At 46.3% G+C, this 220,008-nt stretch carries 201 protein-coding genes, 2 tRNA genes, 6 pseudogenes, 1 riboswitch and 1 other annotated feature; of the genes and pseudogenes, 143 read left to right on the forward strand and 66 right to left on the reverse strand.

The genetic code is table 11. The annotated features are described in order from the left end of the window. From AWB54_RS04460 to AWB54_RS04480, 5 genes are all read left to right on the forward strand, one after another. Nucleotides 1-303: DUF4351 domain-containing protein (locus tag AWB54_RS04460; RefSeq protein WP_153014657.1), on the forward strand; the 303-nt coding region annotated here is incomplete at its 5' end. 70 nt (nt 304-373) lie between these two features. Continuing rightward, nucleotides 374-601: an AbrB/MazE/SpoVT family DNA-binding domain-containing protein gene (locus AWB54_RS04465; protein ID WP_061213420.1), complete on the forward strand. Its 228-nt coding sequence runs from the start codon at nt 374-376 to the stop codon at nt 599-601. A gap of 1 nt (nt 602) precedes the next feature. Then, nucleotides 603-992, forward strand: a complete 390-nt coding sequence (locus tag AWB54_RS04470) for a type II toxin-antitoxin system death-on-curing family toxin (protein ID WP_061213421.1) — start codon at nt 603-605, stop codon at nt 990-992. Between the two features lie 365 nt (nt 993-1,357). Beyond that, nucleotides 1,358-3,514, forward strand: coding sequence for a ribonucleoside triphosphate reductase (locus AWB54_RS04475; RefSeq protein ID WP_061213422.1), 2,157 nt, complete (start codon nt 1,358-1,360; stop codon nt 3,512-3,514). Nucleotides 3,515-3,558: 44 nt separating this feature from the next. After that, nucleotides 3,559-4,323: an anaerobic ribonucleoside-triphosphate reductase activating protein gene (locus AWB54_RS04480; protein ID WP_061213423.1), complete on the forward strand. Its 765-nt coding sequence runs from the start codon at nt 3,559-3,561 to the stop codon at nt 4,321-4,323. 62 nt (nt 4,324-4,385) lie between these two features. On the opposite strand, the gene AWB54_RS04485 is transcribed toward AWB54_RS04480, so the two are convergent. After that, nucleotides 4,386-5,132: a carbohydrate deacetylase gene (locus AWB54_RS04485; RefSeq protein ID WP_061213424.1), complete on the reverse strand. Its 747-nt coding sequence runs from the start codon at nt 5,130-5,132 to the stop codon at nt 4,386-4,388. A gap of 378 nt (nt 5,133-5,510) precedes the next feature. Between AWB54_RS04485 and AWB54_RS04490 the strand changes: the two genes are divergently transcribed. From AWB54_RS04490 to AWB54_RS16655, 6 genes and pseudogenes are all read left to right on the forward strand, one after another. Beyond that, entirely contained in the window at nt 5,511-5,789 is a 279-nt protein-coding gene (locus AWB54_RS04490; protein WP_061213425.1) for a hypothetical protein, read from the forward strand. Nucleotides 5,790-6,041: 252 nt separating this feature from the next. After that, nucleotides 6,042-6,224, forward strand: coding sequence for a hypothetical protein (locus tag AWB54_RS04495; RefSeq protein ID WP_061213426.1), 183 nt, complete (start codon nt 6,042-6,044; stop codon nt 6,222-6,224). Nucleotides 6,225-6,332: 108 nt separating this feature from the next. After that, nucleotides 6,333-6,407, forward strand: a tRNA-Thr gene (locus AWB54_RS04500). Between the two features lie 165 nt (nt 6,408-6,572). After that, a pseudogene (locus tag AWB54_RS16650) lies at nt 6,573-6,734 on the forward strand (Fic family protein); the annotation flags it as partial. Beyond that, on the forward strand, nt 6,731-7,987 hold the full coding sequence (locus tag AWB54_RS04505; RefSeq protein WP_061213427.1) for a C45 family autoproteolytic acyltransferase/hydolase: 1,257 nt from the start codon (nt 6,731-6,733) through the stop codon (nt 7,985-7,987). The pseudogene AWB54_RS16650 and the gene AWB54_RS04505, both read left to right, overlap by 4 nt. Next, the gene (locus tag AWB54_RS16655) at nt 7,984-8,091 is read left to right on the forward strand and encodes an SEC-C metal-binding domain-containing protein (RefSeq protein WP_082736034.1); all 108 of its coding nucleotides are present in this window, start codon (nt 7,984-7,986) and stop codon (nt 8,089-8,091) included. Before AWB54_RS04505 ends, AWB54_RS16655 begins: the two co-directional genes overlap by 4 nt. On the opposite strand, the gene AWB54_RS04510 is transcribed toward AWB54_RS16655, so the two are convergent. Both AWB54_RS04510 and AWB54_RS16485 read right to left on the reverse strand, forming a co-directional pair. Beyond that, a complete protein-coding gene (locus tag AWB54_RS04510; RefSeq protein WP_061213428.1) occupies nt 8,077-9,657 on the reverse strand; it encodes an MBL fold metallo-hydrolase RNA specificity domain-containing protein in 1,581 nt (526 codons plus the stop codon). The two genes, AWB54_RS16655 and AWB54_RS04510, sit on opposite strands and share 15 nt — an antisense overlap. 186 nt (nt 9,658-9,843) lie before the next feature. Beyond that, nucleotides 9,844-9,972 carry a hypothetical protein gene (locus AWB54_RS16485; RefSeq protein WP_268873634.1) on the reverse strand — a complete coding sequence of 43 codons (129 nt, stop codon included), beginning with the start codon at nt 9,970-9,972 and terminating at the stop codon, nt 9,844-9,846. A 401-nt stretch (nt 9,973-10,373) separates the two neighbouring features. Here AWB54_RS16485 and AWB54_RS16490 point away from each other — a divergent pair, with 401 nt between their 5' ends. The 6 genes from AWB54_RS16490 (at nt 10,374) to AWB54_RS04545 (ending at nt 13,919) form a co-directional block, all read left to right on the forward strand. After that, on the forward strand, nt 10,374-10,499 hold the full coding sequence (locus AWB54_RS16490; protein WP_268873635.1) for a hypothetical protein: 126 nt from the start codon (nt 10,374-10,376) through the stop codon (nt 10,497-10,499). Beyond that, on the forward strand, nt 10,490-11,254 hold the full coding sequence (locus AWB54_RS04525) for an NRDE family protein (protein ID WP_061213431.1): 765 nt from the start codon (nt 10,490-10,492) through the stop codon (nt 11,252-11,254). Before AWB54_RS16490 ends, AWB54_RS04525 begins: the two co-directional genes overlap by 10 nt. A gap of 180 nt (nt 11,255-11,434) precedes the next feature. Further along, nucleotides 11,435-11,827: a GntR family transcriptional regulator gene (locus AWB54_RS04530; RefSeq protein ID WP_061213432.1), complete on the forward strand. Its 393-nt coding sequence runs from the start codon at nt 11,435-11,437 to the stop codon at nt 11,825-11,827. Further along, entirely contained in the window at nt 11,820-12,710 is an 891-nt protein-coding gene (locus tag AWB54_RS04535; RefSeq protein ID WP_160328907.1) for an ABC transporter ATP-binding protein, read from the forward strand. The genes AWB54_RS04530 and AWB54_RS04535 overlap by 8 nt, the downstream gene beginning before the upstream one ends. Beyond that, complete coding sequence (locus AWB54_RS04540) at nt 12,707-13,498, forward strand: hypothetical protein (RefSeq protein ID WP_061213434.1); 792 nt, start codon at nt 12,707-12,709, stop codon at nt 13,496-13,498. The genes AWB54_RS04535 and AWB54_RS04540 overlap by 4 nt, the downstream gene beginning before the upstream one ends. A gap of 103 nt (nt 13,499-13,601) precedes the next feature. Continuing rightward, nucleotides 13,602-13,919 carry a YbjQ family protein gene (locus AWB54_RS04545; RefSeq protein ID WP_061213435.1) on the forward strand — a complete coding sequence of 106 codons (318 nt, stop codon included), beginning with the start codon at nt 13,602-13,604 and terminating at the stop codon, nt 13,917-13,919. A gap of 182 nt (nt 13,920-14,101) precedes the next feature. Here the strand turns inward: AWB54_RS04545 and AWB54_RS04550 are convergent, their stop codons facing one another. Then, nucleotides 14,102-15,400, reverse strand: coding sequence for an MFS transporter (locus tag AWB54_RS04550; protein WP_153014658.1), 1,299 nt, complete (start codon nt 15,398-15,400; stop codon nt 14,102-14,104). A gap of 50 nt (nt 15,401-15,450) precedes the next feature. Further along, nucleotides 15,451-16,281, reverse strand: a complete 831-nt coding sequence (locus AWB54_RS04555) for a hypothetical protein (protein WP_153014659.1) — start codon at nt 16,279-16,281, stop codon at nt 15,451-15,453. A gap of 326 nt (nt 16,282-16,607) precedes the next feature. Beyond that, nucleotides 16,608-16,864, forward strand: a binding site (T-box leader). A gap of 148 nt (nt 16,865-17,012) precedes the next feature. On the opposite strand from AWB54_RS04555, the gene AWB54_RS04560 reads away from it, so the two are divergent. The 4 genes from AWB54_RS04560 (at nt 17,013) to AWB54_RS04575 (ending at nt 20,107) form a co-directional block, all read left to right on the forward strand. Beyond that, nucleotides 17,013-17,570: a 2-oxoacid:acceptor oxidoreductase family protein gene (locus tag AWB54_RS04560; protein WP_061213438.1), complete on the forward strand. Its 558-nt coding sequence runs from the start codon at nt 17,013-17,015 to the stop codon at nt 17,568-17,570. A 163-nt stretch (nt 17,571-17,733) separates the two neighbouring features. Next, entirely contained in the window at nt 17,734-17,991 is a 258-nt protein-coding gene (locus AWB54_RS04565; RefSeq protein WP_061213439.1) for a 4Fe-4S binding protein, read from the forward strand. A gap of 4 nt (nt 17,992-17,995) precedes the next feature. Continuing rightward, nucleotides 17,996-19,126, forward strand: a complete 1,131-nt coding sequence (locus AWB54_RS04570; RefSeq protein WP_061213440.1) for a hypothetical protein — start codon at nt 17,996-17,998, stop codon at nt 19,124-19,126. Between the two features lie 42 nt (nt 19,127-19,168). Next, nucleotides 19,169-20,107, forward strand: coding sequence for a thiamine pyrophosphate-dependent enzyme (locus AWB54_RS04575; RefSeq protein WP_061213441.1), 939 nt, complete (start codon nt 19,169-19,171; stop codon nt 20,105-20,107). Nucleotides 20,108-20,437: 330 nt separating this feature from the next. Here the strand turns inward: AWB54_RS04575 and AWB54_RS04580 are convergent, their stop codons facing one another. The 3 genes and pseudogenes from AWB54_RS04580 to AWB54_RS16775 all read right to left on the reverse strand — a co-directional run. After that, nucleotides 20,438-20,650 carry a hypothetical protein gene (locus tag AWB54_RS04580; RefSeq protein WP_061213442.1) on the reverse strand — a complete coding sequence of 71 codons (213 nt, stop codon included), beginning with the start codon at nt 20,648-20,650 and terminating at the stop codon, nt 20,438-20,440. Between the two features lie 130 nt (nt 20,651-20,780). Then, nucleotides 20,781-21,005 carry a hypothetical protein gene (locus AWB54_RS04585; RefSeq protein WP_061213443.1) on the reverse strand — a complete coding sequence of 75 codons (225 nt, stop codon included), beginning with the start codon at nt 21,003-21,005 and terminating at the stop codon, nt 20,781-20,783. A 129-nt stretch (nt 21,006-21,134) separates the two neighbouring features. Further along, nucleotides 21,135-21,436 (reverse strand): annotated as a pseudogene (locus AWB54_RS16775) (NHLP family bacteriocin export ABC transporter permease/ATPase subunit); the annotation flags it as partial. Nucleotides 21,437-21,630: 194 nt separating this feature from the next. Between AWB54_RS16775 and AWB54_RS04590 the strand changes: the two are divergent. The 4 genes from AWB54_RS04590 (at nt 21,631) to AWB54_RS04605 (ending at nt 24,121) form a co-directional block, all read left to right on the forward strand. Continuing rightward, nucleotides 21,631-22,251 (forward strand): TetR/AcrR family transcriptional regulator, encoded by a 621-nt coding sequence (locus AWB54_RS04590; protein WP_061213444.1) that lies wholly within the window; start codon nt 21,631-21,633, stop codon nt 22,249-22,251. 1 nt (nt 22,252) lies between these two features. Continuing rightward, the gene (locus AWB54_RS04595) at nt 22,253-22,696 is read left to right on the forward strand and encodes a DUF2087 domain-containing protein (RefSeq protein WP_061213445.1); all 444 of its coding nucleotides are present in this window, start codon (nt 22,253-22,255) and stop codon (nt 22,694-22,696) included. A gap of 54 nt (nt 22,697-22,750) precedes the next feature. Further along, nucleotides 22,751-23,758, forward strand: a complete 1,008-nt coding sequence (locus tag AWB54_RS04600; protein ID WP_061213446.1) for an alpha/beta hydrolase fold domain-containing protein — start codon at nt 22,751-22,753, stop codon at nt 23,756-23,758. Between the two features lie 102 nt (nt 23,759-23,860). Continuing rightward, the gene (locus tag AWB54_RS04605) at nt 23,861-24,121 is read left to right on the forward strand and encodes a class I SAM-dependent RNA methyltransferase (protein WP_082736024.1); all 261 of its coding nucleotides are present in this window, start codon (nt 23,861-23,863) and stop codon (nt 24,119-24,121) included. A gap of 712 nt (nt 24,122-24,833) precedes the next feature. Here the strand turns inward: AWB54_RS04605 and AWB54_RS04615 are convergent. The 4 genes from AWB54_RS04615 to AWB54_RS04630 all read right to left on the reverse strand — a co-directional run bounded on the left by AWB54_RS04615 (nt 24,834) and on the right by AWB54_RS04630 (nt 27,260). Further along, nucleotides 24,834-25,256 (reverse strand): DUF7768 domain-containing protein, encoded by a 423-nt coding sequence (locus AWB54_RS04615; protein ID WP_061213449.1) that lies wholly within the window; start codon nt 25,254-25,256, stop codon nt 24,834-24,836. Beyond that, nucleotides 25,240-25,530 (reverse strand): hypothetical protein, encoded by a 291-nt coding sequence (locus AWB54_RS04620; protein WP_061213450.1) that lies wholly within the window; start codon nt 25,528-25,530, stop codon nt 25,240-25,242. The genes AWB54_RS04615 and AWB54_RS04620 overlap by 17 nt, the downstream gene beginning before the upstream one ends. After that, on the reverse strand, nt 25,523-26,488 hold the full coding sequence (locus AWB54_RS04625; protein ID WP_368664462.1) for a phage antirepressor: 966 nt from the start codon (nt 26,486-26,488) through the stop codon (nt 25,523-25,525). The genes AWB54_RS04620 and AWB54_RS04625 overlap by 8 nt, the downstream gene beginning before the upstream one ends. Before the next feature lie 85 nt (nt 26,489-26,573). Beyond that, nucleotides 26,574-27,260, reverse strand: coding sequence for a sigma-70 RNA polymerase sigma factor region 4 domain-containing protein (locus AWB54_RS04630; RefSeq protein ID WP_061213451.1), 687 nt, complete (start codon nt 27,258-27,260; stop codon nt 26,574-26,576). A gap of 300 nt (nt 27,261-27,560) precedes the next feature. On the opposite strand from AWB54_RS04630, the gene AWB54_RS04635 reads away from it, so the two are divergent. From AWB54_RS04635 to AWB54_RS04700, 14 genes are all read left to right on the forward strand, one after another. Continuing rightward, nucleotides 27,561-28,493: a hypothetical protein gene (locus AWB54_RS04635; protein ID WP_061213452.1), complete on the forward strand. Its 933-nt coding sequence runs from the start codon at nt 27,561-27,563 to the stop codon at nt 28,491-28,493. Beyond that, nucleotides 28,486-29,115, forward strand: a complete 630-nt coding sequence (locus tag AWB54_RS04640; protein WP_061213453.1) for a hypothetical protein — start codon at nt 28,486-28,488, stop codon at nt 29,113-29,115. The genes AWB54_RS04635 and AWB54_RS04640 overlap by 8 nt, the downstream gene beginning before the upstream one ends. A gap of 49 nt (nt 29,116-29,164) precedes the next feature. Beyond that, nucleotides 29,165-29,365, forward strand: a complete 201-nt coding sequence (locus tag AWB54_RS04645) for a helix-turn-helix domain-containing protein (protein WP_061213454.1) — start codon at nt 29,165-29,167, stop codon at nt 29,363-29,365. Nucleotides 29,366-29,394: 29 nt separating this feature from the next. Continuing rightward, a complete protein-coding gene (locus AWB54_RS04650) occupies nt 29,395-32,625 on the forward strand; it encodes a helicase-related protein (RefSeq protein ID WP_061213455.1) in 3,231 nt (1,076 codons plus the stop codon). Nucleotides 32,626-32,629: 4 nt separating this feature from the next. Further along, entirely contained in the window at nt 32,630-33,241 is a 612-nt protein-coding gene (locus AWB54_RS04655) for a DUF4391 domain-containing protein (RefSeq protein ID WP_061213456.1), read from the forward strand. A 2-nt stretch (nt 33,242-33,243) separates the two neighbouring features. Next, a complete protein-coding gene (locus AWB54_RS04660; protein ID WP_061213457.1) occupies nt 33,244-34,188 on the forward strand; it encodes a hypothetical protein in 945 nt (314 codons plus the stop codon). Continuing rightward, a complete protein-coding gene (locus AWB54_RS04665) occupies nt 34,181-36,082 on the forward strand; it encodes a site-specific DNA-methyltransferase (protein WP_061213458.1) in 1,902 nt (633 codons plus the stop codon). Before AWB54_RS04660 ends, AWB54_RS04665 begins: the two co-directional genes overlap by 8 nt. A gap of 34 nt (nt 36,083-36,116) precedes the next feature. Beyond that, a complete protein-coding gene (locus AWB54_RS04670) occupies nt 36,117-39,140 on the forward strand; it encodes a type III restriction-modification system endonuclease (protein ID WP_061213459.1) in 3,024 nt (1,007 codons plus the stop codon). Between the two features lie 24 nt (nt 39,141-39,164). Further along, entirely contained in the window at nt 39,165-40,490 is a 1,326-nt protein-coding gene (locus AWB54_RS04675) for a DUF2130 domain-containing protein (protein WP_061213460.1), read from the forward strand. Further along, a complete protein-coding gene (locus AWB54_RS04680) occupies nt 40,477-42,768 on the forward strand; it encodes an AAA family ATPase (protein WP_061213461.1) in 2,292 nt (763 codons plus the stop codon). Before AWB54_RS04675 ends, AWB54_RS04680 begins: the two co-directional genes overlap by 14 nt. 165 nt (nt 42,769-42,933) lie before the next feature. Further along, nucleotides 42,934-43,842 (forward strand): GIY-YIG nuclease family protein, encoded by a 909-nt coding sequence (locus tag AWB54_RS04685; protein WP_061213462.1) that lies wholly within the window; start codon nt 42,934-42,936, stop codon nt 43,840-43,842. A gap of 100 nt (nt 43,843-43,942) precedes the next feature. Continuing rightward, complete coding sequence (locus AWB54_RS04690; RefSeq protein WP_061213463.1) at nt 43,943-44,944, forward strand: virulence RhuM family protein; 1,002 nt, start codon at nt 43,943-43,945, stop codon at nt 44,942-44,944. A 431-nt stretch (nt 44,945-45,375) separates the two neighbouring features. After that, a complete protein-coding gene (locus AWB54_RS04695) occupies nt 45,376-45,618 on the forward strand; it encodes a hypothetical protein (RefSeq protein WP_061213464.1) in 243 nt (80 codons plus the stop codon). Between the two features lie 93 nt (nt 45,619-45,711). Next, entirely contained in the window at nt 45,712-45,942 is a 231-nt protein-coding gene (locus AWB54_RS04700) for a hypothetical protein (protein WP_061213465.1), read from the forward strand. A 249-nt stretch (nt 45,943-46,191) separates the two neighbouring features. On the opposite strand, the gene AWB54_RS04705 is transcribed toward AWB54_RS04700, so the two are convergent. The 11 genes from AWB54_RS04705 to AWB54_RS04755 form a co-directional block, all read right to left on the reverse strand. After that, nucleotides 46,192-46,398, reverse strand: coding sequence for a hypothetical protein (locus AWB54_RS04705; RefSeq protein WP_061213466.1), 207 nt, complete (start codon nt 46,396-46,398; stop codon nt 46,192-46,194). Between the two features lie 121 nt (nt 46,399-46,519). Continuing rightward, entirely contained in the window at nt 46,520-46,753 is a 234-nt protein-coding gene (locus AWB54_RS04710; RefSeq protein ID WP_061213467.1) for a hypothetical protein, read from the reverse strand. A 130-nt stretch (nt 46,754-46,883) separates the two neighbouring features. Further along, the gene (locus AWB54_RS04715) at nt 46,884-49,103 is read right to left on the reverse strand and encodes an NHLP bacteriocin export ABC transporter permease/ATPase subunit (protein ID WP_061213468.1); all 2,220 of its coding nucleotides are present in this window, start codon (nt 49,101-49,103) and stop codon (nt 46,884-46,886) included. An 11-nt stretch (nt 49,104-49,114) separates the two neighbouring features. Then, nucleotides 49,115-51,262 carry an NHLP family bacteriocin export ABC transporter peptidase/permease/ATPase subunit gene (locus tag AWB54_RS04720; protein WP_061213469.1) on the reverse strand — a complete coding sequence of 716 codons (2,148 nt, stop codon included), beginning with the start codon at nt 51,260-51,262 and terminating at the stop codon, nt 49,115-49,117. 10 nt (nt 51,263-51,272) lie between these two features. Beyond that, a complete protein-coding gene (locus tag AWB54_RS04725) occupies nt 51,273-51,782 on the reverse strand; it encodes a hypothetical protein (protein ID WP_061213470.1) in 510 nt (169 codons plus the stop codon). 424 nt (nt 51,783-52,206) lie between these two features. Beyond that, on the reverse strand, nt 52,207-53,133 hold the full coding sequence (locus AWB54_RS04730) for an ABC transporter permease (protein ID WP_061213471.1): 927 nt from the start codon (nt 53,131-53,133) through the stop codon (nt 52,207-52,209). Then, entirely contained in the window at nt 53,134-54,201 is a 1,068-nt protein-coding gene (locus tag AWB54_RS04735; protein ID WP_061213472.1) for an ABC transporter permease, read from the reverse strand. Beyond that, complete coding sequence (locus AWB54_RS04740) at nt 54,179-55,723, reverse strand: ABC transporter ATP-binding protein (RefSeq protein WP_235811092.1); 1,545 nt, start codon at nt 55,721-55,723, stop codon at nt 54,179-54,181. Before AWB54_RS04740 ends, AWB54_RS04735 begins: the two co-directional genes overlap by 23 nt. Before the next feature lie 56 nt (nt 55,724-55,779). Then, nucleotides 55,780-56,886: a BMP family ABC transporter substrate-binding protein gene (locus AWB54_RS04745; protein ID WP_061213473.1), complete on the reverse strand. Its 1,107-nt coding sequence runs from the start codon at nt 56,884-56,886 to the stop codon at nt 55,780-55,782. Between the two features lie 566 nt (nt 56,887-57,452). Continuing rightward, nucleotides 57,453-58,481, reverse strand: a complete 1,029-nt coding sequence (locus tag AWB54_RS04750; RefSeq protein WP_061213474.1) for an HAD family acid phosphatase — start codon at nt 58,479-58,481, stop codon at nt 57,453-57,455. Between the two features lie 140 nt (nt 58,482-58,621). After that, on the reverse strand, nt 58,622-60,088 hold the full coding sequence (locus tag AWB54_RS04755; protein ID WP_061213475.1) for a metallophosphoesterase family protein: 1,467 nt from the start codon (nt 60,086-60,088) through the stop codon (nt 58,622-58,624). Nucleotides 60,089-60,378: 290 nt separating this feature from the next. On the opposite strand from AWB54_RS04755, the gene rlmD reads away from it, so the two are divergent. Next, nucleotides 60,379-61,638 carry a 23S rRNA (uracil(1939)-C(5))-methyltransferase RlmD gene (gene rlmD, locus AWB54_RS04760; protein ID WP_061213476.1) on the forward strand — a complete coding sequence of 420 codons (1,260 nt, stop codon included), beginning with the start codon at nt 60,379-60,381 and terminating at the stop codon, nt 61,636-61,638. A 432-nt stretch (nt 61,639-62,070) separates the two neighbouring features. Here the strand turns inward: rlmD and AWB54_RS15625 are convergent, their stop codons facing one another. Beyond that, nucleotides 62,071-62,193, reverse strand: a complete 123-nt coding sequence (locus tag AWB54_RS15625) for a hypothetical protein (RefSeq protein ID WP_235811093.1) — start codon at nt 62,191-62,193, stop codon at nt 62,071-62,073. A 181-nt stretch (nt 62,194-62,374) separates the two neighbouring features. Here AWB54_RS15625 and AWB54_RS04765 point away from each other — a divergent pair, with 181 nt between their 5' ends. Beyond that, nucleotides 62,375-62,983 carry a class I SAM-dependent methyltransferase gene (locus AWB54_RS04765; RefSeq protein WP_061213477.1) on the forward strand — a complete coding sequence of 203 codons (609 nt, stop codon included), beginning with the start codon at nt 62,375-62,377 and terminating at the stop codon, nt 62,981-62,983. A gap of 166 nt (nt 62,984-63,149) precedes the next feature. Beyond that, a complete protein-coding gene (locus tag AWB54_RS04775; RefSeq protein WP_061213478.1) occupies nt 63,150-63,482 on the forward strand; it encodes a type II toxin-antitoxin system RelE/ParE family toxin in 333 nt (110 codons plus the stop codon). A gap of 258 nt (nt 63,483-63,740) precedes the next feature. Here the strand turns inward: AWB54_RS04775 and AWB54_RS04780 are convergent. Next, nucleotides 63,741-64,289 (reverse strand): annotated as a pseudogene (locus tag AWB54_RS04780) (hydroxylamine reductase); the annotation flags it as partial. Between the two features lie 21 nt (nt 64,290-64,310). On the opposite strand from AWB54_RS04780, the pseudogene AWB54_RS16235 reads away from it, so the two are divergent. Then, nucleotides 64,311-64,421: pseudogene (locus tag AWB54_RS16235) on the forward strand (Crp/Fnr family transcriptional regulator); the annotation flags it as partial. A 79-nt stretch (nt 64,422-64,500) separates the two neighbouring features. Next, nucleotides 64,501-64,617: riboswitch (molybdenum cofactor riboswitch) on the forward strand. A 436-nt stretch (nt 64,618-65,053) separates the two neighbouring features. Next, the gene (locus AWB54_RS04785) at nt 65,054-68,365 is read left to right on the forward strand and encodes a hypothetical protein (protein ID WP_061213479.1); all 3,312 of its coding nucleotides are present in this window, start codon (nt 65,054-65,056) and stop codon (nt 68,363-68,365) included. A gap of 158 nt (nt 68,366-68,523) precedes the next feature. Here AWB54_RS04785 and AWB54_RS04790 read toward each other — a convergent pair whose 3' ends face one another. Next, nucleotides 68,524-69,396 (reverse strand): DNRLRE domain-containing protein, encoded by an 873-nt coding sequence (locus tag AWB54_RS04790; RefSeq protein ID WP_061213480.1) that lies wholly within the window; start codon nt 69,394-69,396, stop codon nt 68,524-68,526. Nucleotides 69,397-69,632: 236 nt separating this feature from the next. Between AWB54_RS04790 and AWB54_RS04795 the strand changes: the two genes are divergently transcribed. Further along, entirely contained in the window at nt 69,633-69,821 is a 189-nt protein-coding gene (locus tag AWB54_RS04795; protein WP_061213481.1) for a ferritin-like domain-containing protein, read from the forward strand. A gap of 111 nt (nt 69,822-69,932) precedes the next feature. Here AWB54_RS04795 and AWB54_RS04800 read toward each other — a convergent pair whose 3' ends face one another. Continuing rightward, complete coding sequence (locus AWB54_RS04800) at nt 69,933-70,577, reverse strand: zinc ribbon domain-containing protein (RefSeq protein WP_011641567.1); 645 nt, start codon at nt 70,575-70,577, stop codon at nt 69,933-69,935. A gap of 341 nt (nt 70,578-70,918) precedes the next feature. Here AWB54_RS04800 and AWB54_RS04805 point away from each other — a divergent pair, with 341 nt between their 5' ends. Continuing rightward, nucleotides 70,919-71,719, forward strand: a complete 801-nt coding sequence (locus tag AWB54_RS04805; protein ID WP_061213482.1) for a S1C family serine protease — start codon at nt 70,919-70,921, stop codon at nt 71,717-71,719. Between the two features lie 191 nt (nt 71,720-71,910). On the opposite strand, the gene AWB54_RS04810 is transcribed toward AWB54_RS04805, so the two are convergent. The 8 genes and pseudogenes from AWB54_RS04810 to AWB54_RS04840 form a co-directional block, all read right to left on the reverse strand. Next, nucleotides 71,911-73,614 (reverse strand): S-layer homology domain-containing protein, encoded by a 1,704-nt coding sequence (locus AWB54_RS04810; protein ID WP_061213483.1) that lies wholly within the window; start codon nt 73,612-73,614, stop codon nt 71,911-71,913. Between the two features lie 371 nt (nt 73,615-73,985). Next, nucleotides 73,986-74,702 carry a thioredoxin-dependent peroxiredoxin gene (prxU, locus tag AWB54_RS15250; RefSeq protein WP_082736027.1) on the reverse strand — a complete coding sequence of 239 codons (717 nt, stop codon included), beginning with the start codon at nt 74,700-74,702 and terminating at the stop codon, nt 73,986-73,988. Between the two features lie 376 nt (nt 74,703-75,078). Then, complete coding sequence (locus tag AWB54_RS16810; protein ID WP_455431850.1) at nt 75,079-75,207, reverse strand: hypothetical protein; 129 nt, start codon at nt 75,205-75,207, stop codon at nt 75,079-75,081. Nucleotides 75,208-75,210: 3 nt separating this feature from the next. Next, nucleotides 75,211-75,279: pseudogene (locus AWB54_RS16815) on the reverse strand (hypothetical protein); the annotation flags it as partial. Next, entirely contained in the window at nt 75,255-75,779 is a 525-nt protein-coding gene (locus tag AWB54_RS04825; protein WP_455431851.1) for a zinc ribbon domain-containing protein, read from the reverse strand. The gene AWB54_RS04825 and the pseudogene AWB54_RS16815, both read right to left, overlap by 25 nt. Beyond that, nucleotides 75,776-76,213, reverse strand: coding sequence for a stalk domain-containing protein (locus AWB54_RS04830; RefSeq protein WP_061213486.1), 438 nt, complete (start codon nt 76,211-76,213; stop codon nt 75,776-75,778). The genes AWB54_RS04825 and AWB54_RS04830 overlap by 4 nt, the downstream gene beginning before the upstream one ends. Before the next feature lie 96 nt (nt 76,214-76,309). Further along, nucleotides 76,310-77,953 (reverse strand): M23/M56 family metallopeptidase, encoded by a 1,644-nt coding sequence (locus AWB54_RS04835; RefSeq protein WP_061213487.1) that lies wholly within the window; start codon nt 77,951-77,953, stop codon nt 76,310-76,312. After that, nucleotides 77,950-78,336, reverse strand: coding sequence for a BlaI/MecI/CopY family transcriptional regulator (locus tag AWB54_RS04840; RefSeq protein WP_061213488.1), 387 nt, complete (start codon nt 78,334-78,336; stop codon nt 77,950-77,952). The genes AWB54_RS04835 and AWB54_RS04840 overlap by 4 nt, the downstream gene beginning before the upstream one ends. A 276-nt stretch (nt 78,337-78,612) precedes the next feature. Between AWB54_RS04840 and AWB54_RS04845 the strand changes: the two genes are divergently transcribed. Both AWB54_RS04845 and AWB54_RS04850 read left to right on the forward strand, forming a co-directional pair. Continuing rightward, nucleotides 78,613-78,918 (forward strand): type II toxin-antitoxin system RelB/DinJ family antitoxin, encoded by a 306-nt coding sequence (locus AWB54_RS04845; protein ID WP_061213489.1) that lies wholly within the window; start codon nt 78,613-78,615, stop codon nt 78,916-78,918. Further along, on the forward strand, nt 78,915-79,208 hold the full coding sequence (locus AWB54_RS04850; RefSeq protein WP_338064104.1) for a type II toxin-antitoxin system RelE/ParE family toxin: 294 nt from the start codon (nt 78,915-78,917) through the stop codon (nt 79,206-79,208). The genes AWB54_RS04845 and AWB54_RS04850 overlap by 4 nt, the downstream gene beginning before the upstream one ends. Before the next feature lie 334 nt (nt 79,209-79,542). Here the strand turns inward: AWB54_RS04850 and AWB54_RS04855 are convergent, their stop codons facing one another. The 3 genes from AWB54_RS04855 to AWB54_RS04865 form a co-directional block, all read right to left on the reverse strand. Then, on the reverse strand, nt 79,543-81,291 hold the full coding sequence (locus AWB54_RS04855) for a CotH kinase family protein (RefSeq protein ID WP_061213490.1): 1,749 nt from the start codon (nt 81,289-81,291) through the stop codon (nt 79,543-79,545). Between the two features lie 14 nt (nt 81,292-81,305). Continuing rightward, nucleotides 81,306-81,923 (reverse strand): DUF4956 domain-containing protein, encoded by a 618-nt coding sequence (locus AWB54_RS04860; protein WP_235811102.1) that lies wholly within the window; start codon nt 81,921-81,923, stop codon nt 81,306-81,308. A 177-nt stretch (nt 81,924-82,100) separates the two neighbouring features. Continuing rightward, entirely contained in the window at nt 82,101-82,787 is a 687-nt protein-coding gene (locus tag AWB54_RS04865) for a polyphosphate polymerase domain-containing protein (RefSeq protein WP_061213491.1), read from the reverse strand. 282 nt (nt 82,788-83,069) lie between these two features. Here AWB54_RS04865 and AWB54_RS04870 point away from each other — a divergent pair, with 282 nt between their 5' ends. The 5 genes from AWB54_RS04870 to AWB54_RS04890 all read left to right on the forward strand — a co-directional run bounded on the left by AWB54_RS04870 (nt 83,070) and on the right by AWB54_RS04890 (nt 88,663). Further along, a complete protein-coding gene (locus AWB54_RS04870) occupies nt 83,070-83,741 on the forward strand; it encodes a response regulator transcription factor (protein ID WP_061213492.1) in 672 nt (223 codons plus the stop codon). A 3-nt stretch (nt 83,742-83,744) separates the two neighbouring features. Beyond that, complete coding sequence (locus AWB54_RS04875; protein ID WP_061213493.1) at nt 83,745-84,947, forward strand: sensor histidine kinase; 1,203 nt, start codon at nt 83,745-83,747, stop codon at nt 84,945-84,947. A 272-nt stretch (nt 84,948-85,219) separates the two neighbouring features. After that, a complete protein-coding gene (locus AWB54_RS04880; RefSeq protein ID WP_061213494.1) occupies nt 85,220-86,323 on the forward strand; it encodes an AIR synthase-related protein in 1,104 nt (367 codons plus the stop codon). A gap of 217 nt (nt 86,324-86,540) precedes the next feature. Further along, a complete protein-coding gene (locus AWB54_RS04885; RefSeq protein ID WP_061213495.1) occupies nt 86,541-87,008 on the forward strand; it encodes a GNAT family N-acetyltransferase in 468 nt (155 codons plus the stop codon). 341 nt (nt 87,009-87,349) lie between these two features. After that, a complete protein-coding gene (locus AWB54_RS04890; protein WP_061213496.1) occupies nt 87,350-88,663 on the forward strand; it encodes a cyclic 2,3-diphosphoglycerate synthase in 1,314 nt (437 codons plus the stop codon). A 386-nt stretch (nt 88,664-89,049) separates the two neighbouring features. Here the strand turns inward: AWB54_RS04890 and AWB54_RS04895 are convergent, their stop codons facing one another. Then, the gene (locus AWB54_RS04895; RefSeq protein WP_153014663.1) at nt 89,050-90,255 is read right to left on the reverse strand and encodes an MFS transporter; all 1,206 of its coding nucleotides are present in this window, start codon (nt 90,253-90,255) and stop codon (nt 89,050-89,052) included. Nucleotides 90,256-90,784: 529 nt separating this feature from the next. Between AWB54_RS04895 and AWB54_RS04900 the strand changes: the two genes are divergently transcribed. Further along, nucleotides 90,785-91,543 carry a histone deacetylase family protein gene (locus tag AWB54_RS04900; RefSeq protein ID WP_061213498.1) on the forward strand — a complete coding sequence of 253 codons (759 nt, stop codon included), beginning with the start codon at nt 90,785-90,787 and terminating at the stop codon, nt 91,541-91,543. A 64-nt stretch (nt 91,544-91,607) separates the two neighbouring features. Here the strand turns inward: AWB54_RS04900 and AWB54_RS04905 are convergent, their stop codons facing one another. Both AWB54_RS04905 and AWB54_RS04910 read right to left on the reverse strand, forming a co-directional pair. Beyond that, complete coding sequence (locus AWB54_RS04905; RefSeq protein WP_201785608.1) at nt 91,608-92,897, reverse strand: Glu/Leu/Phe/Val family dehydrogenase; 1,290 nt, start codon at nt 92,895-92,897, stop codon at nt 91,608-91,610. A gap of 173 nt (nt 92,898-93,070) precedes the next feature. Continuing rightward, the gene (locus AWB54_RS04910) at nt 93,071-93,670 is read right to left on the reverse strand and encodes a 5' nucleotidase, NT5C type (RefSeq protein WP_061213500.1); all 600 of its coding nucleotides are present in this window, start codon (nt 93,668-93,670) and stop codon (nt 93,071-93,073) included. A 269-nt stretch (nt 93,671-93,939) separates the two neighbouring features. Here AWB54_RS04910 and AWB54_RS04915 point away from each other — a divergent pair, with 269 nt between their 5' ends. Both AWB54_RS04915 and AWB54_RS04920 read left to right on the forward strand, forming a co-directional pair. Further along, nucleotides 93,940-94,332: a bacteriohemerythrin gene (locus AWB54_RS04915; protein ID WP_061213501.1), complete on the forward strand. Its 393-nt coding sequence runs from the start codon at nt 93,940-93,942 to the stop codon at nt 94,330-94,332. Nucleotides 94,333-94,493: 161 nt separating this feature from the next. Continuing rightward, nucleotides 94,494-95,765: an ArsB/NhaD family transporter gene (locus AWB54_RS04920; RefSeq protein WP_061213502.1), complete on the forward strand. Its 1,272-nt coding sequence runs from the start codon at nt 94,494-94,496 to the stop codon at nt 95,763-95,765. A 69-nt stretch (nt 95,766-95,834) separates the two neighbouring features. Here the strand turns inward: AWB54_RS04920 and AWB54_RS04925 are convergent, their stop codons facing one another. From AWB54_RS04925 to AWB54_RS15645, 6 genes are all read right to left on the reverse strand, one after another. Further along, the gene (locus AWB54_RS04925; RefSeq protein WP_061213503.1) at nt 95,835-96,746 is read right to left on the reverse strand and encodes a hypothetical protein; all 912 of its coding nucleotides are present in this window, start codon (nt 96,744-96,746) and stop codon (nt 95,835-95,837) included. 554 nt (nt 96,747-97,300) lie between these two features. After that, nucleotides 97,301-98,044, reverse strand: a complete 744-nt coding sequence (locus AWB54_RS04930; protein ID WP_061213504.1) for a tyrosine-type recombinase/integrase — start codon at nt 98,042-98,044, stop codon at nt 97,301-97,303. 31 nt (nt 98,045-98,075) lie between these two features. After that, complete coding sequence (locus tag AWB54_RS04935; RefSeq protein WP_061213505.1) at nt 98,076-98,402, reverse strand: hypothetical protein; 327 nt, start codon at nt 98,400-98,402, stop codon at nt 98,076-98,078. 78 nt (nt 98,403-98,480) lie between these two features. Beyond that, nucleotides 98,481-99,203 carry an IS21-like element helper ATPase IstB gene (gene istB, locus AWB54_RS04940; RefSeq protein ID WP_061213506.1) on the reverse strand — a complete coding sequence of 241 codons (723 nt, stop codon included), beginning with the start codon at nt 99,201-99,203 and terminating at the stop codon, nt 98,481-98,483. 27 nt (nt 99,204-99,230) lie between these two features. Further along, nucleotides 99,231-99,959 carry a Mu transposase domain-containing protein gene (locus AWB54_RS15640; RefSeq protein WP_153014664.1) on the reverse strand — a complete coding sequence of 243 codons (729 nt, stop codon included), beginning with the start codon at nt 99,957-99,959 and terminating at the stop codon, nt 99,231-99,233. Nucleotides 99,960-100,054: 95 nt separating this feature from the next. Continuing rightward, a complete protein-coding gene (locus tag AWB54_RS15645) occupies nt 100,055-100,699 on the reverse strand; it encodes a hypothetical protein (protein WP_153014665.1) in 645 nt (214 codons plus the stop codon). A gap of 609 nt (nt 100,700-101,308) precedes the next feature. Between AWB54_RS15645 and AWB54_RS04950 the strand changes: the two genes are divergently transcribed. Continuing rightward, nucleotides 101,309-101,599 (forward strand): hypothetical protein, encoded by a 291-nt coding sequence (locus AWB54_RS04950; protein WP_061213507.1) that lies wholly within the window; start codon nt 101,309-101,311, stop codon nt 101,597-101,599. A gap of 127 nt (nt 101,600-101,726) precedes the next feature. Here AWB54_RS04950 and AWB54_RS04955 read toward each other — a convergent pair whose 3' ends face one another. Continuing rightward, on the reverse strand, nt 101,727-103,724 hold the full coding sequence (locus AWB54_RS04955) for a methyl-accepting chemotaxis protein (protein WP_061213508.1): 1,998 nt from the start codon (nt 103,722-103,724) through the stop codon (nt 101,727-101,729). A 471-nt stretch (nt 103,725-104,195) separates the two neighbouring features. Between AWB54_RS04955 and AWB54_RS04960 the strand changes: the two genes are divergently transcribed. The 10 genes from AWB54_RS04960 to AWB54_RS05005 all read left to right on the forward strand — a co-directional run bounded on the left by AWB54_RS04960 (nt 104,196) and on the right by AWB54_RS05005 (nt 116,290). Next, entirely contained in the window at nt 104,196-104,681 is a 486-nt protein-coding gene (locus tag AWB54_RS04960; RefSeq protein ID WP_061213509.1) for a hypothetical protein, read from the forward strand. Nucleotides 104,682-104,713: 32 nt separating this feature from the next. Further along, nucleotides 104,714-107,536: a 6-pyruvoyl-tetrahydropterin synthase-related protein gene (locus AWB54_RS04965; protein ID WP_061213510.1), complete on the forward strand. Its 2,823-nt coding sequence runs from the start codon at nt 104,714-104,716 to the stop codon at nt 107,534-107,536. 2 nt (nt 107,537-107,538) lie between these two features. Beyond that, nucleotides 107,539-108,216: a 6-pyruvoyl-tetrahydropterin synthase-related protein gene (locus AWB54_RS16495; RefSeq protein WP_061213511.1), complete on the forward strand. Its 678-nt coding sequence runs from the start codon at nt 107,539-107,541 to the stop codon at nt 108,214-108,216. Next, the gene (locus AWB54_RS04975) at nt 108,213-109,415 is read left to right on the forward strand and encodes a hypothetical protein (protein ID WP_061213512.1); all 1,203 of its coding nucleotides are present in this window, start codon (nt 108,213-108,215) and stop codon (nt 109,413-109,415) included. Before AWB54_RS16495 ends, AWB54_RS04975 begins: the two co-directional genes overlap by 4 nt. Next, the gene (locus tag AWB54_RS04980; RefSeq protein WP_061213513.1) at nt 109,408-110,766 is read left to right on the forward strand and encodes a TIGR03111 family XrtG-associated glycosyltransferase; all 1,359 of its coding nucleotides are present in this window, start codon (nt 109,408-109,410) and stop codon (nt 110,764-110,766) included. The genes AWB54_RS04975 and AWB54_RS04980 overlap by 8 nt, the downstream gene beginning before the upstream one ends. Then, nucleotides 110,763-111,128, forward strand: a complete 366-nt coding sequence (locus tag AWB54_RS04985; RefSeq protein WP_061213514.1) for a DMT family transporter — start codon at nt 110,763-110,765, stop codon at nt 111,126-111,128. Before AWB54_RS04980 ends, AWB54_RS04985 begins: the two co-directional genes overlap by 4 nt. An 18-nt stretch (nt 111,129-111,146) precedes the next feature. Next, the gene (locus AWB54_RS04990) at nt 111,147-111,920 is read left to right on the forward strand and encodes a glycosyltransferase family 2 protein (RefSeq protein ID WP_061213515.1); all 774 of its coding nucleotides are present in this window, start codon (nt 111,147-111,149) and stop codon (nt 111,918-111,920) included. Nucleotides 111,921-111,966: 46 nt separating this feature from the next. Continuing rightward, nucleotides 111,967-112,920, forward strand: coding sequence for a glycosyltransferase family 2 protein (locus tag AWB54_RS04995; protein WP_061213516.1), 954 nt, complete (start codon nt 111,967-111,969; stop codon nt 112,918-112,920). Between the two features lie 123 nt (nt 112,921-113,043). After that, nucleotides 113,044-113,658, forward strand: coding sequence for a class I SAM-dependent methyltransferase (locus AWB54_RS05000; RefSeq protein WP_061213517.1), 615 nt, complete (start codon nt 113,044-113,046; stop codon nt 113,656-113,658). A gap of 49 nt (nt 113,659-113,707) precedes the next feature. Continuing rightward, a complete protein-coding gene (locus AWB54_RS05005) occupies nt 113,708-116,290 on the forward strand; it encodes a 6-pyruvoyl-tetrahydropterin synthase-related protein (protein ID WP_061213518.1) in 2,583 nt (860 codons plus the stop codon). Nucleotides 116,291-116,370: 80 nt separating this feature from the next. On the opposite strand, the gene AWB54_RS05010 is transcribed toward AWB54_RS05005, so the two are convergent. From AWB54_RS05010 to AWB54_RS05020, 3 genes are all read right to left on the reverse strand, one after another. Then, complete coding sequence (locus AWB54_RS05010) at nt 116,371-118,536, reverse strand: hypothetical protein (RefSeq protein WP_061213519.1); 2,166 nt, start codon at nt 118,534-118,536, stop codon at nt 116,371-116,373. Nucleotides 118,537-118,738: 202 nt separating this feature from the next. Next, a complete protein-coding gene (locus AWB54_RS05015; RefSeq protein ID WP_061213520.1) occupies nt 118,739-120,088 on the reverse strand; it encodes a phosphomannomutase/phosphoglucomutase in 1,350 nt (449 codons plus the stop codon). 87 nt (nt 120,089-120,175) lie between these two features. Next, nucleotides 120,176-121,897, reverse strand: coding sequence for a protein-tyrosine phosphatase family protein (locus AWB54_RS05020; protein ID WP_061213521.1), 1,722 nt, complete (start codon nt 121,895-121,897; stop codon nt 120,176-120,178). Between the two features lie 457 nt (nt 121,898-122,354). Between AWB54_RS05020 and AWB54_RS05025 the strand changes: the two genes are divergently transcribed. Continuing rightward, nucleotides 122,355-124,322: a methyl-accepting chemotaxis protein gene (locus AWB54_RS05025; protein WP_061213522.1), complete on the forward strand. Its 1,968-nt coding sequence runs from the start codon at nt 122,355-122,357 to the stop codon at nt 124,320-124,322. 292 nt (nt 124,323-124,614) lie between these two features. Beyond that, nucleotides 124,615-126,594 (forward strand): methyl-accepting chemotaxis protein, encoded by a 1,980-nt coding sequence (locus tag AWB54_RS05030; protein ID WP_235811094.1) that lies wholly within the window; start codon nt 124,615-124,617, stop codon nt 126,592-126,594. Between the two features lie 98 nt (nt 126,595-126,692). On the opposite strand, the gene AWB54_RS15870 is transcribed toward AWB54_RS05030, so the two are convergent. From AWB54_RS15870 to AWB54_RS05035, 3 genes are all read right to left on the reverse strand, one after another. Continuing rightward, nucleotides 126,693-126,854, reverse strand: a complete 162-nt coding sequence (locus AWB54_RS15870; protein ID WP_155814225.1) for a hypothetical protein — start codon at nt 126,852-126,854, stop codon at nt 126,693-126,695. Nucleotides 126,855-127,095: 241 nt separating this feature from the next. Further along, complete coding sequence (locus AWB54_RS16240) at nt 127,096-127,266, reverse strand: hypothetical protein (RefSeq protein ID WP_235811095.1); 171 nt, start codon at nt 127,264-127,266, stop codon at nt 127,096-127,098. A gap of 62 nt (nt 127,267-127,328) precedes the next feature. Next, nucleotides 127,329-128,189 (reverse strand): HD-GYP domain-containing protein, encoded by an 861-nt coding sequence (locus tag AWB54_RS05035; protein WP_061213524.1) that lies wholly within the window; start codon nt 128,187-128,189, stop codon nt 127,329-127,331. A 322-nt stretch (nt 128,190-128,511) separates the two neighbouring features. On the opposite strand from AWB54_RS05035, the gene AWB54_RS05040 reads away from it, so the two are divergent. From AWB54_RS05040 to AWB54_RS05100, 13 genes are all read left to right on the forward strand, one after another. Next, complete coding sequence (locus AWB54_RS05040; protein ID WP_061213525.1) at nt 128,512-130,515, forward strand: hypothetical protein; 2,004 nt, start codon at nt 128,512-128,514, stop codon at nt 130,513-130,515. Between the two features lie 611 nt (nt 130,516-131,126). Continuing rightward, nucleotides 131,127-132,005 (forward strand): branched-chain-amino-acid transaminase, encoded by an 879-nt coding sequence (ilvE, locus tag AWB54_RS05045; RefSeq protein ID WP_061213526.1) that lies wholly within the window; start codon nt 131,127-131,129, stop codon nt 132,003-132,005. Between the two features lie 67 nt (nt 132,006-132,072). After that, entirely contained in the window at nt 132,073-133,734 is a 1,662-nt protein-coding gene (gene ilvD / locus AWB54_RS05050) for a dihydroxy-acid dehydratase (RefSeq protein ID WP_061213527.1), read from the forward strand. Nucleotides 133,735-133,938: 204 nt separating this feature from the next. Next, on the forward strand, nt 133,939-135,627 hold the full coding sequence (gene ilvB, locus AWB54_RS05055; RefSeq protein WP_061213528.1) for a biosynthetic-type acetolactate synthase large subunit: 1,689 nt from the start codon (nt 133,939-133,941) through the stop codon (nt 135,625-135,627). Between the two features lie 2 nt (nt 135,628-135,629). Next, the gene (gene ilvN / locus AWB54_RS05060; RefSeq protein WP_061213529.1) at nt 135,630-136,112 is read left to right on the forward strand and encodes an acetolactate synthase small subunit; all 483 of its coding nucleotides are present in this window, start codon (nt 135,630-135,632) and stop codon (nt 136,110-136,112) included. A gap of 402 nt (nt 136,113-136,514) precedes the next feature. Continuing rightward, a complete protein-coding gene (gene ilvC, locus AWB54_RS05065; RefSeq protein WP_061213530.1) occupies nt 136,515-137,528 on the forward strand; it encodes a ketol-acid reductoisomerase in 1,014 nt (337 codons plus the stop codon). Nucleotides 137,529-137,652: 124 nt separating this feature from the next. After that, complete coding sequence (locus AWB54_RS05070; RefSeq protein ID WP_061213531.1) at nt 137,653-139,182, forward strand: 2-isopropylmalate synthase; 1,530 nt, start codon at nt 137,653-137,655, stop codon at nt 139,180-139,182. Between the two features lie 26 nt (nt 139,183-139,208). After that, a complete protein-coding gene (leuC, locus tag AWB54_RS05075; protein ID WP_061213532.1) occupies nt 139,209-140,498 on the forward strand; it encodes a 3-isopropylmalate dehydratase large subunit in 1,290 nt (429 codons plus the stop codon). Further along, nucleotides 140,488-140,973 (forward strand): 3-isopropylmalate dehydratase small subunit, encoded by a 486-nt coding sequence (gene leuD / locus AWB54_RS05080; RefSeq protein ID WP_061213533.1) that lies wholly within the window; start codon nt 140,488-140,490, stop codon nt 140,971-140,973. The genes leuC and leuD overlap by 11 nt, the downstream gene beginning before the upstream one ends. A gap of 75 nt (nt 140,974-141,048) precedes the next feature. Further along, complete coding sequence (leuB, locus tag AWB54_RS05085) at nt 141,049-142,125, forward strand: 3-isopropylmalate dehydrogenase (protein ID WP_061213605.1); 1,077 nt, start codon at nt 141,049-141,051, stop codon at nt 142,123-142,125. A gap of 68 nt (nt 142,126-142,193) precedes the next feature. Continuing rightward, nucleotides 142,194-143,759, forward strand: coding sequence for a citramalate synthase (gene cimA, locus AWB54_RS05090; protein ID WP_061213534.1), 1,566 nt, complete (start codon nt 142,194-142,196; stop codon nt 143,757-143,759). Nucleotides 143,760-143,959: 200 nt separating this feature from the next. Continuing rightward, nucleotides 143,960-144,274 (forward strand): hypothetical protein, encoded by a 315-nt coding sequence (locus tag AWB54_RS05095; protein ID WP_061213535.1) that lies wholly within the window; start codon nt 143,960-143,962, stop codon nt 144,272-144,274. Nucleotides 144,275-144,708: 434 nt separating this feature from the next. Beyond that, nucleotides 144,709-145,743: a sugar phosphate nucleotidyltransferase gene (locus tag AWB54_RS05100; RefSeq protein ID WP_061213536.1), complete on the forward strand. Its 1,035-nt coding sequence runs from the start codon at nt 144,709-144,711 to the stop codon at nt 145,741-145,743. Between the two features lie 66 nt (nt 145,744-145,809). On the opposite strand, the gene AWB54_RS05105 is transcribed toward AWB54_RS05100, so the two are convergent. Further along, nucleotides 145,810-146,367 (reverse strand): hypothetical protein, encoded by a 558-nt coding sequence (locus AWB54_RS05105; RefSeq protein ID WP_061213537.1) that lies wholly within the window; start codon nt 146,365-146,367, stop codon nt 145,810-145,812. Nucleotides 146,368-146,520: 153 nt separating this feature from the next. On the opposite strand from AWB54_RS05105, the gene AWB54_RS05110 reads away from it, so the two are divergent. The 15 genes from AWB54_RS05110 to AWB54_RS05185 all read left to right on the forward strand — a co-directional run bounded on the left by AWB54_RS05110 (nt 146,521) and on the right by AWB54_RS05185 (nt 162,075). Next, complete coding sequence (locus tag AWB54_RS05110; protein ID WP_082736030.1) at nt 146,521-147,768, forward strand: BaiN/RdsA family NAD(P)/FAD-dependent oxidoreductase; 1,248 nt, start codon at nt 146,521-146,523, stop codon at nt 147,766-147,768. A 206-nt stretch (nt 147,769-147,974) separates the two neighbouring features. After that, the gene (locus tag AWB54_RS05115) at nt 147,975-148,850 is read left to right on the forward strand and encodes an AAA family ATPase (RefSeq protein ID WP_061213538.1); all 876 of its coding nucleotides are present in this window, start codon (nt 147,975-147,977) and stop codon (nt 148,848-148,850) included. A gap of 502 nt (nt 148,851-149,352) precedes the next feature. Beyond that, nucleotides 149,353-150,561: a vWA domain-containing protein gene (locus AWB54_RS05120; RefSeq protein WP_061213539.1), complete on the forward strand. Its 1,209-nt coding sequence runs from the start codon at nt 149,353-149,355 to the stop codon at nt 150,559-150,561. Nucleotides 150,562-150,868: 307 nt separating this feature from the next. After that, a complete protein-coding gene (locus AWB54_RS05125; protein WP_160328909.1) occupies nt 150,869-153,067 on the forward strand; it encodes a PAS domain-containing sensor histidine kinase in 2,199 nt (732 codons plus the stop codon). Next, nucleotides 153,064-153,510, forward strand: coding sequence for a response regulator (locus AWB54_RS05130; RefSeq protein ID WP_201785609.1), 447 nt, complete (start codon nt 153,064-153,066; stop codon nt 153,508-153,510). The genes AWB54_RS05125 and AWB54_RS05130 overlap by 4 nt, the downstream gene beginning before the upstream one ends. 124 nt (nt 153,511-153,634) lie before the next feature. Further along, nucleotides 153,635-154,639: an HD-GYP domain-containing protein gene (locus AWB54_RS05135; RefSeq protein ID WP_061213542.1), complete on the forward strand. Its 1,005-nt coding sequence runs from the start codon at nt 153,635-153,637 to the stop codon at nt 154,637-154,639. Nucleotides 154,640-154,721: 82 nt separating this feature from the next. Continuing rightward, entirely contained in the window at nt 154,722-155,489 is a 768-nt protein-coding gene (locus AWB54_RS05140; protein ID WP_061213543.1) for an enoyl-CoA hydratase/isomerase family protein, read from the forward strand. Between the two features lie 12 nt (nt 155,490-155,501). Continuing rightward, complete coding sequence (locus tag AWB54_RS15875) at nt 155,502-155,687, forward strand: hypothetical protein (protein WP_061213544.1); 186 nt, start codon at nt 155,502-155,504, stop codon at nt 155,685-155,687. Between the two features lie 129 nt (nt 155,688-155,816). After that, the gene (locus tag AWB54_RS05150) at nt 155,817-156,254 is read left to right on the forward strand and encodes a MarR family winged helix-turn-helix transcriptional regulator (RefSeq protein WP_061213545.1); all 438 of its coding nucleotides are present in this window, start codon (nt 155,817-155,819) and stop codon (nt 156,252-156,254) included. A gap of 353 nt (nt 156,255-156,607) precedes the next feature. Then, nucleotides 156,608-157,753, forward strand: a complete 1,146-nt coding sequence (locus AWB54_RS05160; RefSeq protein ID WP_061213547.1) for an acyl-CoA dehydrogenase family protein — start codon at nt 156,608-156,610, stop codon at nt 157,751-157,753. Between the two features lie 69 nt (nt 157,754-157,822). Next, the gene (locus AWB54_RS05165; protein WP_061213548.1) at nt 157,823-159,109 is read left to right on the forward strand and encodes an FAD-dependent oxidoreductase; all 1,287 of its coding nucleotides are present in this window, start codon (nt 157,823-157,825) and stop codon (nt 159,107-159,109) included. Further along, the gene (locus AWB54_RS05170; RefSeq protein WP_061213549.1) at nt 159,106-159,390 is read left to right on the forward strand and encodes a ferredoxin family protein; all 285 of its coding nucleotides are present in this window, start codon (nt 159,106-159,108) and stop codon (nt 159,388-159,390) included. Before AWB54_RS05165 ends, AWB54_RS05170 begins: the two co-directional genes overlap by 4 nt. Nucleotides 159,391-159,414: 24 nt before the next feature. After that, nucleotides 159,415-160,170, forward strand: a complete 756-nt coding sequence (locus tag AWB54_RS05175) for an electron transfer flavoprotein subunit beta/FixA family protein (RefSeq protein WP_061213550.1) — start codon at nt 159,415-159,417, stop codon at nt 160,168-160,170. Between the two features lie 5 nt (nt 160,171-160,175). Further along, the gene (locus AWB54_RS05180) at nt 160,176-161,111 is read left to right on the forward strand and encodes an electron transfer flavoprotein subunit alpha/FixB family protein (RefSeq protein WP_061213551.1); all 936 of its coding nucleotides are present in this window, start codon (nt 160,176-160,178) and stop codon (nt 161,109-161,111) included. Nucleotides 161,112-161,643: 532 nt separating this feature from the next. Beyond that, the gene (locus AWB54_RS05185) at nt 161,644-162,075 is read left to right on the forward strand and encodes a hypothetical protein (protein ID WP_153014666.1); all 432 of its coding nucleotides are present in this window, start codon (nt 161,644-161,646) and stop codon (nt 162,073-162,075) included. Here the strand turns inward: AWB54_RS05185 and AWB54_RS05190 are convergent, their stop codons facing one another. Beyond that, the gene (locus tag AWB54_RS05190) at nt 162,076-162,564 is read right to left on the reverse strand and encodes a hypothetical protein (RefSeq protein WP_061213553.1); all 489 of its coding nucleotides are present in this window, start codon (nt 162,562-162,564) and stop codon (nt 162,076-162,078) included. Between the two features lie 91 nt (nt 162,565-162,655). Between AWB54_RS05190 and AWB54_RS05195 the strand changes: the two genes are divergently transcribed. The 10 genes from AWB54_RS05195 (at nt 162,656) to AWB54_RS05240 (ending at nt 170,644) form a co-directional block, all read left to right on the forward strand. Then, a complete protein-coding gene (locus tag AWB54_RS05195) occupies nt 162,656-163,378 on the forward strand; it encodes a CPBP family intramembrane glutamic endopeptidase (protein WP_061213554.1) in 723 nt (240 codons plus the stop codon). A 102-nt stretch (nt 163,379-163,480) separates the two neighbouring features. Beyond that, a complete protein-coding gene (locus AWB54_RS05200; protein WP_061213555.1) occupies nt 163,481-163,786 on the forward strand; it encodes an FmdB family zinc ribbon protein in 306 nt (101 codons plus the stop codon). Nucleotides 163,787-163,963: 177 nt separating this feature from the next. Next, a complete protein-coding gene (locus AWB54_RS05205) occupies nt 163,964-164,251 on the forward strand; it encodes a late competence development ComFB family protein (protein WP_061213556.1) in 288 nt (95 codons plus the stop codon). 3 nt (nt 164,252-164,254) lie between these two features. Next, nucleotides 164,255-164,695 (forward strand): ribonuclease HI, encoded by a 441-nt coding sequence (rnhA, locus tag AWB54_RS05210; protein ID WP_061213557.1) that lies wholly within the window; start codon nt 164,255-164,257, stop codon nt 164,693-164,695. 297 nt (nt 164,696-164,992) lie between these two features. After that, entirely contained in the window at nt 164,993-165,646 is a 654-nt protein-coding gene (locus AWB54_RS05215; RefSeq protein ID WP_061213558.1) for a YkgJ family cysteine cluster protein, read from the forward strand. A 172-nt stretch (nt 165,647-165,818) separates the two neighbouring features. Beyond that, nucleotides 165,819-167,018, forward strand: a complete 1,200-nt coding sequence (locus tag AWB54_RS05220; RefSeq protein WP_082736036.1) for an ABC transporter substrate-binding protein — start codon at nt 165,819-165,821, stop codon at nt 167,016-167,018. A gap of 155 nt (nt 167,019-167,173) precedes the next feature. Next, entirely contained in the window at nt 167,174-168,049 is an 876-nt protein-coding gene (locus tag AWB54_RS05225; protein ID WP_061213559.1) for a branched-chain amino acid ABC transporter permease, read from the forward strand. 2 nt (nt 168,050-168,051) lie between these two features. Next, nucleotides 168,052-168,948 carry a branched-chain amino acid ABC transporter permease gene (locus AWB54_RS05230; protein WP_174520057.1) on the forward strand — a complete coding sequence of 299 codons (897 nt, stop codon included), beginning with the start codon at nt 168,052-168,054 and terminating at the stop codon, nt 168,946-168,948. Further along, on the forward strand, nt 168,936-169,700 hold the full coding sequence (locus AWB54_RS05235) for an ABC transporter ATP-binding protein (protein ID WP_061213560.1): 765 nt from the start codon (nt 168,936-168,938) through the stop codon (nt 169,698-169,700). The genes AWB54_RS05230 and AWB54_RS05235 overlap by 13 nt, the downstream gene beginning before the upstream one ends. After that, nucleotides 169,697-170,644 carry a DMT family transporter gene (locus AWB54_RS05240; RefSeq protein ID WP_235811096.1) on the forward strand — a complete coding sequence of 316 codons (948 nt, stop codon included), beginning with the start codon at nt 169,697-169,699 and terminating at the stop codon, nt 170,642-170,644. Before AWB54_RS05235 ends, AWB54_RS05240 begins: the two co-directional genes overlap by 4 nt. 159 nt (nt 170,645-170,803) lie before the next feature. On the opposite strand, the gene AWB54_RS05245 is transcribed toward AWB54_RS05240, so the two are convergent. Continuing rightward, the gene (locus AWB54_RS05245; RefSeq protein ID WP_235811097.1) at nt 170,804-171,781 is read right to left on the reverse strand and encodes a SpoIID/LytB domain-containing protein; all 978 of its coding nucleotides are present in this window, start codon (nt 171,779-171,781) and stop codon (nt 170,804-170,806) included. Nucleotides 171,782-171,996: 215 nt separating this feature from the next. Between AWB54_RS05245 and AWB54_RS05250 the strand changes: the two genes are divergently transcribed. After that, entirely contained in the window at nt 171,997-172,455 is a 459-nt protein-coding gene (locus AWB54_RS05250) for a tRNA (cytidine(34)-2'-O)-methyltransferase (RefSeq protein WP_061213562.1), read from the forward strand. A gap of 84 nt (nt 172,456-172,539) precedes the next feature. On the opposite strand, the gene AWB54_RS05255 is transcribed toward AWB54_RS05250, so the two are convergent. Beyond that, complete coding sequence (locus AWB54_RS05255; protein WP_011641488.1) at nt 172,540-172,716, reverse strand: 4Fe-4S binding protein; 177 nt, start codon at nt 172,714-172,716, stop codon at nt 172,540-172,542. Between the two features lie 674 nt (nt 172,717-173,390). On the opposite strand from AWB54_RS05255, the gene AWB54_RS05260 reads away from it, so the two are divergent. The 12 genes from AWB54_RS05260 (at nt 173,391) to AWB54_RS05320 (ending at nt 189,105) form a co-directional block, all read left to right on the forward strand. After that, the gene (locus AWB54_RS05260; RefSeq protein ID WP_061213563.1) at nt 173,391-174,050 is read left to right on the forward strand and encodes a thiamine diphosphokinase; all 660 of its coding nucleotides are present in this window, start codon (nt 173,391-173,393) and stop codon (nt 174,048-174,050) included. Between the two features lie 15 nt (nt 174,051-174,065). Further along, complete coding sequence (gene cdaA / locus AWB54_RS05265) at nt 174,066-174,932, forward strand: diadenylate cyclase CdaA (RefSeq protein ID WP_061213564.1); 867 nt, start codon at nt 174,066-174,068, stop codon at nt 174,930-174,932. After that, the gene (locus AWB54_RS05270; RefSeq protein ID WP_061213565.1) at nt 174,889-175,827 is read left to right on the forward strand and encodes a CdaR family protein; all 939 of its coding nucleotides are present in this window, start codon (nt 174,889-174,891) and stop codon (nt 175,825-175,827) included. Before cdaA ends, AWB54_RS05270 begins: the two co-directional genes overlap by 44 nt. After that, nucleotides 175,824-177,464 carry an NAD(P)/FAD-dependent oxidoreductase gene (locus AWB54_RS05275; protein ID WP_061213566.1) on the forward strand — a complete coding sequence of 547 codons (1,641 nt, stop codon included), beginning with the start codon at nt 175,824-175,826 and terminating at the stop codon, nt 177,462-177,464. The genes AWB54_RS05270 and AWB54_RS05275 overlap by 4 nt, the downstream gene beginning before the upstream one ends. A gap of 230 nt (nt 177,465-177,694) precedes the next feature. After that, on the forward strand, nt 177,695-179,047 hold the full coding sequence (gene glmM / locus AWB54_RS05280) for a phosphoglucosamine mutase (protein WP_061213567.1): 1,353 nt from the start codon (nt 177,695-177,697) through the stop codon (nt 179,045-179,047). A gap of 674 nt (nt 179,048-179,721) precedes the next feature. After that, nucleotides 179,722-180,789: a glutamine--fructose-6-phosphate transaminase (isomerizing) gene (gene glmS, locus AWB54_RS05285; protein WP_394326489.1), complete on the forward strand. Its 1,068-nt coding sequence runs from the start codon at nt 179,722-179,724 to the stop codon at nt 180,787-180,789. 541 nt (nt 180,790-181,330) lie between these two features. Continuing rightward, a complete protein-coding gene (locus AWB54_RS05290) occupies nt 181,331-182,389 on the forward strand; it encodes a GT-D fold domain-containing protein (protein WP_011641481.1) in 1,059 nt (352 codons plus the stop codon). A 689-nt stretch (nt 182,390-183,078) separates the two neighbouring features. Beyond that, the gene (locus AWB54_RS05295) at nt 183,079-184,209 is read left to right on the forward strand and encodes an ABC transporter substrate-binding protein (RefSeq protein ID WP_061213569.1); all 1,131 of its coding nucleotides are present in this window, start codon (nt 183,079-183,081) and stop codon (nt 184,207-184,209) included. A gap of 69 nt (nt 184,210-184,278) precedes the next feature. Beyond that, nucleotides 184,279-185,484: an ABC transporter substrate-binding protein gene (locus AWB54_RS05300; RefSeq protein WP_061213570.1), complete on the forward strand. Its 1,206-nt coding sequence runs from the start codon at nt 184,279-184,281 to the stop codon at nt 185,482-185,484. Between the two features lie 13 nt (nt 185,485-185,497). Continuing rightward, nucleotides 185,498-186,181: a GTP-binding protein gene (locus AWB54_RS05305; protein ID WP_061213571.1), complete on the forward strand. Its 684-nt coding sequence runs from the start codon at nt 185,498-185,500 to the stop codon at nt 186,179-186,181. Nucleotides 186,182-186,197: 16 nt separating this feature from the next. Continuing rightward, nucleotides 186,198-187,211 (forward strand): ATP-binding cassette domain-containing protein, encoded by a 1,014-nt coding sequence (locus tag AWB54_RS05310; RefSeq protein WP_061213572.1) that lies wholly within the window; start codon nt 186,198-186,200, stop codon nt 187,209-187,211. A 343-nt stretch (nt 187,212-187,554) separates the two neighbouring features. Beyond that, on the forward strand, nt 187,555-189,105 hold the full coding sequence (locus AWB54_RS05320; protein ID WP_061213574.1) for an L-lactate permease: 1,551 nt from the start codon (nt 187,555-187,557) through the stop codon (nt 189,103-189,105). A 56-nt stretch (nt 189,106-189,161) separates the two neighbouring features. Here the strand turns inward: AWB54_RS05320 and AWB54_RS05325 are convergent, their stop codons facing one another. Further along, the gene (locus AWB54_RS05325; RefSeq protein ID WP_061213609.1) at nt 189,162-190,343 is read right to left on the reverse strand and encodes a pyridoxal phosphate-dependent aminotransferase; all 1,182 of its coding nucleotides are present in this window, start codon (nt 190,341-190,343) and stop codon (nt 189,162-189,164) included. A gap of 365 nt (nt 190,344-190,708) precedes the next feature. Between AWB54_RS05325 and AWB54_RS05330 the strand changes: the two genes are divergently transcribed. The 5 genes from AWB54_RS05330 (at nt 190,709) to AWB54_RS05350 (ending at nt 196,057) form a co-directional block, all read left to right on the forward strand. Beyond that, on the forward strand, nt 190,709-192,088 hold the full coding sequence (locus AWB54_RS05330; RefSeq protein ID WP_061213575.1) for a sensor domain-containing diguanylate cyclase: 1,380 nt from the start codon (nt 190,709-190,711) through the stop codon (nt 192,086-192,088). A 259-nt stretch (nt 192,089-192,347) separates the two neighbouring features. Then, nucleotides 192,348-193,619, forward strand: coding sequence for an ArsB/NhaD family transporter (locus AWB54_RS05335; protein WP_061213576.1), 1,272 nt, complete (start codon nt 192,348-192,350; stop codon nt 193,617-193,619). A gap of 110 nt (nt 193,620-193,729) precedes the next feature. Beyond that, complete coding sequence (locus tag AWB54_RS05340; RefSeq protein WP_061213577.1) at nt 193,730-194,122, forward strand: DUF134 domain-containing protein; 393 nt, start codon at nt 193,730-193,732, stop codon at nt 194,120-194,122. Between the two features lie 603 nt (nt 194,123-194,725). Next, nucleotides 194,726-195,832: a YedE family putative selenium transporter gene (yedE, locus tag AWB54_RS05345; RefSeq protein WP_061213578.1), complete on the forward strand. Its 1,107-nt coding sequence runs from the start codon at nt 194,726-194,728 to the stop codon at nt 195,830-195,832. Nucleotides 195,833-195,847: 15 nt separating this feature from the next. Next, a complete protein-coding gene (locus tag AWB54_RS05350; RefSeq protein ID WP_061213579.1) occupies nt 195,848-196,057 on the forward strand; it encodes a sulfurtransferase TusA family protein in 210 nt (69 codons plus the stop codon). Nucleotides 196,058-196,143: 86 nt separating this feature from the next. Here AWB54_RS05350 and AWB54_RS05355 read toward each other — a convergent pair whose 3' ends face one another. Both AWB54_RS05355 and AWB54_RS05360 read right to left on the reverse strand, forming a co-directional pair. Continuing rightward, nucleotides 196,144-196,458, reverse strand: a complete 315-nt coding sequence (locus AWB54_RS05355) for a nucleotidyltransferase domain-containing protein (protein WP_061213580.1) — start codon at nt 196,456-196,458, stop codon at nt 196,144-196,146. After that, a complete protein-coding gene (locus AWB54_RS05360) occupies nt 196,422-196,847 on the reverse strand; it encodes a HEPN domain-containing protein (RefSeq protein WP_061213581.1) in 426 nt (141 codons plus the stop codon). The genes AWB54_RS05355 and AWB54_RS05360 overlap by 37 nt, the downstream gene beginning before the upstream one ends. Before the next feature lie 240 nt (nt 196,848-197,087). On the opposite strand from AWB54_RS05360, the gene AWB54_RS05365 reads away from it, so the two are divergent. The 4 genes from AWB54_RS05365 to AWB54_RS05380 all read left to right on the forward strand — a co-directional run bounded on the left by AWB54_RS05365 (nt 197,088) and on the right by AWB54_RS05380 (nt 203,173). Then, entirely contained in the window at nt 197,088-197,447 is a 360-nt protein-coding gene (locus AWB54_RS05365; RefSeq protein ID WP_061213582.1) for an ArsR/SmtB family transcription factor, read from the forward strand. A 39-nt stretch (nt 197,448-197,486) separates the two neighbouring features. Continuing rightward, nucleotides 197,487-199,898 (forward strand): heavy metal translocating P-type ATPase, encoded by a 2,412-nt coding sequence (locus AWB54_RS05370; RefSeq protein ID WP_235811098.1) that lies wholly within the window; start codon nt 197,487-197,489, stop codon nt 199,896-199,898. Nucleotides 199,899-199,988: 90 nt separating this feature from the next. After that, a complete protein-coding gene (gene recD2 / locus AWB54_RS05375) occupies nt 199,989-202,187 on the forward strand; it encodes an SF1B family DNA helicase RecD2 (protein WP_061213583.1) in 2,199 nt (732 codons plus the stop codon). A gap of 197 nt (nt 202,188-202,384) precedes the next feature. Then, nucleotides 202,385-203,173, forward strand: coding sequence for an alpha/beta hydrolase (locus tag AWB54_RS05380; protein ID WP_061213584.1), 789 nt, complete (start codon nt 202,385-202,387; stop codon nt 203,171-203,173). Between the two features lie 79 nt (nt 203,174-203,252). Here the strand turns inward: AWB54_RS05380 and AWB54_RS05385 are convergent, their stop codons facing one another. Then, nucleotides 203,253-204,155 (reverse strand): sulfite exporter TauE/SafE family protein, encoded by a 903-nt coding sequence (locus AWB54_RS05385; RefSeq protein WP_061213585.1) that lies wholly within the window; start codon nt 204,153-204,155, stop codon nt 203,253-203,255. A gap of 493 nt (nt 204,156-204,648) precedes the next feature. On the opposite strand from AWB54_RS05385, the gene AWB54_RS05390 reads away from it, so the two are divergent. The 5 genes from AWB54_RS05390 to AWB54_RS05410 all read left to right on the forward strand — a co-directional run bounded on the left by AWB54_RS05390 (nt 204,649) and on the right by AWB54_RS05410 (nt 208,042). Further along, nucleotides 204,649-205,341 carry a LysE family transporter gene (locus AWB54_RS05390; protein WP_268873636.1) on the forward strand — a complete coding sequence of 231 codons (693 nt, stop codon included), beginning with the start codon at nt 204,649-204,651 and terminating at the stop codon, nt 205,339-205,341. Between the two features lie 266 nt (nt 205,342-205,607). Continuing rightward, entirely contained in the window at nt 205,608-206,783 is a 1,176-nt protein-coding gene (locus AWB54_RS05395) for a thiolase family protein (protein WP_061213587.1), read from the forward strand. A 4-nt stretch (nt 206,784-206,787) separates the two neighbouring features. Then, entirely contained in the window at nt 206,788-207,165 is a 378-nt protein-coding gene (locus AWB54_RS05400; protein WP_061213588.1) for a Zn-ribbon domain-containing OB-fold protein, read from the forward strand. Nucleotides 207,166-207,233: 68 nt separating this feature from the next. Beyond that, nucleotides 207,234-207,899: an HAD family hydrolase gene (locus tag AWB54_RS05405; RefSeq protein WP_061213589.1), complete on the forward strand. Its 666-nt coding sequence runs from the start codon at nt 207,234-207,236 to the stop codon at nt 207,897-207,899. 66 nt (nt 207,900-207,965) lie between these two features. Continuing rightward, nucleotides 207,966-208,042, forward strand: a tRNA-Pro gene (locus tag AWB54_RS05410). Nucleotides 208,043-208,128: 86 nt separating this feature from the next. On the opposite strand, the gene AWB54_RS05415 is transcribed toward AWB54_RS05410, so the two are convergent. Continuing rightward, nucleotides 208,129-208,872, reverse strand: a complete 744-nt coding sequence (locus AWB54_RS05415) for an N-acetyltransferase (RefSeq protein WP_061213590.1) — start codon at nt 208,870-208,872, stop codon at nt 208,129-208,131. 35 nt (nt 208,873-208,907) lie between these two features. After that, on the reverse strand, nt 208,908-209,093 hold the full coding sequence (locus tag AWB54_RS05420) for a hypothetical protein (protein WP_061213591.1): 186 nt from the start codon (nt 209,091-209,093) through the stop codon (nt 208,908-208,910). A gap of 161 nt (nt 209,094-209,254) precedes the next feature. Here AWB54_RS05420 and AWB54_RS05425 point away from each other — a divergent pair, with 161 nt between their 5' ends. The 8 genes from AWB54_RS05425 to AWB54_RS05460 all read left to right on the forward strand — a co-directional run bounded on the left by AWB54_RS05425 (nt 209,255) and on the right by AWB54_RS05460 (nt 218,570). After that, complete coding sequence (locus tag AWB54_RS05425) at nt 209,255-210,715, forward strand: MBOAT family O-acyltransferase (RefSeq protein ID WP_061213592.1); 1,461 nt, start codon at nt 209,255-209,257, stop codon at nt 210,713-210,715. A gap of 11 nt (nt 210,716-210,726) precedes the next feature. Beyond that, nucleotides 210,727-212,046: a peptidoglycan-binding domain-containing protein gene (locus AWB54_RS05430; protein WP_061213593.1), complete on the forward strand. Its 1,320-nt coding sequence runs from the start codon at nt 210,727-210,729 to the stop codon at nt 212,044-212,046. Between the two features lie 249 nt (nt 212,047-212,295). After that, on the forward strand, nt 212,296-212,595 hold the full coding sequence (locus AWB54_RS05435; protein ID WP_061213594.1) for an STAS domain-containing protein: 300 nt from the start codon (nt 212,296-212,298) through the stop codon (nt 212,593-212,595). A gap of 299 nt (nt 212,596-212,894) precedes the next feature. Continuing rightward, nucleotides 212,895-214,682, forward strand: coding sequence for an MATE family efflux transporter (locus AWB54_RS05440; protein WP_153014668.1), 1,788 nt, complete (start codon nt 212,895-212,897; stop codon nt 214,680-214,682). A 24-nt stretch (nt 214,683-214,706) separates the two neighbouring features. Further along, a complete protein-coding gene (locus AWB54_RS05445) occupies nt 214,707-216,050 on the forward strand; it encodes a cache domain-containing protein (RefSeq protein WP_061213596.1) in 1,344 nt (447 codons plus the stop codon). 6 nt (nt 216,051-216,056) lie between these two features. Next, nucleotides 216,057-216,743 (forward strand): PP2C family protein-serine/threonine phosphatase, encoded by a 687-nt coding sequence (locus AWB54_RS05450; RefSeq protein ID WP_061213597.1) that lies wholly within the window; start codon nt 216,057-216,059, stop codon nt 216,741-216,743. A gap of 17 nt (nt 216,744-216,760) precedes the next feature. Next, nucleotides 216,761-218,182, forward strand: coding sequence for a hypothetical protein (locus AWB54_RS05455; RefSeq protein ID WP_153014669.1), 1,422 nt, complete (start codon nt 216,761-216,763; stop codon nt 218,180-218,182). Further along, nucleotides 218,166-218,570, forward strand: coding sequence for an ATP-binding protein (locus AWB54_RS05460; RefSeq protein ID WP_061213599.1), 405 nt, complete (start codon nt 218,166-218,168; stop codon nt 218,568-218,570). Before AWB54_RS05455 ends, AWB54_RS05460 begins: the two co-directional genes overlap by 17 nt. Before the next feature lie 162 nt (nt 218,571-218,732). Here AWB54_RS05460 and AWB54_RS05465 read toward each other — a convergent pair whose 3' ends face one another. Together AWB54_RS05465 and AWB54_RS05470 are read right to left on the reverse strand one after the other, a co-directional pair. Then, nucleotides 218,733-219,254, reverse strand: coding sequence for an RNA polymerase sigma factor (locus tag AWB54_RS05465; protein ID WP_061213600.1), 522 nt, complete (start codon nt 219,252-219,254; stop codon nt 218,733-218,735). An 11-nt stretch (nt 219,255-219,265) separates the two neighbouring features. Beyond that, nucleotides 219,266-219,562, reverse strand: coding sequence for a hypothetical protein (locus AWB54_RS05470; protein WP_061213601.1), 297 nt, complete (start codon nt 219,560-219,562; stop codon nt 219,266-219,268). Nucleotides 219,563-219,857: 295 nt separating this feature from the next. Here AWB54_RS05470 and AWB54_RS15650 point away from each other — a divergent pair. Then, nucleotides 219,858-220,008: pseudogene (locus tag AWB54_RS15650) on the forward strand (IS5/IS1182 family transposase); the annotation flags it as partial.

The raw sequence follows: 220,008 nt of genomic DNA on the forward strand, positions 1-220,008 counted from the left end.
TACCTCATATTAAATGAGGAGGAAGAGAGAAAACTAGAAGAAGAGATGGGTAAGGTAGATGAAAAGGAGGCCAAGAGAATGATAGAGATAACTACTTCCTGGGAAGAAAAGGGCAGAGTGAAAGGCAAAGCGGAAGGCCAGGCCAGCATACTGCTGCGACAGTTGAAAAAGAAGTTTGGACATATGCCGATTGAAATGGAAAACAGGGTGATGACTATGCCGATAGAAAAGCTGCAGGACTTGGCGGAAGCAATATTTGATTTAGGGACACTCGATGAGGTTGATAATTTCATAAACAGATAAATATGAGAGTATATTTATTTACTAACGGTGATATAATGTAATTATATTGTGTTACCAAGGAGGGGCCGCGATGATAAAAACGCTTACTGCACATGGAAACAGTTCAGCACTGATTATTGACAAAGCGATTTTGGAACTTCTAAATATCAATAACACTACACCCTTAAAGCTAGTTACTGACGGGAAAAGCCTAATTATTTCTCCGGTAAGGGAACCACTTCGAGAAGAAAGATTTCAGGCAGCTCTTCAAAAAGTAAACATAAACCATGGCGATACGCTCCGGAAGTTAGGCGAATAGCATGGATGATATTCTGTTTCTAAGCATCGGGGAAGTCGTGGAGATTCACAAAGATCAAGTTGAGCGTTATGGCGGGCATCCAGGAATACATGATAACGAGTTACTTTGTTCTGCTGTTGCTGGACCGGAAGCTACATTTAGCGGGGAATACCTGAATATTGACCTGTTTGAGATGGCCGCAGCATATATCTTTTATATTTGCCGGGATCATCCCTTTGTTGATGGCAATAAAAGAACCGCTCTGGCAACCGGCTTAGTTTTTTTGGAATTAAACGGAGTTACGATTACTGATAGTAAAGGAATTTTGTATGCAGCCGTAATGGAATTAGTTGCAAGAAATATAGGGAAAGCTAATATAGCCGCCTTACTTCGCAGTTTACAAAAGAATTGAAGATAGATGTATTGGAAAGCCATGGCTGAAGCTTTCAAAGAAGCAAATAGCGGCAAAATAAAGAGTTACGATAGTCCTGAAGACTTTTTTACCTTGGTAGAAAATAAAATGGAATAAGTGCTGATGTTCAAGATGCCAACCTTCACTTCTAATTACCCCCCTAAATATTTTTTGATATCAAAAATTTGAGCAATACGATAAAACAGCCTGATTAGGTAAAAAATATAGGCATAAATAATGCAGATTCTCTTAAGGGAGACTTGTCCTGTTTGACGGGCGGGGTATAATAATTATACTTAATATAGTGGTGTAAGACCGTATACACCACTATATATTGTGGTTAGTAAAAAGGAGGATTCGCATTCATGGATATCAGCAAGATTAAGAAAAGAGATGGCCGCATAGTTCCCTTTGAAAATGAGAAGATTACCAAAGCTATCTGGAAAGCGGCCCAGGCGGTAGGCGGCAAGGATTATCAGATGGCTTTGGATTTGACCGACAAGGTAGTAGAGATTGCCCAATATGTGGATGACGATGAGATAGCCACCGTTGAGGGTATTCAAGACCTGGTAGAACGGGTTCTGGTCAAGAACGGCAACTACAAAACCGCCAAAGCTTACATACTTTACCGCAAGCAGCATGAAGACATGCGTGAAACCAACCAGCTGCTGTTCAATAACAAGATTATTGCCGATTACCTGGGGCGCAACGACTGGCGAATCAAGGAAAACTCCAATATGACATATTCTTTGCAGGGTATGAATTTTCATATATCTTCGCTGATTGTTTCCCAGTACTGGCTTAATCAGATATACCCGCCCGAAATCAGGCAGGCCCAGGCTTCAGGTGATTTTCACATTCACGACCTGGGGATTCTTGGGGTCTATTGTGTAGGCTGGGACATCCGCGATCTTCTGCTGGAAGGTTTCAAAGGGGTGCGCGGCAAGGTGGCCAGCGGCCCGGCCAAACATTTCCGCTCTATTCTGGGACAGATTGTCAACTTCTTTTTTACCCTGCAGGGTGAGGCGGCTGGAGCTCAGGCCTTTTCCAACTTTGATACCCTCCTGGCCCCCTTTATCCACTATGACAATCTGGACTACCGCCAGGTCAAGCAAGGCTTGCAGGAATTCGTTTTCAATATGAATGTTCCCACCCGGGTAGGCTTCCAGACTCCATTTACCAATGTTACCCTGGATCTCAAGGTGCCCGAGTTCATGAAAAATGAACCGGTGGTAATCGGCGGGCGCTATATGGATGCCACCTACGGTGAATTCCAGGCAGAAATGGACATGTTTAACCAGGCTTTTGCCGAAGTTATGATGGAGGGGGATGTGGAAGAGCGGGTATTCACCTTCCCCATTCCCACTTACAATATAAGTGAAGATTTTGATTGGGACAATCCCAACTATCATAAAATCTGGGAAATGACCGCGAAATACGGTATTCCCTATTTCTCCAATTTTATCGGCTCCGACATGAACCCGGAAGATGCCCGCAGCATGTGCTGCCGCCTGCGCCTGGACAACCGGGAATTACGGAAGAGAGGCGGCGGGCTTTTCGGAGCCAATCCCCTGACCGGTTCCATCGGTGTGGTTACCATCAACATGAGCCGCCTGGGGTATTTGGCCCATGATAAGGAAGACTTTTACCAGCGTCTAAGCAGCCTTATGGATATGGCCCATAACAGCCTGGAAATCAAGCGCAAGATACTGGAGAACCTTACCGAATCAGGACTTTACCCTTATTCCCAGTTCTACCTGCGTAATGTCAAGGAAGCCATGGGACAGTACTGGAAAAACCATTTTTCCACCATCGGTTTAATTGCTATGAATGAAGCCTGCCTTAATTTCCTGGGTTCCGATATCGCCAGCGAAGAAGGAATGGCCTTTGCTCAGGAAGTTATGGACTTTATGCGGCAAAGACTCTTGGCCTACCAGGAGGAAACCGGCAATATATACAATCTGGAAGCAACTCCGGCTGAAGGGGTAAGCTATGGAATCGCCCGCAAGGATAAGGAGGCCTATCCCAATATCATCGTAGCCAATGAGGCGGATTATCGGAGAGGAGCAGAGCCCTACTATACCAACTCCACCCAGCTGCCGGTCAATTATACCGATGATTTGTTCAAGGCCTTGAGCCTGCAGGATCAGCTGCAAACCCGCTATACCGGCGGTACCGTCTTCCATATTTTCCTGGGCGAATCGGTGCCTTCCATCGATTCTACGCGCAAGCTGGTAAAGAAAGTCTGCGAGCAGTTCCGGCTGCCCTACTTTACCCTTTCGCCTACATTCAGCATTTGTCCGAGCCACGGCTATATCAGCGGCAAGAACTATAATTGCCCCATCTGTGCCGCCGAAGGCAAAGAGACTACCTGTGAGGTCTATTCCCGGGTAGTGGGTTACTTGAGGCCGATCGACCAGTGGAATGCGGGCAAGCAGGCCGAGTTCCAGAGCAGAAAAATGTTTGACCGGGCTGTGGATAAGGAAAAGGAAATCCAGCCTTCGGAAGTTGTCAGCGGATAAACAAAACACCTATGGATTAAGGGTTAAAGGAGCGGGCCTGCCTGATGAAATATGCTGGTCTTATCAAACAAAGCCTGGTGGATTACCCGGGTGAAATCGCTGCCGTGCTTTTCACCCGGGGCTGCAATTTTCGTTGTCCCTTCTGCCATAACGTCCATTTGCTGGCAGAGGAAAAAAGAGAGCCGGGAGCAGAACACAAGCTGCAAGCCGGGGGAGAAATAGGCAATATTGGAGATGGGAAAACATATGATATTGAATCCATACTGGAGTTTCTGCGGGAAAGAAAAGGCTTCCTCGATGCAGTGGTCATAAGCGGCGGGGAACCCACCCTGCACCCGGAATTGGCCCAGGATTTGCAGCGTATTAAGGAAATAGGCTATCTCATAAAGCTGGACAGCAATGGCAGCAACCCGGAGCTGCTGGCTTATCTTTTACAGGAAAAACTGCTGGATTATGTGGCCATGGATATAAAGGCCCCGCTGGATTTCAAAAAATACCTGCAAGCCAGTGGCCGCTTAAGCTCCCGGCAGTTTTTCAACATCCGCAATTCTATCAACCTCTTGCAAAATGCCCGAATTGCGGTGGAATTCCGTACTACAGTAGTGCCACTGCTGCACAGCCCCGAAGACATCTGCAGTATTGCCCAGTACATCAAGGGCGCCCGCCTCTATTCTCTGCAGCAATTCAACCCGGCCCAAACCCTCGCTCCTTCCTATGAAGCGATAGTACCTTTCAGCCCGGAGGAAATGCAGGAAATAGCCGAGCTCTGCCGGCCCTATGTGAAGATAGTACGGGTGGTTAATATTTAACCAGGAGCCCCTGCGCTGCAGGGCCATATGCCAGGTGAAAAACCTAGCAGATAGTGAATAGCTTAGCGAAAAAACTTGATTTGCCCGTAATGGATAAGATTTATATCCAGTTGCTTAATCAGTGGAAGCAAATCACTATCAGCAAACACCCTAAGCTCCTCTTCCCGAACCAGGGTCCAGGAGGAAATAGAAATTAAAGTATCATCAACATAAGCAGGGTGGCACATTAATTCTGTAACTCCAGGACGCAAAGACTCGAGATTCTTATGCAGCCGTTCTTTCCCATTCCCATCGAAGTAGGTATCCAATAAACTATAATCAGCAGCAGGCGGACGCCGCAGGTTCAGTAGAGGCTCTCCCGGAATCCGGCGCAGGGGGAGCTTTTTTCTTTGACACAGTTTTACCAGCGGGCGAAAAACCGAAAAGTAGCACTGGATAAATTGATGTGAATCAATATGAGTAGGTCTTATTCCCGCATCCACCAGCCGGCGCCATTGTGCTTCCAGCTCCAGTTCCACCTCGTTCTCCTTCCAATTATCTGCCTGTTGAGAAAAGTACCCCTCTTGGTTAACCAGGGAAGCTACCTGCTTGGCTGGGCAGATAGGAGTACCGTAGCCTAAATTAAAGTGCAGGCCTACTCCCAAAGCCGGGCATTGACGAGCCAGGGCTACCGCTTCTTTGAATCCAGGCATATTAACCATGAGCGTAGCACTGAAGACTACTCCCGCCTGGTGAAGCTCCCCAATAGCCCGGTTTACTCCGGGGGATAAGCCGAAGTCGTCAGCATTAATAATGAGATATTTCTTCATCCTGGCCAGCTCCTTTGATAATAAAGTATTCAATTATATTATATGTTTAAAATAGGTTCAAAGCGCTCATCGCTTCCTACCTTATCTACTTTTGTCCACCAAAGGATAACTATTTGTAGCCAGGCTTGCAGTTTGAGAATCATATATCAGAAGCTAAAATTTATAGGCCTTGATGAAAAGCTTATCCTTGATTTAGAATAAGGATACATCGGAAAACATGGAACCTCATTTCCAAATCAGGGTTATTCGCCCTTGATAGAGGGCAGTATTTATGATTATATAAATGTGTTCCACTGTGTATTTTTACAAAGTTGATGGGTAAGAAAACGTTTGTCAAAGCTGGGGAGGAAGCCCGGCAGGGTTAAAGGGGGTTAGAAAATGCACCTTAGTAAATTTGACCGCATTAACGGTGTTCTGGATGAGGAACAGGTGGAAAATTGGGTGGCCGAGTATTTCCATAGTCTCTTAAATATTTTTAATGCCTTCTTTTGCAAGCTGGAGGTGGAAGAAGCTGTAAGCCGTATGAGTGCCATACCTTTTGAGAAATTGATTTTAGAACAATTAGCGGATGAAGATGAAGAGGTTCGGGAACTGGCCCGGTGCGAAATCCGCCAACTGGCTGAAATCGAACTGGAATTCATGCGGGCCTACTTATAACGAGGCGAAATATGTCTCCCGCATCCTTAATAGTGAGCGAAGCGAACATCAGTTGTGCCCGCAGGGTGCTTCTTTAAGCGATTAACAAAACAGGTGGCGGGTTTTAATCCCCGTCATGTTGCAGCGATGTGCTGAAACTGCTCCGCACTTTCTTCCGATGCTTAAAGACCGGGAAGAAAAGCACTGGGAAGGTTTAGTTAATAGAGCAATTTTGCCGGCTTATATGCATATGTTTTTGGAGGAGACTCGTTAATGGAAAAATGTACTATATGTAGCAAAAGTTTTCCCGAAGCCACCTTGAGGAAGATGGTACAGATTATTGACCGAAAGGCTTATTTGAACAGAACATGCCCCTCTTGCCAGACTATTGTCGCCAACAACCCCAGTTATTACTACCTGGTGGAGAGCAAAAGCCAGAGGGCAGACAAGAATTAACCTGGGACAACTAATCAATGCCAATGTGCTGCAGGTTCGCGGCCCTGTCCTCCTGACGCTTGACGGGACCCTGCTGGTCCTGCTATTATCTATGTGTTAATAAATTAGGCCGATGTGGCTCAGTGGCAGAGCAGCTGATTCGTAATCAGCAGGTCGCCGGTTCAAATCCGGCCATCGGCTCCAGTAAAAATAGCCGCGTGGTAAATCCGTTTTTTTTGGCCGCCACGCGGTTTTTAGTTTCTGAATAAATTTGTGTAAAAGTGGCCGGGTTGCGTACCTGGCCGCTCACTTGGTTTATGCCGTTGTAGTTACCTCCGGGCAGATTCTCAATAAACGCTAGCCGAAAGGCAGGAGATCAATGCGCAGATGCAGAACTTAGTGGCATGTATCAAGGTTGAGCGGGAAAACTATCACCCCATCATTTTCGCGGCTATGTTGCACCTAAAATTTGTGTCGATCTATCCTTTCATTGATGGAAAAAATGATTATACAAGGAGACTGCTATTATGAATCGTTATAAATTTTATCATGTCCGCGCATTTTTGCTTGTCATTCTCTTGCTATCGCTTGTTTTTACAAGTTTTCTTGCAGGTTGCAGCCCAAACGAAAATAAAAGTCTTCTGACAGAAACAAAAGAATTTGAAGACGGCACGGCATTTAAAACAGACAATGGTGCTTATTGGGTGCTCACCCTAAATGGCACTTGGCGAGAGATGGGGCGCCAATACGGAGGGCTTGTTCAAGATGAATTGCGCGAGTTTTATACAGATATATCAAACGATATTAAAACGCGAGGAATGGATTATAATGAGCAGCTCAAAAATGCGAAAATTCTAGCCTCCGCTTTCAGTTTGCCCCTTAATGAATTATTGGAGGGGATCGCTGAGACATCAGGGCTAAGCCTGGATGAAGTGTTAATTCTGAATGCCGGTATATCCAGCCTTTCAGGTTTGGCTTTGGGAGGAGAGCCTCCCAGTGCATGCAGTGCTTTAGCTGCCTGGGACAAGTATACAGCTAACGGTAATCTTGTATTAGGCAGGAATTGGGACATAGACAGAAAAGCTCTGGAAAAATACATGAAGTATCTGGCAGTAGTTGTTTTCAATCCTGATTCAGGAAATAGCTTTGCCAATATACATCCTCTTGGCAGTGTTTACCTTGAAACCGGCATGAATGACCAAGGACTATTTATTGAACTTAATAATGGAGCAGCCTCCGATCCTCAATACATGGAAGACCGTGAAGATACCGTTTCTGTGCTGGTAACGACGCTAAACCAATGCAGTACAATTGATGAAGCATCGGAATATCTATCGCTAATTCCGGCAGATCTTTCCCATATCATTCAGATTGCCGATAAGAAAGAATGCGTATCCGTAGAGAGAGCGACTTTTGGAACTCGTGTGAGAACAGGTGAACAAAAAGGTATCTTGGCTGCCTATAATAGCTTTGTTCCGCCCTATCCCGCTGAATGGAAAGATAAAGTGGCTGATCCACCTAAGGCAGAAGATGATCCTCGTTATAATAATCTTATAAATCTTGCCAACTCCAAAGAATTCTTCGGTAAGCTGGACATCAATGCTATGAAAAAACTCATGGATATTGAAGTGAAAAACGGCGGAGCTCTTCACAAAGGCACTGTATATCAGGTAATAGCTGTTCCTGAAGAGCTTACCCTGTGGATTCGTGCTTTGGATTATTCCGATTGGCAGCAAATTAATTTAAAGGATTTGTTTGCAAACAGTCCACCACGCCGCCCATAGATGAACCTTGTCCCTGCGGAAGTGGGAAAAAGTATAAAAAAACCCTCACCCCTCACCCCTCGCTTTTCTTATTAAACAGGCAGAGGGTTCTAATCCACTATTGAGGAGATATTTTGCATGGCTTCAATTATCTTGGCATAATTTCCCCGGGTCCAGTTTTCTCTAAACATTTCATTAAGTTTTAAGGAGACCTGCAGGTACATTTGTTCTGCCTTAACCGCCTCCGACAGTTCCTTGCTGCTATGAACATAACTGGGCCGAACCTCTTCTTCCCGGGCTATAAGTTCAAATTCCTGCAGCCAATCAGGAATAAAAATAGGCACATTTAGTTTCTGTTGTATGGCCTCAGCCAGTGCCAATTGTGCTTCTTCTTCTCCATGGACTATAAATATATCCCGCGGTTTAACTACGAAACTCATCAGCCAATCGATAAGGCCATTTCTATCAGCATGAGCAGAGTAAGCTTCGATTCGCCGTATATCTGCTTTCACGGCAACCTTCTCACCATGAATAGTGACTATTTCTTCACCATCCAAAATGCGCCGGCCCAGGGTTCCGGCTGCCTGGTAACCAACAAATAGTATGGTTGATTCCGGTCGCCACAGGTTATGCTTGAGATGGTGTTTAATTCTTCCGGCTTCACACATGCCGCTGGCTGAGATTATTATGGATTTGTTAACACAATCATTTAAGCGCATGGACTCTTCCCGGGTGCGAGTAAGATTTAGATTAATATATTGCCAGGGATCCCCTTTAGTCATAAAAGCCCGGGTGTTATCCTCATAAGAATCCCGGTTTTTTACGAAAATTTCAGTTGCGGCGATAGCCAGAGGACTATCTATATATATCTGCATATGGGGGTCCAATTTCTTTTCATAACCAAGCATTATTAAATCATATATCAAGTCCTGGGTGCGTTCCACAGCAAAAGCCGGTATGATTAGATTGCCACCTTTGGCCATAGTTTCATTAATAACCTGCAAGAACTTTTCCGCCCGATCCATAGAATCATCGTGCAGGCGATTGCCATAGGTGGACTCAATAATAAGATAATCAGTGTTTTCAATTATAGATGGGTCTTTAACCAGAGGTTGGTTAACATTACCCAGGTCACCGCTAAAGACCAGTTTAGATTTTTTACCTTCTTCCTCCACCCAAACTTCAACAATCATTGCCCCCAGGATATGTCCTGCGGTACGAAGCCTTATGGAAATATTGCAATTAACCTTTATAATTTCATCAGCATTAAGAGGATGAAACTGAGAAAGGCAGTTTTGAGCATCCTGGGCTGTATAGATGGGCTCGAGTAATTTCAGGCCTGACCTCTTAAGCTTGCGGTTTTTCCTCTCCACTTCCGATTCTTGTATATAACCAGAATCGGGAAGGACAACCTGGCATAGTTGCTCAGTTATTTGACTGCAGTATATAGGACCGGTAAAGCCTTTTTTACAAAGCTTGGGGATTAAACCGCTATGATCGATATGAGCATGGGTTAATATGAGAAAATTGATACTGGCCGGATCAACCGGGAAATCCTGATAGTTGCGTTGCTGTAAAGATTTGGAGCCTTGAAAAAGGCCGCAGTCTACAGCAAAACGAAAGTCGCCAGTTTCCACTAAAAAGCAAGAACCAGTAACCGTTTTGGCCGCCCCGAGAAACTTAAGCTTCATAAATTCCACCACATTTCAAATAAAATACAAAAAAGAACATCCACTCCCGAGCAAAGGAGCTTGAGGTATCATGTACATGTATAAGATTCAACAAGTGCTGTTAATTTTCCTGCAGTTAGTTGAAGGAATAATTTTATGTTATGGAAACAACAGGGAGCATGCAACATAACCTGTACATCCCGGCACCTAGAATCTAACCAGGTCTTTATGCAATATCGTATTCCCTTCCAGATTCTCATTGCCGGAGCGTCCGCCTACCCAGATCAGAATCCGGGGGCTATCACTTAGAATTTGCACTTCAAATGCATTAAACATGGGGATAAATTCCGTTTGGATTTTGGAATTGGCGGCAATCGTAAAGGTTTCATCGAATACCTCTTTTTTGGTTTTGGGTCAAGATTAAAGATTCTAACTCTCGCATTGTGCCTCTTTGCTCCGTTATTCAACACCAGAATTCGAATGTTATTTATAAACTCGCTAATACTGATTGGGCCAGTGGTATACCTGTATTTGGCTAAATTCGCCATTTTATCATCCCCCTTGTATATTTACAATATTAGGGTATTCAAAAAGAAACATTTTTGTGTTGCTGTGACCTGGTATTCGACCACGGGGAAAGAGTAATGGATCTATATGATTGCCTTTTTCTTGACTTGCAGCACCTATTCACCATATTCTTAAATCAGAAATGTGGAAATCCGAAAGGAGAATATGTAATGCCGAAGGCTGTTATAAATCGGAAAGTGCGGATGCGGGAGAGAGGTCAGCTGGAGGGAGTAAATAAAACAGCGGCGGATTTCCCTGCCGGCGGGCAGGTGAATCGGGAGGAATTATGTGTATAATATTGTTTGCCTATGATTGTCATCCCCGTTACAAGTTGGTGGTAGCAGCAAACCGGGATGAGTTTTACCAGCGTCCCACGGCAGCTGCCGCTTTTTGGCCGGACCATCCCGATATTCTGGCGGGAAGAGATCTGAAGGAAGGCGGCACCTGGATGGGGATAACCACCAATGGATGTTTGGCTGCTTTGACCAATTACCGGGATCCTTCCATTTTTAGACCGGAGGCCAGGTCGCGGGGGCACCTGGTTAAAGATTATTTGAGCAGCAATCTGGCGCCGAAGACTTATACAGCCGACCTGCTTAACGGAGGCAGTGCTTATAACGGTTTCAATCTATTAATGGGAACCAATGAATCAATGTATTACTACTCCAACCGAGAAAATATTATTCGCCAAATTCCAGCTGGTGTTCATGGTTTAAGCAATGCCTTGCTCAATACACCCTGGCCTAAAGTAAGCAAGGGAATAAAGGCACTGGCCCAACTTATACAGCATGATGATATTGAAGCCGGGCAATTGTTTGCCATGATGAGCGATCGGGAATTGCCGGATGAGCAGGACTTACCCCAAACCGGTGTTAGCCCGGAAATGGAAAGAATGCTGGCCCCTTTATTTGTCACGAGTCCTAATTATGGTACTTGTTTAACCACGATAATATTAGTGGAGCGCAATCATAATTTCCAATTCTGGGAGCGTAGTTATATAAATGGACAGCCCGATAGCTGGGACGAAGTTTACTACCGCTACCCCTTTTAAAGTGGCGATATATAACCCCAGTTCGCTCACCTCTTCCCCCATTTTTTGTTTAATACTCGCTTTCTTCATACTTTTGCAGATATTCATAATATAAAGCTATTAATGATTATGCAGTTGACAATGCGCACCATCTGTATTAGCATAATTAATACAGATGGTGCAGTACGGGGGGTGACTTGCTTGATATGGGTAAAAGTAGATTTTCACTCGGGTGAACCTGTTTATCAACAGATAGCTCAGAGTATGAAGGGGGATATTATTAGTGGGAAATTGAGCCGGGATGAGCTTATCCCTTCCATTAGGGAATTGGCCCGTGATTTAAAAATTAACCCCAATACAGTAGCCCGAGCTTACCGAGAGTTGGAAAACGAAGGATATATTTATTCCCGCCCGGGAGTAGGCTACTTTATTAAAGATTCTGATAAAAAAACCATGGAAGAAAAGGCATTAGAAATACTCGCCAAGGAAATGGCCGGAATTGTAGACATCGCCCGGAAATACCAAGTATCCCGCCAGAAATTTACCGAACTCGTAATGCAAAGCATTAATAGTGCATATGGAGGTGATGAATAGCATGTACGCGGTGCAAATAAAAGAACTCTGCAAAAGCTATAAAAACAGCAGCTTTACCCTGCAAATTACTGATTTATCCCTTGAAGCTGGGAGTATTTTCGGACTTTTAGGTCCTAATGGAGCAGGGAAAACCAGCCTTTTGCAACTGCTTATGGATATAGTCCGCCCGGATAGGGGTTATATTGAGATATTAGGCCACCGGCCTTTTGAAAGAGAAAAGCTGCAGGCTAAAATATCATATATGCCAGAAAATAAAAACCTTTATCATAATATGACGGTCAAGAAAATGTTGGACTATGCCAGTGGTATAATTCCGGGCTGGGATAATGATAAGGCATTGGAGTTAAAGAATATTTTCCCCCTGGAAGGCAAAAAAAGAATATCCACGCTTTCCTATGGAGAGAGGACCCAGCTTTATGCTATTTTAACCTTTGCCCGTTCAGCCGAGTTATTTATCCTGGACGAGCCTACCCGGGGCTTGGATCCAATCATGCAGGAACAAATGCTGCAGCTGATAAAAGAAAAGAGCTGGCAGGGCAAGACTATTATTTTTTCATCTCACCAATTGGGAGAAATAGAAGAAAGCGTTGATACTCTTGCTATGTTGCGTAAGGGACATATGGTGCTTAATGGCAACCTGGATGACCTGAAAAGCGAACTTTTTCTCTTAAAACTGGGAAAAAGCGAACTTTCCGCTATACCTCCATCGACCCTTGATATTGTTGCCACTCACCATCAGCATAAGCAATCTCTTATTCTCTGTCAGGGCGGTATGGAGTCCCGGCAAAAATTGCAGGCTGACTTTGCTTTCCTGAATCCTGAAAATGTAAATATAAAAGATATTTTCTTGCTACTGATGGAAAATGGAGGTGAAGAGGAATGAGTCTCTTGATTAAAGAATTGTGGGATTTACGCTGGCGGGGAACAATATTATTATTTCTTACCTTATTGACAGGTTATTTTGTACTGTCCAATTATGAGTGGTTTAAGACCGTGGCCGATATAGCGCAAATCACGCAGGGCTTGAAACAGGCCCCGTTTCTGAATCAACTTCTCGATATGGAAACACTGAATCAACAGCTTTTAGAACTCTTTAATAATATTGACTTTTATGTCTGGTCACAATGGTTTGGGAAAAACCTTTATCAGTTAATTCTTCTGGCCATTATAATCTTGACATTTCCTCTTTTTGCCCGGGAAACAGAACAGAATACCAACTATTTTCTCCTGTCCAACCGGACCCGCAAACAGATATTCCTGAGTAAAATCCTGGCCAGCTTTTTCGGTATATTTCTGATAATCGCTGCCGGGAGTATTTTGCCGGTTGTTATAGCCTTATTTCATGATTTTAATTTTAGTCTGGAACAAGCCCTGATGTATGGCCTGCAATTAAGTATAAGCTCATTGTTTTTGTATTCTGTGGTTGTTTTTTTCTCTATTACATTCAATGATGTTATTAAGCCGGTCATAGCATCGGTAATTGTATTCGTGGCATTAGGCTTAATGGGAAAGATTTCTGGAATGCTTTATTTAAACATCTACCGCTATATGACCGGTGTAGATATATTTTTTACTTCTTCAATACAAACAACTGCCATGATAGTTATTCTCATTTTGGCTCTATTTATTCTGATGGGCTCCTGGCATATATTTAAAAATAAAGATTTTTGATTATCAATTAAAGGAGAGGACTGCTTTTCATAACTAAAATAAAATATTGTGATTTAAAGATATATTGAAAGAAAATGAAAGTTTATTTAGGGAGGTAAAAATTATGCTTCTTGTTACTACCGACAATCTTTCGGAATATAAAATAAGCAAAACTCTGGGCCTGGTTCGCGGAAGTTCCATCCGGGCAAAACATCTGGGAAGGGATATTGGAGCTGTTCTAAAATCCCTGGTAGGTGGAGAGTTAAAGGGCTACAGTGAATTACTGGTGGAATCCCGGGAAGAGGCTCTAAATCGCATGATAGAGGCAGCCGAAAAACTAAATGCCGATGCTATTGTAGGAATTCGCTTCAGCAGTTCCCAGATAATGAGTGGGGCCGCAGAAATGCTGGTCTACGGCACCGCCGTAAAAATCGAAAAGTAAAGCTGCAAGCGAAACTCTCATACTCTACCCGGTAATGCTTATAACGGGTCAGCAAAACCCAGGAGCGGTGGAGCGCAATCATAATTTCTAATTCTGGGAGCATAGATATATAAATGGACAGCTCGATAGCTGGGACGAAGTTTACTAAGGCTGCCCCTTTTAAGTGGTGGGCATATGTCCTTTTAGGGTATGGCATTTCCCTGGCGCTTGTGAGCAGAGGCTTCCTGGCGGTACAGCAAAACACAGCATACTGCTCCCAGCGCGGCCATGGCTACCAAAAATAACAGCCCGCCGGTATAACTGCCGCTCACCTGGATTAACCAACCCAGAATGAAAGGCGAAATAGCTGATAATAGATTTCCTACTCCGCTGACTATGCCGGAACCAGTTACCAGCAGGTGAGAGGGTAATGATGTCTGCATAATGGCCCATACGGTAGGATAAACAAATTCGTTAATACCTATTGCCAGGGTCATAAACACCACTGCTCCAAGGGGTGAAGGCACCAGGGCAATGCCCAGGGTAGTCAAGGCTACACCACATAAGGCTGCTATCCCGATAACACTTCGGAGCTGCACCCGGTCTACTAATCGACCTCCGATAAGTATGCCTGCCGCTGCCGCTGCATAGGCCAGGGATATATAACCGGCCATACCGCTGATATCAAAATTCCGAGCCTGCACCAGGTATTGCGGCATCCAGGTCATCAGTCCCCACCAGCTGCACAAAAAGGCGGTATATATCACGGCCATCAACCAAAAGGAGGTATTTTTAAACAGCTCCCATACCCCCTGGGTATCTACTGCCGATTCGTCCCCAGGGGTATCGCTATCCTGGTTATGGGAAACTATATACTGAGCTTCCTGGGTTGATATATAAGGATTATCGCCTGGTTGGTCAGATATCCAGCTAAACCCCAGCGGTATAAGCGCCAGCAAACCTAACAGCCCGGGAATAAAGAAACTGTATTCCCAACCAACCCCCCAATTTATCCAGGAATAGAGCGGCAGGGCCACAATAAGCGCCAGGCAGCCGCCTACCCCAACAACGGCATTGGCCGTACCTCGTTCCTGGGGGGGAGTCCAGTTTTTAACCAGCAGACTTATATTAGGGTGATAGATGCCATGGGCCAGTCCCAGTATAACCCGTACCAGGATAAGGGCAGCAAAAGAAGCCACCCAGCCTCCGGCCAGCATAGACAGAGCACCGATAATAACCCCCAGAAGCAACGCCCGTCGTGGTCCCAAGCGGTTGCTGACGGGGACCGACAGCATATTGGATAAGGAATAAACCAGCAGGAAAACCGTCATCAGCATCCCCTGCCGGGCTGCTTGTCCGACCAGGCCCATTTCCTCCAGGAAACGTTGGTCTACCAGCAAGACTCCGATATTGGTACGCTGTAGATAAACTAAAACCCACATTACGGCCAAAATAATTATCACTATATGGCGATATCTGCCTTGACTATTACTATAATTCAACAAAATACCAACTTTCCATATCTAAATGCAGCAGATTATTTTCATGTTGTTTAATCTTTTGGGGGAATTTCCTTAAAGACGCAGTTGCCACTGGCCTGACAATCCTTGCAGGACTGCCTGGGCACGGACAGGGGTTTTTCGTTTAACAGGCTGCGGGCCAGGGCCAGAGCATCTTTTACTGCTTCATCGGGGCCATTGATTACAAGCATCACTGATCCCTCTGAACCTCTTACTCCACCGGCAGCAACAATCGTAGCTTCCACAGCGAATAAAGTCTTTAGGGCATCTATTTCGGTATATATCCGGGCAAAGCCTGCGGGCAACAGAGCCAAACCACAGCGCTGCCCCAGGCTGTAATCCAGCCGGTCAATGCCCATCAACCGGGCCGCCGCCGTACAGGAAGGAATAAACTTTTCATGGCCAACCGGTACCAGGAGTTTACAGCCCCGGGCTGCCAGGACCCCGAAGGAGCCCCCTACCGTACCTCCCCTGGGGTTAGCCAACAGCACCCCGGCATTACCATCGGCATCAAAGGCGTTGGCTCCCTTGACGAAGACATCATCCCGGTTAAAGTCCATTATGAACTCCTCCCAGGAGACATCCTTTATGATGCGCCCGTTTTCCAGGCAGATGTTGGCAAAACGAGTATCAGCAGCAGTAACGCAAGGTACTCCGCCGCTTACGACACCAGCCGCAAACCGGGGTTGCTCGTCTGCAGATATGAAACCCAGTTCCTCAGCGATATATGAGTTGGTGGTACCCACCGCAATTATCATCCGGCCATGGGTCATGGCCTGCTGAAACACCGGTTCATTTATGAGTCCACGAGCGATCAGACGCTTGGCTCCCGCCGGGGATAAGGAGAAAGTCGCAATCATCATAACACCGTCCTGTTGGTGAATATTTCCTTGACTATAAGCAAAAAGCTCGAGCAAGTCTGTATTATTTTAACATGAATAAAACAGCAGATGCTCAAATATTAAGAGTTTAGTCCGCTGCAAAAAGTCACTTTCTTATTCAAGCTCGAAGTGAAATATGCCCCCGCTTTTTTAAACGGCCGGTTCCCGTTGACAAAACGGGCGGCGGATTCTAATCCCCCCGCCTCGTTGCAGCGCTGTGTTAAAATTGCTTGGCCGTTTCTTTCCGCTGCTAAAAAGAAATGTTGACAGAAAAACCGCAGCTCAGTATAATAAATGCAATATTCAAAAAAATGACGATGACAGGGAATAGTAAGCTGATCCTCGGGCTATAGAGAACCGCTGTTTGGTGTGAGGCGGTCGAAGAGGCAAGTGGAACTCACCCTGGAGTTGCCGACCGAAATCATTTTAGAAAGTAGGCTCGGACGGAACTTCAACCGTTAAAATGAAGGGGATATCGGATCTTAAGATCCCGCATCCTGATGGAGTGAACGGCATTAGCCGTTAATTTGAGTGGTACCGCGGAGTTTAACCCTTCGTCTCAGAGTTCTGAGCGAAGGGTTTTATTTTTTTATCGGGGAGGACTATCTACCTGCTTCCCGATGGACTTTGAAGCAGTGAGGAATAATTGCTCAAGGCATAAGTACTGTTTAGAGAAGAGCCTTTGGCACAGCATAGAAGAATGGAGGAGCGATATGAACAATATGTTAGAACTACGAATCAATGGCTTTGGCGGGCAGGGTTCCGTTACCCTGGCTCACTTGTTAGCGCAGGCTGCGCTGGAAAACGGTGAACAAGGGCAGGCCTTGCCTTTCTTTGGCGTAGAACGTCGCGGAGCGCCGGTGCGGGCAGCAGTGCGCATGTCCCCCGGCAGTATCCACGCGCACAGTCAATGTGAACTGCCGGATTATGTGGTAGTAATGAGCGAAAAGCTTACCAAAGCGGCGATCAGTGAAGGCATAACTGAGATCGGTACTGTGATCATCAATGCTCCCTACGCCGAAGCCGTGGAGAAATACTGCACTTGGCAGGTGGACGCCGAGGCTATCGCCCGCGAAGCCGAATTATTTTCGGCCGATGGCCCCATTATCAATATCCCGCTGTTTGGCGCGGTGTGCCGGGTGCTAAACATTCCGCAAAATATTATGGAACAAACCATCCTGAATAAATGGCCGGGCAATAACGAAGCGCGTAATTTGGGCGCTGCCGGCAAGGCTTATAACGAGGTGAGAATATGTTCTCCGCTTCTTTAAACGATCGGGCTTCTATAAATAAAACGGGCGGTGGGTTTAATCCACCCCACCTCGTTGCGGCGCTGTGTAGAAACTGCTGCGCAGTTACTGCCGATGCCTAAACAGCGTATCGATTAGCATAGAGCACACGGTATATTTGGAATAGCGAAAGGAATGGAAATAAATGAAATCACTTACGAAAGCCTACCGGCCCATTTCCTGGCCGACGAAAGGAGCCGGCGGTGACACCGGTTCCTGGCGAACGCATCGTCCGGTAGTTGACACCCAGATATGTAATAAATGCCAGATCTGCTGGGTATATTGTCCGGAAGCGGTCATTGACCGCCAAGAAATTACTATTGATTACCGCTACTGCAAGGGCTGCGGCGTATGCGCCGTAGAATGCCCCACCGGCGCAATCAGCATGGAAATGGAGGAGTAGCCGTATGAAAACAGCACAAGTTATTATGGATACCGGTGCCCATGCCGCCGCGCTGGCTGTTAAAAGCGCTCGGGTGGACGTAGTACCCGGCTACCCTATTACCCCTCAGACCAGTATTATGGAAGCGCTGGCCGCCATGGTGGAAAATGGCGAACTGCACGCCCGTTTCATCCCGGTGGAAGGCGAACACAGCTCCATGGCTGCTGCCGTAGCCGCATCCGCTGCCGGCGCCCGCGTTTTTACAGCCACTTCAGCCAACGGCCTGCTGTATATGCACGAAGTTTTACATATGGCTTCCGGTGGACGTTTGCCGGTGGTAATGTGCAATGTTAACCGCGGTATTTTTGCCCCCTGGACCCTGTGGGCTGATCATCAGGACTCAATGGCTCAGCGTGATACCGGCTGGATTCAATATCACTGCTCCTCCAATCAGGAGGTGTTCAACACTATTTTGCAAGCCTTCCGCGTGGCCGAACAGATCAATATCCCGGTGATGGTCAACTTTGACGGCTTTGCTATTTCCCATTGTCTGATGCCCCTCACCCTGCCGTCACAGGAGGATATCGACCGTTTCTTGCCCCCGTATGAACCGGAATGGCGGCTGGACCCGGCTCATCCCTCTTCCTTCAGCAATGTGACCAATGCACCCGAATACGCACCCTTTCGCCAGATGCTGTCCGATGATATCATGGCATCCATCCCGCTGGTAAAGCAGGCGGCACAGGAATACAAGGATATCACCGGCATGTGGGATGGTGACACCATCGATACCTATCGCTTGGAAGACGCCGAAGTAGTAGCCTTTGCCATCAACAGTATGGGAGCAGAATTAAGACTTTCCATTGATATCCTTCGCCAGCAGGGCATCAAAGCTGGTCTGCTCAGACCGCGTTTGTATCTGCCCTTCCCGGCTGAGGATATCATTACTGCACTGCCGCAAAATGCGCAGGTGATGGTACTGGATCGCAATTATAATTTCGGCCACCCCGGCGGTATTTTGGCTTCGGAGCTGAAAAGCGTACTCTTTGGCCGCCGCAATGACATCACGGTTAAGAACCGGGTAATGGGCATTGGCGGCATCGACCTGACCCGCCAATTCATGGCCGCCGAGATTCGCGCCATGATGGATGAATAAAAAGCATAAAAAAGCATAGACCAGGAAAGGAATGGATGAGATATGGCTACCAGTATTAAAAAATTACCGGATATTGAGCAGGTTTTAAGCGGCAACGGGGCCTGTGGCGGCTGCCCCGCTACCATGGGCTTGCGCATCGTAGGCAAGGCTCTGGGTTCAAACGCCATCATGCTGTTGACCCCTTCCTGTTCGGTAGCCAGCATGGGCATGACCCCCAGGCTGGGTTATAATTGGCCCTGCATTAATATTACATTTGCGTCCGCTGGCTCTTCAGCCTCCGGTATTACCCACGCGCTGGAAGTAATGCAGGAAAAGGGCCGCCTGCACGGCGAGCTGCCCACCGTATTCGCCTGGGTAGGCGATGGCGGCACCTATGACATTGGCTTCCAGGCCTTATCAGGCGCAGCCGAGCGCAACGATAATATAATTTTCTTTTGCTATAACAACGAAGCCTACAGCAACACCGGCGTGCAACGCAGCGGAGCCACCCCGCGCGGCAGCTTCACCACCACCACCCCTACCGGCAAGCGCCAGCCCAAGAAAAACATGGCCTTGCTGATGCTGGAGCATAATATTCCCTATGTAGCAACTGCTACCGTGGCTTACCCCGGCGACCTGTACGATAAGGTGGTAAAAGCCAAAAACATCCCGGGTATGAAATACATCGAAATTCAGGCCCCCTGCTATTTAGGCTGGCAGTTCGATATGCCTGAAACCGTGCAGATGAGCCGTATGGCTGTTCGCAGCGGTGCCTGGCTGTTATGGGAAGCGGAAAATGGCAAGATCAGCTTTAATAACCCCAGCTCGCTTATCATCAGCGGTAAAAAAGACGCTGCCCCGGTGGATGAATACTTAATGAAGCAGGGTCGCTTCAACCGCCTGCTTAAAGGTCCTGACGCCGAGAGCCGCATTGCCGAGATTCAAGGTGACATCGATCGCGAGATTGCTTTTATACGGGAAAGAGCGAAGATTACGATTTAGTTTAAATATACAAGGAGTGCACTTATCTTATTTGGACAAGGGGACAAAACAGGCGGAGGATTCTTATCCCCCGCCTCGTTGCAGCGGTGTGTTGAAACTGCTTCGCAGTTTCTTCTGATGCTTAAAGATTGCCCATACTCGTTTCTATTACCCTCTAAGCCAACCTTACTGATACTCCTCCTCAAACAATCTCCTCTGACATCCTTATTTTACTGTTTTACCAGGCCTTGTTCTGTTGATGCTTGTTTTTCCTTTTAGTATAAGAGTCATACTGTATTTTTATGGTGGGATACGCAACCGGTTTCTGATAAGGCTTCCCCATTATTTTGCTTAGGATTTTCTTTTCAGATGATCACATTGTGTGCAGACCTGATAATTACCATAGCCATTATAACAAGGGCATTCATTATTCATGAAACGTCTCAAAAAAAAGACTTCAAAGGTCTGGTTATCTGATACCTTATCGCAATAAAACCTCTCGTTTTCACCACGGCCCCCGGATACCTTATTGAGTTCTTGGTCTGAAATTTTAGACTTTTCCATTATTCATTCCTCCATTCTTAATCATACTCTAAACTCGCTGCATTGCTCAGTTTGGCCTTTTTGGCAAAGCTCGAATTAAACATCGGAGGAAACTTACAGGTATTTGTAGCACACCGCTGCCTATTCCTATTTACATAGGGCTTTGTACGTCCGCAGAAAATTCATTATGTCCTGGGTTGTTCTGAGTATGCTCCTGACGTGCTTGCTGCTCATTTGATGGAGAACAACGATGACTCCAGGTGCATCCTGGATATAAACATCTAAGTATGACCGTCACTAATGAATTACCGCGCCCGCCTTGCACAGCTTTAAGCTGCTCTTCCAATAGTAATTGATGGTTTAAATCTTTTTTCATATTGAATTACCCTCCTACCTCTTTATTTTTTTAAACCAGAAAAAGCTTTTGTTACCAAAAGTATACTTATATATATACGATGAACTTGAAAAAGTAGCTCAGGATGTAAAAAAATTTTGGTTGACAGCCCTAAAACAGCGTGGTCTTGCCCACAAATGAGTCATTATCCAGCCTCTGCCTCTCCACCAGTTCGGCGAAATAACCGTCCTTATGGAGCAGTTCGTCATAGCTGCCGTCTTCCTTGATTTTGCCGTTATCAAGGACTAAGATGCGATCACAATGACGAATGGTAGAAAGCCGGTGGGCTCGATCCGGGTGCTTTTCATAGAATCCAGGGCTTCTGACACCTGTTTCTGGGTGATATTATCCAGGGCCGAAGTGGCTTCATCAAACATCAAAATCCGGGGTTTGGGCACAATCGCCCGGGTGGGTTCTAATTGCCTGCCCTCGTTGCATCGGTGTGTTGAAACTGCTCCGCATTTTCTTCCGACGCTTAAAGAGAGAATCATGAAATTCTTTGCTTGCAAAAATCAGGAGAACGAGATAAACTAACGAGGGACAGAGTTATACATAGTATAAACATAGAATATGCACAACGCGGGACAATGTTTAATGGAGGTTGAGAATGAACACTAAAAAAAGGGCTGTCGGAAACCGGGTGGAAAGAAAAAAGGAAAAAACCAGGCAGAAGATTATTTCCATATCTATGAACCTGTTTAGAGAGCAGGGATTTGACAGCACAAGTATGGAGCAGATAGCCAGGGAGGTTGATATTGCCAAAGGAACTCTATATAATTATTTTCCCGTCAAGGAAGCAATACTTAGCGAATACATTCAGCGTTCTTTTGAGGATAGAAGAGCTGAACGAATTTTACAGTTGCGAAAGCTACCTGATACCAGGACGCGAATGATTTGGATTCTAAGCGAGTTAATAGCAGGGGTACGGGCACAAAAGGATGTTTTTGAAAAATATCTTGTTTACCAGATACAAAATATGATTTCCCTGCACCGAGACGCGGGGGTGAAAAGCGGTATTAAACTGCTGGCCAGGGAAATTATTGTACTGGGACAGGAAAACGAGGAAATCCGGCAGGATATACCCTTGGATATACTGCTTGCACTATTTGAGTTTGCTTTTATTGAAGTGGCTCAGGAGTTTTACATGAAGCCGGAATCTTTTGATGCCCAGGTAGCTATTGAGTACATTGTTGATCTTTTCATGAATGGAGCTAGGGGAGGAATATGATATGGTAAATAAAAAAATAATTTCCCAGGAGCATTTTATAAAACGTTTGCTTAATATATTTTTGCGAAGCGGCCTATCCGAATTTCCCAGTGATTATACTAATTTGCATGTTCTGCTCAAAAGTGCAATTCTAACTTTAGATAAAACAGCCATCTTCAGCGAGAAAGAGATTAACCAGAATCTTGATTATTGGATAAGTAATATAAGTAACCTTACTCCAATGAGAGATATTGATCATGTTACATTGCGACGTATGTTAGTAGATGCTGGGTATTTAACCCGGAATAGGGATGGTTCTTGCTATCAGGTATCTTTATCGGGAGATGGACAGCCGGTATTTGATGATGCGATTGAGCAAGTTGATGTTATTGCCGTAATTAAATCCGGCCGTGAAGAAATCGCCAGAAGAAAAAGAGAATATATGGAGAAGTTAAATTCGCCATAGAAAACGCTTGGAACGCTTTGGATAATGCTTGAATAAGGGCGGGGTGAATATAAAATGCTTAGTTTACGGGCGCGTATGATAAAGTTATTGATGCAAAACCGCAATTTGTTCCGATTGCGTATGAAAAAGGAAAATGTTGATTGGAATGACTATGAGGCTATCCTGCGTTTTCGCCGGGATGTTGAAGAGGGTGCTGGTAAGTTTGGCAAACTACCGGAACCGGAAGGGATCATGGTTTCCCCGGTAGACATTGATAATATGCCGGCGGAATGGATCTTTTACACCGCTGCGCAGAAAGATAGAGGTATATTGTATTTTCATGGCGGGGGATACGTAACCGGTACATGCCAGTCACACCGGGCGATTGTCGCTAAGTTCGTGAAAAATAGCGGGGTTGCCGCATTGCTGTTTGAGTATCGCCTGGCTCCGGAACATCGCTTTCCGGCTGCGTTGGATGATGCACTGGCAGCCTATAGTTGGTTGTTGGATCAAGGTATGGGCAATTCTAACATTGTGTTTGTTGGAGATTCGGCTGGAGGAGGCCTGGTATTAGCTGCATTATTAGCTCTGCGGGACCAGGGCATGCCTCTTCCGGCAGCAGCAGTGTCCTATTCTCCGGTAACTGATTTCAAGTGCAGCGGTGAGTCTTATAGAACTAAAGCCAGGGTATGTCTGGCTCCTGCGGGCCTGGCCAGTGCCTGCGCCAGGCATTACGCCGGAGATAACGATTTGGGCTTGCCTTATATATCGCCGCTTTATGGGGAACTTCAAGGACTTCCGCCGCTTCTGATTTATGTGGGAGAGGATGAAACTCTAAGGGATGATTCCATTCGTTTTGCTCAAAAAGCGGAAGCTGCGGGGATTCAGAGTATCGCCAAGATCGCTACCGTGGTTGAACCGTTCCTATCAATGCCGGAGCCCTGGCATTATCGCAACAAGGTCACCTGGCATATGGCCGCAACGGGGAAGCAGGAGCCTGTTCTCGGCTTCTTTCGTGAGGCTAGCCGTCAGCTAGTTCCCATTTCCCACTGCTGGCTTATCCCAGAAAAGCGGAACGGGTGATTGGGGTGGAGAGCTATGAACCGGCTATTCATGATGCTCGTAGTAATGCTATAGAAGCTGGCATATACAATGTAGAGTTCATACGCGGTCTGTGAAAGAGCAGTGGTACGGATAGATGAGCCTATTGATGTGATAGTGCTTGATCCCCCGCGAAGTGGTTGTAAAAAAGAACTGATTCAGGCCTGCAGCAGGATATCGCCCCGGGAAATCGTTTATGTCTCCTGCAACCCTGCCACCCTGCCCCGTGACCTGGCCCTCTTTGGCCAGTTTGGATACCGCCCCCTTCTTATTCAACCCATTGACATATTCCCCCGGACTTATCACGTTGAGACGGTGGTATGGATGTCAAGGGTAAAAGATTAAGCGAGCTGAAAGCCCTTATATATCAAGGCTTTTAGCACACATGGGTGTGAAACTCATTGAGCGAAAAACATGAAAATAGCGCTTCGCGGAAACAAGTCCATAAGGGCGGTATTTGATAGTCAAGTGGTCAGGTTAGATGTCATAGCCCCGCGAGTGGTCGGGTTAGATGTCAGGGGTCGCGAGTGGTCAGGTTAGATGTTTTTTCGGAAGTTTTTGGGGTTGTGTGGTCTGGTTGGATGTGCGCATAAAATAGGTTGTTAGTGAAACTCAGAAAAATGTTGCAACAATCTTACATAGTAGTATCTCGGAAACTCAACAGCTGAGTAGGGATAAGTTGGAAAAACCAACAGACAAAGCTCTTTGACAACTTCACATAGCTAAAATAAGCAAAAGGAAAAGAATAGCTACCAGAAAAAGGCAGCAGGAAAGTAGCCGGCGTTTCAAAGGTTTTTAAAACCCGGGAAAACTAACAGCCTGCAGTTTTTGGGAACATGTTATTAGGCTGCTTTCGAGATAGTCTTAATACCAACCTCCGAAAGAATAGAAGGCTTCAATAAAGCAACTTGAGCATCCAAGTGCTGGTTTAGAGCCGCTAGAGTTGCCTGCCAAAACCACCGTTTTTTGCTGCGGCAACGGGCATTCTCAATCTTGTAATCAACCAGGATTCTTTTGAAGGTACCGTTTTGAAAGACGGCTGTCGCCATATGCGATTTTAAGTTCCATATTCCAGCACCTCACATTTGTGGTTGTAGTACTTGATAGGTATACCGCGCTTTTTTGCCTTAGCGATTTCGCGGGACATACCATCAGATGGCTTACCGAAAACCCATAGCTCATCGCATTTGCCAAGCAGGACAAGGGCAAAGAACATCCCCAATTCTCGCTGCTCTCTGTCATCATCATCCATGAACTGCGGGTAGTGGAGGTGGGGCGCAATCGGGATACACCCCTTGGAAACAGCAAAGCGGCAATATCCTCTTGCCCGTTCTATGTTTCTTTCCGTGTCTCCTGCGAAAGGTGAAGCGAGGTAAACAAGCGGACGATAAGTTTTCATCGGGGCTTCTGATTTAGCAACCGCCGTCAATGCTTCATAGGCGGTCGGGTCGGGATAACCCTCGCTATTGTACTTGTCCATCTGGCACCTCCCTTTGGTAATACTGCTCTACGAGCGAACGCAGCCAGTCGATTTCTTCATCAAGGCGGGCGTTTACCGATTCGTACATAGCGTTCTCAGCTTCAAGCGCGGCAAGCTGTTTTGACCGTTCTGCGCTTTTGTCCGCGCTGATAAACAGGAGTGAGAAGAAGCATGTCAGCCCAATCCACATCAATACCCACGGGAGCGCTGACCAGACTACTTTGCCAACCTTCTTCAGAGCCGTTTTGATGGTTTGCTTTTTCTCATTATTCATTATTGTTTACCCCTTTCCCAAGGAAGAGATTGATAAAAAACTGCTGTCCCTTGCCTGTGACCTTTGTGGTCTTACTGATAGTGACATGGCCGTCTGAATGAGTGATGGCGGTTTCCTTGACCCGGAAAAGCCCCAGCTCCATCGCCCTTTGGGTCGGTGCGTTATAATCTGTCCCTTTGCGCTTGATGAGGTAGCCGTCCTGACGAAGTTTTTCAAACAGACGGTTCTGGCCGATTTCGATACCGTTGCCTTTGAGGATTTTTGCCAACTCACCAATGAGGATGGTTCCGTCGGAGACAGACACCGCATCGGCGAAGATAACCTTTGGTTTATTCTCGGTGGCTTCCAGTTGCAGACGTTCCTTGGCAGCGCGCTCCTCCTTAAGGGCGGTCAGCACTTTAATCCAAGAGTCAGGGTTGTTCATCAACTCTTCTAATTTGGCGGGAGTGACATACGCGCCATGCCTGCGGATGGTGGGAAGCACCTCATGGGTTACCCAGCGTTTGAACTTTTTGGCTTCGGGTTTGCGGGATAACAAAATAATGCTGTAAAGCCCGCTTTCAGTAACTGCGATCATTTCCTGTCGTCCACCAAGGGTGTCCACTAATACCGGCTCTCTTTCATCGTCGTCTAATCGTGCTGCTGCGTCGCGATATTTCTCAATCCCGAGAATGCCGCACACATCCTTAAGCACCCAGAGAATTTCACTACCCTTTTGGACAGTCCTGACTTCGTTCCCCTCATAGGAGAACACTTGTAATCCGTTCATATTGAACCTCCTGAAAAGTTTTTTTCGAGAGGCAACAACCCCTCTACTGCCTACAGACAGGAGGGGTTGCTTTGCGTACCGACATTTAATCTTTTTTATAAAATGAGCAATCGAACCCATGCCTGCAAGTTCTTCATCCAGCTCGGCATCACGCATTTTCGCGTTCCTTTCATTTGCTTCTGTTTGCATTTTCTTACCTCCGTTTCCGAGAAGCTTTGCCGCCCCTCTACCGTCTACAGACAGAAGAGGGGCGGTTGCGTACCACGGAGAGTGGTTACTCGAAAAACTTCTTCAGGGCTTCGTCATTTCGCAGAATGTCAAGGATACGGCGTACATGAACGGTAATGCTGCGTGATGATTTAAAACCATACTTGGGCGCTAATTCACGCACGGTTTGTTCAAGGATAACCCGGTCTTTTATAAGTTCAAGGTCTCCTTGGGTGAGAGTAGCAAGGGCGGCGTGGAGTGTGTCTAATACAGCCTTTTGTTCTAAAATTTCTGTGATATCAGTAGGGTCAGAAGGCTCGTAAAATGTATCCGATCCATCAGAATCGTTACCCAATGGCTTATCAAGTTCAACGGTTCGGCTCGTGCGGGACTTACATGTCTCACATTTCTGATCGCATTTGCTTGTGCCTTTCCATACGCATTGGAATTTACGCTCCTGGTACTTTTGCTCTCGCCAGATAGAGCGCATGTTGTCCCGTGCAAGGTCTTCACCAATCTGATTACAGGGAAGGCGGACAACAAGGCCGGATTCTTCATCGACATAGCAGCGTTGTTGAAATGGGTTTTCGGGTTCTTCGGTACGGGCAAGACAAACGAAACGAGAAACTTCGGTGTGGGTTTTTCCATCGTCCGATAAGGTGTAGTAAGCCATCGGCTCACCGAATTTCGTGCGGAGCGGAATGGGGGTAGGTTTAAAAGATTTGTTTTGACTTTGATTTGCTTGTTTTTTCATCAGATTTCCTCCTGTGATTTGAATTGCGTGAGCAATCGCAGGGAGGAAATATGGAAGTTTTGTACAGATTCACACTGTTATCATTGTTTTTCGGATTGGTGCGTGATATAATGGTTTAACAGTGTTTAGTGCGGGTTGTTAAATTTGGCTTTTGCACCTTCGCCACCGTACAAGAGCAACAAAAAATGCCCCTGCGATTTCTCACAAGGACATAAAATGGTTCGCCGAGTTCGCCAACCATACTTCGTAGAGTTGGTTAGAGTTCGCCGAGTTAGTTTTTTTGAAAAGCGGTGAAAATATATGGCAAAAATAGTTAAGCAGCGCCTTTGCGGCGGCACTTTCTTTACATTGTTTTTACGTGCAAGAAAGCCCCTACGTGGAGCAAATGAATATTATGCGGGGAATCCGGAGCCCTATTCCGAACCCATAGCTCTGTTCGCCTTATCTAAGGTGATCGTTCCTGACTGGCAGAACATATTTGTATTCGCTGACAGCACAGTTAGCGGCAATACTTCACAATATAAGACCTGTAAAAATGAAGGAGGCTCAATATATCCTTTTGGTGACGATGCGGCACTGACTGCATTCAATGCGCGGGTAAAAGAAAATTATTTCTCCGCATTAGCCGAAATGTGCAAGGTAATAGAATTGCTCGTTGATACAGGCAGCATGAGAAAAGATGAGCGATTGGTTAAAGAACTTTTAGCCCTGATTGAAGTTGATGATTCCATTAATGATAGTCAACCTTTCTTTGCTTTGGAAAGTGGTGATGCAATAACAAAATCCGATATTCTCAAAGCAACAAGTGTTTGCCTGCAATCATTTTTATTAGGTGTTTGGCATTTTGCAGTAACCCGTTCAGAAAAGAATACTTTTGGCAAGGAAACAATCAATTTATGGTGTCCTTCAACCGGAGGGGGAAAGCGTGAATATAAAGGAAACCTTGCAAACCTTATTACAAGGAATATTACGCTAAACTACTTTGAAGGCTTTGGAGAAAGTGTCGATGCCGAAATTGTTGATGAGCCATTTGTGGACGAGCCTATGATAAATGATGAAATTCCTAACGAGGAACAATCGACAGAAAAAGAACCTGCCGCATCGAATTTGACGCAGCAGGTTATAAACAACAATCCAACATTTTTTAACTTCAACGTATCTGGCAATAACAACAATTTCTATAATCATGTAGATACAGTAAATATTAAGAATGGAGGACAGAAAGATGAGTGAAAAACCAAAACTAATCTCAACGGCTGTCCTTCCATCGACAGGCGCATCGGCAAATATAAACCTACCCGGTGATGGGAACACGCTGATTGCTCACGCGAATGCGGTGAATATGAAAAGCGTGTATATTCCTGTAGTTCAGACAAGTGGGGTCGCGCTCCCGACAAGACGCACTGTAAATGAAGATTATTATAGCCTTTTCGTTATTGGTGATGAATTGTTCACCGGAGGCCATTTTATGGTACCGAAGGAATGTGCTTTGACCGAGAGTATAGCACCCGAATTAAAAGCCAAATACGCCAAATTAGATATGGGTGCCATTACAGCAATAAAAACCTTCCCAGCTATATTCGCAAGCAGAAATCATCAATATTGTCGTGCAGGTGAAAATCAAGATGCCTATCTCGGATTTGTTGATGAAGTAGTAGTTCAAGATAACGGCATCAAGGTGTGTTTTCATTTGCTGTACGCCATTTCGCAGCGCCGACTCAATGAGCTTGCTTGTGAACTCTCTATCGATAGCGCTTCGGCATTCAATGAATTTGATCGTACACATTGGACGATAAAACAGATAAATCTAATTGAGAAGCTGCGCAAAGCAGATGTAATAAACACTCTGTTTTAAGAGTTGTAACCACAACAAAACGAGATATATACATTATGGAGGTTTTAACATGAGCAACGAGATTGATAAAAATATAACCGAAAAATGGGTGAATCTTGAGGATATCGCCGAGTATCTCAGTGTAAGCAAGGACACTGTCCGCACGTGGATGCGGGAAGGTAAACTCCCCGTTAATAAAGCCGGGAAACGCTATAAGTTTAAAATCTCCGAAGTCGACGAGTGGGTACGCAAGGGCAAAATCAAGGAGTAAATCGAATGAAATTCTAAGGAGTCAATAATATGCAAATGCCAGAAATGCTTGATAATGTGAATAAAACGGTTAAGGACGACTTGACCGTTTCGATAAACAAGGGCGACAAGCTGTCCATAGCGGCTGCATGTTTCTCCATATATGCGTACCAAGCCCTCAAGAAACAGCTTGATGGCATCGATGAGTTGCGTTTTATTTTCACCTCCCCGACTTTCCTGCATGAGAAGGCGCCCAAGGAAAAACGAGAGTTCTATATCCCACGTCTTAACCGTGAGCGTTCACTCTACGGCACGGAGTTTGAAGTGAAGCTTCGTAATGAATTGACACAAAAGGCAATTGCCCGCGAGTGTTCCGAATGGATTCGTAAGAAGGTAAAGTTCCGTTCCAACCTCACAGGCGGGAACATCAGTGGTTTTATGAATGTTGAAGGAAATGAGTGCACGACCTATATGCCACTACATGGGTTCACCACTTCCGACATCGGTTGCGAGCGTGGGAACAATATCATTAATCCGGTTAATAAGATGTTTGCGCCGCTCTCCGGCGAGTATATCCGTATGTTTAATCAAATTTGGAACGACAAGAGCCTGATGCAAGATGTGACTGAGCAGGTCATCGACGGTATCACTGCGGCCTATAACGAAAACGCACCAGAGTTTATTTACTTTGTGGCAATATACAATATCTTCAATGAGTTCTTGGAGGATATCTCCGAGGACGTTTTACCCAATGAAGCGACGGGATTTAAAGAAAGTAAAATCTGGAATATGTTATATGCATTCCAAAAGGACGCCGTACTTGCGATCATCAACAAACTTGAATCATATAACGGATGTATCCTTGCAGACAGCGTAGGGCTTGGTAAAACATTTACCGCCCTTGCTGTCGTTAAGTATTATGAAAATCGCAACCGCTCCGTGCTTGTTTTGTGCCCTAAGAAGTTGTCGGATAACTGGAATACATATAAAGACAACTATGTGAACAACCCAATAGCTGCCGACCGCTTGCGATATGATGTGCTATATCATACGGACCTTTCAAGGGATCGCGGAAAATCCAACGGACTTGATTTGGACAGGCTTAACTGGGGAAATTATGACCTTGTGGTAATCGATGAGTCCCATAACTTCAGAAACGGCGGTGAAGTATATGGAGAAGACCGCCGCGAGAATCGCTACCTTCGTTTGATGAACCGTGTTATACGCACGGGCGTAAAGACGAAGGTTTTGATGCTTTCGGCTACCCCAGTCAACAACCGTTTTACCGATCTTCGCCACCAGCTTGAGCTTTCTTACGAGGGTAACCCGAACCTTATCAATGAAAAACTCGGTATAAAGCGCACCATAGATGAAATTTTCAGAAGCGCACAGAAGCAATTCAACCAATGGAATAAGCAGGAAGAGGACGAAAGAACTACGACCTCGCTGTTGAAGTCGCTTGACTTTGACTTTTTTGAAGTGTTGGACAGCGTGACCATCGCTCGCTCCCGTAAACATATAGAAAAATATTACAATATGAAGGAGATCGGCTCATTTCCCGAACGATTAAAGCCCATCTCTTTACGACCGCGCCTGACCGATTTAGAAAGCGCAATAAACTACAGCGAAATTTATGAGCAACTAATGAAATTGAATCTCTCGGTGTATATCCCCACCGATTACATATTCCCAAGTATGCTCCACAAATATGTTGATACCTCCCGCAACATCAACCGCGCAGGGCGTGAGATGGGTATACGCCGTTTGATGAGCATAAACCTCATGAAACGCCTCGAAAGCTCAGTGGAGTCCTTTCGGCTCACTGTTGGGCGAGTTAAGCAATTAATCGATAGCACAATTGCCGAAATAGATGCCTACACAAGTGGCGGCTATTCTGTTATCGACGGACGGGAACTCACAGGCGACGCGGACTTCGACGATGATGATCGCAATACGGAGTATTTTGCCGCCGAACACAGCATAAAGATTGACCTTGGCGACATGGATTATAAAACATGGCGAGACAGGCTTTCAGAAGACAGCGAGGAGCTTGCCTTGCTGAAAATGTTGATTGATGATATCACACCAAAACACGACACAAAGCTCCAGACGCTTTTCGGACTTATCGAAGGCAAACTGATGAACCCGATTAACGATGGCAACCGAAGAATCCTGATATTCTCAGCGTTCTCAGATACGGCAGAATATCTGTATCACCATGTTAGTTCATTCGTGAAGTCTAAATTTGGGCTTGATACGGCTATGATTACAGGAAGTGTTGATGGCAAAACCACGATAAAAGGACAGCGGGCTTCTATGAACGAGGTGCTGACCTTGTTCTCCCCGATTTCAAAGGACAAAAACCTTTTGATGCCAAACAACACCTCTGACATTTCGGTGCTGATTGCCACAGACTGTATTTCGGAAGGACAGAACCTACAAGACTGCGACTATTGCGTCAACTACGATATTCACTGGAACCCCGTCCGTATCATTCAGCGTTTCGGGCGGATTGACCGTATCGGCAGCCGCAATGAGGTAATTCAACTTGTGAACTTCTGGCCGGATGTGGATTTGGACGAATACCTCTTCCTTAAAGGTAGAGTGGAAACAAGGATGCGGATTTCTGTCATGACCGCAACCGGTGACGACGACCTTATCAACGCCGAGGAAAAAGGCGACCTTGAATACCGCAAAGCGCAACTCAAACGACTCCAAGAGGAAGTTGTGGATATTGAAGATATGCAGTCTGGCATCTCCATTATGGATTTAGGGTTGAACGAGTTCCGACTCGATCTGCTTGAATATGTAAAAAACAACGGAGACATGGATAAAGTTCCTTTTGGGCTTCACGCGGTTGTCCCCGCTTCGGAGGATTGTCCGCCGGGAATCGTGTTCGTTTTGAAGAACCGCAACAACAGCGTGAACATTGATATGCAGAACCGCCTCCACCCGTTTTACATGGTGTACATAGGAACGGACGGTGAAGTCATTTGCGACCATCTTTCCCCAAAGGAACTCCTTGACAAGTTCCGCTCTCTTTGCAGGGGCAAAACCGAACCAACGATGGAAGCCTGCCAAGACTTCAATAAAGAGACGAAAGACGGGCGAGATATGTGCGGCGTGTCCACGTTGTTGTCGGATGCAATCAACTCAATCATTGAAGTAAAAGAGGAAAGCGATATCGATAGCTTGTTCAGCCCGGGCGGTACATCTGCCCTGAATACCAGTATCAGCGGGCTGGATGATTTTGAATTGATTTGCTTCCTTGTGGTGAGGTGACGAGATGTTAGGATTGCCACGCTCAACGCAGGTAAACCGCCGTGTTGCAAAAGAGAAGCTTTATCAAAACGCAGCTCTTGCGCCCCAAACGCGTGAGATGATAAAGGATCAGATAGATTCAGTCTTCTGGCGAAACAAGCTTGCAGATAGCACGATGGCGATCAGTGCAGGCGAAACAGTTGCGGAAATTCAGATATTTGAAATTCAGCTTCGCCAACGGGAACTCGACAAGCGGGTTCTGCCCGCCATTGCCAAAGCAATACCGTATAAAATCCTGTTTATTCTCGTGTTCGGCGACGAGGCACAGTTGTGGATTGAAGCATCCGGCACGTTCTACAACACCGACTGGCAGCCGCTTGGTGGTTTTACGTTGAAGTTCGAGGGGTTAAATCTGGATGCTCTATATGAAAACTTAGTGAGGCAGATTTCTGGCGGTCGGCTCGGAACGGACGGCGATATTGAAGAAGCCGTAGACCGTGATAAAAAGCGGCAAAAACTCGAACGGGACATTGCCGCTTTGGAGAAAAAACTACTGCGTGAAAAGCAGTTTAATAAACAAGTTGAGTTGAACGGCGAATTGAAGCGGCTATGTGCCAAATTGGAAAGGATGGGGTGAATATGAAATTTACTTTTACTGCAAAAACATATCCTGCAAGTCAGGATTTTCTCAAAATAATCGAAGGCGGCGAAGCCTATCCTTTGGATACCTTTATTGAGAAGCACAAAGCCGAGGCTGTTTCGCCTTTGGATGCTGTCTTGGATAATTGCCAAATTGAATATCGTGGCGAAGTCAAAAATTACAAGGATTATATAAGCGAATATCTCGCTTTTACGGAACGGATGCGCTTTTTCGAGTTTAACTCTTTCAAAACATGGCCTGAAAAAGATGATAGGAACGCCGTCCATTTTGTTAAAAAGGCAAAAGAGTGCCTTGAAATCGCACGGTTTTTCACAATGAAGAGTGCCGAGTGGTTTGAGTCAAATGAGGGACTTAACTGGAATACTGGATATACGCCCCAGTTTCTATTTCGCTGTATTTACTTTGGAACGGCGGCAACATGGTATGCGAACTGCTACGACCACATTTTGCAAATCGTATACTGGAGTTTAAAACTCTATACTGCTACAAAAGACAGAGACGATAAGCCGTATGACTCGACGTGGGATGATAAAAAGATTATTTCACTTTGTGTGTTTGACCTTGTTGTTGCTGAATTAAAAGCCCGTGGTTACAAGGACATTCGAAAAATGCTGAAAACGTGCAGCGCACAAATTGATGAAGTTCGGCAATGGTCAAACTACACCAAGCATAAGGGTGGACTTGATTACAAGTACATCGAGGCAGACGACCCATTTATGGTTTTTATCCAAAAGGACGGTGGAGAAAAAGAACAGATAAAGAGCTTTGAACCGCCCATCGAAATAGATATTGATGCTGAAATGCACAAACTGGCTGAGGCTCACGAAAACTTGTTCAACTGCTTAAGTGCCGTTGTTAGTGAAATTGATTTTAACAGCCGAGCCTTACAATTTATGAAAACGGAGGAACCCGCTCATGAATAAACCTAAATTTGAAACACCGAATCTCACCGCCGAGAATGTGGCGAAAATAGCCGAACTTTTTCCCGGTGTGGTTACCGAGGGGAAGGTTAATTTTGACCTACTGCGCTCCATGCTGGGTGATGAGGTATACGGCGATGAAGCCTATGAGTTTACATGGGTGGGAAAGCGCGCAGCTATTGCCGAAGCTGGGCGTCCGATTCGTAAGACCCTCCGCCCCTGCGTGGAGGAAAGCAAGGACTGGGACATGACCGAGAACCTATACATAGAGGGCGACAATCTTGATGTGCTGAAATTGCTGCAAGAAAGCTACCTCGGCAAGGTGAAAATGGTGTATATCGACCCGCCGTACAACACGGGGAGCGACAGTTTTGTTTATAACGATGATAACGGTATGGATGCTGAAGAATATGACGATGGTATTGATGCCTATGATGATGAAGGCAATATTAACTTTCGCGCTAACCTAAAAACAAATCCACGATTTCATTCAGGTTGGTGCAGTATGATTTACTCTCGCCTTGTGTTGACGAGGAATTTGCTCTCAAAGGATGGTGTAATTTTCATTAGCATTGATGATGGTGAAGTTGCACAATTGCGAAAGTTGTGCGATGAGGTGTTTGGAGAAGAAAACTTCATTGCCATTATTAGTCGCGTTGCGAAAACCACATCATTCAGAGGAAACTACTTTGCGCCAAGCAAGGATTATCTGCTTTGTTTCGCAAAAAGCATATATGATCTACCGGGATTTTCTGACGAAGTCGACAGTTCACAGTTTAAAAAAATCGAAACGGTCGGTGAACGTAAAGGCGAATACTATAGGGATGATATTGCATTTTATTTATCAACTTTAGAAACACGTCCCAATCAAAGATACTTTATTGAATGCCCTGATGGGGAAAAGGTTATCCCACCCGGCACTACTTTCCCTCCTGAAAAGCCAGTTGATGGCGATGGTGTTTGGCGTTGGAGCCTTGATAATTTCGAACTAAAAAAGCACCTAATAGTGTTCAAGGAGTCTACACGCTCTCCGCTTATAAACGAGCAGGGCAAACCCGCTCGTTGGAATCTTTACACAAAAAGTTACTTATCTGACAAACAAGAAAGTGGCAACCTTCCAAGAGACTTATTTGATAAGTTTCTTAACCGAAACGGGAGCGAAGATCTCAAGAGACTCGACATTCCGTTTGATTTCCCAAAACCAGTAAATCTGATTAAGCATTTACTCAAAATCCTCAACGACGAAAAAGATGGAATAATACTTGATTTCTTCTCTGGCTCTGCTACCACTGCTCATGCTGTTATGCAACTTAATGCTGAAGATGGTGGAAAGCGTAAATTTATCATGGTGCAATTACCCGAAGTGTGCGCTGACGGGACAAAAGCTGCGAAGGCGGGATACAAAAACATTTGCGAAATCGGCAAAGAACGCATCCGTCGTGCCGGGGATAAAATCAAAGCTGAAGCGGGCTTGACCGCGCTGAATCTCGATATCGGCTTCCGTGTCCTCAAGCTCGACGACACCAACATGAAAGATGTGTATTATGCTGCAGGCGACTATACACAAGACATGATTGCCCTGATGGAGAGCAATATCAAGCCCGACCGCACCGATTTGGATTTGCTTTATGGTTGCCTGCTCGATTGGGGATTGCCGCTGTCCATGCCCCACACACACGAGAAAATCGATGGCTTCACTATCCATACCTACAATGACGGCGATTTGATAGCCTGCTTCGAGGAACGTATTAGTGAAAAGGCAATCCGTGAGATCGCAAGCCGCAAGCCTCTGCGTGCCGTATTCCGCGACAGTAGCTTCAACAGTTCACCTGAAAAAATAAACGTGTTTGAAATTTTCAAGCTTCTTGCACCGAACACGAATGTGAGGGTGATATGATGAAAAATAAAGTAGAATACGGAGGTGCTGGCAAATGAAACTACAATTCCGGCATCAGCCTTTTCAAGCAGATGCGGCAAAAGCGGTCTGCGACGTGTTCGCAGGTCAGCCGTTTCGCACCCCAACCTATATGATAGATTCCGGCCTGGGTCAGCTTTCGCTATCGCAAACACATGATTATACAGGCTTCAGCAACGCACCTATTGTTGTTTCTGATGACAAAATTTTGGAGCATATCCGCACCACTCAGCGGCAAAGTGGTATAAAACCGTCCGATTCACTTGTAGGCCGTTTTAACCTGACCATTGAGATGGAAACAGGTGTCGGCAAAACCTATACATATATCAAGACCATGTACGAGCTTAACAAGCGGTACGGCTGGAGCAAATTTATCATAGTTGTACCAAGCGTAGCTATTCGTGAGGGTGTTTATAAGTCTTTCCAGATGACGGAGGAGCATTTTGCCGAGGATTACGGAAAGAAAATCCGCTACTTCATTTATAATTCCTCGCAACTCACCGAGATTGACCGTTTTGCTTCTGATAGTGCAATTAACGTGATGATTATCAACAGCCAAGCGTTTAACGCAAGAGGCAAGGACGCCCGGCGTATTTACATGAAGCTTGATGAGTTTCGTTCCCGACGTCCGATTGATATCATCGCCAAAACAAATCCGATAATGATTATCGATGAGCCGCAGTCGGTGGAAGGTAAGGCTACCAAAGAGCGATTGAAAGAATTCGCTCCCCTTGTCACGCTTCGATATTCTGCGACCCACAAAGCTGACAGCCTGTACAATATGATTTACCGCTTGGATGCGATCGAGGCCTATAACAAACGGCTCGTAAAAAAGATAGCCGTCAAGGGTATTTCGGTTTCCGGTAGCACCGCTACGGAAGGCTATGTTTATGTGCAGAGTATTAACCTTTCAAAGGGCAACCCCACAGCGACAATCGAATTTGACATAAAGAATAAGACCGGGTTCAGCCCAAAAACACGGGTAGTAACCGAAGGTTATAGCCTGTTCGATAACTCCGGAGAGCTTGCCGAATATAAGGACGGCTATACCGTTTTGCGAATTGACGGCAGAGATTCTTCCGTTGAATTTACAAACGGTAAGAAGCTGTTTGCCGGGGATGTTATTGGCGCGGTTAGTGAGGAGCAGTTGCGCCGTATTCAGATACGGGAAACCATCCTGTCCCATATCGAGCGGGAGCGGCAGTTATTTGCTAAAGGCGTGAAGGTTTTATCGCTTTTCTTTATTGATGAAGTGGCAAAGTACAAGCAGTATGACGCTTCAGGCAACGCACAAGGCGGCACCTATGCTGAGATTTTCGAGGAGGAGTACAAAGCCATCGTCGGCAGTATGCAGCTTGCCTTAACTGACACGACGGAGTATCTTACGTATCTTGACGGTATTGAGGCCGAGCGGACACACGCTGGTTACTTTTCCATTGATAAGAAAAGTGGTCGTATGGTAGATAGCAAACTCGGAGATAAAAAAGAACGCACCTCCGACGACGCGGATGCCTATGACCTCATCATGAAGGACAAGGAACGCCTGCTTGACCGCCGAGAGCCTGTGCGGTTTATCTTTTCCCACTCTGCCTTGCGCGAGGGCTGGGATAACCCGAATGTGTTTCAGATCTGCACCTTAAAACAAAGCGGAAGCGATGTACGTAAACGTCAGGAAGTCGGGCGCGGGCTTCGCCTGGCCGTAAATCAAGGCGGCGAACGCATGGACGAAACCCTCCTATCTCGCGAGGAAGTCCACAATATCAATGTACTAACGGTTATCGCAAACGAAAGCTACGACAGCTTCGCCAAGAGATTGCAAAGTGAAATTGCCGAAGCGGTCGCCGACCGTCCGCGTAAGGTGGAAGCAAAGCTGTTCACAGAAAAGTTTGGTGAGGATACAGCACTTGCTATATATGAGAGCTTAATAGAAAACGGTTATGTGAAGCGAGGCGAACTAACCGAGAAATATTACGAGGATAAGAAAAACGGCACTATAGAAGTACCTGAAGAAGCAGCCGGACAAACTGCTGATGTCATAGCCGTACTGGATTCCGTTTACGACCCGAATGCCAATAAGCCTGAAAACGCCCGCAAAAACACCGTCGAGGTTATGCTTGATAAGGGAAAATTGGATAGCAAGGCATTTCAAGAACTATGGTCACGCATTAACCACAAAAGCTACTATGTCGTAGGATTTGATGAAGATGAATTGGTGGAAAAAGCTGTAAAGGAACTGAATGCCAGACTGCGCGTTTCGAAGATTTATTTCAAGGTTGAGACGGGCGAACAGGCAAAGAATATTGACTCCAAGGAACAGCTTGAGTACGGAGAAGCCTTTGTTCGAAAGGATATGGTGCGCGAGGAAGCGGCTTCATTCATGGCGATGCGGGCAAGTTCGTCCGTCCATTACGATCTTGTTGGAAAAATCGTAGCAGAAACGGGACTAACCAGAAAAGCCGTGACAAAGATTCTGGTCAGGCTCGAAAAAGTAATCTTTGACCAGTTTGGAGACAACCCCGAAGAGTATATTATCCGCGCTTCCAACATCATCAACGAGCAGAAAGCCACAGCAATTATCGAACACATAACCTACGATAAGCTGACCGCCGCTTTTGGTACTGATATATTCACCGAACCCGATCTTAAAAAAGGTAGCCTTGGTGTGAACGCCATGGAGGCAAAGCGCCATCTATACGATTATGTTATTTACGATTCAACCAACGAGCGTGATTTCGCTTCCGCGTTAGAAGCGCACAGCCAAGAAGTAGAAGTCTATGTCAAGTTGCCACGCGGATTCTATATCAACACCCCTGTGGGCAAGTATAACCCCGACTGGGCGATTGCGTTCTATGAAGGTAAAGTGAAGCACATTTATTTTGTTGCTGAAACGAAAGGTGATATGTCCTCGATGGAACTCCGCAAAATCGAGGAAGCCAAAGCACACTGCGCCCGTGAGCATTTCCGTGCTATCAGCGGCGATAACGTGAAATATGATGTAGTTGACAGCTATGACAAGCTGTGGGAGCTGGTACAGGGATAAAAATAGTCTGAGGAGAGAGAAAATATGGGTGGGGCCACTATTATATGTCCGAATTGCAAAAAGTCTTTTGAAATATCTGATGCCATACAGCACCAGATTGAGGATGAGTTGCTTCGAGCAAAAACTGAGCAGTCGGAGACACTCCGCAAGAAGTATGATGCCGCTGCCGAGATAAAGTTAAAGCAAGCCGTGGAAAATGCTATATCCGAGGCGCAACAGGCGGCACAGCTTCAAATTGAACGGGAGCGGCAGACTGCTAAACTTGAACTGGACAAGGCTCGCCAAACCACTGAACTTGAAGTTGAAAAGGCAAAGCGGACCACCGAACTGGAAACCGAGCGTCTGCGCCGTGAAGCTACCGCTTCCAAGGAAAGCGAGAAGCAGCTCCGCAAGCAGTTATCGGATTTGCTCGAAGAACTCTCCAAGGCAAATAAGGCGCGTGAGGATGCAGAACTCACTGCCCGCAAGGAACTGCTCGAAAAGGAAAAAGGTATACGTGCCGAGGCGGCGCAAAAAGCTTCCGAGGACTTCAACACAAAAATCCGCGAGCAGGAGGAAACCATCAACCGGTTACGTGAGCAATTAACCACAGCTAAACAGGTGGCGGAGCAAGGTTCACAGCAGTTACAGGGCGAAATCCTCGAGCTGGATATCGAAAATGCCCTCCGCAGCGGTTTCCCGTTCGATACAGTCGAGGAAGTCAAGAAGGGCGAACGCGGTTCGGACATTCGGCAAGTGGTCAATGAGCAGTTTTATATGAACTGCGGCTTGATTCTTTGGGAATGCAAAAATGCCAAGACCTATCAGGCAAGCTGGCTCGGAAAGCTGAAAGATGAAATTGCATCAGAAAAAGCTCAAATGGGAGTTATTGTGTTCAATCCCACTGACGGAGGAGGCGATGACTTCAAACAGCTTGCTGATAATATCTGGCTTGTGAAGCCGCGCTATGTGATAATGCTCGCCACGTTATTGCGGGAAGCAATCGTCAAGGTCTTTGCAGCCAATCGCGCTGCTGAAGGCAAAGATGTGAAGGTTGAACTGATATACAACTATCTGACCGGCGGCGAGTTTAGTAACCGGATTCGTTATATCCTTGAGTCCTACGATGAGATGGCAAAGCAGCTCGACACAGAGAAGAAGCAAGCCCAGAAACGCTGGGCAGCACAGGAAAAAATCCTGCAAAAGGTCACAAATAGTCTCTATGGTATGAGCGGCGACCTCCAAGGCATAGCTGGCAGAGAGATAATTGCGCTGCCTGCCCTCGGGGATGACGTCGAAGAAGTTTTATCTATAAAGCCGCGTATATCGGAGCCGCGAAAACGAACGGAGGATATAGATGATGAATACTAAAATAACTTCCGCAATCGAAAAACTTATGCTAAACGCTGCGACTTTTCACGGCATTCCGGTTGAGCCCACACTTATCAACTTCTTTTATGGAAACAACGGCACGGGAAAATCCACAATAGCGAGGGCTGTCCATGCCAATGAGGGTTTGTCTTGGCAAGCGGGAAAATCCGCAGATGACTACTCCGTGCTTGTCTATAATCAGGAGTTTGTCGAAGCGAATTTCCGTGACTACGGCAAACTCAAGGGCGTATTCACAGTTGGCGAGCAGAACATCAAGATTCAAGCTGACATAGCTGAAAAAAACATTCAGCGGGCTGAGCAGGAAAAGCTAAATGGCGAAAATAGCATAGCAAAGGACCGCAAGGAGTCGGCACGAAACACCTTGCTCGACGACTTTCAAGGAACCTGTTGGGATAAAACGAAAGCCATCCGAGACGGATTTGACGCTACGCAGAGCGGCTTTAAGCGGAAGGCTCAGTTTGCCGAGAAAGTATTGCAAATAGGAAATCCTGCTCAGCATGATATAGGAGAATTAAGAACTCTGTATGAAACGGCATTTGACCCAAAAGCTGCTACATATAAGGAGTTTCAGCCTACTGGAGGCACGGAAAGATTAAAAGGGTCACCCGGCAACGAACTGCTTAATAAATCCATCACGAGCAGTAGTGACACACCCTTTGCCGGTTTCATCAAAGCGATTAGAGCCACGGACTGGGTGCGCCAAGGGCATGAACATTTCGCCGAAACATCAGAAGGAAAATGCCCTTATTGCCAGCAGGAATTACCCGACGATTTTGAAAAACAAATCGCTGACTGTTTTGATGGCCAGTATCAAGAGGATATTAATGCCCTTCGGCAATTTCAAGAGGACTACGTAAGCGATATGCAAGGCTTCCTTGATGTGCTTAACGGCAATCTCCAGGATGCTTTCCCGAAACTTGATCTTACTGAATATAAGACGAAACTCGCGCTCTTGGAGAAGACAATTGAAATCAACATCCAACGGATAACTGACAAGTTGAAAGAGCCGTCTTCAGTTGTCACACTTGAAAACGTCAAAACGCTGCGTGATGAAATAAACGTCCTAATCGAGGGTTTTAATAAACAGATTCAAGCAAACAACGACATTGTCGGTGCGAAGCGTCAGAAGCAAGCCGAGTGCACCAAGAAAGTCTGGGAACTTATTGCTTTTACACTTCAAAGTGATGTTTCGACCTATAGAGTACGGCGCAAGACCTTTGACGACGAGATTACTGCATTGATTAAGCTGGTCGATGACGGTGCTAAGGCATCACGAGCTTTAGGAAATGAAATTGCAGAACTTAACAAACGAGTGGTTAGTACCGCCCCCACCATCAAAAGCATAAACGATTTACTTCGAGATTCGGGTTTCCAGGGCTTCACCCTGCGGGAAAAGCGAGGTCAGCAAAATGTCTACGAGGTTGTGCGCCAAGACGGGACAGTTGCGGATAAGCTAAGTGAGGGCGAGAGGAATTTCATTGCGTTCCTGTACTTCTATCACCTCGTTCGCGGAAGTCATACCGATGCTGATGTTAGCAAGGATAAAATTGTCGTAATAGACGACCCCGTTTCCAGTATGGATAGCTGCGTCCTATTCATCGTCAGCACCTTGGTGCGGGAGATGGTAGGTGTCTGCTTTAACAACGCTGAATATCGTGAACAGGAACGTGAGGTTCAGGGCGACTATATAAAGCAGATTTTTATCTTGACCCACAACGTCTATTTCCATAGGGAGATAACCTATAACCAAGCATCCCGCTATCATTGCGTATCGTTCTATGTGGTAAATAAAGCGAGTAACAATTCCACGATTAAGCATTGTGTCCGACAATGTATATCTAAACCTACCGAACAAGAAAACTTCAACCCTGTCCAAAATTCCTACGCTGCCCTCTGGGGTGAGTACAGAGAAGTGGATACAGCTATTCCGCTAATGAACGTAATACGCCGCATTTTGGAATATTACTTCAGGCAACTTTGTGGCTACGACGGTGTGAATATCCGCAAGAGGGTTCTTGATGAACATAGAGATAAGTTCGTGGAAACGCCAGCCGAAGGGTTACCCGACTACACGAAGTACCACCTCGCTACGGCTATGTTGTCTTATATCAATGCCAATTCCGTAGGGTTTAGCGATGGTTTGAATTATGTTGACGATTGCACTGACATCACGTTGTACAAGGATGTGTTCAAATTAATTTTTGAAGCCTTGGAGCAGGAACAACATTACAAAATGATGATGGGCGAAGAGCAATAAGGACATCTTGCCCGTTGAACAGTTACCTGACTTGATGAACTTCCGGACACTGCCTTATGAGATAGGTTGAAAACTCTATTTGAGAAATATTTCCGAGTCGGTGGATTTGCTACATATACAGACTAATGCAACATCGGATTAATGATTATGGAGGATATAAACACTATGGCCGGTAAAAATATGAATTATTTTCTTATGGACAGCACCCCAAATGGGCGCATCAAGTGTACACTTGCCAATTGGACAGGGGTTGCCTATAAGATTCCACGGGTAAAGCTTGTGGACTGCAAAAATATTGATTACCTAAAACAGAGTGGTGTTTACTTTCTTTTTAGTAAAGGAGATGGTGACAAGCCATTAGTTTATGTCGGTCAATCTGGAACTCGAAAAAATGGAGAAGGAATTTTGAACCGTTTGAAAGAGCATCACGCCTCCCCGAAACTGGGGCTTGAAGATTGGTATGAAGCAATCGCCTTTACGACTTCAAATAATATTTTTGGTGCAACGGAGATTAGCTGGCTTGAAAATCGATTCTTTGCACTTGCATTAACTGCCAATCGTTACGAAGCTAAGAACGGAAATGAACCAAATGCCGGAAATGTCACAGAAGAAAAAGAGAGCGAACTTGAAGAGTATGTAGACTATGCCAAAATCGTAATGGGAGTTCTTGGACATTTGGTATTCGAGCCCTTAGTTCAAAATCGTGCAATGCAGAATGCAGCGTGTAAAGAGAGCGATGACTACCTTGAATTCTCTATGGAGCAAAAAATGCAGAATAGTGGAATGACAGTAAACGCAAAATGCAAACGCTCGAGTGAAGGATATATAGTTTTACAAGGCAGTGTTATCAATTCTAAAACTAATGAAAAAACTTGCTCAGGGGTAGCAAAAAAGGCTCGGGTCAGTGCAAAGGTAGATGAAAACAATGTGCTCTTAGAGGATGTGCTATTTTCATCACCATCGGCTGCTTCTATGTTTGTAACGGGTGCAAGTTCAAACGGATATACTGCTTGGAAAACGGCTGATGGCAAAACTTTAAAGGATGTTGAGACAAGTGAGGCGGATGAATTATAAAAAACCACATGTAAGTAGGAGGTTGTAGATTTTATTATAATTAATGGAAATATTTTGCTGAAACATGTATGATTAATGAAAAGCGTGTAGGAGTGTATATATGAACTCTGAAATTGTAATGTATCAGACTGAAGATGGTTTGACAAAAATAGAAACTACCTTTGACAACGATACTGTTTGGCTTTCTATTGATCAAATGGCAGAGTTATTTCAGCGTGATAAGTCTACCATTTCTCGCCACATTAAGAATATATTCAATGAAGGTGAACTGATAAGAAATTCAGTTGTTGCAAATTTTGCAACAACTGCTGCTGACGGTAAAACATATCAGGTTGACTACTACAACCTGGATGTCATTATTTCCGTTGGTTACCGAGTAAAGTCATTACGAGGAACGCAGTTCAGAATATGGGCCAGCAATGTCTTAAAAGAATACATGAGAAAAGGCTTTGCCATGAATGATGGTCTGCTGAAAAATAATGGCGGCGGAATTTATTTTGATGAATTGCTGGAGCGAATCCGTGATATCCGCTCATCAGAAAAAGTTTTCTGGAGAAAAGTGCTTGATATTTATGCAACGAGCGTTGATTATGATCCAAGAACGGAAGCTTCTACATTATTTTTCAAGACAGTCCAGAATAAAATGCATTGGGCAGTGCATGGAAAGACTGCAGCTGAAAAGATATATTATTCTGCAGATGCGGACAAGCCTTTCATGGGGATGCTGAGTTATAAGGGGGAAAGGCCAGCACAATCGGATGCTTTAGTGGCAAAAAATTATTGTACGGAAGAAGAATTATCTGCATTAAACAGCGTTGTTTCTGCTTATCTTGAGTTTGCAGAAATGCAGGCTCGTAGAAGAATACCGATGTATATGTCGGATTGGCTCGAGACGCTGGATGGTTTTTTGAAATTATCCAAGCATGAAATTCTTACTCATGCCGGAAAGATTAGTGCTAAAACAGCTAAGCAAAAGGCAAAAGAAGAATATAAGAAATTTAAAGCGTTGCATTTAGAGGATGTCTCTAATGCGGAGAAAGATTATATAAAAGCATTGGAAGATATGGAAATGAAGTTGCTGGGTGAGGGTAAAGAAAAATAAGGCATGTTATAGCAATTAGGCGAAGCTCATATGATAATAATTAAACTTTTGACAGCAAAAGATTCATAAATAGTGAATAAATTAGAACGAGAAACCTTGCATTTTGATTGAAGTGTAATCTGTAGCAAGGACTCAAAGTGCTAAACAGCATTTGTCTCTTAGTGATTTATTATACTGAACGGGGAAACCGGGTGGTATCCCCATTCACCCTCCAGTCGAATCCTGTCAGGTGCTCGGGTTGCTCTCCAGCATTGCCCTATCCCCCTGACAGGCAAGATCCAAGTATATTTTACCACGAGTTGGTAATTATATTCCGAAAAAAGCAAATTGAGAAAATCCATTTACACAAAACTATACAAATACCCAGGAGGCTGTAGCATAAGCGGTGTAAACTTCGGGAGGAAGCTAAATGACTTTAGAAAATATCATCAATGAATATGGTGAACAATTACATATACAATCTCTTACTTGCTCTCGTTTGTGGTGTTGAAGGACTTTCCAATAGTGAGATTGCCGTAGTTGATAAAGATCAAATAAAACAGTTAAATAGCCTCGGTAAAAGCTCAATTACCATTAGCCGTAAAAAGAACGAGCGGGCTTATCGCATATCTGTCGGCGGTGGCAGAGAAAATGCTATGCAGATTAAGACCAACCGCTTTGAAGAGTTATTTTAGGGAGATAGTGTTAGCTGCTACTGAACAATATCTAAAACGGGAAAATAGAAGTGATGCTTCCCGATACAGAGGAAGAAGCAAAAAACAGAATGGATGGGGAAAGCCGCAGCGGATACAGAAACAGTTGACGCTCTTAAGGAGTTAAACTTCTATGATAATGGTGTGTTAAGTAGTAAATTGATTCAGCAAATGACACAGCTGAGCAATGCCAATATTGCTAAAATGAGATTTCAAGGTCAAGGTTACAGAGACCACGTGCTTACAGCTAATGAAAAGGCTAATTTAAAAACATTTATAGAGTTATATTATTGTTATGAACACTAGAAGGATTAAGCATTAATATTAACTACCAAACAGGGGGGGGGGAATGGTTCTGACCATACTTTGCTGTAAACGGAATAATCATCCAAAATTTTTGTTAATACTTTTATTGTAGCATAAACAGGGCAACGCTGAGGACGACCCTACGCTTACCACGACTTATACGGTGAAACGGCGGGCAAGTATAATGGTCTAGCGACGGGACAGACCGGTATTATATTCCCAGCTTCCCCGTCGCAATTTATTATGCATTCACATACGGGGTTGTATATGAAAGCAATTACTGCAGGCCGGATAATGACCACTGCCTATATACCGAGGGCATTCATTATTCTGGCCACGTTTATAATGGAATTCAAAGGCCTGCTTATCTAGCTGGGTGCAAAAATAATTCTCGTATTCTTCACGGCCCCCGGATACCTTATTGAGTTCTTGGTCTGAAATTTTAGACTTTTCCATTATTCATTCCTCCATTCTTAATCATAATCTAAACTCGCTGCATTTCTCGGTTTGGGTTTTTTTGGCAAAGCTCGAATTAAGCATCGGAGGAAACTGCCAAGTATTTGCAGCACACCGCTGCCTATTCCATTAACGCAGGGCTTTGTACGTCCGCAGAAAATTCATTATGTCCTGGGTTGTTCTGAGTATGTTCCTGACGTGCTTGTTGCTCATTTGATGGAGAACAACGATGACTCCAGGTGCATCCTGGATATAAACATCTAAGTATGACCGTTACTAATGAATTACCGCGCCCGCCTTGCACAGCTTTAAGCTGCTCTTCCAATAGTAATTGATGGTTTAAATCTTTTTTCATATTGAATTACCCTCCTTCCTCTTAATTATTTTTTAAACCAAAGAAAGCTTTTGTTACCAAAAGTATACTTATATATACGATGAAATTGAAAAAGTAGCTCAGGATGTAAAAAAAAATTTGGTTGACAGCCCTAAAACAGCGTGGTCTTGCCCACAAAAGAGTCATCATCCAGCCTCTGCCTCTCCACCAGTTCGGCGAAATAGCCGTCCTTCTGGAGCAGTTCGTCATAGCTGCCGTCTTCCTTGATTTTGCCGTTATCAAGGACTAAGATGCGATCACAATGACGAATGGTAGAAAGCCGGTGGGCTATTACGATCCGGGTGCTTTTCATAGAATCCAGGGCTTCTGACACTTGTTTCTGAGTGATATTATCCAGGGCCGAAGTGGCTTCATCAAACATCAAAATCCGGGGTTTGGGCACAATCGCCCGGGCGATCATCAAGCGCTGGCGCTGACCGCCGGAAATGCCGCCGCTGCCTTCGGAAATCACGGTGTGCATGCCCATGGGCATGGCCCGAATATCATCGGCTATACCGGCCAGTTCCGCGGCCTGCCAGGCATCGTCTCGCGACAGCCAGGGAGCGGAGATGACGATATTGGAGAAAATGTCCCCGGAAAATAATCGTCCATCCTGGGTTACCGCCCCGATATTCTGCCTTAAGGAGCGCATATCAAGGCGGGCGATATCCCGGCCGTCATAATAGATGGCCCCCCTCTGCGGCGTTTCAAATCCAAGCAATAGCCGCATCAGAGTTGATTTGCCGCATCCGGTTTTTCCGACTATGGCTAGATATTGACCGGCCTTTATTTTCAGGCTGATGTCGTCCAAAACCAGGGGCATTTCCTCATGGTAGCGAAAGGAAACATTGTTTAGTTCAATATTGCCGGACAAGCTGGTTATTATCTGCTTGTTCTCCCCCACTTCCGGCACTGCTTGCAAAATGGGTCCGACCATTTCCATCAGCGGCTTTATATTGGCAAAGGAGGTGGTTACACCGGCCAGAGACATAATGGCGCCGGTTACCAGGCCGAATGAGGCGTTGAAGGCCATGTAGTCGGCAACGGAAACACTGGCCGCCGCGGCGCTGTAATATATGATAATGATCCCGCCCAGGGAGATAGCGCTGGCAACAACCGGCTGTACCTTAATAAGCAGGGGCGGATTGTAGGATATGTCCGCCTGCTGTTTAAAAGTATCCGCCCATTTGGCAAATACACGCCGTTCGGCGCCGGCCAGTTTTATCTTTTGCACACCTGAAAAACTGGCAAAGGTTAGACCGTTAAGCCTGGCATTAAGAGCTATGCGGCGGCGGTTAAGGTTTAGCTCGACTAAACCGGTTATGACGGTAACCGCCAATTGCGCCAGGATGACCATAAGGGCCGGAAACACCAGGGCTGGCGCAAAACTTATAATCTGAAATACATAAATAAACGAAAAAAGTGCGGTGAGTCCGGTTGAAAGAAAGGTATTGGCCAGCATATCGCAGAGCTGCATGATGGCCGAAATGCGCGAACTCAATTCACCGGCGTTGTATTCTTTAAAAAAGGCCGCTGGCAGTAAAAGCAGCCGGCTCATGGCGGCCGCTTCAACGGGGATATTCATTTTGGTCTGCACCCGGGCGATTAAAAGCGTTTTGGTAATTTCAATCAGTATTGAAGATAGGGCAACACCCACCAGCACCAAAGCCACCGGCAGCAGCAGCCCGGGTTCCCCGGCCGGAATGACCCGTTCAAAGATGAGTTTCGTTAAGTAGGGAGTGAACAGGCCCAGGAGGCTTACCCCCAAACTGGCCAGGGCCACCATAAGAATATCCGCAGAAGAAAGGGTATTTAAGATATACTGCAGCAGATCAGTAAGCCCCAGTTGTTTAAGGGGCAGGGGACGGTAGAAGCAAAAGGCTTCTTCTTGCAGCTTATCCTTGGTTTTCCGCGACAGCCTGAGCTTTTCTCCTGTTTCGTAATCAAAGAACTCGTATCCGGCCAACCCCACCGGGAGGAGGGCCACCACATCGCCGCTTTTGGTCTGTCCCAGCATAGGCCCCACAGCATCCCGCCACCAGTTGCCTTGCAGTTTTACCACCCTTCGCATAATCCCGGTTGGACGCAGCAGGTACTTAAGCTGGTCGTTCATGTCCTCTACTTCTTCGGGTAATTCTACTGGTTCGGTATTGTAAAACTTAAGGATTTCCTCGATGGCATTTTTAGTTTTCAAGCGGTCGCTGTTTAAGGCAGACGATATCAGCGATTTGCCCAGAACAACCGAGGAGAGTTGGGCGAAGGCATTTTGAAAGCCTTCCTCGTCATACCGGATTCTGTTTTTTATCTGTTCATCAAACCAGCCTTTGCTCATGGCAGCCTCTCCTATTCAGTGGCAATAAGCTCGGTATAAAGGCCCCCGGCTTGGTATAGTTCTTCATGTCGGCCCCGCTCGACCACTTTGCCCTTATTCATCACGATAATTTCATCACAGTCGCGAATGGTGGACAGCCGATGGGCTATAATAATGCAGGTTACGCCCCGGTCCTTGATGGCCTGTATAACTTCATACTCGGTTTTGGCATCCAGGGCCGAGGTGGCCTCGTCCAGAATGACAATCCTGGGGTCCTGGGCCAGCACCCGGGCTATCTCTATCCTCTGCCGCTGCCCACCCGAGAAATTTCGGCCTCCCTCCAGGACCATGCCATTGTAGCCGTCCTCCCGCTGCATTATTTCCGTATGCAGCCCGGCGTCGCGGGCGGCTAAAATCATTTCAAAGTCTTCAATAGATTTATCCCACATCTTTATGTTATTGCAAATGCTATCCTCAAACATGATAATGTCCTGATCGACTACCGCCACCGATCCGGTAAAAACCTCCCGGCAGATGTCTTCCCGGGCTTGGCCGTCAAACTCGATCACACCGCTCCAGGGCCTGTACAGACCGGAAATCAGTTTGGAGAGGGTGGATTTTCCGCACCCTGAGGTGCCGACCAGGGCAATTCTCTGGCCCGGTTGGACAGTAAGGTTGAAGTTTTTAATCAAGGGTTCTGCCAGCCGGGAATAGCCAAAGGTAACGTTTTTCATGCTAAGAGCCCCGCTCAATTTGTGGTACTCCCGCTCATCGTCCTCAGCCTGGGGCAGGTACTCCACATCGGGTTGGTAATTCATCACATCTTCGATCCTCTCCATGGAAGAACGCATTTCCTGCATACTCTGTCCCAGCCCGATAAAGGCATTCACCGGCGCTAAAAATGAGGCCATGAAACCCTGAAAGGCCAGGAGCATACCTACCGTAAACTTGCCGTTCATGATCAGCATCACCCCCAGCACCAGCACGGCCAGATTGGCAATCTGCTGCAGGGCGCCGGGAACCGCTCCCAGGTACTGATTGAGCAGGGCAAACCTGACCGATGAACTGTTGACCGAAGCCTGGAAACCGGCCCAGCGTTCAAAATAACCATTTTCCGCCCCGGATGCTTTTATGGTTTCAATCATTTCAATCCCGCTCATGGTTGTGGCCATCAGTTTACCGCTGTCGCGCATCTGAGCCCGGGTTATATTCACCCGTTTCTTTGAAATAATACGGGCTACCCACATATTGATGAAGGTAACCGCAAGCCCTACAGCAGTCAGCAAAAGGCTGTATTTTATCATAACCACCAGGTAAAAGACCAGCATAGCCAGGTTTAACAGGACCGGGGCCAGTTGGCTTATCAAGGTTTCGGCGATAAGCTCGTTGGAACTCTGCCGGGCGGCAATATCCCCGGCCATGCGCTGCGAAAAAAACTCCATCGGCAGGCGCAGGACATGCCAGAAGAAGGTGGTGTTAGCCACAATGGCTAGTTTGCCTCTAATTTTTAGCATGTATAGGGTGTTGATAAGAGAAACTATGATCTGAAAAGCGAGCAGGCCGCTCATGGCCAATATAAAGGGATAAAGCCAATCAGGATTGGCACCGGTTAAAATTCGGTCCATAAACACCCGGGCAAAAACCGGGGTCATAACCCCCGTCACGGCGGCCAGAATACCGGTGAGAATTACGAATATTATCGGCACCAGAGTGCCTTTTAGACGGCCTTTGGCAAAATCGAGTACGCTGCGCGGCTGGCCGTCGGCCACAAAATCGTCTGTTTTAGAAAAAGTAAGCACAATGCCGGTAAAGGATTTATTAAACTCTTCCATGGGGACCTCAACCGTTCCCCGTCCGGGATCATTTAACACCGCATAGTTTTTTTTAAATCCGTTTAACACTACGAAATGATTAAAGTTCCAGTGTATAATCACCGGATATTCTATCTGTTTGACATCGTCAAGTTCCAGACGATACCCTGCGGCTCTCATGCCGTAGGCACGCGCCGCCCGCAGAATGTTCACGGCATTGCTGCCGTCGCGGGATACTCCGCAGTCGCTCCGTACTCGTTCCAACGGAACCCATTTGCCATGAAAAGCCAGTATCATGGCCAGGCTGGCAGCACCGCACTCTAAAGCTTCCATTTGCATAACTACCGGGACTTTGGCAATTTTAGGCATGAACTCTCCCCTATTTTAGAAGAAAATCTATCGGTCTGACCGTATCAGTTACAATGTTGATATTTACCAGGGTTTTATCGGGTAGATCAGAGCTGTCCAAAGAAACATCGACTGTTACCGCAAAGCCCTTGGGGGCAAGGGCCTGAGCCAGATAATCGCTCTTTAGCTCAGCGGCAATCTCAGAAGCCGACAGGGGAACAACTCCAACGGAGTCTATATGCCCGTTTATGGCGGTATTCTGGTTAATGGCCTGGACTTTCACCGCCTGCCCGGCTTTTATAGTGCCCGCTTCAGTAATATCAACATAACCCACAGCTTTTCCACTGTTAACAACGCCTTTTGTATGTATACTGGTTGGCAGGCTGCCGGTAAAGCTCCATATCAATACCACTGCCAGCAATATAAACATAGCCATCAAAACAATCCAAATGCTCGGGTTGGATACTTTTATATAATCGTTCAACTGTTCCGGTGAGGATAAACTGTCCAGACTGGCTTTGCGAAAAAGGGTGTTGCTCATCTTTATATCTCTCCCGTAGTAATACTCTTCGGGCAGGGCCTCTCCGCTCTGGTAGTGCCTGGTGCATAGTGTTAAAACTCCTTTTCATAGGCCCAGTATAAGATAGATATAGATAATAATAGATAAAAATTGCTTTATTACCCTTCTCAGTATATCACTGGCTAATATTATAACGCTATAATTATTAGCACAATTATCCATAAAATTATAATTTTCCGCAAAAAAACAAAATAATCAGAGAATTCATCATAACTTAGCGGAGGAAGTTCCTCATACACCTCTTGAGCTTTCGGCATGCAGGGAGTCGGATTGGTGCATAGTACCGATTCTAGTTCACCACATAAACAAACAAAGCACTCAGTAATGATAATCATTCGCTACTGAGTGCCAGGTTACTAATAATGCCGCTGTGTTTATTCCCCGGTCATCGTTCTTCGCGATCATAAGGAACCCCGAGAGCCCGTGGTGCTCCTGCCTCCTGCCGGAGACGAATCGTAACCAGTACCAGTACCAGAATGGTCAACAAATACGGTAACATGGCCAGGAAAAAGGACGAAACATGGATACCGATGGTCTGGATACGAAATGTTAGTGCTTCAACCCCACCGAAGAGGTAAGAACCCAGAAGTCCCCGTAATGGATTCCAGAGAGCAAAGATTACCAGTGCCACCGCAATCCATCCTCGTCCTGCGGTCATATTTTCCTGCCAGGAAGGAGCATAGGCTAAAGACAAATAAGCCCCGCCCAGCCCAGCGAACATACCACCCAATATGGTACATATATACCTTACCCGGCTGACACTGATTCCTACCGCATCTGCTGCCGCAGGGTTTTCACCCACGGAACGTATACGCAGACCCCAGCGGGTTCGAAAGAGGATATACCAGAGGCCAATCGCCAGGATAAGGCTGATATACACCAGAGCATCCTGCTTAAATAATATGGGTCCCAAGACTGGTATATCACCCAGAAGCGGAACTGCTATCGGTCTAAACGGGTCAGCCGCAGGCATGCCCTGATAGCTCTTACCCATGAAACCGCTGATACCAGTACCGAAAATAGTTAAAGCCAGCCCGCTGACCACCTGGTTGCCCCGCAAGGTAACAGAAATAAAGGCATGAATAGAAGCCATGAGTCCTCCGCCCATCATGGCCGCTAATAAACCGTACCAGTGATTCCCGGTATTGCTTGCAAATATAAAGCCCAGAACAGCACCTACTAACATCATTCCTTCAACACCCAGGTTGAGAATGCCAGAACGCTCGGCCATCAGCTCGCCCAGAGCAGCAAAAAGGATAGGAGTTCCGGCTACGATTGCCGCTGCCAATAATGCTATAGTCGCTGATTCCACCTAGCGTACCTCCTCTCTCATTACTACAATGCGATTATTTAAAAAGATTTCCCCGGCCAGCAGGAAGAACAATACTGCCCCCTGCAAGATGAGTACAATTGAGAATGGGATGCCAAAGGTTTGTATGCCAAAACCACCTACCAGCAAAGCGCCAAATAAGAAAGCAACCAGCAGGATGGCAAAAGGATTTAAGCGTGCCAGCCAGGCCACAATGATGGCCGTATAGCCGTAGCCAGGAGAAATGCCCTGCTGTAAACGGTGGGTAATCCCTGAAACTTCAATCATACCAGCCGCACCAGCAATGCCTCCGCTGATGATCATCACCAGGATAATATTCTTCGTAACATCCATACCGGCATAAAGTGCTGCTTCCTGACTCTCGCCGATGACTCTCACTTCATAGCCCCAACGCGTATACTGGAGAACAATAAAGAAAATAACCGCCAGTAGCAGAGCGATGAGCAAACCCATATGTACGCGTGATGTGCCCAGAGTCGGCAGGTATCCCCCAGCAGGAAAACGCGGTGTCAGCGGAAATCCCATGCTGGCTGGATCCTTCCAGGGGCCAAAAACCAGGAAGCTCACCCATAAGATGGCCACATAATTCAACATCAGGGTGGTAATAGTTTCATTTACATTCCAGTAAGCCTTAAGAGCACCGGGAATAAAACCCCAGATACCTCCGGCGGCAAAGCCTGCTATAAACATCAGCGGTAAAAGCAGCCAGGCAGAAAGATCGCCGGCAAACAATGCTGCTCCGGAAGCAGCAAAAGCCCCCATATAAAACTGGCCCTCTGCACCGATATTCCAGAGCTTTATACGAAAAGCCAGTGAGACACCAAGCCCGCAAAGAGCTAAAGGAATTGCCTTCACCATGGTTTCAGATACCGCATAACTGCTTCCGAATGCCCCCCGGTACATCCGCAGATATGTTTCACCCGGGTCGAAGCCGGATAGAGCAAGAAAAACCCAGCCAAACAAAAACGCCAGCACAATTGATAGTATAGGTACACTCACCCTGGCGAAAAGTGAATCTTGTTCCCTCTTAATTAGCCTGAGTCTCAGCATAATGCACTCCTACTTTATTCACTCCCAGCATAAGAGCTCCGATTTTATCTATATCCGTTGATTCAAGATCCAGAACATCATTAATCTGCCCGTCATACATCACGGCTACACGATCAGCAATGCGGAAAATATCATCCAGATCTTTCAAAACGAGAAGAATGGCGGTCCCTTTGTCCCTCTCCTTCAGAAGGATCTGGTAAACAGCTTCTGCCGCTGCAACATCCAGGCCTCGTACCGGATAGGAAGCCAGTAAAACCCTGGGTTCTTGATCAATTTCACGGGCCAGCAAGAGTTTTTGCAGATTGCCTCCCGAAAGATAGTTGATGGGGTGATGAATATCGGAAAGATAAATATTATAATCCTCAACCAGTTTCCTGGTGTAAGCAATTATTTTCTTATAATTAAAGAGTAAGCCTCGCTTAACCTCCCTGCGAGTATAATTGCGTAAAATCGCATTATCCATTACAGATAAATTAGGAACCAGGCCCATACCCAGACGGTCTTCAGGAACCATATAAATCCCTGCTGCCAGGTGTTCCTGGACTGACTGTTCCTGTATCATTTTACCGTCCAGGCGAATTTCTCCCTGCGATGGATTACGCAGGCCAGCAATAGCTTCTAGCAATTCTTTTTGTCCATTCCCGGCTACCCCGGCAATAGCAACGATTTCTCCCGCATGGAGGGTCAGATTAACATTCTCGACTGCCAAATGGCCTTGATCACCGGGAACCTGCAGCTTAGAGATTTCCAGCACCACCTTTTCCGATGACTTCTTACGGTCAATCTGACTGAACTCCACTTCACGAGCTACCATTATACTGGTCAGGGTTTTTTCGTCCAGGTTTTCGATACGGCCGTCAGCCACTACTTTGCCTTTACGCAAAACACTTACATAATCTGCAATTTCCATAACTTCTTTTAATTTATGAGTGATTAGGACCACTGCTTTGCCCTGACCTGACATAAGCCGTAAAACTTTGAACAGTTCTTCTACTTCCTGAGGAGTAAGAACTGTTGTGGGTTCATCCATGATGAGGATGTCACAACCCCGGTATAGCATTTTAAGGATTTCCACCCGCTGCTGTTCGCCCAGCGAAATCTGGTTTATCCTGGCAGCCGGATTTACTTCCAGGCCAAATTTTGCGGATAAAGCTGCGGTCTCCTTTTCAATTGCTCTGTGATTAACTCTAAATGAGGAAGCAGGCGAGCCCAGAACAATATTTTCGGCCACCGTAAAATTTTGTATGAGTCGAAAATGCTGGTATATCATACCAATACCAGCTTCCAGGGCCATTCTGGGTGAACGAAAACGCATCGCTTCGCCTTTAACCTTAATATAACCAGAATCGGGCCGGTAAAGGCCGGCCAGAATACTCATCAGGGTTGACTTTCCTGCCCCATTTTCGCCCAGCAAGGCATGGATCTCTCCCGGGTACACCCGAAAACTGATATGATCATTAGCCTGAACCCCGGGAAAGCTTTTACTTATGTCTAGCATTTCTATTAATGGAGCCTGTCTCACATTTTTCCCTCCAACGAAAAAGGCGGCGCGAAGCCGCCTTTGCCTAACTGGAATTACTACTTGCCAATGTTGCCTTCAACTCCGGCTACGAACCAGTCAAAGCTAAGCATTTCAGCATCGGTCATCTTCTTGCCTTCTGGTACTTTCACAGTTCCATCCTGAGCCTTAATCGGTCCGGTGAAAACATCCCATTCTTTATCTGTCATCTCTTTCTTTTTAGCTTCAACCTGTTTCTTTATATCAGCCGGCACTTTATCACTTATCGGAGCAAGGTCTACGATGCCATCTTCCAGTCCGCCCCAGTATGCTTCACTCTTCCATGTTCCGTCCATAACTGCTTTCACTGTTTTTACATAATAGGGACCCCAGTTCCAGACCGGTGAAGTCAGGTTGGCATTGGGAGCAAATTTGCTCATATCACTGTTGTAACCGATGGAATATTTGCCTGCCTCTTCCGCAGCCTGCTGTGCTGACGGTGTATCCTGGTGCTGTGCAATGACATCACAGCCTGTTTCCAGCAAACTCTTGGCGGCTTCTTTTTCTTTCGTAGGATCAAACCAGGTATTGGTCCAAACTACTTTCACCTTTACATTAGGATTAACCGCCTGCGCTCCCAGGGTATAAGCATTAATACCACGTACGACTTCCGGAATCCTATATGCGGCAACATAGCCCAGGGAATTATTTTTCGTCATAGCCCCGGCGACCATACCGCTCAGGTAACGAGCCTGATAAATACGTCCAAAATAGGTAGAAACATTTTTTTCTGTCTCAAGTCCGGAACAATGTAAGAATTTAACATCCGGATATTTTTTAGCTACAGCCAGAACTGCATCACCGTAACCAAAACTATTGGCTACAATAATATTACATCCATCCTGTATCAGTTGCTCGAGACTTCTTTCCACATCGGCTCCTTCGTGAACATTTTCTAATATTGCGGTTTCAACTTCGGGGATTTCCTTCTCCAGATATTGGCGTCCCTGATCATGAGAATAAGTAAAACCAGCATCTCCGGGTACCCCAATGTAGATAAATCCAACCTTGATCTTCTCAGTATCAGCCTGTCCTTGGTCTTTTTCGGCCTGCCCCCCGCAACCCGCAGTAAAGACAAGCAGCAATGCCAGTACTAACATTAGAATTCCAAGCTTACTTTTTCGCATTTCTTTTAAACCTCCCTTATTTATGCAACCTCTGATTTGGGCGCTTCAGATAGTCAAAGTTTGTTTATTCGACATATCTGCTATAAAATCCTGCCATATCCATAGATGGGAATTTATATTTTACCCTTTTCGCTGCTTCATAGTATAACGCTATAATTATTAGCATAATATTGATGTCACTGCAAAAAGTTATAAATATGCATTAGCGTGCATAAATATACCGCTCGCAGTCTTCGCATGGGCAACACCTGCGGCTTGTCTCGTGGCTCAAGGGGTGCCGCGCTAATCTCCCATCCTGGTCAGTAGCGCTCTCGCGACGTCCTGTCGCTCGCCCCCTTTCGCCTGCTCGCCTTCGCCGGGTGTTGCATCCATGCTTCGCCAACGCTCGCTTTGTATATTTATGCAACCCTCATGCAACAAAAGGGGTTTTTGCAGTAGAGTCAATATTACCTATGAAATTATAATTTTCATGGGTAAAAAGGTTACTGTAGGGGGTTTATATTCACCATCCTGCCGTAATAAAACCTCATAGCCGGCATGGTCCAGGTCTTAGGGATATTATAAGTTTACAAGCCTGATGAATCAGTCCTCAACAATATTTCTCTTCTTTTTTCTACAGTTTCTTCTATACTCAATCCTTTTTTGTTATTCACCATAGTCTTCTCCCAATCGCCATACATTGGATTAGGTAAAACTATAAACTTCTTACCCCATTTTTCTTTAAACTCATCTACTGCCTTAGCTCTACCTGCTAAACCTAAAGAAGGTGAAAATGCATCAGAAAAGTCTTCTAAATTATCGCCCATTAGTAATACTACATTGTGATTTTTTTCTACTAAATTTCTTCTACTCTCTTTACTAGATGGAGTCCCATCTTCTCTTACCATTAAATATTTTTTATCCTTTGCAGGAAATCCAAGTTGTTTTAAACTTTCTAAAGTAGACCCCTTAATTCCAGGCCATCTATTTGTAATGTAGAATGCTTCTCCTCCATTATCCACAACATAATTCAAAAATTCTACTGATCCAGGTATTGCCTCAGGGGCATCGGATGCAATCCATTCTTCCCAAGCCTGAGTAGTCCATTCTCTACCACCTATTAATTGACATGTATAAGAAGTACTATTTATTAGAGTATCATCAATATCAACAATAACTGCTAATTTTTTCTTTGACTTATTTTCATCCATAGCTTTATCAAACATCATCCTGGCTAAATTAAATGCTTGATAACTGTTAGCCCTATTTTCACTAGACATTAACCATAGGGTTCCCGATACATTTTGCTCTAACAATGGACTACTTGATATTTTACTGCCATCTGTAATAATAACTTGATTATTTTTGCCATCCCAAGATACTTCTTTATTATCCTGTTCGGCAAAAGTTCTAAGGGGAACATAAGTTGTTCCATTATGAACGAATGGCTTTTCATCCTCGCCAAAACTTATCTCTTTGCCATTCAACTGAATTATAATATCACTATCGCTTACCTGTATGATTCTAAGTAATGGTTTAGCAAACACTGTGCTAGTCATGAGGGCAATCATCAATAAAGTAATAATTAATGTCCTTTTATTCAAACTACGTTTCATTATTACCCCTCCATTCATAATAGTTTGTCAGAACATTGTGTTTAAGGCATGATAATAGGAAGCAAAAAGAACGTCCCCTTGCTTCGCATGGAGAAATTAAATTCGCCATAGAATTAAAGATGCCCATTCTGAATTTGCAATTATGTTGAGTCAGCATCTCGATCCGGGATCAGATCAGATTCGGTGCTTTGGAATACCTGTCTTTCCAGGGAAAACTGATGGGAAACCGGATTATATTGAACCATATCTACTGCCAGCAAACCGGAACCTGGCAGCAGGTAAGCAATAGCTGCGGAATAGGAAATGCCCTTTTCCGAATATAAGCCTCGTAAGCCGGAAGCCCCGGTAGTTCCAGGGTCAACAAAAACCCCGTCCGGCCCCTCTTCTATTCTTATACGATGGTCGTGCCCGGCCACCACCAGGCCGGCCAGCGGGGCAATCTCTTTCCCCAGCCGGTAATTATGCACTACCAGTATGTCGGGACGCCCCTGGGCCGCAACCGCCTCCTTAATCCTGCTTACCTGCTCTTTTAAGCTTTCCCGTTCTGCTTCCGGACTCTCATACTCTACAGCTGTTGATGCTGATAACGGGTCTGCAAAACCCAGGACCTTAACCCCTTTAAGGGTAATCATCTCCCCGTTTAAAACCTGGCTGTCAGGCAGAGCAGTAATAAAATTGATGGTTCCTGGACTATCATGGTTTCCGCCCACAAACAACTGGGGTACACCCACTGTGGCCAGATCCTGGGTAGCACCAGTTTCTAATTGTGAGCCCATATCAGTTAAATCACCCGCATTTATCAGGAAGTCAACCTTAAAGCGGGCCGCCAAACTCTTACACAATACAATTCCCACCGGGTTGGAATGTATATCACTGACCAGCAATATTTTAACTACCTGGCCTTGTTCCTCCGGATTGGCCATAACTGGAAGGCTATTGGAACTGGAAAAAAGCAGGCCCAGATTGGATACAATTTGCCGGGTGTTGTCACGAATCTTCTGTAAATCACTAAGGGAATCACTGGCGAATTTTATCGCTACCGGAGCCATGCTAAGAACACCCTTATATTCCGGCTCGCGAAAGGCTGCCGTATCATAGGAACGGAATACTCCAGCCAGGATTAATATTAATATTAGCGTAGATGCAGTAGTATAAAGTAAGGACTTGAGCAGGCCAGGACGCCAGATTAAAAAGACCAGCAAAAAGGCACCCAGAAATGCTACTGCCACCTGACGCAGGGCAAAGACGGCTATTTTATTCCGGGCGCTGCTCTGCAGCTGTTCTACCAGTTGTTTTTGATCCGGCAGATTATCTATATGCGACTTGAGAGTGTCACTTCTTATCTGTTCCAGGCTGATTACCAGTTTCACCGGTCCCTGATGGGTTTTAGCTTCGACAACCCCAAAGGGGGGAAAGTGCAGTTCCGTTATACCGCTTCGGCCCGGAGTTAACCCGGCTCGAAATTCAATGCCTTCGAGTTCAAAGGCAGTGCTTCCCAACAGCCAAACAGCAAGTATAGCTCCAAGCAGAGCAGTTAAAAGAATGACAAGCATTTTAAGCAAGAATAATTTACTTGAATTAAACTCTGCCCTCTGAGCCAGCCTCACCAAAATTCCTCCTCCAACAATCTCCTCCGACATTCTTATTTTACTGCTTTACCAAGCCTGTTGGTACTTGTTTTTTCAGTATAACACGAAGATAAGCCTTATTTTTCTGGAGACCTTTTCCTAAACACAGTTAGTTAAGGTATAAGAAAAAAATCCATCCCAGTAACCCGGTTATGAGATGAAAGTTTCAAATTTTTACAATAATGGACTACTAAGTCTAATGGTAGTACAATAAGCCTACAATAAGGGTTATAGATATATGTCAAGATAGGCCCCTGCAGGAGGTTGTTTTGCGCTGTTCTATTGAGAGGATAAACCATCAAGGTGAAGGGGTAGCCCGCGTTGGCGGAAAGGTCGTTTTTGTACCACAGGCCCTACCCGGTGAAGTGGTGGAAATTGTCATTACGGATAATCGGGTTCGTTTTGCCCGGGCGCAGTTAGTGCAACTGCTGGAAGCCTCACCCTACCGCCTTACTCCGCTCTGCCCTCATTATTATGAATGTGGCGGTTGTGCCTACCAGCATGCGAAGTATGAAGAGGAGTTGGTTCTGAAGCGCCAGGTAGTAAAGGATGCGATTCAGCGTATCGCCAAGATCGCTACCGTGGTTGAACCGGTCCTGTCAATGCCGGAGCCCTGGCATTATCGCAACAAGGTCACTTGGCATATGGCCGCAACGGGGAAGCAGGAGCCTGTTCTCGGCTTCTTTCGTGAGGCCAGCCGTCAGCTGCTTCCCATTTCCCACTGCCGGCTTATCTCGGAAAAAATGAACTGCCTAACAGCCAGGGTAAAGGCTCTTTTACCCTTAATCCAGCCAGCTCCTGGCAGTGAAATAACCTTACGAGAATCATCCCTGGATCACTCAACCATGCTCATATGGAAGGGGTTGCAACGCTGGCCTGCACCCGAGATCTGGCCAGAGCTTAGTGCCATCAGTGATTCGCTGGTGGTCATAGAAAAAAACACCTGCCACTATATTTCCGGCCCTCAGCGCCTGCTGGACAAACTGGGGCAGGTGAAATTTGCTTTATCCCCTGGAGCCTTTTTCCAGGTGAATCACTGCCAGGCCGAAGAGATGATCAGGCTTATCCTTTCATTGGTCGATTTTTCCGGTAAAACAGTTCTGGACGCCTTTTGTGGAGTAGGCAGTATAGCCCTCAACCTGGCCCGGCAGGCGGAGCGGGTGATTGGGGTGGAGAGCTATGAACCGGCTATTCATGATGCTCGTTGTAATGCTATAGAAGCTGGCATATACAATGTAGAGTTCATTCACGATCTCTGTGAAAGAGCAGTGGCACGGATAGATGAGCCTATTGATGTGATAGTGCTTGATCCCCCGCGCAGTGGTTGTAAAAAAGAACTGATTCAGGCCTGCAGCAGGTTATCGCCCCGGGAAATCGTTTATGTCTCCTGCAATCCTGCCACCCTGGCCCGTGACCTGGCCCTCTTTGCCCAGTTAGGATACCGCCCTCTTTTTATTCAACCCATTGACATGTTCCCCCGGACTTATCATATAGAGACAATAGTTTCACTACAAAGAGGGAACTTGTAGAAATCCTTGAATTTAGGCACTTTGTGAAGCATATCATATTCACTGGTGAGGGTGAAAAATGCCATAATAAGCATATCAAAAACTATGTCACCGTAAAAGTTGTTATTGATATAGAGTGTGGGAACACGATAAAAAAGCATGGAAAAAGGGATATTTGAGCAATATCCCTTTTTGATTGGAAAATAAAGTGTCACATGATTTCGAGGGGTGAGAACGGCCCATTTAAGCTATTTATCGCTTTATAACTCTTTGTATCTTCACTCCGAAAAGCCTGTTAAATCGGGCTTTTTCTTATTTCGTGGTGACAAGGGGACGGGGGTATTGACACACGATAATTATATATGGCATTAATCACCACAGAAGTGATTTTTGTGCCAAGAGTGGCAAGGATAAAAAGTAAGAGTGGGATATACCATGTTATTATGAGAGGAATTAATTCGTCAGATTATGTTTGAGGAGAATGAAGATTGCTCTTCCTCCCACGGTAACCTGGTTTAATTTGGAGGCCACCATTCTTAATACTTGATCACCCACATCATGACCATAATTGGTCATTAAACTTTTAAAAGTCGATATCCACCATGGCTACAACATAATTGCCGCTGAGTTTCATCACTTATAATAGGCCTGGACAAGGGTAAAATAGTAAATTCGTATCTATAAGTGAAAGGATACTTTTTTATTTTACATAAGCTAAAAATGAGCTAGTGCTGCTTCGGATAGAAAGGATTTAAAGATGGGGAAAAAACTATTCGTATTCAATAAAATTGCCACTGTTTACGGTCTTTTTTTTAATTGGCAAGTGGGGAACTACCGCTACATTTTGAATAATGTCAAAGACGAGCTGGAGTTTTCCACCTATCAAAGCGTCATCGACATAGGATGCGGTACAGGAGCACTATGCAAGGTGTTTCAAGAATATGGTCTGGAGGTGACCGGGCTAGATCCTGCCGAAGCTATGCTTGCGATTGCTACGAAAAAGGCTGGGAAAATAGAACCAAACGAACCGTTTATTCGGTTTATTCGTGGCGATGCGCTTAATGGGCTCCCATTCCGTAAAAGAAGTTTTGACTTGGCCATAACATCCTATGTGGCCCACGGGCTTATGCCAAAGGAGAGGCTGATCCTTTACAATGAGATGAAAAGAGTGGCAAGGCATATAGTTGTTTTGTTAGACTATAACGAACACCGTTCATTGATTAGCGACATTGCAGAATGGCTGGAAGGCGGAGACTATTTTAACTTCATAGGAAACATCAGGGATGAATTAATGCAACAGTTCGGCAATCTTAAAGTCATCAATACCGGCAAGCGTTCTGCGATGTATATTTGTAAAATAGACTAATGCATTACTAAGTTTTCTCGCCGGGACAGCAATATATATGCAGTTCTTAAACATTTCAGTGACATCGTACTAAAGCTAATGACAAAGCTTGCTCAAGGAGAGCAGACCGGAAAAGAAAAAGGCTGGGTGACTATAGAGGAAGTGGAAGCAGAGCTGGGGATTTAGAATGAACAAGCTGAAAATTTCACCTGAAGCCAGAAATGATTTAGTGGAAATTAAAAATTACATTTCTCAGGAACCTAATAGTTCACAGGCTGCTGAAAAATTAATATCAAAAATAACGAAGAAAATCCGAGGATTATTGGATTATCCTGGGATCGGGGCATCTCTATCTTCGGTTATTGACATTCAAACAGAATATCGATTTCTTGCTTGTGCCAATTATCTCATATTTTACAGGTACGAAGATGAAGCTGTTTATGTGATTAGGATTTTATACGGCAGGCGTGATTATGTACGCGTTTTGTTTAATGATTTATTAGAGAAAGAAGAAAAGTAGGATTCGATTTTGTTCTAAATTTATATACAGCCCGGGGCACTCTACACTGTAATAATGTAGAGTGCCTTGCTTGTTTTATCGTTATGAAAGCAGCTACAGTTGATTTGGATTTCGCTCTGCTGGTTACTTTTTCTTCCTTCGAATCGATTAGCCAACGGCTTAGAATTTGGCTGAATCTCTCTGGACGAATAGTGTCTATTGCTCTTAAAAGGGATTATCCCGAAATGCGCTATTTTGAGACAGTCCCTGCTGTATAGATTATCCGAGGATTTTCTTCAGATCTTCATCAGGTGTCGAAATCGGGGAAATGTTAAAGTTGTCCACTAAATAATTCAGGACGTTAGGAGAAACAAAGGCCGGAAGTGTTGGCCCAAGGTAGATGTTTTTTATACCCAAAGACAGCAGTGTCAGTAAGATGCTGACCGCCTTCTGTTCATACCAGGAGAGAACCATGGTGAGGGGCAGTTCATTCACACCGCAGTCAAAAGCTTCAGCAAGTGCTACCGCGACACGAATCGCACTGTAGGCATCGTTGCACTGTCCCATATCCATGATACGAGGTAGTCCGCCGATTTCTCCCAAATCCAAATCATTGAAGCGGTATTTGCCGCAGGCCAGCGTCAGAATCACACTGTCCTGAGGTGTCTGGCGAACAAACTCGGTGTAATAGTTACGACCAGATTTGGCACCGTTACAGCCGCCGACCAGGAAGAAGTGCTTAATGGCTCCAGCTTTAACGGCATCGATCACCGTATCTGCAACCGACAGTACAGTACCATGCCCAAAGCCGGTTGTTACCTGTGCTCCTCGGTATAATCTCCCAGTTCCAGTGATTACCTATATGTGGACAGAAGCGCCTTGTCTAGAGAACTATGCAAAATGAGAGATGAAGGGCTCATAGAGTTTAAAAAGAACCACTTTTGCGTGTCCCCCATGTAACCCAAGAAAACAATTCTTTTCTTGCAATAATTTGCTTATAAGTGTAGAATTTTATAAAATACATTGGTGATTCACAACATTTACATACTTTTTCCGAACTTGAGGACCTAAAGTAAATGCCATGGTATCAAGTCATTGGGTATACCGGGAAACGGGTGTGCCTCCCACTGTGGAAAGGAGAACCTATATCCAAACGGATGCTATTAAGGGGCAAGTTTGTTCTTTCACAGACTTGCCCTATTTTAATAGTTATTCCAGCCCGGTACTGCTTTCTGCCGGGCTTTTAGTATTTCTAGGATAATTAACATTCTAACTGTAAAATATGGAGGAGATTAACATATAGATGGTATAGGATTAATTAAGTCGATAATACGAGGCGAGAAGCTTATATTGAAACTTATATATAGATAGAGATATTAAGATAGAGAAAGATTGGGGGGATTAAAATATGCTTTGTATATTTCAAAATGGGGAATATTAGTTCCTCTTTTTTAGTTTATAGCCATATCGCAAGTTGTTACATGTAGTATTTGGATAATGACAAGAAAGAGATTAATATGGGGAAATGAGGAGGTGGCAAACCACTACAGAGGAAAACAAACCTAAGATAAAACAGGAAAGAGGTGGGTTTTATGTTGAATAAGAAAAAAGGGTGGGGTAAATTAGTTGCCCTGTGCTTAATGTTTGCATTGCTTTTTGGGTGTAGCGGCTTAATGATGCCGGATACGGTTGATGCTACTGGCAACAATAATCAGACAAACAATGACATTATTAGGATTGCTGAGGCATCGACAATTGATGTTCTCTTCGATGGTGAAATTGCTTTAACACCGAATGAGACCTTTAGCTTGACTGCTTATACCTCAAATGAATCTTATACTGTCAGCAAAACTACACCACTGGGTGCACTTCAGGCAGCCGCAACTGCCAGTGGTTTTACCTTTGACATTACTGACAAGAAATATGACTCATCAAAGGTTCTCCTGTTAGATAATATAGGAAACTATAAATATGTTAAGGGCGGGAGTAAGTGGTATGCTTACGTCAATGATGTCTATAAAGATGGCTATGACAATGCTGCTGATGGCTTGAACCTGATAGAGCTCGTAGACGGGGACCGGGTGGAATTCTATTATGCTGCCGGTATTGCTACTCCCACTGACTATAATGCGGTTAAGGCAGCAGCTACCGCAGCCGTAAAAACCGTTGCCCGTACAGGTGTTGCCCCAACGGAATGGACCCTGCAGCTCTCGGGGGCGAAGGATGAAAAGGTAAGCAAGGCGTACTTCGAGAATGGTCTTGCCTGTGCTTCCTCAACCCATAAGGTGTCCTGGACCGACGCTGATGGTAATGTCTGGGGAGGCGTACCATTATGGTTGCTAGTTGGCATGGTTGACGATAACCCCGATGTTGGTGTTAAGCACTTCAACTTTAACGATGACCTCGCTGCCCAGAAGTATCAGGTTAATGTTATATCGGGAGACGGGTGGAAGGCCACCCTCGATAGCGATAAAATTGCCCGCAATAATGGGTATATTATCGCCAATACCCTTAACGGCGAACCTCTCCCGCAAAAGCTTGATTCAGGAAAAGGTTCCTGGCCTTTGCATCTGAAAGGTGAGGCTATTTTTGGTGGACAACAGGTAGGCAATGTTGTTAAGATCGAGCTGTCAAATCTTCCTCAGCCAGCTGCGGGATGGACCCTGGAATTGAGCGGGGAAGTAGGGGATACCATCACCCAGGAGGAGTTTGAAGAAGGACTGGCCTGTACGGGGTCAGGTCATTATAAAGAATGGACTGATAAGGAAGGTAATGTCTGGTCGGGTGTCCCCCTCTGGGTACTTTTGGGTGCGGTAGATGACATCGAGAAAGGTAAGCATTGGACTTTTAATGAATCCCTGGCTATAGGTTATACTGTAAAAGTTAGTGCAGCAGACTTTAGCAAGACTTTTAACGGGGCTGATATAGCTAAAAGTGATAACTATATTATAGCTAACAAGATGAACGGTAAACCTCTTACCGACTCATATCCGTTGCGCCTGGTTGGTGCTGGTGTTACTAAAACCGATGGTTCAGGGGGACTTGGGGGTAAAGCTGTCGGCAACATTACTAAGATAGAAATACCAGAGTTGCAGACTCCAGCGGCTGTCGAAGGCAGTTGGAACCTTACTATGACCGGCAAGATTAGTGATGTTTTTTCACAAGAAGAGTTTGAGGCTGCTCTTGCCTGCCCAAATTCGGGCCACTTTGTACAGTGGACTGACGGCAATAATGATGTATGGTCCGGCATACCTCTATGGTACCTAACCGGCTGGGTAGACGATCGGCAGCCTCATAAGTACAATGCTAATCTGGCCACCGCTGGTTATACGATACTGGTCAAGGCCGGAGACGGCTATACCAAGGATTTTTCCAGCAAGGATGTAGCCTGGAGTAATGACTATATAATTGCAAATAAATTAAACGGAAAACCCCTAACTGATTCATGGCCACTGCGCTTGGTTGGTACCGGTGTTGCTAAAGCTGATGGCTTTCTAAGCGGTACCAGTGTTAGCAATATTGCGGAGATTGCATTAACCTCTTTTGAGACTGCCGTTCCTATACCAGAAGTGCGTATTATTAAGTACGGCGAGGATCATACCACTATCCTCCAGGAAAAAACCGTTGATTATTTATGGATGCAGAGTAATCTGGAAGTGATTGGCGACGGCACCACGGTATATCGCTACGAGGGAATTACCAACAACCCGGATGATGTTTGGGATGCTGACGAGACCTATCCCGGCGGTTACAAGGTAGCCAATGCCGTAAAAGGTAGCCGTATCAAGGACCTTTGCGAGCTTGTGGGTGGTATGGGCGCCGGTACGGAAATAGTATTTGTTGCTAAAGACGGCTTCGAGACCAGGCTTCCTTACTCCTCCATATATACCGACCCTTCAGTGCAAGCACGACAGGGGGATGCGATTTTGGCCTGGTGGGGTGATGGGAAATATGTACCCGACTATGCAGATGGTATGCGTTTATTCTTCACTCCGGAGGGTGACAACGTTTACGGCCAATGGGATATGCATGAGACCCTTCCGGAAAAATACTGGCACTACTATTATGGTGATGGTGTCCAGTATCCTTCTTGCGCTGGTTTATCAGCCAAGTATATTTCAGAAATCAGGGTATACTCCGTACCTCAGGGTGATTGGACACTGGCGTTGGATGGTCAGGATATAGGTGGTTTACAATATGAAGTAAGCAAAACCTATTTCGAATCGGCTCTCGCCTGTCAGTTTGGCGCTAATCACAAGGCAAGCTACACTGATTCTAAAGGGCGGGTCTGGGAAGGTATGCCTCTGTGGTTCCTGCTTGGATTCGTTGATGATGCTGATCAACACTCCAGTAAGGCCTTTAATGATGTACTGGCCAAGGCTGGGTACCAGGTAGTGATTACCGCTGATGATGGTCATTCGATAACTATTGATAGTAGAGATATTGATCGCAATAACAACTATATTATCGCCAATTCGCTCGATGGGGCGCTTATACCTGAGTCTGATAGCAGCTGGCCGCTCCGCCTGGTTGGAGCAAATGCAAGTGGAGCAACATCTATTTCCCAGATTGTGAGCATCAAACTGCTTAAATCCTTTAAAGACTGGCCACTTAAATATGAGCCGGTTCACAGCACACACGATTGGAATATTATATTCAGTTTGCCAGTATCAAAAAACCAGAACCTGGACGATCACATTTATGTAACTAATGTTACTGGTAAGAAGGAACCTGTTACCTGTAGAGTCAATCCGGAAAATCCCGAGGGTATCCAGGTATTACCACCCCAAGGAGGCTATCAGCCTGGGGCAAGCTACACTTTGTGGATTAATGGTAGTTTAAAATCTGAGGCTGGTAAACCCCTTAAACAGGCGTACAAGCTTCAATTTACGATTGCCAATTAAGCCCGATAAGATGAAATATTCTTCGTAAGCCATATTAATTGTTACCTCCGGAAAAAGAGGCGGCCTAAGGGCCGCCTCTTTCCAAAATATATGGAGGCTGCTTATTACTGTGTCTCCCAGCTAGCTGCCTCCATATCTCCATATATTAAACCTGCAATTTAGTGGCCGTCAAGCGTAAATTCCACCAGTAAAGTTGGCCGTTTAGATTCCTCAAAATACCGTCTGCTCCTAAATCCCAACAATCCATTATTTTCTAAACCGGTGATAATGAAACCCTGGTTATGTTCAGGATGTTGGTGCCATTCTCTGGCCAGATCGCTTATATCAATATTCAGGAAACGAAAATGCTTGGGTTTGATCTCCGTAGAATAGTGCTCGGTAGTACTGCTCTGTGGTTGCGTGTTCCAGGTGATCGTACTTTCATTCCAGGCTTCAATTACCGGCCTTATTGTTAGTACCGGGTTGTTATAAGCAACCTCGTTTCTACACAGGTTTAATACCAGGTTAGCCTTAATGATCCTCGCCTGCTTGGATAGTGGTTGCATGTCAAAGTGCAGAAATGAGTGATAAATATCCCCGGAGGAAAGATCACGGCCTATATAGTTTGATAGTGAGTTTCTATAGTTGTGGTTGGCATAATATTTGCTAATATAGCTATCTTGATTGGGGGTTATGATTAGGACTTTTAATTGATTCCCTTCCCGGCGGGACTCGGCGGTAAAAGAGGACTGACCCTCTATATCATTATTAACATCAATAGCAAGCTCGTTCTTAGTTTCGGGATCAGCTATCCTGGTTCTTGCCGGGTCACTTTTCTCCCCATTAACTGAAGTGGCTTTATCAGAAAGCTTCTGCATCAGTTTCTGGAGCAAGGCAGCATGTTTCTTCTCGCTGGAAAGTATGTTTCGTGTTATTTCTTCCTGCAAATTCGGATCTGGCATCTGGGAAGAGATATCCTGATATAGTTCCAGTAATTTCGATTTCTTTTCCATAGCCGTGGCTAACATGGAGTTAAGGTCTTTTGAGTTCATTGGAATAACCACCTCCAAAGATTTATGCACCATCTTATGGTACTGGCGTGGAAAATGTTCCATATAAACACAATAATTTCTAAATTATCTTTCCGAGCCCGGATATAGTTTAAGTATATTAAAGCTTTCCGTTTGCCTCATTGGCATAGAGGAAGCAGTAACCAAATGAAATGGAAAACATATAATGAAATTACCGCAAACTACCAGGCGGATAAAAATTTGGGAGGTGAAGAGGAATGACATGTCCAAACTTCAAACAAATGGTATGGGAAGCGATTGCAGATGAAATTGGTGCGGTAGCTATGTATGCACAAATGGCCAATATGGTGAGCGATGTAGAGCTCAAGACCCTGATACTCAGTATTGCTGGTGATGAGTATGGACACGCTAAATTCTGGTTAGCAGTCTATAACCTGGATGACTAAACAGACAAGGCGAGAGTTCGTTAGCTCTCGCCTTAACAAAGCAGGGGGACGTTCTTTTTGCTTCCAAGATTTTTGTTTGATTTAATGGGCAAAAACAATGGATGTGGTATGCTAGAATTTTTCCCCACATTCTGCACAAAACTTGCTGCCGGGGTTTACTTTTGCTCCACAGGACGGGCAGAATTGCGCTGCTTTAAGTTTGGCCCCGCATTCCGGACAGAACTTGGCATTGCTGGCCAGGGGCGCCTCGCATTCCGGACAACTAGCCCGCACATTCTCCCGCCAATTCTCCAGACCAAGTTTCTTGTCCTCCTCGGCCATGGCAGCATGTGCCCATATCTCCTCCACTGACTTACTGGCCTGGGCCGCAGCCATTTCTACTCCCAGGTCAGGGGCACATTCTTTACACAGCCCTTTTTTCTTGTTCCAGCACTTCTGGCGGCACACCCAGGATGAACAGCGCGGGCACTGTATAAAATCAGGTTTTAGCTCGTTGCAGGCATCTTCAAAGGCATCATCGTGTGATTTCTCCCAGGAAGCAGACCTGACTCTTTCACTAACGTCAGCTGCACTACTAAATAATCCACCCAGCAAGCTGCCGGCAGTATCCAATACGCCGGTTACTGTACCGGTAATACTCGGTTTAAAGCGTGTCCGGTAACCGCTTCCGCAGCGGTCACAGTAAAACTCGAATTGAAATCCCTTATTAGTGCTGAGATCACTATAATTTTTAACAAATTCTATCCGGTCCGCCATAGAATTTTAACCCTCCTTCAATTTGATTGGCAAGCTCATATTTATTAGTAATTTTAGCATATACAAACACCAGTAGGGGAGGGAATTATCTCGGCATTACATAACTTATGCCGGTTTTTTAATTCGCAGCTTAAACCCCATGCCTACAGAGTGCAAGCAATCATGAAAATGGGGTTATCGCAGAAGAGTTCTTTTGACATAGGAAAAGGCAGATTTTTGTAACGTCAATTATATGGCTCCAATGCGTTATAATTGATGAAAAAGTCATTAAAGAAAAAATATAGCTGACTCTACTGTAGAAACCCCTTTTTGACGCAGAAGCTAGCAAAGAAGGTGAGAAGATGGATGAAAAAGATTACCTGCAAAGCGAAGGGGAACATGATGATACGATAGATGAATACCTGGAAATGCCGGAGGAAGAAGAGGCCTCCGCTGGGAGCAAACGAAGCCGGCCGGTTTTCAAAATCGGAGCTGTCGTAATTTTGTTGGCTTTTATAGCTTTTGCCTATGCCTGGCTGCCATTTTTGTGGCCGCCTCATCTGGATTTTTTACAACAGGACCAGGCTTTATCTGAGGAAGATTTGGTGCTTCGTTGTAAACCGGCGGTAGTAAATATTCAGGCCAAGAAAACCGGGGATGCGTTGAGCAGTCAGGGAACCGGTATTAACCTGGAAGCCGAGGGGATGATAATTACCAATCGTCATGTGGTGGAAGGGGCAGAATCGGTTAAGGTTAGCTTTAGCGATGAAAAGAGCTATTTCAGCCGGGACCTGGAAATCATTGATGGCTATGACCTGGCGATGATAAAACTGAAAGCCAAAGATTTGCCCTTCGTGGCTGTGGAAACAGAGCAGCTAGTGGAGTTGGGACAAATTGTTACCATTATCGGTAATCCCCGTGGATTCCAGCGCATATCTTCCCGGGGAGAAGTGAAAGAGTATTTTGAAAGCGATAGCGGAATGCCGGCGTTTACTATCAATGCCACCATCGCTCCCGGCAGCAGCGGCAGCCCGGTATTGGATGAAAAGGGGTGCCTGGTAGGCATCATTTTTGCCATTGGAACCGTTAAGCTCAATGGTGAAGAGCAGGAGCGGGCCCTGGCTATTCCCGCCACTGCCCTGAATTATAGCGAAACGAGATGAGAATTTGTACCCCGTTTCTTTATAGAGGTCGGTTCCGGTTAACAAAACAGGCGGCGGGTTCTATCCCCCAACTCATTGGAGCGCTGTGTTGAAACAGCTCCGCAGTTTCCCCCGATGCTTAAAGAAAGAATAGAATCCCGGTCCCCACTTTAGCAGGGACCGGGATTTAGCGCCTTAATAACTCTAAAGTATTAGATGCTTATAGTGGAAGAGTACCAGACATTGCTCTTTTTTATGAGAAAGATATGCTGGCCGGTAAGCTGGGCATTGGTTTTAAACCACAGGTTGCTGTCGCTGTTGGCCGTAAGCTCGCTGACCTGGCTATCGGGCTTTATCTGGAACATGCAGGTAAAGCTGGACAGGTCGAGATTCCCCAGTTTGTATTCACTGTAGCTGTTGCCATCATGTTCTCCGCTCCTGCCGGTAGCAACGGCAGTTACTTTAACGGGAGCTGTCCAGTCCAGAATAGCTTCATAGTTCTTATCGTCTTTGTCTACGACTTTAAGACAGTATTTACCAGATGCCTTTTGTACATTAAACCATAGGCTGCTGTCAGTATTGGGGGTAAGCTGCAGCGCATCAGCATTGTCCTTTTGCAGGATGATGGATTTGACATTATCCTGGGCCAGGCTGATTTGCCTGGTATCTACCTCAAGAATGTATTCTTGATATACCTGCCCATCATGCCCGCCTACTTTGCCCGTCTCTTTCAGGCTGGCAGCGATGACTGGCAGTTTTTCTACAACGGTAACTTCACAAGTGGCCGACTTGCTTGACTCGCCCCGGCTGGCAGTAGCGGTAATGGTAAGCGTACCGGTTTTATCGGCGGCGGCAGTAACCACTCCATTTTCAACAGTAGCCAGGCTGCTGTCACTACTGGACCAATTGACATTATTATCACTGCTGCCATCACTGTATTTAACGGTAGCCTGGAGGGTGATGGATTTACCCTGCTGGACAGTGGCTGTAGCCGGCAGGCTTACGGATGTAATTTCACCCTTGTTGTTCAAAAGTCGCTGCAGTATGCTTGCCATCTCCGCCCGGGTGATGGCACTGTTGGGGTTGAAGTTCCCATTGGGGTTGCCGGAGATAATCCCTTCCTGGTAGAGAACCAGAATATAACCGACATCCTCTCGGGAAATGAGAAGGCCATCCTTAAAGGGAATATTGGTGGTATCTGCCGGTTCCAATCCCAGAGCCTTGGCAATCATAACCACTACCTGGACGCGGGAAGCCTGTACGGCCGAGTGGAAACGGTTCAGTTTGATAATGCCCTTTTTAGCGGCTTTATCAGCATCTCCCCTTAACCAGGCCGGAACATCGGCTAATTTACTTTGCTCTTCATCGGTTGCTACTTCTTCATCGCTTGCATCCCTGGCAGTATCGCCGGCAGCCACACGCATGGCCAAAGAAAGAGCTTCGGCTTGAGTTAGCTTCTGATCGGGTTTAAATGTCCCATCAGGATAGCCCCGCAAAAGCCCAATAGCGGCCATTTCTTCGATACACCGCGCTCCCCAGTGACGCTGGCTATCGGTAAAGCGTATAGCTTTGCCTTGAACGGAATTATCGCTGTTATAGAGCCGGTACTCCTCGCATAGGGATGTTTTTACCCGCTCTTGCAGGGATTTCTTGACCGCCTTTTGTTCCTGTTTAGCTACTTTCTCTTCCTGCTTGATAGCTTTTTGTTCCTGCTTTACCGACTTTTCTTCCTGACTACGGCTTTCCATTTGTTTTTGTTGGCCTGGGGCTGATAGCTTTTGGCTGTTTTCTGCTTTTGGATTGCTATTGCTATTGCTGTTTCCCAAGCCATGGCCGTTATCCGGTTTGGCCATTACCCCCGTGGATAGCAACGCTACCAGCAGCAGAGCCAGTATGGACGACAGGGTTCTCTTCATAAATCTTTCCTCCTTTAGCTGTTCTTATTTATATATACGAAGGAGGAAATAGTTTTTGGGGGCATCAAGATGATATTTGTTAAATTTCCTATTTGGTCAAGATGCGGTCGAATACCATAACATGCATCCAAAAATCATTCTCCGGTTCAATATCATAGGTTTGATGAATGACCCTGGCTTGCAATTTTTCCTCAAAATAGGGAACACCCCCAACCGGTAGCATTCTAAACTTTTTTTACTTTATCAGCCTCATATTATTTCGAAAGAAAAACCCGCTTCCAGGCTTCGCAGTCCAAAAACGGGCTTTGTCTACAATTAATAGGGACTATCCTTAACAGATAGTCCCATTGATAAACTAAAGCGTTTACAATTTATTCTTCAAAAGCCTCACTTACTTTCCATACCTTCCAAACATTGCCGACCAAATCCGGCCCGGGTTTTAGTGTTTGTTTGCCAGGTCTCCATCCGGATGGGGTTGCCTCTGTTCCTCCCGAAGCTCTAACCAGTTGGAAGGCTTGAATCTGCCGGATAGATTCCTGGACATTTCTGCCGACCGGCGGCGTTAATACTTCAAACCCCTGAATAATCCCGTCCGGATCAATGATAAATCTTCCCCGGGTTTCAACGCCACTGTCTTCATCATAAATGCCATACATTTTACCAATACTGCCATCCTGGTCTGAGAGCATGGCAAAAGGAATATCCCGATTTATCATTTTGGATAATTCATGGTCATTCCACATTTTATGTACAAAGATACTGTCAACACTACAGGAAAGAACCTCGACACCTAAATTCTTGAACTCTTCATACTTTTCAGCAACTGCTGAAATTTCAGTAGCTCAGACAAAGGTAAAATCACCTGGATAAAAGCACAATAGCACCCATTTGCCTTTTAACTCCGAGAGACTTATGTTGAAAAAATTGCCTGCTGAATAAGCAGAAGCAGTAAAATCCGGGGCTGGCTTACCTACTTTTACCATAGATGGTTTCGCCTCCTTGATAATATTTTGCTCGTTTCCTTCATTTGCGATAGGGGGCTTTTTAATAGGGGGCCTTTGACAACCTGCTTTGAATTCTTCCGGCATAAATCGAACCTCCTTCCCATGTATGGATTATAACATAATATTATAGTATAGCACAAGATTCGCCAAACAGCTTTTATTAAATCCCGTTACCAATTCACCTTCTGGAACCAACATGGTCTACCCAATCGAAAGCAATTCCCATCAGAAGCGTATATATCCCACTTGTTAGCAACGAAAATATGCTAAGGCTCTAACTGGAATACTTTCTTCTTTTGTATTTCCAGACAAATAACAAGCCAAGCAGAATACTTAATGTTGCAACAGCCACATAGGCTATTTCTGTGCTAGTAATTCTGCCGCTTAAAGCTCTACCTCCGAAGGGGCCGTCGGAGCGATTATATTAGGAAAACAAACTGCCTTTTAAAATGCGGTCTGTCTAAACCGCGTTCTGATGGGTGTTGACTTGGATGTATTCAGCTACTCGGCGGTACTCGTTGGCAAATTTCAGTTTGACGCTGATATTGCCGTTTTCGTACACCTTGATTTGCTCTACAAGTTCAATCAAAACATCCCTGGTCAGTTTGTCGATGTTTTCATGCTTTCTGAAAGTTGCTAAGAACGGGTTTTCCGTATCAATCCCATTTTCAAGCTCTGCCTTTCTTCGTAGAGGCTGATAACCTCGCTGATGGCTTCCATTTGCCGCTCGTAATCCTCCTGCATATGGCGGTAATCCTTGTGGGTAATCTCTCCGTCTTTCCAGTCCTGATAAATGCTTTGCTTATAGCACATAATCTTGGAAAGCTCTTTTTCCTTGGCCGCTATCAATTCATTCAGGCGTATGGACTGGCTTTTCTGCAAGGGAGCGGTGTTAATGCGTGAAACCATTTCGGAAAAGGCTACCGCGATATAAACCTGTTGCCTGATGGCGTACAATACGCCTTGTCCAAGATGATCGTGCCTGATTGTGTGCTTGGTGCAGGCTGCTTTTGACTGGTCTTTATAGGTGCGGCAATAGTAATATACATTTCCTTTGACCTCGCTCCGGGTCATAGCCTTGCCGCAATCGGCGCAACGGAGAAAACCGCTGAACAGGTACAGGCTTTTTTGTTCCGGTGCGGTTCGGGTGTCTCTTCTCAAAAGCTAACCAGTTTTGCATTATTATCTTCATCTATGTAGCTCAAGTCGGGCAAAAACGTCATATGCGCCATTGTCTTCCAATCGTAAACTTTTTTGTTCCCGTTGATGCTTAAAATTAGTACGTCATACCTTCCATCTTTTTCATTTAATGCATATATATAAGTTTTTTCTTCGGGAAGGGATGCAATCATCTTAATATCAGAATCGACTTTGACTGTTTGCTGTTCTTGAATCCAACTGACATCCGCTCCGAGTGCTTCTGAAACAGCCCTGATCGGAACATATACGGAATTGTTAATCATTTGAGCATTTAATCCGGTAAATTGCCCATTGATATAAATTAAGATTCCCTGGGCTGCATAGGCACTACCTACGAGCATAGCTATTGCACATGACACTGTAATTATAAGATATAACCATTTTCTCTTAAACAAACTTAGTCCCTCCAGTTAAATGACTTTTCTTTTGCATCGATCATATATAAGGTCATAAGTGAAAGACCTCCATTGATGTAATGTGCAATAAATTTGTTAATTCTCTTGTGTAAAAACGCTCATCGGGTCAATGTACTCACCGTCAATAGTCAGGCTAAAGTGTAGATGATTGCCTGTTGATTTGCCGGTCGAGCCAACATAGCCGATAACGTCGCCTTGTTGCACGGTATCGCCCTCTGCAAGTCCTTCTGCAAATCCAAACAATTGCGAGTAAAAAGTCTGAATATCGCCGCCGTGATTCAAAATGACATAATTACCAGCTGTTTCATTATCTCCTATATCTCCTATCTCGACGACTGTTCCCTTATCGGCGGCAAGTACAGGTGTGCCTTCAGGTGCCGGAATATCAATCCCGTTATGAAACACCATTTCCTTCTTCACGGGATGCATGCGGGTACCATATGCAGCGGAAATACGATTATACCCCGTTACAGGCCACAGATATTTCCCGTCGATATTGCTATCGTTTGGCGTATTTGATTCCGAAACAGACGATTTTTCGTCCTGTGGGTTGGCGGTTGATTCCTGCATAACATCCGAATCCCGGATAGTATCATCCGGCTTAGGTTCGTTAATGCCGTTTATAGAATATTCGCCGAGGTTCTCATTCAAATCGGTATCCTCTCCTGTTACATTCATGAATGATGCCATCGCAAAGACTGTAAAACATAATGTAGCAGCGATAACAAATGAAATAATAACAATTCGTTTTGAGGTATTTTTTACGTTCATCATATGTGTCAGCCTTCTTTCAATTCCTTTTTTTGATTCGGCAAGTGTAGCGTATATGCCCGAATGTTGATTTACAACCCTGCACAGGACATTGAGGATCGTTTCGCCATAAAATTGCCGTTCTTCCATGTTCATATCAGATACCACCTGCTCGTCACACGAAAGCTCGCAGAAAGTGTCAATGTTTTTCGTCAGCCGGTACGCGGCGGGATTAAACCAATGGATTGCGTTTGCCACAAGCGTCAGAGATTTCACCCATAAATCACGCCGCTTGAAATGAGTAAGCTCATGTTTGAGAATAACTTTAAGCTCTCTTTCGCTCAGTTCCACTTCGGGCAGTATTAAAAATGTTTTGAACAGGCCGGCAAGCATGGGTGTTTTAATGATATTGTTTGACAATAACCGGAGTTTGCCCTTTATACCCATTTCAGTCATCGAGTTTTTTAGTGCCAGAAGTGTTCCCGTATCATCAATTTGCAAACTTGTCCGCATGATTTTCCGTCTAAACCGGACAAGCTGAATACCATACAAAATAATGAACACGAAAACCCCAACAAGCCATATAAGCGGCAAAAATGATAAAACTGTTTTTAGTATAAAGGCAGTCGTTACAGGCGCGGCAGGCGTTACGGCAGTAGGGTCCGTCTGCGGTAAAGCCTGCCCGGTTTGTGGTAGTAATATATCCGTTTGTTGTACGGTTATCATATCATTAAGGATGACAGGCACATTTGGAAGCCCCTGATTCGTCGTACTTGGCATATTTGAAAAAAGATTACCGCCAACAATTCCAACAGGAACAAGCAGAAACAATACCACTAAGATGTACATACAATAATGCCATGTTGCGGTTAGCGTTTTTGTTGTCAAAGGACGCAAAAGCGCCAAGCACAAAACAAGCAAGATACCCGTTGCCGACATCAAAAGTACGGCGATAAACGCTGTGTTCATTCTTTTGCCTCCTTTTGTGAAAACCACTGTTTTAGTTCGGCTATTTCCTCGGCGGTCAAGTCGTTGCCCTCGTATAAGGCTGTGATAAAACTCTTTACAGAACCGTCATGTACAGAGTTAAGAAAAGTTCGTGTTTCAAACTGTTTGTATTCGCTCTCGGTAATCAGTGGTATGTACTCGTTTGACCGCCCATGCCGTACAGAGGTCAAAATACCTTTTTCTATCAATCGGGCGAGAAATGTTAAAACCGTGTTTGGCTTCCACTCCCTGTTAATCGTTTTTAAGTCGTCAAGTAATTTTGCAGAGGAAACCGAGCGGCCAGCCGCCCATACAAATTGCATGACTTCTCGTTCAGCGTCCGACATCTTTTGAAGTTTACTCATAAAAGTCACCCCCATTCATTATACTACATCGTGTAGACAATGACATTCTACATCATGTAGGGATGTGTGTCAATAGTGCTTTGAAATTTTTTTCTATGGGATTACGGTAGATCCACGATTGACAATTCAATAGTTTTCGCTGTGAGTGTGGGCGGATACTATCATATGGAAAAACTCATGGAATACCCATCAGGTTTAGGGCTAAGCTAATTCAAAATTTTTCTTGAAGGAGTAACGACAAAAGCGTTACAATATTATCAGAAGGAGCTGATTAGCGTGGAAAAGACTACGACTTTAAACTTAAGAGTTCACCCTGACGTAAAAAGAAGGGCTGAGGAAGTTCTTTCACAACTCGGTATACCTATGTCCACAGCGATAGATATTTATCTGAAGCAGATTTCAATGACCGGCGGAATACCTTTTGCTGTAACTCTGCCGAAAGCACCGGTTTCCGTAAATGCTGATATGATGACAACGGAAGAAATTCATGCGAAGTTAAAGGAAGGATATAACGATATCGAAAAAGGTAATGTGCAGGATGCATCTGCTGCCTTTCGGAAATTTCGGAAGATACGCGTATGAAGCAGTATAAGATTCAGATAACTGACATGGCACTTTCCGATATGGAGGAGATTTATAATTATATCGCAGTGCAGCTACAGGCACCGGAAGTGGCTATGGGACAGTATAACAGAATAGCTGACGCAATTGAAACTCTTGATACGTTCCCGGAACGTGTGAAGTTAATGGAGACAGAAGAAGAACGTGTGCTGGAACTCAGGCAAATGCCTGTTGATAACTTTTCTGTGTTCTTCCATATCAGAGAAGATCGGGTATTCATTACAAACGTTTTGTACAGTGCAGCGATATAGCCAGGCGTTTACGTGATTCGGCCTCAGGCGGGGGAATTTGAGCCGAATAGAATAAGGAAAAGCTCTTGATATGTTTGTACATAATCCGGCAATTGTCGCAACTGATACAACTGTGTATAGATCCATGCAAATATTTGCACCTTTGCTGAATTATATTTTTGACATCCTATTGCTTTAATGTCTAAAAGCGACTGGTTGCGATATATTGCGATATATATTGTGACAATAAATCTATAATCGTAACTTCAGGCCAAATTGGCCCGAAGTTACGGTCATCCATACGTAAGCGCCGCCCATTAGTCCTTTGGGCGGCGTTCTGTGTAATGTGATAGCTTCATATTTTATTTTTTACCCTCATATGGGGGCTTGGGTTGAGTTTCCTATTATAAACGCTCTGATCCGGGCCATTGGCTCTATCCCCGGGAGGAGCCCATTCATTTCGCCCCTCCATGGCCGCGGGCCTATTTCTCATCCTATCTATCATGTTGTCGTCCAGGCCCAATTCTTGGAGCCGGGCTATCTGGGCCGTGGATAATTGGCCGCCTTCGGCCTCCCGCATAATTTCAAAAGCCTTCATCATAGTTTCCGGGTCGGGCCTGTTTCCTCCGGGGAAAACACCCGGACCTTCCGGGGGAGCACCTGGCCCTTTCAAGGTTTCCCCCTCAGGTTTAACCATACCAGGTATGGCGGCTCCGCCGCCATCAGCGGGCCGGGCTCCGCCCCCTCTGCCGCCGCCCATACCTCCCAGGGCGCTTAAATCAATGCCGCTGGCGTCAATATTGGGGGTGCTGTTTTCATTTTGCCCTGTTGCCGTGGCTGCTTGTTCACCGGATAGCTGGGCCTGGATGCTCTGGGCCCGCAAGCGGGCAAACTCTACCAATACCGGGAGCGATTTCTCATATTCCGCATGGCTGTAGAAAGCCGTGGCGTCATTTTTCACCGAGCTGTTAATCATTTTATCCAGTTTTTCTACGCTATCTTCGAAGCGGCCGCTGTTAATATAGTCTTCGGTCAACTGCTGCAAATATTTATGGTACAGCCTGCGGTACTCGGGTATTTCTAGCAGTTTGCCAATCAGGGGGCGCTCGCTCAGATTAACGGTAACCGGTGTATCGATGGGGAAGTTCACAGCTTTCTGGGCGCTGCTTATCTCATGCCCGGCAAAGGCCAGGTTGAAGTCCCAGGGCAGAATAGTGCATACCCCGTTTTCTTCATACAAGTAATAGTTGTGTTTCAGGCTGCCGGCATAACTGTCAAAATTAACCAGAAAGCTATTTGCGGCAAAGTATCGCAATATGGAATCGATATCCAGATACTTTTCCAGCTCACTTCCATTATTCAGTTGCTCAATCATGGTAATAATCTTTTTAAGATCGCTGTCGGTGACATTATAGGCCGCCATCTTTCTGATGCCGGTATAGTTGGCGGCATCTTCCCCGGCCCATTTCAAATCGGAACCGGCCCCCTCCGGGCGATATAGATGCCCTTCCAGGCTGCCATAATTACGCTTGACAAAACTCTCTTCCATAGCCTCCACTGCCAGGTACAGGCCCCAGGGTTTGCCGTTAATGCTTATATTGGCATAGGCATATTTAGGGGTGGCAACTCCCATATAGTCAAAGATTTCATAGGCCAGGTACTCTTTCATGTAGGTTTTATCCATAATAATGTTATTTAAAGCCAGCTTGTTCAAGCCCATACACGCTTGCCCTTCGACATAGGCATCAAATTTGACCTTGAAGCTGAAACGATCGCTGTTTTTATCCTGCGCCACCATTCTCAAACTGGAGTTGCCTTTGGGCCTGATGCCTACATTGTGATAAGTATTGCCGTTTATAGTAATATCCGCCTGCCGGTATTCTTCCCGGGTAGCATTTTCTATAATCCAGTCAAAATCCTCCGGCTCCATTTCAATATTAATCTCCATGATTTGCTCTTTATTAAAAAGCTTACTGGCATATTCAGGCTCGGCTGGGGCAGCGCTATCCGGATGGTGGGGGTACAGCGTCAGGAAACTCGCAGCCAGAACAGCAAGTGACATCAGTATTAGCACCAGGGTATTCAGGTATTTACTCGTTATCATTGCTCTCACCGCCATTAAGACATATAGTCACCGTTGTAGCTTACCAGTACCGCATTATTTACCCCGGCGATACGGCTGACTTCATTAACAAATTGGGTGGACATATCCTTTAACCTGATTTCCACCGTCAGCTCCACTCCGCTGCTGGCCGCAACCGTTTTTGCTTTCACCACATGTTTTTTAACCTTTCCTTTCACATAGTCCAAGGCCTTTTGCTCACTCTCGTCGTCAGTGCAGTTTATTACCAGTATATAGGGGTTGTCGCTGCTCTTCTGGTTTACGAAGAAGAGCATGATTATCCCGATGAATAAGGAACCGAAGATGGCCAGGGGAATAAGCCCGGCTCCCAGTACAATACCGATGCTAATAGCCCAGAACAAAAAGGCGATATCGATGGGTTCTTTAATAGCGGAACGAAAACGGACTATGGACAAGGCGCCGACCATACCCAGGGAGAGAATGACATTGGAGCTGATGGCCATGATTATTAATGTGGTTATAAGGGTCATCGCCAGCAGGGAAACACCGAAATTGGCGGAATACATGACTCCCTTGAAGGTCTTTTTATAAACCATAAAAATAAAGAGCCCCAGTATAAAAGCCAGTCCCAGGGCTATAGCGGTATCCAGCATAGAGAACGAGCTTATTTTATCTAAAAAGCTGGATTTAAAGATGTCATTAAAATTGAATTGCTCGATCGGGTTCACTTAATTCTTACCTCCCATTATATTTTTTTCTTTTCTTATCCCGCGCAGGGCAAAAACTAAGGTAAAAAGATCTGCGGGGAAGATGACCGTCCCTGTCTCAGATCAGCCCAATGCCCGGCAGGCGGCGTACTTGGAAATGGAACTGCTGCGGCGCTGGTTGGTTTGGATGATATCTCTTAGCAGTTCCGGTAGAAACTCATCATACTTTACTTCTAAAATAAGCATAGCCGCCGGGGCTATGGCTATAGTGGCCAATTCTGGATTCAGGAAATCCCGGGGAAAAAGAGTACTTTGCAATTGGCTGTCAAGAGTTATTCTCACATTACCCGGTTCATAGATATAGGCTTCGCGTCTATAATCGACTATAGTTTTGGGGCGTAAGAGCTGCTGCTTTATCCGGATATAGAACTCCTGCAGCAAAGCATTATGGCAAGAAAGCAAGCAGTTGATATCGTTGCCGAGCAGTTTTTCACACTCTTCCCGGCTCAAGGGGGCTTTTTCTTTCCAACAAAGGCTATTAATTTTACTTTTCTTTTCCAGGCGGATGAAGGATGGATCGTTATTATAGAAACGCAGGCGAAACTTTTCCCGCCGGCTTATTCCGTTGATTTTATCCATCAAGGCCCGGTTATCCGGGCTGTCAAAATACAGGCTGCGTACCCGGTAGCTGCCATCGCTTCCGGCATAGCTGTCCCGCCGTGCGATATGTTTTAGCCGGTTGCGCAAAGTAATATAATCGGAAGTATTGATATAGTGTTTGATTTCATGCCTTAATTTGGGTTGCTCCATGCAGAATCACCTCCTTAAGATTAATGCTATATCCATCATAAAATAGCTCTCTTAAATGAATCTTAAGCTTAAAGATATTTTAAGATTGGCATGTTAATATGGGGATGAGGCGTAAGGCGTAGGAATGAGGGGTTAAGCTTGTACCAAATAAACAATTTTGCCGCTCAAGTACCATCTGATTCATTATTACTAGTGTTCGTGCCCTCTGGGTATGAGGGATAAATAATAAGAAAATGAAGCGGGCAAAGAACCGTCCCCATGCCCGCGAAGGCGAGGAATAATATGCGACTATTGCTGGTGGAAGATGAAAGACAGCTGGCGGAAGCCTTGAGTGAGCTGCTTATTAAAAATAGATATGCCGTTGATGTAGTTTGCGATGGAGAAGCCGGGCTCGACTATGCTCTGACCGGAATATATGATCTTGTTATCCTGGATATTATGCTGCCGCGGATGAATGGATTGGAAATTTTGCGGCAATTGCGCTTGAACGGCATATCCAGCCCAGTTATGTTGCTTACGGCCAAAGGTGAACTAGAGGACAAAGTGAGCGGTCTTGATAGCGGGGCGGATGACTATCTGGTGAAGCCATTTGCAGCGGAAGAATTGCTGGCTAGAATAAGGGCGCTGAGCCGCCGTAAAGGCGAAATGATCGTGGATGACACCCTGGATATCGCTGACTTTACCCTCAATCTATCGACTTATGAACTGGAAGGCAAGAATAGCAGTGTAAGGCTTACTCGAAAAGAATTTGATATAATGAGATATTTCGTTTATCGTCCCAATCGGGTATTAAGCAAGGATGAGCTGATCGAAAAGGTCTGGGGTTTTGATTCTGAGGCTGATTACAATAACATTGAAGTATATATCTCTTTTCTGCGCAAAAAACTGGCCCATATAGGCTCCCAAGCGGCTATAAGCACCTTGAGAGGAATCGGTTACAAGCTGGAGGTATGAGTAGTGTTTGCTAAGCTTAGAAAAAAATTTGTTATCATTAATATGTCGCTGCTGACCATAGTATTTTTAGTCATCTTCAGCGTTATTTACCTCTTAACCGCGGTGGCCGGAGAACGACAAACAGAGTTTGCCTTGAACACTATAATGTTCGCTCCCCCTCGTCCTTTTCCGGATAATCCTGTTCTGGCCAGCAGTATGGTGGCTGAATTGGATGAAAAGGGCCATATGGTGAAAAGTTTTTCCTTCATGAATATGAGTCAGCAGATAATTGGACAGGCAGTTGAGCAGGCGGTGCAAAGCCGGGATTTGTCAGGCAAAATCCGGATTGAGGAGAGCTATTACGCTTTTCTGAAGCATGATACCGGCAACGGGACCAGGATAGTTTTTGTGGATCGGACTCCCCAGCACCGGATGCTGATGAATCTATTGCTGACTTTTCTGCTGGTGGGTAGTATCAGCCTGCTGCTGCTTTTCCTGATCAGCATCTACCTGGCCGATAAATCCATCCAACCCATTCAAGAGGCATTTGAAAAACAAAGGCAATTTATTGCCGATGCTTCCCACGAGCTCAGAACCCCGCTGGCCGTAATAAAAACCAATCTGGCCTTGATAACCGCCAACAGCGAAGAAAGCGTTAAAAGCCAGTCCCGGTGGATTGACTATATCTCTTCCCAGACGGATAGTATGGCCAACCTGGTCGATGATATGCTGGCCCTCGCCCGAATTGATTATATGGAAGCGAAAACTCTTTTCACCCGGTTTGATTTAAGCCAGACTTTAAGCAGCACTCTCCTGGCTTTTGAAGCTATTTTTTATGAAAAGCATATAAGCCTGAAGCAAGAAATTCAAGAAGATATTTTCTTCAATGGGGAGAAGGAGAACATAAAGAAAGTCATCAGCATCTTGATTGATAACGCCATAAAGAATACCGGGGCCAACGGGAGCATTACCGTTCGGCTGGCCAGTGACAAAAATAAAATAGAGATGCGGATAAGCAACACGGGTGAAGGGATTCCCGCTGAAGATCTGCAAAAAATATTCGAACGCTTTTACCGGGTGGATAAATCCCGGAGCCGGGAAAACAGGGGTTATGGTTTAGGACTGGCTATTGCGAAATCAATTATAGAACAACAGCAGGGAAGGATTTATGCTACCAGCACTCCGGGGGCAGATACATCTTTTGTGGTGGAATGGCCCAGGACTTAACTACGAGGAATAACGCTTCTTCTTGTCTCTATATTCCATAGTCAGCGTTTTGCTGTGGGGAATTATCCCCAGCCCTCCGGGGAAAAATAGGTTTAACGAAAGAATATATTTTGAAAGTATACATGAGAAAGCCCTTATCAGGAAGGAACGGATACTATACAATTAAGGAGAAAAGTGAGGAATTTCTCTACTTCTGCTTAAGTTCAGGCAAAGAAAAAAATCTCTTAGTGAATGAAGAAATCCCACGACTATTCTTATGAGGAGGTTGTTTTATGAATAAAGTGGAAAAGGCGCTAATGCATGCTTTGTTTGTACACCTGCATCACAACACAGATAAGGCGATTAATTTTGGCTTGTTCAAGCAGCTAAATCAAAAAGTAGAGCAAATCTGGCCCGGAGCCTTATTGGTAGGGCCTGATGCCAATGATGATGCCGCCGTATTTCGTATTCCAGGTACAGATTGCTTTATTACCGCGAAAATGGAAAGCCACTGTTCACCCAGCGTACCCCGGCCTTATGACGCTGCTGCTACCGGAGCCGGGGGGGCTATGCGCGATGTGGTAGCCATGGGAGCCCGGCCCATATTCCTGCTGGATTTCATCGGTACGCGTCCCCTGGAACAAGAAGTTATTGTTGGCCCCTGTGGATTTGCCGGAGAATGTACCTGTGGCCAATGTGAAATAATGAGCAGCCAGGACAGGATTAATCTGATGCTTGAAGGGATGGCCAAAATGTGTGAAACCATGGGCGTATTTGTGGTTGGAGGTGGCTTTTCCACCTCATTCAGTGATATAGTACCTGCTGTGGTAGTGGCGGTAATTGGCCAGCAAGTTACGGAAAAACCCCTTACCAAACCGGCAAAATCTGCTGGTGATAAAATCATCATAATCGGGGGGACCGGTACTGATGGCAACGATACCCTGTATAGAGCCGGTTTGGTGCCGGTAATGCAGCCGGCTCTGGCTTTATTTGCGGAGGAGAAAACCACTATGGAGGCTACCTTGGCCGCTTTCACCACCGGGAAAATCAAGGCTTGCTCGGACCTGGGCGCAGCCGGAATTGGAGCGGCGGTATGTGAGTCAGCCCGCTTTGGAGGATTGGGAGCCCGGGTGGAACTGGATAAAGTCCCGGTAAGAGAGGCTAATATTACCCCGGAAGAGATATTTATTTGTGAAACTCAAGCCCGCATGCTGCTTCAAGTCCAGCCGGAAGATGTGGACGAAGTACTGGAGGCCATTCGCAGTAGAAATGGCATTGCCGCCGTAATCGGCGAGATTACCGATCAGGATTATAATGTTTTCAGCTACCAGGGTCAAACGGTGGCTAGCATAGTGAATAAGCCATCGCCGGAACTGCTGCAGGAATTAATGGTTTAAAGCTGTGGTTCCACTGCAAAAACCCCTTTTGTTGCATAGGTTGCATAAATATACAAAGCGAGCGATGGCGAAGCATGGGTGCAGCACCTTGCACCCTTCGGGTACTCCTGGTGTATCCTAGCGGATACAATTAAGTTGTACCGGCGAAGGCGAGCAGGCGACTGCGAGCGGTATATTTATACAAGCAAAATCACAAGAAAATAGAGAAGGGGAGAAGATGGTGACTGGCCCTTGCCGGATAGAGAGGGCGGGCATAAAAGATTTGCCTTTAATGCTCGAATTATGGAGATGCATACCCGGGCTGGGAGTGGGTAGTGGTGATGAAGAGGAATCCTTGCGCTTATTTATGGAAAGAAACCCCTCCACCTGTCTGCTACTGAAGGATGGAGAGCGTTTGCTGGGGACCGTGCTCGGGGGCTTTGACGGGCGCCGGGGATATATTTACCACCTGGCGGTGCACCCTGATTGCCAGGGCCAGGGTTATGGCCGGGAGCTGCTTAAAGAGGTACTCTATGAATTGCGTAAGCTGGGAGCCCCTAAAATACACCTTTTCGCTTTCAATGATAACCAGCTGGCGGCGGGTTTTTACCAGAATCAGGGCTGGGAATGGCGCCGGGATATTCAAGTATTTTCCTGGGATATGGATAAATGGAAGACGGAAGACGGAAAACGGAAAACGGAATGACGGGGGGGACGGGGTTGTTGACAAAGCTTTCTTCATGCGGACGCTATTAAGGTTATCACGTCCGGTACTTAGCCCAACCTCGTTAAGTCAATAGAGAATTATCCTTTCTAAGTGCCGGGGCGGAGACATCCAGCGTCAGAAAGTTTATTTTCATACTAACCCCATGGCTGGCACTCAGCATATCTGATAATCTGTGAACCAATATAAAGATGCTGAGTGCAGAGATGAAAAGTGATTTCTTACTAACCGAGCAGATCCGGGTTAAGGTTTTACCACTTCCGAATTGTAGAGGAATGGTCGGTACCCGGGCTACTATAAAAAAACCAGAGAGGTGGGTTTTAATGAAAGCGACTCGAGTAATCATTATGGGTGCAGCCGGGAGAGATTTTCACAACTTCAACAGCTATTTTCGGGATAACCCGGCCTATGAGGTGGTAGCCTTTACGGCTACACAGATTCCGGATATAGAAGGACGACAGTATCCGCCTGGATTAGCCGGCAAGCTGTATCCGCAAGGCATACCCATTTACGCGGAAGCAGAGCTGCCCGAATTAATAAAGAAATATGATGTGGACCAGGTAATCTTCGCTTACAGTGATGTATCCCACGAATATGTAATGCACCAGGCATCTCTGGTTATGACTGCGGGGGCGGATTTCCGCTTGATGGGGCCAAAAACGACCATGCTCAAGTCCAAACGCAAGGTGGTAGCGGTTACTGCGGTGAGGACGGGCAGCGGGAAAAGCCAGACTACCCGGTATGTGGCGGAACTGATTACTGCCAGCGGCAAAAAAGTGGCTATTATCAGGCATCCTATGCCCTATGGCAATTTGGAGGAGCAGCTATGCATGCGTTTTGCCAGTTATGAGGATTTGGACAAATTCAAATGCACCATCGAAGAAAGAGAAGAGTTTGAACCCCATATCGATAACGGCATGGTGGTCTATGCCGGGGTTGATTACGAAGTTATTCTGCGCCAGGCGGAGGAAGAAGCGGATGTGATTCTCTGGGATGGGGGCAACAATGATATTCCTTTTTATGCTTCCGACTTGCACATAGTAGTGGTTGATCCCCACCGCCCCGGGCATGAGACTAGTTACCATCCGGGTGAAACCAACCTGCGTATGGCCGATATCGCTATTATTAACAAGATTGATTCCGCCGACCCCGCCAGGGTAGAAGCGGTCAAGGAAGCTATAATCAAGAACAACCCGCAGGCTAAAATCATCATGGCCAACTCCCCGATTACGGTGGAAAACCCCGATTCCGTTAAGGGCAAGAAGGTTCTGGTGGTGGAAGATGGTCCCACCCTGACTCATGGGGAGATGGCTTATGGCGCGGGGGTTATTGCGGCGGAAAAATTAGGTGCGGGCGAATTGATAGACCCCCGTCCCTATGCGCTGGGCAGCATCAAAGGAACCTTTGCCAAATATGGGCATTTATCCCGATTACTTCCGGCCATGGGTTATGGGAAGACACAGATTGAAGAATTGGAACAGACCATTAACAACTCACCGGCGGAGGTAGTAGTTATCGGAACCCCTATTGATCTGCGCCGGGTTATGTCCATAGACAAGCCGGCCGTGAGAGTGCGCTATGATTTGGAGGAAATCGGCCATCCCCAGCTGGCGGAACTGCTGGCAAAGGTGCTGTAAATCCAGGGACAATGTAAATACGGTTCTACTGCAAAAACCCCTTTTTGTTGCATAGGGTTGTATAAATATGCAAAGCGAGCGTTGGCGAAGCATGGATGCTTCACCCTTCGGGTACCCCTTGAGCTGCGAGTCGAGCCGTTGGTGTTGCCCATGCGTAGACTGCGAGCGGAATATTTATGCAAGCAAATGCATAATTATTACTTTTTGCAGCGGAATCAAATACAGGTCAAAGTGAAAAGAGTCGGGGAAATTTGTGGCCGCCCGGCCAGTCTCTAATAAGGGGACAGCCGGGCGGCGGTTTTTTCTGTTTGTTTAATTCCTGCTGTTTCACCCTGCGGGTGTAGCTATTAAAGTTGGGGGTTTGGGGGGACTGGAAAATCGGAAAACTAAGCCTGTTGTACTTCGGACTTCAAATCCTTGCCCCAGAGGGCGAAAACAAGCATTCCGGCCAGGCCGCAGAAGAAGGCGGTAATAAAGTTGGTGCCGGGGGAAATATGCCAGAGCCAGGCACTGCTCAGAGCAGCCAGGGAGACGATAACATCCCGGATCAGGTAATAAGTACCAAAGGTAGCTGCTTTCAGGTCTTCGGGAGCCAGATCCATAATAAGAGCCTTGCGGGTGGGTTCGCCGAATTCCTTGAGGCCGCGGATGACAAAGGCGAAAGCCAGAGCGGCAAAGCTATGCGAGAAATAGAGAACCAGAGGGAAGAGGGTAAAAAAGACGAAGGTAATCAACACAAAGGGTTTCTTGCCGTATTTGTCCGCCAGATAGGCTACCGGGATATATACCAGGACGGCGGTAATCATTTCGATAGTAGTTAATATGCCGAAGTGAAAAGCAGATATTTTATTTACTTCCACCACCCACAGGACGACAAAGGCATAAGGTATCTGCTCGGCAAAGCGGATTAGTATATCGGATAGAAGCAGGCTGCGCAGCCCTGGAGAGAAAGAGGAGAATATATCCCGGGCGTGCAGATGGGCTTCCTGTTTTTCTTCGCTGTCTTCAATGAAATAATACTGGACGATCAGAGAGAGCAGGCCCAGAACAAAAGCAAGGCAGAAGGCGATGCGAATGCCCTCTACTTTGCCGAAAGCTCCGATGAGCAAGCCGCCGATGATTGGCCCCAGAGCCATGGGAATGCGCCTGACCAGCGAATGCAGGGTAACACCCATGGTTCTTTTATCTTTACTCATAACCCGGGAAACCAGGCTCATTATGGCTGGCAGGGAAATGGCCGTCCAGGAAATGAAAAAGATACAGCCGACCAGCACCGCTTGCCAGCGGGGAATGATTATAACTATGGCATAGCCGAAAAGGGCTATGACAGTGAAAAGCATCAGGGATTTCTTGTAACCCAATTTTTCCGCCAGGTATCCTCCGGGAAAAGAATAGATGGCACTTAAAAAGTTATCCATAGCGTTCAGGAAACCGACGGCATAGATGCTGCCGCCCAGGGCAATCAGGTAGAGAGGCAAAAAGCGCTCGGCCATTTTCTCGCCCATACCGATTAAGATTACCATGACGAGCATGGAAATCATGCTGGAATTAATACCGAAAAAATTCTTCAGACTTTTCTTTATATCAAGCACGGCCATCGCTCCAACGGGGAAAATGCATGGGGAATAAACTACAATTCTTATTATAGTCCTAAAACGATGATAGGGGATAAGATTTATTTTTCCGGCTAAAACACAAGCATTGAATCTGAACAAGGGCAATAAGCCTAACGCCGATTAACCCTTGATAGTTATAATATAAGTAAGACCGTCCCCATGATATATTATCTTGCTAACCCCCATGGCCGGAGGCCACAACCACCGAAAGTGAGTCAGCAGGCTCTTGAACAGCAAGGTATAGTCGGAAATAACCTTATTTCCTTACCCCTCACTCCTCACTTTTCTTATTAACCGGGCAGGGAAAAAACTGTTACTGGCGAATTAAGGAAGAAAGGGTTATCATGTCCTTTTTTACCGCTTATAACGAAGGTTAAATATGTTTCCCGCTTCTTTAAGTGACCGGTTTCCTATTAACAAAGTAGTCGGCGGTTAATAATCTCCCGTCTCGTTGCAGCGCTGTGTCGAAACTTTTTGATAGAAGAATGAAGGAGGATTAAAGCAGATGAAGGTGATTTTTGAACCCCGGTTTTTGTCTTGCTATTGTAGTGACCCGGCAGCCTCGGAGCACCGCCTGGACAAAGCCCTGGAGTTATTGCGGGAAGATTATCCCCTGGAGCAGGCCGCTCCGGCTGTTGACAGTGATGTTTTGCTGGTACACAACCAGCATCACCTGAACCGGGTCAGGTTCAACCGGCAGGTCTATGAAATGGCCCTGCTCTCTGCCGGAGCCGCCATTAAGGCCGCAGAACTGGCGGCAGCGGGCGAGCCGGCCTTTGCTTTATGCCGTCCTCCCGGACACCATGCCAGCCCGGATGGTTTCTGGGGCTTTTGTTATTTTAATAACATTGCCATTGCGCTGGAAAAACAATTGCAAAAGGGAACGATTAATTCGGCCCTGGTAATAGATTTTGATCTCCATTTTGGAGATGGCACCAATAATCATCTTAATAATCGTCCCGCCTTTTCCTATTACCATCTGGATGGGGACAATGCCCCGAATTACTTGCAAGGATTGAAAAAACTGCTGGCCCACCTGCGGGGAGTTGATCTCCTGGGCATATCGGCAGGTTTTGACCAGCACAGCCAGGATTGGGGGAGGCTGCTGGATACGGAGGATTATCACGAAATCGGGCGACTGCTGGGGGAATTTGCCCGGGAAAAATGCGCCGGTCGGGTCTTTGCTGTTCTGGAAGGAGGATATAACCCGATTTCTCTGGGGGAAGCGGCCCTGGCCTTCTGGCAGGGTATCGAGGGGAAGTAAGCCGGTTTCGCTACATTCCGGCTTCTTCCCGGACATTTTCTTAGGTGAGGAGTGAGGGTAAGTTCTACACCCAGCCCCGCATCCGGGCCGCCTGGGCCACCCGGTTGATGGAGATTACATAAGCGGCATCACGCATATACAGGCTGCTCTGCCGGGCCAATTCACTGACGGCTTTAAAAGCAGCGGTCATTTTACTGTCCAATTTTTCTAAGACTTCATCCTTTTCCCAGAAGTAATTGCTGTTGGACTGAACCTGCTCAAAGTAGCTGCAGGTTACCCCCCCGGCATTGGCCAGGAAATCAGGGATGACAAAAATACCCCGTTTTTTGATTACTTCATCGGCATCCGGTGCGGTAGGACCGTTGGCCCCTTCCGCCAGGATTCTTACCTGAGGGCTGATTTTTTCCACATTGGCGATGGTGATCTGGTTTTCCAGGGCGGCGGGCATCAGGATATCCGCCGCCTGCTCCAACCAGGCCCCGCCCTCCAAAACCTCGTAGCGCAGATCCTGAGCCTTGCTCTTGTCTATACCTCCATACATATCGGTAATCCCACAGAGTTCATCCACATTTATGCCGTCTTTCTTGCGGAAGGTGTAAGGTTTGCGATCCACATGATCCCAGCAGGATACAGCGATAGCTTTGCCGCCCAGTTCGCTGTAGAGGCGGGCCGCATATTGCGCTACATTGCCGAATCCCTGTATGCTGGCAGTGGTAGCGGCAATATTGATGCCTTTTTCTTTAAGGGCCTCACGCAGGGTATATACTACTCCATATCCGGTAGCCTCGGTTCTGCCCAGGGAACCGCCCATTCCCACCGGTTTGCCGGTAATGAAGCCGGGAAACCTTCCCCCGTGAATGGCTTCGTATTCATCCAGCATCCACAGCATATGCCTGGAAGTGGTCATAACATCAGGCGCGGGCACATCCAGGTTGGGGCCAACATTTCGAGCCACCTGTCTTACCCATCCCCGGCAAAGTCTCTCCTGTTCATTATCACTCAAGTTGCGCGGGTCGCAAACTATTCCGCCCTTGCCGCCACCCAGGGGAATGTCGACTACCGCACATTTCCAGGTCATCCACATGGCCAGAGCCCGAACCGTGTCCGCGGTTTCATGGGGATGAAAACGGATTCCGCCTTTGGCCGGTCCCCGGGCATCGTTATGCTGAACCCGAAAGCCACGAAAAACCTGGGTACTGCCGTTATCCATTTTGACCGGTATCAAAAAGTGATATTCTCTCATGGGTTGGCGGAGCAGTTCTCGTGTTGCTCCCTCCAAACCGATGATTTCCGCTACCCGGTCAAATTGCGCCTGCGCATGCTCATAAGGATTATAAGTCTTATCCCCCATCATTCCGTCCTCCTCATTTTTATTTGCTAAATCATTTCTTCTCATCTTTGGGCAAAATTATATCTCTCCCGGCTGGCAACAGCAAGTAGACCGGGCAAGTATACAGGTACACAAGGTTGGTTTTACCCTGACACAGTTTATTGGTGCTTGTAGCGTAAGGTCATGCGGAATCAAGTTTAAGCCCGCCTGGTATTGGCGGGGAGTTGCTTAACCCGGTCCAAAACTTCGTTCCAGTGCTTTACTCGTATAATACTATCTGAACTGAGATGACGGTTATAGGGATAATCGAACAAGATCACCGGCATGGCCCGGCTCAATTCCCAGGCCAGGTCATGGTGATCCTCAATCATAAGCTGCACTCCATGTTGCATACAGACCTCCAGCTTGCTGAAGTGGTGCATATTGGGGGTGGCATTTAAAATCAAATCATCATAGGGGATACCATAGTGCCTCAGCCAATCTATCGTAACCTGCTCCACCTTCTGAAAATTCTGGTTACGGGAAGTAATGAGTATGAGCTCGTGCTCTTGCTTCAATTGTTTAATTGTTTCCACTGCCTCTTCTTTGGGCTTCATCTCCCGGTAAATGGTTCCCAGGTAGGTGTTGAGAAACAAATCAGCGGTGCTCTCATCCCAGCCCAGGACATCCTCCAAGTAATAGTAGTTTAAATCCGGGAGAGTGTTAAGCTTTCGTTCCTCTCCGAATATCCGGGCGTAATGCATAATCATTTCCGTGGTGTGGGTGATGGTATTGTCTATATCTATTCCGATCTTCATCCTTATTTATTACCTCTCCTAATCTAGTTAAATCAATATTCTATACTATGCAAGCATCTTCCTCTTCCCAACTGGCTGGAAGGAAAGATATGATTGATTTTCATCTTTATTTCTTTGAAATTATCGTTTACGGCTTGAGTAATATTCTAAAAAAGATGTGGAGCCAGAAGCAAAGCTGTAGAATGAGAAAAACGAGAATTGACAAAGCTTGAGTATAGGCCCTATGCTCATAATAATAAAATTTGCAAAAAATATGGGGGGAAGGGAAAATGATAAAATGGAAAGATGAGTATAGCGTGGGGGTTGAACATATTGATGAACAGCATCGCCGATTGTTTGAAATAGCCGGGCGGGCTTATGATTTGCTTAAAGATGAGCTGGTAGTGGATAAATACGATCGAATCGTGGCCATTCTGGGGGAGTTAAAGGACTATTCTGTTTTTCACTTCCATTCGGAAGAGGAATATATGAAGAGCATTGGCTACAGAAAGTTTTTATCGCATAAAGTAATTCACGATGATTTTATCGAAAAAATTAACGGCATTGATCTGGACCAGGTTGATGAAAACCAGGACAAATACCTCCTGGATATTCTCGATTTTATTGTTCGCTGGATAGATGGGCATATTCTGGGTCAGGACAAGCAATACATGCAAAGCTGAGTGTCTTTGCTCACTAAGAGATAGAACGGGTAAGAAACACTTAAACTACGCTGTTCAGTCTATACCCGGATCGGGGGGTGCCGGGGAAAACTTCCAGGGAAATCAACTTTTGTAGTAGAATCCGCTTTATATTTAGAAAATGCTTTTGGGAGATGTGATATTTGACCGCATTTTACTTATCCATTGTCATATTCCTGGCAACTTATGTATTTATTATTTTTGAGAAGGTTCACCGTACTATTATCGCTCTGGTAGGCGCAGGTTTGGCCATTGCCCTGGGCTTGCTCAGTCAGGAAGCAGCTATTGAATATATTGATTTCAATACCCTGGGTCTATTGATAGGCATGATGATAATTGTAGGTATTACCCGAAGAAGCGGAGTTTTTGGTTATCTGGCCATAAAAGCGGCGCGGGTGGCAGGAGGCAAACCGCTGCGCATTTTGGTGGCCCTGGCGGTGGTAACGGCAGTACTGTCAGCTTTTTTGGACAATGTAACCACCGTGCTGTTGATAGTTCCGGTTACTTTTGTCTTGACCGATCATCTGGAAGTTCCAGCCTTCCCCTTCCTGTTTGCAGAAATACTTGCCTCCAATATTGGGGGAACTGCTACCCTTATTGGAGATCCCCCAAATATTATGATTGGAAGTGCCACCCATCTAGGTTTCCTTGATTTTATTGTCAACCTTGCTCCTATTGTAATTGTTATTATGATAATAACTTTGCTCTGTCTGGTATTAATGTTTAGAAAAGACTTGCGGGCTGATTCTCAGAAAATGGAGAGCATAATGGCTATGAATGCCCGGGAAGAAATCCGTGATTGGGCGATCTTAAAAAAATCTTTGTTGGTTTTGGGCTTAACCATAAGCGCCTTTTTCCTGCACGGATTCTTACACCTGGAAACCGCAACAATTGCGTTACTGGGGGCTGCCGTTCTAATGCTGATCTGTGCGGAGGAACCTGAAGATATTCTACTCAGTGTAGAATGGCCCACGATATTCTTTTTCGCCGGTCTTTTCATAATTGTTGGGGCTATGGAGGCCAACGGCGTTATGGAGTTGCTCGCTCGACAGGCGATGGAACTGACTGGCGGCAGTTTGACCGCCACCGCTGTGGTGGTGCTCTGGATATCAGCGGTATTTTCCGCTTTTGTGGATAATATCCCCTTCGTGGCCACTATGATACCGCTGCTGAAAACCATTGGGCAGATGTCAGGATTAACGATGGACCCGATTTGGTGGGCGCTGTCTCTGGGAGCTTGCCTGGGCGGGAATGGAACTTTGATTGGGGCTTCGGCTAATATTATTGTTGCTGGAATATCCGAGCGGCATGGTCAACATATAGGCTTTATAGATTATTTGAAGTATGGATTTCCTTTGATGCTGCTGTCCATAGCTATAGCCAACCTGTATATTTGTCTATTTTTACTGCCCTAGCTAGAAAAGGCGAAGCATGGATGTACCATTGGTGAAGGCAATAAGCTTACCAGGGGTGAGATTTTCTGGTCAGGACTTACCCCTGGTCATAGCCTTTTTGAGTTTTTCCTCCAGCTTTTTCAGATTATCCAGGCTTATTTCACCTTTTATTAGTACCAGCTCCATTTCTTGATTCTTGATGGCTTCTTCCAGGTCGCGCAGGGCAAATTCACAACAGCTTATTAGTCGTGGATCAGCATCCTTAGCCTGTACCTTGAGGCTTTCCCAATTTTCTTGCATCCTGGGTAGACGCAGAGCGGCTTTTTCCCAGTCCTGTCGCGCGCTCTCCAGCATAGCGGCCATTACTTCATATTTTACCCGGAAAAAATCCGGGGGCAGGGTCATAGCGAAAACCTGGGCTATGTCAGCAAAAGGCTGGTAAAGGCTTATGGCTGCCATCAGGCTTTCTTCTGCATTCTGTTTGCTCGCTGCCATGGTAAGACTGCTCAAGGTCTTTTCCCAATGCTCCCGTGAGCTTACCGGGAGGCCGGCTCGAACTGCTTCAGGCTCCAGCTGGTTCCAGTTCTGGTGAATACTTTTAACCCCCTGATTTATGGAGGGCCAGGCATTTTTTGAACTGGGAGCGGATTCTTGCTTTTTGCCCCCACCTTGCTTGGAGGAAGAAGCTGATTCTTCTTTCTGCTTTCCCTCTTTACTGGAACCCTCTTTTTGCTTCTGGCTGCTTGACGCTGAGGAACTTTCCGCTTCCGCTTGCTGGAACGATGGCATTATCTGGGCTTTTATCATTTTATCCAGTTCCTGTATTATTTTATCCAAATCCTTCAGGAGCTTTTCTGTCTCGGGAGGAGCCTCAGGTTTTTGCCCACTTGACTCTTTTGGCTTCTGCGCCTTAGATTCTTTTTGAGAACAGGCCGGGAGGAAAAGGAGGCCTAAAATTAGAAATGCCGACAGGAAAAGGCTTAAAACTTTGTTTTTATTCATAAGTTTTCACCTCAATAATATTTGTTTAGTGGAGTCATTTCTTGATAAATTCCCATTGATAGCACAATACTACAATAAGCAGGTTGGAGCCTGCCTCTGCATTTCATTTAAAACCGCATATCAGAATATCCCTATGGGTTAGTTTCTTACTAATCCCCGATTGATATACATCCCTGTGTGTTTGGTTGCTTGCATTTACTCCCTGATTATGATTAATTAGTGGAAAGAAAGATCTTAATAGAGAAATATGAGGAGGAATAAAACTAATGGAGTCAATCCTGGATGAATTAATAAGCGATATTAATCAAGCCGAATCTGCCCAGGTTACTCATTATATTTGTCTTGGTGTCGGTATCAGCAGTAGAGAAGTGTAGCTTTGCACGCAACTTGCAAATAATTCTCATATAACTTGCAAATTAACTAGCGTTTCCGGCTGCTTTTCGGCAAGTTTTGAAACAGATTTTATCATATATTTCTCATTAAACGCCCCGCCATGGGTCACTTCACCAGTAACAAAGTACCAGGAGAGGTGTGGCGGGTTCTGTTATATATAATTATTGGACTAAATGCTTTTTATATGCCTCTCGTTTCTTCTCCTCCGTTACCTGGGCATACACCTGGGTTGTAGAAGGGTCTGTATGACCGAGTAATGCTTGGTGGACACTGCTAAGATCTGCGCCGTTGTTCAAAGTTAAAAAGGCAAACGTATGGCGGAATGTATGGGGATGAATCTTCTTTTGAATTCCGGATCGCTTAGCAATAACTCTGATCACTCGCTGTATCCCACGCTGGCTTAATCTGCGGTAAGGACGGCGTTCCGTAATAAATAACGCCGGTTCATCATCTAACCTAGTCATAAGGTATTTTCTGAGATGATATACAGCTTTATAGGATAAAAAGACCGTCCTTTCCTTGTTTCCTTTTCCGATCACCCTCGTATCCATGGCCTGCCAATCGATATCTGATCGATCCAATTTTTGAATTTCTGATAGTCTGCCACCCGTCGCATATAAAACCTCAACCAAAGCACGCTCCCGATATGTTGAGCATGTTTCTCTAATCTGCTCTAATTCCCCAATGGTAAGCGCCTTTGGAAGTATCTGTTCCTTTTTCGGAGGCTTTATCCTTCTGGCAGGGTCTTTGGGTATAAGCTCTTCATCGGTCAGCCAACCAAAGAATGATTTAGCTACAGATAACTTTTTACTGATTGAACTCATCTTTAGCCGGTCAAAGCGGCTTAGGTATTCCCGGATATCAGCTGTGTCAATTTGATTAATTGGCTTAGTGGCGGCAACCATTTAATTATTTTATGTGCTAATTATCTGGGATCTAGTATCGTACCGTCGTATCGTACTTATAAGTTATATTATTAGGAAATTTTGCTATCTCTTCTAGTGTTAGGAGCTTGCCACTCATTACCCAAGTCCAACCATTTGTCACACCTTCAATATTATAGGCAAGAGGTCCGTCACCCAGGTTATCCAATGCGCATTGGATTTCCGCCGCATTAGTAGGGTTGGTTAAATACGCGATGTTGTACTCCCAACTGCCGATTAGAACATCATCTAACGGAATAGCAGCATAAGCGGCTGGTGAAAACATCATCATAAATGCCATAATCAAAACAATTAATATATGGTTCTTTTTCATTGTCACTTTTTTCTTTCCTCCTTGTGTTTGGCAAGTATAAAATACATCAAACGGCAAAAAATAAATCCAGCACCCCAGTTTCCATTATTTCCCTATCGTGGAATGTGTAAGTCTGTAGCTTTGTCCACCAAAAACCAGTAGATGACTATGGTGGATTAAGCGGTCAATAATCGCACTGGTTAACTTCTCATCGTAGAATATGCCATTCCATTTACTAAATTCTAAGTTGGTAGTGATAATAATACTGCGTTTTTCATAGCAATCAGCTACTACCTGAAAGAGTAGCTGCGCACCTTGGCGATCCAGGGGAATATAACCCCATTCATCGCAAATTAGTAAATCCAGCTTCGCCAGTTGCTTTAGCATTTTGCCCAGATTACCAGCATTTTGAGCATCATTTAACTCGTTGACCAGGGTTGATGTTCTATAAAATCCCACCTTCTTTCCTTGATTACAGGCTTCTACACCGATGGCGGTAGCCATATGGGTTTTGCCCGTTCCCACCGGGCCATATAGAATCAGGTTTTCCCTGTTTTTTAGGAGGACTGCAGTTTTCAAATCATCTAATGGTATTGATGCCGGTATCTCAATATGATCAAAACTGTAGCCATTAAAGGTTTTTATTACATCAAAACCGGCTTGTCTTAAACAGCGGTTTTTACGGTTTAATTCCCGTCCCTTAACCTCTATTTCTAAAAGTTTAGCCAGAAACTCTTCGTGGGTATCAGCCTTAATATCCGCATAGTTCTGTACTATGCTGTTTCCCCAGCGTAATTGCTTGCAATAGTCTTTAATCAATTCTTTCATCTGCACTCACCTGCTTTCAGGAAAGTATCATGTCAGATCAGGAGTATATATTGCCGGTGAATTTATGCTGGCAGATAATAACGGCAAAAAATCATTAAAGGTTGGTTCGGTTAATCGGCGGTAGCTTAACAGGATACTGTCAGCATCTGCTTTGCCGGAATCTAATGTCTCCAGCAAGCATATGGTTGCTGGAGACATATCTGTTTCGGTTATCATACGTACTAAAAGATTTAGGCTCTTCTTTTTTTCCGCATAATCCAGATTATTAAAATAGTCCTGCCAGGGGTCAGGTAGTTCACGATAAAATCCGGTATATTTCAAAGCATTAGGGCGTTTGGCCAGTGTAATTAGGTAAGGCAGCCAATCCATTAGTTCCTGATTCTGGCCATATAATCGTTTATGTTTTACGATAGGCTGGTATTGTTCGTTTAATAGTTCCACCTGATGGGCACCTAGCCTCATGTATAGTTCTTTATTTGCCACCTGGGGTGATGCGGAATATATGTTTGTATCAACACAGACTTTGCCGTATTTGTTGGCCGATAATTTCTGCATACGGCCGATCGTAAATGGTTTGGCCGGCAGGGGTAGCATGGCTGTAAGGTCATCTTGGAGAAGCTCATTTATTACCCGGCCTTTACGGTAATGTTTCCGGCAGTGGTCTTTTTCAGCCACGGCAAAAAGTCCCTGGTTAAATTCTTCAATATCACTAAAACTGGGTTCGGGTACAAAGTAGTTCCTGCGGCTGTAACCCACCTTGTTTTCAACATGGCCTTTTTCGTGCCCTTTACCGGGGTTGCAAAATTGGGGCTTAAAGCCGTAGTGGAGGGCGAAGCGGTAAAATTGGTCTACTAGTTTCCGCTTTCCTTTTTCCCCAATACAGCAACTGCCGCTGACATATTATCAAACCAGATTATACGGGGAACATGCTCTAAATATTCAAATATATCTTTTAGTCCGGTTAACAGGCATTCCTGGTTCTGACCCCGAAATATCTGGGGATACCCAGCATTACTGTACGGCAGCGAAAGAATTAATTCATATCCTTTGACTTTCTGGCCTTGCTCAATCATGACGATTTCGCCGAAATCTACCTGCGCTTCTCCTGCTGGGTGTTCCAGGGGAAGGTAGCCTTCTTCTTCACCGTATAGTTCTTTTTTTCTGGCAGATACATAGTTGCGAACGGTTCTTTCACAAGCATTAAATATATCCTTATGTTCTTCACACAGGCGGTCATAGATCCGCCGAGCAGTGTGCCGTTGTTTAACTGGCCGGTTCAGGTCTTCTTTAAGCCAGGCGTCAATTATCGGTTTTACCGGGTCAAGCTTCGACGGTCGTCCTCTTTTAGGTTTTCGGATTTCATTGAAATCGGTTTGCTCTGCATATTTTTTTACAGTCCTGAAATCATGTCCGGTCTCTTCGGCAATACTCCTAAGGGATTTGCCTTTATGAAAGTTTAAGTGTTTGATATGATATTGTTGTATCATCGTTAGCATCCTTTCTTATCTACCTCCTTTTGTCTCTTCAACAAAAAGGGTAGTATATTTTGGGGGTGCTGGCGATGATTTTTTTCCAATTTACTGCTGTATTTTTAACTTGCCATTCGCTGTATTTTTATTGTGCCATAAACATCCTCCTTAGTAAATCTTGATTCCTAAATTGTTCATTGCCATAAATTTTATTTCCATATATATAGTCTACTGCGACATTGAATTAGTTTTTCTAGAAATTGGGGCTATGATGAAGCTAAAGTTCAACATAGCCTTTTTCAATGTACTGTAACTTCGTTACGGTTCCTTTTTGTGCCCATTATCCGTTTCCATTAGGTGTTGGTTTCAAACTTTTTCACCTCAATAATATTTGTTTAGTGGAGTCATTTCTTGATAAATTCCCATTGATAGCACAATACTACAATAAGCAGGTTGGAGCCTGCCTCTGCATTTCATTTAAAACCGCATATCAGAATATCCCTATGGGTTAGTTTCTTACTAATCCCCGATTGATATACATCCCTGTGTGTTTGGTTGCTTGCATTTACTCCCTGATTATGATTAATTAGTGGAAAGAAAGATCTTAATAGAGAAATATGAGGAGGAATAAAACTAATGGAGTCAATCCTGGATGAATTAATAAGTGATATTAATCAAGCCGAATCTGCCCAGGTTACTCATTATATTTGTCTTGGTGTCGGTATCAGCAGTAGAGAAGGGAGTTATAGAAAACTGAGGGTAGAGAAAAATGAGGAGGGTAAGATCGCTCTGGGAGTAGATAATGATCTGCATTACATAGGTGATGACTGCGAAATTGAAAAGACTGGGAGCTTTGAAGATGGCGGCATAGACTATGAAATCAGGGAAGATGGGATACTTCTGCTTTTGCTCCAACTGCAAAAATAAGTCCTTCTAGTCCTTTGTGCTTGATAAAAAACTTTTCTTGCTTAGATTTCCGGCATAAGGGTGCTATGAACATGAAGAGCTGAGGCTGTTATTCTATTGTTGTTCATACCACCCTCGTGCAACCCGGTTACAACTTGAAGCGGGTAATAAGGAGATTTAGCTTTTCGGCGTTTTCTGCCATTCGGACAGATGCGGCACTTATTTCTGAAGCTGCTATAGCAGCTGTTTGGCTGGCCTCCGCTATTTTTTGGGCTCCGGCAGATGAGTCTCTTATGGTTCCGGCGGTAGAGTCCAGGCTGTGGTTTATGTCCTCCACTGAGGCCAGGACTTCTTCGGTATGCCGTTTTATTTTTTCGATTAGGCTTAAAAATATGTCGCTATCATTTTTGTAATGCGTGCATATCGTTACCATGTCTCCATAGTCGACAATAATCTGGGTATTAATAAAATTCAGCAATTCTTCGGCATAGTTGGTCAAATTGGCGATGGACCTTTGCACCTGTTCGGTCATGCCTTGAATCCCCTCTACCGCCGAGGCCGAGTTTTCTGCCAGTTTTCTTACTTCTTCCGCCACCACGGCAAAGCCCTTGCCCTGTTCCCCGGCTCGGGCCGCTTCTATAGCGGCGTTAAGGGCCAGAAGATTAGTCTGGCTGGCAATACCGGATATGTTTTCCGCCAATTCGGATATTTGTTCCACCACCCGGGCTTCTTCAATGGCTGCAGTAAGTTTTTCTTTTATAGTTCCATAAACATCTTCTGCTGTCTGTTTATGATCCTGGGCTCCGATCTGCATTCGCGCCGCTCTCTTTTCAATCCTTTGGGATTGAAGAACACCCTGCTCTGCATCCTTACTGGCCAGCAATAAGGCAGAAGATATACCTTCGCCCGAGGCATTTACTTCATCAGTTGCCGCAGATATATTGGTCATACCCGCCGCGATCTCTTCCGTAGAAGCGGATAGTTCCTCTACAGTTGAGGCTATATTTTCACCGGAAGCGGCCAGCTCTTGACTGGAAGCTGCTACTTCCTGGGAGTTAAGGGCTACTTCGTGCATCATATTTCTCAAGCCTTGAACCATAATATCCAGGCTCCTGGCCAGGTGACCAATCTCGTCCTGGCGAGCCAGAGCTTCAGCAGCGATTTCTACTCTCAAGTCACCGTCAGCAATCATGGCCGCATGCCCGGCAGCATTTTTAATTGGATTGGCGAGTATTCTGCCTAGATAAGTTGCCAGAGCGATGCCTATGAGAAGAAAAACAAGAGAAGCGACCAGCACCCCTACTGTCATGCTTTTCAGGCCAGCCAGTACTTCATCCCGGGGTGCGGTTACAGCAATCGACCAACCGGTATTTTCCACCGGGGCATAGCCCATGAATTTGTTGCTGCCGTCAATCCACAGGTATTCACCGTAACCACACTCTGCTTTCAACATATTATTTACAATTGCAGCCAGGGGAGCGAGGTTAGGATCCTTCTCCGCTTCGGCAATGGGATCATATTGTTCTATGACCATTTCCCCTTTAGGATGGGCTATAACCTGGCCTTGCCGGTTCAACATATAGGCATAACCGCTATCACAAAATTTTACCCCGGCCACTATTTGGCTCAAGGTCAAACCATCCAGTGCCGCCGCCAGAACCCCTATAACTTCTCCCTCGGCTCCGTGAATCGGGCTGACCATCATAATAATGGTACTGCCATCAATTCTACTGACAATAGGATCGGAAACGCTGGCTTGACCTTTAAGAGCCTGGTCAAAGTAATCCCGATCCTTTAAGTTGGTGGTCGAACCCGCAGTTGTGAGCACCTGCCCATCCAGCCCGGCAACCCCCATCATCAAATATCCCAGTCTTTTGTTGGCTTGTGCCAGAATGGGGCCTTGCTCTTCCCATTTCATACCAATAATTTCCGGCTGTTCCGCAATAGTCTCCATTACCGATAAATGGTTATCTAGCTCGCTCCCTACCAGCCTGGTGGCATCCTGGGCTTTGGCTGCCACACTTTGTTCAATGTTAGCCATTAAGGCTTTGGAGGCATAAAAATAAGATATGAAGCCTAAACCAGCACAAAAAAACAGCACCACCATACTAATATACAGCGTTAATCTGGAACCAATGCTTTTCATAATGATCCCTCCTCCAGATATTACAAAAAACTAGACGTCTGACGGCAGCAAGCCCATAACAAATAAGTTAATAAATTATTAGATAGATAGTTGATATGACTAGTGAAAGGCTCGAATAGTTGTTTTAAAAGAGTATTATATACAGTTTATTTCTATACTTTGATGGACTTTCCTGCCTATATTTGCAACATTTTGAGGAAATTTTGATTTCTGTCTATGAAGCAGGGATAGAACATATATTAGAATCGTGTAATAAATTATTAAAAATCACTTTAAATGGTACTCCTTCCATGCTAATATGTATATACTAACTTAAGTCATGGTTTATATAGTAAAATAGTCACGGTTCAAGTTTCTTATCTGCTTTTTTCGACATCGCTAATTGACTTTGTTGTTGAATAATAGTGAACTTCATCGTGCGCATAGCTATAAAAAGCTATGGAGCAGTTGGAGCGGGGGAGGAAAGGTATAATGAAATTTTCAAAAACCTTATTGGGCTTTAAGCCTGGCGAAGTAATAAACCAGATAGAAAATATGGAAAAAGAACAGCAGCAAAAAGTTGAAAGATTCAAGTCGGAAATAGAAAAAATTCAGGCCGCGCTAAAAAGTGCTGAAGAAAAGCGAGAAGAGCTGCAAAAGCAATTGAATGCTTATATGGAAAGAGAAAGAATTATTTCTGATGTAATGGTCACCGCCCAGATTAATGCCCAGAGAATTGAGGAACAAGCCCGGGAACGTGCCCGCCATATGCTGGAAAATGCTGAGGAGGAAATGAAACAGAAATTGCAAGAGCTTGATTTCTTGCGCATCAAAGTGGCTCGCTTTAAAGGAGAGTTTCGGGAAGTTTTGGACAATTACCGGGTTTCTCTGGAGAAAGTCAGGGAGGAACCTGAGGATTCAGGCTTTACCCCTACCTTAATCACCAAGGAAAACAGGAGGCATGATGTGTCTTCCTGAAATGAGACGGCAGGCACCTTGGATATTGAATAATGGATAAGACTGATCGTGAGCGGGCTCTTATTGAGAGTCTAAAGCTGCAGATGGATAGTTTATTGCAAAAAAAACAGGCAGTCGATCTTGGCATTGAGGGATTAAAACAGGAAATCGCTCGTCAAGCAATGCGGCAAGAATCACTGGAGCGCTCCCTGGAGGAGAGCCGGAGAATTGCTGCGGGAATAGAAGAAAAGGCCCATTTATCGGCAGCAAAAATCCTGGCTGAAGCAGAAGCGTTGGTAGCGGTAAAAAGAGAAAAATTGTCAGCAATAGAACAGGAGATTGCTCTTCTACGGGCTGAACTGGAAGAGAAGGCCAGCGGGGAGCCTATTCCACAGAAAGATGACGATAACCTCCACTCCACCGCCCAAAACTCTCCCGATGGTATTTCCGCTCCTCAACACCATAATACTGATAGTTATCCCAATTTTAGCCGAGTAGCAGCAAGTAGAGCCAGCGGGGATGACAACATTTATAGCATGAAGCTGGTAGGATTCGTCAATGCCCGTCACTTTGTGGTTTTTGGCGGTGCGACCGGCCCGGTGCATGCCCATTCCTGGCAGGTGGAGACCGAGGTGGATGTCCCCCGGGGAATCGGGGATACTATAGAATTCAGCCGGGTTTCCCAGGCGGTTTCTGCGGCCCTGGGGCCCTATGAAAACACCATATTAAACCAGGTTCATCCCTTTGATCTAATACTACCTACTACCGAAAATATAGCCATGTATTTTTTTAACCGGCTGGATGAATATTTGGCTAAATTGGGCTTGAAGCTGTACCAGTTGAGTCTTTGGGAAACCCCCACCCGGGGTATACAGGTTAATAATCACAACCTGGCTCTGGATAAGCAAATTGCTGCTGAGCTTAAAGCCCGGGACGGAAACGCTGCCTATCGGGAGGCGGCAGCCATCTTGGACCCTGATTTTGCCAAACTGGACCAAAGGGAAAAAGAACTGGCTAATAATAAGAAACTATTGTCCAAGCCTCCTCCCGTTTCCGCCGGTTCCCGGAGAGGGCCTTATTCTACCCGGCAGTATCTGCTGGCTGCGGTGCTGATTTTATTCCTTTCTCTGCTGGCCTACCAGCATATACTCTGGACGCCGGTGGAACAGCGTTTTCCCTGGGGTTCCGATAGTTGGGGACATCTTTTTAAAGCTGAAATGCTCTACGAGCAGATACAGCAGGGAAACTACTATCCTCAATTTACCGAATATTGGTACAATGGGGTGCAGCCTTTTCGTTACTGGGCACCTTTGCCCTATTATGCTCTGGCTGGGTTAAGGGGCTTAAGCGGGGATATCTTTACCGCCGGCCACCTCTATATATATTTATGTGCTTTGCTGGGGGCTCTCTCCTGGCTCCTGCTGTCACGCAGGATGGGGTTGTGGCCGGCAGTTATGGCTGCTTTGGTTTGGCTGCTCTGGCAGGATAATGTGCGGGTAGCGTTCTCCGAAGGCAACCTGCCGCGGGTATTGGCTACCGCCTTGCTTCCCCTGCTTTTTGCTCTTTTTTTGCATATTATTACCCGGCGCAAATCCTATGGGGCCATAATAGCGGTTATTTTAACTGTACAATTAACCTTGCTTTGCCATGCCATGATTGCGGCCGTTTATTGCCTATCTTTGGCCCTTTTTGTTTTTTTTCTCTGGGTTTTTCAGGGCTGCAGCGTTAAAGACCTGGCCCGAGGGCTCATGGTTCTTGCTGCCGGAGTGCTGACTTCGTCCTGGTGGCTTTTGCCCAGCCTGAGCGGGGGCATCACCGGTATTGATGCCCAGGCGGTCAAGCAAGTGGTGCAGTTTGTCCCCGCTCACATTTCTCTGTCCCCCCTGTGCCGCTTCAAGAACGTGGAGACATTCTACTGGGGCATAAGCTTGATAATGCTTCTTCTGTCCAGCCTTGCCACCTGGAAATCAAAGCCGGCTTGGGCCAGGAGTCTTACTGTTTGCGGTATTATCCTGCTTCTTATTACCTTCCCTTTATTCCGGGCTATATACATAACTCTTCCGCTGAGCCATTTACTCTGGCCCTTACGTTTCAGCAGCTTTGCCGCTCTGGCTGTTCTGGCCTCCGGCTTCACTTTGGAACTGGAAGAAAAACGACAGCGATGGCTGCAGTCATCTACTGTCGCGGCTTGCTTGCTGGTGGTTCTTTTGGTATTCCTGCTGGTAGATTGCCTGTTTTCTTTCCGCCTCTTGGCCCATACCGGAACCAGGCCATTTACGATAATACAGAGCGGAGAATTCATCAAGCAAGAACCGGGATGGAGAGTGGCCACTATTGACTTGAGCCAGCTGGGTTCGGCTCCTTCCTTTACCTTTTCTGAAATGGCGGGGTTGGAGCAGGTCTTTGGCTGGGCCTGGCAGGGTGCGGTTACTTCTCGCAATATAATGCTGCTTAATACCGGTTTGGAACAGCAATACTACCCGTTTTTATTTCGCTCCTGTGTAGATTTGGGGGCTACCGACCTGGTGGTTAAGGAAGATGTTATTACTGACCTGGAGGCCTTTCGCGAGGCTGCAAAGAGGGCCGGCTACCAGCAACGCAACAAATTTGCTGATATAAGCGTCTGGAGGAGCATTAGCCGGCCCTACCTGGTGCAAAAAAATCCCCGCTGCCTGGTAATCGGCAAATATGGAGGAACCATTGCCCTCCAGTTTCCCGAGGTGGAAATGGCCTTGTCTTCCCGCATAGATGATTGCTCCCTGGAGAAGCTGGAGCAATATTCCATGCTGATTCTAAGCGGCGCTAACTGGCATTCTAAAAAACAGGCGGAAAAGCTGATTAGGATTACGCGTTATCCGGCGGTAAGGTTTTTATAGAAATGGCGGGGATGCCCCCCAATGTACTGGCCAAACAACCGGAATTTCTGGGGGTTTATGGCGAAGCGGTGAGTATCCGGCAGGAAATCGAAGTCCGGGGAGAGGATACCCGGGTGATTTTGCCCCCGGTCTGGCAGCAGGAAGGAGAGTGGAAGGCTTATGTTCCTATGGGTCTGGATAAGGTGGAACTGGAATTTTCCTACTATGGCAACCAGGCTCCGATACTGGGATATAAAATGCTTAAGGGCAAGAAGATATGGTTTCTGGGAGCCAACTTGAGCTATCATGCGTACCAGAGCGGGCAGTCGGAGAGTGCCAGACTGCTTAAAAAGATTTTGGATTTGCAAACAGAATATTCGGGAGATACCATCCTTCCCTTACAGGATTATGAAGCCAGTGAAGAGGGTTTTCGCATGTCATACCGGCTGGAGCAGGATGCCGAAGTGATTGTCCCTATTTCGCTGTTAGATGGTTTAGTAGTTAAGCTGGACGGGAGAAGAATTGAGGCGGGCAATTATGAGAATTTACTCAAACTGCACTTGCCGGCCGGAACCCACCGCCTGGAAATGAGCATTGAAAAAACGGCGATTTTTACCTGGGGGAAATACCTGAGCCTGTTCGCCCTTCTTCTAGTTATAGCTGCTTTAGTTTGGCTTAAAAGAGCGGGTGATAAAGAGTGAATCCCCGGCTAAAAGTCCTTTTAGGCGTTATTATAATGTTGTTGCTGATATGGCTCTTTCCCCCGGGTAGTTGGCTGGTGCCGGAGCTGCAGTTGGATGGGAAATTTGCCGATTGGCGCGGGCGAACTTCTCTCTCCGATCCTGTTGGTGATGGCCGCGGCGGTAATGATTTGAAGAAGATTTCCTGGGCCACCAATGAGAACGATGGACGCTTGTATTTTATGATCGAGCGCTATCTGCCGGAACCCCGCAGCCATAGAATGGAGTCTTGCCTTTTTTTTGATCTTAACAGTAACGGAAAATATGATGATAAGGTAGATAAATATGCGGAGATTTTCTACCGCCCTCAGGGTTTGTCAAGAGGAGATGTAAGCGTATACCTGTATTCTATGGAGGGTGATCTCAAGGGAAAATATACGGGTCGTTGGGGGGAAGGAACCGGCTCTACTACTTCCCGCCTGGAGTTCGCTATTCCCATGGAGGATCTGGAGGCCTATCCTGCTCAGTTCCTGCGTTTTTACCTGGCGGATATCAGCGGTAGGAGTGACCGTCTTCCCGATCAGGGTGATATACAATGGGCTCCTTTCCCCGTAGTATCAAAAAGTCGCCCAACTATTGCCGTATTTTTCTTGCTATGGCTGGCCCTTACCCTCTTTCTTTATCATCACCGGCTCTGGGTGTTTTATTATATTTGGGCAGCGGTGGGCTTTTGTTGTTTGCTGGTCTTGCTTTTTCATGCTTCTCTGCTGGAGTATCGCCTGGAACAGTATACCAGTCTCATCCTGCATCATACACTGGATTATCTGGGTATTGCAACCCATATATTTGACCGTTCTCCCGGGACTTTGCTGGTTCTTATTAAAATTGATTCCAGTTGGACCACCATAGCCATAGATATTGAGAATTCCGGTCTGCTGGAGATTTGCATTATTTTTTCCTTGATTATCTTTTATCCGGTTCAGCCCTGGCATAAAAGAATTCCGGTGGCCCTGGCGGGAGCTCTGGGAATCTACCTGATAAACCTTTTTCGGCTTTTGCTGGTAATTGTCGTAATACATAGCGGAGGCCGGAATATGAGCTTTATTGCACATACTCTGTTTGGCCGCCTGTTTTTCTTCCTGCTGGCGGTGGCTCTTTACTGGCAATTGATTACCCGGCCGTCTTTGGAAAAGATACGGAGGAATATAAAAAATGATTGAAATATGGCTGGAGAGAATACTGGCATTTGGATTATTCTGGGGTATATGGTTGATGGTGCCCTTGCTGGTAGATGTATCTACGGCCATGGTCTATTTCATCAATTTTCTCGGCAACAGGAAGCAGAAAGTGGAGAAAAAGGAAGAACTCTTTTTCTTTCCTTATGTAACCGTGATAATTCCAGTCCATAATTCGGCAGATACCCTGGGCCATTGTTTGGACTCCATAGCCAGGCAAAGCTATCCCCGGGAATCCATCCAGGTCATCTGTGTGAATAACGGCAGTGAAGACGAGAGTTTTGATGTTTTCCAGCGCTTTCAATACCGGCATCCGGAGATGTCGGTCATGTGGAGTTCCCTGGAACGGGCGGGAAAATCCATTGCTCTCAACGCGGGTGTGTATTCCGGTCATGGCAGCTACATGATGAATGTGGATTCGGATACCTGGCTGGATCCTGATGCGATACTTAATGTGGTCAGGGTCTTTGAAAAGGATCCCAGCCTGGCGGCAGCTACCGGTTCAATCCGGGTGGATAAAAAGCTGGGTGAGGGCAGCAGCTTTATAGACATGATAAACTACTGTGAAGTTATTGAGTATATCGTAGCCTTTGACATTGGCCGCCGTTACCAGGATATGAAGAATTCTATTTTTACTCTTTCCGGCGCTTTTTCCGTATTCCGGCGGGACATAATTCTCCAGACTTTTCTATACCAGACCCGCACGGTTTCCGAAGATACCGACCTTACCTTCAATATACGCCAGGCTATTGAGGCCAGCCAGGGGCGGATTGGATTTATTTCTGATGCCATAGCCTATGTGGAACCGATTGAAAATTTGAGCCGCCTCTATTCCCAGCGTCTACGCTGGCAACGAGGGGAGATGGAAGTTACCGGGGTATATTATGAGCGAATTCCCGGCATCTTTGGGGCCTTGTTCGATTTTGTGGGTAGGATACTGATTTCGGATCATACCCTGACCTTTTCGCGCCTGGCCTGGACTTTTTTGCTCCCCTTCTTGTTCTTTTTGGGCTACCCCCTGCCTACAATTGTGGTGGCGATGATAGGGATGTATATCTGCTACATTGTCCTGGAGAGTTGTACTTTCTATATTGCTTATAAGGGTTCGGCCCCGGAACTCCGGAAGGAATTGCAGAAAATATGGTGGATTATTCTATTTATGCCTTTATATCGTTACCTGGTTTACTGGTTTCGCCTGGCCGGGATCATTGCTGCTTTGACCGAAGAAAAGAGCTGGAAAACCCAGAACCCGGTACTGCAGCTGCAGTCAATACTCCAGGCCTATGCCGAAGAATTAAAAGAAGAAATTAGCAAGAGAAGGCAGGTGAATTCGTGAATAGCAACCTTCTATATTTATTTGTATCGATTGTGCTGGGAGCCAGCGGGCAGGTTTTATTGAAATTTGCGGTAAATCGTATGGGGCAGGTTAATTTGGCCTGGCCGCATACCATAAACACCGTCATCCATATTTTTACCAATCCATGGATAATGACCGGTATATTATGTTTTGTAAGTAGTATGATTTTGTGGATCAAGGTTATTTCCAGTATGGAACTGAGCAAGGCTTATCCCAGTGTAAGCCTGTCCTATATAATTGTCTTTTTATTTTCTATTTTTTTATTTAATGAGACGGTTAGCTCGGGGAAGATTGTGGGCTTGCTTCTGGTATCGCTGGGGGTTTATTTCCTGCATATATGATTTAGGGAGGGGCGGGTTATGCTTGAAAAGTTGGTGGTTATTGTTTTGCCCATGTATAACGAGGAACTGTCAATTCCCCTGTTACGCAAGATGTTCGATGGAGATTTTCCTCTGCCGCCGTCCTATGATTACCGTATCGTAGCGGTTAATGATGGCAGCCAGGATGATACCTTGCAGCTGGCAAACAATTGGGCCCGGGAGAATCCGCGCCTGGTGGTTTTGTCGCACACGCAAAACATGGGGGTGGGTCAGGCCATTTTGACCGGATTCTGTGAGGCTATAAGGATGGGTTCACACTGTGTGGTTACCCTGGATGCCGATGCTTCACATCCGGGAAATATTATCCGCCAGATGGTAGAGAAAAGCGATTTGGGGGCAGATATCGTAATAGCTTCGCGTTTTACCGCCGGAGGCAAACAGGTGGGAGTTCCCCCATTACGACAGCTTTATAGCCTGGGAGCCAGGATTTTGCTTTCCCTCTTCTTCCCGCTTAAAGGAGTAAAGGACTATACGGTTGGTTTCCGGGCCTATAAAACCTCCGTACTCTACCAGGCTTTATCGCAAAGCGAGGAATCATTTTTAAAATTCCGCAGCTTCGCCAGCAGTGTGGAAATATTGCTCAAAGTAGCGACAGTGGCGAACAAAATCGAGGAAGTACCTCTGGTCTTGCGTTATGATCATAAAGTAAGCCCCAGCAAACTCAAGTTATGGCTGACCATAAGGGATTATTTAAAGCTTTTTTTGCTTCCCCAAAAATCCTGTCCCCTGGGTCGGGGATTGGTTATTTCCTAAAATTGCAGGTTGTCTGCAACGTTTAATATAAGGTGGTGATTAGGCGGTGAAAAGTAATGAGGATATATTTATAAGCATAGTGGTGCCTATGTTTAATGAGTCAGAAAACATAGGAATACTTTATGAACGACTTACTATGGTACTTGCAAATCTTAACCGGACTTATGAAGTTATTTGTGTAAATGATGGCAGCAGAGATGATACTTTACAAAAGATGATTAAAATAAATCAGATGAACCCTCGCTTTAAAATTATTGATTTATCGAGAAATTTTGGTAAGGAAATAGCACTGTCGGCAGGATTGGACTATGCGAGCGGTGAAGTAGTTGTACCTATCGATGCGGATTTACAAGATCCTCCCGAACTAATATATGAAATGATAGAGAAGTGGAATGAAGGCTATGATGTGGTTTATGCAGTTCGGACCCAGCGAGATGGGGAAAGCTGGTTTAAAAAATCGACTGCGGCGCTTTTTTATAAAATTATAGGCAAGATAAGCCCCATTGATATACCTGGCAACACAGGAGATTTTCGCCTCATGTCCCGGCAGGCGGTAGATGCAATAAAGGAACTGCGGGAAACCCACCGCTTTATGAAGGGGCTTTTTGGCTGGATAGGTTTTCGCCAGGCAGCAATCATGTACAATCGGGATGCCCGTTATGCGGGCAAGACCAAATGGAACTATGGGAAACTATGGAATTTAGCGCTTGAAGGAATTACCTCTTTTAGCTATATGCCTTTACAGTGGTCTATGTATTTTGGCTTTTTTGTGGCCTTCAATGCTTTTCTATATGGTATTTACATGACAATTCGAACCCTTTTATACGGCAATCCGGTTCCCGGTTATCCCTCTCTTATGGTTATGGTGTTATTTCTGGGGGGAGTGCAGTTATTTACGATAGGGATTATCGGAGAATATATAGGCCGGATTTATACTGAATCCAAGCATCGTCCCCTGTATTTCGTCCGTGAAAGCAGGGGATTTAATGAGGAAAAGTGAGCGCAGCTGTTGCTCATGCGTATACTGCGAGCGGCATATTTATGCAAGCTAATGCATATTATATAACTTTTTGCAGTAGAACCAAGGATTAATATTGGGGTGGGGGAGGAGGTTCCTTTTTCAATGAGTTGGGGCGATATACGTTTTATCCTGGCCAATCCTTTTGTATACCGTTTGTTTTCTACTATAGTCGGACAGGGTTCCGCTCGACAAGTTTATGTAAATGAATATATCAAACCTGAAGCCGGAAACAGGATTCTGGATATTGGCTGCGGCCCTGCCGATATTCTGGAGTATCTGCCGGAGTATATTGAATATATAGGTTTTGACATGAGCGCAGAATATATCGAGGCGGCAAGGAAACGATTTGGCCATCGCGGCCGGTTTATATGTCAGTTATTGAGTCTTAAAATAATTGAGCAAATGGAACTTTTTGATTTGGTTATAGCCATTGGGGTATTACATCACCTGGATAATACTCATGCTGAAAATCTCTTCACTCTTGCCCAAAAAGCCTTAAAACCGGGAGGGCGTCTGATTACTATTGATCCCGTTTTTTATTCCGGGCAGTCCCGCTGGGAGCGTTATCTAATATCCAAAGACCGGGGGGAATTTGTACGCAGTGAGCAGGAGTACCGGAGTCTGATTCCCCAGGGTTTTAGTGCTAATAAAACCGTCATTCGCCGAGGATTGCTGCGTATGCCTTATTCCCTGATGTTTATGGAGTGTTGCAAATAATCCTGAAAGCTAATTCAAGCTTATATATCCATTAATGGGGGAGCTTTAATTGCATTTTGATTCGATCCTGGATAAGAACAGTGAAAAACAACAAAAACCCCAGAATGACCAGAAAGCCGGAATTCCACGGTCGTTTAAATGGGAACTGGGGATAGCGGTGCTTCTTTTTGCTGCAGCTATTATATGGGGTATCTGGCCTCTACTTGGAGCAGCCAATAATACTTATCCATATACTACTGACGGACTGGGACACTTAACCAGAATTGTATACCTGGCAGACAACATAATGGAAGGAAAATGGGTCAGCTGGTTCCCGTTCTGGTATAACGGCAGCACGGTAACCCAGTATTATCCTCCATTATCATTTATCCTGTTTTCCCTGGTACAAGTGTTTACACATAATATTATGCTTACCTTTAAAATAATGATATTTTTGTCTCAATTAATTGGTGCGCTGGGGGTTTGGTATTTTTGTTACCGCTTTATTGGGCCAAGAATAGGAGTGTTCGGGGGGATTTTATATGCCGTACAACCGTTCTTGCTGAGATCGGGATTAAATGGGGGTGAAATTGCGCAAATCCCTATTTTTGCGCTTACGCCGTGGTTTTTGTATTTTACTTTCTTGTTATTCGAAGAAAAAACCCGGTTAAGATGGTTATTGGTCAGTATTTGTGGTGCCTTGCTTATTGTTTCCCAATCCATGCATGCTTTTCTTATCAGTATATTGATAGGAATTATTATGCTGGTGATGCTGCTTGAGCGGCATATTATCCTGCGTGAATGCATTTGCTGGATTTTGGCAGTAGGCCTGGGGGCTGGATTGTTATCGTTTTGGATTGTACCTGGTACTACTCATCTGGAAAATGCCAGCATACCTTATCTATTGCCGGAAGCGAGTTCAGTATTTGCTGCCATGACTTCGTTTTTTTCTGTAGCAGCAAGAAACGGAAGCGGGTTTTATATTGGCAGCAGCATGCTGTTATTGGCTTGCATTTCCCTAATATTTTGGAGAAAGAGCAAGCTGGTATTGCCTTTACTAATAGCCATGCTGCTGGGGATAAGCCTATCATTTGGTGAAGCATTTCCTCTATATAAATATATTCCCCTGCATCAGTCTTTTATCCCGCGCAGGTTTTTAAGTTTTTCTGTTTTGGCAGCAGCCATATTAGATGTTTATGTGTTGAACGAACTTCTATTAAGAGCCAGACCTGGTTATATCCGGGAAATAACATATATTATTTTAAGTGGGGCAATAATAGTACTTTTAGCTATTGATATCAACCCCAGAGCTATGGAGACTCATAGCGATCAATTTATAGAATATCGTCAGGAGTTGAAGCTACTATCGATTAGCAATAATGCTTTTGAACAGGGACGTTTTTCATGGCTATATTCAGATGCATCACATATTGCATATTTCCCAATGATTAAAGGGCTTAATATGACCGATGGTTGGAGTATTGAAGGTACTCCGCATAATCGAGCTCTCTGGCAGCATAATACTGCTATCGCTGCCAATTGTAATGATTATATTATCAGGAACCTGCTCTTTTGGAATACCCGTTCAGCTTTTATAGACAATCGCTGGAAAAAGCTAATCGAGGGTTTGCAGGATAAGGGCTTTCGCTTAATCAAAGAGGATGACAAGAAAAGTATCCTTTTCAATCCGACTCCTTCCTCCTATTTCCTGCGGCAGGAGCGGGATGCATTGGTAATCGGTCAAGCGGCTATAAATTTTGAAATGTATTTTCCCTGGATGCTCCGGGGTTATTCCAGTTGTCTGGAAGATTATCCACGGGAGTATCTATCCGGATTCAAGTTGATATATTTAATAGAACCAGAAGTAAAGGATTTTACCAGCTTTCAAAGGATGGTGGAAGAGCTGGCTGAAGCTGACAAGGTAGTTATTGTGTCTATGGGACGAGGGGAAACCTGGCCTTTGCTGGATGTAATCCCCTATTGGGAAACGATTGAAAGTGATTACAGGTTAAAAACATGTGAAAATGCCGGGATAACAGGAGAAGCCTGGTTGGAAGCAGATCCGACCGGACAGGTTCCAGCCTTGGGAAATTTGGATGAAACCTGGGCGGTAATGCAGGGTGAGGATAGAGAGGTGCCTGCCATAGGCTATAAGGAGGTCAATGGACACAGGGTGTATTTTGTGGGTCTGGCTCTTGGGCAGCAATTAAACTCGGCTGATGGGGAGCAAATCCGTATGATGCTGGAACAACTGATGGACCTGGCTCATCCCAACAAAAGTATTGTTCCCCATCCCTTCCCGGTGTTGGAGGATGAGTGGCGTCATGATGGTTTCAGTTTCAGCTATGATTCCAGGGAGCCTAGGCCAGTTCTGGTTTCAGTTACCTATACCCCGCGTTGGAAAGCCTGGCTGGATGGAAAAGCATTGCCGGTTCAAAACATGGATAATCTGATTTATATCCAACTGCCGGCGGGAAAGCACCAGGTATCCTTTCACTATGGAATGAGCTGGGTGGGGAAATTGGGAATTGTTTTATCCCTGTTATTCCTGTTGCTGGTGGCTTTATTCTATTATTACTTTGATTATTTCGATTTGTTTTTTAATCACCTGCAGAGAAAAGTCCGCCATTATATTTCGCTTATTGGGGAGTAATGGCACAATTGTCAGGATGAGGCCCCCAATATTAGGGTTGGGGTTTGCGGTTGTTGGGCATTGTAAGAGGGCTCCAATAGTTACTTGAAGCCGGCAATATAAGTCTTAAGGATATAAAAGCTCTCTTTATAGCGCTCATGAAAGCTGGGCATATCCCAGTCTTTCCAGTTGTAGAGCAGAACTTCGCTTTTGCTGACTATTTGCGAATTTTTCGGATTAATACTAAGCAGTTGAAGGTTTAGACCCGGCGAAGTTATACTGCTGAACTCTCCAAGATTTTGACGATGGGGATAAACCCATACCTGGTGGCTGCTGGGGTCAGTGAAGCCTAGCATCATCCAGGGAATGCGGAATTCAATCAGCTTTTCTCCGCAATAATAATCACTCAGGCTGTTATAATTAGGGGAAGCAGGATGGCTGTTCCCGTGAAACAGTTTAGCTATTTCGATTTCTTCAAACGGAATGGTTTTTTGAGATGTTGGTAAATACAGTTCGCGGCTCAAGCATAATTTCCAGGGCAAGAAAAGCCCGTTGTTTTCCTGGCTTAAGGATTGATCAAAGGGAATCATTTTAAGTACCCGTCCATAAAGATAACTATGCTGGTCATAGGCACTGGCCACCATTAGTTTAGCTTCATCCCGGTCTTTGACGGTAAGCAAGAATTCAGCTCCTTCATCGAAGTAAGCATTGGATTGAGACAGGAACTTATTGCCTCCGGGCTGGTTGTCAAAGGCGATTAGAAGTTCTTCTTCATTCCAGTTCCACCCGGTGGGATTTTCTATGGCCAAATATAAATAGGCTTCATCACTGCTTGCCATAAGTTGGAGTCTATCACCGCCGGTGGTTTTCTCGGCTGCATTGATGCGCTCCCAATCGTCAATTTTTCCATCCAGATAAATGCGGTTGCTCTTTCCTGGTTCAACCGCTACCAGGCCGAAGTTTTCTTCATTGGTTAAACGGTTAAGCCACATAGGGCGTCTTTCGGATGGTATTTCCAGGCTCATGGTATTCCAGGTATGTTTGAACCATTCATCCTGCCAGGAAAAAACTATGCCGCCAGCCAGGTTTATATTTTTCATGGCCTTAAACATGGAGACAATCATCTGTCCTTGTTCCTTCTCATTATGCATGCCCTGGTTGCGTTCCAGAGGTCCCCGGTGGGCCATCCCCCTGGAAGATGGTACGCCAAATTCCGCGACCAGGAGCGGTATACCGGAGTGTTTTTCTTTCAATTCCAAGAGGTAAGCTTCATAAGGGTCTTTTTGCCCGTCCTTATTTAAGTAATCCAGGTAATCCTTCTGATAACGGAGACTGTCAGGATAGTAGGGGTAAACATGATAGGCAGCAAAATAGCCAGCCTCCCACTCACTGCTGGGAGTAATGTGCCGGGGGTTTACACTGACCAGATCTTCTTTTTCAAAAGGCTCATCCGGGTGAGAAAGCGGGTCAGTGGTGACCCAGTTGACAAAAGAAAGCGGGTGTTGCCAACCCTGCCTCGTTTCAGCCTCGGCCAGAATATCCAGAGACTGGGCCAGCCAAGCTTCAAAAGGGCTTGCTTCAGCTGTAGTAGAAAAATACTGGCCTTTAAACTGTTTTTTGTCCGGATGGTTTTGGTTTGTTTTGTCCACCATAAGGGGATCCCACTCCGAACCCAACATCCAGGCCATAAGGTAGGGGGCTGCATTAGTGGTATATATGCCGCTGGCTTTTCCCGGTACTCTTGGAATCTCGCCCAGCCCATATACGGCCTTTACCGCCAGTGCAATTTCCCGGTGAAACTTGTCAGTAATCTCAGGCAAATAGGCGTCCTGCAAGCTGATTAGTTCTTCTTCCGGAGACCAGATGCCCTGTATAAGCCAGAGTTTATTCCTGGCATCCTTATTGTGGTCAGCCAGGGCCTTATAAAAATGCGGTGGCAGAATGGTATAAACCCTTAAGGAATGGATACCCAAATCGTCCATTCCGGCAAACCAGCGTCGGTAATCATCATAGCTGGGGCTTAATTCTCCAGGATGATGACCTGCTGTGGTGGCTCCCAGGTTCACGCCGAAACGAAAGCTCTTATCCCATTTCCCATCAATATATAAACAGATATCTTCACCTTCCACCCGGCTAAGCATTTTTACTTTATCATCATTCTCATAAACCGTTGCTTGCTTTAAGGGCGAGGAACAGGCTGATAGTGTTAAGATAGTTAAGATAATGAAACAGAAGAAAAATGCTAGAATTATACGAAACCTTTTCAAAATAACTAACCTCCGGTAAATTTCTTTAAGCATCGGAAGAAATCGCTTAAGCAGTTTCAACACACTGTTGCAACGAGGCGAGGGATTAGAACCCGCCGCCTGTTTTGTTAATAGGAAACCAAGCGCTTAAAGAAGCGCCATGCGGGCACCACTGATGTTCGCTTCGCTCACTATTAAGGATGCGGGGGTATATTTTGCCTCGTTATACTTTCAGGAAGGTAAACAACTCGGTTTTAATCCGCTCCAGCTCTTCCGGGGTCCCGGCTTCGCAGCGTACTATTAGCTCCGGCCCGGTATTGGAGGCCCGAACCAGACCCCAGCCCCCGGGGAAGAGGATTCTGGCTCCATCTATGTCTATGACCTCATGGTGATTTCGGTAATGTGAGAGTACCCGCTCAACCACCGCGAACTTCTCGCTATCGCTGCTTTTAACCCGGAGTTCGGGAGTGGCATGGTAGCGGGGAACATCAGCCAGGAGCTCACTCAAGCTTTGCTCACTGTGGGACAAGATACGCAAGAGCCGGGCGGCAGCATAGAGAGCGTCATCATAGCCATAGTATTCATCCGCAAAAAACATATGACCGGACATCTCTCCGGTAAATACCGCTCCTATTTCTTTCATCTTGGCCTTAATAAGGGAATGACCGGTTTTATAAATAACAGGCTTGCCCCCCAGACGTTCTATCTCATCTATCAGGGACTGGGAGCATTTAACCTCTACTATGCAGTCCGTTCCTGGGTAGCTGGGCAGTATTTCCCGCCAGAAAAGGATCATCAACATATCTCCCCAGATAATATTACCCTCAGTATCCACCACCCCCAGGCGATCTCCGTCTCCGTCAAAACCTATGCCCAGGTCGGCCTCTTCCGCCTTGACCACCCGGATTAAATCCTGGCAGTTCTCAACCTTGACCGGATCCGGATGGTGATTAGGAAAGCTCGGGTCCGAGTCACAGTAGAGCTCGATTACTTCACAGCCCAGTTCCCTTAACAGGCGGGGAGCAATAAAACCGGCGGTGCCGTTGCCGCAGTCCACCACCACTTTAAGCTGCCGTTCTCCCAGCTTTATCCTTTCCATAATATCCTGCCGGTAAGCCGGGCTGATATCATAGAAACTAGGATTCCCTTTTTTTGTACTGCTTATGAAGTCTCCGGTTTCGGCCAAATCAGCTATTTTTGAAATATCTTCTCCATATATGGTGGAATTGCCCAGTAGCAGCTTAAAGCCATTATCCTCGCCTGGATTGTGACTGGCAGTTATCATCATCCCCGCGTCAATATCCAGGTGACGGGAAGCAAAATAAAACATGGGAGTAATTACCTCTCCTATGTCCACTACATCCAGGCCGGATAGCAAGAGCGTTTCTACCACCAGTTCCCGAAAGCGAGGCGAAGAAAAGCGGTTATCACGGCCTACGATTATCTTTTCCCGATCCTGCTCCTGTACATATCTTCCGAAAGCTCCGGCTATAGCCCTCACCGCAGCCTCATCCAAATCCGTACCCACCCTGCCTCTGATATCATACATACGAAAAATAGACTTATTAATCATATTCTCCCTCCATTTATAGCACCCTGCGGGCACCACTGATGTTCGCTTCGCTCACTATTAAGGATGCGGGGGACATATTTCATCTCGTTATATCCGGCAGGACTTAAGATCGATAAAGACTGCGTTTTGGATGAACGGAGCTGCCACGACATAACAGGGGTTGTCATCCCGCTGTACTTCTTTTGCTATGTGGTTAATGTAGTCTTCGCTCCGGTAAACTAGCTCAAAGCGCAGTCCCTCGGCTTCAACAGCCTGTTTAATGAGATTCAGGTCTTGGTCAGAAGAGAGGTCCGGCTCTTCCAACTGTACTATGGTTCTTACTCCCAACCCAGCCAGAGTGCACAATTCAGCTGCTTCAGGCTGGCGGCCCAGCAGCAGGCGTTCAGTAATAATATCTACTTTATGCCCGCCGATTGAAGCTGGAATATCATCCCGCTTGAGCCCATAGCAGCGGCTGCTCAGTATGGAAGCCACCTGACTGCAATAATCCGGGGAAGGGAAGCCATAGAAGAAGCATACTCCCAAAGTCTTTGGCCAAGCCTGAATATAGCTGGCCGCTCCGGCAGGAGAGATGTTTTCGTCCAATTCCAGCGCTTCCATATGGGTAATACCAGCCTTTTTAAGTCTATCCATCTCTCCAGCAGCAGGCCGGGGGCCCAGAAAGAGATTGTAGCTTACGCGAAACACCGCTCCCCCTTGCAGTCGTTCGGGGAAAGCCTTGCCCATATGCTCTAAATCTCCGCCCCGCAGCAATCCATCCAGCAAAAGGTTTTTTTCCGTAATGAGAAATCCATGTACATAGATTTTATGCTGGCTGTTGGCAATATATTGGGCCAGTTCCAGCAATCCCTGGTAAGCATTGCCTTGCTTCCGCAGCGGCATAATGGTATATTTCAAGCCCATTTCCTGACAATTTTTTTCTTCACGTTTTATCCATTTCAGATCCCCGGGATTTTCCGGATCGAGATCAGCAATAATTTCCTTAAATTGACCCCTTTGAATCAGATGAAACCACTCTTCATCGGTGGGATAAGGACCCATTATGATGCGGCTGTTCTGATAAAAATATAATTTACCCCGTTCCAGCCGGGTCTTGTAGATGCATTCTTGGGGTTCCTTGTTTTCCGGCTCCTGTCCCAGCAAGACCCGTTTAATCAGATCGGCCCGGTGTTTGCCCAGGTAACAGTGAACATAATAGCGTTTATCGCCCGGTTCCGCCAAATCCATGGCCCGCTGGATGGATTCCTGATTTTCGCTTACCCAGGGGAGCATCGGCAGGGAGTATATGGTGATGCCAACTTCTTTTCCGTGCTCCATCTCTTGTTCTAATAGTATTTTTTCAAACGGAATCATGGGGCTTAAAAGGGAAATAACCCCGTCGTAGCCCTCGGCTTTAAGCTCTCGCAAACGAGGTTTATCAGGATAAGGGCCAAAAGCATAGCGTTCGCCCGGTTCTGATACTGTACCCTGAAGCCGGGCTATTACCGGACTTCCAGTGGTTAATAGAAAGTAAAAAACCACCGCAGCCATCAAGAACAAAACCCCCAGGATTAGATATATAAACGATGTCGGTGGTTTTTCCCGGCTCAATACTTTACGGAAAAAGCAGCGGGTAACCCAGGCGCTGCTTAAGGCCCACAAGATTATAATGCCGGTCATAGCTATATTGATAAGGGTTTGGGAAGTTCCCCGCCGGGTCAGCAGTTCTTCTACGGGGACATTTACCAGGAAAAGAAAGCCCACACCCAGCAAGAAACCCGCCAGACCCATAAATAGCCCGGTTAATACCAGCAGCCTGGCCCTGGACATACTCTCCCCTCCAATAGCCATCATCCTATAACGAGGTGAAATATATCCCCCGCATCTTTAATAGTGAGCGAAGCGAACATCAGTGGTGCCCGCAGGGTGCTAAGCGGCCGCCTATTAACAAAACAGGTGGCGGGTTCTAATCCCCCACCGTCTTGCAGCGCTGTGTTGAAAATGCTCCGCAGTTTCTTTCGATGCTTTAAAGGTTTTATGCAGGATTCAGGCTATTATTCCGCAGGCAATTAGTTATTCCTACCGGTAATGATAGCAAGTAGCAGCATTGTTGGTCAAACGAAACCTTAAGCCGTAACTTTTCTTTTATCTCCATAGCCTGGCAAGAAGAACTTAAGTACCTGACAGCATATGTCTTTTGATATTATATAGTACATTCCATTAAGTAAAAAGGAATACAAGTATATTTATGGAATAACGATAATAATAAGCAAAGGAGGGGTTAAAAATGAAGTTTTACCATAGTTTGCGGTTTAAATTGTTGATAGGGATACTGCTGCTTTGTTTCCTGGCCTCGATTGGCCAAAGCCTGGTTTCTTTTTGGAGCGGGAAAAATGTTCTAACCAGTGAAATAACCAGTAAGTGCCAGCAAATAGCGGAATCAACCAGCCAGGTGATCGATACCTATTTCGCCGGCAAGCTGGAAAAGTTCGATACCCTTAGCAAAACCAGTTTGCTGAAAAATATGCGGGAAGAGGAGATTATAGCGACTTTAGCCGGAATTATGACTTCTGAGTACGACAATATATATGTAATCTGGCCGGATGGCTCCACCGTAACCGACAGAGGAGAAAGACCACAACTGGCCGACCGGGATTACTTTAAACTGGCCATAAAGGGTCAAGCTAATATAGGAACTCCCATTATTTCCAAGACTACCGGCAACATGGTGGCACCGATTGCAGTGCCTATTGTTCGGGAGCAGCAAGTAGTAGGGGTCTTGGGAGCAAGCTTAAAAATCCAAGAATTGATTGACGTGGTCAACCAGGTTAAGGTCGGCGAAACCGGTTATGCCTATATGATCGACCGGGAGGGAACTTTTGTAGCCCATCCCCAAAGCGAGTTTATCCTGGAGAGCAACCAGTTCGAGCTAGGGGAAGAACTGGCTGCCATAGGCAAGAAAATGATTGCCGGGGAGTCGGGGATAGTAAATTACAAATATGAAGGAATGGGAAAATATATGGCCTATGCTCCGGTTAAGAGCACCGGATGGGCTTTGGCTGTGACTGTACCCGTCAAAGAAGTAAATCAACCTTTGAACAATATGATGCAAAAAATTATTTTGATTACCGTGGTTACTCTAGCTCTGGCCATCCTGGTAATTTGGTTGATAAGCGGGAACTTTACCCGCCCGGTTCTGGCCATGGTAGGTATTACCGAACGACTATCGCAAAGGGATTTAACCCAAAATATAAAAAGCGATGATTCCTCGGAAATCGGTCTGCTGATGAATTCCCTGGGGGAAATGAAGGATAATCTCCATCAAGTCCTGGGGCAGATGGCCGCCAGTGCGGAAAGACTGGCAGCTGTTGCCGATAGTCTGTTTAACAATGCAGAGCAAAGCGGCAAGGCTTCCGAGCAGGTACATGCCAGTGCCGAGGAAGTGGCGCGGGCCGCGGCAACCCAGGCGGAAGACGCCCAAAAAACCAGTGAGCTAAGCCAGCAAGTAGGAATGGCCATGCAGAATGTAAGCCAGGCCACGGAGGATATGTCGCAGCAATCTCGACATTTTAAAAATATAGTAGCCCAGGCTACCGGCTTAATGTTGCAACAAAAGGAGAAGATGGATCAGACCGTGGAAAGCACGGTTAATGTTTCCGAGGTAATAATGGATTTGAACAACAAAACCCAGGAAATAGGGGAGATTATAAGTGTTATTACCGATATAGCCGGGCAGACCAACCTCCTGGCGCTTAATGCGGCCATAGAAGCTGCCCGGGCAGGAGACTCGGGCCGAGGTTTTGCCGTAGTGGCGGAAGAAGTCCGGAAACTGGCGGAGGAGACCGGTAGTGCTACTCTGAATATTGGCGGCATCATAAGCGAAGTGCAGGCAGGGGTGGAACGGGTAGTGGCAGAAGTCCAAAAGGTAGAGAAGCAAGTCAGAGAGCAGGGAAGTTCTCTGGGAGAAAGTGTGGGAGCCTTTAGAGAAATAGAAAGCGGAGCCGGGAAGATGGATAATTCTATTCAGGATATATCGGCTACTTTTGAGGAAATTGTAGCCTCGGCTGATGAGATTATACAGGCTATAGAAAATATTTCTGCCGTAACTCAGGAGTCGGCAGCATCGGCTGAAGAAGTAACCGCTATAAGCCAGAACCAGCTGGCGGCGGCCCAGAATATAGTACAGGTTAGCCAGGAACTGGAGACCCTGGCCGCAGAGTTAAAAGAGGTTACTGCTACTTTCATACTCAGATAAGTAGGGAACGTTCCGAATCAGGTATGACAGGGGGACGGAGTTGTTGACACATGCGCCAGCGCATGTGTCAACAACTCCGTCCCCTTTTATCTGTGGGTTTTTTTGGATATATCCCATTAAAAAAGGAATTATTGAGTACACTGTCGAATAAAGCAGTAGTTTTTTAAAGAGAGAAAAGCCAAAAGCCGATGTTTTTTATATAGCTGTTTATATAGAGAAAGACAAAAAGCGGGGGAACGAATAATTTTAAAAAGGGGTGAGAGAAAAGAGTTTTACAGAAAGATAAAAAGGGGTGGGGGAATTGAAATTTACACAAAGTCTGAAATTTAACTTTCTGCTTTGGATCCTGGGGGCTTTTTTTCTGGCCTCTATCGGACAAAGTTTTGTTTCCTACTGGAGCGGAAAGGATATATTGATCCAGCAGATCCAGGAGAACTGTACCCAAATAGCCGATGCTACGGGTGCTGAAATAGATTCCTGGATAGAGGGGAAATTCAGCGAAATGAGCACCCTGGCCAAGCTGGATGAGGTAAAGAAAATGGATGCGGAGCGCTTGCCCGCTCTCCTGAGCGGCTTGATGTCGGCTGACCATGATAATCTCTATGTGGTCTGGCCGGATGGTACGGTGGTAGGCGATATTGGCCATATGGATTTTAAGCTGGATGATCGCAATTATTTCAAACTGGCTATGGAGGGAAAGGCTAATATCGATACCCCGGTGTTATCCAAAGCTACCGGTAACCTGGTGGCCCCTGTTGCCGTTCCCATTTACCGGGGAGACAAGGTAGTGGGGGTTCTGGGTGCCACCATCAAGGCGGAGAAGGTAACAGAGATTACTTCTCAGGTTAAGGTGGGAGAAACCGGCTATGCCTATTTGATAAACCAGGATACTACTTTTGTGGCTCATCCCAAAAAAGACTATATACTGCAAAAGAAGCTATCTGATGAGGCCGAGGGAATAGAGGATATAATCAGCCGGATGACCGCTCTGGAGAGGGGAATAGCGGAATATAAGTTCGATGGCGTGGCCAAGTATATGGCCTATGATCCGGTAGAACTGGCCGGGTGGTCCCTGGCGGTTACGGTTCCGGTTTCCGAGGTCACCCAGCCTCTGGATAACATGCTGCACAAGATGATTATGGTAACGATAGTTACCTTGTTGCTGTTGAGTATTATTGTCTGGTTTGTTACTGGCCGCTTGACCAAACCCATACTGGGGATGGTGGGTATTACCACGCGCTTATCGCAGAGGGATCTGACTCAAGAAATTGAGAGCAAGAATCGCTCGGAGATAGGGCTTTTGATGAACTCGCTGCGGGATATGAATGATAATCTAAACGCGGTGCTCAAGCAGATGGCGGGAAGTTCGGAGCGCCTGGCCAGTGTATCCGATAATCTGATGCAAACCGCCCGGCAAACGGGGCAGGCTTCGGAACAGGTCAGCGCCAGTGCCGAAGAGGTAGCCCGGGCAGCCGCGGCTGAAGCTGAAGACGCCCAGAAGACCAGTGAACTGGTACAGCAGGTAGGGCTGGCCATGCAGAATGTGGGGAGCACTACCGAGGGCATATCCCAACAATCAATTAATTTCAAAAACATAGTAGGACGGGTTACGGGCTTGATGTTGCGGCAAAAGGATGAAATGGCTCTTACCGTTGACAGCACTGTAAATGTAGCCGGGGTAATTGAGGAACTGAGCAATAAAACCCAGGAAATCGGAGAAATAATCAATGTAATAAACAATATTGCCGGCCAGACCAATTTGTTGGCCCTTAATGCCGCTATTGAAGCGGCCCGAGCCGGTGAAGCCGGGCGTGGTTTCGCCGTAGTGGCAGAGGAAGTGCGTAAGCTGGCGGAGGAGACCGGCAGCGCAACTCTGAATATTGCGACCATCATAAACGAGGTTCAAGCCGGGGTGGAACGGGCAGTAGCTGAAGTTGACAAGGTGGAGAAGCAAGTACGGGAACAGGGAGTATCGTTGGGAGAAAGTGTGGATTCTTTCCGGGAGATTGAGCAGGGGGCAGTTGAGATAGACAACGCTATTCAGGATATATCCGCTACTTTTGAAGAACTCCTGGCTTCAGCCGATGAAATGACTCAGGCCATTGAGAATATCTCGGCTGCTACTGAGGAATCAGCGGCATCTGCTGAAGAAGTCACCGCCATCAGCCAGAATCAGCTGGCTGCCGTACAAAATATTGTCACTGTCAGCCAGGAATTGGACAAACTGGCCGTCGAACTTAAGAAAGTTACCGATACTTTTAAACTGAAATAAAAGGTATATCGCGGGGACGGTTTGTCCCCGCGTCACCACTCTATCCAATCTCAAAAAAAAGTCCACCTGATGGTGAACTATTTTATTCAAGGAGGTAGTTAATCCATAGGGCCTCCTTCCCAATATTGCCTGATTTTGCGGAGAGCATATCCCCCAAAAAAAAGTCCATTTAAAAAGGCAATGGGAATAGCCATAGCTCCAAACCAGTGAAATTTTTGCCGCATATCTTCTTTTCCATCGCTCGTTCTATATCTAGTCATATCTATCCCTCCTTTAAGGATATTTTGAGCGAAAGAGCTGAGAATTATTTAGGTTATTATTCTCATCTCTTGCTCATCAAGGAAGGAAATACTTTGAACCCCAAAAGATATAGAAGAGTACCGCCAATCAGCAAAATTAATAAAAGACTTATAATTTTCACAAACATTATCATCACCTTAAAATAATTTGTGATGAAACAGAAAAATTTATTCAATTAGATTTGCTGTCTGCGCACTTAGGCTAGACGTTCTTTTTAAGTTCCCTTATCTGTCTTTCTGAAAGCACATTCTTGACCAGATAGGAAGGGTTTTTGGACAGATCAAGCTCGTAAGGAGTAAGCAATTTCCAGTTCCGGTCATAGAGCATTCTTACTACGGGTTGGGCCGGACTCTTGCGGTTGATGTCGATCACTATGCAGAGTTCACCGGTGTTGAGTTCAAGCAGGCTTCCCAGAGGATATATTGCTATATTATTTAGAAAAGCTTTAACACACTGTGGATCAAAAAAAGGCCCGTCATTCGTTTTAGGATACTAATAGCCTGGGTAACCGAATAGGCTGGACGATAAGGCCGGTCAGCCACCAGGGCATCATAGACATCAGCTACAGCTACTATCCTGGCATATTCGTGTATCTCTTCACCTGACAGTTGACGGGGATATCCCTGCCCATCCCAGCGCTCATGATGTTGAAAGGCGATGTGAGCGGAAAGAAGGGAAAGAACATTGTGCTTCCTGAGAATATCAAACCCAAGCCCTGCATGCCGTTTAATTTCTGCAAATTCTTCCCGGCTCAGGTCATCAGGTTTATTGAGAATGTTTTTGTCTATCTTTATTTTGCCTATATCATGAAGCAGGGCGCCTACACCCAAATCCTTGAGCTGGCTTCGTTCATAATTCAGACTAATGCCACTCATTATCGAAAGGACACCTACATTTACCGAATGGGCATAAGTATAATCATCAAATGAACGAATATCTGTTAAACTGACCAGGGTATTGGGGTTAGCTATTATTTCGTCAATTATTTCGTCTACAGTGTTTTTTACAGCATGCAAATTAAGTTGGTGTTTCTTTTCCAATAACTTAAAGCTTTCCTTGAGGGTTCTTACTGCTTTTAAACGAGTCTTTTCAGAAATTATATCGCTTACGGCATCTGATTCATCAAAAAGCTCATCTCGTATATAAACCGACATAACTCCTGCCTTTTGCAAGCCATGGATATATTTCTCGTTGAGTTCTACTCCAGCGTGTAAAAGCACCCTTTCTTCACTGTCAAATATGGCTCGTGCTACTATCATTCCCGGATCCAATTCATATATAGAAACCCTGCGCATAAAATTCACCTGTTTAAATGATTTACCTTGCCAGGAGCATACTAGTGCCTGCAAGGGAAGCTCGTAAGCTGCATGGAGGAAATGGAACAAAAGTAAGATTTGTGTAAATATATCATATATGCAGCTAAACCGGGTATTTGATAATTCGATTTTTTTTAAATATTTCCTGCTCATAACCTAAATATTAAGCAATTATTATAGTTTGCCAGAATGCGGTATTTATGCAAAGCTAAATTTTTACCCACTATCGGGCATTTATTCTTATTTGCGATGAAGAGGGTAAAATGATAAATTACTAGTAAAAGCAAAACAGAGGAGAAACATGAAAAAGAAAAGACAAGCAGCTTTTCCCAGGGCCATATTAAAAAACTTGGCAGATGAGATAAAAAAAATGGCAGGCAGCAATGAAGGACGGCTCTTTATTCTGGAAATGGTCGAAGAAATCCCTTACGATATTCGCGCTCAGGTTATTGAAGGCTTGTCAGCTTTTTATGAAGATGAGATAGTTGAATTCTTTCAGCTGTTAAAAGCGGAATACGGTAGTGAAATGGAATCTCTATGTGCTCGAGCTTTAGAAAAGTTCAGCATGGCTGGTCTGGATATTAGCCCGCCCATATTTTTCCAAGGCACCTTTTTAAAAGCTTACGCTACTTGCAGCCGCCATACCGGAAGGCTGAGCGTTGATATTGCCTGGAAAGCTTCTGAAAAAGGGGTTCATGTTGAGTCTTTTTACCTGACCTTTAATGCGGATGGCTTACACAGTTTTTTCCTGGTGGAAAATATGCCCTTGGCCCAGTTTGAGCATGACCGCCAAGTTTTGGGAGAGATGGTGGGATTAAGTTTTGAAGATGCTTCTCTCTTAATTTCGCAGGCCTTTGCCCTAAATCTTCGTCATATGAGTCGACCTTCGGTTGGTCGATTCTTATACCAAAAATACTTGAGTCATAGCACTGCAATTAATGAAAATCAGGAAAGAGAACTTTTGCATAGAATATCCCCCCGGCTCACACCACGACAACTGATAAATAGCTTCTTTTATGCTTTGAAATATCAAGATTTAAGCTATATTCTATCCTTGATAAGCGCCAGCAATGCCCCTCAAGCTTTACAGCAATTTGATGGTTTTTTAAAGCTGGGGAAAACACTGCTGGAAGGGCAGGTTGAGGAGGTTTACGCTTCCGGGAAACATGCCAGAGTAATTGCTTCTTCTCTTGGTCTAAAGGATCACGAACTAGAGCCGCATTCCTATTGTTTTTATTTAGTAAAAGTAGAATCAGGCCACTGGTCTATTGTAGATATTCAAAGCTTGCCGCCTCAGGCAAAAACCAGGACCACCCTTACCAATCCCCTCGAAGCCAATGTCTTTTGCCGGGTATACGAAATAACGGACATGGACGAGTTTTTCGTGGTTCTCGACAAAATAGACAACATAAGGGAGATGGAAGAGCTTCCTTATGGCATTCATATGCGACTAACCTGTTTTGAAGACAATTTTAACCATGGGGTATCTTTTTTTACCGGGGTAATTGCAGACATGATAATTAATGGTGATGAGTTTGTCGTCATATCCCGCGAACAATCAACTGCAGCGGAAATCCATAAGCTCTTTATTTCTCTCTCGGGCATTCCGGTTATTTATCGAGGAGAGTATGAAGTTAGCCTGTTAACAGCTTATCGCTATCTGGGCGGTAATTATGTTTACTTTGAAGATGTTTTAGTTGATGAAGAGAGTGAACAGGTATTTGATGACGGCATGCGTTTCATCAGTGCTCACTACCTGGTCAAGGATTACAAGAAGGTTTGGCAGAGAATGGGAGAATTATCTCTGGTGGAAATTGAAACAACTGTTGATTACCAGGTTTATTACCAGTTGGAGGATCGAAACGGTGCCCCGGCGTTTTTCGCTGAGTATGTTTTAGGTCCAAACTGGTTAAGCATTTCTGCATTTGGCGAGCTTGACCTCAACAAAGCCCGGAAAAACTTGGAAAGCGAGATTTACGAATACCTGGAGTATGATGGTATGGAACTGAAAACAGAAGGTTTCTTCGATATTTTGACCAATGAGGTTAGCAGGGAGAATCCCGACTTGGAAAAGGCCATGAAAGAGATGTACCTTAATAAATGGTATAATTCCCATCTGGCTACCTTAAGTGGAATGAGTCCATTTGAAGCCTCTCAGAGCGAAGAGGGCAAAAGATTACTGTGGACCATGTTCAAGAAAATAGGACAGCGAGAGAAAAAAGGCCTGGTGCCTGGCCAACAGAAAAGGATTAACCTAAAGGAATATATGCGCAAAGTTGAGCAAGGGAAAGAAGGGAAAATTTAAACAGCATATTGACAGCATCTAATACTTTCAATATACTTTTAAACATCGGGAGAAACTGCGGAGCAGTTTCAACACACCGCTGCAACGAGGCGGGGGATTAGAACCCGCCGCCTGTTTTCTAAAAAGGAACCCGACCGCTTAAAGAAGCACCCTGCGGGCACAACTGATGTTCGCTTCGCTCACTATTAAGGATGCGGGGGACATATTTTGCCTCGTTATAGATAATTAAATACTTGCAAATTGGCAATGAAGGGAACGGACATATGAAATCACTTGATGAAAGAGAGCCGGGACAGGTGAGAGCCGGTACAAAATTTCATGTGGTGCTCATCCCGGAGTCGCTATCTGAAAGGCCGTAAGCTCAGTAGGTGTTGCCGGATGAAGGTATCCGTTAGAAACCTGGCATTATTAGGATTAATATGCTGCAAGAGGCCACATCCTCCGATGTGGCAAGCAGGGTGGTACCGCGGGAAGTTCCCTCTCGCCCCTGGTGGGGAAGAGAGGGTATTTTTATATTCTTTTTTAAATATAACTAACCCCCATGGCCCGGGATATTGTTTTTATCTTTTTGTATTGACTTTAAAATAAAATAATAAATAGGAGTGTTGGTGATGGGATTAAAGATTTACCTCGATGGAAAGTTTGTGGATGAGGAAGAGGCCAGGGTATCAGTTTTTGACCACGGTTTTCTCTATGGTGACGGTGTATTTGAAGGAATCAGGGCCTATCATAACAGTGTATTCCGCTTAAAGGATCATGTTGACCGCCTTTATGATTCAGCCAAAGCCGTGAATATGGAGATTCCGGTGGATAAGGAACAAATGACGGAGATAATCCTGGAAAGCTGCCGTCAAAATGGTTTAAAGGATGCTTATATCCGGGTGGTTGTTTCCCGGGGCAAAGGCGACTTGGGTCTTGATCCCCGCAAGTGCTCGGTTCCCACAGTCGTATGTATTGCATCTTCGATAAGCATCTATCCGGAAGAGATGTATGAGAAGGGTCTGGATGTCATTACCGTACCTACCCGCCGGAATGGCCCGGAAGGGGTTAATCCGCGCATCAAATCCTTGAATTATCTTAATAATATTATGGCCAAAATAGAAGCCAATATGGCAGGTGTGCCTGAGGCCATTCTGCTTAACCAGGAAGGCTATGTAGCTGAATGTACCGGAGATAATATTTTTATGGTGAAAAACGGGATACTAAAGACCCCCGCCATTCACCTGGGTCTTTTGGAAGGGGTAACCCGCAACGAAGTAATTGGCATAGCTCGAAAAGAAGGCATTGAGGTACAGGAAACCACCTTTACCCGCTATGACCTTTTTGTAGCGGATGAGGTATTCTTAACCGGTACAGCGGCGGAGTTGATTCCCGTAGTAAAAGTAGATGACAGAGTAATAGCTGATGGCAAACCGGGACCTATATTCCATAAACTACTGCGGCAGTTTAGAGAAATCGTTAAAGAACCTGAAGCCTTAATATTCAGGTAACCGGTGAAATCAAGCTTTCACTGCACTATCACCAGTTTTATGTAAGCCTTTTGAGGAGGTATAAAGCATGAAAAGCGATAAGGTGAAAAAAGGTCTGGAAAAAGCGCCCCATCGCTCACTTTTCAAAGCCCTGGGCTTAACTGACGAGGAAATAGAGCGTCCCCTGGTAGGCATAGTCAATTCCCGGAATGAAATAGTACCCGGGCATATTAATCTGGATAAGATTGCGGAGGCGGTAAAAGCCGGTGTGCGTATAGCCGGGGGAACTCCGTTCGAGTTTCAGACCATTGGAGTTTGCGATGGTATTGCCATGAATCATATAGGGATGAAGTATTCCCTGGGCAGTCGGGAATTGATTGCTGATAGTGTGGAAGTAATGGCAACAGCACACGCTTTTGATGCTCTGGTGTTTATCCCCAATTGCGACAAGATTGTTCCTGGTATGTTAATGGCGGCAGCCCGTTTAAATTTGCCCTCCGTTTTTGTTAGTGGCGGTCCCATGCTGGCAGGTACGATTAGAGGGAAAAAGATAAGCCTAACCCAACTCTTTGAAGGAGTAGGAGCAGTGGCTGCCGGGCGCATGAGCCTGGAGGAACTCCAGGTAATGGAAGAATGCGGCTGCCCCACCTGTGGCTCTTGTTCCGGCATGTTTACGGCCAATTCCATGAATTGTCTCACGGAAGCGCTGGGTATGGGCCTGCCGGGAAACGGAACTATACCGGCGGTATTTTCCGAGCGCATCCGGTTGGCCAAGCAAGCCGGTATGAAAGTAATGGAGCTCTGGGAGAAAAATATATGCCCCCTGGATATTATGACCCCGGAAGCGTTTCAGAACGCGATTCGTTTGGATATGGCCATAGGATGTTCTACCAATTCCGTATTGCACCTCTTGGCTATAGCGGCGGAAAGCGGGGTAAAGATAGATCTGGAGATGTTTAACCAATTGAGTGCAACCACCCCTCACCTCTGCAAGCTCAGCCCGGCCGGGGAGCATCATGTGGAGGATTTTTACCAGGCGGGTGGAATACAAGCCTTATTTAATGAGTTGGATAAAAAAGATTTGATAAACCGGGAATGTATTAGCGTAACCGGCCGCAGTGCGGGCGAGAATTTCGCGCATTCACCAGTCCGTGATTATTCGGTAATACGCCCTCTGCACGAGCCCTACAGCGAAAGCGGAGGACTGGCTATACTCTTCGGCAACCTGTCCCCGGAAGGAGCCGTAGTAAAGAAGGGGGCAGTGGCTCCGGAAATGATGGAGCACGAAGGGCCGGCCCGAGTATTTAATAGCGAGGAAGAAGCGGTGGAAGCCATATTGGACAACCGGATTAAATCCGGTGATGTAATAGTTATCCGCTATGAAGGACCACAGGGGGGACCGGGGATGAGGGAAATGCTGACCCCAACCTCGGCTATAGCTGGAATGGGCTTGGATAAGGAAGTGGCCCTTATTACTGATGGTCGCTTTTCCGGAGCTACCCGGGGAGCTTCCATTGGCCATGTATCACCTGAAGCTGCTGCTGGAGGCTTGATAGCCCTGGTAGAGGAAGGAGACCTTATTCGAATAAATATTCCGGCCTGCCGGCTGGAACTTCTGGTAGATGAGAGAACTCTCGGGGAGAGGAAGCTGCTCTGGAAAGTACCGGAGCCCCGAATAAAAACTGGATATATGAGGCGATATGCCAGGATGGTACAATCAGCCAGTACCGGGGCCGTATTTAAAAACTAACCCATTATAATTGGTAATAATAGCGGGCCATCGAAAGCCCGCTATTGTTTTATCCGATGACTAACTCGCTCTATTACTCCCGCCTCTATAGTCGGGAGTAATAGCGACAAAGTTTCTGGATAAGTGCGACTAAGCTTCAGAAGGAGTTAAAACTCCACCTGAAGCAAGTCTTACTTTATAGAAAATAAAGCGGAGGTGAGCTAGGTGAAATTAAAAGGAGCCGAGATTTTACTGCAGTGTTTGCAAAAGGAAGGAGTGGATACCGTATTTGGTTACCCGGGTGGAGCGGTCTTACCCATTTATGATGCCCTGTATAAATCAGAGATCAGGCACATCCTTTCCCGACATGAACAAGGAGCCGCCCATGCTGCTGATGGTTATGCCCGGGCAACTGGCCGGGTAGGTGTTTGCATAGCAACCTCAGGTCCGGGAGCAACCAATCTGGTTACCGGAATAGCTACTGCCTACATGGATTCGATCCCCCTGGTCTGTTTTACCGGACAGGTTGGAACCTCTTTAATCGGTAGAGATGCCTTTCAGGAGGCGGATATAACCGGTATAACCCTTCCTATAACGAAACATAATTACCTGGTGGAGAAGACGGAGGATCTAGCTCGGATAGTGAAGGAAGCCTTTTATATTGCCCGTACCAACCGGCCCGGTCCGGTGGTGGTTGACCTGCCTAAAGATGTAATGGAAAAGGAAATAGATTTTGAGTACCCGGAAGAAGCCATTAACATAAGGGGTTATCGCGTAGTAAAGGGATACAATTCCAACCAGGTGATTACCGCCGTAGACTATATTCAAAAAGCCCGCCGCCCGGTAATCTATGCTGGCGGAGGAGTTATTTCTTCGAATGCGGCGGAAGAGCTGAGAGAACTGGCGGAGAAAAGGAAAATACCGGTTACCACTACCTTAATGGGGATGGGGGGATTTCCCGGCAACAGCTATCTCTCTCTGGGGATGTTGGGCATGCACGGAACCCGTTACGCTAATTATGCCATTGGTGAGTGTGACCTGCTTATAGCGGTAGGGGTGCGCTTCGATGACCGGGTTACCGGTAAGATTGATACCTTTGCCCCCCATGCGCGGGTGATTCATATTGACATAGATGCTGCCGAAATTGGGAAAAATGTGGAGGTGGAAGTCCCCATCGTAGGGCAGGTCAAGGAAGTGCTGGCAGCTATCAACCAGCGGCTGGAAGCAATCGAATCGGAGGAATTAAACGAATGGCATGAAACCATCCACCGCTGGAAAGAGGAATATCCCTTACGCTATGGGGATTCCTCCGAAGGAAGGATAATGCCCCAGCATGTAATCGAAGAAGTCTATTCTCTAACCCAGGGGGAGGCCATTATCTGTACCGAGGTAGGGCAGAACCAGATGTGGGCCGCCCAGTATTATCACTATAAGCATCCCCGCAGTTTTTTAAGTTCCGGGGGATTGGGTACCATGGGTTATGGATTCCCGGCCGCCATCGGCGCCAAAATTGCCTGTCCCGAGCTGCCGGTTGTAGATATCGCTGGTGATGGCAGCATTCAAATGAATATACAAGAATTAGGTACCGCAGTACAATACCGGCTTCCTATTATTATCTGTATTTTGAACAATCATTTCTTAGGTATGGTTAGACAGTGGCAAGGTTTATTTTATGGAGGGCGTTATTCCTATACTGATATGAGCCATCAACCGGACTTTGTAAAAATAGCTGAAGCTTACGGGGCCATAGGCCGGCGTATCAAAGAAGCGTCCCAGGTCCGGGAAGCCCTGGAGGAAGCCCTTAAAGTCAAGGATCGCCCGGTGGTTCTGGATTTCTGGGTAGAGAGAGAGGCTGATGTCTATCCCATGGTACCACCAGGTGGATCCCTTATGAATATGCTGGGGGGGGATTAATCATGAAGAAACATACCTTGGCGGTTACCGTAGAAAATCGTCCTGGGGTCCTAACCCGGGTCACCACCATGTTCCGCCGGAGAGGCTACAACATTGAGAGCCTGGCGGTGGGGGCTACAGAAAACCCAGCGATTTCCCGCATTACCATAGAAGTCGCCGGAGATGACAGGATAATCGAACAAGTAACCAAGCAGTTGTATAAACTTATCGAAGTAATTAAAATAAATGATCTTACCGATGCCCGATCAGTTGATCGCGAACTGGTTTTAATCAAAGTTAAAGCCGACAACAGTGTCCGGGCCGAGATTGTACAGATAGTGGACATATTTAGAGCCCGTATAGTAGACATTGGCCGGGATTCACTGATAATAGAAGTCACTGGAGATTCCAGAAAAATTGAAGCTATAGAGGATTCCCTCCGCGCTTTCGGTATAATCGAAATGGTGCGAACCGGCAAGATTGCCATGATTCGCGGAGGCAAGTAATTAAAAACTTATTCACACTGCAAAAAACCTTTTGATTCAGAAGGGTTGCATAAATATACAAAGCGAGCGTTGGCGAAGCATGGATACAGCACCCTGCGGGTACTCCTGATGTTCCATCCTTCGGATGTCACTATTAAGGTTGCACCGGCGAAGGCGAGCAGGCGAAAGGGGGCGAGCGACAGGATGTCGCGAGAGCGCTGCTGACCAGGACGGGAGATTAGCGCGGGTACCCCTTGAGCTGCGAGACAAGCCGCAGGTGTTGCTCATGCGAAGCGCCCTGTCGGGCACAACTGATGCTCCCTTCGGTCGCTATTAAGGACGCTGCGAGCGGTATATTTATACAAACCAATGAATATTATTAACTTTTTGCAGCAAAATCAAAATTTAAAGGAGGTTATATTGATGGCTAGGATGTTTTATGATGCAGATGCCAATTTGGAGAATCTGAAGGGAAAGACCATAGCAGTTATGGGATTTGGTTCCCAGGGACACGCTCAGGCCCAAAACCTTAAAGAGAGTGGACTTAATGTCATAGTGGGCCTTAGGAAACCTTTTGACGAAGCCAGCGAAAAAGAATGGAACGCCGTAATCGCCGCCGGAATAACCCCGATGAGCGTGGCGGAAGCGGCGGAAGCAGCGGATGTAATCCAGATACTGCTCCCCGACGAAGTGCAGGCCCGGGTCTATGATGCGGAAATCAAGCCTTATCTTAAAGCAGGAAATGCCCTGGGCTTTTCCCACGGTTTTAATATTCACTTTGGACAGATTGTACCCCCGGCTTTTGTGGACGTATTCATGGTAGCCCCCAAAAGCCCCGGGCACCTGGTGCGCCGTATGTATGTAAAAGGTGCCGGGGTTCCGGGCCTGGTGGCAGTGCAGCAGGATTACAGCGGAAAGGCGAAAGAGCTGGCCCTGGCCTATGCTTGCGGAATTGGCTGTACCCGAGCCGGAGTAATTGAAACCAGTTTCCAGGAAGAAACCGAGACCGATCTTTTTGGTGAACAATGCGTTCTCTGCGGTGGGGTAACTGAACTGGTAAAAGCCGGATTTGAGACTCTGGTGGAAGCGGGCTACCAGCCGGAAATTGCCTATTTTGAGTGCATGCACGAGCTTAAGCTTATTGTGGATTTGATGTATGAAGGCGGCATGAGCTATATGCGTTATTCCATCAGCGATACCGCTGAATGGGGGGATTACACCAAGGGCCCGGAGATTATCGGGGAAGAAGTAAGATACGCCATGTATGAAGCTTTGCAGGACATTCAGGATGGCAGTTTTGCCAAGGGATGGCTGCTGGAGAACATGGTAGGGCGTCCTCGCTTCAATGCCTTGAAAAGACAAAACCGGGAACACTTGATTGAAGAAGTCGGAGCCGAACTGCGGGGTATGATGCCCTGGCTGAAAGAGACTAAATAGGAAGCTTAGACAGCGGAAGGCGGAAGGCGGAAGGCGGAAGACGGAAAGCGGAGGGCGGAATGCGGATTTGCTTTTCGTCTGTGGCCCCTGGGCAGGGGTTAGTGCAAATATGGAGGGGTTGTGTATGGGAGATAAAAAGAGGATATATCTTTTCGATACCACCTTGAGGGATGGAGAGCAATCTCCCGGGGTTAGCCTCAATGTGGAAGAAAAGCTGGAAATTGCCGGGCAATTGGCCCGCCTGGGGGTAGATGTAATCGAAGCCGGTTTCCCTATTGCCTCTCCCGGTGACTTTGCGGCGGTAAAAAGAATAGCGGAAAATATTAAAGGGCCGGTTATTGCTGGTTTATGCCGGGCCACCCGCGGCGATATCGACCGTAGCTGGGAGGCAGTTAAAGGGGCCGAATCTCCCCGGATTCACACCTTTTTGGCTACTTCGGATATACATCTTAAACACAAGCTGCAAAAATCCCGCGAAGAGGTTTTGCTGCAGGCGGTGGAAGCAGTTAAATATGCCCGCAGGTTTTGCAGCGATGTAGAGTTTTCCGCGGAAGATGCCTCCCGCAGCGACCTGGACTTTTTGGCCCGGGTGATTGAAGCCGTAATCGAAGCCGGAGCCGGGGTAGTCAACCTTCCCGACACGGTAGGTTATGCGGTTCCGGAAGAATACGGCCACTTTATCCGCTCAGTAATGGAGCGGGTTCCCAATATAGACCGGGCTATTGTCAGCGTTCACTGCCACAATGACCTGGGCATGGCGGTGGCCAATTCCCTGGCCGCTATCTCTAATGGAGCCAGACAGGTGGAATGCGCCGTTAACGGTATTGGCGAGAGAGCCGGCAATGCCTCCCTGGAAGAAATCATAATGGCCCTTTACACCCGCCAAGCTTTTTATGACAAGGAAATCAACATAAATTACAGTGAGATATACCGTAGCAGCCGTTTGGTCAGCAGTCTCACCGGGATGGAAGTGCAGGCCAACAAAGCCATAGTGGGCAAGAATGCTTTTCTGCACGAATCCGGTATCCATCAAGATGGGGTCTTGAAAGAGCGTTCCACCTACGAGATAATGAGCCCGGAATTGATTGGCATAAGCAGCAGCAACCTGGTATTGGGCAAGCATTCAGGAAGGCATGCCTTTAAAGAACGGCTGGAAGAATTGGGTTACCAACTGGGAGATGAGGAACTGGAAAAGGCCTTTATAGGTTTCAAGGAATTGGCCGATAAGAAAAAAGAGGTTACCAACGATGACCTGGAAGCCCTGGTAAAAGACAAGGTCTGGGCTATTCCCGAAAGGTTTACCCTTAATTACCTGCAGATTTGCAGCGGGACCACTATTGTACCTACAGCTACGGTTAAACTGGCTATAGAAAAAATGGTTTTTGAGGCCGCGTCCACCGGCGATGGACCAGTTGATGCCGCTTGCCATGCGGTAGATAAGATAACGGACATTTATGGCAAGATGCATGAGTTTAAAATAAACGCGGTCAGCAGTGGCAAGGACGCCCTGGGAGAGGTAATATCCCGTATTGAGATAGATGGCAAGATATACAATGGCCGGGGCCTCAGCACCGATATTATTGAAGCCAGTGTAAAATCATATATAAACGCTATCAATAAGTATTACTATGAAAAGCACCGGGCTATGGCTTGATTATTTGCATAAAGGATGTGTAAAACATGGGAATGACCATCAGTCAAAAGATCCTGGCCAGGCATGCCGGGCGTGAAATGCTGGAGCCCGGGGAACTAATAAATTGCCAGCTGGACTTGGTCCTGGGGAATGATGTAACCGCCCCGGTAGCTATCGCAGAATTTAAGAAATTGGGTATAGATAAGGTCTTCGATCAGAGCCGGGTGGTACTGGTTCCCGATCATTTTACTCCCAACAAGGACATAAAGTCAGCGGAACAGTGTAAAATACTACGGGATTTTGCCCGCCAGTATGAGATAGAAAACTACTTTGAAATCGGCCAGATGGGAATAGAGCATTGCCTCTTGCCCGAACAGGGTCTGGTAGTTCCAGGTGACCTGGTTATCGGGGCTGATTCCCATACCTGTACCTATGGAGCTCTGGGAGCCTTCGCTACCGGGGTGGGTTCTACCGACATGGCGGCGGGAATGGCAACCGGGGAAGCCTGGTTTAAGGTTCCCGAGAGTATTAAGTTTGTCTATTATGGCCGCCTGCCCCGCTGGGTAGGAGGAAAAGACCTCATACTGCAAACCATTGGTGATATCGGAGTTGATGGCGCCCGTTACATGTCTATGGAATTCACCGGCGAGGTAATAGAGAATCTCTCTATAGATAATCGCTTTACCATGGCCAATATGGCCATAGAAGCCGGCGGCAAGAATGGTATCTTCGCAGCTGATGAGATTACCTTGGACTATGTTAAAAAGCGGGCCAAGCGGCCTTTTGAACTTTACCAATCCGACCCGGATGCCGTATATTTCGATATCAAAGAATACGATGTATCTCAGCTGGAACCGGTGGTGGCTTTCCCCCACCTGCCGGAGAACACCCGTCCGGTCACCGAGGCCACTCATGTGAGCCTGGATCAGGTAGTTATAGGTTCCTGCACCAATGGCCGGATTGAAGATTTGGAAATTACCGCTTCCTTATTGAAAGGGCAAAAGGTACACCCGGAGATCAGAGTGATTATTTTCCCCGGAACCCGGGAGATTTACCTGGAAGCCCTGCGCCGGGGCTATATTGAGACCTTCATAGAAGCCGGTGCCGTTGTCAGCACTCCTACCTGTGGACCCTGCCTGGGCGGGCATATGGGAATTCTGGCCCGGGGGGAAAAAGCCCTGGCTACCACCAATCGTAATTTTGTCGGGCGCATGGGCCACCCGGAGAGTGAAGTCTACCTGGCTAGCCCGGCGGTAGCAGCGGCCAGTGCTGTTAAGGGCAGAATCACTGCTCCCTGGGAGCTAGAACCGGAAAGGGGTTTTCATTATGAAATATAGCGGCAAGGTTCACAAGTTTGGCGCCGATATAGACACTGATGCCATAATCCCGGCACGCTACCTGAATACTTTTGATCCCCGGGAGCTGGCCCTGCATTGTATGGAGGATGCTGATCCTGATTTTCCCCAGAAGGTAAAACCCGGCGATATCATTGTGGCCGACAAAAACTTCGGCTGCGGCAGTTCCCGCGAGCATGCGCCCATAGCTATAAAGGGAGCCGGGGTATCCTGCGTAATTGCCAGTTCCTTTGCCCGCATCTTCTATCGCAACGCTATAAACATCGGGCTTCCCATACTGGAATGTGAGGCGGCGGCAGAGGGAATAAAAGCGGGAGATGAAGTGGAAATTGAGCTGGAAAACGGGCATATTAAAAACCTGAGCAGCGGCGAGGATTTTCAGGCCATGCCCTTCCCCGAATTCATGCAGGGGATTATGGCTAAAGGCGGCCTTATCAACTATGTGAAGGGAAAATAGGCAAGTGAGGAGGGGGACAAGGGGACCGTCCCCTTGTCCCTTATTCAACCTAAAAGCAATGGAAGGATGGAGTTAATGTATAAGATAGCGGTATTGCCCGGAGATGGCATAGGGGTGGAAATCGTACCGGAAGCGGTTAAAGCACTGCAGGCCATAGCCCTGCGCTTTGGACATGAGTTTGCGTTTAGTGAAGCCTTGATAGGCGGGGCGGCTTATGATGCGGTGGGGCATCCCCTGCCGGCGGAAACCCTGGATATCTGCCGCAACTCTGATGCCGTGTTGCTGGGGGCCATCGGCGGGCCTAAATGGGATGAACTCCCGGTACAGCTGCGTCCCGAAGTGGGAGCTCTCCTGCCCCTGCGAAAAGAACTGGGGCTTTTCGCCAACCTTCGCCCCAGCGTACTGTTTCCCGGTTTGTTGCATGCCTCCACCCTCAAAGAAGAGGTTATCGATGGTGTAGACATCATGGTAATTCGAGAACTAACCGGAGGGGTGTATTTCGGGGAGAAAAAGAGGGAGCAAACCCCGGGTGGAGGACAGAAGGCTACAGATATTCTAAGTTACTCCACTTTTGAGATTGAGCGGATTGTTCGCTTGGCTTACGAGGTGGCCCGCAAGCGGGGGAAAAAACTATGCTCGGTAGACAAAGCCAATGTTTTAGAATCATCCCGATTGTGGAGAGAAACGGTTAATGAACTGGCCCGGGATTATCCCGATGTGGAGACCAGCCATATGTATGTGGACAATTGCTCCATGCAACTGATTAGGAACCCGCGCCAGTTTGACGTTATTGTTACGGAGAACATGTTTGGCGACATACTAACTGATGAAGCATCAATGCTGACCGGTTCCATTGGTATGTTGCCCAGTGCTTCTATTGGCGGAGAAGTAGGCCTCTATGAGCCCTCCCACGGCAGCGCCCCGGATATAGCCGGGCAAAAAAAGGCCAACCCGCTGGCCACTATTCTTTCGGCAGCCATGATGCTGCGCTATTCTTTTAACCTGGAGGAAGAAGCCCGCTTAATAGAGCAGACCGTTAGAACAGTAATGGAGGAGGGCTACCGCACCCCCGATTTGATGGAAGAAGGCAAGACCTTACTGAATACGGAAGAAATAGGTGATTTGGTGGCAGCCAGGATTAGGATTCTTTAAGGATGTTTATCCAGTTAAGCGTTTATTTAGAACACAATTAAGGAGGCAGGCCAGTTGGGAATAAAGAGTTGGATGTATTAATTTATGATACAACCCTGCGTGATGGTGCCCAGGGAGAAGGGCTATCGTTTTCCCTGGATGATAAACTCAAGATAGTAGAAAAACTTGATTATTTAGGTATTGCTTATATTGAAGGCGGTTGGCCGGGAAGCAATCCCAAAGACCTGGAATTCTTCAGCCAGGTAAGGAATTTGGACTTAAAGCATGCGCGTATTACCGCTTTCGGCTCCACCCGCAAACCCGGGATTGGGGTCAAGCAGGATGCCAATCTCCAAGCCCTGCAACAGGCGGGTGTTGCTACGGTCACTATCTTTGGTAAGACCTGGGATTTTCATGTTCTGCGGGCTCTCGAAACTACTCTCGAAGAAAACCTGAATATGATCAGAGAAAGCATTTCCTATCTGAAAGAGCAGGGGATGGAAGTGTTTTTTGATGCTGAGCATTTCTTTGACGGCTATAAGAATAATGCGGATTACGCCTTGCAGGTTTTACAAGCGGCCGCGGAAGCTGGTGCCGGATATCTGGTTCTTTGCGACACCAATGGTGGAACCTTACCCTGGGAAATAGAGGAAATAATTAAAGAAGTACAGAAATATTCTCGGGTACCCTTAGGAATTCATGCCCATAACGATTCAGCTTCGGCAGTTGGTAATTCCCTTATAGCGGTAAAAGAGGGATGTTCTCAGGTCCAGGGAACCATTAACGGTTACGGGGAGAGGTGCGGCAATGCTGATCTTTGTTCCATCATTCCCAATCTGGAGTTAAAGATGGATAAAAGGGTGCTTCCTCCCGGGTATTTGAAGCGATTGGCGGAAGTCTCTCATTATATTAGTGAAATAGCCAATATGCCTCATCATAACAACCAGCCTTTTGTAGGTTATGGAGCTTTTGCCCATAAAGGCGGAATACATGTTAATGCTCTATTAAAGGACTCTCTGACCTATGAACACATTGATCCCGAGGAAGTAGGAAACTACCGGCGAGTTCTGGTTTCCGAACTGTCCGGCTTATCCAACCTGCTTTACAAGGCCCGGGAGCTGGATATTGATATAAACAATTACGACCATGAAACCCGCCGGGTGATAAAACAGATTAAAGAACTGGAAAGCCAGGGACTGCAGTTTGAAGGTGCCGATGCCTCGTTGGAGCTCTTCCTGCGCAAGGCTTTTGGGCAGTATGACGATTTCTTTCAACTTAAGAATCTTAAACTCATAATTGAAAAGAATGAAGACTCCCCCATAACTGCCGAAGCCATGGTCAAGCTGACTATTGGCGAGAAGACTTTCCACACTGCGGCAGAGGGCGATGGACCGGTCAATGCTCTGGATAATTCTTTGCGTAAGGCTATTACCGAGGTTTATCCGGAAATAGGCGAGATGCACCTGAGCGATTATAAAGTGCGGGTCTTAAACGGTAATGAAGGTACGGCTGCCCGGGTTCGGGTGCTTATCGAGTCCGCCGACCAGAAGAGCAAGTGGAGTACGGTAGGTGTTTCCGAGAATATAATTGAAGCCTCCTGGCAGGCTATAGTCGATAGTATTAATTACTTGCTATTTAAAAAACAAATGACTTGAATAAGCTAGTACTTTTTCAAAACGCTTAATATAAAAATTAATGTCGAAATTAATTCCTTTTTTCCCCTAAAAAATGATTGACTGATGTAGATGGCTAAATTAAAATGTTAAATGGTGCTGCATTGGTAATAATGGCATCGATTGCAATATGTGTAAAGTATAGCAAGATGTAGAAAAAAGACTGGGAGAAGGGGAAGCAAATGAACAATTACAGCCCGGTAAAAAACTGTTACCGGGCGATACTCTCACTGGTTAATCATCTGGATGATTCTTGCAATGATAAGAATGCCATGAGGCAAATCTATGAAGAACTGAGTGAACTGGCTTTTTATATTATGATAGATGACAGGGAAAGAATGATCAGGGGTATCGAACAGTTACAGCATACTATTAGGGAGTTAAGGTGCCAGGAAAATACGATGGAATATAATCGTTTTCAATTCATTACCGGGGAGATTAATACTCACCTTAACTATTTGCTAATTGATTATTGTACGAGGCCAAAAATAGTTTAGGACTTCTAAGGGGAGTCCTATTCTTATTTTATGGCCTATGTTTTTTGTGCTATATTAAAAAAGTAAGGGGAAGAACTGTGAGGGGTCTAAGCGCAACTAATAATATAATTGATTCCACTGCAAAAAGTAATAATTATGCATTAGCTTGCATAAATATTCCGCTCGCAGTCTACGCATGGGCAACACCAACGGCTTGTCTCGCGGCTCAAGGGGTACCGCGCCAATCTCCCGTCCATGGGAGGTGGCGCTCTCGCGACATCCTGTCGCTCGCCCCCTTTCGCCTGCTCGTCTTCGCCGGGTGTAGCATCCATGCTTCGCCAACGCTCGCTTTGCATATTTATGCAACCCCATGCAACAAAAAGGGTTTTTTGCAGTAGAGTCATAATTCATTATTAGAGTAAATAAACGGCAATATAGTGTTTGGAGAGAATGAAATGAAAGCAATGATAATGGCGGCAGGTGTTGGTTCCAGGCTTATGCCGCTTACTAAAGATACACCCAAACCCATGGTTCCTATGGCTAACCGGCCCTTGATGGAAAATATCGTGGAACTTCTGGGTCGTCACCATTTTAAAGAGGTAATTGCTAATCTTCATCATCAGGGAGAGTCTATCAGCGGACATTTTGACGATGGCCACGACTTTGGTTTAAAGCTGCTTTATTCGCCCGAAGAGAAACTTCTGGGAACCGCTGGCGGGGTTAAAAAATGCGAATGGTTTCTGGATGAGACTTTTGTGGTAATAAGTGGAGATGCCTTGACCGATATGAACCTCAGCGAACTCTTGGCCCAACACCGCAAGAGAGGCGCTCTGGCCACCATAGCATTAAAAGAGGTGGTGAATGTTGAACAGTTCGGCGTGGTATTAACTGCAGGGGATGGCAGAATAAGCAAATTTCAGGAAAAGCCGGCCCGGAAAGAGGCCTTTAGCCACCAGGCTAATACGGGAATATATGTTTTTGAACCGGAAATATTTAAATATATCCCGGCTGCTCAATTCTACGATTTCGGTAGCCAGCTTTTTCCCCGACTGGTCGAAATGGGAGCGCCTTTTTATGCTGTTTCCGTTCAAGATTACTGGTGTGATGTGGGTAATATCGAGACATACCGGCAGGCTCATGTAGATGTACTACAGGGACGGGTGGCGATGGAACCAGGCGGGATCGTCCAGGAGGAGGGCAATGGGCAGTCGCGAGTTCTATTGGGTGAGGGTGTTGAGTTGGGGGATGAGGTTAAGTTTCAAGGTCACATAGTGATAGGGCGGGGTTGCCGTATTGGTTCCGGTACAATAATCAAGGATACTGTAATTTGGGAGCAAAGCGATATTGGTCCAGCTTCTGTCCTAAAGGACTGTACCATAGGCCGGCAGTGCAAGATAGGGTCTGGCACTATTGTCCGTCCGGGAACGGTTATGGGCAGCGGTTGTAAAGTACCGGGGAATTCCATTTTAGGCCCCAGCCAGGGGTTATAATAAGAATACAGTGACGGGAATATGGCAGAGCTCAGTCTTTGACTGAGCTCTTGTTAGTGCAGACCATTAACTACTGCTTAAAAGGTTCTTAAAACTATCATCCAGTTCCTTAATACTCTCCTGTTTTATCTGGGGCAAATCCTGGGGAGCTACTGGGGTTAGGGCAAATATTCTAAAACGGCCTTTTTCCTTAATCAGAATGGCTAGTTCCATACAGGAAGACTTCCCATTCTCCTGGAAGCTGTAGACTACTATAGCACTATTGCTGCCTTCTTGAGTATAATCGGGCATAATATCAATGGAAATATTTTCGGGAATCTGGTTTTGGGATTCCTTTTCGGCGATAGTCTGACTGGTTGCTTTTTCGATATCATCTCTTTTTTCTAATAATTGAACCGGGCTAAGATTTGCATATTGAGGAAGTAAGCGTACCGACCAGAAAACGCTAAGATTCTGGGATACAGACTCGAAATCGCGGCTAAAGTAAGCGCTGTAAAACTCTTTTACGGTTCTCTCCGCTTCCGGAGAATCAACATATGCTGCGTAATAATACATAGATCCAAGTATTAAAACAATAATAACAAGGATAGTCTTGGGGAAACTTGAGGATGCTGGTTTTTCCAATATTCATATACCTCCAATCGCCTAATGGCTTGTACATAGTGTACTCATAAATGAATTGTAACAGATGGGAAAAACATAAACAAGGCGATTCAAGGGGTGAGGGCGTTCCCTACACACCCCATGATATAAATTTGAAGGTTAGGGGGTTCTGCTTTGAAACAGGTTCTGGCAGTGGGAGGGGGAGCCGCCGGAATGATGGCAGCAGCAGTTGCTGCGAAATATGGTGCTCGGGTCTTCTTGCTGGAGAAGCAATCGAGGGTAGGGATGAAACTCTCGATTACCGGCAAGGGAAGATGCAACTTGACTTCAGCGGAAGAAGACATTGAGCGTTTTATTGCGGGTTATGCCCGTAACGGCCAATTCCTCTTTACGGCTCTCAATGCTTTTTCCAACCTGGACTTGATATGCTTTTTTCAAGAACATGGCCTGGACTGCAAGATAGAAAGAGGCCAGCGGGTGTTCCCGCAAAGCGATAAAGCCAGTGATGTGGTCCGGGTTCTATACGAGAATCTGGAGCGGCTGGGGGTTGATGTTAATAAGTCACAGGGGGTAAAAGCGCTGCTGTTTCAGGATGGAAAGGCAATTGGAGTTCAGACCCAGAAGGGAAAGGTACTGGCTGATGCTGTAATTATAGCCACTGGCGGAATGTCCTATCCCCGTACCGGTTCCACCGGCGATGGCTATAGGTGGGCTGCGGCTGCGGGCCATCACATAATTGAACCTCGACCCGGCCTGGTTCCTCTGGTGGTCGAAGAAAGCTGGGTTAGTGAATTACAGGGTTTAAGCCTGAGAAATGTGCGGGCCACAGCCTGGAGCAGTAAGGGTAAAAAGATAAATGAGGATTTTGGGGAGATGCTCTTCACCCACTTTGGGGTTTCCGGGCCTATAATATTAAGTATGAGCCGGGATATAGCTGAAGAGCTTTTCCAGCAGGAGAAGGTGAGGCTGGTTCTGGACCTTAAGCCGGCTTTGAACGAGGAAACATTGGATCAGCGTTTGCAAAGGGATTTGGCCCTATATTCCCGCCGCCAATTTAGAAATTCGCTGGACGATCTCCTGCCGCGCAAGCTTATCCCGTTAATGGTTCGACTCAGTGGAATTGATCCTCAGAAAGCAAGCAACCAGGTAAGCCGGCAGGAGAGAAAAAAATTGCTGCAGCTCTTAAAAGAATTCGAACTGACAGTGGTGGCGACCCGCCCGATTGATGAGGCTATCGTTACTGCCGGCGGTGTGGATGTCAAGGAGGTAGACCCTCGTACTATGCAATCGAGACTGGTAAAAGCTTTATTCTTTGCGGGAGAGATCCTGGATATTGATGGCTATACCGGGGGGTTCAACCTGCAAGCAGCCTTTTCTACCGGCTACCTGGCCGGGAAAAATGCTGCTTTGCTTTATGGGTAGAGGGAGTTAAAATAGCGGTATATTTATGCAAACATAATTATACTCATTACTTTTTGGGTAAACCATGACTTTATTATTAAGCATGATTTAAAGGGAAGAAATTTGGCTGCTTCTGCTTGTTGCGGTTCGTTGACGGGTAATTCTATTTCTGCTAGTATTTGAGTTGATCATGGGAAAAAATTCACGTAATTGGAGGAATCATAAATATGGCCAGGAAAGCGGTTGATTATAAAGGCTCATCAGATTACATAGTTTCGGATGAGTTAAGAAATAGTGTTAATATTGCTATAGCCCTGCAGAAGCCCCTCTTGATAAAAGGGGAGCCCGGCACCGGCAAAACCATGCTGGCCCAAAGTATTGCTGATTCGCTGGGGCTAAAGCTAATAATCTGGAACATAAAATCAACAACCAAGGCCCAGGAAGGACTCTATGTATATGATACGGTACAACGTCTCTATGACAGCCAGTTTGGGGAAAGCGATGTAGCTGACATAAAGAAGTATATAAAATTAGGGAAACTGGGGGAGGCATTCCTGGCATCCGAACCGGTGGTTTTGCTTATAGATGAAATTGACAAGGCTGATCTGGAGTTCCCCAACGATTTGCTCTGGGAGCTGGATCAGATGAGTTTTTATATTCCCGAAACCAGGGAAATCATTACCGCAGCTAACCGTCCCATCGTTATAATTACCAGTAACGCCGAGAAGGAACTGCCGGATGCTTTTTTGCGCCGTTGCATTTTTCATTATATTGCTTTTCCCGATCCGGAAGGCATGGAAAAGATTGTGGCCGTGCACCACCCCCGCCTGGAAAAACGCCTGCTGGAACAGGCTATGGAGACATTTTACATGTTGAGGAATATCCCCAATCTGCAAAAGCGTCCCAGTACCAGTGAGCTTATCGACTGGCTGCAGGCCCTGGTTATCGGTGGTATCAGCCCCAACAAGATAAAACAGGATTTGCCCTTTCTGGGGGTGCTGCTCAAGAAAAACGAAGACCTGGATATTATATTAAACCAGTTGCATGGCAAAGCCCAGAGCAGGGTACAGAATGCCAAGGGCAGCTTTAACCGCTATCGCTGATGAACAATGGTTAAGCGGTAGTTAAACATTGGTTAAACCATCGCTAAACTACTGTTAAACTTACTAAATCTTGACTCTACTGCAAAAACCCCTTTTGTTGCATGAGGGTTGCATAAATATACAAAGCGAGCGTTGGCGAAGCATGGATGCAGCACCCTGCGGGTACTCCTGATGTTCCATCCTTCGGATGTCACTATTAAGGTTGCACCGGCGAAGGCGAGCAGGCGAAAGGGGGCGAGCGACAGGACGTCGCGAGAGCGCTTCACCCTGCGGGTACTCCTGGTGTTCCACCCTGCGGGTGTCACTATTAAGGTTGCCGACCAGGATGGGAGATCAGCGCGGCACCCCTTGAGCCACGAGACAAGCCGCAGGTGTTGCCCATGCGAAGACTGCGAGCGGTATATTTATGCAAGCTAATGCATATTTATAACTTTTTGCAGTGACATCAATCTTATTTTCTTATTAAGCATTTATACAGTTTGCCCGGGAAGTGAGGTTTATTATGTTCACGAAATTTTATTATACCCTTAAAGATTTCGGTATTCCGGTTTCATTCAACGAGTGGCAATTATTATTGGAGGCTCTGGAAGCTGGTATGGCTGGCTCCAGCCTTACCGGCTTTTATTATCTCTGCCGGGCGGTTCTGGTTAAAACCGAAGCCCACTATGACCGCTTTGATCAGGCATTTGCCAGCTTCTTCGGTGATATTGAAACTCCGGAAGGCCTGCCGGAAAAAATCTGGGAATGGCTGGACAAGGAATTACCGGAGATGGAAGTAACTGAAGCCATGAAGGCCAATCACCAGCAGTTGGATCTGGATGAACTTAAACGAATGCTGGAGGAAAGACTGGCGGAGCAAAATGAGGAACATCATGGGGGCAATCGCTGGATAGGTACCGGGGGCACTTCTCCCTTTGGTCATTCCGGCTATCATCCCGGAGGCATACGCATCGGAGGCAATACCCGCAGCCTTTCCGCCGTTAAGGTAGCAGGGATGAGAAAATACCAGGAGTTTCGCACCGATGAAACCCTGGGAGTTCGCCAGTTTCAAGTAGCCTTGAGGAAGCTCAGGCAGTTTACTACCCGCCTGGACGGAGCCCGGACTGAACTGGATTTGGATGGAACCATCGACAAGACCTGCAATAATGCGGGAAGGCTGGAATTGGTTTGGGAAAGACCGCGTGAGAATGGGATAAAGGTGTTATTGTTGATGGATTCAGGAGGCTCCATGGTTTCTTATAGCCGCCTGTGCAACCAGCTGTTTACCGCAGTTAACCGCTCCAATCATTTTAAAGACTTAAAAATATTTTACTTTCATAACTGCATTTATGATTGGCTTTACCACGGTCCCAGGTGTAGTTTGACTGATTATACGGAAACGGAATATGTTTTAAAAACTTATGATAGTGATTATCGTCTTATTATTGTGGGTGATGCCAGCATGTCTTCCTATGAACTGATGCGGGTTGGGGGCATTATAGAGTGGGGCCTCTACAATGATAAGCCCGGAATTGATTGGCTTAGACGCATGCGCCAGCATTTTGAATATTCGGTATGGCTGAATCCTATCCCCAAAAACTATTGGAACTGGATGGAGGGGACCTTTACCATTAGCAAGATCGCCGAGATTTTCCCCATGGAAAGCTTGACGGTGGAGGGATTGGAGACAGCTATCAACAAACTGCGCAGCCGCCAGGCGGTACAGTTATAAATAGAGAACCATTCCCGTTACACCCTTTCCCCAAAGCCAAAAATTATTTTTACCTCAAGGCAACGAGTCAGGTATAGAGGTGAAATATGTTCCCCCCTAAGCGGTCGCCTATTAGCAAAACAGGCGGCGGGTTCTAATCTCCCGCCTCGTTGCAGCGCTGTGTTGAAACTGCTCCGCAGTTTCTTGCGATGCTTAAAAGATGGTGTTATCTCCTGTTTAATAATGCGTGATCCAGACCTATACAGGAAAAAATGCCTATGTTATACTCAAGTAAAAGATGGAAATATGTCAAAATAAGGACGAAAGTATGATAGAAAACAACTTATTGCCATTAATGATTGAATTAAATGAAAACACTGATATTATGATTGCGGTCATAAGAGGAAGCAAATTTGCTTATATAAACCCAACCCTGCAGAAGAATTCGGGATATAGCCTGGAGGAGCTCTATTCCATGAATTTTTGGGATATAGCCCACCCGGATTACAGTGATTTGTTGCGGCAAAGGGGATGGGCCCGACAGCGTGGGGAAGAGGTGCAGGATAGTTATGAACTGCTACTGCTGGGGAAGCAGGGGAACAGCTTCTGGGCACATATTAAGGCCAAAAATATCAGCATCGAGGGAGAGCCGGCGGTAATAGTCTCGGCTTTTGATATCAATGAACGCAAGGCTATGGAAGTTGATTTATTAAGGCAAAAGGAGTCCTTGCAGCTTATGCTGGAGAATAACCCGGTAGCAACTGCCCTGGTCAACCCGGAGGGGAAAACCCTCTATGTTAATCCGCGTTTTATAAAATATACTGGCTATAGCCGGGAAGAAGTCAGTTCCAGCCTGGTTTGGGAAGAGAAAGTACTGGCGGATATGCCCAAGCGCCGGGAAATCATGAAAGCCTGGAACCGGAACTTGAAAGAAACAGGATACTCCAAGGGAAAGATCGTTTTGCGCCGCCGGGATGGGGAAAGGCGCTTTTTTAATATACATAGTGTAGCGTTGCCGGACGGGCATATTTTGCTGGCGGCCTGGGATATAAGCGAACAGGTAGAGGCGCGAAAGATACTGCAAGAGAGCGAAGCCCGCTTCAAGGCTTTGTCCGAAGCCAGTTTTGAGGGGATTATCATTTCCGAGAACGGGATTTGCATAGAAGCCAACCAGGCTGCAGTAGAGCTGTTTGGCTACAGCCGGGAAGAGCTTATTGGGCTTGATGTTATGAGTTTTACCGCGCCGGAAGCCCGGGAAATAGTTAAAAGCCAGATGATGAGTGGCAGTAAGGATTCTTACGAAGCCGTGGCCTTGCGTCAGGATGGGAGCAGGGTTCCGGTAGAGATTCAAGGCCGGAGTTTTATCTACCAGGATCGTGAAGTCAGGGCAGCGGCCATCCGCGACCTCAGTGAGCGGCGGAGGGCGGAGGAAGAGATTTATCGCCAAAGCACCAACCTGCAGGCGCTCTTCTACAATACCCTGGATGCCGTCGTTCTCTGTGATCCTGTGCATAGAATCCTGGATATCAATCCTCGTTTTTTTGAACTTTTTGACTATACTATTGAAGAATGCCGGGGTTCTATCCTGGAGGAAGTGCTGGTTCCGGAAGAACTGAAAGAAGAGTCCGCTTTCATGTCCAGTATGGTTTCCAGCGGGCAGGCCAATAGCCGGGAAAGCGTGAGAAAAAAGAAAAACGGTGAATTGCTGCCGGTATTGGTTACCATGATTCCTATTGCCAATTCGGGCTACTATGTTCTTTATACAAATATCAGCGAGCGCAAGGAGGCGGAAGCCACGATTCAGCAACAGATAAAAGAACTGGAAGCCAAAAATGCTGAGATGGAGCGCTTCACCTATACGGTATCGCATGATTTGCGCAGCCCCCTTATCACTATAAAAGGTTTTTCCGGCCTGCTCCTGCAAGACCTGGAGAAAGGTAAAACCGCTCGCCTGCAAAAAGATATACAGCGAATTATCAATGCCTCAGGCAAGATGGAGGAACTGCTGGAAGATCTCCTGGAACTCTCTCGTATCGGCCGTATCTTAAACCCTTACAGCAACTTTCCCATGAACCGGCTCTGTCATGAAGTGGTTGAATTACTTTCCGGGCCTATCAGCCAGAAAAAGGCGGAGGTAGTGATAGCTCCTTATATGCCCTGGGTACAAGGTGATCGCAGGCGAATAGCCGAAGTCGTACAAAACCTGCTGGAAAACGCTATCAAGTTTATGGGGACCAATGACCATCCGCGAATAGAAATAGGCTGTTTCTCCGGTGAAGGCGAGTGCGGCTTTTTTATTAATGACAATGGTTCAGGCATAGAAGCCAAATACCAGGAAAAGATTTTTGGGCTTTTCGATAAATTAGATCAAAGCACAGAAGGTACCGGGATTGGATTGGCTCTGGTTAAAAGGATTATTGAGCTTCACCAGGGGCGTATCTGGGTGGAGTCAGCCGGAGCGGGCCAGGGAAGCACTTTCTATTTTACCTTGCCTGCCGCTACTGATAGTAAGAAAGGGGATAAATGATGGATGAGTCAATGCTAAATATTCTGCTGGTGGAAGACAATGAAGACCACGCCGAGCTTATCATGCGCAGCCTGGAAGAACAGCAGATAAAAAGCCATGTTATTCACGTTACAGATGGGGAACAAGCCCTGAACTATCTATTTGGTCGGGGTGAATATAGCGAGGTGGAGAAATATCCCCGTCCCAACCTCATTCTACTGGATTTGCGCCTGCCCAAGGTAGATGGTCTGGGAGTGTTAAAGGAAATCAAGCAAGCGGAGGAATTAAAGATTATTCCCACCGTGGTGCTGACCTCTTCCGAGTCGGAGAATGATATTTACCGGGCCTACAATTACTATGCCAACAGCTTCCTGGTCAAGCCCATGGACTTTCAACAATTCAACGAATTGATGCTAAAGCTGGGACGCTACTGGCTGAAATGCAATGCGAACCCGGTGAGATGAGAAAAGTATTGATCGGCAATGTTAAAAAGGCCTAAGTACATACCTTGACAACAGCATAGTCATTCTAAACATCAGGCAGAACTGTTTTTCACGATCGATATACTTGAGCAAGGAGTGCTGCAAAATGAAAGAACGTATTTCAGTTCTTATTGTTGAGGATGACGAACTACATACCGAGTTAATTCAAAGAGCCTTCGAAGACCACCAGTCTCGCTTTATGCTAAGATTCAGCAGCAACCTGATGGAGGCCCGCATCTACATGGAGGAGAGGAAACCCGATATCGTAGTTTGTGATTGGCTGCTTCCTGATGGCCGGGGAATTGAGCTGTTTTCTCCGGATAAGGAGCATTCGTCCTATCCTATCATTATGATGACCAGCTACGGCAACGAGGAGCTGGCGGTAGAAACCATTAAAGCCGGGGCTTTGGATTATCTGGTGAAATCGCCGGAAGCCTTTGCTGGCCTGCCTGACTTTATCCTGCGGGGTTTGCGGGAATGGGAACATATAAGGGCCCGCCACGCGGCGGAAAAGAAGCTCCGTGATGTGCTGCTGCAGACCGTGGAGAGCCTGGCCTCCATGCTGGAAAAGCGTGATCCCTATACCTCGGGACACCAGAAAAAAGTAAGTGTGCTGGCCTGTGCCATTGCTGAAGAAATGGGTCTTCCCGCTGAGATTATCGAGGGAATACATATTGCTGCCATCCTCCATGATATAGGTAAAATCAGCATACCGGCCGAATTCCTATCCAAGCCGGGTCGTTTGAGTCCTATCGAGTTTGATATTATTAAAACCCACCCCTTCAATGCTTATGAAATGCTGAAAGCGATAGATTTTCCTTATCCGGTAGCCCAGATCATATTGCAGCATCATGAAAAAATGGATGGTTCCGGCTATCCTTACGGACTGCTGGGGCCGGATATTTTACTGGAAGCACGGATTATTTCCGTAGCTGATGTAGTGGAAGCCATTTCCTCGCATAGACCCTACCGTCCCGCGCTGGGTATTCAATATGCCCTGGAGGAGATTGCGCAGAACGCTGGAAAATTATACGACCGCGAGGTGGTGGAAGCTTGCCTGACCCTCTTTAGGGAAAAAGGATTTTCACTGGATGATTTTGTTCGTGACTGATGATGGTGAGGTGACTGGGAGGTGATACCGGGTACAGGACTTTAGTTTTCAGTTGATTCTTACAGTATAAGGGGGTTAAACAATGAATTACGATTACCAGACCATTAAAACAGAGAAAATGGAAAAAGGAATATTGCTAGTGTCGCTTAACCGGCCGGAAAAGTATAATGCCATGAATATGCTTATGTTGAACGAATTAAACGACCTGTGGCTCAAGCTGAAAAGGGATCTTGAGACCCGGGTCGTTATTTTGAAAGGTGAAGGCGAAAAGGGCTTTTGTGCCGGTATGGAAGTGGCGGATATTATTAAGCCCCAGGTAATGGCTGATATTCCAGCTATGTATGACCTGCAGATGCCTATTGGCGAGCTGCAGATAAATATGAGGAATTGTCCCCAGCCCATTATTTGTGCGGTACACGGGGCTGCTGCCGGGGCTGGTTTCAGCTTTGCCATAGCTTCTGACATACGGGTGATCTCTCCTGATGCCCGCTTTTCCGCTGCCTATGTCAATGTTGGATTGGCTGGAGCCGATATGGGCAGCAGCTATTTCCTGCCCCGCATCATCGGTAGTGGACGGGCCTATGAATTCCTATACACCGGGGCTTGGATGAATGCTGAGGAAGCCATGCAGCTTGGCTTTGCCTCTCGTTGTGTGGAAAAAGAAAAATTATTTGACACGGCCCTGGAAATCGCCCAGGCCATAGCTAAGAAGGATCCATTAGCGATGAAGCTTACCAAGGAAGCGGTTAACCTGAACATTGATATTGGCAGCTTGGAAGCTGCTATAGTAATGGAAAACAGGAATCAGAACATGATGATCAGCCTCCTGGCCAACCGGATGAAGAAATAATAAGGGCATAATTTGGCCGGTACCCTGTCCATTGGGAAAGTGGATGGGGTACCGGCCTTTTTGGAGTTTTTAGTGAAACGGATAACGACCGCAGCTCTAGTTTTCCCTCTTTCCTACATCCTGGTCGTTATCCTGGTTTGGCTAAAAATTGGGATTGAGTGGCATCATAAGGGAGAAAAGCACCTTGACAGCAGGTAGATAAATAAAGTTTAATAATATAGACACTATTCCCATAATAATTATTAAGGAATTAATATTAACAGAATCCGTATTTCCTCAATATATATGTTCCCGGATCTGCCAAATATAATGAATAAGGAGTTTCGCATGTTAGACTTTACTACTTTTTGGTGTTTTCGCCTGAATGCCCTGTCACGCAAAATAAGCCGCATGTACAACAACCGCTGTCTTGAACACGGGGTCACCGCCGCCCAGAGCTTTGTGATATTTGATGTCATGGATCATCCGGGTACCAGTGTGAAAGACATAGCCACCCGTATCCAATTGGATAGCCCTGCAATTACCGGGTTAATTGATCGTTTGGTCAGAGAAGACCTGGTGGAGAGAAAGGAAGATCCGGAAGACCGCCGCAGTCTTAAAATTTATCTTACCGAAAAAGGTCAGGAACTGGCGGAAAAGAACCTGGTTCCAATGGCCCATGAATTTAATAAATATATAAGGCAGCTGGTTGAACCGCAGGTTTCCCAAATATTCCAACATTCTCTGGATCTTATAGACAAACAACTGAACAAGAACAGCAACTAGGAGGAACCGTTGTTTTACTCTGCAGACAAAAAGCCCAGGAAAAGGAATTATTATCCCGGGCATTTGCTGTCCGGGTTTTGTATTCAAATAGCTGGAATCTTCTTCTTGTTGTCTTTTTCAGATATGATATTATTTATTTATAACGAGGTGAAAATGTTTCCCGCTTCTTTAAGTGGCTGGTTTCCATTAACAAAGCAGTCGGCGATTAATAATCTCCCGCCTCGTTGCAGTGGTGTGTTGAAACTGCTTCGTAGTTTCTTCCGATACTTAAAAGCAATGACTAATATCTAAACTAAATCAGCAACAAAAGCAAATGGCAGGATATTAAAAAGGCTATAAGGGGGTTGTATATTGTGGATTTTAATCTAAGCAAGGAGCAGTCGTTAATTCAACAGATGGCCCGGGAGTTTGCGGAGAAAAGCATAGCTCCCGCAGCCAAACAGATTGACGAGGAGAGCAAGATTCCCGAGGAGATTTTAGCCGGAATGGCGGAGCTGGACCTTTTTGGCATTCCCTTCCCGGAAGAGTACGGCGGAGCCGATGGGGGTTATGATGGCTATGTCCTGGCTATGGAGCAGATTGCCAAGGTTTCCGGCGGTGTAGCTATGACCATGGCTGCTCATACCCTGGGTTTGGGGGCCATATCCGCCTTTGGAACCGAAGAACAGAAGAAAAAGTACATGATTCCAGGCTGCAAGGCCAAGCACATCGTATCATTCGCTTTTACCGAACCGGGAACCGGTTCTGACCCCAAACAGATTACCACTACCGCCGTAAAACAGGGTGATTTCTATATACTTAACGGAACCAAGCGTTTTATTTCCAATGCCAATTATCCTGGAGCCATGGTGGTTTTTGCCCGCGAGACGGAAAGCGGGGAAGTGACTGCCTTCATTCTCGACAAGTGGGCCGAAGGCTACTCCATATCGGAGCCCTGGGAAAAAATAGGCATGCATGGGGGACAATTACTGGATGTATATATGAAAGATGTAAAAGTACCGGCGGATAACCTGCTGGGCAAAATAGGGCAGGGTTTTCCCATTTTACTGCTGGGTATTGCCCTGGGCAAGATTGGCACCAGTACCGCGGCCCTGGGAGGAACCCTGGCAGCACTGGAGGAGGCCAGCAAATATGCCCGGGAAAAAACCCACCGGGGCCAACCCATAGCGAAATTCCAGGCCATTCAGCTTAAAATCGCCGATTTAGCCATCAAGTATGAAACCGCGCGCTGGTTGTGCTACCGCCTGGGCTGCCTGGCCAATGACATAAAAGATCCGGGCAAATTTGCCGCTGAGGCTGCTCTGGTTAAGGCTTATTGCGGCGACAATGTGGTGGATGCGGCGCGTATAGCGGTTGACGTGCACGGTTCTTACGGACTTATGAGAGATTATACTATTGAACGGGTCTATCGTGATGCCATAATTGGGCCGGAAATTGAAGGGGTAGCCGATATGCAAAAATTGATTGTGGCGTCTTCTATTTTGAGAAGCAAAGGTTAAAGATAATAGTATTGTAGAGTTCCTTTATTCGGGGAGATAAATACGGAAACCCCAGGAGGTGAAGCTTATATGGAGAAATTCGATGTAATCATAGTGGGAGCCGGTCTGGCAGGTCTGGCGGCAGCCTATACCCTGGCCGGGGAAGGCCTGGAGGTACTGGTACTGGAAAGGGGTGACTACCCCGGAGCCAAGAATGTGACCGGCGGGCGTCTCTATCTTAACCCGGTCCGCGAGTTATTTCCTGATTTGTGGAAAAAAGCACCCCTGGAGCGATTTATCAGCCATGAAGGAGTAACTATAATGAGCCGGGAGCGCTCGGTGACCATTAATTATGAAGGAGACGAGCTGCGCCAGGAGCCCTACCAGAGCTACAGCATCCTTAGAGCCAGGTTTGACCGCTGGTTGGCCAAACAGGCGGAAAGAAAAGGAGCCATGCTGGTGGACAAGACCCGGGTGGATGATTTGATAAAAGTGGATGGCCGGGTAAGCGGGGTAGTAGCCGGAGGGGATGAGCTCTATGCTGATGTAGTAATTGCTTGTGATGGTGTACTGTCCCTGGTAGCGGAAAAAGCCGGCCTGCGCCAGCCGGGTAAGCCGGAAGATTATGCCGTGGGCTTCAAGGAAATCATTGAGTTGGACCAGAAGCTTATTAATGAGCGCTTTGGCCTGGAGGGCAATGAAGGCCTGGCCCGTATGTTTATGGGAGAGGTAACCCGGGGCAAGTTCGGCGGAGGCTTTCTTTATACCAATAAGGATAGTATCAGCCTGGGCATAGTGGTGGGCATCAAGGATTTGATGCAAGGCCAGCCGGCCGTACAGGCTCCCTTGCTCTTGGACGAATTTAAACAACGCCCGGAAATAGCGGTTTTAATAAGAGGCGGGGAGACCGTGGAGTATTCCGCCCATGCCATTCCGGAAGGAGGCTACCAAGCCATGAGCAAACTTTTCGGGGATGGTATTCTACTGGCCGGTGATGCCGCTGGTTTTTCCATGAACATCGGGGTTACAGTTAGAGGCATGGAATATGCCCTGGCCTCCGGTTATTATGCGGCTCAGGCTGTGCTTGCGGCCAAAAAGGCGGAAGACTTTAGTGCCCGGGGACTGGCAGTATACCAGGAACTCCTGGGGCAAAGTTTTGTTATGGAAGACTTCAAGAATTTCCAGAAAGCACCTCACGCTCTGGAAAATCCCCGCTTATTCCAACATTACCCGGAAATGTTGGGAAATATGATGCGGGATATATATGCTGTTCCTGCCGGCCCCAAGAATCGGCTCTACCCGACTATAAAGCAATACCTTGGCTTTAGCGAGTTGTGGTCGATGTTGGGGGATGCGAGGAAGGTGATGAAAATATGAGTGAAATATTAGGATTGAAAGCCAAGCTGGGATTGGATGTTTTTAAAGCCGATAAAGAAGCTCATATAAAGATCAGGCCAGGTATGGAGAAAGATGCACGCTTGAAACGGGCGGTTCTGGTATGCCCGGCCGGGCTTTACAGCGAAAATTCCGAGGGTGCCGTTGAATTTACCATTGATGGATGCCTGGAATGCGGCACTTGCCGCCTGGCTTGCGGTACCGAGGTCTTGGAATGGAATTATCCCGGCGGCGGAAGCGGAGTACAATTTCGCTTCGGCTAAGAAATATAGTAGGGGGATAGAAGGATGAATGTTGTAGTAGCTATGAAACAAATACCTGATTTGCAGCAAATAAGGATTCGTAACCGGCAGCCCGTATTGGAAGATATCCCCTGGACCATGGGGGCTATAGACAAGAACGCCCTGGAGGCTGCGGTGCAGATTAAAGAAGCCCAGGGGGGGAAGGTGGTCTTGCTTTCCGCCGGTAACGAGGAACTGGAAGATACGGCCAAGGAAGCTTTGGCCGCCGGAGCAGATGAAGCTCTGCTCATCATCGATGATAAGCTGGATGAGATGGGCAGTGCGGAAATAGCCAAAATACTGGCTGCAGCCATCCAGCGCATAGAGAAGATAGACTTGATTATCTTTGGCGAGGGCAGCGGAGACAACTATTCCGGCCAGGTAGGCTCGCGAGTGGCGGAAATCCTGGGCCTGCCTCAGGTGGGTTATGCTTCCGCTATTGAGGTTCAAGGAGAAAGCTTGCGGGTAAGCCGTTCCCTGGAAGACGGTAAGGAGTTGGTGGAAATAGGACTGCCAGCGGTGATAACGGTCATTTCCGGGATTAATGAGCCGCGCATAGCTTCCGTAACCCAGATACTAAAAGCCGGGAAAAAACCTAAGGAAATTCTGGACCTAAGTGATTTAGCTTTGGACCTGGGTGAGATCTGCCCGGTAAAGACCGAAAGCAACCTGGCTCCCGAGAGTGACCGCAAACGGGTAGCCGTCAAGAGTGTTGACGAACTGGTAGCGGCCCTTAAGGGCGAAAACCTGATCGGGAGGTAGCAGAGATGGCAGGAATATTAATTTATAGTGATAAAGACAAGCTGGCTCGAGAATTATTGACTGTGGCCGGTTTAATTGCTGATGCTCGGGGTTGGGAAGTAAAGGCGGCTTGTATAAACAATGCCAGACAATGCCAGCTCTTATCGGCTGCCGGAGCCAGGGTATATCAAATAGAAAACCCGGCAGTGCTTCCGGCTGATGCCGCCAATGTGGCGGTGGCCTTAAAAGAGGCTTGCGGGAAGCTGGACTGTTCCATAGTATTGCTATCCTCTGACCGCCGGGGCCGCGAACTGGCCGGGCGTCTGGCCCAGGTTCTGGGAGCGGGTTGCCTGACGGATATTTCCGCAGTCAAGGTGGAAGGGGAGCAGATTCATTGCCAGCGTAATGCGCTGGGCGGGGCTACCGTAGCCACCCAGTATATAGATGGGGAAAAGCAGGTGCTGGCTATAGTGCCGCGGGCTTTTGCCCCGGCTCCGGATCGGGATGGCGGCAGTATTGATGAACTGCAAGTGGAAGTCCCACCTTCCCGGATTAAATTACTGGAATTCCAGGCCAAGGACAGCAGCAGTGCAAATATAGAAGAAGCTCCGGTGCTGGTGGTGGCAGGACAGGGCTTGAACAGCCAGGAAGACCTGGCTGCGGTGGAAAGCCTGGCGCAGAAGCTCGGAGGAGAACTGGCCTGTTCCAAACCGCTGGCTACAGATAAGAAATGGCTGCCTGAAGACAGGGTCATTGGGCTCTCTGGCAAGAAGTGCCAGCCGGATCTGGCTGTTTTGCTGGGTATTTCCGGACAGGTGCAGTTTACGGTGGGCATCCGTGATGCCCGGGTGATTGTGGCGGTCAATTCCGATGAAAATGCTTATATACACCAAATGGCTGACTATTCTATGGTGGCCGATTTGCACCAGATAGTCAAAGAGCTAAATGATGCCCTTGCTTAAAAATATTTTGGTACTGCAAAAGACATAATATTATTCTGCTTGCATAAATATTCCGCTCCAGCGTCCTTAATAGCGACCGCAGGGAGCATCAGTTGTGCCCGACAGGGCGCTACGCATGGGCAACACCAACGGCTTGTCCCGCGGCTCAAGGGGTACCGCGCCAATCTCCCGTCCATGGGAGTTAGCGCGCTTGCGACATCCTGGCGCTCGCCCCCTTTCGCCTGCTCGTCTTAGCCGGTGCAACCTTAATAGTAACATCCGAAGGATGGAACATCAGGAGTACCCACAGGGTGAAGCATCCATGCTTCGCCAACGCTCGCTTTGCATATTTATGCAACCCCATGCAACAAAAAAGGGGTTTTGCAGTATAGCCTGTTTTATAATGCGTTTTGAGAGCCCCCTGTTAAGGGGGCTTATTTTTTTCTATCTCGTTTTCCTTGCTCTTGCTTCCTCCCTGGTATATATTTTTATACGAGGCGAAATGCGTCCCAATCAGGCTGGTGTTGGCAGCAAGAGGAAGGTTGTGAAGGGAATGGAAATAACTCTAGGCTTCTTGGCCTTAAGTATCTTTTTACTTTATTCCGTTTACTTCATTAAAATCATCAAAGGTAATCCGGAGAGCTTTGAACTGGATCTGCTTAACTCTTTGGCTAATTGGATGATAGAGAAGGGAGCCAAGAGCCAGGTCCGCATATGGATGATGCTTCTTTTATCCCTTCTATTGGAAGCAAGCTACTTTTTACTGGTAATCTTGATAGTAGCCAATCCCGTTATGCTTGGTTTTACGGTGCTTTTTGCCACCTTTGAACTGCTTCATTTACTCGTTCTTGGATTAGCCTTCAAGCGTTTTTTCCAGGGACAAAAAGTGCTAAAAGAAGTCTTCAACTGGAAAATGGAAAGAAGCAGTGCCCTCTTATTTTTTACCTATTCCCTGCTGGTACTCATTAACCTTTGGTGGATATAATTAATCCACTTCAGCCCCATCATTGGAAAAAACGGGATTGGAGAGCATAAGGGGAATAAAATTATCGTTCTTTTGTATGCCAATAATCCCATAATAACTAAGCTGGGAACTGGATTTGAAGTAGCAGGTCCCGTCCAGTTCCTCTACGGGTAATTCAAGGGTATTTGAGCTGGAACCGGATTCGTGTAATCGTATAGCCAATGAATTTACCCCAATATTAGGACCATATTTTTCTTCAAGCTGTTTCCAACGCTTAGGATTAATTCTCCAGTAAGCCAGGATATAACCGGGATGAGAGCTTAAATGGAGTACATTACTGGTTTCCTCTTCTGGTTCCAGGTATTTGAACAATTCCTGAGCGGTCTCCAGGTGAAAATCGATTTCTTCCCGTTCTTCATTTTTTTGGCGTGTATCCAGGCTGGAAATTACCCAGTAGAGCATAAGTGCCACCACCAGGGTTAAAAGAAAAATATAAAGTATTGGACTCAAAACTTGTCAACCTCCTTCGCTTTAATAGTTTTTCCTTAAAGCAGCGAAAAAATAAGATGTATAATTAAAGAGAATGGAAAGGGGGATTTTCTTGGAAGGGATTAATGGACAGCAGCTTAAGTGGAACTGGTTGGAGCCAATACTGGTGTATTTGGGAATATTGTTCTCCGGCTTGCTGTTTAGTTTTTGTAGTGAAGAAATAGCCTTTTTAATGCTGGCCATAGGGATGCCGCAGACAGAAATGGCTTTTTTTGCGGTAGCTTATATTTTTCAATTTCTGGTTACAGTTTTATTGGTTCTTTTTCTAAGTGTTTTTGTTAATAATGCCGGCTTGAATGACCTGGGTCTTAAAAATACCAGCTGGAGCAACTACTGGCGTTATGGAATTATGGGTGGCTTACTATTAATGTTGCTGGTACTGTTGCTGGGACTACCCATCAATTACCTGCAGCCCGATATAAGGCCCCAGGTTTTTGAAGAGATGCTCCGTTCGGTTCAAGGCGGTTCTGAGTTCATAATTTTGCTGCTAATGGGGGCAGTGCTGGCACCGGTTTCCGAAGAACTCTTTTACCGGGGAATGATATACCCGGTGGTAAGGGGCTACCTTGGCCCTCTATGGGGAGCAATTGCAGCGGGTTTGATTTTTGGCCTGGCCCATTGGGATTTTTGGCGTACTATACCACTGGCGGTAGGTGGTGCCGTACTCTGCTATTTTTATGAAAAAACCGGGAGCATCCTGGTTACTATGCTGGCCCATGGGGTATGGAACGGAGTAATGGCGGTTATTATTTATTTTAGCCTGATTAATGTGTAACCCCGCTCGCTTGTCAAGCAGAGGTAGTATGTGTAAAATATTTTTTGGAGCGGTAGATAGTGATGTTTTGCTAAAATTCATATTTGATGGAGGATGATGTAAATGCCGGTTTATGACTATCGCTGTGAAAACTGCGGCTGTTTTGAAAAGATGCAGAAAATTACGGAAGAAGCACTGAGCGAGTGCCCCAGTTGTGGAGGCAAGGTGCAAAGGTTGATAAGTAAAAATGTAGCCATTGTCTTCAAAGGTTCAGGTTTTTATGCCACTGATAACCAGCAGCAACTTAAAAATAAAGCTCGGGCCATGAATAAAGAAAGGCAAAAGGATAACGAGGCTTTGCTGGATGGGGATGTAAAATCCTTCGTCAAGCAATCTGATAGCAGCGATAAAAAAATTGCGGAAGCTTGATTCCCTTAAAGGGGAATCTTTTTTTATGTAGAAATAGTAAAATAGGGCAATTAAGAGTAAAAACGGATATGACCGCTATATGCTTGGCCCCGGGACTGGGTGGAAAGTTCCTGAGGCCGATTATCCGGTAGGAATTTGCGGGAATTGCCACAAATATTGGAATAGCAGGTGGGCCGCGTGGATATAGGCGATATGAAGGTTATTAATATCGTGGAGGAACTGGTGTGGGAATGCTTTAAGGAAATAATGGAGCACCGCCCGGGAATATGCCGTTGTGACCGCTGTGTGGCTGATGTCTGTGCGCTAGCTTTGAACAAGATGAAACCTCGTTATGTGGCCAGTAACAAAGGCGAAACCATCTCCAAAGCCGCTTTTTTAGAAAAAGAATTAAAGATAAAGCTGCTGGTTGCCGTGGCTGATGCGGTGGAGAGAGTAAATGCCAATCCCCGGCATGAAATGGAGTAGAAAATGAAAGAGATAATAATTTACACTGATGGGGCTTGTTCGGGAAACCCGGGACCGGGAGGCTGGGGAGCCGTACTTATATATGGAGAGCATCAAAAAGAAATTGCCGGGGCTGAAGCTGATACCACCAACCAGCGTATGGAATTGATGGCGGTAATAGAAGCTTTGAAGGCTATAAAGGGCAGCGGTTGGGAGATCAGGGTTCATTCCGACAGCGCCTATTTTATAAATGCAATTCAAAAGGGTTGGCTGGAGAATTGGCAAAGGAATGGCTGGAAGAACAGCAAAAAAGAGGACGTGGCCAACCAGGATCTATGGAAAGCACTTATTCCCTTGCTGCGAAAGAATCGGGTACGAGTAGAAAAGGTTAAAGGTCATTCCGGCGACAGGTGGAATGAACGCTGTGACCAGTTGGCCCGTAATGCCATAAAAGGCTTGGGCTAAGTAGTAATGCGGTAAATTTATAGTCTGCGAATGACTCTGCAAAAACCCCTTTTTGTTGCATAGGGTTGCATAAATATGCAAAGCGAGCGTTGGCGAAGCATGGATGCTTCACCCTGCACCCTGCGGGCACTTCTGATGCTCTCTGTGGTCGCTATTTAGGTTGCACCCTGTCGGGTACGCCTGATGCTCCCTTCGGTCGCTATTTAGGTTGCTGAGCGGAATATTTATGCAAGGAAATGCATATTTATACTTTTTGCAGTAGAAGTAAAACTTGTCATGTTTTGTGGAGGGTAACTCGTGAAGAAGCTGGAACTATATAGCGGAACGGAACAGGGAAGACCGGCGGTAGGCATTAGAATAGGAGGAGAAGCCAGTATTCAGGATTTGCTGGATCTCTGGCAACCTCTCTGTGATGACAGCGAGCTGTTCAAATCCTATGCCGCCGATAACCACGCTGCTTGCCGGGGGTGCTTGCATAATTGCTGCCAGACGGCTTATGTAATTCCCGATTTTATTTCCTTTAAAAAGATGGCCGCTCATTTGCACTTGACTTATAAGGAATTCCTCTCCGCTGACTTTTTTGATGCGGAGAAATTGGAAGCGGGAATTATTCGGATGAAGCCCAATCCCTGCATATTTTTACGGGATAATATCTGCAGTATTTACCCCTGGCGCTCTCTCATCTGCCGTTTTTATATCTGTTGCCAGTTGATGGGGGATAGCGAGCAGCTGATCTATTCCATCTGCTGGAGCGGGTCGGCGGCCACCCAGCTCTTTGCCGAACAAGAAGGACTCATCAACAGCAACGGAAGCGGAGCTTTGAGCAGTTTTGATTTGATGTTTAAAAGGCTAATGGACGAGTACCGCTTTGATCCCCGGGTTCAGCTTTTCTTACAGGCCGATGATTACCGCGATATTCCTCTCTCGGCTTTTACTGCTGCCGATATTTAAAAATCCTTCAACAATATTGCAAGATTCTGGCTTTTCAGCTTTTTTTCCTGCTCGTGCAGGATTTTGAGCCGGGGAAAGGAATATATAAAGTTGGTGCATTTTTTGATTTTGGAGGTGAGAAAACTCGAATTTTAGTAATAATTATGAAATGATGATAAAGGGAGGTAAAAAATTGATAAGGGGAAGAAAATCGAGATGGGCCATGCTGCTCTGCCTGCTACTGGCCGTGGCGTTGCTCGCCGGCTGCAGCAGCAACAAGGAAGCAGCCGAGGGCAATAAGGATGCGGACAAGAGCCAGGAAGAAGCAATCAAACTGGGTTTCCTGGGAGCAACTACCGGTGATGTGGCCAACTATGGCATTCCCGGTAAAAAGGGAATGGAAATGGCTATTGATGATTTGAACGCCCAGGGTGGTATATTAGGTAAGAAGGTAGAAGGGGTCTATGAAGATAATAAAGGTGAAAATTCAGAAATAGCTCTGATTGCCACCAAATACATTACCAGGGATAAAGTTGTGGCCATGGTGGGTGATCCCTGTACCGGTCTAACCAAAGTAGCTGCTGATATAGCTCAAAAGAACAAAGTAGTTATATTTTCCGCCGGGGCTACGGGCACCGGTGTGGTAGAAATTGGGGATTATGTATTCCGCAACACCCTTTTGGACCAATTCGCCGTTCCTTCCGTGGTTGATTGGATGATGAACAGCAAGGGATGGAAGAACTTTGCCATAATAACTTCGCTTAATATTGGCTATAGCACCGCCCTGACCCCGGTTTTCCAGGAAGCCATCAAGGCCAAAGGCGGGAAGATTGTAATTGAAGATACCATAAATAATGGGGAAACGGATTTCACCGCCCAGATTACCAAACTGAAGAATGCCGGGGCGGATGTTCTGGTATTTACCGGCTACTACCGTGAAGCAGCCCTGTTGCAAAATGAAGCCAAAAAACAGGGATTGGATATCACCCTCTTAGGTGGGGATGGCCTTTATGGACACGACTTGATTAAACTGGGCAAAGATGCGGTGGAAGAAAAGGTAATATACTATTGCGGCTTCAGCAGTGATCAGCCCAGTCCCGAGACAGACGCTTTTATCAAAAAGTATGTAGAAAGATTTAAGGAACAACCGGATATGTTCTCCGCCCAGTATTATGATGCAGTTATGATCCTGGCCAAAGCCATGACCGATGCCAAGAGCACCGACCCTGCAGTGTTTAAGGACGAACTGGCCAGGTTAAAGGATTATCCGGGAGTATCTGGAAACACTACCTTCAGGGCCGATCGGGAACCAATAAAGAGCCCGATTTGTCTCATTACGGTTAAAGACGGAGAATTCTTCCTCCTGGAAAAGATTCCAGTAAAAGTTCAGTAAGCCTGAATAAATAATGGAGTGCAGTGATAGCCCGCCCTCTGGGCAGGCTATCACCTAACTTTTAGGGGTATTGTAAAAAGGCCCTGAGGGACTTTTTTACAATAACCCTAAAAAATTTACAACAATAATCGCGCCAAGCGTCAGGGAGGAAATTTATGTTCTGGGAACAATTGCTGAACGGTCTGACCCTGGGAAGCACCTATGCCTTGATTGCCCTGGGTTATACCATGGTTTACGGAATAGTCCAACTGATTAATTTTGCCCATGGTGAGATTTATATGTTTGGAGCTTTTGCCGGGCTTATTCTGGTTTCATTCTTCGGTTTCAACTTGATAGCAGCTATGCTGGCAGCCATGCTTTTCTGCATGCTCTTGGGGATTTTGGTTGAAAGAATCGCCTATCGCCCCCTCCGGGGCAAGTCCTCCCGCCTTTCGGCACTGATCAGTGCGATTGGAGTATCTATTTTTCTTTCCACCCTGATGGCCCTGATGGCTGGAACCAATACCCATCGCTACCCGGAAGTGATTGCCCATCAGTCTTACCATCTGGGCTCCCTGGATCTTTCCCTAATGCAGATACTCATTCTGGCGGTTTCGGCTCTGTTAATGATCGGCCTGCAATTCATGGTGCAGAAGACCCGTATAGGCAAAGCTATGCGGGCCTGTTCGCAGGATCTGGACGCTTCCTATCTGATGGGGATTAATGTCAACCGGGTTATTTCTTTCACCTTTGCCGTAGGATCGGCTCTGGCAGCTGCCGGGGGGGTAATGGTAGGGGTGTATTACAACGCGGTTTGGCCCTATATGGGAATGATGGCCGGCTTAAAAGCCTTTGCGGCAGCGGTGATGGGGGGAATCGGCTCCATACCGGGAGCGATGATCGGTGGTTTGAGCCTGGGGATAATGGAAATAATGGGGGTGGCCTACCTTTCCTCCTCCTATAAGGATGCTATTGCTTTCGGCATGTTAATTCTGGTTTTATTGATTCGTCCCCAGGGCTTGATGGGGCAGAAGATATCGAAGAAGGTGTAATAGTGAATGGTCTGGATGCAGCAATAACCCAATACATTGATCCCTATTACCTGCGCATAATGATTTTGCTGGGAATAAATATTATCCTGGCCCTGGGCTTGAACCTGATTACCGGTGTTACCGGCCAGTTATCCATGGGCCATGCCGGATTTATGAGTATTGGCGCTTATACCTCGGCCATTCTTTCCATGCAATTTGGCTTTTCCTATCTCATGGCACTACTTGCCGGGGCTGCGGTAGCGGCGTTTTTTGGCTTTTTGATCGGCATACCCACCCTGCGTCTGGAAGGCGACTACCTGGCTATGGTTACTATCGGTTTTGCCGAAATCATACGGGTATTTTTTCTTAATTTTGAACCCGGAGGCAAAGCAGTGGGATTATCGGGTATTCCCCAGCACACTAACTTCATTACCGTGTGGCTTATTGCTCTGCTCATTATCGCCCTTAATACCCGTTTGTTAAAATCCCGTATGGGGCGGGCCTTTTATGCCATCAGGGAAAACGAGATAGCCGCTGCATCGACCGGGATTGACACCACTCGCTTAAAAATACTGGCCTTTACTGCCGGTTCTTTTTTAGGCGGCCTGGGGGGAGGCCTGTACTCTCATTATATGTATTATATTAATCCGCAGGATTTCGGCTTTATGAAGTCGATTGAGCTTTTAAACATGGTTATACTGGGTGGAATGGGGAGCATTCCCGGTACCATTCTGGGTTCTTTTATACTTACCCTGGCCCCGGAAATGCTGCGTATTGTGGCGGAATACCGGCTTCTCTTCTACGGAGCCCTCTTGGTGATTCTGATGATTTTCCGTCCCAATGGGATTTTAGGCGATGTCCGCATATATGACCTTAAAAAGCGCTGGGGGCGAAAAGAGGTGAAAACATGCCAGTCTTGACCCTGGAAGGAATCAGCCAGGAGTTCGGAGGTTTGAGGGCCCTGGATGGGGTGAATATGGTGGTGGAAGAAGGGGAGATTTTCGGTATTATCGGCCCTAATGGGGCGGGTAAAACCACTCTGTTTAATATTATCACCGGTATATATGTTCCCAGTGAAGGCGATTTGATTTTTAAGGAACGCAGGATCAACCGGATGGCCACCCATAATATCGCGCGCTTGGGCATAGGGCGGACTTTTCAAAATATTCGTCTTTTTAATAAGCTTTCGGTTCTGGACAATGTGCGGGTCGGCAGCCACGGCATCAGCCGCAGCGGTTTCTTTAAAAGCCTCCTGGGACTGCCCTCCATGCTGCGGGAAGAAAAGGAGATTAAGAGCCGGGCTGAGGAATTGCTGGAGCTGGTAGGTCTTTATGATAAGAAGATGGAATATGCCGATAACCTGGCCTATGGGGAGCAAAGGCGGCTGGAGATTGCCCGGGCCCTGGCATTAAAGCCCAGTTTATTATTGCTGGACGAGCCTGCCGCCGGGATGAACAGCGGGGAAAAGGTCGAGCTGATGAAATTTATTGAGCAAATCAGGCAGGAAATGAAGCTTACTATTTTGTTGGTGGAGCATGATATGAGCCTGGTGATGACTATATGTGAGCGTATCGCTGTGCTGGATTACGGAAGAAAGATTGCCGAGGGTCCACCGGAGGAAATAAAAAATGATGAAAGGGTAATACAGTCGTATCTGGGAGTTGGGGCATGAGACCGGTTTTTATATATCTTTTGATTTTCTTTTCCGTGCTCTGTATGGCCACATCATCTATTATTATAAGGTTTTCCGCCGCGCCCGCCATGATAATTGCCCTCTATCGCGTAGTTTTCACTGCTGGCCTGGCAGCCCTGCTGGGAAGCCGGGATATCTTTCCCAATATCAAGAAGATGCCCCGCCGGGATTTTATTCTAATTATAATAGCGGGGTTCTTCCTGGCCCTGCATTTTGCCTTCTGGATCAGCTCCCTCAACTATACCAGCATTCCCAGTTCGGTGCTTTTTACCAACCTGCAGGTGATTTTTGTTTTGCTTTTTTCCATTTTTATTCTCCGGGAAAAGATGAAACAGCAGGTGATAGCCGGTATAATAGTAGCCGTTTTGGGCAGCAGCCTCATTGCCGGCGGTGACCTGGGTTCAGGACGAATTTATGGAGATATGCTGGCTTTGCTGAGTGGTTTTTTTGTTGCCGTTTATTTTATCATCGGACGCTATGTGCGGGTGCGGGTAGATGTTTGGCCTTATACCTCTATGGTAGCGCTGGTGGCGGTTCTGGTATTGCTCCCGGCTTCGGCCCTGGCTGGCTTGCCTTTGGTTTCCTATCCCCCACGGGAATGGATTTTGTTTTTATTGCTGGCCCTGGGACCGGGCCTGGCTGGCCACGGGATTCTCAACTGGGCTTTAAAATATGTAAAGGCTCCCATTGTGGCAGTATCAATACTGGGAGAATCAGTGGGAGCCAGTATACTTGCTTTTTTGGTCTTTGGCGAGCTCTTGCTCTGGTACCAAATGATAGGTGGAGTCCTCATCCTCCTGGGCATTTATGTGGCGGCCGTCAATGAGGCCCGCAGCGGGGAGCAGCATTTAAGACGGAAGACGGAAGACAGAAAACGGAGGGTGGAAAACGGAGGACGGAAGACGGAGAATGTCGGTGATTAGAAGGAGCGCTAACTCATCGGAGGTTGTGGCCCGGCACTTGGGCAAAATTACTTCGAGTTAAATAGATATAATTGACACTGAGTGCCGGGCCCTGGGGGGTTAGCGAAAATTCACGGGGACAAGGGACCTGTCCCCGTGTCCCAGGCCGGTTAAATATTTTTATTTATAAAGTGTGGTCAAACGGGTGCCGGGGAAATACTGTCCCACGATTTGCTTGGCCTTTTTACCTTCCTTGGCCATGGTATAAGCTCCCCATTGTTCCATCCCGCAGCCGTGACCCCAGCCGCTGCCTTTAAAGACGATATTATTGCCCTCTGCCTTAACACTGCTTAATACCGTGGAATACAAGCGGTCAAAGCCTATTTTCTCGCGGAGCATGGCAGCAGGCATGGAAGTCTTGCCGGCGCTTATGGTCAGAGCACGGCCGGAAGGACCTCTCTTGCTGATTCTTATATCATCCAAAGGACCGGCTTTAGCCCCCATAATATTTTTCACTTCCCAGCGGGGCACTTTTACTGTCCAGCTTTTGTATTTAGCCGGGGCATATTTCATACCATTGGTCTTTACTGGAACGATATAGGCTGAGGCTTTATTCTTTAATTTCGGAAAGCCTTCGCTTATGCTGGCGGTCTTGTCTTTGGATAGAGAGTGGAAGAGAGCATAAACGAACTTGCCATTATAGGTAAGAACCTGACCCCGGGTGGCATTTACCGCTTTGGAGATAGCCGGGGTAATTTTCTTTTCATCGTAGGCTTGAAATTCTGTATGGTCATCACTGGCATCGGTATTATGCTTTTGCCGAGTGCCGTTTTCATATTCCAGAAGGGCCAGGGTCATGGTTCGAGCTACAATCGCTTGGGCTTTCAGTGCTTCCGGGGGATATTTAGGTCCGATTTCTGCTGCCACAACCCCTTTCAGGTACTCTTCCAGTTTTAAATTCTGTTTTTCTCCGGTAGCTTTTCGAAATAGAGTGATATTTGGTTCTGTCTTATATTTACTTACCTCGCGAGCCATTTTTACTGATTTTAAGGGTTTGGGGGCCGGCTTTTGTGCTTGCTTCTGGCAGCCGCCGACAAAGGCCAGGAAACAAACAAGCAAGATAGAGACTAGGATTGCCAGACACTTATTCTTCCTCAACAAGCAGATCGCTCCTTTACTTTTCGATTAGTTTACCCTGCGGACAATATGCCTATGTCTGGCAAACTCAGGGACTTTTCGACTGGGCAAGACAAGGATATTGATATATAATAGGATGTCAAGGGGGACGGTCCTTTTGACACGCTTTTAACACGGTAACCCCTACACCTTACTCCTTACTTTTCTTACTAAAATGGGAATTAGGAGGGACCTGCTTGCAAATTGTGCTGGTGGAGCCGGAAATCCCGCAGAATACGGGAAATATCGCCAGAACTTGTGCTTTAACCAAAACGGCTCTACACCTGGTCAAACCTTTGGGTTTTTCACTGGCCGACCGTTTTTTAAAAAGAGCCGGTCTTGACTATTGGGATAAGGTTGAGATACAACTATGGGAAAGCTTTGGGGATTTGCTGGAGGCAAATCCGGGGGCAGTATTTTTTTTGGCCACTACCCGGGCAGGACAAGCCTACCATCAGGTAAGTTACCCTCAAGATAGCTGGCTGGTATTCGGGCGGGAAAGCAGTGGATTACCTGTTTCTATTTTAAAAAGCTTTCCCGATACCCAGATTCGCATCCCTATGCAGGACATCGGCCGTTCTCTTAACTTGTCCAATTCGGTAGCCATTATATTATACGAAGCATTGAGACAGAATTCATTCCCGGGTTTACTATAACTGGCAAATATCTTCTATAAATGAAAAGACAAAAAGAAAAACCCCGGTAGGGGTTTTTGTTTATTAATAATCGTAGCGTTGCATTTAGTCGTCTGCAGGAATCGGGGCTTCTACAGGGCAGACATCAGCGCAAGATCCACATTCTGTGCACAGTTCAGGGTCGATTTCAAATTTATCTTCACCCTCACTAATGGCTTCTACCGGGCATTCATCTACACATATTCCGCAAGAAATACATTCGTCTGTGATGATATAGGACAACAGGCTCCCTCCTTTACTGTAATAAAACTATAAGAATTATAATTAACGAGTTTTTGTTTGTCAATTTTATTTGCCGGAGAACAGCCGTTGTTGCATATGTGTTAAGCAGCACAAATATCTGCTAAAATATTATTCATTGAATGGGAGTGAATAAAAAACCACAGGTTTTTATTCACATCTACCCCGTGAGCACGAGTAGCAGACGAGGTGCGAACGGCTGGTAGCCCTTCTGTCAGGGATGGCGAGCCGTTAGGCGAAGCCGGAGTCCGCATCCTACGACTGAATGGCCATAGGACTTTTAGTCGCAAGAGTATTATTTCTTGTATCTATTTATTATTGACTCCACTGCGAAAACCCCTTTTGTTGCATAAGGGTTGCATAAATATACAAAGCGAGCGTTGGCGAAGCATGGTTGCAACGCCCGGCGAAGGCGAGCAGGCGACAGGGGGCGAGCGACAGGACGTCGCGAGAGCGCTATACGACCATGGATGGGAGGTTAGCGTGTACCCCTTGAGCCGCGAGACAAGCCGCAGGTGTTGCCCATGCGAAGACTGCGAGCGGTATATTTATACAAGCCAATGAATATTAATAACTTTTTGCAGTAGAATCATTATTTCTTGTATCTATTAATGAAGAAAGTCCTTTTTTGGAAGATTAAGAAGAGGAGATAAAAGATGAAATGCGTAATAATGGCTAACGGTGAGTATGGTAGGATAGACCTTTACCATCATCTTTTTTCCAGTGCTGATTTGGTATTATGTGCTGATGGGGGGGCCAATTATGCTTTTGCTATGGGTGTAGTTCCCTCCATGATTATTGGGGACCTTGATTCCATCCGGCCCGAAGTCAGGGAGTATTTTACGGCCAAACAGGTAGAGATGAGGAAGTATCCCCGGCGTAAAGATTATACTGATACCCAGCTAGCCCTTTCCATCGCCAACAGGTTTGATGCTGATGAGATTGTTTTGTTGGGGACTCTGGGCAAAAGACTGGATCATACCCTGGCCAATATCTTTTCCAGCCTGGAACTGGCCCGGCAAGGGATTAAGATCATGCACTACTCTCCTGAATGTGTAGTATATCTGGTAACAAAAAATATAGTATTTAAAGGTTGCCAGGGTGACATAGTATCAGTTCTGACTCTCAGTGAAGAAGCACAGGGAGTATATGAGAAGGGTTTTGAGTATCAGGTTGAGGATATTGTGATGAACCTGGAAAACCCCTACGGTATATCCAATGAACTTACCGGGAAAAGTGGGGAAGTTTCCGTAAAAAAAGGGGTTTTGGCCGTGTTTCATTACCCCCAGGAAATATCCAGCCCATTTACAGAATAAGTGGAGGAAAATAATTTGGATTTAAGCTTTCTCTCCGGGGTATTTGCCAACCCCTGGGATATTATCCGCAGCCTGGTTGATATTCTTATAGTAGCTTATGTGGTTTACCGGATTTTGCGCTGGATAAGCGGAACCAGGGCGGAACAGTTGCTGAAGGGACTGGTATTATTGCTGGTCTTTTCGCTGCTGGCCAGTGCATTGGAATTGGATATGGTTAACTGGTTAATGGAAAAGCTATGGATTGTATTTGCTATTACTTTACCCATAGTGTTTCAACCTGAACTGAGGAGATTGCTGGAACAGTTAGGGCGAGGGAAGTTCTTTAGCCTGAGTACTTCGCAAGTTGAAATGGAGGAATATGAGGCTATTATTAACGAGATAGGCGAGGCTGCTGACATCCTCTCCCGCAACCGGGTAGGGGCTCTCTTGATTCTGATCCGGGAAACGGGAATTGCGGAGTATTTGGAAAGCGGTGTTGACCTTGACGCTCTGGTTTCGGCGGGGCTGCTCATAAACATTTTTGTTCCTAACACGCCGCTGCATGATGGAGCTTGCATCATCTCCAATAGCCGGATAAAAAAGGCAGCCTGTTTCCTTCCCTTAAGCGACAATCCCAATTTAGACAAGGAATTAGGGACACGCCACCGGGCTGCCCTGGGAATAACCGAGCTTTCTGATGCCATAGCGGTAATAGTCTCCGAAGAAACGGGTATTATTTCGCTGGCCCAGGAGGGCAAGATACAGCGTCACCTGGATCCCTTGAGCCTTAGAGAGATTCTGGGGAGAGAATTATTGGCCCGGGAGAAATGGAGTGATGCCGTTAAGAGGAGGTGGGTGGGTGAATTCCGCATCAAAGGACCCAAAAAAGAGAACCGGACTTAAACTGATATCCCTGATTATCGCGATCTTGCTCTGGTTGTATGTGGTCAGCCAGGGCGCTACCACTACTCCGCAAGAGCTTATTAACACACCCCTTAAATATCATAACCTGGGCGAGGGACTGACGCTTAGTGGACCGGATACGGTTTCGCTGCGCATATGGGGCTCGCTTAAAAGGAACGGCGATAATATTGCCTATGTGGATCTGAATGGTTTAGGGGAAGGGGTCTATGAGCTTCCGGTACATGTGGAGCCGGTAAGGGGAGCCATGTTCACCACAGTGGAGCCGGACAAGGTTGAAGTTGTTCTTAAAGCAGTTCAGGAAAAAGAACTGGCGATTAAGTATGAGATTTTTAAGCCTCCTTCTCCTGCTTATGAAGTCCTGGATGTAGTGATTACACCAGAAAAGTGCTTATTACAAGGAGGAGAAGATGCCATAAAAAAAGTGAAGACGGTAAAATGTCAGCTTTCCCTGCAGGACCGGGAGGGAATCACTTTCTTTTATTCCCCGTTGCTGGCTCTGGATGCCGGGGGCAGGAAAATCAATGAAGGAATACGGGTGATTCCCGAGAAAGTCAAGGTTAATGTTGTCCTCAGCCGTAAGAAGGCGGAGCAGAAGGTTGGCGTCAAGCTGCTGAGCAGCGGCAATACCGCCGAAGGTTATCAACTTCGCAACTTGCAGATGGAGCCGGATTTCGTAACTATCCTGGGAGCGGAGAGTGAAGTTGCTGGTATCCAAGAAGTAAATACTGAAGTGCTGGAACTGGAAGGGAGAAAGGAATCCTTTAGCCAGCAACTGGAATTAATGGCTCCCGAGGGAATAAAGGCTTTTCCTTCCCGGGTTTTGGTATATGTGGATATAGGTAAGATAGATGAAAAAGGGGGTAAGCAGGAATGATTATCCGCCTGAGAGAGTTGATACTGCCGCTTAATCATAGTGAAAAGCAGCTAAAGGAAGCAGCAGCTCGCCGTTTAGCCATAGCCAAAAGTGAGATCCGTTCTTTGCGTCTGGTAAGGAAGTCCATAGATGCCCGAAAAAAGAGGATTTGCTTTTCCTATATTGTTGATTTGGAAGTTGATGATAAGCTGTCTTTTCCGGAAAAAATAGCCAGAGTAATCGAGCCTGAGGAGCAGGCAGGAGCTGTCCATCTTACCCCTGGTACGGAAGGCCTGGCCCAATCACCTATCATAGTAGGGGCAGGCCCGGCCGGCCTTTTTTGTGCCCTGTACCTGGCCCGTCATGGTTATCGGCCGGTACTGCTGGAACAGGGGCAGGATATCGACCGCCGGGTTAAAAGCGTGGAGAGATTTTGGAAAAAGGCCGAGCTAAATCCCCGCTCCAATGTGCAATTTGGTGAGGGTGGAGCCGGCAGCTTTTCCGATGGCAAGCTTACCACTCGTATTGACGATAAACGCATTAGCTATGTTTTGCGTAGTTTCGTAGAGTTTGGCGCCGATGAGGAAATACTCTATATGAAAAAGCCTCATGTTGGGACTGATGCCATCCGGCAGGTAGTAAAGAATATGCGGCAGGAGATACTTGGCCTGGGTGGCGAGTGCTATTTTGATGCTTGTTTAACCGACATAAAAGTTAACCATTCGCTACTGGAAAGCATAATAATAAACCATGAAACGGAAGTACCCTGCTCTCTGTTGGTATTGGCGGTGGGAAACAGTGCGCGTGATGTTTATCGCCTGCTCTATCGCCGGGGGGTAAGCCTTATCCCCAAGGCTTTTGCGGTTGGAGTAAGGGTTGAGCATCCCCAGTCCTTGATTGATCGCATTCAATTTGGGAAATATGCCGGGCACCCGCGTCTCGGTGCCGCTGAATATAATCTAAGCCACCACGAAAAAGAAAGTCGACCCTGTTATAGCTTCTGCATGTGTCCGGGCGGTTATGTAATTGGGGCTTCATCTGCAGCCGGTCAACTGGTAACCAACGGAATGAGTTACCGGGCACGGAACAGTGGTGTTGCCAACAGTGCTTTGGTAGTGGGGGTAAACCCGGCCGATTGGGACAATCAGACTTTGGGAGGCCTGGAGTTCCAGGAGAAGCTGGAAAGACAGGCTTTTATCATGGGAGGCGGCAACTACCATGCCCCGGCCCAGTATTTAAAGGATTTTCTGCTTCAGCTTCCCAGCTACTCCCTGGAAGACTCCCTGGCCACTTATCAACCCGGGGTAAAAGCCTCCAACCTCTGGGAATTGTTCCCAGCTGAAATCTGCCATACTATGCAGCGAGGGATAGAGGCCTGGGGAAGAAAACTGCGCGGTTTCATAAGCGAAAAGGCGGTTATAACCGGAGTGGAAACACGTACTTCAGCACCACTGCGGATTCTGCGCCAGGAAAACTTATCTTCAGTGGATATTGATAACCTTTATCCCTGTGGCGAAGGGGCTGGTTATGCCGGGGGAATAATCAGCTCCGCCATAGATGGTTTGAAAGTAGCGGAGAGAATAATTTCCACTTACCAAAAACCTGCACGAAAAGTCAAGGTAAATAGTAATAGTGTTTGTGATGCCCGGGAACTTTAAGGAATGAGGATAGAGTGCTTTCCTGGCTAGCCCCAGAGTAAACTTTTGCTTAGCATTGGGGTATATGGTAAATAAAGTAAAATATCCTGTAATTGGAAAGAAAGCAACAAAGGTTTATGGCTTGTTTTATATTGAAATCCGGCTATTTGTGCAGTATAATTTTGCAGTGATGATTTTTGACAAAAGCTGGGTTTTCTAAAGTGATGATTACAATGGGGAGGAAGTAAGCGTTGGGTAAACTATTTGGAACAGATGGAGTAAGAGGTGTGGCCAATCTGGAACTTACACCCGAATTAGCTTTTCAACTGGGTAGAGCCGGTAGTTATGTTCTGGCGCGTCATGAGGCCAGTAAACGACCCCGGATACTGGTGGGAAAGGATACCAGGATTTCAGGCGACATGCTGGAAGCGGCCTTAATAGCCGGTATTTGCTCCACCGGAGCAGATGTATTGATGGTAGGAATACTTCCTACTCCGGCAGTTGCCTTCCTTACCCAAAGATACCAGGCTTCTTGCGGAGTGGTAATATCGGCTTCGCATAATCCGCTGGAAGACAACGGTATCAAGTTTTTCGGCCCCAGTGGCTACAAGCTGCCCGATGAACTGGAGGAGGAAATCGAAGAACTGGTTTTAGCCGGAACCCAGGAACTCCAGCGCCCCCAGGGTGAAGACGTGGGAAGGGTTTACCTGGTAGCTGAGGCCAGAAACAACTATTTGGATTATCTTATTTCCTGTTATTCCCTGGATCGGAACCTGGCGGGCATAACTGTAGTTGTTGATTGTGCCAACGGCGCGGCCTATTCCACTGGCCCGGAATTATGGAGTCGATTGGGGGCCCAGGTTATAGCTATAAACAACTACCCTAATGGGGTAAATATCAATGAGCGCTGCGGCTCCACCTATACTGAAGGGCTCCGAAGAGCGGTGGTGGAACATAAAGCGGATATAGGCATTGCTTATGACGGTGATGCTGATCGCTGTATAGTTGTTGATGAAAGAGGCAACGAGCTGGATGGAGATCATATTATAATGATCTGCGCTCTGGATATGAACAGCCGGGGGGAATTGAATCCCCCGCTGGTGGCAGCTACAGTTATGAGTAATATAGGCCTGGATATAGCTTTGCGCCGCGAGAATATTCAGGTGGCCGGTTGTAAAGTCGGCGATCGCTATGTTTTGGAAAAAATGAAGGAGAGCGGCGCCCTGCTGGGCGGGGAACAATCAGGGCATATAATCTTTCTGGAGCATGCCACTACCGGAGACGGCCTTTTGACCTCATTGAAGGTAGCGGAAGTTCTCCGGCGTTCCGGCCTGACCCTGTCTGAATTGGCTCGGGGCCTGGAGAAACGGCCCCAATTACTGGTTAACCTGCGTATGGAAAACAAGGATAAAATCCTGGCTCATCCTCTGGTGCAGGAAGCCCTGAAGCAGGCGGAGGAGAGGCTGGGGGAATGGGGCAAACTGGTAGTCCGGCCCTCGGGAACCGAGCCGGTGGTCCGGATAATGGCCCAGGGCCCAGAGCAGTACTTGCTGGAGGAGGTGATTGCTGAAATAAAACAAAGCATAGAAAGAGCTCAGGCCTAATGCCCAAGCTCATTTTAGCGCCTGCCCCGACACGCAAAAGATGCCATGTATTATTGGATATGACTCCACTGCGAAAACCCCTTTTGTTGCATAAGGGTTGCATAAATATACAAAGCGAGCGTTGGCGAAGCATGGTTGCAACGCCCGGCGAAGGCGAGCAGGCGAAAGGGGGCGAGCGACAGGATGTCGCGAGAGCGCTATACGACCATGGATGGGAGGTTAGCGTGTACCCCTTGAGCCGCGAGACAAGCCGCAGGTGTTGCCCATGCGAAGACTATGAGCGGTATATTTATACAAGCCAATGAATATTAATAACTTTTTGCAGTAGAATCTGGATATGCATTAGCATAGAGTTTTGCTGATTAATTCATAATATAGGTGAGCATCGGAGTACCGGGTGACGAGGAGGGGGTTTATCGAATTTGTCGGCGGATGCCCCCCGGTGACCACCACCGTTAGCACGGCTACAAAGACCCGCAGCAATGCGGGTGACAAAAGCCATGCGTGGGAAAGCGCGGGAAAGCTAATCCGCCTCGCTGCTTCTTGAATTTTGAGAATCAAATGAACATCGAAATGAAAAAAGTTGTGTAATAGTTTTTAAAATAACCCCAAATATAAACAAAATTGGAGGTTAATATATGAGTGAAATTGAAAAAGGCGAGTTCGAGCATTTTATGCTTAAGGAGATTCACGAGCAGCCTGAAGCCATCCGCAAAACCCTGGCCGGAAGAATTAGAGACGGTCGGGTGGATTTTTCCGATTTGGAATTTGATAACGTATTTAAAAATACCGGCAAGATAATTATTGCCGCTTGTGGGACATCCTATCATGCGGGAATGGTAGGTCGTCTAGTCATAGAAAAACTGGCTCGCATCCCGGTTGAAATTGACCTGGCTTCCGAATTCCGTTATCGTGAGGTATTGTGGAATCCCAATGACCTGGTAATAGTAATTAGCCAGTCCGGTGAAACTTCCGATACCCTGGCTGCCCTGAGAGAAGCCCGGCATAACGGCATCAAGGTTCTGGCTATTACCAATGTGCCGGGAAGTACTATCGCCCAGGAAGCGGAGCGGGTGATTTACACCCACGCCGGCCCGGAAATAGCGATTGCTTCCACCAAGGCCTATTCTGCTCAACTGCTTATTATGTACCTGCTGGCTTTGTATCTGGCCTCCCTGAGAGAGAGTTGCGATGCGGCCAAACTCGAAGACCTGGCGAGCGAACTCCTGGCTGTGGATGCTATCGTAGAGAATGTCTTGCAAGAACAGCAGCATATTAAAGAAATGGCCGAGAAGTATCACAAGGTGCAGAGCATCTTTTTCCTGGGTCGTGGCTTGGATTATCCCGTAGCCATGGAAGGAGCCCTCAAACTCAAGGAGACTTCCTATATCCATGCTGAAGCTTATGCAACCGGTGAGCTCTTGCATGGCCCGCTGGCCCTTATCGAGCAGGGAGTACCTGTACTGACCCTGATCAGCCAGGATAAACTGGTGGATAAATCCATGGCCAACATTAAAGAAATCAAAGCCCGGGGAGCGGTGGTATTGGCTATCTGCAAGGAAAACCTGCAGGAGCACTGCCAGGAATGTGATGAAAAAATTCTCTTGCCTCGGATAAATCCTATGCTGGCTCCCATCGTAGCCGTTGTTCCCCTGCAGATTTTTGCATATTATATGGCACTCTTCCGTGGTAATGATGTTGATAAGCCCCGTAACCTGGTCAAAAGCGTAATGGGGGACTAGGGAGGAAAAGCACATGTTCTAAGATAATGCCAGCCTGGCAATTTTTCCACCTGGAGCTGGAGCATGAAGAATACACGATGGGAATAATTTACAAATGATAATCATACGGTAACCAGGGCAAGTGAATTGAGTGGGACCTCTGCCAAGTACCGCTGCATTCTTATCCTCACTAATGGTGGTATTTTTATTGGTCACAGGATTAAAAAATATGATGAACCCTTCCCATACATCCGGGAAGGGTTCATCGTTAGGAGAAGGCAAATAAATTCAAAAGGACGAGTATTAGAAATCGGCTGCAAGGTTTTTAGGCATAATGATGGGCTTGGTCGGTTTAATTAGGATTTTCGGGAATAACCGGTCCTTTATCAGTTATTTTACCTCCAGCTTTATATGCGCTACTTGGTAATACTCGTCTGTTTGGGGTATTCCTGGCTCCAGCATGAGTGGTAACTCCTTTTCCCATGATTGTATATATTAGCTATTAGGGATGGGATAATTCAGAGTGGGTTGGGGTTGGTGAAAGGGTGAAAGGGGATGGCTTATGCAGCTGAAATATGGGTATAGCCGGGGATTGAAACTGAATCTATCTGATCCCCAAATTGATGGAAGTACTGCAGGTTATGGAAAAATTGCTCTGCCGGGCGGGTATGGCAGGGCCGGGTTTAAGATAAGGTCCCGTAGCTGGAGCAAGTTTAAGGCGCCGGGCAAAAGGGATGAGGTGCTAAGGGAACATGCCATATTGGAGTCCCGGATTATGGATATGGCGGAACTGGGAGAGCATATATTTTACGCTCTGGGACAACAACAGGGATTTTCTCTTATTCGCCTGGGGGACTCGGAACTGATTATTCTGGCTCAGGATATTGTTTTTCCCACTAATCTGGAGCTAAAGAAATGGGCTGGCCTGATGGCAGCTCTCTCTCATGATCCGGAGCTGGGGGATGGTGATAATGAGGCAAGTCGCTGGGAAGATTTTTTGAGTCTTTCCGGGGTTCAGTTTCCGGATAAAGGAGCCCAGGATTACTTGATCAAGGCTTTGCATTCGGCTACCCTGGTGGGGATTCCAACTACCAACCGCCCGGGGCGCTCCGCCGCCCATATTAGGCTGATTCAGGGTTTCCAAACCACCCTTTTTAAGGTTCTGGAGAAATTGCAGATACCATTAAATGCTATGCGTTTCTGTGATTCCGCTGCCCATTATATGATTCACGCTTCCGGACTACTGCGGCAAATTCTTCTGCCGGATCAGTATCCGGGGCTCAGGGAGCGCTATTCCCTGCCCTATTCCAAACCGAGAGTCTTACTTATAGGCAACCGGGCTGCCGAGTTTGCTGAATTCTTAACTGCCAATAACTGCGATATTGTGGGAGCCATCTCCCGGGTCGGTATGAATAATATCGAGGAGGTAATCCAGGAAAGCTATTATTATTCATTTGAACTGGCCCTGGTTTCCGCGGGTTCGGCGGCTAAATACATCTGCAGCAGCATTAGCGCCAGGGGAAAAGTAGCCCTGGATACCGGCCAGTTGTTTGATGTATTGCTGGCTTCCGGCCAGTTTGATCACCAGGGCTTTAAGATTCCCTACTACCTGATGCTTTAAGAATTGGAAAAAGAATATTCAATGGTATTGGCAAACCCCAGCTGCAGCTGGGGTTTAGCTTTTCATAAAGTGATAATGGAAAGCTAAAGCTGGGTTTTTTAGGCTTGAATTTTGCCCCGCTGCCTTCCTCAATTATACCTTTTGTGTAAACACATAATTGATTCTACTGCAAAAAGTTATTAATATTCATTGGCTTGTATAAATATACCGCTCGCAGTCTTCGCATGGGCAACACCTGCGGCTTGTCTCGCGGCTCAAGGGGTACACGCTAACCTCCCATCCATGGTCGTATAGCGCTCTCGCGACGTCCTGTCGCTCGCCCCCTTTCGCCTGCTCGCCTTCGCCGGGCGTTGCAACCATGCTTCGCCAACGCTCGCTTTGTATATTTATGCAACCCTTATGCAACAAAAGGGGTTTTCGCAGTGGAGTCATAATTTAGCAGGAAAATCGAAAATACCCTAGAAATAAATAATAAGCAACAAAAACAAACAGAAATAGTAGGCGAGGGATGCTATGCTATAATATAAACAAATTAAACGACACAAAACCGGGATATCTCCATTGTTTCTTGTTTTCGGAAAATATGCCGTCCCGGCTGCCAGAGGGGGTGGTAGTGCATTATTTTTTTCAGTACTTCTTTAGGACGGGGTCTGGAGTTTTTCAAATGAATAGAAAGGGGTATGATTCAAATGGCTAAGAAAGGGTTTAAGCATAAGACGCTGGCAATGGTTCTTTCACTATTATTAATAGTTACGGCATTAGCAGGTTGTTCGGGTTCGGAAAAAGTAAGCAATTCCAGTCCGGAAAAAGAGAGTACTACCATTACTATAACTGACATGTCAGGGAGACAAGTGGTTGTTCCTAAAGAGATTGAAAAAGTGTATTCAGCGGTTCCCATTGGGACCGTTATGCTATATACCATCAATCCGCATAAACTTATTGCCAAAAACTTCAAGTTATCAGAGTTAGAGAAAAAATACACCATCAAAGAACATCATGACTTGCCTGTATTGGGTACTTACATTATGGGTGATACTGCCAATGAAGAAGATATATTAAAGCTAGCTCCAGATATAATAATTTATGCGGGAATTATTAATGATTCCTGGAAATCCAAGGTGGAAGAAGCCCAGAATAGACTGGGAATACCCATTGTTATGGTCGATGGAAACCTTAAGAATGCACCGGCAGCATATGAGTTTATGGGTAAATTATTAGGCGAAGAAGAAAAGGCTAAGGAATTAGGCGAGTATTGTAAGAATACCCTTAACGAAGCTGAAAAAATTGCCGGCAAAATACCGGAAGATGCAAAATTAAGGGTATATTATGCTTGTGGCGAAGACGGTTTAATGACCTATGCAGCAGGAAATATACATTCAGAACTCATTGAAATAGTAGGAGGGAGAAATATAGCTGAAATAAAAGTGGGTAGCCCTTACCAAAGCTCCCGCTTATCGATGGAGCAGTTGATTAAGTGGGACCCACAATTAATAGTAAGCAATAAAGTTGAGGCACGAGGAGGAGAAGGAGGAAGTTCATCTTTACGCAGCAAGATATTAGAAAACAGCAGCCTTAATAATTTGGAAGCGGTAAAAAATAAAGAAGTGTATGAAATACCATGCGCGCCATTTAGCTGGTTTGGCCAGCCGCCATCCGTAGCTCGCATACTGGGAATAAAATGGCTGGGCAATTTGCTTTATCCGGAAGAATTTAATTATGATATAGAACAGGAGACCAAAGAATTCTATAAATTGTTCTATTCCTATGATTTATCGGAGCAGGATTTGGATGAACTCATGAGTAATGCGTTACGAAAATAACTGAACAAGATCTGCCCGGCTCCTGCTTAAAGTTAGGTGCCGGGTAATTTTATACGAGGAGTGATTGGCATGCTGGTAAATGCGGAAGACAAGATTGGCGATATCTTGAAAAATTATCCCGAATTGTATGAGCTATTCTGGGAGAGCGGATTTAATTACAATTCTGCGGCAGAGTTAGTGAACTCATTAGGAAAAGATACCATGTTGCGTACAGTTTTAACGGTAAAAGGCCTGAATGCAGAACTCTTCATTAATATGATAAATTCCAGGATTGGCGATGGCTGTCAAATGGAGGGACTGCAATATGATTATTATAATCCGGATCGGCCGGTAAACCTGCTGGTGAAAACGGCGTGTGCGGTTAGTGAGCATTTTAAGGAAGAGTTGATGGAGACGGTAAAGGCCCGCCAAAAGCTAACGGGAGAGATACCCAATGTATTTATTGTAGATGGTTGTCATGCCCCGCATGAATTTGAAAATTTTCATGATAGCGAGAGTATCGATAAATTGCCGGATATTATAATGTCAATGTCTTTTGACGAGATATATGATAAGCGTTTCATAGATAAGTATGTAAGCCAGGGATATTTTACCAGTGTATTGGATGCCAGGCAGGGGAATCTGCAGGAATATATGGATGATAGTTATACCCTGAATGCGGGGCTGGCTATGGTTTTTCTAATAGATGAGAAAAAACTGGGGGATTTGCCCCAACCCAAAAAATGGGGAGATTTGCTTGATCCTATTTATGAAAACAGCATAATTGCCTTTGGAGACGAGGCTAAAGGGATATTTGAGTATCCCTTATATTATTTTTATAAAGAATTTGGGATGGAAAGCATGGAAAAGCTAGCCCGTAATGTAAAGGGGATTTATCATGCCGCCAAAGCGGCCAGAATGGCAGGTACTAACAGCCGGGAAGCGGGCGCTATATACTATATGCCTTTGACCTTTGCCCAGCTTTGTGAAAACAAAGGTGTTTCCATAGTTCTCCCTGAAGATGGGGCTCTAATAATCCCCATCGCTTTTCTGGTTAAGAAGGATAAAGTTAAGGAGTTGGATTATCTCGTTGATCTAGTGTCAAACACTTATGGACAAATGTGTGCTGATATTAATGCAGCCGTATTTAATGCCAGTATTGAAAGTAAGATTCCTGAAGGAGCAAAGCTTAAATGGTTGGGCTGGGATTATATAAGGTCACATGATATTCCGGCTCTAGGGGAGAAATTGCATGAAGAATTTCATAAAAGCTGGGACAAAAAACAAAAATCATAAGGAAGTGTAATAGTTGAAAATAGTTACGGTCTCCGGGCCGCCCTCATCAGGGAAGACTTCGGTCATAATTAAAACCATAGAATACCTGAAAAAAGACCAACTGGAGATAGGCGTAGTTAAATTTGACAGTTTATCAACCTATGATGATGAAATGTATAAAAAATTAGGGGTGAAAGTGAAAGTCGGCCTTTCCGGCAATCTTTGTCCGGATCATTATTACATGACCAATATAGAAGATAGTGTTAAGTGGGGGATTAGTGAAAAGCTGGATATGCTTATAAGTGAAAGTGCCGGCTTATGCAACCGCTGTTCTCCACATATACGAGATGTATTGGCCATATGCGTTATAGATAATTTATCCGGTATAAACACTCCTAAAAAAATCGGGCCTATGTTAAGGCTGGCGGATATTGTGGTAATAACCAAAGGGGATATAGTATCGCAGGCGGAACGGGAAGTATTTGCCTTTAGAGCCAAACAATCCAGTCCCAGGGCTTCTATAATTTTCATAAATGGCATAACCGGTCAGGGGGCCTATGATTTGAGCCTGCGCCTGAAAGAAGCTAATGACTATGAAAGTGTTATAGATAAAAAACTGAGATTCTCGATGCCCGCGGCAGTGTGTTCCTATTGTACGGGAGAGATAAGAATAGGGGAAAAGTATCAGACTGGCAATATAAAGAAAATAAAGCTCTAGTTATGAAAGGAGTAGAATGTTGGCAAAAGAAGATCTGGCTTCATTTAAGCTGGGAGAACTATTGGCACAATATGACTATGCCAGAGATTTTTTTATATCCATTGGTATAAATGATATTGATAGCAACCGCAGCTTAAAGGATTTTGCCGGGGATATAAATCAGGAACTGCTGGAAGATGCCGGTCTTAATGGAGAGCAGTTAATAACCAACTTCCTGGCATTTATCGATAAAATGGAAACGTTAAAAAAAAGCTCCTGTAATATCGTGGAATCAATAACGATAATAGGCGGTAATGATAAGTTTGGCCAGGAGGAAAACATTAAACTGGAATTAAAAGTAGGAGAAGTAATATCGATAGTAGGACCTACCGGTTCGGGGAAAAGCAGGTTGCTGGCTGATATAGAATGCCTGGCGCAGAGGGATACTCCTACCAATAGACAGATTTTGCTCAATGGAGAGATTCCGGATATGAATAGGAGGTTTTCCATTGAGAATAAGCTGGTTGCTCAATTGTCCCAGAACATGAATTTTGTAATGGATCTCTCGGTTAATGATTTCATAAAGCTGCATGCCGAAAGTAGAATGATTGACCATGTCGAAAAAGTAGTGCAGGAGATAGTAAAATGTGCTAACGAGCTGGCCGGGGAAAAGTTTACCCGGGATACCCCGCTTACGCAATTGAGCGGAGGACAATCGCGGGCCTTGATGATAGCGGACACCGCTCTTCTAAGTCTTTCTCCTATTGTGCTTATTGATGAAATTGAAAATGCCGGTATAGATAGAAAAAAGGCCATCGAGTTGTTGCTTAAAGAAGAGAAGCTGGTTTTGATTTCCACTCATGACCCGGTATTGGCCCTTATGGGAGATAAAAGACTGGTTATAAAAAATGGGGGAATCCATAAAATTATTGTCTTATCCGAGCAGGAAAAACAGTATATCGATGTTTTAGAAAAGATAGATAAAAAAATGCTGCAGATAAGAAGCCATTTGAGAAACGGCGGGGTAATAGACGAAAGTATAACGAGATGAAGTCTGAAAGAAACTCTTTCATGATGTTATGCGCCTCAAGGAAGGAATGGTTATAAGTCTGAAAGAAACTCTTTCATGATGTTATGCGCCTCCCCAATTACTGGTTAACCCGCGTTTGGGAAAACAAGGATAAAACCCTGGCTCATCCTCTGGTGCGGGAAGCCCTCAACTCCATTGTTTGGCCAGGTTTTATTTTACTGTTTAAAAGTTTTTGGAACTGTGGTATTATTCTTTGTATGGAATTTTGCAATAAACCAGTAGAGTTATAATTACAGTAGCAAGGATAGCAATGTTTTACCCAAGTTTAGTAATATTATTACAGGTAGTACGGAGTATTGTTTAAATGGATGTCTTGGTAACACTTATACCAATAATCGCAGTTTTAGCTTTACTGGTTTTTGCCAGATGTGCTGCTGACCTCAGTGGTTTGGCAGGATGGGTACTCGTAGTCCTGGTGGCTATGTTTTATTTTGATACCCCGCTGGAGGTAGCCTTAACTGCCAGCCTGGCCGGTATCATAGCTTCATTTCCCGTTTCTCTCATGGTTGCCACCTCTATTTTGCAAATCACCTTCCTTGAATCTACGGGAGCGTTGAAGAGGATTGTGGTTTTTGTCAAGACCATAGCCAAAAGCAACCAATGTGTACAGATAATGATAATTAATATGGGAATAGGGACTCTGCTGGTGGCTGTAGGAGCAACCCCGGTTTCTATTCTACCCCCGATTATGGTAGCCCTGGGCTACTCCACTTTTGTAGCGGTGGCCCTGCCTGCTCTGGGCTTCGATTCCCTCTGTACTTATGCCTTGCTGGGAGCCCCTCTGGTGGTTTTCTCCGATATGACCGGCACCCCCTTGAATGAATCGGCCCTGGTTTTCTCGCGCTTTATGCCCATAATCTCTACTATGATTGGATTTGGCATGCTCTGGATTGTAGGCGGTTGGGCCAAGATGCGGGAGGGTTTTGTCCCTTGTATATTAGCCGGGGTAAGCATGGGATTGACAGCGGTGGGGGTGGCTCATGCTGGTACAGGCATTGTTTTAACGGGAGTAATTGGGGGAGTGGTTACCATCCTGGTTATGATTCTCTATCTAAAAGTATTGAACAAACCACTGTTGGAGCGCTCCTGCCTGAACAAGCAGGATTTGGAGGTTGAGGCGTCCATGTCCTTGTTGAAAGCACTGGCTCCCTGGCTGATTCTGGTTACTTGCTGTTTAATCATAAATTTTTGGACTCCGCTCCATAATTATCTTTTCCGGGAACTGGCTATGCCCCTGCACATCATACCTGGGGAAAAGCCGGTAATGACAAGAATGCTCTGGAATGCCTATACCTGGGTAATAATAAGTACTCTCATGGCGATTCCCTTTATCCAGCCAAATCGAGAACAGTGGCAGGAGATTTTTCGCAAGTGGTGGCGCAGAGCACCCCGACCGGTATTTTCAGCAGCCATATTCTTTGCTATTGCTTATGTAATGATGAAATCAGGTTTTGCCCCTGAAGGGGGAAAATGGATACTTAAGAATCCGGAGCTGAATATGATTTCTGTACTGGCTATTAGTTCGGCCCATTTTTTCCAGGGGCTATATCCGGCGGTTGCTTCTTTTCTGGGTTTACTGGGTGGCTTTGTAAGTGGCAGCGAGGCCTCCGCTATCGCTCTTTTTGCCAAGTATAATATTTTGACTTCTAAGATTCTTAATTTGGATGCCCTGGTGGTGACTGCCGGAACGGCTATCAGTGCTGGTTTGGCCAGTGTTATTTCCCCGGCCAAACTGCAGAATGCTGCTGCTACCATAGATAGTATGGGTATCGAGTCGCAAGTCATCAAAATTGCCCTGCTCATAGCTCTCATCTTTACCAGTGTAGCTGCTCTCTTAACATTTATCTGGGCCTAGAGGGGCATAGAAACGTCCCCGCCGGGTACTCCTGGTGTTCCACCCGGCAAAGTTACTTATTGCTTTAACTCTTCTGCCAGGGCCGCAAAAGCAGGTATGGAGTTCTCGATGGTTTTGAAATCTACACAATAGGCTATACGGAAATAGCCCGGGCAGGCAAAACCGCTTCCGGGAACGAGCAAAAGATTGTATTTTAAAGCCTTTTGGACAAATTCAATATCATTGGGCAGGGGGGAGCGGGGGAAGAGGTAAAAAGCCCCCTGCGGTTTGACACAGGAGAAGCCCAGTTTTATCAGTTCCTGGTAAAAGAAGTTGCGACGCCGCTGGTATTCGCGAGTATCGGGAAGCTCATCCAGGGACAGGGCCACCAGCTTCTGAAACAGGGAAGGTGCATTGACAAAGCCCAGGGTACGGTTGGCAAAGCTGAGGCCGGCCATCAGGGTTTCTATATCCTCGATTTCCGGGCTGGCGGCGATATAACCGATGCGCTCGCCGGGCAGGGCCAGGGATTTGCTGAAGGAATTGACCAGAATGCAATGGGGGAAAAACTTCATCAGCGGCGGGACCACGGTATCATCATAGACCAGTTTGGTATAGGGTTCATCGGAAATCACCATGATATTGCGGCCATATTCCTTTTCCTTTTGCTCCAGGATAGCGGCCAGGGCTTTAAGGGTGCTTTCCCCATAGACCACCCCGCTGGGGTTGTTGGGGGAATTAAGTATGATAGCCTTGCAGCGCGGGTTCAGGTTTTTTCCCAGGGCCTCCAGGTCCGGTAGGAAGTTAGAGTCGGTAGGCACCACCACGCTTTTGCCCCCGTGGTTGTCCACATAAAAACCATATTCCACAAAATAGGGAGAAAAGACTATAACTTCTTCACCGGGATCAAGGATGGTTTTTAGAACTACATTAAGGCCTCCGGCGGCTCCACAGCTCATTACGATATGATCGAGGGTTAGAGCCTTACCCGTTTCTTCCCGCAGTTTGGCGGCAATCCTTTCTCTAACCTCAGGGTAACCGGCATTGGCCGTATAGCGGTGCAAGCCCTGGGATTCCTCCATTATCAGTTGGCGCAGGTTTTCCTGTACCGCCAGCGGGGGTTCGTAATCCGGATTCCCCAGGCTGAAGTCGAAGACCTTGTCTTCCCCGTGTATCTGGCGCAAGCGGTTTCCTTCTTCGAACATAGCCCTTATCCAGGAAGCGTTTTTAATATCATGGCGAATTTTTTCCGATAGCATATAGATCATTCTCCCCTTTTTTTGTTTAAATTCTAAATCCGCAATTTTCAACCTCAACAACTTGTTTTCATTAAATAAAACAAATACTCCTTCAAGTAGCTTATACAAATTAATTTTGTTTAGCAATTATAATTAATCATAGCATGAATTACCCTTTTCTAAATATAATATAATAAGGGAAGAAGGTTCTATGAGATGGCATCTCATAGATGAACTTCAGCCCCAAGATTCGGGACTTAATTTGCTTTGCAGAATTCGCAAGGTAGTGTTATAATTCCATAAAAAAGGAATATACGGGAATTATTTTTTATTTTTTTTACAACTAGATATACTCTGCCATTTTCCTTAGTGAAAGGAAGAGAGCGATGCATTTTCCCCTGGACTTTTACCAGGCTGTTTTGGAAAATATAAATCATGGCCTGGCTTTTTTTTGTTTTATTATCAACCAGGACCGGGAAGCTAAAATAGAAAACGCTGAGTTAGTAATGGTTAATCCTGCTTTTATCAAATTAACCGGGCTGGATAAAGAGGAAATAATGGGCCGGATGCTCCCGGAATTGTTCCCGGGCGTATTTGATAGCAGGTTTGACAGGCAGAACTTTTTTGAAATTGTCCGGCTGGATGGTAATATGAAAAGGCGGGAGTATTATTATAAAGAGTCAGAAAAATGGCTTTTGCTGGTATTCTTCAGTCCCCAACCCGGTATTCTGGGAGTAGCTTTGCATGACATTACTGAGTTAGAAACAATTCGGGAAGAGATTGAAAAATCCAGCAGGGGGGGCTCTCTTGAGTTAGAGCGGCAAGAAGGGAAAAAGCTGCTTCTGGACTTGCCCCAGGCCATATCCCGGAGTCTATCCCAGGAGATATTTTCCCACGCATTTTGTCTAAATCCTACCTTGATGAGTATTACTACTTTTGATGAATCGATTTACCTGGATGTTAACGAGAGTTTTTTGGACACGCTGGGATTCAGCAGGAATGAAGTTATAGGGCGTAGCTGCTCTGAACTGGGAATACTGAGCATTTCTCAGAAAAAAGAGATTCAGGAAATGCTGTTGGAACAGGGGAAGATAAGGAATTGGGAAAGCAAGTTCATATCGAAAGCGGGTCAGGAAGTGCCCGGTCTTCTCTCCGTTGATTTGATTCAGGTCAGGGATAAAAAACTATTGTTGATGGTCTTTCATGATATTGCGGAGAGAATGAGGATGAAGGAAGAACTGGAAGAGAAAAACCAGCAACTGCGGGAGTTGAATAAAATTCTTCAAGTTCAGGCGATTACCGATAGCCTTACCGGGCTCTATAATCACCGGCAGGTATTGGAAAAGCTGCAAATGGAAATAGCCCGGGCTAATCGCTACCAGCAAGATTTGACCATAATGATGCTGGATATAGATCATTTCAAGAGCATTAATGATGAATTCGGCCATCAGGTAGGGGATGTGGTCTTGGTGGAGGTGGCCCAAATAATAAAGAGAAACCTGCGCAATATTGATATAGCCGGGCGCTATGGAGGAGAAGAATTCCTGATTATCCTGCCGCAGACCAATCTAAAAAACGGCAAGCAGGTGGCGGAAAGAATCCGCCGGCAGGTTGAAATGGAGGGTTTCGAGGATAGAAAGGAAGGAATTACCGTAAGTATTGGATTATGCCAGCATAAGGGAGAAGAGATGGTCGAATGCATAGAAAGGGCCGACCAGTTGCTGTACCGGGCCAAGAGGGAGGGCCGCAACCGGATTGAGTGCTAAACAAACGGTTTTTCAAACTTTTCAAGCCAGCGGCTTTATGTTATGATAATTGTATATATGAATAAGTTATACGGTCAAGGCAATTCTGGCGAAAGCCGGGGTAGCCAGGCAGAGTGATCTAAGTCACAGCTAAATGCAATAGTGATATGATGATTCTGCTGTGAGAAACCGGCTTACCAGGGGGGGTAGCCTTTAAGAGGCTACCGTTTTTGTTTTTTTGGGGAAGATACTTCCAAATATATTTTTGGGGGGAACTGAAATGTCTAATTTCTGGCTATCCATAGTAATATTCCTGCTGGCTTATGTCTTTATTATTATTGAGAAAGTGCACCGTTCTGTAGTAGTCTGGGTGGCTGCAGCTCTGGTAATCTTTCTGGGGGTTATCAGCCAGGCAAAAGCGATAGAAGCCATAGATTTTAACACCCTTTGGCTGTTAATAGGTATGATGGTTATTGTGGGTATAACTCGAAAAAGCGGAGTTTTTGAATACATAGCTATAAAGTCGGCCAAATTAGCCCGGGGCAACCCCTTATATATAATGGTAATCCTGGCTCTGGTTACAGCGCTAGCTTCAGCCTTGCTGGATAATGTGACCACGGTACTGCTGATGGTACCAGTAACCTTTGCTATTACCGATCGTTTGGAAATTTCCCCTCTGCCCTTCTTGTTTACGGAGATACTGGCATCGAATATTGGAGGTACAGCCACCCTGATTGGCGATCCCCCCAATATCATGATTGGTAGCGCTACCGGCCTGGGTTTCATGGATTTTATCAATAACCTGGCTTTACCGGCAATTATAATCCTGATAGTAACCATTGCCTGCCTGCTTTTGATCTTTCGTCGAGACCTGGCGGCTGGTGAAGATAAAATTGCCCAGGTTATGGAACTTGACGAAAGAGAGTTTATCAAAGAATGGGCCATTCTTAAGAAATCCCTCCTGGTACTGGGCTTGACCATGCTAGGCTTCATCTTGCACCAGTACTTGCACCTGGAATCGGCCACCATAGCTTTGGCAGGTGCGGGCCTACTTTTGCTGGTGACCAAAGTAGAACCGGAGGAAGCTTTATTGAGTGTGGAATGGCCTACCATATTTTTCTTTGCAGGACTCTTTGTGATAGTGGGTGGACTGGAGGTCAATGGAGTTATTGATCTGGTCGCTCGTGAAGCTCTGGCGATAACCGGGGACAGCCCCTTTAGAACCGGTATGTTGGTTTTATGGTTATCAGCGGTTGGTTCGGCTTTTGTGGATAATATTCCCTTTGTAGCCACCATGATTCCTCTTCTGCAAAGCATTGGGGAAATGACTGCGATGCCCATGGAATCGGTGTGGTGGTCTCTGGCTTTGGGTTCATGCCTGGGGGGGAACGGTACCCTGATAGGGGCTTCGGCCAATGTGATTGTGGCTGGCCTCGCCGAAAGATATGGTAATACTATAAGATTTTTAGACTTTATGAAGCTGGGTTTTCCGCTGATGATATTATCTATTATCCTTTCCGCCATTTACCTATATATGAGGTTCTGGGCTTAAGCCCCCTTTACTCCTGCTTGCGTTGACATATGTTCAAAACCGGGCTAGAATCAAAACCAGGCAAAGGCTCCAAATGGCTGGCAAAATAGATAAGAACAGGAGAGAAGAAGATGGCGCGGGAACCCAGGTGCCGCCGAGTTGAGTACATGCCCCGGGTGGAGTGTTTCAAACCGGCAGGTATACCCTTGTCTTGTTTGGAGGAAGTACAGATAAAAGTGGAAGAACTGGAGGCTATCCGTTTGAAGGATCATTTGCGCCTGGAGCAGGAGGACTGCGCCAGAAGAATGCAGGTTTCCCGTCCTACCTTTCAGAGGATACTGGTTGAAGCCCGGGCTAAAATTGCCTATGCCCTGAGCAGTGGTAGAGCTATTCGCATCGAAGGGGGCAACTACTGTATGGGTGCTGGCTATTGCCGGCGGCGGCAGAGGGAAATCAGAGAAGGGGAACCCTGTGATTTCGAGGGCTCTGCGATAAAAATGGAAAGTGATGCACCAGATAATTAAGGGTTTTTAAAATAATTTGACAATCAGGGAAGGACTTTTTAGAAGCACAATTTATTGTGCTTTTTTTGCGTTTTTATCCCTCTTGGCCGCTGTTTAGTGTTTATGGATAGTTGACTCTACTGCAAAAAGTTATTAATATTCATTGGCTTGCATAAATATACCGCTCGCAATCTACGCATGGGCAACACCTGCGGCTTGTCTCACGGCTCAAGGGGTACCGCGCTAATCTACCATCCATGGTCGCAACCTTAATAGTGACACCCGCAGGGTGGAACACCAGGAGTACCCGCAGGGTGATAGCGCTCTCGCGACATCCTGCCGCTCGCCCCCTTTCGCCTGCTCGCCTTCGCCGGGTGCTGCATCCATGCTTCGCCAACGCTCGCTTTGTATATTTATGCAATCCTTATGCAACAAAAGGGGTTTTTGCAGCGGAATCATAGTTCAATTCTGTAAACCCTGAACTCATAAATCTTTTTTGTTTTTCCAACAAAATCTTCAAAAAAATTTATCCTCCAGGCAGGAATAATCAAAAGAATGCAGAAACATAATCGTATAACATAATAAATATAACTACGTGTTATAATAGAAGGGAGAGAGATTGTTTTGGACAGGACAAAATGGTATGTACTAACGGTTGGTTTGCTGATTGGGGCTATTGCGGTAACCCTGGTCAAACTGGGGAATCCGCCCAATATGGGTTTCTGTATCGCTTGTTTTGAACGGGACATGGCCGGGGCGATTGGATTGCACCGGGCTGGTGTGGTTCAGTACATGCGGCCGGAAATCATTGGGCTGGTTCTGGGTGCTCTGCTGGCTTCTCTTTTTGCCGGGGAGTTCAAATCCCGGGGAGGCTCAGCCACTTTCGTGCGTTTCATCCTGGGAGTATTCATGATGATCGGAGCTCTGGTATTTTTAGGCTGTCCCTTGCGGGATGTATTGCGTATGGCCGGGGGGGATTACAACGCGGTAGTAGGTTTTATCGGTTTTATTTTTGGAGTGGGAACGGGAGTTTTCTTTTTAAAAAGGGGTTTCAACCTGGGACGGGCTGAATATAGCCATTCTCAGGGCGGAGGACTTGCCTTGCCCCTTATTATGGTCTTTTTCTTATTTCTATTATTAAAGGCCACGGTCTTCAATCCCGATGCGGGGGGACCCTTGTTCTTCAGTGCCGAAGGACCAGGCAGTATGTATGCTCCGCTGGCTTTCAGCCTGGGCGCCGGGCTTTTAGTGGGGATACTGGCCCAGCGGGTTCGTCTCTGCTTGAGTGGTGGCATCAGAGACTTCATGCTGATCCGGGATAATACCCTCTTACTGGGCTTTATCGGTATATTTGCGGGAGCCCTGCTTTTAAATATAGCTTTGGGCTTCTTCCAAACCGGTTTCGCTCCGCAGCCGGTGGCTCATACTATGCACTTATGGAATTTCCTCGGGCTTTACCTGGTGGGAATGACAGCCACCCTATTGGGCGGCTGCCCCTTGCGACAGTTGATTCTGTCCGGGGAGGGAGATACCGATGCAGCTGCAGTTGTGGTAGGTATGATTGTTGGTGCTGCCTTTTGTCATAACTTCATGTTGGCATCCGGAGCCATGAAAGCGGCGGCGGCCGGGGCGGCAGCGAGTCCCGGAGGCCCGGGGATTTACGGGCAGATAGCCTGCATTGTCGGAATAATCGTAGTGGCGGCCATTGGCTTTGCCTTCCGGGAAGATTAAGGAGGGACGGGGAAAATGGAAAAGGTGGATGTCAGAGGTTTGAGCTGCCCCATGCCGGTGATAAAAACCAAGAAACTTCTGGATCAGGGAGTAAAGGAATTACTGGTGGTCGGAACCAGCAGTGTTTCCAAGGAAAATGTGAGTAAGCTGGCCCGCTCCAGCGGCTACCAGGTAGAAATGAAAGTGGATGCCAAAAACGAGTGGGAAATGGAACTAAGGAAATAATATTAATCACGCTTCTGCGCCAGAAATATCTATAACCGCGGGTTTTCCCGCGGTTTTTAGTTTTCGTATAATTTCTATTACTGAGCTTAGATTTCAATACCGTTTCTAATAATCTCGTCAACCAATCCAATTTTCTCCCTATACTCATCACAAGTAAATGCCAGGGGTTCGAGATCCAGGTCAATTTCATCCGCCCGGCTAAGAAGAAATGCTATTCCATCTACTCTTCTCATACCTTGAAAATAATCCGAAAAAATGGCCAGGTCTATATCACTGCCACTATCATATGTACCCCGGGCGTAAGAGCCAAATAGCAAGGCCTTTTCTACGGGGATTTCTTGCCTTAACCTCTCTATATATTTTTTTACTCCGGAGCGTAGTGTTTCAGGGATAGTAACCATTTAAAAACCTCCTCGGTGGTGGTAAGAACTTCAGTAGCTTCCTGCCGGTCAACTGTTTGAGAGAGCTTTTCCTTATAGGAAGGATATCTTTCCGCGATGTAGTATGCTAAAAGTTTTACGAAAAAGGAACCATATTGCTCTCGTTTCTTACGGTAGGCTTCCAAATCCTCAAATATGTCAGGTTGGGATTCAATGATTTTTTTAAAAACCATGGATATGCTATGAGTCCGAGGCGGCTCTTCTTCGCAGAATAGGACATACAACCCTTTAACTAGTTTCTCAATCGATTGCTGGCACATAAATACCACATAAAGATAACGGCCCGCTGATAGTATAGCTCGGGCAGTTTCTATATCTTCCCAATAGGAGCATTTCTGTTTTTTATCCAAAATAATCAACCTCCTAAATACAGGATACCGTAATTATATCTCTAATGATAGTTTATCTTAAGTCGAAATGTAATGATATTATCTTTTGAACCTCTCGTTTATTGGAATGCCCTTACAATCTCCCTTTTCCATATCCTTAAATCTCTTCTTTTTTCTGCTTGATTAATCTGCGGGAAAGGGTGATAATAAAACAAACATATGAACAATTATTCAAATGTAGGATTGGAAGTGAGGGATTCAATGACAACGGTGGGGGAAGATTGCTGTGAAGTCCAGTGTATTCATGAAGATAAGGTGAATTTGGCTCGCCGGGAGAGGCTGGCTGAAGATACGGTAATGGCTTTGGCGGATATTTTCAAAACCCTGGGGGATGCTACCAGGCTTAGAATACTCTCCGCGCTGATGCAGCAGGAGTTGTGCGTATGTGACCTGGCGGCCGTTATTGATATGTCTGATTCGGCGGTTTCGCATCAGCTGCGGGTATTGCGCAGCCAGAAGCTGATTAAGTTTCGCCGGGAAGGGAAGGTAGTGTATTATTCCCTGGCGGATGATCATGTTAGAACTCTTTTTGCCCAGGGATTGGAGCATGTTAATGAGTGAGGAGAACACCTCCACTAATGAAGAAGGAAGTGCTTTAATATGCCGGGAATGGCTATACGAATGGAGGATATTGCCGAGAGAGGCTGCTTGCGCCTATTTGCTCAGGGAGAGCTTGATGGGAGCAGCCTGGTAGAGAAGATGCGGGGCTGGTCTGGAATTCTGGAAGTCCATTTCGAGGCCGAAACAAGCCGCATGGAATACAGCTATAACCCGTTTCTTACCGACAGCACCCGGATTATAGCATCGCTGCGGCTATTGGGATATGAAGCAAGGGAAGAGGCCTTTGAGGGCAGAGCGGGTAGCCAGGCGAGTTTTGCGGGAGCTTTCCCGCCGGCTTTTCCGAACAGCAAGAGCAGCGTAATCCGGCTGGAAGGCTTGGACTGTGCCGATTGTGCCGCCAAATTGGAGAGAACTATACTGGCCATGTCCGGGGTTAAAGATGCCCGGGTGAATTTTGCCGCTGCCAAAATGAAAATCAGCCACCAGATTCCCCTGTCCGAGATCCTGAAGGTAATAGAAAAAATGGGCTACCGGGGGCGCGAAGAGGGGGCTTCCGGTACAGAAGAGAAAATTTCTTTATGGAAGAGCAATAAATATTATTTATCCACCCTTCTATCCGGACTGCTGCTTCTTATCGCGTTCAGCCTGCAAATCCTGCAAATGCCGGAAAGCTGGGTTCATGCCAGTTATTTACTGGCTATTGTCCTGGGGGGCTACCTGCCGGCCCGGGCAGGGTTGGCCTTACTTTTGACTAGCTGGGAAGCGGATATGAACCTGCTGATGATACTGGCGGCCAGTGGAGCTGTGGCCATAGGACAGTTGGCCGAAGCTGCCGTGGTGGTGTTTCTTTTTTCCCTGGGTAATGCCCTGCAGGGATACAGCATGGACAAGACCAGGAACTCGGTTAGAGCTTTGATGGATTTGGCTCCGGCAGAAGCTCTGGTGCGGCGCAACGATTTGGAGCAGGTCATGCCGGTAGAGAGTATCGTTGTGGGAGATATTTTTATAGTGCGTCCCGGGGAGAAAATAGCCATGGACGGAGTGATATTGAAGGGTTCATCCGCCCTGAACGAAGCTTCTATTACCGGGGAGTCTATTCCAGTGGATAAAGGACCGGGTGAGCGGGTATATGCAGGTACCATGAATAGCTGGGGAGCCCTGGAGGTGGAAGTGGAGCGCCTGGCCGAGGATAATACCATCAACCGGATTATTGCCATGATTGAGGAGGCCGAGGAGCAGAGGGCGCCCTCACAGCAGTTTGTGGATCGCTTTGCCCGCTATTATACCCCGGTGGTTATCCTGGCGGCCATCCTGGTGGCTTTGCTTCCACCGCTGCTTTTTGGACAGCCAGGCGAAAAGTGGTTTTATGAAGCTCTGGCCATGCTTCTGGTAGCCTGTCCCTGTGCTTTAATAATATCTACCCCGGTGGCCATAGTATCAGCCATAGGAGCGGCAGCCCGCAACGGGGTTCTTGTCAAAGGGGGAGTTCACCTGGAGGAAATGGGGAGAATCAAAGTACTGGCTTTTGACAAAACCGGAACTTTGACCCGGGGAAAACCGAGAATAACAGATATTATCAGTAGCAGCGAGCTTGGCGAAAACGAAGTTTTGCGCCGGGCGGCATCCCTGGAAGCACGCTCTGAGCATCCCCTGGCGGAAACAGTGGTAGAACAGGCGCGCAAACTGGGGCTGGAACTGGCTGAAGTGAGCAATTTCCGGGCCATGAGTGGCCGGGGGGCCGCTGCTGAAATCGGGGGGAAGAGCTGCTATGTTGGCAACCAGCGTTTGTTTAGCGAAGTTGGTATAGCTATACAAGGGCAAGAGGAGTTGATAGCGGAATTAGAAGGGGCCGGGAAAACCCTGATTCTGCTGGGGGATGAAAAAGAGCTTTTGGGTATAATTGCCCTGGCGGACGAGCTGCGGGAAAACAGCCGGGAAGCCATAAGGCAGTTGAAGAAGAAAGGAATAAAGAAGAACATTATTTTGAGTGGAGATAATGAAAGAGCCGCCCGGGCCATGGCTCTCTCTGCTAATGTAGATGAGTACCAGGCCGGATTGCTGCCGGAGGACAAGGTGCAGGCTGTCAGGGCTTTGCTGGAGAAATATGAGAAAGTAGCCATGGTGGGAGATGGGGTCAATGATGCTCCGGCCTTGGCCATATCTACGGTGGGCATTGCCATGGGGGTGGCCGGAAGCGATGCGGCCCTGGAAACAGCCGATATCGCTTTGATGGCTGATGACCTGTCCCGGCTGCCTTATACGGTGGAATTGGGGCGCAGAACTTTGCGCATTATTCGCCAGAATATAGTTTTTTCGCTGCTTCTAAAAGCGGCAATACTGTCTCTGGTAATACCGGGATGGCTTACTCTGTGGCTGGCGGTAGCCGGAGATATGGGAACTTCCTTGCTGGTGACCTTGAATGGCATGCGCCTTACCCGGGTGAAGGCATAAAGCTAGGTAGGGCAATTCCGGCCAATTTGTGCTAAATTAATAAGAAGGGAAAAGGAAATACTATGTACTTGAGTCAAATGGGAGGCCAGGATGGAAACCATCTATGGATATTTGGAAAGGATAAGCTATTGCAACGAAGAAAGCAACTTTGTGGTGGCCAAACTCAAAGAAAAAGGGAAACGCGAGTTGAGCTCCATAGTGGGCAATATGGTAGGGGTAAACCCTGGAGAATCTCTGCAACTAACGGGGCGGTGGCTGCATAACCCCAAATTCGGCCTGCAATTTCAGGTAGATTCTTACGAAACCATAGTACCGGCCACGGTGCGGGGAATGGAAAAATACCTGGGTTCCGGGCTTATCAAGGGAATAGGGCCGGTTATGGCCAAAAGGATAGTGCAGCGTTTTGGGGTGGAAGCCCTGGATATCATTGAGAAGCAACCGGACCGGCTGCAGGAGGTCAACGGAATCGGACCCAAACGGGTGGAGATGATTACCCAGGCCTGGGAAGAGCAGAGAGAAGTAAAAGAAATTATGATATTTCTGCAAGGGCATGGAGTAGCCGCTTCCTATGCCGCTAAAATATACCAGCGTTACGAGAAAGAGGCCATCCAGGTAGTAAAGGAAAACCCTTATCGCCTGGCTGCGGAGGTTCGAGGCATCGGCTTTTTGACCGCCGACCGCATAGCCCAGCAATTAGGAATTGACCCCAATTCATTGCTGCGGGCCAGGGAAGGGATAGTATTTGTTTTAAACCAGTACATGAACGATGGGCATGTGTATTGCCCCCGGGCCTTGCTGCTGGAGAAGGCGGAAGAAGCCTTGCAAATCACTGCTGAAGTGGTGGAGCAGGCTCTGGAGGAATTGCTGCGTGAGCGCCGCCTGGCAGCTGAGACTATGATGGGTACGGGAGCAGATGGCGAAGCTGAAACCAGGGCTATTTACTTGATGCCCTTTTTTATTGCCGAGCTGCAGAGTACTCGTTTACTCCTCGCTTTACAGGAAGAAAAGAGCGTAGTTCGTCCCATTGATGTGGAAAAGGCTGTGGATTGGGTGGGCCAAAAACTTAAGATTAAGCTGGCAGCCAGGCAAAAAGAAGCCGTAGCTACTGCGGTAAGTGAAAAGATAATGATTATTACCGGGGGACCGGGGACCGGCAAAACCACGATAGTTAATGCCATCACCCGTATATTTGCGGCCTTAAAGCTTAAGATTACCATGGCGGCTCCCACCGGACGGGCGGCCCGTCGCCTGCGGGAAAGCACCGGTTTGGAAGCTATGACCATTCACCGCTTGCTGGAATTCAGCCCCCGTGAGGGGGGCTTTGCCCGGAACCGGGAGAACCCCTTGAATACGGATGTGGTAATTGTCGATGAAAGCTCCATGATTGACAGCCTGCTTATGTACAACCTCTTGAAAGCTATTCCTCCGCAGGCCATTTTGATATTAGTAGGGGATGTTAACCAGCTTCCTTCAGTAGGTCCGGGCAATGTTCTGCAGGATCTGATCGAATCGGGAAGATTCCCGGTAATCGAATTAACCGATATTTTCCGCCAGGCGAAGGGAAGTCGGATAGTCTATAATGCCCACCGTATCAACCAGGGCAAATTCCCTTTCCTGCCGGAGGCCGGGGAGGAAAGTGATTTTTATTTTATGGAGGAAAAAGATGCGGAAAAAGCTCTGCAGAAAATCCTGGGTCTCTGCCGCAGCCGTATTCCCCGTTATTTCAATTTTCACCCCATCAGGGATATTCAGGTTTTGACTCCCATGAACCGGGGACTTATTGGGGTCAGTAATTTAAATGTGGAGTTGCAGCAGGTGCTCAACCCCAGGCAGCCAGGAATAAGCCGGGGTGGAAGGAATTTTAAAATCGGTGACAAGGTTATGCAGCTGGTCAATAATTACGATAAAGGCGTATACAACGGCGATATTGGCTGGGTAAAACGATTTGATGTGGAAGAACAGGAATTGGAAGTAGAATTTGAAGACTATCCGGTCTCTTATGATTTTTCGCAGCTTGATGAGCTGCAACTGGCCTATGCCTGTTCCATTCACAAGGCGCAGGGCAGTGAATACCCGGCGGTGATTATTCCGCTTTTGGAACAGCACTATATACTCCTGCAGCGTAACCTGCTCTATACCGGAGTTACCCGGGCCCGCAAACTGGTAATAATCATAGGAAGCAAAAAAGCTTTACACATCGCCATAAACAACGACAAACCCCGCAGCCGGGATACCGGCCTGAAAGAGCGTTTGATGAAGATGGGGGTTGTGGAGATAGCACAGCAATAGAAGGCTGATTCCACTGCAAGAAGCAAAATCTTATTTATCTGTTAAAAAATGGGGCAAGTGGTTATTGGTTGTTGGTCGGCGGTTGTAAAAAGAGGTTTTGGCAGTGGAATCAATCTAAGTTTTCCAAAAGCAGGAATTAAGCCTAAATATGGCGAATTCTTTTAAGGAGCCAGAAGGCTTGCGAAAGGGGGATGATTATGCCGGATTATGCTTTGTTAGACCAGCCAGTGTTGCTGGATTTTTTATTTTTTCCTCGCAGGGAACTCCGTCCCGCTCCGCCGGGGAGTTTTGATTTCCAGGTGCCGGTAGAAACTGAAAAAGAAGTTTTTGTTCACTGCCGTTTTTATCCAGGAAATAAAGAATGGCCCTGGATGCTCTATTTCCATGGCAACGGTGAAGTGGTAAGCGACTACGATGAAATTTCCCGGCTTTACAACGCGCAAAGAATAAACCTGGTGGTGGCTGATTACCGGGGTTATGGGGGCAGCAACGGCAGTCCCACTTTTGTTCATTTAGTTGAGGATGCCCACCGGATTTTTCGCGCGGTGAGAGAGGAACTTTCCCGGCGGGAGTTTAATCCCGAGCTCTGGCTCATGGGCCGGTCGCTGGGGAGCATTTCCGCCCTGGAACTGGCCTTTCATTATCAACAGGAAGTTCGGGGACTGGTTATTGAAAGCGGCTTTGCCTCTTTAACCAGATTGATTAAAGGTCTGGAATTGCCCGCTGACTACCGGGTAATGGAACCGATAGAGCAGGAATGCCTGCAGATGCTGGGAGAGATTAGGCTTCCGGCTCTGGTGATTCACGGGGAGGAAGATAACCTGGTCTACCTGCGGGAAGGGAAGCTGGTATTTGAGCAACTGGGCAGCCAGGAGAAGGAGATGCTGGTAATCCCCGGAGCCGGGCACAATGATGTGATTATTATGGACCTGCTCCGTTATTTTGGAGCCATTGCAGAATTGGTTCATGGAAGGGGAAATAAGTAGGTGATCGCAGCTGGCCGGTTGCCATTCGCCGGGAGAAAGATTAAAAAAACTGGCGGATGGGAAGGAAGAATGAGTAAATCTAGAACCAGAAACTGCTGATAAGCCGGATGGCGGCATAGGAAAAATACAGCCCGAAAAGAAACTTCAGGGTAGCAGGCTTGAAATTTTTTATACTGGCTGCTCCCAGTTGGGCTCCTATTATGGCTCCTGCCGCCAGGGCCAGGGAGGCCTCCAGCAAAACATAGCTTTGCAGCAGCTTGATACTGCCCCCCACAATGGTTATGGGAATTACTGAAACCAGGGAAGTACCCACGGCCAGGTAAATCGGGTAGCCGAAAAAGTAAGTCATTCCCGGAACCAGCAGGTATCCTCCCCCCAGGCCTAGAATGCCGGTTAGAAAACCTACCATCATACCAAGAACAGATAATCCTAATGGTTTTTCTCTAATGTTTTGACTTTCCACTGCTTCATTTTGCCGGGAAAAAAGGCTTTCCCAGATCATAAAAAAACCGGGGAACACAAAGAAAAGGCCCAGAACCAGATTGAGCAGTTTCATCTGCGTAGCCAGCATTTGGAAAAAGAAGGAGCCCAGTAAAATACCCCCAACTCCTCCCAGAGAAATATAGGCTATGCTCGGGCGGTGAGCGTTGCCGCGAAAGAAGTGGGCATAACCGCCGGAAATAGCCGTAAAGATAACTGCGAAAAGGGTGGTGCCAACGGCCATAGTGGTGGAATAGTTGAAGCCAAACTTAAGCAGGGGCAGCATGATGATTCCACCCCCGATGCCCAGCAAGCCCCCGAAGCAACCAGCCATAATGCCGATAGCTGCAAGCAGTAGAAGCTCCAGGGCATCCGGACGGGGGAGAGCCGCGTTTGCTGCCAAGGGTGGCCGATTCCACAGTACCCAGGCCAAGGCCAGGATAATGACGAGCAACAAGACGACAACAAAAGCATATTTCTCCAGGAAAATCTTGCGCTTCATTAATTGTTTCCTTTCATCAAGACATATTTTTGTCAGATGCTTGAGCTGAGCTCATAATCCAACAGATTAGATTAATGCGCTATGGAGATATAAAAGCTTGGGTTAAAGACTGGTAATCATAGCCGACTATAAATACTAGTATGGAATCCGAAGACAGAAGTTTCAAGGATAAAATTCCCACGGGCTTGTCCTTATAGTTTATTATTTTATATATTCAGGCTAAATAAACCTGCTATAACGAGGTGAATTACGTCCCCTGCTTCTTTAAGCGGTGTCCTATTAACAAAACAGGCAACAGGTTCCAATCACCCGCCCTCGTTGCAAGTGCTGTGATGAAACTGCTCCGCAGTTTCATCCGATGCTTAAAAGAATAAAGCTTTGCCGGGGATAAAGCCAGGCTGACAGCAGGAGAAGAATATCATACAGGAGGGATTGGACCACGACTTTATTATTTATTTTCACAACTGCTTTTATTACCGGGCTTTCAGGAGCTATTGTACCGGGACCCTTGCTGAGCTTTACGGTGGCGGAAACGCTTAAACGGGGATTCCGGGCGGCACCCTTAACCATTCTGGGACATGCTACTCTTGAACTGGCCTTGATTCTGGCCATCCTGGGCGGCTTGTCCGTATATTTGAAACAGCAGGCGGTATTTCACACTATAGCTCTGCTGGGGGGATTCTTTCTCATTTTGATGGGTTTGAGCCTGGTCAGGGATGGACTGCAGGGAGCATTTTCCTCGTTTAAATTGAAAGCTGAGGAGGAGGAGAAGGAAGCAGGTGAGGCTCTTGCCCATTTTGATGCAAGCTCAAAATTCGATGCACGCTCAGAAATAGTATCGCCCTCAGTTATGGAGCCATCGAGAAAATATACTCGGGGAAGAAGTTTACATCCGGTGGCCGGGGGCATTTTGATTAGTTTGGCCAACCCCTACTGGTCCTTGTGGTGGCTTACCATTGGATTAGGCTATCTCAGCCTGGCTCTAAAAAGTGGAAGTGCCGGGATTGTTACCTTTTTTTCCGGTCATATCCTGGCCGATTTGGGCTGGTATTCCCTGGTGGCAGCAGCGATTTGCGGGGGACGCAGGGTTTTGAACGATTCTGTTTTTCGCATCTTAATCTTAGGCTGCGGTGTTTTTCTTTTAGCCCTTGGGGCATATTTTATCTACCTGGGAATCAGAGGTTAAGCAAGTAAGATAGAAATGTTTGAATATTAAGGGTTGACTCTACTGCAAAAACCCCTTTTTGCTGCATAGGGTTGCATAAATATGCAAAGCGAGTGTTGGTGTTGCCTATGCGGAGACTGCGAGCGGAATATTTATGCAAGCTGATGCATAATTATTACTTTTTGCAGCGGAATCAGGGTTCTATTGTTCACATTTTGATATTCCTTGAATTAAATTTATAGGGGAAATACCATCATCATGTTTCGCTTTTGAAAGGAGAAATATATATGGCACCTGGCCAAAGAGCTGCTATCTCTGGTATAGGTGAGTTAAGACCGATAAAAAACTCCGGGGGAAGAAAAAGCCTGGAATTGCTGGCGGAAGCAGCAGCCCTGGCGATAAAGGATGCTGGGCTGGGCAAGAAGGATATTGACGGACTGCTGCTTACTCCTCCCAGTGAGGACACTTCCTTCATGTGGCCGGCGCAGGTGGCGGAATACGTACAGTTTTCACCTGTTTTCCTAAATACGGTTGAATTAGGAGGAGCCAGTGCTGTTGGAACGGTGGCTCGGGCATCAATGTTGGTAGCAGCGGGGATTTGCCGGCACTGCCTTTGCCTGAGCGGAGGGGTGTGGGACAGCCAGGTCTTTAATACTCGGGAAGGAAAGATAGCGGTTATGTCGCAGGCGGAAATAGATTATGAACTGCCTTTGGGACCGATGGGCTTCAACTCCGGTTATGCTCTGGTAGCCCGGCGACATATGTTTGAATATGGAACCAAAGCGGAGCAGTTGGCTAAAATTGCCGTAGACCAGAGAACGAATGCCCTGGCTAATCCATATGCCCTCTTTAATGAGAAAGCAATTACGATAGAAGAGATATTATCTTCTCCCATGATTGTTGACCCCATTCATCTTCTGGAGATTGTACGCCCATGCAGTGGTGCGGCGGCAATAACCGTCAGCCGCTTGGAGGAAGCTTACGATATGCCCCATTCTCCGATATCTATCCTGGGCTGGGGCGAAGCCTGCACCCATAATTCCATCCTTTATGCCCCCTCCTTGACTAGCAGCCCGGTAAAGATGGCGGCTGAACGGGCCTTTCAAATGGCAGGACTGATTCCGGGGGATATCGAGTTACTTTCCCTTTATGACTGTTACCCCATAACAGTGTTGATAACCCTGGAAGATGCCGGGTTTTGTCCCAAAGGGAGCGGCGGGGATTTTGTGGAGTCAACTGATTTGACCTACCGGGGCAGTCTACCCTGCAACACCCATGGCGGTCAGCTCTCTTGTGGCCAGGCTTCCTATGCCGGGGGCATGTCACATCTCACCGAAGCTGTGCGGCAACTGCGCGGCGAGGCGGGAAAACGGCAGGTGAAGAAAAATCACCTGGCCTTTGTCAACGGCAATGGGGGAGTTTTTAGTACGGAATGCAGTTTGATTTTGGGAAGGGAAGGGTAAGCTTATGGAATACCGGGAATTTTATCAGAAGAAACTGGATGAGGGTGAACTCTATTTGCAGTTTTGCCCTGATTGTCAGGATTATATTTTTTACCCACGCAGCCTTTGTCCTAAATGCCTGAAATCAGACTGGGAGTGGAGAAAGCTTAGCGGAAAGGCAGTACTATATTCATATACCGTAGTTCACTACAGTGCCCTGCCGGAATTTAAGGAAGATACTCCTTACGTTCTGGCTTTGGTAGAGCTGGCGGAAGGCCCTCGTATGCTGGCCCATCTGCCGGGATTGCCCTTTGATGAATTACAGGTGGGCCTGGCACTGCAGCTTAGCAGCATTAACAGAGAGGGAAGAAGAATTCCAGCCTTCCAAGTGGTGCCAAATTGAGGAGGCTATTGGTATAAGCAGGATATAAATCGATATTACTAAGTTCAGAACTATTTCCGGAGGTATTAATGAAACTGGCGATATTTGACTTTGATGGAACCCTTTTGAGCAGGGATACCCTGCCTTGCCTGGGGCGGGAATGGATAAGACAAAAAAGATCTATATTACGCTACTTTTTGGTTTATCTTTCCATAGCTCCGGATTTGCTCTGGTACAGGATTGGACTCATATCCCGGGAGAGAATGAAAGCAGCTGCATTCAGAAAGTTCAACTACCTGTTCTCCGGGATGAGTGCTGAGGAGATAACACTTTTCTTTCATGAAGCCTATCCTGGATTGAGAAAACACTTCAATAGCAGGATAATTGAAGAGATCAGCCTGGCCCGAAGCCAGGGTTATCACTGTGTGCTGCTTTCCGGCTCTTATTTTGAACTTATGAAAATGGTGGCGGCTGATCTGGGCCTGAACACAGTCATAGCTGCACGACTTGCCTTTAAAGACGGAATATTCGATCCTAAAGGGGATACTCCTTTTATAAATGGGGAAAGTAAGTGTTCACTTTTGCAGGAGGCTTTTGGCGGGCAGGAGGTGAACTGGGAGGCCAGCCGCTGTTTTGCCGATAGTGTGGCTGATGTAAAGGTGATGGGAATGGTGGGAGAACCGGTTGCAGTTAATCCTGATCCCGGACTCCTTTCCCATGCCCGTCGGGAAGATTGGAGAGTGCTCAGCGGTTGAGCGGGTGCAGTTATGTGGGGGCGATATTGACTAAAGACGATTTAATTGATATCATATTTCTTGCGTCGGGATGTGGCTCAGCTTGGTAGAGCGCCTGGTTCGGGACCAGGAGGCCGCAGGTTCAAATCCTGTCATCCCGACCATGTTTTAGCACTTTGAAAGCCCGACATATCGGGACTTAGGGACATATTAAAAAAACAGATTGAGGCTTGCTATAGTTCCCTGCACCCTAAAGCATCTTTTTTAAATATCCCTCATTCAGCAAATGTACCGTTTTAAACTTACCACTGTGAAATACAGCCCAATTGTTAAAAATGCAAGGAACCAACTTTGCTTTTTCCAATGTATCAATCGCTATTAGAGTGAGCGCTATATGATTTGCTTTACAATAGCTTTCAATTTGTTCAATACAATTAGGAATATATGGACATTGCATACCGTAGTAGATCGTTAAATCCTTATTTGCTATACCCTGTATTTTTGCATTATCTGCAAATTGCGGCTTTGTTCCGTCAAATGACAAAGCCAATAAACAGTATTCGTCATTAATAGTGTCAACAGTACAAAACCCGTTCTTTATCATAAATTTTTTATCTGATAAAAACGGCTTTTTCTTTTCCGAGCTGATAACACAAACTCCTGACCTGCCTTGCTTCCTCGCATCAGCTATACAATACTCAAGCAGTTCCTTTCCATAACCTTTACCCTTAAAACTTCCTGAAACCCATAGACAATAGATGTATACATAGTTATCGCCAATAACAGGAACCCAAGCTTTATCAAGAGGAGCGTATTCTATAAAAACCTTGCCTTTTTCATTTAATTTTCTAAAAACATGTCCTTCAGCGATTCTCTCTCTCAACCAGGCTTTTTTTACCTCTACACCGCATTGATGCTTTTTATCGGCAATGGCGCAACACAAATGTTCATTTTCCAAATTATCTAATGTCAGGTTTACATATTCATTACCCATGTATCCATCTCCAACCTTTCCCTTTTGCAGTTATTTTAACATTTCAAACCTGACAACAGACCGTCATATTTGAAATAATTATCCATATCAGAAATAACCTCAATGATTTCAGCACTTAAACCGAGGTGTTTTTGCCCCATTATTTGTCCTTTTTTAATAATTTCTTCCCTTGTTGCTCCATTATTTAGCCATTTTTGTATGAAATGGTATTCCGCTTTCAAGGCGTGCTTGATGCTGTTTTCCCGGACTTCATCGGGGATAAAACAATCCTTTTTAAGGGCTTGACATACTACCTGGTACTATCACCCTCATTCATGTGATAATATAGTCGAGGATACGACAATTCTTATAGTTGTGAATGACTATTCAGAGGGGTACGCTATTGCAATTCAACTCGTACATATTTATCCTGGCATTTTTGCCATTTACATTGATTGCTTATTATCAATTGCATAAATTGGGATGGAACTTGCTGGCCAAAGCTCTGCTCCTGGTCATGTCCCTGGTTTTTTATTCGTATTTCAACTTTAGATATCTTTATATCATTTGCGCCAGCATACTTCTAAACTATTTTTTTTCGAAACAATTGCTGGCCTCCGGGCGAACTGTTCCGCAGAAAAAGTGGCTTCTTTTTATTGTAATCGGTTTGAATCTACTGATACTGTTTTACTTTAAATACTTCAATTTCTTTATCGAAAATATGAATCTGCTGCTTCAGGCTTCATTTGAGCTGAAAAATATCATCCTGCCATTGGGTATCAGCTTCCTGACCTTTCAGCAAATTGCCTATGCGGTTGATTCCTACCGGGGAGAAACCGCTGATTACAGTTTCCTGGACTATGCGGTTTTTGTGGCCTTTTTCCCTCGCTTGATTGCAGGGCCTATCGTTTTACATAACGAATTCATGCCCCAGCTTAACGAAAAGAAAAATCATAGTATAAACTACGAGAATTTTTCATATGGTATCATGATGTTCGCCATTGGTCTGGCCAAAAAAATATTTATTGCCGATGTTTTTGCCAAAGCGGTGACCTGGGGCTATGCTTCGGTTGGCTCATTAACCTCTCTGGATGCGTTCATTGTAATGCTGTCTTATACCTTCCAGATATACTTTGACTTCAGCAGTTATACTGATATGGCCATAGGTATTGGACTGATGTTCAATATCAAGCTGCCGATCAACTTTAATTCACCCTATAAAGCTCTGTCGATTCAGGATTTCTGGAAAAGGTGGCATATTACTTTAACCAGATTCCTGACCAAGTATATATATATCCCGCTGGGCGGCAACCGCAAAGGGTCATTCCGGACTTACGCCAATATTATGATCGTGTTCCTGATCAGCGGTTTCTGGCATGGAGCTAATTGGACCTTTGTTCTTTGGGGGTTCCTGCATGGCCTGGCCAGTGTCTTGACCAGAAGGTTTACAACCCAATGGAATAAGATGCATAAGATCCTGCAATGGTTTTTGACCTTCGTATTTGTCAACATTGCCTGGGTGTTCTTCAGAGCGGACTCTATCACCCAGGGTTTTACCATTATCAAAAGAATAGCGGAGTTTCAAACTCTGGCGGTTTCGCAAACCCTGTTGGCATGTTTTAAGGTACCGGTAATCATCAGGTTGGAAAGCCTGCTTCATGTGGTAAACTCCAATGCATGGGTCAACGGACTTGATATGATGTTGTTTTTAGCTTTCACCTTTGTCATTATCCTTTTGTTTAAAAACTTGCATGAGATGGAGTTTAAACCCACAATGGTCAACGCCGTGTTCACCGTGATTCTATTGCTGTGCTCTATACTGTCCATGTCGTCGATTTCGGCCTTTATCTACCAGGGATTTTAAGGGGTGTGGTGATGAACAAAAAGAAATGGGTCGTTTTTGTTTTGGGAGCTACATCCGTATGTCTGTTGGTATTGATGATAGTCAACATTATCGTTGATCCGTTTATGCAGTATCACTCACCGCTTTCCGAAATGAAGCCTTACTATAAATACACCCAGGAATACGCTATGTATTGGCTGATTGGCCGCGTTAAAAACACTCCTACTGAGGCGGTGATCGTCGGTTCGTCGTTATCGAACTTTATTTCCAGTGATAAGCTGGGTGAACAGTCTGGACTCAGGGTTGTCTCATTAAGCAAATCAGCAGGCAGATCCAACATTTATGCCCTGTTTATAAAGGAATCACTAAAAAGGAACCGATTGCAAACCATCTATTATGAGTTAAACTTTCCCCATTTGCACATGGAGTATGAAGGCGATATCCCATTATATCTCTATAACTTCAATCCAATTGATGATGTTAAATATGTTTTAAATAAAGATGTATCGAAAATGAGCGCCTATATACTGATTAGCTGCTTAAGCGATAAATTTCAGCCGGGAAATGATAAGCGAGATAAGATTCCCGCGAAAACAGTGTTTGAGGTGGACAGGAGCCAGAGCAGCAGTATATACAGTACCCTGGCTGTTGCCCGCAGCATCTACGTCCGTCATGGCAAGGTGGCTGATAAGAGTTCAGTGAACGATTATCATACAAAAGCTAAAAAAAATATTGAGCAGAATATCATTCCCTTTCTGAAAGAGAATCCTGAGATCAAATTTGTGTTTATTGTTCCCTGTATAAGTATTCTGAACAGCTATGACCTGGTCTGTGAGGGTACGGTCGATGATTATTTGGCCATCCATAAAGATATCATGCTCAGTATATTAAAATACGACAACGCTGAGATCCATATGTTCAGCGACCTGGAAGGCTTTGTCAACAATCTTGACAATTATAAGGATAGGGTACATTATGCACCAGCAGGCGGAGATTTGATATGTAATGGGCTCAAGACCGGAGCATATAAAGTTACCCCGGAAAACATTGATGAAAGATTGCGGCACTTGAAGTCGATGGCTGAATCCTTTGAAATACCCTTTTTAAAGGAAGGGTTTACCGGCGATGATGTCCTGGAAATGCAACAGCAGCTTATCGCACTGGGCTATAATTGCCAGGCAAACAAGATGTATGACGGGCAAACCAGAGATATGGTGGCAGAGTTTCAGGCTGATCATAGGCTGGAAGTAACGGGCATCGCCACTGCGGAAACCCGGGCGCTCCTACAGGAATTATCCGGCAAGGGTGACAGGCGGACGGTACTTTTTGAACGAAGTAATTCAAGAATTTAAACGCTTTTCGAATGAGCAGGATGAGGCGAAATACATAGATGAAGACGATGAAGATGAATGATTAAAACGGATCATCCCCGCGTTACCCCCGGCGTCAACTTTTTGCAGACTGGCTGCTGGGATTCTCTCCTGTTAGCCGTAAGAATTTTCTACCACAGCAGGATTATTTTTATTTGATGAAGAAATCTCTTAATCAAGTAATCAAGGAAATAGTGTTGCACCAAATATTTGGGGATAGGAGCAAATACGATGGACATTAAAAAAACTCAGGAAGACCGCAAACTGACTATAGCCTTGGCGGGACGGCTGGACAGCAATAGTGCTCCCCAGTTGGAAGCAGAGCTGAAAGAGAGCCTGGTCGATATAAATGATCTGGTTTTGGACTTTGCCGAACTGGTTTACCTTTCCAGTGCGGGGCTGCGCGTCATTCTGGCGGCTCAGAAGCAGATGAACAAGCAAGGCCGGATGGTGATTGTCAAGGTAAATGAAACCATCATGGAAATATTCGAAATCACCGGCTTTGCGGAGATTCTTACCATAGAAAGATAAGCCGTAACACCAACACTTTAAGTTTGGCTCCACTGCGAAAACCCCTTTTGTTGCATAAGGGTTGCATAAATATACAAAGCGAGCGTTGGCGAAGCATGGTTGCAACGCCCGGCGAAGGCGAGCAGGCGAAAGGGGGCGAGCGACAGGACGTCGCGAGAGCGCTATACGACCATGGATGGGAGGTTAGCGTGTACCCCTTGAGCCGGGAGACAAGCCGCAGGTGTTGCCCGCCGAAGACTGCGGGCGGTATATTTATACAAGCCAATGAATATTAATAACTTTTTGCAGTAGAATCAAGTTTGGAAAGAGAAAATATGCATGATAATGACTACCTGGTCAATCATAGCTTCCGGCGCTACCTGATTCCGTCCATATTGGCAATCCTGGGCGGGAATATCAGTTTTATGGTTGATCACATTATTGCCGGACAGGTGTTGGGGAGTGATGCACTGGCGGCGATGAGCCTGGTGAACCCCCTGTTTTTTCTGTTAACCACGCTGGGCACTCTGGTTTGTGTGGGCTCTTCCACGCTGGCCTCGGTTTCGATGGGGAGCGAAGACCGCAGCACCGCCAACAAGCTTTTCACCCTTACTATGCTGCTAATTCTGCTGCTGGGCACTGTATTCAGCATCGTAGGATTCATATTTATCGAGCCACTGGTAAAGCTCCTCAGCAACGATCCTGAGCTTTATGATCTGGTCTATGCCTATTGCCGGGGCTTAATCCCGGGAGCTATCTGCGTTATGGCGGTATACCTGCCGCTAAACTATTTTCGGATTGAGGGCCGGGCTTTTCTGGGCATGATTATGTTTTTAATCATGGCCGCGCTGGATATCATCCTTGACCTGTGGTTTACGGTGGTCATGGGCATGGGCATGCTGGGACTGGCCTTGGCTACGGTTATAAGCGCGTTGTTGGCCGTGGCTGTAATGTCTCCGTTTCTTTTTATCAAGGGGGGAGGATATCGATTCGCGCCTATCGGCCAATCCCTGCGCCTGCTATACGCGATTGCTATTACCGGTAGCCCCCCGGCGCTAAACAACCTGTACAGCGTAGTCAGAACTTTTGTATTAAACATGCTCATACTGGCCGTAGGCGGACCGATTGCCGTTGCCAGTTTTGCCTTTGTCAACAGTGTCAACACCCTGGCCCAGGCCATTATCTCCGGGATATCCCAGACCGTATCTCCGCTGGTGGGCGTTTTTTACGGTGAACGCGATGTGCTGAGCATAAAAAAAGTGGTGTTTTTAGCCTTCCGCTACGGCATCATAACCATGGCGATATTCAGTATTTCAGTATCCCTATTGGCCGAACCGATCTGTTTGGCCTTTAATCTTAGTTCGCCCGAGCAGCTGCGCATAGCAGTACCGGCTCTGATCATATCTTCGATCAGTTTGCTGGGAGCAGTGGCAAACAATATTTTCGTATATTATTACATGACAATTGGCCGAACCAGTATTGCCAACCGGATCACCCTGTGCCGGGGCTTTTTGTTCATTATTCCGGCCGCCGGGGCCATGGCTCAGGCCATGGGGATACTCGGCATATGGGCCGCCTTTTCCATCAGCGAACTGCTCACCCTGTTGATGACTATCCTTACAGTCAGAAAAACCCTGCTCAAAGAACCGGATTTGCGCGGTTTACTGCTGTTGAATTATCGTGATGTTGCAGAAGGAAGGTTTATTGCCTTTTCGCTTGACAGCAATAACCAGTCGGTCTTGGAGAGTTCAGATAAAATCAGCGAGTTCTGTACATCCTGCAAGCTTAATTCCAAACAATCCATGGTCATAAGCCTGGCCATTGAAGAAATACTCCTGTTGATGGTACAGCATATCTTTGTCGATAAAAAGAATAAATCTATTGATGTACGGATATTTGTCCGGGACGATATCACCACCATGCGCTTCCGCTGTGCGGGCCGGAAATTCAACCCCCTGGATTATTACCAGCAGGCCATGGAGAATGCCGATACTTCCGAAGCCCTGGCCCTGGGTGAAAGCATGGGACTCCAGATGATTACCAAAATGACCAAACAGGTGGATTATACTACCAGCCTCGGTTTGAACAACATTATTATCAGAATCTGATAAATAGTAAAGGCGGCGGGATAAATGAGCATTGGCAAAAAGATATTGTTTTCCCTGTTGGGTTTATCATTATTGGTAACTCTGCTGTTGTGTGCCATCTCCATATATGGATTCAACGATATTAAAGCCACCTTTCAGCAAGAGAATAAAACCGCTATTGATGATCTTTATGAGAAAAATGTCGCTGAAATCACTAAGAGCAGTTCCAAACTGGCGATCTCGCTGGCCAATTATTATGCCCAGACCATCAATATTGATTTCGAACGCATCATGGGTGAGCTTAATACCATGAAAGGGGGTATTGAAACCCTGTATAATAGCGGGGGAACCACCCATGCCATCCCTATCAGCCGTTATGAAGAATACATCATCTCCCAGGCCGCCCACCCCAGCCAGCAGGAAGTTAACCGTACCCTTAATGTTCTTGGCGCAGCTACCCCCATGTTCGACAATATCCTGAAGATTGAGCCGAAGATATCCCTGGCTTATCTGGTACTGGAAAACGGCATGGTTATTTCCAGTACCAAAACCTTTTATCCGGCTGTGGAGAAGGCGGATATGCGTACTCGCGACTGGTATAAGGATGCGGTCAAGGCGGGTACGGTAAACTGGTCCGATCTTTACACCGGCACGGATAATAGAAGTTATGTCACCTGTGCTACCCCTATTCATGACAAAAAGGGCCAATTAGTGGGGGTATTGGCCTTTGATCTGCGGGTCAGCGAGATCTCGGAAAAGACCCTTAATACCGGCGACAATACCTACATCGCGGCCTTCATTATGAACCGGCAGGGCCATGTCCTACTCAGTTCCCTGGATGTAAAGGCCACGGAAAAACAGCCCTATTTCGAAAAATTCATCAAAAACATCGATCTAATGACGACAATTTCGGATTATTATTCTGATGACAGCTCTATCATCGGCTATGCCCAGATCAAATCTACCGACTGGCTGCTGGTGACGGTGCTGGATTACGAAATGATGATGGCCCCGGTGCAGGCCGTGGCGGAATCAGTGTCCGCTACCGGCGATAAAATGGAACAGGTAATTAGCGATGAAACCCGCAGGGTTTTCTTTGTTTTCCTAATAATCATCCTGGTTTTGCTGCCGCTGGTATTCATGACCGCCACCCGGCTGAGCCGGTCGATTACCCGGCCGGTGGAAATACTGGCCGATGGTGCCAGGGTGATTGGCGAAGGCAACCTGGATTATGAATTTGCCGACCTGGGGACGGATGAAATGGGCATGCTGGCCACCACCTTCAATGGCATGATCGTTCGTCTTAAAGAATATATGGAAGCGGTAGCCCGGTCGGCTGCTGATAAGCAGCGGCTGGAATCGGAGCTGGAGGTAGCCCGCGACATCTAACTGGGTATGCTGCCCCAGCAGATTGATTGCCCCGGTTATGATATTACCGGCATGATGGTGCCTGCCAAGGAAGTAGGCGGTGACTTCTACGACTTCTTCATGCTCAATGAAGAAAAACTATGTTTCGTGGTGGCCGATGTCTCCGGCAAAGGTGTGGGGGCGGCATTGTTCATGACCGTGGCGAAGATGGTTCTGAAAACTGCGGCCCAGGCCCATAATACAACGGTGGATGAACTGCTCAGCACCGCCAACAACCTGCTCTGCCAGGAGAATCCGGCGGAACTATTCGTGACTGCCTATGTGGGAATTATGGATATTAATAGCGGCCAGATTGCTTATGCCTGCGCCGGGCATAATCCGCCGGTTATCGTCCACCCGGACGGAAGCAGTGAATTCGTACCGGTAAAACCCAAACTGCCTTTGGCAGCTATGGAAGGCATCCAGTACCCGATTATGTACACCCAGCTGCAAACGGGCGAGACCCTGGTTCTTTATACCGATGGAGTAACCGAGGCCACCAACCTGGACGAAGAACTGTATGGCGATGCCCGCTTGCTGGCGGCCCTACCCTCGCTAAAGCGGCTATCCGCGCCGGAAATGATCGAAGGAATCAAGTCGAATGTAGATATATTTGTGGGTGAAGCCCCGCAGTTTGACGACATCACCATTGTCGCCATTCGCAAAATAAGCTGATGAGAAACGGAAAGCCGATGATGAGGAGCAGCGCCGAGGCCTTGATCTACCGCCTGTTTATTGACAAGTTTGCGGGCAAAGGCGAGCCCTGTATAGGGGTGGAAATTGAAATGCCGGTGGTGAATCTGGCCTGCCAGGCGGTGGAGCCTGGGTTTATTGCCGCCATGCTGGATTTGCTGAAGCAGCGCTTCGCTTTTACCCCTACGCGCTTTGACCAGAACGGTTTTCCCATCGAAGCGGTTAACCCACGGCAGGATGCCTTTTCCTTTGAAACCACCTTTAACACCATTGAATTCGCCATGGCTAAAAAACCGGGTATCGACCAAATCGCCGCCAATTTTTATAGCTATGTGACAGCTTTGCAGGAATTGGCGCATGAGCATCATCACCTCATCTGCGGAATGGGCATCAATCCTTATGCGGCTTATGCCGACAGCAAACCGCTTAATTCCCCGGTTATGCTGGCCAAGGCGGAGTTCTTGAAAAACTTTACCAGCCATCATGACGGAGAAATATTCCATGCTTTCTCGGCTGCCTGCCAAACCCATCTCGATGTCGAACTGTCCCAGTTGCCGGATTTATTGAATCTGCTGGGCAAGCTGGCCTTTGTTGATGCCATGCTTTTTGCCAATTCCCTGCCTTTCGCCTATGCCGGCAATCGTAAGTTTATTGCTCGGCTGCCGGCCTCATTGCAGCGTGAAATGGCCCACCCGACCCTGTGTTTCCGCGACATATTGTGGCGCTTATGTGAAGCGCCCAATATCCGGCCTTATGACCGGGATTATGCTTCCCTTGAGGAGGTTGTAAAGCATTTGCTGGATCTGAAGATCTTCATCATCAGTGACGGTTCCAGTGGATTCAAGGCCATCCCGCCGGTGAGATTTGCCGATTATATTGCTAGAGAACGCTGGTCTGAAGCGGATCTTTCCTGTTTTCGCTCCCTGGAACCGGTAGCCGTCAGCCGTCATGGCACCGTTGAAATCAGGCAAACCTGCACCCAACCCTTGGCGGATAGTTTTGCCCCGGCCGCTTTTTATACGGGTATTGCCGAAAATATTACGGTTGCCAGCGAACTGGTGCATGACTTCTGGCAGGATAACCAGATTAACATTAGCAACTCCCAATTACGCCGACAGGCAGTAAGCCGGGAAATGGCCATTCCCGCCGATCGGCTGCGGGAATTTATTAATAATCTGCTGGCAATTGCCGCCGCCGGGCTGAAAAAACGTAAACGGGGGGAAGATAAATACCTGGGGCGATTCCTCAAACCGGATCACGAGGTTAAGAGCCCGGCGCAAAGGCAGCTTGATCTGCTGCAGGAGGGCTGGTCCTTCCAGGAAATCATGTTGGCTTGTAGTGCACTGGATGAATCGGGAAACAGCATCTGGGACAATGATATGAACAGAGGAAAGGGTGAAGCGGATGGACTACCAGTATAAGAGCAGCCTGGCTGATTTTGATTTCGAGGTTTTGAATAGTGAAATAGAGGCTTACTGCGCCCGTGATGAATTCCTGTTGTCCCGGCTGTTTTCCATTCAGTTAATTGTCGAGGAACTGGTTACCAATATCTTGAAATACGGCGTCCCCACCACGGCTAATAATATGGTGGAGATCAAGATACACCGCGAAGAATCCAGGGTCATTCTTGCCATTGCCGACAATACTGCGGCTTTCAATCCGCTGCAGATAGGGGAGCCGGATACCAGCCTGTCCGTGGAAGAGAGGCAGATTGGGGGCCTGGGTCTTTATCTGGTGCGCCAAAAAACAGCGTCATTGCACTATGAATACCAGAACGGGATGAACCTGGTGAGTGCCGTCATTGAATAAAGGGGCAAGGAGGAGCACAACTACACCCGACCGCCCTCTGAAAGCTATCCGGGCCGTGCCATTATTCCATTTATTATTTTACGCAAGCTTCTGCAAGGAATTAAAACTGCGAGCAAAGCCGCCGGCACTTGCGGGGTAGGCAACCTGTAGTTTATGGTAGTATTACCGGGTAGCATTCAGCAAGGTTTGCAGTTTTTTTATACCTCTGGTACAGAGGCTGGAAACCGTGCTTTCATTAATTCCCGTTATGCGTGATATTTCCCGATTGTTGAAACCACCATAGTATTTTAGAGCTATAACATTTCTTTGCTGGTCGTTTAATAAAACCAGGGCCCGGTATAGCTCCTGCCGCTCCTCGTCTTCGATAAGCCGGCATTGTTGATTAATATCTACGGCCAGGGCGGATTCAGGAAAGCCTTCGTCATCAATACTGATTATGATCTTGCTTTTGCGGTAATAATCCGTCAGTAAGTTGCGGGCAATAGTAAAAATCCAGGTGTTAAAAGATGCCTTGCCGGGTTGAAAGCTATCCAAATGGACAACTACCTTCAGGAAAATATCGCTGACCAATTCCTCCGTTTGTTCTCTATGCAGAAGACGATAAAAAATGTAGTTGTATATTTTGGAGAAATAATCCTCATACATGCGCTCAAATTCGGATTCCCGGCCGAAATCATACAACAAACATCACCACCTCAACCCTTGACAAGATTTTGCTGACAGGAACCTGTGAAATACGGGCATTCTTCGCAGATGCAGCTGTATGGGCACTGCTGTTGCCGGGCATCCCCTGCCGCCGTCACCAGTATTAGCTTATCATCGTCGAGGGGAACGACTTTTGCCATCCGGGTTTTTCGGTATTCTATTTTCAGTCTTTGCAGCAGTTTTTCCTTGATGGCGGATTCCCGGGAAAACTGATAGCGGGGATCTTCAATCATAAATATGTCCATTCCTTTCTTGAGGCACAAAACATCATGAAAGATTTCTTTCAAACTTTTACCTCTTGGCTCAATTATTCTCATCTGCTTTAACATTACGGGTGCCAGTTTTTCAGTTGATTTCTTGCATTGAAAACAGTTTTGATGTTCACGGGGGTCTGTATATATATACGCAACAGTTTTAAATCTAGCTCAATCCTCTTTGGGGGTTTTATTTACGATTAACCTTGGGTAACAAAAGGACCGTCCGAAACCACTGAAAAAGTCCGATAAAAACATAAAAAGCATACCCGCCTATAGTATAATTAAGTTAGCACAACCAAACAACACTAGAGGGGGAATGCTTTTCATGTTAGTTGAAACCACCGTTAAGCAAGGCAGCTTCTACAACGTATTATACCAAATGATTCCGGATAATCACATACTCAAACGGATAGATTCCGCCATAGATCTCAGCTTTGTCAATGAACTATTGGCAGATAGATATTGCAAAAACTTTG

This window comes from Syntrophomonas wolfei subsp. methylbutyratica, from assembly GCF_001570625.1.
Taxonomy (GTDB): domain Bacteria; phylum Bacillota; class Syntrophomonadia; order Syntrophomonadales; family Syntrophomonadaceae; genus Syntrophomonas; species Syntrophomonas methylbutyratica.

Excerpts from the sequence above, each read along its gene's own strand:
- AWB54_RS04465 (WP_061213420.1), top strand. The coding sequence starts at position 374 with ATGATAAAAACGCTTACTGCACATGGAAACAGTTCAGCACTGATTATT.
- AWB54_RS04470 (WP_061213421.1), top strand. The coding sequence starts at position 603 with ATGGATGATATTCTGTTTCTAAGCATCGGGGAAGTCGTGGAGATTCAC.
- AWB54_RS04475 (WP_061213422.1), top strand. The coding sequence starts at position 1,358 with ATGGATATCAGCAAGATTAAGAAAAGAGATGGCCGCATAGTTCCCTTT.
- AWB54_RS04480 (WP_061213423.1), top strand. The coding sequence starts at position 3,559 with ATGAAATATGCTGGTCTTATCAAACAAAGCCTGGTGGATTACCCGGGT.
- AWB54_RS04485 (WP_061213424.1), bottom strand. The coding sequence starts at position 5,132 with ATGAAGAAATATCTCATTATTAATGCTGACGACTTCGGCTTATCCCCC.
- AWB54_RS04490 (WP_061213425.1), top strand. The coding sequence starts at position 5,511 with ATGCACCTTAGTAAATTTGACCGCATTAACGGTGTTCTGGATGAGGAA.
- AWB54_RS04495 (WP_061213426.1), top strand. The coding sequence starts at position 6,042 with ATGGAAAAATGTACTATATGTAGCAAAAGTTTTCCCGAAGCCACCTTG.
- AWB54_RS04505 (WP_061213427.1), top strand. The coding sequence starts at position 6,731 with ATGAATCGTTATAAATTTTATCATGTCCGCGCATTTTTGCTTGTCATT.
- AWB54_RS04510 (WP_061213428.1), bottom strand. The coding sequence starts at position 9,657 with ATGAAGCTTAAGTTTCTCGGGGCGGCCAAAACGGTTACTGGTTCTTGC.
- AWB54_RS16485 (WP_268873634.1), bottom strand. The coding sequence starts at position 9,972 with ATGTTTAATGCATTTGAAGTGCAAATTCTAAGTGATAGCCCCCGGATT.
- AWB54_RS16490 (WP_268873635.1), top strand. The coding sequence starts at position 10,374 with ATGCCGAAGGCTGTTATAAATCGGAAAGTGCGGATGCGGGAGAGAGGT.
- AWB54_RS04525 (WP_061213431.1), top strand. The coding sequence starts at position 10,490 with ATGTGTATAATATTGTTTGCCTATGATTGTCATCCCCGTTACAAGTTG.
- AWB54_RS04535 (WP_160328907.1), top strand. The coding sequence starts at position 11,820 with ATGAATAGCATGTACGCGGTGCAAATAAAAGAACTCTGCAAAAGCTAT.
- AWB54_RS04540 (WP_061213434.1), top strand. The coding sequence starts at position 12,707 with ATGAGTCTCTTGATTAAAGAATTGTGGGATTTACGCTGGCGGGGAACA.
- AWB54_RS04545 (WP_061213435.1), top strand. The coding sequence starts at position 13,602 with ATGCTTCTTGTTACTACCGACAATCTTTCGGAATATAAAATAAGCAAA.
- AWB54_RS04555 (WP_153014659.1), bottom strand. The coding sequence starts at position 16,281 with ATGATGATTGCGACTTTCTCCTTATCCCCGGCGGGAGCCAAGCGTCTG.
- AWB54_RS04560 (WP_061213438.1), top strand. The coding sequence starts at position 17,013 with ATGAACAATATGTTAGAACTACGAATCAATGGCTTTGGCGGGCAGGGT.
- AWB54_RS04565 (WP_061213439.1), top strand. The coding sequence starts at position 17,734 with ATGAAATCACTTACGAAAGCCTACCGGCCCATTTCCTGGCCGACGAAA.
- AWB54_RS04570 (WP_061213440.1), top strand. The coding sequence starts at position 17,996 with ATGAAAACAGCACAAGTTATTATGGATACCGGTGCCCATGCCGCCGCG.
- AWB54_RS04575 (WP_061213441.1), top strand. The coding sequence starts at position 19,169 with ATGGCTACCAGTATTAAAAAATTACCGGATATTGAGCAGGTTTTAAGC.
- AWB54_RS04580 (WP_061213442.1), bottom strand. The coding sequence starts at position 20,650 with ATGGAAAAGTCTAAAATTTCAGACCAAGAACTCAATAAGGTATCCGGG.
- AWB54_RS04585 (WP_061213443.1), bottom strand. The coding sequence starts at position 21,005 with ATGAAAAAAGATTTAAACCATCAATTACTATTGGAAGAGCAGCTTAAA.
- AWB54_RS04590 (WP_061213444.1), top strand. The coding sequence starts at position 21,631 with ATGAACACTAAAAAAAGGGCTGTCGGAAACCGGGTGGAAAGAAAAAAG.
- AWB54_RS04595 (WP_061213445.1), top strand. The coding sequence starts at position 22,253 with ATGGTAAATAAAAAAATAATTTCCCAGGAGCATTTTATAAAACGTTTG.
- AWB54_RS04600 (WP_061213446.1), top strand. The coding sequence starts at position 22,751 with ATGCTTAGTTTACGGGCGCGTATGATAAAGTTATTGATGCAAAACCGC.
- AWB54_RS04615 (WP_061213449.1), bottom strand. The coding sequence starts at position 25,256 with ATGGACAAGTACAATAGCGAGGGTTATCCCGACCCGACCGCCTATGAA.
- AWB54_RS04620 (WP_061213450.1), bottom strand. The coding sequence starts at position 25,530 with ATGAATAATGAGAAAAAGCAAACCATCAAAACGGCTCTGAAGAAGGTT.
- AWB54_RS04625 (WP_368664462.1), bottom strand. The coding sequence starts at position 26,488 with ATGCAAACAGAAGCAAATGAAAGGAACGCGAAAATGCGTGATGCCGAG.
- AWB54_RS04630 (WP_061213451.1), bottom strand. The coding sequence starts at position 27,260 with ATGAAAAAACAAGCAAATCAAAGTCAAAACAAATCTTTTAAACCTACC.
- AWB54_RS04635 (WP_061213452.1), top strand. The coding sequence starts at position 27,561 with ATGGCAAAAATAGTTAAGCAGCGCCTTTGCGGCGGCACTTTCTTTACA.
- AWB54_RS04640 (WP_061213453.1), top strand. The coding sequence starts at position 28,486 with ATGAGTGAAAAACCAAAACTAATCTCAACGGCTGTCCTTCCATCGACA.
- AWB54_RS04645 (WP_061213454.1), top strand. The coding sequence starts at position 29,165 with ATGAGCAACGAGATTGATAAAAATATAACCGAAAAATGGGTGAATCTT.
- AWB54_RS04650 (WP_061213455.1), top strand. The coding sequence starts at position 29,395 with ATGCAAATGCCAGAAATGCTTGATAATGTGAATAAAACGGTTAAGGAC.
- AWB54_RS04655 (WP_061213456.1), top strand. The coding sequence starts at position 32,630 with ATGTTAGGATTGCCACGCTCAACGCAGGTAAACCGCCGTGTTGCAAAA.
- AWB54_RS04660 (WP_061213457.1), top strand. The coding sequence starts at position 33,244 with ATGAAATTTACTTTTACTGCAAAAACATATCCTGCAAGTCAGGATTTT.
- AWB54_RS04665 (WP_061213458.1), top strand. The coding sequence starts at position 34,181 with ATGAATAAACCTAAATTTGAAACACCGAATCTCACCGCCGAGAATGTG.
- AWB54_RS04670 (WP_061213459.1), top strand. The coding sequence starts at position 36,117 with ATGAAACTACAATTCCGGCATCAGCCTTTTCAAGCAGATGCGGCAAAA.
- AWB54_RS04675 (WP_061213460.1), top strand. The coding sequence starts at position 39,165 with ATGGGTGGGGCCACTATTATATGTCCGAATTGCAAAAAGTCTTTTGAA.
- AWB54_RS04680 (WP_061213461.1), top strand. The coding sequence starts at position 40,477 with ATGATGAATACTAAAATAACTTCCGCAATCGAAAAACTTATGCTAAAC.
- AWB54_RS04685 (WP_061213462.1), top strand. The coding sequence starts at position 42,934 with ATGGCCGGTAAAAATATGAATTATTTTCTTATGGACAGCACCCCAAAT.
- AWB54_RS04690 (WP_061213463.1), top strand. The coding sequence starts at position 43,943 with ATGAACTCTGAAATTGTAATGTATCAGACTGAAGATGGTTTGACAAAA.
- AWB54_RS04695 (WP_061213464.1), top strand. The coding sequence starts at position 45,376 with ATGAATATGGTGAACAATTACATATACAATCTCTTACTTGCTCTCGTT.
- AWB54_RS04700 (WP_061213465.1), top strand. The coding sequence starts at position 45,712 with ATGGGGAAAGCCGCAGCGGATACAGAAACAGTTGACGCTCTTAAGGAG.
- AWB54_RS04705 (WP_061213466.1), bottom strand. The coding sequence starts at position 46,398 with ATGGAAAAGTCTAAAATTTCAGACCAAGAACTCAATAAGGTATCCGGG.
- AWB54_RS04710 (WP_061213467.1), bottom strand. The coding sequence starts at position 46,753 with ATGAAAAAAGATTTAAACCATCAATTACTATTGGAAGAGCAGCTTAAA.
- AWB54_RS04715 (WP_061213468.1), bottom strand. The coding sequence starts at position 49,103 with ATGAGCAAAGGCTGGTTTGATGAACAGATAAAAAACAGAATCCGGTAT.
- AWB54_RS04720 (WP_061213469.1), bottom strand. The coding sequence starts at position 51,262 with ATGCCTAAAATTGCCAAAGTCCCGGTAGTTATGCAAATGGAAGCTTTA.
- AWB54_RS04725 (WP_061213470.1), bottom strand. The coding sequence starts at position 51,782 with ATGAGCAACACCCTTTTTCGCAAAGCCAGTCTGGACAGTTTATCCTCA.
- AWB54_RS04735 (WP_061213472.1), bottom strand. The coding sequence starts at position 54,201 with ATGCTGAGACTCAGGCTAATTAAGAGGGAACAAGATTCACTTTTCGCC.
- AWB54_RS04745 (WP_061213473.1), bottom strand. The coding sequence starts at position 56,886 with ATGCGAAAAAGTAAGCTTGGAATTCTAATGTTAGTACTGGCATTGCTG.
- AWB54_RS04750 (WP_061213474.1), bottom strand. The coding sequence starts at position 58,481 with ATGAAACGTAGTTTGAATAAAAGGACATTAATTATTACTTTATTGATG.
- AWB54_RS15625 (WP_235811093.1), bottom strand. The coding sequence starts at position 62,193 with ATGACCAATTATGGTCATGATGTGGGTGATCAAGTATTAAGAATGGTG.
- AWB54_RS04765 (WP_061213477.1), top strand. The coding sequence starts at position 62,375 with ATGGGGAAAAAACTATTCGTATTCAATAAAATTGCCACTGTTTACGGT.
- AWB54_RS04775 (WP_061213478.1), top strand. The coding sequence starts at position 63,150 with ATGAACAAGCTGAAAATTTCACCTGAAGCCAGAAATGATTTAGTGGAA.
- AWB54_RS04785 (WP_061213479.1), top strand. The coding sequence starts at position 65,054 with ATGTTGAATAAGAAAAAAGGGTGGGGTAAATTAGTTGCCCTGTGCTTA.
- AWB54_RS04790 (WP_061213480.1), bottom strand. The coding sequence starts at position 69,396 with ATGAACTCAAAAGACCTTAACTCCATGTTAGCCACGGCTATGGAAAAG.
- AWB54_RS04795 (WP_061213481.1), top strand. The coding sequence starts at position 69,633 with ATGACATGTCCAAACTTCAAACAAATGGTATGGGAAGCGATTGCAGAT.
- AWB54_RS04800 (WP_011641567.1), bottom strand. The coding sequence starts at position 70,577 with ATGGCGGACCGGATAGAATTTGTTAAAAATTATAGTGATCTCAGCACT.
- AWB54_RS04805 (WP_061213482.1), top strand. The coding sequence starts at position 70,919 with ATGGATGAAAAAGATTACCTGCAAAGCGAAGGGGAACATGATGATACG.
- AWB54_RS04810 (WP_061213483.1), bottom strand. The coding sequence starts at position 73,614 with ATGAAGAGAACCCTGTCGTCCATACTGGCTCTGCTGCTGGTAGCGTTG.
- AWB54_RS04835 (WP_061213487.1), bottom strand. The coding sequence starts at position 77,953 with ATGAACACAGCGTTTATCGCCGTACTTTTGATGTCGGCAACGGGTATC.
- AWB54_RS04840 (WP_061213488.1), bottom strand. The coding sequence starts at position 78,336 with ATGAGTAAACTTCAAAAGATGTCGGACGCTGAACGAGAAGTCATGCAA.
- AWB54_RS04850 (WP_338064104.1), top strand. The coding sequence starts at position 78,915 with ATGAAGCAGTATAAGATTCAGATAACTGACATGGCACTTTCCGATATG.
- AWB54_RS04855 (WP_061213490.1), bottom strand. The coding sequence starts at position 81,291 with ATGATAACGAGTAAATACCTGAATACCCTGGTGCTAATACTGATGTCA.
- AWB54_RS04860 (WP_235811102.1), bottom strand. The coding sequence starts at position 81,923 with ATGCTGGATACCGCTATAGCCCTGGGACTGGCTTTTATACTGGGGCTC.
- AWB54_RS04865 (WP_061213491.1), bottom strand. The coding sequence starts at position 82,787 with ATGGAGCAACCCAAATTAAGGCATGAAATCAAACACTATATCAATACT.
- AWB54_RS04870 (WP_061213492.1), top strand. The coding sequence starts at position 83,070 with ATGCGACTATTGCTGGTGGAAGATGAAAGACAGCTGGCGGAAGCCTTG.
- AWB54_RS04880 (WP_061213494.1), top strand. The coding sequence starts at position 85,220 with ATGAATAAAGTGGAAAAGGCGCTAATGCATGCTTTGTTTGTACACCTG.
- AWB54_RS04885 (WP_061213495.1), top strand. The coding sequence starts at position 86,541 with ATGGTGACTGGCCCTTGCCGGATAGAGAGGGCGGGCATAAAAGATTTG.
- AWB54_RS04890 (WP_061213496.1), top strand. The coding sequence starts at position 87,350 with ATGAAAGCGACTCGAGTAATCATTATGGGTGCAGCCGGGAGAGATTTT.
- AWB54_RS04900 (WP_061213498.1), top strand. The coding sequence starts at position 90,785 with ATGAAGGTGATTTTTGAACCCCGGTTTTTGTCTTGCTATTGTAGTGAC.
- AWB54_RS04905 (WP_201785608.1), bottom strand. The coding sequence starts at position 92,897 with ATGATGGGGGATAAGACTTATAATCCTTATGAGCATGCGCAGGCGCAA.
- AWB54_RS04910 (WP_061213500.1), bottom strand. The coding sequence starts at position 93,670 with ATGAAGATCGGAATAGATATAGACAATACCATCACCCACACCACGGAA.
- AWB54_RS04915 (WP_061213501.1), top strand. The coding sequence starts at position 93,940 with ATGATAAAATGGAAAGATGAGTATAGCGTGGGGGTTGAACATATTGAT.
- AWB54_RS04925 (WP_061213503.1), bottom strand. The coding sequence starts at position 96,746 with ATGAATAAAAACAAAGTTTTAAGCCTTTTCCTGTCGGCATTTCTAATT.
- AWB54_RS04930 (WP_061213504.1), bottom strand. The coding sequence starts at position 98,044 with ATGGTTGCCGCCACTAAGCCAATTAATCAAATTGACACAGCTGATATC.
- istB (WP_061213506.1), bottom strand. The coding sequence starts at position 99,203 with ATGAAAGAATTGATTAAAGACTATTGCAAGCAATTACGCTGGGGAAAC.
- AWB54_RS15645 (WP_153014665.1), bottom strand. The coding sequence starts at position 100,699 with ATGCTAACGATGATACAACAATATCATATCAAACACTTAAACTTTCAT.
- AWB54_RS04950 (WP_061213507.1), top strand. The coding sequence starts at position 101,309 with ATGGAGTCAATCCTGGATGAATTAATAAGTGATATTAATCAAGCCGAA.
- AWB54_RS04955 (WP_061213508.1), bottom strand. The coding sequence starts at position 103,724 with ATGAAAAGCATTGGTTCCAGATTAACGCTGTATATTAGTATGGTGGTG.
- AWB54_RS04960 (WP_061213509.1), top strand. The coding sequence starts at position 104,196 with ATGAAATTTTCAAAAACCTTATTGGGCTTTAAGCCTGGCGAAGTAATA.
- AWB54_RS04965 (WP_061213510.1), top strand. The coding sequence starts at position 104,714 with ATGGATAAGACTGATCGTGAGCGGGCTCTTATTGAGAGTCTAAAGCTG.
- AWB54_RS16495 (WP_061213511.1), top strand. The coding sequence starts at position 107,539 with ATGGCGGGGATGCCCCCCAATGTACTGGCCAAACAACCGGAATTTCTG.
- AWB54_RS04980 (WP_061213513.1), top strand. The coding sequence starts at position 109,408 with ATGATTGAAATATGGCTGGAGAGAATACTGGCATTTGGATTATTCTGG.
- AWB54_RS04990 (WP_061213515.1), top strand. The coding sequence starts at position 111,147 with ATGCTTGAAAAGTTGGTGGTTATTGTTTTGCCCATGTATAACGAGGAA.
- AWB54_RS05000 (WP_061213517.1), top strand. The coding sequence starts at position 113,044 with ATGAGTTGGGGCGATATACGTTTTATCCTGGCCAATCCTTTTGTATAC.
- AWB54_RS05015 (WP_061213520.1), bottom strand. The coding sequence starts at position 120,088 with ATGATTAATAAGTCTATTTTTCGTATGTATGATATCAGAGGCAGGGTG.
- AWB54_RS05020 (WP_061213521.1), bottom strand. The coding sequence starts at position 121,897 with ATGTCCAGGGCCAGGCTGCTGGTATTAACCGGGCTATTTATGGGTCTG.
- AWB54_RS05025 (WP_061213522.1), top strand. The coding sequence starts at position 122,355 with ATGAAGTTTTACCATAGTTTGCGGTTTAAATTGTTGATAGGGATACTG.
- AWB54_RS15870 (WP_155814225.1), bottom strand. The coding sequence starts at position 126,854 with ATGACTAGATATAGAACGAGCGATGGAAAAGAAGATATGCGGCAAAAA.
- AWB54_RS05035 (WP_061213524.1), bottom strand. The coding sequence starts at position 128,189 with ATGCGCAGGGTTTCTATATATGAATTGGATCCGGGAATGATAGTAGCA.
- AWB54_RS05040 (WP_061213525.1), top strand. The coding sequence starts at position 128,512 with ATGAAAAAGAAAAGACAAGCAGCTTTTCCCAGGGCCATATTAAAAAAC.
- ilvE (WP_061213526.1), top strand. The coding sequence starts at position 131,127 with ATGGGATTAAAGATTTACCTCGATGGAAAGTTTGTGGATGAGGAAGAG.
- ilvD (WP_061213527.1), top strand. The coding sequence starts at position 132,073 with ATGAAAAGCGATAAGGTGAAAAAAGGTCTGGAAAAAGCGCCCCATCGC.
- ilvN (WP_061213529.1), top strand. The coding sequence starts at position 135,630 with ATGAAGAAACATACCTTGGCGGTTACCGTAGAAAATCGTCCTGGGGTC.
- ilvC (WP_061213530.1), top strand. The coding sequence starts at position 136,515 with ATGGCTAGGATGTTTTATGATGCAGATGCCAATTTGGAGAATCTGAAG.
- AWB54_RS05070 (WP_061213531.1), top strand. The coding sequence starts at position 137,653 with ATGGGAGATAAAAAGAGGATATATCTTTTCGATACCACCTTGAGGGAT.
- leuC (WP_061213532.1), top strand. The coding sequence starts at position 139,209 with ATGGGAATGACCATCAGTCAAAAGATCCTGGCCAGGCATGCCGGGCGT.
- leuD (WP_061213533.1), top strand. The coding sequence starts at position 140,488 with ATGAAATATAGCGGCAAGGTTCACAAGTTTGGCGCCGATATAGACACT.
- leuB (WP_061213605.1), top strand. The coding sequence starts at position 141,049 with ATGTATAAGATAGCGGTATTGCCCGGAGATGGCATAGGGGTGGAAATC.
- AWB54_RS05095 (WP_061213535.1), top strand. The coding sequence starts at position 143,960 with ATGAACAATTACAGCCCGGTAAAAAACTGTTACCGGGCGATACTCTCA.
- AWB54_RS05100 (WP_061213536.1), top strand. The coding sequence starts at position 144,709 with ATGAAAGCAATGATAATGGCGGCAGGTGTTGGTTCCAGGCTTATGCCG.
- AWB54_RS05115 (WP_061213538.1), top strand. The coding sequence starts at position 147,975 with ATGGCCAGGAAAGCGGTTGATTATAAAGGCTCATCAGATTACATAGTT.
- AWB54_RS05120 (WP_061213539.1), top strand. The coding sequence starts at position 149,353 with ATGTTCACGAAATTTTATTATACCCTTAAAGATTTCGGTATTCCGGTT.
- AWB54_RS05125 (WP_160328909.1), top strand. The coding sequence starts at position 150,869 with ATGATAGAAAACAACTTATTGCCATTAATGATTGAATTAAATGAAAAC.
- AWB54_RS05130 (WP_201785609.1), top strand. The coding sequence starts at position 153,064 with ATGATGGATGAGTCAATGCTAAATATTCTGCTGGTGGAAGACAATGAA.
- AWB54_RS05135 (WP_061213542.1), top strand. The coding sequence starts at position 153,635 with ATGAAAGAACGTATTTCAGTTCTTATTGTTGAGGATGACGAACTACAT.
- AWB54_RS05140 (WP_061213543.1), top strand. The coding sequence starts at position 154,722 with ATGAATTACGATTACCAGACCATTAAAACAGAGAAAATGGAAAAAGGA.
- AWB54_RS05150 (WP_061213545.1), top strand. The coding sequence starts at position 155,817 with ATGTTAGACTTTACTACTTTTTGGTGTTTTCGCCTGAATGCCCTGTCA.
- AWB54_RS05165 (WP_061213548.1), top strand. The coding sequence starts at position 157,823 with ATGGAGAAATTCGATGTAATCATAGTGGGAGCCGGTCTGGCAGGTCTG.
- AWB54_RS05170 (WP_061213549.1), top strand. The coding sequence starts at position 159,106 with ATGAGTGAAATATTAGGATTGAAAGCCAAGCTGGGATTGGATGTTTTT.
- AWB54_RS05175 (WP_061213550.1), top strand. The coding sequence starts at position 159,415 with ATGAATGTTGTAGTAGCTATGAAACAAATACCTGATTTGCAGCAAATA.
- AWB54_RS05180 (WP_061213551.1), top strand. The coding sequence starts at position 160,176 with ATGGCAGGAATATTAATTTATAGTGATAAAGACAAGCTGGCTCGAGAA.
- AWB54_RS05185 (WP_153014666.1), top strand. The coding sequence starts at position 161,644 with ATGGAAATAACTCTAGGCTTCTTGGCCTTAAGTATCTTTTTACTTTAT.
- AWB54_RS05200 (WP_061213555.1), top strand. The coding sequence starts at position 163,481 with ATGCCGGTTTATGACTATCGCTGTGAAAACTGCGGCTGTTTTGAAAAG.
- rnhA (WP_061213557.1), top strand. The coding sequence starts at position 164,255 with ATGAAAGAGATAATAATTTACACTGATGGGGCTTGTTCGGGAAACCCG.
- AWB54_RS05225 (WP_061213559.1), top strand. The coding sequence starts at position 167,174 with ATGTTCTGGGAACAATTGCTGAACGGTCTGACCCTGGGAAGCACCTAT.
- AWB54_RS05235 (WP_061213560.1), top strand. The coding sequence starts at position 168,936 with ATGCCAGTCTTGACCCTGGAAGGAATCAGCCAGGAGTTCGGAGGTTTG.
- AWB54_RS05240 (WP_235811096.1), top strand. The coding sequence starts at position 169,697 with ATGAGACCGGTTTTTATATATCTTTTGATTTTCTTTTCCGTGCTCTGT.
- AWB54_RS05260 (WP_061213563.1), top strand. The coding sequence starts at position 173,391 with ATGAAATGCGTAATAATGGCTAACGGTGAGTATGGTAGGATAGACCTT.
- AWB54_RS05275 (WP_061213566.1), top strand. The coding sequence starts at position 175,824 with ATGATTATCCGCCTGAGAGAGTTGATACTGCCGCTTAATCATAGTGAA.
- glmS (WP_394326489.1), top strand. The coding sequence starts at position 179,722 with ATGCTTAAGGAGATTCACGAGCAGCCTGAAGCCATCCGCAAAACCCTG.
- AWB54_RS05290 (WP_011641481.1), top strand. The coding sequence starts at position 181,331 with ATGCAGCTGAAATATGGGTATAGCCGGGGATTGAAACTGAATCTATCT.
- AWB54_RS05295 (WP_061213569.1), top strand. The coding sequence starts at position 183,079 with ATGGCTAAGAAAGGGTTTAAGCATAAGACGCTGGCAATGGTTCTTTCA.
- AWB54_RS05300 (WP_061213570.1), top strand. The coding sequence starts at position 184,279 with ATGCTGGTAAATGCGGAAGACAAGATTGGCGATATCTTGAAAAATTAT.
- AWB54_RS05310 (WP_061213572.1), top strand. The coding sequence starts at position 186,198 with ATGTTGGCAAAAGAAGATCTGGCTTCATTTAAGCTGGGAGAACTATTG.
- AWB54_RS05320 (WP_061213574.1), top strand. The coding sequence starts at position 187,555 with ATGGATGTCTTGGTAACACTTATACCAATAATCGCAGTTTTAGCTTTA.
- AWB54_RS05325 (WP_061213609.1), bottom strand. The coding sequence starts at position 190,343 with ATGCTATCGGAAAAAATTCGCCATGATATTAAAAACGCTTCCTGGATA.
- AWB54_RS05330 (WP_061213575.1), top strand. The coding sequence starts at position 190,709 with ATGCATTTTCCCCTGGACTTTTACCAGGCTGTTTTGGAAAATATAAAT.
- AWB54_RS05335 (WP_061213576.1), top strand. The coding sequence starts at position 192,348 with ATGTCTAATTTCTGGCTATCCATAGTAATATTCCTGCTGGCTTATGTC.
- AWB54_RS05340 (WP_061213577.1), top strand. The coding sequence starts at position 193,730 with ATGGCGCGGGAACCCAGGTGCCGCCGAGTTGAGTACATGCCCCGGGTG.
- AWB54_RS05350 (WP_061213579.1), top strand. The coding sequence starts at position 195,848 with ATGGAAAAGGTGGATGTCAGAGGTTTGAGCTGCCCCATGCCGGTGATA.
- AWB54_RS05355 (WP_061213580.1), bottom strand. The coding sequence starts at position 196,458 with ATGGTTACTATCCCTGAAACACTACGCTCCGGAGTAAAAAAATATATA.
- AWB54_RS05365 (WP_061213582.1), top strand. The coding sequence starts at position 197,088 with ATGACAACGGTGGGGGAAGATTGCTGTGAAGTCCAGTGTATTCATGAA.
- AWB54_RS05370 (WP_235811098.1), top strand. The coding sequence starts at position 197,487 with ATGCCGGGAATGGCTATACGAATGGAGGATATTGCCGAGAGAGGCTGC.
- recD2 (WP_061213583.1), top strand. The coding sequence starts at position 199,989 with ATGGAAACCATCTATGGATATTTGGAAAGGATAAGCTATTGCAACGAA.
- AWB54_RS05380 (WP_061213584.1), top strand. The coding sequence starts at position 202,385 with ATGCCGGATTATGCTTTGTTAGACCAGCCAGTGTTGCTGGATTTTTTA.
- AWB54_RS05385 (WP_061213585.1), bottom strand. The coding sequence starts at position 204,155 with ATGAAGCGCAAGATTTTCCTGGAGAAATATGCTTTTGTTGTCGTCTTG.
- AWB54_RS05395 (WP_061213587.1), top strand. The coding sequence starts at position 205,608 with ATGGCACCTGGCCAAAGAGCTGCTATCTCTGGTATAGGTGAGTTAAGA.
- AWB54_RS05400 (WP_061213588.1), top strand. The coding sequence starts at position 206,788 with ATGGAATACCGGGAATTTTATCAGAAGAAACTGGATGAGGGTGAACTC.
- AWB54_RS05405 (WP_061213589.1), top strand. The coding sequence starts at position 207,234 with ATGAAACTGGCGATATTTGACTTTGATGGAACCCTTTTGAGCAGGGAT.
- AWB54_RS05415 (WP_061213590.1), bottom strand. The coding sequence starts at position 208,872 with ATGGGTAATGAATATGTAAACCTGACATTAGATAATTTGGAAAATGAA.
- AWB54_RS05430 (WP_061213593.1), top strand. The coding sequence starts at position 210,727 with ATGAACAAAAAGAAATGGGTCGTTTTTGTTTTGGGAGCTACATCCGTA.
- AWB54_RS05435 (WP_061213594.1), top strand. The coding sequence starts at position 212,296 with ATGGACATTAAAAAAACTCAGGAAGACCGCAAACTGACTATAGCCTTG.
- AWB54_RS05445 (WP_061213596.1), top strand. The coding sequence starts at position 214,707 with ATGAGCATTGGCAAAAAGATATTGTTTTCCCTGTTGGGTTTATCATTA.
- AWB54_RS05450 (WP_061213597.1), top strand. The coding sequence starts at position 216,057 with ATGCTGCCCCAGCAGATTGATTGCCCCGGTTATGATATTACCGGCATG.
- AWB54_RS05455 (WP_153014669.1), top strand. The coding sequence starts at position 216,761 with ATGATGAGGAGCAGCGCCGAGGCCTTGATCTACCGCCTGTTTATTGAC.
- AWB54_RS05460 (WP_061213599.1), top strand. The coding sequence starts at position 218,166 with ATGGACTACCAGTATAAGAGCAGCCTGGCTGATTTTGATTTCGAGGTT.